Genomic DNA, 224,652 nt, shown 5'->3' with positions numbered 1-224,652 from the left:
CGTCATAGGGCGCGATCACGACGAGACCCGGCACGTTTGCGTACCACGGGCCGTAGTTCTGCGAGTGCTGCGCGCCGACGCGGGCCGCTGCGCCGTTCGGGCCGCGGAACACGATCGGGCAGCGCATCTGGCCGCCGGACATGTAGTTGGTCTTGGCCGCCGAGTTGATGATGTGGTCGATCGCCTGCATGGCGAAGTTGAACGTCATGAACTCGATGATCGGACGCAGGCCGCCCATGGCGGCGCCGGTGCCGATACCGGCAAAGCCGTACTCGGTGATCGGGGTGTCGATCACGCGCTGCGGACCGAATTCCTCGAGAAGGCCCTGGGTCACCTTGTAGGCGCCCTGGTACTCGGCGACTTCCTCGCCCATCACGAAGACGCGCGGATCGCGGCGCATTTCTTCGGCCATCGCATCGCGCAGGGCTTCGCGGACGGTCGAGGTCTTCATGTTGGTGCCGAAGGGAACTTCGGGGTCCTTCTTCGCGACCGGAGCAGGTGCTTCGGGGCGAGCAGCAGCCGGAGCGGCTTCGGCAGCGGGTGCAGCCTCGGCCTTCGGCGCCGAAGCCGATACGGCCGACGCGTCTTCGCCTTCACCGGCGAGCACGGCGATCACCGTGCCGACCTTCACGCCCTCGGTGCCTTCGGCCACGAGGATCTTGCCGACAGTACCTTCGTCGACGGCTTCGAATTCCATCGTCGCCTTGTCGGTCTCGATTTCGGCGAGGATGTCGCCGGACGAGACTTCGTCGCCTTCCTTCACCAGCCAGCGGGCAAGCTTGCCCTCTTCCATCGTCGGAGAGAGCGCCGGCATCTTCAGTTCGATCGCCATCAGTAGCGCTCCACCAGGACGTCAGTATAGAGTTCAGAGAGATCGGGCTCGGGCGAGCTTTCGGCGAAGTCGGCCGATTCCGCGACTTGCGCACGGACGCGCTTATCGATTTCCTTCAGCGCGGCTTCGTCCACGCCAAGGGCGACGAGATCCTGCTTCACGTGCTCGATCGGATCGCGCTTCTCGCGAACGTCCTGCACTTCCTCGCGGCTGCGATACTTAGCGGGGTCGGACATGGAGTGGCCGCGATAACGGTAGGTGTTCAGTTCCATGAGAACCGGACCGTTGCCCGCGCGGACATATTCCAGCGCCACTTCGGCAGCCTTGCGGACTTCGAGCACGTCCATGCCGTCGACCTGCATGCCGGGGATGCGGAATGCGGTGCCGCGGCGATAGAAGTGCGTCTCGGCCGAGCCGCGCTTCACGGCAGTGCCCATGGCGTAGCCGTTGTTCTCGATCACGAAGATGATCGGCAGCTTCCAGAGAGCCGCCATGTTGAAGCTCTCGTAGACCTGGCCCTGGTTGGCCGCGCCGTCACCGAAGTAGGCCATCGCGACGCCGCCGTCTTCACGGTACTTGTGCGCGAAGGCGAGACCGGCACCGAGCGAGACCTGTGCGCCCACGATACCGTGACCGCCGTAGAACTTGTGCTCGACGCTGAACATATGCATCGAGCCGCCCTTGCCGCGCGAGATACCGGCTTCGCGGCCGGTCAGCTCGGCCATGATCACCTTCGGATCGATACCGTAGGCAAGCATGTGGCCGTGGTCGCGATAGCCGGTGATGACCGAGTCGCGGTTGGAATCGAGCGCGGACTGAAGGCCCACGGCAACGGCTTCCTGGCCGATGTAGAGATGGCAGAAACCGCCGATCAGGCCCAGGCCGTAAAGCTGGCCTGCGCGCTCCTCGAAGCGGCGGATGAGGACCATCTGCTCGTAGAGATTGAGAAGTTCTTCCTTGTTCGGCGTGTAGCGCCGATCGGCCGCGAGCTTCTCCTGGAGGCTGTGCAGCGCGAAGTCTTCGTCCTGTGCCGGTACTACGGCTGGCTCAGCGCCGGACCCGGCGTCAGTCTTTGCTTTGGGCAACGGGACTCCCCATCGTTGGTGCGATTGATTTCGGGCCGCTTATAGGACGCCCAGCGGAAATCGAAAGCGCGATGAAGGAAATTTGCCGCAGGTGGCACAAAAATTATGGCCACCCGCAACAGAGTGGCCACAATTGGACGAAAGTTCAGCCATATCGGATCGGTTTGGCGGGCACGCGACGTGCCCGGCCAGCGGCTCACTTGTCGAGCATCATCACCATTTCGTCGGGACGAACAACGTTGAGATTGCTGCGCAGCAACTCACCCGCAAGATCGGGATCGACATGGTTCTGATCGAGCAGTCCGACGCGGTTCTTCAGGTGATCGCGCGTGACGCGAAGTTCGGCCAGCTTGGTGCGGCGCTCTTCCAGCTGGTGCTGGTTCTCGGTCCAGGCAATCAACCCGCTGGGGCCGGCGATCACGAAAGCACCCATCAGCAGGAGCAGCGCAAGCGCGATGCCCTGGACCAGGCGTTCCTTGGCAAGGCTGGCGTCCTGACGCATGACGGGAGAGTTCGACCTCATGAAAGCGATAGAATCACATGTGATTCCGCGTTGCAAGATAAAACGATAACCGATTCGCCCAGTTGCGGAACAGGTCATGACAGAACCTGTCATCGCAATCCCGGGCATATTGGTGTTGATAACTTCGGGACAGATCTAACGGGCGTTCACGGCTGCACACAGCGACCCGAAATGGGCGTGCCAGCGCAGCGGAACGTTGCGGAATCGCACGAAGTCGGAAGATGTTTCCAACCGCGCGAAAAATCCTCTAGGCGCTCCCCATGCTGACGATCCGCGACATTACCGTCCGCCTTGGCGGGCGAACCATACTCGACCAGGCTGCCGCAACGATTCCCAAGGACGGCAAGGTCGGCCTGATCGGCCGCAACGGTGCGGGCAAGTCCACCCTGGTAAAGGCCATCATCGGCCAGCTCGAACCGGACGGCGGCTCGGTGGAGATGCCGCGCCGTGCCCGGCTCGGTTATATCGCCCAGGAAGCCCCCACCGGCACGCGCACCGCGCTGGAAGCCGTGCTGGATGCCGATACCGAGCGCAAGGACCTGCTCGCCGAATCCGAAACCTGCGTCGATCCCGACCGCCTTGGCGACGTGCATGAGCGCCTGCTGGCCATCGATGCCTATACCGGCGAAGCGCGCGCGGCCCGTATCCTCGTCGGCCTCGGCTTCGACGAGGAGATGCAGAACCGCCCGCTCGACAGCTTCTCCGGCGGTTGGAAAATGCGCGTGGCACTCGCCGGCCTGCTGTTCTCGCAGCCCGACGTGCTCCTGCTCGACGAACCTTCGAACCACCTCGACCTCGAAGCCACGCTCTGGCTGGAGAATTTCCTTCAGTCCTATCCCAAGACGCTGATCGTCATCAGCCACGAGCGCGACCTGCTCAACAACGTGGTCGACCACATCCTTCACCTCCAGCAGGGCAAGCTGACGCTCTACCCCGGCACTTACGACAGCTTCGAGCGCATCCGCGCCGAGCGTGCCGCACAGGCCGCCGCCGCGCGTGCCAACCAGGACGCACAGCGCAAGAAGCTGGCCGATTACGTCGCCCGCAACTCCGCCCGCGCCTCCACCGCTAAGCAGGCGCAGTCGCGCGCCAAGATGCTGGCGAAGATGCAGCCGATCGCGGCCATGGCCGAGGATTCCTCGCTCAGCTTCGATTTCCCGAGCCCGGACGAACTGCGCCCGCCGCTGGTCACGCTCGATCTTGCCGCCGTCGGTTACGAGGCGGACAAGCCGATCCTGCGACGCCTGAACCTGCGCATCGATCCCGAGGACCGGATCGCCCTGCTCGGCCGCAACGGCAACGGCAAGACCACGCTGGCGCGCCTGCTGGCCCGCCAGCTCGAACCCATGGAAGGCTCGCTCAGCTTCTCCCCGAAGATCCGCATCGGCTACTTCACGCAGTACCAGGTCGAGGAACTGCCTTCCGATTCCACGCCGCTGGAACTGATGACCCGCGCCATGGAAGGCAAGCCGCCGGTCGCGGTGCGCGGCCAGCTTGGCCGCTTCGGCTTCTCAGGCGACCGGGCAACCTCGCAGATCTCCACGCTTTCAGGCGGTGAGCGCGCGCGTCTGGCGCTCGCTCTCGTCACGCGCGACGCGCCGCACATGCTGATCCTCGACGAACCGACCAACCACCTCGACGTCGATGCACGCGAGGCGCTGGTGCAGGCCCTCAACGACTTCAACGGGGCGGTGATTCTGGTCAGCCACGACCGCCATATGGTGGAGTTGGCCGCAGACCGACTGGTTCTCGTCGATCAGGGCACCGCGGCGAACTACGAAGGCTCGATGGAGGACTACATCGACTTCGTGCTCGGCCGGAACCAGCCCAAGGCCGCCGCGCAGGCCGAAGGAAAACCGGCCCGCAAGAACGGCGCCGTCGCGCGCGAGGAATTGAAGGCCTTGCGCAAGAAGGTCTCCGAGACCGAAACGCGCATGAAGCGCATTCAGCAGCAGCTGGAGACGCTGGACGCGGTGCTGGCCGATCCGGCCTCGGCCAAGGGCGACCTGGCCAAGCTGGGCATCGGCGAGATCGGCAAGCGCCGCACGCAGGCCGCCGAGGAGTTGGAGCTGGCGGAAGCCGGCTGGTTCGAGGCGAGCGAGGCCATGGACGAGTATATGGGCGGCGGCGCGTGAGCGTCGCCTTCCGGCGCGACGGCGACGAGGAGCATCTCGAACCCAAGTTCGAAGTGCCGATCCCGCCAGGGCCGAACCTCGTCACCGCGAAGGGCCGCGCCTTGATCGACAACCGCATCGCGGCACTGGAGGCTGAAATCCCAGCCCTCGACGATGAGACTGCGCGCAATGCCGCCAAGCGCGACTTGCGCTACTGGCGCAAACGTCTGGCTACGGCGGAAGTGCAGCCTGCCCCTTCCGGCGACAGGGCGATGTTTGGGCACCGGGTTCGCTTCGTCCTGAACGGCAAGGAGCGCGAAGTCCATATCGTCGGCTATGACGAGGCCGATCCGGCCAAGGGCGCCCTCGCCTTTACCGCGCCGCTGGCCCGCGCGCTGCTCGGGGCCGAACTCGGCGATTTCGTCGATTTCAATGGGCAGGAAGAGGTTATCGAGGTGCTTGAACTGCGTGTTTGAGGCCTGAAGGTCAGCGACCTCACCTTTAATTTGTCATTGCGAGCGCAGCAAAGCAATCCAGAGCCGCGTAACCCGCCTTGGATTGCTTCGCTCGCGATGACGAACCGTATGGTCATATAAGACCCCGCGATCTTAGGCAGCAGCGGCGTTCTGCCGGCAGCGAACAAAGAAAAAGGCGGGGAACTCAGCCCCGCCTTCTCCTAAGCATCTACCGCGAAGAGCTTACCAGTTGCCCTTCTTCGGCTTCTTGTGGAACGGCTTGCCGCCGCCGCTGCGCTCGGGGCGGGCACCGCCGGTCGGGCGCGGCTGGTAGCGCTGGCCTTCGTAGCCACCACGGCCACCTTCCTCACGGCCGCCATGCGGCTTGCGGCCACGCCCCTGCGGGCCTTCGCGGCGACGCTCGCGGGCGACTTCGCGCGGCGTGTCCTGCGCCTGCTCGATGCGGATGGTGTTTTCCACGTCGCCGCTGTCGTCATGCGCGGTACGCTCGACGGAGCGCATGAACTGGTCGGCCTGCGCACGCGGGATCTGGAAGTAGGTCTGGTTCGCCATGATGCGGATCTGGCCGACCGCATTGCGGGTGACATGACCACGGCGGCACAGCAGCGGCAGGATCCAGCGCGGATCGGCATGCTGCTGACGGCCCACGTCCATGGTGAACCACACGACGTCGTCGAAGCCCGGACGCTGGCGCGCCTCGCGGGCCTCGGGGCTGTTGCCGATGAGTTCCTCCGGCTGCGGCATCGCGGCGCGGTGGGCGCGGACCAGCGCTGCGGCGAGATCCTCGGCGCTCACCTTTTCCAGGATTTCACGCGCGATTTCGCGATCTTCCTCGTCGGCCTCGACCGGAGCAAGCAGCTTTTCCATCAGGCGGCCACGGTCGGCTGCGCGGATGACATCGGGGGTCGGTGCGGCGATCCAATCGGCCTCGATCCGCGCACCGCGCAGCATGCCTTCCACGCGGCGACGGCGCGGGAACGGCACGATGAGCACGGCGGTGCCCTTCTTGCCGGCGCGGCCGGTACGGCCCGAACGGTGCTGGAGCGTCTCGGCATCGCGCGGGATTTCCACGTGGATGACGAGCGTGAGCGAGGGAAGATCGATGCCGCGCGCGGCCACGTCGGTGGCGACGCAGACGCGGGCGCGCTTGTCGCGCAGCGCCTGAAGCGCATTGTTGCGCTCGTTCTGCGAATGCTCGCCCGAAAGCGCCACGGCGGAGAAGCCGCGCTCGGTCAGGGTCGAGTGGAGGTGCTTCACGTTGTCGCGCGTGGCGCAGAACAGGATCGCGGTTTCCGCATCGTGCAGACGCAGCAGGTTGACAACGGCGTTCTCGACGTCGGCGGGCGCCACGGTGACGGCTTGATAGGTGATGTCGCCATGGCCGCGATTCTCGCTCACGGTCGAGATCCGCAGCGCGTCGGTCTGATAACGACGGGCCAGCGCCTCGATCGGGCGCGGCATGGTGGCCGAGAACAGCAGCGTGCGGCGGGTTTCGGGGCTGGCGTCGAGCAGTTCTTCCAGATCCTCGCGGAAGCCCATGTCGAGCATTTCGTCGGCTTCGTCGAGCACGACCACGCGCAGGGAGGAGAGGTCGAGCTTGCCGCGTTCCAGGTGGTCGCGCAGGCGGCCGGGGGTGCCGACGACGATCGTCGCACCGCGCTCGAGCGCCTTGCGTTCACGCACGGGGTCCATGCCGCCGACGCACGTGACGATGCGCGCGCCGGTGGAGGCGTAGAGCCATTCGAGTTCGCGGCTCACCTGCTGCGCCAGTTCGCGAGTCGGCGCGATCGCCAACGCCAGCGGCGCCTCGGCATAAGGGATCGAACCGTCCGCCAGAAGTTCGTCGGCCATGGCGATGCCGAAGGCGACGGTCTTGCCCGAACCGGTCTGCGCGGAAACCACCAGGTCGCGCCCGCGCGCCTCGGCTTCGGCGACGGCGGCCTGGACCGGGGTCAGATTCTCATAGCCATGCGCGGTCAGCGCGGTGGCGAGAGGCGGGGGGAGCTGGGAAAATGTCATGCGTTTCGAATCTGTCCTGTGCCGCCGGCGCGGTCTGTATGGGTGAGCCTGGTGAGGAGTGTGCGACCCAACGGGCCCTGGTTGAGGCGCTCCATAGACAAAAAAGTCGGGTTTGGCGCGCACCAATTTCACAAAAGGCAACAATGCCCTTGCGCGCCAGGCGAATTTTCGGTCGCGAGTGGGCAAATTCCCCCGTCGTCACCCGGTTTTCACGAAGCGGAACTACGCCGCACCAACAAGGTGCCCGGCCAGGCGCCGGGAGCCGCAAATGCCCGAGATTTCGCCGCAAAAACGCCTGCTTGCCTCCATACACGACGTCGGACCGGGCACGCAGGCCGCTGTCCTGCAATTGTCGGAACGGCTGGAGCGGCATCTCGGCGGGCCGCGCTTTGCCATGCTCGTGGTGCCGAACCATTGGGGATTGCATCCCCTGTCCGAAAACAGGGCGTTCCAGGCGCGGCTCCGGGAATGGTCGGATGTCGGGATCGAAATGTTCGTCCATGGCTGGTTTCACAAGGACGGGGCCGTTCATCAGGGGGCGGCCCGGTTCAAGGCCCGCCATATGACGGCCGGAGAAGGCGAATTCCTGGGACTGGACGAAGCCTCGGCGCTTGCCCGCATGCGTGACGGCAAGGCGCTGGTGGAAGACGTTATCGGCCGCCCTGCATCCGGTTTCATTGCACCGGCCTGGCTTTATGGCGCAGGTGCCCGGTCGGCCCTGCGCCGGGCCGGATTGCCCATCGCCGAGGATCACTGGCGGGTCTGGGATAGCGCGAGCGAAAGGATTCTTGCGCGGGGACCGGTAATCACATGGGCGAGCCGGTCGCCTACGCGCACTGCCTCGTCGCTGGCCTTTGCCGCCCTCGCCCGGCGCATCCTGCCGCACATGCCGACCGTCCGGGTCGCGGTTCACCCCGGCGATGTGACGAAGGCCTCACTGCTGGCGAGTATCGAGGCCACCCTCAAGCGGTTTGCCGCGACGCATACTCCGTCGAGGTACCTGGATTTATGCGATTCCATGGCAGCACGGTGACGCTTCCGCAGCAGTTTTACGTCTCGCCCGCGACACCTCCCATGACCGTCACGGACCCGACATCTGCCCCTCATAGGAGCCCTTCTCGCCAGTGAAAGTCTGACGGCCCTTATCACGGCGCACGTCAGCCACGCGAAAGGGTCGTATGCAGGACAAGCTCAGGATCGTGGTACCGATCCACAGCCTCGACCCGGGCGGCGTCGAGCGTGTCGCCCTTGGCCTTGCTGCGCAATGGGTGAACAGCGGGCATGAGGTGACGGTCGTGCTCGGCCGATCCGGCAGCAGCCAGCTCGCCAGCGCCCCGGCCCTGGACTACTGGCAGTTACCGTCCCGCATTCCCACCGCCGCGTGGGAGACGCCCTGGATGGTCCATTGCCTTTACAGCTATCTCATCGAGCATCGCAGCGATGTCCTGTTCCTACCCGGAAACACATATGCCGTGGTGGGCGCAGTGATGAAGCTGCTGCTGGGCGATCATGCGCCGCCCATGGCCCTGAAGGTCAGCAATGCCCTCCATCGTCCCGACATGCCGGCGGCGATCCGACAGGGCTACGGGTTTTGGCTTCGCGCACAGGGCCAACTGTTCGAACGCCTGATCGGCCTGTCGGAACCGATGAGCCGCGAAATCCGCGAAGCCACCAAGGCCGAACCGGGTCGCGTCGAAGTCATCGCCAATCCCGTTCTTCCCCGCACGCGCCTGCGTCTGCTAGGCAGGCGCGAAACCCGCTCGCGCTCCGTCTGGGGTACGCGCTACCTGACCGCCGGGCGGCTCGTCTCCCAGAAGAACCACGCCATGCTGCTGCGTGCTTTCGCCAAGGCCGCGCGCCCCTCCGACACGCTGACGATCGCCGGGGAAGGTCCGCAGCGCGATGCCATCATGCGTTTGGCCGGAGAACTTGGCATCGCCGCCAGCCTGCGCCTTGTCGGTCACGTTGCGAGCATCGACCCGCTGATGGCCGAAGCCGACGTCTTCGTCCTCAGCTCCGACTACGAAGGCCTCCCCGGCGTCGTGGTCGAGGCTCTGGCCGCAGGCCTGCCGGTGCTTTCGACGGATTGCTGCGTCAGCATGGAATGTCTGGTGGAGGAAGGGCGCACCGGCATGCTGGTGCCCCGAGGCAATGAACGGGCATTTGCCGAGGGCCTGACGCGCATCCGCGATTTCACCGGCGATTCCCAGCGCGCCCGCATGATCGCTTCGCGCTACGAGATCGAGGGCGCGGCTGACCGCTATCTCGACATGATGATCCGGCTCCGTCGCGAACGCGAACAGGTTCGGCGCCGCAAGCTGGGGCTAAGCGCCCTTGCACCCCACTCGCCCTGGCAACGGTCGCTCTGACCGGAAATTCCTGCGGAGAACTTCGTGACAGAAACCGCTGCCGTTCTGGCGCCCGATGCCCCGGCCATCCAGTTGACCCCGCAGGACCGCAACCCGCGTTTCGGGCGCAATGCCCTGTTTTCCGTTGCCCTGTCACTGGCGGTGATCGCTGCCGTGTTCCACGAGCTGGGCGGCCTCGACGTGCGCCATCTTTCGGCCATGGTGCCGAGCAGCGGCGCCTTCTGGACGGTTTTCGCGGCGAGCTATCTGGTCACGCCCGCCAGCGAATGGCTGATTTTCCACCGCCTCTGGAGCATTCCGCGATCGGGGATGATCGCGCTGCTGCGCAAGAAGGTCTATAACGAACTGCTGCTGGGCTATCTTGGCGAGGCCTATTTCTACACCTGGGCCCGCCGCCGCGTCTCGCTGGACGCTGCACCTTTCGGAGCGGTGAAGGACGTCGCGATCCTCTCGGCCATGACCGGCAACGCGGTCACCCTGGCCTTGCTTGCGGTAATGATCCCCGTGGTCGGCACGACAAGCCTCGGCCTGGACACTGGAATGATCACCCTGTCGCTGGGCGTCATGGTGCTGGTGTCCGCAATCGCCATGATCCTGCGCCGCCGGGTCTTTACCCTGCCCCGCGCCGATCTGGTCATGATCGCCCGGGTCCATCTGGGCCGGATCGTGCTGACCACCCTGTTCAACGCCGTACTCTGGCATCTCGTGCTACCCGAGGTGCAGCTATCCTGGTGGCTGTTCCTCGCGACCCTGCGTCTGCTGGTGTCGCGCCTGCCGCTGGTGCCGAACAAGGACCTGCTTTTCGCCGGTGTCGCCGTCCTGGCGCTGGGTCATCAGCGGGACATCGGCGCACTGATGACGCTGATGGCGGGCCTGATCCTTGCCGCGCATCTGCTGCTAGGCGGCATTCTGGCGATCAGGGATCTTGCCGCGCCGGAACACCCGCCCCACCCAATCTTCCAGGGATCCTGAACCCATGAAAATCGTCGATGTCTGCGCTTTCTATTCCCCGCAAGGCGGCGGCGTGCGCACTTATGTGGAACAGAAGCTGCGGATCGGCCCGGCGCTGGGCCACGAGATCGTCATCCTCGCGCCCGGAAGCGAGGACAGCGTCACGCAGCGCGGGCCGAATGCCAGGATCGTCACGATCAAAAGCCCCCGCTTCCCGCTCGACCGCAAGTACGGCTATTTCGCGGAGGCCGATCGCCTCTACGCCGCGCTCGATGCCGAAGCGCCGGACTTCGTCGAGGCGACATCCCCCTGGCGCAGCGCCGGACTGGTCGCGGATTGGCCGGGCGCGGCGCCGCGCAGCCTGATCATGCATGCCGATCCCTTGTCCGCCTACGCCTATCGCTGGCTCGGCAATATCTTCTCGCAGCAGACGATCGACCGGCAATTCTCCGTTTTCTGGGAACACTTGCGCCGCCACAGCCGCAAGTTCGACCATGTCGTCTCCGCCAACAGCGACTTGTCGCGGCGACTGGACGAGGGCGGCGTCGCGCATACCGTCACGATCCCGATGGGGGTCGAGGACGGGTGCTTTTCGCCCCGCCACCGCGACCCGGCATTGCGGGCACGGCTGCTGGCGGACTGCGGGCTACCGGAAAGCGCGGCGCTGTTGCTGGGGGTCGGCCGCCTTGCACCGGAGAAGCGCTGGCCGCTGGTGATCGATGCCGTCAACATTGCCGGCCGGAAGACCCCGATCGGCCTCGTCATGCTGGGCGAAGGGCGTGAGCAGCGCGCGATCCTGCGACACATCGCCGGAAATCCGCACGTCCGCCTGTTCGCTCCTGAGCGCAACCGCGCCGCTTTCGCAAGGATCATGGCCAGCGCCGATGCCCTGGTCCACGGCTGCGAGGCCGAGACTTTCTGCATGACCGCCGCCGAAGCGCGCGCCAGCGGCACGCCCGTGGTGGTTCCCGACGCGGGCGGTGCGGCGGATCACGCAGCACATGGTGCGGGCAGGACTTATGCCGCTGCCGACTGCAACGCTGCGGCGGCGGCCATTCTGGAGGTTGTGCGGGAACGCCCTCGCCCGCTCGCGAAAGCCCGCACGATGGAGGCGCACTTCCGCGAGCTTTTCGGCCTCTACACCGCCTCGGCCGAGAGGCGGCGTATGGCGGCCTGACTTATTCGGACTTCTGCCAGCCTCCGCCCAGCGCCAGGAACACCGCGATCTGGTCGTCCACCAGCGCCGCTTCTGCGGCGGCGTGGTTGACCTGGGCCGTCGCCAGCGCGCCCTGCGCGCTCAGGAGATTGAGGAAGTCGCTGCGCCCGAAGCGGAACAGTTTGCCTGCCTGCTGCGCCGAGAGGCCTGCGCTGTCGCTGGCGCGGCCGAGCGCGGCGGCGCGGTCGGTATCGCGCGCGTAAGTTTCCAGCGCGGTTTCGGTGCCCCGCAGTGCGTCGAGCACGGTCTGGTCGAAGCGGGCGAGATCGGCCTCCACCTGGGCATTGGCCGCATCGATGCGGGCGCGCACGATGGGGCGGTTGGGGAAGGACCAGCTCAGCAAGGGCCCAAGGCTGAAGCCGAAGCTATGCGACTTGCCGATGTTCTCCAGCTTGCCGGAATTGATGATCCCGCCGCCGATGCTGACCGTGGGGTACAGGTCGGCCGTGGCGACGCCGATGCGCGCGGTATCGCCCGCAATGGTCCGCTCCGCCTGCCGGATGTCGGGACGGCGGCGGATCAGCGCCGCGCCGTCGCCGATCGGCATCGGCTGAGAGAGACGCGGCAGCGCGGCGCAGCTCTCGACTTCCCTGGGATAGTCGGCGGGCGCCTTTCCGAGCAGGGTCGCGAGCAGATAGAGCGCCGATTGCCGCTTGGCATAGAATGCCGGCAGGCTGGCCTGGCTGCTCTCGACGGCGGTACGCGCCCGGCTGACATCGAAAGCCGTGCCGCGTCCTCCGCGCTGCAGGCGCCCGGTCGCGTCGAGCGTCTGCTGCTGAAGCGTTATGACCTTCTGGACGGTCGCGATCTGGAAGTTCGCCGCGCAGACGTCGGCATAGGCCTTGGTGGTTGCCGCCGCCACGCTGATGCGCACGGCATCGCGCGCTGCCGCCACAGCCTCGCGGTCGGCCAGGCTGCTTTCGATCGCACGCTTGATCTTGCCGTTGAGATCCAGCGGATAGGACAGTGTCAGGCCGAGATCGTATGTCAGTACGCCGGGCAGGTTGGTCCCCGCCGAAACCGGCGAATAGTCACGCTCAAGATCGGCATCTGCGCCGATCGTGGTGTTCAGTGCCTTCTGCCCTGCCGTTTCGCGCAGCACCGCATCGGCCTTGCGCAGGTTCGCGTCCGCAGCGCGAATGTTCGCATTGGCCGCCAGCGCCTGTTCGACCAGCCCGTCGAGCTGCGGATCCTCGTAAAGGCTCCACCAGCGATCGGGCAGTTCCGCCTGCGAGAATTCAGGCCCCTGCCCGGAAACGAAAGCGCCATTGGCGGCAGGCGTGGTCGCGGCGGAATTTTCGGGCGGCGCATAGTCCGGCCCGGCAGTGGCGCAACCGGCCAGCAGCGCGATGGCCAGAAGGGAAGCTGCGTTGCGGATCACGGCTGCTGCTCCGTGGCGACGGCTGCGGGGGCCGCCACTGGCGCGGCTGACGGCTTCGCGCCCTTGCGGTTCGACTGATCGGGCTGTTCGATGGTGACGGTCGCGGTGCGGCCGGAGATCAGGCTGACGTCCTTGGGCACTTCGGTCAGGCGCACGCGCACGGGAATGCGCTGGGCGAGACGGACCCAGGTGAAGGTTGCGTCCACGCTCGGCAGCAGGTTGCGGGAATCGCTGCGGGTGGTGTCGTTGATACCCGCGGCGATGCTCTCCACCACGCCCTTGAGCGGACGGTCCTCACCCATGAGCACCACGGTGACGGGCGAGCCGACATGGATGTTGGCGAGCTTGGTTTCCTCGAAATAGCCCTCGACGCGGATGGAATCGCTGTCGATCAGCGCCATCGCCTGATTGCCCGGCGCCACGTAGTCACCCGGGTGCAGGTCGAGATTGGTAACGGTGCCGTTGACCGAGGCGTGAACATTGGTCCGCGCGAGGTCGAGCTTCGCCTTGTCGAGTGCGCTCAGTGCCTGATCGAGCGCCGCGCGCGCCGTGGCAACGGCAGCCACGTTCTGCTCGTGCGTTTCGGTCGCCACGAGATCGCCCAGCGCCAGGTCGCGCTTGGCCTCGCGCTGCGCCTGGCCCAGCCGGGCCTGCGCGCTTGCGACGGCGGCCTGGGCCTGCTCCACCGCCAGCGAATAGCGGGGACGGTCGATCACGAAGAGCAGGTCGCCCGCCTTCACCACTTGGTTGTCCTTCACTTCGACCGAAGTGACCAGGCCGCCGATATCCGGCGTTACCCGCACGACATCGGCGCGAACGCGACCGTCGCGGGTCCAGGGGCTGTCCTCGTAATGGCGCCAGAGCCAGATCGCGATCACGGCGGCTAGGATGACGAGCAGCGTGGTGGCAAGGCTCGGGGCGAGGCGGGCAAGAAAGCGCTTCATTGGCGGAAACCGATCAAGGGAGAGGCCCAGACGAGAAGCCCGAGCACGAGGATGTAGAGACACAGGTCGACCATCGCCCGGTAGGCGAAGAGCCGGTAGAAACCGATGAGGTTGGCAATGCGCATCAGCGCCAGGGTGATGACCGAGGCGATGATCGCCAGAACCAGCAGCGTGGGCAGGAACACCCCGTCGATGGAGACTTCCCCTCTCATGCCGGCACCTCTGCCGGATGGGCGATCCGTGCAGGCGTGGCGGCCGGGAAAAGGTTGCGGCGCAGGCTGACCAGCCCCAGCGCCCCCGCACGGCTGAGCTGCGGGTCTTCGTCGTTCAGGACGGCGGTCATGGCAATGTCGATATCCTCAAGCAGGATGGGGTCTGCGGGTGCGGGCCGATCGGGATCGAGGCCTCTGTAGTATTCGCCTACCTTGCGGAGCACTTCGGTCAGCGGGCCGCGCTTGGACTGCGGCATGGCGAGGCGCAGTTCGCGCAGTTCGCCGATCGCCACGCCGGTGCGCAAGTCGCGCAGGGCGTCGTAGAGCGGCGCGCCGGGCGAGCGCCCCGCCATGGCAAGGCGCGGCGCCAGAAGGGCGATGCGGTCCAGCATGCGGTTGATCCAGGCGCGCACGTCGGGTGGGCTCATCATGTTGGCCCGCTCGGCGATGTCGGCCCAACCGGCACGGACCGTCCGGCGGATCGCCGAATGCGTACCGGTGGAGTTGAGCAACCGGATCACCACGATCGCGAAGAGAATGCCCACGAGCTGGGCGAATGCACCGTTCACGAAGCTGGCGAAGCCGCCGACGTAGCGATCGGAGACGAGCACCGGCGATCCCAGTCCGAGCAGCATGGGCAAGGCGATGCCGCTCCAGCGGGGAGACTGCATCAGCGCGCCCAGCATGAGCAACATGGGGGCCATGGCCGCAGCATATTGGCCGAAGCCGTCGAGGCGCGGCATGATCACGAAACCGTAGAGCAGGCCGATCAGCGTCGCGATCAGCGTCCCCGCGAAGAAGGCGCGCAAGGGGGCTAGCGGGTCGGGCGCGGCGGCGAAGAGTGCCGTGAAGACACCGGCCAGCATGATGGCCGTGGCACCCTCGTGCCAGCCGCTGCCGATCCACAGCGCACAGCCGATGGCGATGGTGAGAAAGGCACCGATGGCCCCGCGCGTCGCGCCGCCGACGTCGACATGAAGTTCGCGGCCGCGTCGCCCCTCGACGAGTTCAGCGGCCCGCGCGCTGATCGGGCGGGTGCTGGTGGTGCCCAGCTGCTCGGCCAGGATGCGGCAGTCGCGGTGCGCGCCGATCAGCGCGGCCAGCCGCGACAGCAGACTGAGCAGGATCAGCTCGTTCCAGGATGCGTCAGCACCGACCCGGGGTTCGAGTGCGCGGCTGCGCTGCTGCAAGGTGGCCGCGGCCTCTTCCCGCTCCAGCAGTGTCATGGCGTTCAGCCGCTCGAACCAGCCTTGCGCATCGGAAAGCAGTTGCCGAACCTCTTCCGGCACCGCGTCCAGCGCGTGGAGCTGCGCGATCCGGTCGGTCACGGCAGCGCCCAGCGGCATGATTAGCGAAAGCTGGTCCTGCAAGGCGCGCACCGTGCGGATACGCGGCGCGATACGGGTGCTTTCGTAAGGAAGGTGGATCGAGAGCTGGTGCAGTTCGGTCACGTCGAGCGCAAGGCGCTGGCGTTCCTTGTCGATCGCGGCAACTGTTTCAAGTTCCAGCGAGTCGCGAGACCACCGCTCTGCATCCGCCAGGATGTTGGAAACCCGTTGCAGCATGAAGGCCGAAACCGACTGCGGCAGCACGAGCGCGTGGACGAAGCTACCACAGAGGATGCCGATCGTGATTTCCTGCACGCGCAGCGAGGCGACGGTGAAGATCGTGTCCGGCACGTCCACCGTCGGCAGCACGATCAGCACGGCCGTATAGCCCGCGAGCACGAAGGCATAGGAACGCGGCGTGCGGTCCAGCAGGGAAACGAAGACGCAGAGGGCCAGCCACGCGCCGATACCGATGACCAGCAGTTCAGGCTTCTGGACCAGGTTCGGCACCATGATCACCGCCATGCCCGCGCCGACGAACGTGCCGACGACGCGGAACATCGCCTTGGAGACCACGGCCCCCGCCAGCGGCTGCGCCACGATATAGGAGGTGAGGAAGGCCCAGTAGGGACGCTCCAGCCCGATCGAGAGCGCAATATAGATGGCCAGCATCGAGGCCAGGTAGGCCTTCACGGAGAACAGCGCGGCGTCCAGTCCGAAACGCTTCGTCATTGCCGGGCGGCGCTTTCCGCAATGCGTGCGGCGATGCGATCAAGCACCCGCACGACAGTCTCGACATCTTCCGTTGGAATGCCATCGAGCAGGCTTGCACGCAACTCGATCAATCGCTTGTCGATGCGTCTGGCCGCTGCGGCGCCCTCCTCGGTCAGCCGAAGGTTCTTCGCGCGGCGGTCGTTATCGTCGGCCACGCGTTCGACGAGGCCCGCATCTTCCAGCAGATGCAGCGTGCGCACCAGCGACGGCTCGGTGACGTTGATGGCGCGTGCAAGGTCGCCCTGCCGCACCTCGTCCCCGAGGCGCAGCAGATGCACCAGCGCCCACCCCGAGGAGTTCGATACCCCCAGCGAGGACAATGCCGAATCGGCCAGTTGCTGCCATGAACGCGAAACCGGCCCCAACCTTGCGGCCAGAGCCTTCTCGCTCGATTGTCGTTCCTGCATGGGCAGGTAATTAGCGCGCTAACTATTCCGCGCAAGATGGCCTGACGTGGATATTATCGCATCTCCGTTGCACTTATTGCAATGCAACATGGGGCGAGCCACCGGAATGCAAAAGGGAAGCGGTCCAGAAAACCGCTTCCCTTCGCACGCGCAATTCGCAGGTCTCAGAAGTCTGCCGTCATCGTGAAGACCATGGTGCGCGGGGCGCCGAGGAAACCGTAGCCACCCGAAATGCCGCCGATGTACCGTTCGTCGGTCAGGTTGGTCACGTTCAGCGTGAACTCCATGGTCTTCAGCCAGTCGCTCAAAGCCTCGCCCTTTACGCCCACCGTAAGGTCGGTGAGGAAGTAGTTCTCGGCCTGCCAGGCGTTGGAAGCATTGACGTAGCGGTCTCCGGTGTACTTCCCGGTTACGCCCAGCCGAACCGGTCCGTACTGGTAGTTCGCGGCCAAGACCCACATGTTCTTGGGAATTCCGGTCACGCGGTTTCCGGCAAGGATGCCCTGCTCCGCATCCAGGCCGGGATTGCCGGTGCCGCGATAGGTCGCATCGATGTAAGTGTAGGCGCCATAGAGGTGCAGGCCATCGACCGGCGTCAGGCTGGCGAGAAGTTCGAAGCCTTCGGAATCGATGCCGCCTGCGTTGAAGAACTTGCCGTCACCCTCGCCCAGATAGTCGTTACCCGCCTGGGTCGAATTCGGCACGAAGATCACCTGATTGGAGAACTTGCTCTTGAACCAGGTGGCCGAAGCCTGGATCAGCGGCGTGCTGTAGCGCAGGCCCGCTTCCCAGTTCTCGGCGGTCTCGGGCTTGATGCTGCTGAAATCGGCGTCGTTGTATTCCAGCAGGGTATCGGAAAGCGCCTTGAAGTTCTCCGAGTAACCGCCGAACACGTTGAGGCCGTCAAGCGGCTCGATCTGCAGCCCGCCCGAAAGCAGGACCTTGGATTTCGAGGAGATCCGGGCGTTGTCGGTCTCTCCGAACAGGTCGATACGGTCGATGTGGTTGATGAACTGCTTCACGCCGAAATTGGCCGTGACGGGTCCGAACTCGACCTGGTCCTGTACGTACCACTTGAAGGTGTCCTGCGGATACTTGCGGTCATACTGGATCCAGTACGGCGTCGAATCGAAGGCCGGTCCCACCGCCGTATCGGAAACGTTGTGCCAGTCGCGCCATTCGCGGCGATGGGTGTCCTCGTACCAGAGGCCGCCGCGCAGGGTGTTCGCGAAGGCGCCGAGATCCATTCTCCACGCGGCATTGGCGGTCCCGCCGAGCCGGTCCTTGCGGTAATGGGTGTGGCGATAGGACTGCGCGCCGATAGCGCCCGCCGCGTAGCAGGAAGGATCGTAGTTGGGATCGGTGGTGCCGCCGTAAGGGTAAGGCAGCGATCCCGTGCAACCCGCGCGCGGGCTGAGCGACACGCCGTTGGCATCGACGAAATAGATGCTGCCGAGCGCCGAACCGCCGCGCACGGTGCCGCTGCCGGAAACCTCGCTCTGCGGATTGCCCGCACCGTCATTGGTCACGTCCACGACGTACTGCGGCACCCAGTCGCCGCGTCCGGCCATATCGTGGTAGTAGACCGCCGCATCGAGATCGACCGTATCGGCAATCGTCGTCTCGCCCTTGAGATAGGCGAAGAAGTTCTCGCGGTGCGTCGCCCAGGCGGGGCGATAGGCCTGGTCCTGATAGGGAATGCCGGTCCACTCCCCCACGAGGCCGTCGGCATTCGGATTGGCCGCGAACTGGGCCGCCGAGTAGATCTGGTCGTAGTTGTTCTCGTGCGTCTTGTCCCAATCGACATAGCCCGTGATCTTTACCGGGGTGTCGACGATGAACTTGGCCGCCACATTGTCGCGCCAGTTGTCCGCCGAACCGTCGATCCAGTCGGTGGCCTGCTGGTGCGAATAGGAGATCCAGGCACGCGTAGTGCCGTTCAGGATCGTGCCGGTATCGAAACGGCCGTAATAGCGAGCGGCATCGAAATCGCCGACCGAACCGGAGAAACGCAGGCGCCGTTCCGCCAGCGGATCCGATGTGACGAAGTTGATCGTGCCGCCCAGCGCCTCGTTCGAAAGCGAGCCGATGTCGGCAGTGCCCTGGAACACTTCGACGGTGCCGATATTCATCGTATCGACGAAGCGATTGGCCTTGGCGCCGCCGCCATAGCCCGAACCGCCGTTCGGCAGACCGTCGATGGTGAGCCCCACCTGCTGCGTATCGAGGTTGGTCTGGTAGCCGCGTACGGAGATCGTCGCGGACCAGTCGTCGAAACCGAAGGCATCGCCTTCGTTCACCTGCACGCCCGGCAGCGTATCCACCAGATCGAGCGCGGAAACCATGGGCGGTTGCTGGGTGATGAGATCCTCGGTCAGCGCGGCATTGTTATAGGTCGTGCGCTGGCCGGTGACGACGATGGCCTCGCCCTCGACTTCGCCGGAAGAAGCGTCGGCCGCTGAATCTGCCGATACTTCTTCCGCATAGGCGGGTGCAGCGAGCGCAAGCGCTGCCATGCTGGTGCCGACGAGGTAGAAATTCCGAATGGTCGCTGCTCGCATCGTGGTTCCCCTGAAGACCTTGTGCGGCGCAGCATGTGACTGAGAAATCTGACTTCTCGTTGTCAGTTCGGGGGCGGTTCCATGTCGCCATCAAGACCGTGCCGTGACAGTGTCTCTCCCAAGGCGAAGAAACCCTCACGGGGTGGCGCGAGACGGGCGACGGCGCTAAGCCCCTGCAAATGCCTATCCTATCCCGGAGAATGTCCTTGCGCCGACCGATCTTCGCCCTCGGCCTGTCGGCCCTTGCGCTTGCTGCGGCAGTGCCCTCGCTCGCTCAGCCCACGGCGCTTGCTGAAAAGACCGCAACCGCGAAGCCTGTCGATCCGGCACGGTCCCAGCAATCGGCAACTGCCCGCCATGCCATGGTCGCGGCGGCCAATCCGCTGGCGGTGAAGGCCGGGGTGGACGTTCTCAAGGCGGGCGGTTCGGCCATGGATGCCGCAGTCGCCATCCAGGCCGTTCTGGGCCTGGTTGAGCCGCAGAGTTCCGGGCTCGGCGGCGGCGCCTTCATGGTCTATTACGATGCCAGGACGCGGCAGGCCACCGCCTATGACGGGCGCGAAGTGGCCCCGGCCGGTGCCTCCGACCATCTCTTCCTCGACGAGAACGGGAAACGCCTGCCTTTTGCCGAGGCCGTGCTGGGCGGGATCTCGACCGGCGTGCCCGGTGCGATCGCCATGCTCGACATGGCGCAGCGGGAGCATGGCAAACTGCCCTGGGCCGGTCTCTTCGACGAAGCGCACAGGCTTGCGCAAGACGGCTTCATCGTCAGCCCGCGCCTCGCCGGCATGATCGCAAGCAAGGCCCCGCAGGCCGCTGCGCCCGATGCCAAGCGCTACTTCACCAAGGCCGACGGCACGCCTTATGTCGCGGGCGACCGACTGCAAAACGCGGACTATGCGCGGTCGCTCGAACGGATCGCGCAATATGGCGCATCCGGCCTCCTGACCGGCCCCCTTGCCCAGCAGATCGTCGACCGCGTGCATGAAGGCCCCCGCCCCAGCACGCTCTCGCTGGCGGACATGGCGAACTATCGCCCGCACTCCGCGCCTGCGCTCTGCAAGCCCTATCGCATCTATCTGGTCTGCACGCCGCAGGCCCCTTCCGGCGGTCCCGGCCTGCAGATCGCGCTCGGCGTGCTCGAACATACCGACATCGGCAAGCGCAATGCTTCCGACGAGAAGGCCTGGTTCGAATTCGCGCAGGCCAGCCGCCTCGCCTATGCCGATCGCGATCGCTACGTAGGCGATCCGGCCTTCGTGAAAGTGCCCGTGGAGGGCCTGCTCGATCCCGAATACCTGAAGGGCCGCGCCGCCGAGATCGGCGAAAAGGCCGGACCGATAACCTTCGGCATGCCCAAGGGAGCCCCCGAAGTCGGCCCGGATGCCACGCATGAGCCGGGCGGCACCAGCCACATCGTCATCATCGATGCCGAGGGCAATGTCGTGTCGATGACCACCACCGTCGAGAGCATTTTCGGCTCAGGCCGCATGGTCGGCGGCTTCTTCCTGAACAACCAGCTCACCGACTTTTCGTTCAGCCCCACGGACGATGATGGTGCCAAGGCCGCCAATGCCCCGGCCCCCGGCAAGCGCCCGCGTTCGAGCATGGCGCCCGCCATCGTGCTGACGCCGCAGCGCAAATTCGTGGCGGCCGCCGGTTCACCGGGCGGCTCGGCGATCCAGGCCTACAACCTCAAGGTGCTGGTCGCCCTGCTCGATTGGAAGATGACGCCGCAAGACGCCGTTTCGCTCCCCAATCTCGTGGCCAAGGGCAGTACCTATAGCGCCGACAAATTCCCCCAGCCGATCATGGAGGGCCTTGCAGCCCGCGGCATGCCGCTTTCGACATCGCGGGGCGAGGAATCCGGTCTTCAGGCGATCATCGCGACGTCGAAGGGCTATGTCGGCGGCGCCGATCCCCGCCGCGAGGGCGTCGCGCGCGGGTTCTGACGCCGGTTCGGCTTTCCTCGCGTTGAAAATGGCATAGAGTTCCCTTAGGGGCCGCCCCCTTTCAAGCGCTGCCTTTCAGACGGGGAAACGACATGCCGGGCGATCACGACGTAAAGACCGAGGCTGCGGGCATCCGCTCGACCACGGGAAGCCTCGGCCTTACGGCGGCGATCGCGCTGGTCATGGGCAACATGATCGGGTCGGGCGTGTTCCTGCTGCCCGCCAGCCTGGCGCCGTTCGGCTGGAACGGCGTGATCGGCTGGTTCGCCACCATCACCGGCGCCCTGGTGCTCGCCTACGTCCTCAGCCGCCTGACCCGCGCCCGCCCCGCAGCGGGCGGTCCCGCCGGGTTCGTGACCGACGCCTTCGGAAAGACGGCCGGCTTCTTCATCAGCTGGATCTACCTCGTCTCGCTCTGGACGTCGGTGGTTACCATCGCCGTGGCTGCCGTTTCCTATCTGTCCAGCATGGTGCCGTTCCTGGGGCGCGGAGAGCATGTTCCTGCCCTCGCCGCCATAGCCCTGCTCTGGCTGATGACCCTCATCAACTTGCGCGGCACCCGGGCTGCGGGTCAATTCCAGATCGTCACGCTGGCGCTCAAGGTCATCCCGCTGCTGGTGGTGATCGTGCTGGCCGTCTACGTCCTGTCGAACGGCAAGGCCCAGCTTCCGACCTTCGACTCCTCGCTTGTCCACACAGGCGCCATCAACGGCGCTGCAACCCTGACGCTCTGGGCGCTGCTCGGCTTCGAATCCGCCAGCGTAGCGGCCGCGCGGGTGCGCAATCCCGAGATCAACGTCGCGCGCGCCACGCTTTGGGGCACGGCGCTGACCGGCGTGCTCTATCTCATGGTCTGCTCGGCCATCGCCCTGCTGCTGCCGAGCGACGTCGCCGCGCATTCGGCCGCACCTTTCGCCACCTTCGTCGCCCGCTTCCTCGACGGAGACGTCGCCACCCTCGTCGCCCTGTTCGCGGTCATAAGCTGTATCGGCGCGCTCAACGGCTGGACCCTGCTCCAGGCCGAGATGATGCGCGACATGGCCGCGCGCAGCCTGCTGCCTCACTGGTTCGCCGAAACCGATGCGCGCGGAACGGCCCGGCGCGCCCTGCTGATCTCCGCCGTCGTCGCCAGCTTCTTCGCGGCGATGAACGCCAGCCGGACGATGCAGGCGCTGTTCGAGTACCTGCTGCTGCTCTCGACTTCGGCAACGCTCTGGCTTTACCTTGCCTGCGCTCTGGCGGCACTGAAGCTCGGCGTCGCCCGCATCCCGGCACTGATCGGCGCGCTCTATGCGCTCTGGACCCTGTGGGGAGCCGGGATCGGCGCCAGCGGACTGAGCTTCGTGCTGATGGTGCTGGGTCTGCCGATCTGGCTCTGGCTGAAGCGCAACGAACTCGACTGAACGGTCATCGCCCATGGCAACGCAGCTCTGGAATTCCGCCGCTCCCGATCCGCTCGACGGCTGGAGCCTGCCCGCCTGGACTTACGCCGATCCCGAATTCCTGGCGGTGGAGAAGGAGCGCATCTTCGCTCCAAGCTGGCAGGTCGTCTGCCATGAAAGCGACGTGCCGAACGTAGGGGACTGGCACACGCTGGAATATATCGGCGAAAGCGTGATCGTCTTGCGCGGCAGTGACCGGCAACTGCGCGCCTTCACCAATGTCTGCCGCCATCGCGGCTCGCGCGTGGTCGATGGCGCGAGCGGCTGCGCGAAGAGGCTGGTCTGCCCCTATCACGCCTGGACCTACGACCTCGACGGCCGCCTCATCGGCGTGCCCGACAGCCAGAGCTATCCCGGTTTCGACAGGGCCAGCCACGGCCTTGCCCCGGTGGACATCGAAGTCTGGCGCGGCTTCATCTTCGTGCGCCTCGTCGACGACAGCGGCCCCTCGATCGCGCAGATGATGGCCCCTTACGAGGAAATGGTCGCGCCCTATCGTTTCGAGGACCTGAAAGCCCTCGGCCGCGTCACCATGCGCCCGCGCGCAGTGAACTGGAAGAACGTGGGCGACAACTATTCGGACGGGCTGCACATCCCCGTTGCCCACCCCGGCCTTACCCGCCTGTTCGGCCGCAGCTACGGCGTGGAGGCGGAACGCCATGTCGACCGGATGTGGGGCGATCTGATGGATGCGCCCTCATCCAACTGGTCCGAACGCATGTACCAGCGCCTGCTGCCGCCGGTGCCGCATCTGCCCGGGGATCGCCAGCGCCACTGGCTCTATTTCAAGCTCTGGCCCGGCGTCGCCTTCGACATCTACCCGGATCAGGTCGATTTCATGCAGTGGCTACCCACGGGCCCTGAAAGCTGCATGATCCGCGAGATCAGCTATGTTCTCCCCGATGACCGCCGGGAGATGCGCGCCGCGCGCTACCTCAACTGGCGCATCAACCGGCAGGTCAATGCCGAGGACACCGCACTCATCACCCGCGTGCAGGCAGGCATGGCCTCGCGCACGTTCTCGGTCGGGCCGCTGTCCGACAAGGAAGTCTGCCTGCGCCGCTTTTGCAAGCGTATTCGCGAACTGATCCCGGAAGCCCGCCAGAGCGAGCGGCCCGCATCCGGCTGGAGCCAGAAATGACCCGGACTTACGATGCCGTCATCATCGGCGGCGGCCACAACGGCCTCGTCTGCGCGTTCTACCTTGCTCGCGCAGGGCTGAAGGTGCGCATTCTGGAGCGCCGCGACGTGGTCGGCGGCGCAGCGGTGACCGAGGAATTCCACCCCGGCTTCCGCAACTCGGTGGCCAGCTACACGGTCAGCCTGCTCCAGCCCAAGGTCATCGCCGACATGCGGCTGGCGGACCATGGCTACCGCGTGATCGAGCGACCGATCTCCAACCTGCTGCCGCAGGAAGACGGCGGCTATCTCAAGCTGGGCGGCGGGCTGGAACGTACACAGGCGGAGTTCCGCCGCTTCTCAAAACACGATGCAGACGTGCTGCCCGCCTATTACGACTCGCTGGAAGTCGTGGCCGAAGTGCTGCGCGATCTCGCTCTCAAGTCACCGCCCAACGCCGGTGACGGCTGGCGCGGGTTGATCGACGCGGCACGTCAGGGGCGCAAGCTGGCGGGCCTCTCCATCGAAGCGCAGCGCGATGTGCTGGATCTCTTCACCAAGTCCGCACGCGGACTGCTGGACGGCTGGTTCGAGAGCGAAGCGGTGAAAGCCGCTTTCGGCTTCGACGCCGTGGTCGGCAACTACGCCTCTCCCGATACTCCGGGCAGCGCCTACGTCCTGCTGCACCACGTCTTCGGCGAAGTGAACGGCAAGAAGGGCGCCTGGGGCCACTCGGTGGGCGGCATGGGCAATATCACCCGCATCATGGGCGAAGTCTGCCGCAGGCTGGGCGTGGAAATCAGCCTCGAAAGCCCGGTGGAACAGGTCCTTGTCGATGGCGACAAGGTTGCCGGGGTGCGGCTTGAAAGCGGCGAGGAAATTGCCGCCACCCGCGTGATCGCCAATGTCGGGCCCAAGCTGCTCTACGGCAAGATGATCGCCCAGAGCGAACTCAAACCTGATTTCCAGCGCCGCATGAAAAGCTTTAAGGCGGGCAGCGGCACCTTCCGCATGAACGTGGCGCTTTCCGAATTGCCGAAGTTCACTTGCCTGCCCGAGCCGGGTGAGCATCACCAGTCCGGCATCATCATCGCGCCGACGCTGGACTACATGGACCGCGCTTTCCTCGACGCGAAGACGCACGGCTGGTCGAAGAAGCCGATCGTGGAGATGCTGATCCCCTCCACCGTGGACGACAGCCTTGCGCCCGAAGGCCAGCATGTCGCCAGCCTGTTCTGTCAGCAGTTTGCGCCGGAACTGCCAGACGGCCGCGATTGGGATGCCGAGGAAGACAAGGCGGCGGACACCGTGATCGATACGGTGGAGGAATACGCGCCGGGCTTCCGCGCTTCGATCCTCGGTCGGCAGGTGCTCAGTCCCAAGGGCCTTGAGCGCAAGTTCGGCCTTGTCGGCGGAGACATCATGCACGGCAACCTGACGCTCGACCAGATGTGGTCGGCGCGGCCGGTGCTGGGCCATGGCGCCTATCGCGGGCCGATCAAGGGGCTCTACATTTGCGGCTCCGGCACCCACCCCGGCGGCGGCGTGACCGGCGCTCCCGGCCATAATTGTGCGCACGAGATCATCGCCGACAACAAGCGCTGGGGTAACCGTCACGCCCGTTTCATTTCGTAGACTTGGCCAATCGCGCCTCCGCTTCGCCCTTTTTAAGGCTCATCCTGTCGAATAGAACCAGAACTATTCATGTCCCGTTGGTTTGGAGCCATGGAAGAAATCCCTCGTACTCTGGCCATTGCGCCAAAGAACGATGGAATTTGGGCGGGTTGCCAAAAAACGGGAAGATGGTTTGCCTGAAACACTCAATATCGATGCGCGCCGCAGGTCCGATGCCATTTCGGTCGCGCGCGTCATCTGCATCCTTGGGGTCGTCTATGTCCATGCCTGGACCGGGCTGACCGGATACGACCTCCAGCTTGCGCACGGCACCCCGCAGGAAAACCTGCGCTGGGTGCTGATGGACGTGTTCGGACGCAGCGCCGTACCGCTTCTCGGGCTGATTTCCGGCTGGCTGGTCGCGGGATCGAGCCGCACCTTCGACTGGGCAAGCCATGTCGGGCGCAAGGCCAAGACGATCCTGCTGCCGATGGTGCTGTGGAACGCGCTGGCGATCCTGCTCGTGTCGGGCGCTGCCGTGGCCACCCGCCTCGCCGCACCGACGCCGCAATCGCTCGACTGGATCTTCCAGGAAGTGTTCATCGCCAGCCGCAACCCGGACATCAACGTCCAGATGCCGTTCCTGCGCGATCTGTTTCTCTGCATGCTGCTGGCGCCGCTGCTCGTGCGCTGCGGCAAGCGCACCCTGATCGCCGTCGCGCTGGTTGCCGCGGTCTGCCAGATCGCGGGCTATGGACCGCCGATCTTCATGCGGGCCTCGATCCCGTTCTTCTTCACGCTCGGCATCATCGCCCGGCGCGAAAACCTGTCCGACCGTATCGCAGACTGGCCGATAGCCCTGGCACTTGCCCCGTTTGCGGTGCTGACGGCCGTGCAGCTCTACTTTACGCTGGTGGTGGACGCGTCTCCTGTCAGCCTTCCCGCCGCCACGCTGGACCTTTCCGTGCGCATCTCGGCAGCGCTGGCCTACTGGCGCATTTCCTGGGGTATCGCCGGAACCGCCGCAAGACGCCCGTTGCTGAAGATCGAGCCCTTCGCGTTCTTTCTGTTCTGCTCACACCTCATCCTGATCTGGCTGGGCGGGCCGCTGCTCGGCAGGCTGTTCGGTACGCTCGGTTCGCCGCTCTATCCGGTCTACCTGGTGGCACAGCCGCTGATCGTGCTCCTGGCCGTGGTCCTGCTGGCGACCCTGCTCAGCCGGGCCGCGCCGGGACCCGCACGGATCCTCAGCGGCGGACGATTGAAGGGACGGAAGCTGGCGGCCGCCTGAGCGCCGCCAGCTTCCACCTCAGGACCTCACTTCCCGGCGAGGTCCTTGTAGAGGCTGAGGTAATAGGTGATCCCCGGCCGCACGTTGAGCAGCGGCAGCCGCTCGTTGAGGCCGTGGGCGAACTCGTCGGAGTCCTTCATCATCGAGGCACTGGCACTGTAGCTGGGCACGCCAAGCGCGCGATACCACATCGAATCCGAAGCACCCGAAGCCTGCGAGGGAATGATCGGGATCGGTCCCCAGGCCGCCGTCACCGCCTTGCGCGTCGCCGCCACGAAATCGGGCCGCATCGGCGAGGCGGGCGACATCGTCGAGGCATCGCCGGTCACGTCGGAGAACTTCGCGGCAGGCATCTGCGCCACTTTCTCCAGTTCCGCCATGATTTCCTCGCGGGTGTGGCCGGGGAAGATGCGGCAGTTGATGTTGGCCGTGGCGCGCTGCGGCAGGGCATTCTGGGCGTGACCGCCGGAGAGCATCGTCGGAACACAGGTCGTGCCGGTGCGGCCGACCATCGAAGGGTTGGCGCGCAGTACCTTGAGCGCCGCCTCGTCGTTCGGATTGGCCGCGAATGCGCGCATGGCACCGGCCAGCGTGGCATTGGGCTCCAGCTTGGCAGCCTCTACCCAATAGGCGCGGGTGATGTCGTTGAGTTCGGGCTTGAAGTGGTAATGTCCGATCCGTTCCAGAACCTCGGAAAGCTGGACGATCGCGTTCTCGGTGCGCGGGGCGGAGCTATGGCCGCCGGGGTTGGTCACGTCGATCTGGTAATCGACATAAGTCTTTTCGGCACCGCCCCAGGACCAGAACGCGGGCTTGCCGGTCTTTTCCGACAGGGTCCCGGACGATCCGTCGACATTGAGCACGAGTTCGGCGTCCTTCAGCCGCTCGGCGATCAGCTTAGAGGTGGCCATCGAGGTCTCCTCATCACCGGAATAAGCGATGACGAGCGTGCGCTTGGGCTTGAAACCCTGCTTGCGCAGTTCGATCATCGCTTCCATCGCCAGCACTGCCTCGAACTTGGTGTCGCTGGCACCGCGTCCGTAAAGGTAGCCGTTCTCCACTACCGGAGTGAAAGGATCGCGCTCCCAGTCGGCCGCCTTGGCTTCCACCACGTCCATGTGCGCGGAAATCACCAGCGGTTTCAGAGAGGGATCGCTGCCCTGCCAGGTGGCGATCAGATAGGCCGTATCCTTGTGGGGAACGATCTCGATGTCCTTGGCGTCCCAGCCGTTCGCGAGCAGTTCCTTGGCGAAGAGTTCGGCAACCTGCTGCGTCTGGTTGCCCTCACCCTCGACCGAGCGCAAGGCGATGGCCTGCTTGGAGATTTCGAGGACTTGCTTTTCGGCCTGAGGATAGGCCTTGGGTGCTGCCTGGGCGCCGGTGGAAACGGCAAGAATGGCCCCGAGCGTGAAGACGGTGGATGCGATGACCCGCATGGTTATTATGGCCCCCGAAATGCTGTGAAAAGTAATGCTATGTAAAGTTCGGCCGGAACCGATGGAGAATCGGTCCCGGCGTCGATACCTTGTCGCATTCCCGGAGCAGGCGCACCTGTTTTGCGCGGGGTTAGGCCAGATCGAGTGCCCCGGTGAGGTCGCCCGGCGCCACGCCGCCAGCCGCCGTCATGGCATCCTCCCGCATCTTCAGGCCTTCCAGCTTCTCCAGGCCGAAACGGCGCGTGAGGAAGCGGGCGATCGAACCGGTGTCATAGATCGTGTGGTCGACCGCGCCCTTCTTCGCGTGCGGCGAGACGATCACGGCCGGAATGCGCGTGCCCGGTCCCCAGCGGTCGCCCTTCGGGGGTGCGACGTGATCCCACCAGCCGCCGTTCTCGTCGAACGTGATGACGACCAGCATCTTTTCCCACTGCGGGCTGGCGCGCAGGCCGTCGATCACGGCAGCGATATGGCGATCGCCCGCATCGATATCGGAATAGCCCGCATGCATGTTGAGATTGCCCTGCGGTTTGTAATAGCTGACCGCAGGAAGCTTGCCCGCCGCGGCATCGGCCAGGAACTTGTTGGTGCGCGCGGTTCCGCCCTCCCCGCCGTCGCGCAGATGCTTCGCGCGGTCGCCGGTGCCGGGGGCGAAGCGGTCGTAATAGTTGAACGGCTGGTGATGCGGCTGGAAGTTCGGGCGCGAAGGGAACGAGGCATCGTTCATGTTCCCGGCCAGCGCGGCATTCCATCCGCCTGCGTACCACGCCCAGTCCACCCCCTTGGCGGAGAGCATGTCGCCGATCGTCTTGTGCTGCTGCGGCACCAGCGTGTGCGAGCTTGCAGCATTGGCATAGCCCGGCTTTTCCGCATCCAGTTCGTAAGTCGGCGCATAGGGCGGGAGCATCGTGTTGACGGCCCAGAAGTCCGGCGAAAGCGTGTTGGGGCCGAATAGGGCCGGGCCGTCCAGAGCGCTGGCAGGCGTCTTGGGATCCGGCTTTAGGCGCGTGCCCTTGGGGTCGCTGCCTTCCAGAACGGCGATGCGCTTGGCGGCCGGGCTCTTGTCGGCATCGGGGTAGAACGGCGGCTGCGCGGCGATCAGGTACTGGTGATTGAGGAACGAACCGCCGAAAGCGCCCATGAAGAAGTTGTCGCAGAGCGTGAACTCACGGGCGATCTGCCACAGGCGCAGCTGCGCGCGCATGTCGCCGTAGTGGCCCATGACCAGCGCACCGCTGTCTCCCCAGGCGACAAACTGGTCGTTGGCGCCGCCGTTGATCTGCATCTGGTTGTGATAGAACGCATGGACCAGATCCCGCGTGACCAGACCGTGCGGCAGCGGGTCGCCTTCCGGGGTCTTGAGCGCGAAAGGTCCGTTCGGGATCGGCGCCAGGTCATCGGGACCGATCTGGTATTCGGCATGCTCGACCACCTGCTTCGAAGGCACGAGGCCTTCCCAGATCTTCGGCAGGCGTTCCATGACCTTGCCGTCGCGGTCGCGCTGGCGGGTACGCTCGGCAGGGACTTCGGCGAGCGGCTGCTGAAGACCCGGGAAATCAGCGAAGAGATTGTTGAAGCTGCGGTTCTCGGCAAAGATCACCACGACCGTATCGATCGCCTCACGCAGCTGCGCATCGCTGACGGGAGCGCTGCCGCCCTTCCGCTTCTCCCTGGTCGCCGCCATCGCCTCACCGGAACCGCCCGCCACGGCAGCGGCACCGAACGCAGCGGCAAGGCCGCCGAGGAAATCGCGGCGATCCGGGCGAACTCCCGCGCCTTCGGGCTGGGATTCGGGACGGTCGGAGTCAGTCATGGGAAGTCCTTGGGAGAGGTATTTTCCGGCTGTTTGCGACCCTGATGACAGCACGTCAACCGTTCGTGATATTTTGTATCATCATCAGGAGATGTGAAAGGGCGGTCCGGCAAGACCCGGACCGCCCTTCACGCGGCAGGAAACCTCTTTCGATCAGGCCCGATTTTCAAGCTGGGGCAAAGCGGCGCTCGTTCCATTTCACCGACAGACCTTCGCTCGTCGTCCCGGCGGTGGTGCGCTGGGCGATCGTGCCCACGAAGTGCCATTCGCCGCGAACTTCCTCGGGCGTCATCTGCAGCGAGACATAGCCCCTGCGGCTGGTGTCCGCGAAAGCAAGGCCGGGATTGGCCCCGCGCAGCGACTTGGCGAGATCGGCGGGCGCTACGGAAGGCAGATAGGCCTCGTAGCCGGGCGAGGTCACCGAATGTCCGGCATATTCGACACCTGCCGAGGCGCCGTCCACGGAAAGCTCGCTACCCCATGCGTTGTGGCTGTCTCCCGCCAGAACCACGAGGTTGCAATCCGCCTGACGCGCCGCACGCAGCAGGCGTTCGCGGGCAGCGGGATAGCCATCCCACGAATCCATGTTGAACGGCAGCCCGACCTTGGATGCGGCGGCGATGGCCATGAGCACCTGACGCACCTTGGGATCGCCGGTCGCGGGAACGAGATCGGCCATCTGCGGCGGCGCCTTGAGCGATCCCATGACAACCTGCTGCGCCAGCACCTGCCAGCGCGTGCCGGACTTCGCGGAATCCGCCAGCCCCTTGTGGAGCCAGGCTTCCTGCTGTGCGCCCATCAGCGTGCGATCCTGCGACATCCACGGACCGTCACGGAACTGGACAAGCGCCTTGGCGACTTCCGCCGGTCCGCCCTTTGCGGCACCGGCCATCACCGCGCCGAAATCGAGCTGCCCCGTGCGTGCGCTCACGCGCGTTTCCGGGCGGAACAGCGTTGCCAGCGAGCCGATCTGGAAGCTGTCGTAAAGCGCGTCCGACACCGGCATCCATTCGCGATAGGCTTTCTCCGCCGCGGCCCGGCGTACCGACCAGTCGCCTTCCTTATCCGGCTGATGGTTCTCTGCCCCGCCCTGCCAGGTATCGTTGGCGAATTCGTGATCGTCCCACTGTGCGATCATCGGGAACCGCTGGTGAATGCGGCGCAAGTCCGGGTCGAGGCGGTAGCTGGCGAAACGCAGGCGGTAATCGGCCAGCGTCACCGTCTCGTTCCTGGGCTCGATCGGACGGCCCGCCATGGGATTGTCGGGATAGTGGCCGTATTCGTACTCGTAGAAGTAGTCACCGACGTGAACGATCAGGTCGAGATCGTCACGCGTGGCGGCATGGGCATAGGCGTTGAACCAGCCGAACGGCATGTTCGAGCAGGAGAACAGGCCGATGCCGAAGCGATCCACATCGCCCACCGGCAGGGTACGGGTACGGCCCGTTTCGCTCTTCGTACCGTCGGGGGCGATGAAGCGGTAGAAGTACCACTTGCCCGGCGCGAGCCCGGCCACCACCAGCTTGGCGCAATTGTCGTGCGCAGGCGAGGCGATCGCCTCGCCGCCGCTCACCACCTTGCGGAAGTTCTCGTCTGCCGAGACTTCGCAGCGCAGCTTCGTATCGGCGCTGCCGACGTAGCGAGTCCAGAGCAGGACAGAGTTCGCCGCAGGTTCACCGCTCGCCACGCCATGGGTAAAGCCGCGCGCGGTGAGGATCTGGGCGACGCCGGGTGTCGCCAGAGCGGCAAGCCCGAAGGCGCCGGCGCCAAGCAGCAGGCGGCGGTCGAGTTGAAGGGTCATGGGTATTCCTCGAAAGTGATCGATCAGTAGCGCGCCGTGATCTCGATGCCGTAAGTGCGCGGTTCGGCCGGGATGAAGGTGGGATAGCCGAACGATCCGCCGGTATTGCCTGCGTCGAGCAGGTACTTCTCGTTGCCGAGATTGCGGGCGTAACCGGCGATCTGGAACTTCCCGTCCATCAGCGAGACGCCGCCGCGCAGATTGACCAGCGTGACCGGGCTCTGGCTGATCGCATCGCTATTGGGCACTTCGAAGTAGATCTTGCTGCGATAGGTCACGCTCGGCGTCAGGAACACGCTGGTGTTCTGGGTGACGGGCAGGTTGAGATTGAAGCCCGCCGCCCATTGCCACTTGGGCTGGAGACGGAACTGGTCGCCCGCGAAGGCACCGTTGGCTTCCTTGTCGTCGATACCGCCGCTGATGAAGCCGACATTGCCGAACGCGCTCAGCCAGTCGGTGAAGCGGGCCTCAAGCTCGGCCTCGACACCCAGGTTGGACGCCGACCCGGCGCTGCGGGTAACGGCGCGGCCGTCCTCGATCACCGAGACCTGGAAGTTGTCGTACTTGTCGTAATAGACGCCCAGCGAGCCGGACAACATGCCGACCGAACCCTTGATGCCGGCCTCATAGTTCCAGACGGTTTCCGACTTGATGAGATCGAGATCGGGAACGCCGCCCGCTGCCGAGGAAAGCTGGACGACCGGCGAGCGACGACCTTCCGCAATCGTGGCATAGAGGTTGAGCGCAGGCGTCAGATGATAGAGCACGTTCAGGCGCGGCAGCACGGCCGCGTAAGTCTTGCGGGCATGGAAGGTCTGGCCGTCGGTATCGAAATAGGGCAGCAGCGGCTGGCCGTAGACCGGCGCGTCGGGCTGCTCGGCAATGTAGCCCGAGCGGCGCTTTTCGATCAGCACGCGGGCGCCGGCCGTCACTTCCAGTTCGGGCGCGGGCTTCCAGGCGACATCGCCGAACATCGACCAGGTCTGGTTGCGCCCTTCGTTTCGCGACCAGGCGGAGTAAGGCACTGCCGTGAAGGCGCCGCCTGTCAGCAGGGCCGTGGCGCGCGAACCGGGAACCGAGTTGTCCGGCGCGACACAGCCAAGCCCCGGAACGAGATTGGCGGTACATTGCAGATAAGTGCCGACTTCCGAGGAGAAGGGCACATATTGCGAGGAATCCTCGATGAAGTAGTTCCAGCCGAACGAGGCGCGCCACTGATCGTCGGAATAAGTAAAGCGGCCCTCATGGCTTGCCTGCCAGCCCTTGGCATGTTCCGCGAATTCGAGATACCAAGCTGCCGAACCGTCGGCATCGAAGACTTCCAGCGCGTCGAAATTGCGATAGCCATTGACCGTGGTGAAGTTCCACCCGTCTGCGAAGTCCCAGCTCAGGGTCAGGTTGGCATCATAGACGTCGCGGTCGAGACCGAGCTTGTCGGAGCCGAGCACTTCCTTCGAGAAAGGCGAACCGCCGAGGTAGGCCGCATCATGGAGGCCGTCGACTGAAGTGGAGCCGAGGTTCTTCGACAGGAACGGCGTGCCGGAGTTGCGCTGGCGGTCGTACGTGAAGACGAGGTCCGCGGTGAAGTCGGTAGTCGGCGTATAGCGCAGCGATCCGCGCAGGCCGAGCTGGTCCTGCGCATAGAGATCGTCCTGCCCCGGCGCGAGATTTTCGATATAGCCGTCGCGCTTCTTCCACTGGCCGGCGATACGGGCGGCGATCACGTCGTTACCCGCGTTCACGAAACCTTCGGCGCGGTAGGCATTTAGATTGCCGTAGGAACCCGTCAGCGAGGCCGAAGTACCGGCCTCTGGCTTGGCGGAAACGAAGCTGATCGCGCCGATCGTGGCGGCCGTGCCGAACAGTGTCGCCTGCGGGCCCTTCACCACTTCGACGCGGTCGAGATCGTAGATGCCCTGATAGGCGCCGCGCGAGCGGGAGATATCGATGCCGTTGTAATAGAGCGTGACGCGCGGTCCCTGCTGCGCCGAGCCGCTGTCCGAAGTGATGCCGCGAATGACGAAGCCGGGGTTGTTGGCGCTCTGCACCTGGACATTGAGGCCCGGAACGTAGTTCGAAAGTTCCCCGATGTCGGTGACGCCCAGTTCCCGCATGCGCTCCCCGGTCTGGACCGAGAGGGTGATCGGCACATCGACCGCGCGCTGCTCGACCTTCTGCGAGGTGACAATGATGGCGTTGGGATCGGCGGTCTCAGCAACCTCCGCCTCGGCCGCGTGGGCCATCGCGGGAAGACCTGCGAGCGACGTTCCCGCCAGCAAAGTTGCGACGCAAGTGCCGAATTTCATTACCGTTTTCCCCTGAGTTTGAACGCGCTTACGGGTCGGCGGGGTACGCCCGGTAGATGAAGGTTGGATGGCGATCCTGTGACGGTTTTATGCCGCTCGCTTGGTAAGCCGCCATGCGGCTGCGGCGCCGTAGACCAGGCATAGAGCGGCAAGGCCCGCCAGTTGCGGCAGCACTTCGCCAAGGCCCGCGCCCATCTCGTTGAAGCGAACGAAAGCCTGCACGCCGAAGGTCGCGGGCGAGAGATGAGCAAGGCTCGATACGCCGAGCGGCATCGACGAAAGGGGCCATGCCGCTCCGGCCAGAAAGAACAGGATGATCGAAGTCGGTATCAGCACCTGCAAGGCCCGGTCGGCACTGTCGAACAGGCTGCCAAGCAACAGCCCCAGCGCGGAAACGGCTCCGGCGAACAGGGGCACGGCCAGCATCAGCGCGCCAAGGTTCCCGGCGCGGGGCACGTCCTGATACCAGAATATCCAGCCGAAATAGAACGTCGCCGCCATGCAGCCGATCAGCGCCAGAGCGCACCAGACCCCGAAGAACGCCGCGAGCGAAAGCACGTGCTCTGCCGCGCGCCGTCCGGCGGCGACGATCGCCGTGCCGAACAACAGCGTCTGCTGGAGGATGATCGCGGAAACGGCAGGAAAGACATAGTCCGCATAGCCCTCCCGCGTATTGAACAGCGGCCGTTCGACGACTGCGATGGGCGCCCGCAAGTGCAGCCCCTGCGCGAGCGGCCCAAGCTGCTCCATGACGACAGCGACGGCCGCCTGCTGGATCGCGCCGCCAATGTCACGCGCGCGAATGAGGTAAGTGCCGTTGACCCAGATACCGATCCCGCCGCCTCCGACACTGCCGGGGGCGCCCGTCAGAAGGCTGCGCGTCAGTCCCTTCGGCAACAGGAGCACACCGTCCGCCTTGCGGTTTAGTACGAGCTGTTCCGCCTCGTAGGGAGATGCGGCCTCTGCGGCGATGCGCACTTCGCGGATATCGGAGAGCTTGCGGATCAAGGCGCGGGTCAACACGCTGCGTTCCTGGTCCACCACCACCACGGGAAGCTGGCGCGCGGTCTGGTGGGCATAAGGCGCCGGGTAATAGAAGCCGTAAAGCACCACCGCGAGCACGATGATCGATGCAAGCGCGAAAGTGGATAGCACGGCGCGAAAAACCGATGCGAAGCCTTGCGCGAAAGTCATTCCGCCTGCTCCTTTCGCCGCAGCAGGAGCATTGCCAGCGCCAGAGGAACCACGAGATAGAGCCCCAGCGCCCCGACCTGCGGCAGGGACACGGCTACCGGCGCGCCCAGGAACTGGTCCATCTGCAGACGCAAGTAATGCGTGAAAGGCAAAGCCTCGCTCCAGCCCCGTGCAAAACCGGAGCCTCCATCCAGCGGCAATGTCCCGCCCGAATAGGCGAGAGCGGAACCGGCATAGAGCGCCGTCGCGGAAAAGGCGAAGCTGGCCTTGCGCACGGCGACGACCAGCAGGACCGAAATCGCCGCCGTTCCCGCAAAAAGCAGGGCCTGCGCGGCCAGGGTCAGCAGGAGGCTGCCGTTCATCGTCCAGCCGCGAATACCCGTCAGCCAGATCATCCAGATCGCGCCCCAGATCGAAATCGCCCCGACATGAGGCAGGAGCTTTCCGGCGAGAGCAGGCAGGCCGCTGCCGGTTTCCGCCTTCCATCTCGCCAGCGAACGCCCCTGGAGTTCCCGCCCCATCGCCATGACCGCCACGCATCCCGTCAACAGGTGCAGTACGGCAGGATGGATCAGGGCCTGAAGATACCATTCGAAACTGGTCTGCGGATTGAACAGGACAGTGGCCTGAACGATCGGCGGCCTGATCCGAATGGCCGGAAGCCCCCTCGCCCGCGCCGCGTCCAGCCCACGCTCCGCCAATACGGCGCTGACGGCCGACTGGATCCCGGAGGCCGCACTGCTGCCGATCGTGAGGAACGAGGCATTGTAGAAGATCTGGATCGCAGGCGTGCTGGTGCGCTCCAGGCCTTCGCTCACGCCGCGCGGGATCAGCAGGATCGCCCAGACCCGCCCGGCCCTTGCCAGCCGCTCCGCCTCCGGCATGCTGCGGGGTCTCTCGGTGATCGAGACCGCAGGGCTTGCCCCCACAGCCCTTACGATGGCGCGGCTCAATGTCCCGTTATCCTCGTCGAGCACGGCGATCGGCAGAGCGCGCGGTACGCCTGCTATCAGCATGGCGGCAACGATCAGGATCGCCGCTGCGGGAAACAGCGTGATCATCGCCAGATCCCAGCCACCCTGCCGCAGATGAGCCGTCTCGCGCTGCAAGGCGGCGCGAAAACCAGGGCGCAGCAAGGTCATTGCGGCCAGTCGAACAGCACGCTCATGCCTGGTCTCAGCCCCTTCACCGGTTCGCTGGGGTGCAACCGGATCTCGAAACTGCGAACGTCGAAGCCGGAGGATTGCCGCGTCGCCCGCCAGGTGGCGAAATCGCCCTGGGGGCTGATGTAAGTAACTTTGAACCTGACCTTCTGGTCGCCCAGTGCGGGAACGCGGCCCGTCACTTCCTGCCCTTTCTGCAAGGCGTTGAACTGATCTTCCCGCAAGTTCAGCGACACCCAGGGATGCGCCGTATCGATGATCTGGAACACCGGAACCGCCGGTCCCACGATCTCACCCGGTTCGGCCAGCCGCCGTGTCACTTCGCCGCCGATGGGCGCCAGCAGTGTCTTCTCCGCACCCAGCGCATCGGCGATCGAGACACCCGCCCTGGCCACCTGCACTTGCGCCCGTGCCGCTGCCTTTTCCTCGGCCCGTGCCCCGGACTGTGCCTTCAGGTACTGGAGCCTTGCAGCATCGGCCTGTCTGGCGCTGGCATCGCGGGCGGCATGGGCCTCGTCCCGGCGCTGGGCCGCGATCACGCCTTCGGCATAGAGATTGTCCGCCCGGCGCGCCGTGACCGCCGCAAGATCCGCGCCCGCCTTCGCGGCCTGCCAGACCGCGCGCAGCGACTCCACATCCTCCTTGCGCGCACCGTTGTCTGCCAGGTCGCGCATCGCTTCTGCCCCGGCGAGCACGCCCTGCGCCTGTTGGCGGCCTGCATCGATTTCTGGGCTGGAGAGCACCGCCAGCACCGTTCCCGCCGTCACGGTCGCGCCTTCCTCGGCAAGCAGCCGATCGACCCGCGCCAGCGCCTTCGTCGCCACATTGACCTCATCGGCATCGACCATGCCCTGCAATTGATCGGGTGCAGGCCGGGCCGCGACCCAGACGCCGATCAGCAGCAGCAAGGCCACCAGTACCAGCCCGGCCACGAGCAGCCGGAACCGGCCTTTTTCGCCGCCGGTATCCATTCCCACGGATGCCTCAGTCCGTTCGCTCATGGTGCGGAAATCCTGTCCGGGCGGAGGAGATAATCGCGGAAGCTGTCGCCCCGGTTACTCGCCATCAGCAGAGCGGAAAGCGAGACCACATATTCGTAGGCGCTGGCGATCCGCTGCGTCTGTGCCAGCGAAAGCGTGTTGCGCGCATCGATCAACTGGCTCGCGGTATCCTCTCCTTCGCGGAAGCCGATTTCGTGGACCCGCACGTTCTCTTCTGCAGCCTTGATATTGCTGTCCAGCAGCAGGAAGGATCGGCGCGCGGTCTCCACCAGGTTGTAGGCGCGGCTGGTTTCGATCTCGATGGTCTTCTGCATGTCCCGCGCAGCATTATCCGCAGCACGGCTCCGTGCCTGTGCCGCGTCCAGCGTATCGCGGCGGTCTATATTAGACAGGAGGGTAAAGCGCAGGCCTAGACCGACGATCCAGTCGGGATCGACCGGAATGGCGTCGCTGCGGTTGAAATTGTAGGATCCGAACGCGAAAGCCTGCGGCCTCATGCGCGACCTCGCAAGGTCCACACCCGAGTCTGCAAGATGACGCGAGGCCTGCGCGGCGCGCATCTGCGGCTGTCCCGGCGATGTTGCCGTCGCCAGAAAGTCGTCGAGCGGTTCTAGGGCATTGCCGTTCACGAACAGCGGCGTGGTGGGGCGTACGCCGCCCTCCGCATCGAGCAGCCGCGCGAGCGAGTCCGAGGCATTGCGCTCCTCCATGGTCGCGCGCTCCAGCGCGCGCTGCGCAGCATCGCGTGCCACCTGTACTTCCAGAACCCGCGAACGGGGGATGACGCCCTGACGCAACAGGGCCTGGGCATTGGCGAGGTGTCTGTCGAAAGCGTCGCGTGTGCCGGCTGCCGAAGCGAGCAACGCCTGGGCCAGTTGCTGGCCGAAATAGCTCTGCACCAACCGGACCTGGGACAGGTCCTGAGCGCCGGCCTGTTTGGCCCTTGCCAGTTCCGCTCCCGCTTCCGCGCCATGCTGGATCGCCGGTATCGCACCGCCCGAATAGAGGGGCATGACGGCCGTGACATTGGGCCGGATCACCGTCTGCCGCGCCCGGAAATCGAGCTCGTCGGGAATTTGCGAAAGCAGCCCCGGCAGCGCTTCGCCGATCCGTCCGGTCACCTGCTGCACGATACCGGAAAATTCGGCCGGGAATTCGCCGGGGAGCCCTTCGAGAAACTGACCCGCGGCATTGCTGAAACTGTCCTTCTGGCCGGTCAGGTCCACCGACAGCGATTTCTGGTAGGCAATCACCGAGACCGAGCTGGAAACGACAGGTCGGTTCAAGGCCTTCAGCGCATGCGCGGTGGATTCGGCAGCGCTCAATTCATCCGAAGCGGCCCCCAGGGCAGAGGACACCCGGTCGAGCCGCTGCCGTGCCGCATCAAAGGACAGCGCCGCTGGGGTGTTACCTGCCAGAACAGGACTCTCGGCTTGTACTTGTCCGAAAGCACTGATGGGATGAGCGACCAGCATCGTAAAGATCCCGGCCCAGCCAATTACATTCCGATTACGAAATTCGCTGCCTGCAACCATGGTTCACCAGAAGTGGGACTTGCAAGGGTTTGCATATTTCCCCTTGAACGAAAAGCAATTTCGATCAATGTTCCAGCCGTGTTCGGGGTAAATCGAATCGCGATCATTCGCGATCAGCAAGAGGTACCCATTCGGCCGCCATTCCCGGCGGAAACATGTATCTTCAATTCATAACGGCGCCATGCAGTTTGCATTGGCGATTCATTATTCACGGTATTGCAGATCATCGTCAGAACTGCTCCTCTCCCGAGCCGTTCTTCCTGATCGATACACTTTTCGAAAAACCGATTTCACGAATAGATTCATCGAAAACACATAGATTCATCGAAAGCACAAGGATGCTGCACGTTCAATTGCAGCACGCTCATCACCGGGTCGGCAGGATCACGAGATTGAGGAGCCTTTTCAGATGGTGTCACGTTCGAGCCTGAGACTGGCCATGCGCGCCCTGCTGGTGCGCGAGAACTTCGAGGATGTTTCCGCCGCGGGACGCGCACTGGGTGCGCTGGTCGACGAACTGGAGCGGCGCGAGATCGAGATCATCGTCTCCGACGACGTGGAGGACGCGGTGTCCATCGTCGCCACCGATCCCTCCATCCAGTGCCTTCTGCTGGACTGGGAACTGGGCCAGACCCCCGACCATGGCGACGCGCACCGCGTGCTCGATGCCATGCGCGATTTCAATTCCAGCGTCCCGATATTCCTCGTCGCCAATCGCAGCGCCGCCTCGACCATCCCGGCCGATGCTATGACCAAGGCCGATGACTTCGTCTGGCTTCTGGAAGACACGGCGGACTTCATCGGCGGCCGCATCCGCGCCGCTGTCGAGCGTTATCGCTCCACCGTGCTGCCGCCGATGTTCGGCGCGCTGGTGAAGTTCGCGCAGACTTACGAATATTCCTGGCACACCCCCGGCCATACCGGCGGCACCGCCTTCCTCACCTCCCCCGCAGGCCGCGCCTTCTTCGAATTCTTCGGGGAAAGCCTGTTCCGGTCCGACCTGTCGATCTCGGTGGGCGAGCTTGGCTCGCTGCTCGATCATTCGGGACCGATCGGCGCGGGTGAGCGCTATGCGGCGGGCGTCTTCGGGGCGGATCGCACCTATTACGTCACCAACGGTTCCTCCACCTCGAACCGCGTGATCCTGATGGCCTCAGTCACCCGCGATCAGGTGGCCCTGTGCGACCGCAACTGCCACAAGTCGGTAGAGCACGCGATGACGCTTTCGGGCGCGATCCCCTGCTACCTGATGCCCAAGCGCAATGCGCTGGGCATCATCGGCCCGATCCCGCCCGAGCATCTGACGCCCGCGCACTTGCGCCTGCTGGTAGCGGACAATCCGCTGGCGCCCGAAGGGGCCAAGCCGGTCCACGCGGTGATCACCAATTCGACTTATGACGGCCTCTGCTACAACGTCGCCCGGGTCGAGGAACTGCTGGGCGACACGGTAGACCGCCTGCATTTCGACGAGGCGTGGTACGGCTATGCCCGCTTCAACCCGATCTACCGCGAACGCTTCGGCATGCACGGCGATCCGGAAACGCGCGACAAGTCGAAACCCACGGTCTTCGCCACGCAATCGACGCACAAGCTGCTGGCGGCGCTGTCGCAGGCCTCGATGATCCACGTCCGCGACGGGCGCAATCCGATCGATCATGCCCGCTTCAACGAAGCGTTCATGATGCATGCCTCCACCTCGCCCTGCTATCCGATCATCGCGTCCAACGATGTCTCGGCGGCGATGATGGAAAGCTCCGGCGAGCATCTGACCGATGTCTCGATCCGCGAGGCCGTGGCCTTCCGCCAGATGATCGCCCGCCTCAATGCCGAAAGTGCGGACGACAACGCCTGGTTCTTCGACATCTGGCAGCCCGACGAAGTGCATGACGCACGCGGACGCACCGTGCCATTCCATGAATGCGATCCCGAGCATCTGGCCACCGATCCCACCTGCTGGCAACTCGTTCCCGATGCCGGCTGGCATGGCTTCGGCGATATCGAGCCGGGCTACTGCATGCTCGATCCGATCAAGGTCTCGGTGTTGACGCCGGGCATGGACCCGGACGGTTCTTTGCGCGCAGTGGGCATTCCCGCCAGCATCCTGACGTCCTACCTTGGCGCGCGCGGCATCGTGGTGGAGAAGACCACGGACTTCACCGTGCTGTTCCTGTTCTCGCTGGGCGTGACCAAGGGCAAATGGGGCACGCTGGTCAATGCCCTGCTGGACTTCCGCAAGGACTACGACGCCAACGCCCCGCTGGAACGCACGATCCCCTCGCTGGTGGCCGACTACCCGGACCGCTATTCCGGCATGGGCCTGCGCGAGCTGGCGGACCTGATGTTCGCGGCGATGGGCGACCTCAAGACCACCGCCACCATGTCCGAAGCCTTCGGCATCCTGCCCAAGCCCGACATGAGCCCGGTTTCCGCCTACGAGGAACTGGTGCGCGGCAATATCGAGAAGGTGACGCTGGACGATCTCGCCGAACGCACCCTCGCCACCGGCATCGTGCCCTACCCGCCGGGTATTCCCCTGCTGATGCCGGGCGAGAATGCCGGGCCCGCCGAGGGCGCGCTGATCGGCTACCTGCGCGCGCTGGAGCGCTACGACCTGCGCTTCCCGGGGTTCGGGCACGATACCCACGGGGTGGAAGTGGAGGACGGCCTCTACACCGTTCACGTCGTCAAGAAGTCGTAAGGGGAGCCCGGCGATGGCAACAGCAGCAGCAGCAGCCGACGACAGCGGCAAGATCGGACTCGTTCCCGCCACCCTGATGGTGGCGGGCAACATGATGGGATCGGGCGTATTCATGCTGCCCGCCAACCTTTCGGCCATCGGCTCGATCGCGCTGATCGGCTGGCTCTTGACCGTGGTGGGCGCGGTGGCGCTAGCGCTGGTCTTCGCCAAGCTGTCCGCCATCGATCCGGCGGCGGGCGGACCTTATGCCTATGCCCGCAAGGCTTACGGCGACTACATGGGCTACCAGACCAACCTGATCTACTGGCTGGCCAACGTGGTCGGCAACGTGGCGCTGGCGGTCGCGGGGCTGGGTTATCTCTCGCACTTCTTCCCGGCGCTGAAGGTGCCGATCGTGATGGCCTTCGGGTCCATCGCGATCATCTGGTTCTTCGCTTACGCCAATATCCTTGGCCCCAAGGTCGTCGGGCGCCTCCAGAGCTTCACCACGGTGTTCGCCCTCGTGCCGATCTTCGGCATGGCGCTGTTCGGCTGGTTCTGGTTCAAGCCGGAAATCTTCTCTTCCGCCTGGAACGTCTCGGGCCAGTCCAGCCCGAACGCGGTAATGGCCACGCTGACGTTCACGCTCTGGGCCTTCATCGGGGTGGAAAGCGCCTCGGTTTCGGCGGGCGTCGTCGCCAATCCTTCTCGCAACGTGCCGATCGCCACGGTGGGCGGGGTTGTCTTGGCCTCGGTGGCCTATGTGCTCAGTTCCTCGGTCATCATGGGCATGATCCCCAACAAGGAACTGATCGCCTCCTCCGCGCCATTCGCGGACGCAGCGCGCCTTGCCTTGGGCGACTTTGCCGGCAGCACCGTGGCGCTCTGCGCGGCGGTGGGCTGCCTCGGCTCGCTGGCGGGCTGGACCCTGCTGGTCGGCCAGTCAGCCAAGGCGGCGGCGGACGACGGACTGTTCCCCGGCATTTTCGCCAAAGTGAACAAGCGCGGCGTGCCCTCTCTGGGCCTCGTCATCGTGGCCGTCATCATGAGCGTGCAGGTGCTCGCCACGATGTCGCCCACGGCCAGTCAGCAGTTCGGCAAGATCGCCTCGATCGCGGTCATCATGACCCTGCTGCCCTACATCTACTCCTGCATCGCGGTGAAAGTGCTGGGCTACGGCAAGATGCCGCACGGCCAGTACACCTTCTTCGTGGCGGCAGGGCTTGCGGGCGCCATCTACTGCATGATCGCGCTGGTCGGCTCCGACGGCGAGCAGACCCGGTGGTCGCTGATCTTCGTGATCGCCACTATCGTGTTCTACTCCGCTTCGATCACCCGCAAGCGCGACCTTGAGGAGAAGCACATCCACCCCGGCGGCAAGGCTCCGGTCTGGGTGCGCTACCTTGCGCTCGGCGTGACCATCGTTGCCCTTGTCGTGATGTTCTGGCTATCGGTCGGACGGCACAGCGATCTCGACCTCCGCTCGCGCGAACAGGCGCCCGCGGAGGCTGGCGAGACCGCGCAGCAGATGGCGCCCTCAGGGGCGGATTGAGGGAGCGGCAAAACGATGCACTGGCGGGAAATGCGCGAAGACGACGTGGCTCACGTGGCGGACGTGGCGGATATCGTCCACCTCGACTACCCCGAGAACGCGCAAGTCTTCGCCGCCTGCTTCCGGCATTACCCTTCCGGCTGCCACGTGCTGGAAGGGGATGACGGAAAGGTTGCCGGCTACCTCGTCTCCCACCCCGGCCGGCAGGACCGGCCGCCGGTGATAGACACGCCGATGACCGGCCTTGCCGAGCCGTTCGACTGTTATTTCCTGCACGACCTCGCGCTGGGCGCCTCCACGCGCGGACGGGGCTTTGCGGGCGAGGCCGTGCGGATCGCGGTGGACGAGGCCAAGGCGCGCGGGCTTTCCCGCGTGGTGCTGATCGCCGTGGGGGATGCCCATGGCTTCTGGGAAAAGCAGGGCTTCGGCCTGCTCGGCGACGGGCTGCTCGATCCGGCCAAGGGCTATGGCCCCGAAGCGAGGATGCTCGTGCGCCCTGTCTGATGAAGGGGGTTATGCATGATCCACTCTTCCGGCCGGAGCCTCGCTCTGGCCTGCGCGGCGGCCTCCGTTGCCGCCGCCCTGCCCGCCAGAGCGCAGGATAACGCGCAGGACGTCGCCGCACTGCGCGGTGAGGTGGCTGACCTCAAGGCCACGGTGGAGGCACTCAAGGCCGAGATCGCGGCGATGCGGCAGGTACCCTCTGCTTCTTCATCGTCGCCACCACCCGAAGCCCAGGCCCAGGCTTATGCCGCGCCCGCAAGCCGCACACCCGCTGCGCCCCCGGAAACGCCCGCCGCTCCCCCTGCACCGCCTGCCAACGCACAAGTTGCCAGCGCCGCAGGAAGCCTCGGCGTCACCGCCTCCCCCTTGCCCGGCCGCGATACCATCGGGGACCGCATCACCGGCGCCTCGCGCCCCGACAACCAGAGCCCGCCGAACGATCCCGACCTCAAGGGCTTCATCCAGATCCCCGGCACCGAAACCGCCGTGCGCATCGGCGGCTTCGCGAAGGTCGACCTGATCTACGACCCGCGCTTCGTTGGCGACCGTGACGAGTTCGCCGTGCCCGCCATCCCCTTCGGAAGCAAGGCCCGCAATCGCGCCGACGTCAGCGCGCGCGCCACGCGCTTCAGCCTCGAAATCCGCCGCCCCTCGTCGCTCGGCAACTTGCGTTTCTACGTCGAGAACGACTTCTACGGAGACGGCACTGATTACAGCTTCCACCTCAACCATGCCTATGGGCAAGTCGGGAACACTTACGGAGGCTACGGCTATTCCGCGCTGGTCGATGCCGATGCCCTGCCGGATACGCTCGACAACTGGGGGCCCGGCGGCGCGATCTTCCTGCGCACGGCATCGGTACGCCAGTCCTTCAAGGTGGCACGAAACACGCACCTCACGCTCTCGCTGGAACAACCCGACACCGACCTCCTGCTGGCCGACAACCAGACCGGGGCCGAAACCATGCCCGATGTCGTGCTGGTCGGCCGTTACGAGGATGCCAAAGGTCATCTTCAGATCGGCGGCGTCGTGCGGCGGATCGGCTACCGCAGTGAAGATGGCGGGACGAAGGACGATGCCTTGGGCTTCGCGCTCTCCGCATCCGGCTCCTTCTCGCTCGACGATGCCAATGCGCTTTCCGCAGGGGCACTATGGGGCAAGGGCGCGGCGCACTATGTCAACGACATCAACGGCCTTGGTCTGGATGCCGCGTTCCGATCGGACGGCAGCCTGCGACTTGTCGAACACACGGGCGGATACGGCGCCTATACGCACAACTGGTCATCGGCTTTCCGCACCAACCTTGTCGCGGGTATCCTGGGCGTAAGCGACGGCGGCCTGTTGCCGGGCGATGCCTTTTCCGAATCCCGTTACGGCGCGCTCAACCTGATCTGGTCGCCGGTATCGTCCTTCTCGGTGGGTATCGAGGGGCTCTACGGGCGCCTCAAACGACAGGACGGAAGCACGCGTGACGCCAGCCGAATCCAGGCGAGCGTAAAATACGATTTTGTGCGCTAAAAAGCCGCAGAAACATTACGTATAAATACCAATACGGATTTTAATATCCCTCATAAATATTCAAAATTTATGGATCCCCGAAAATACCTCTCGGTTAACCGGATTTATCGACCTGTTCATAAGCAGGACAGTTGCATCATGCTTATTCCAATCCGATGAAAATTCTGTAATTGCACGACCTATAGCTCCGATATTGATCGTTATCGGAGCTATTGTTCTACCAAATTTCCGCTCCACAACTGGTGCGGGTCGCAACCCGGATCCGAGGGTAGTCGGATCCAGGCAGGAAACACGCCTGCCTGCAGGAGAACCGCACTGTGAAGAGGGAGAGGACAATGTCTCAGCTGATCTGCGAACTTGGGGCCAAGCTGGAGGAGCTCGAAGAACTGGGCGCCCTGGTTGCCGCCGCCCATCTCCAGGCCGCGATCGACAGCTTGCGCGACGACCGCGAGATCCCGCGGAATCGATCCAAACCGGATTAGCCTGCGCAAGACGCAAAGACCGCGCTGTGGTTATCCTTAGGTCAGTTCGCGAATATCGCCATATCCTGAACCATCTTAACCAAATTCGGGATCGGCGATTTCAAATTCCAGCGAACACCGGGGGTAACATCTGCGAACAGTATCGAATCCGCTGCGAATAGCGGCGGGACGATTTGCTAGCAAACAGGCGCTGGTGACATATGTTTATGGAAAAAGCGGGTCAGGTCATGCGCAATCGGGCGAAAGCTATTCGCCTGATCGGCATTGCCAACGAACTTCTGGCCATGGCGCGCGAACTCGAAATCGCAACAAGCGCTGCTACCGACCTGCTGGACATCGGCGTGCCGGTGGAAAACCGCGAGATCACGAAAACCGCAGCAAGCCAGGATCACCCCGTTTGGGTGGAACTGGCCCGCCAGACTTATGACGATCGCCGCCGCCGCACCAAGATCTTCCAGTCGGAAGACCTTTTCGGAGAACCTGCCTGGGACATCCTGCTGGACTTGTTCATCGCCGCCAAGGAACGCCGCCGCGTCTCGGTGACAAGCGCCTGCATCGGCTCCTCCGTTCCTTCCACCACCGCGCTGCGCTGGATCACCATTCTGGAAAAGCAGGGCCTTCTCGTCCGAGAGGCCGATCCCGGCGACGCGCGGCGGGTTTACGTCAAACTGAGCGCGCGCGGTTATGCCGCGATGCTCGAATACTTCGCTTCCGCATCCCGATCCGTGGTGCTGCTGGACGATCCCCGCCCCGGGATCGTGGCAGCCCGATAAGAGACGCCTGAAACCGACCCGTTCCGCCCCACAGGGGGGTAATCAGGCATAAGGGGATCTGCGGAAGCGGCCGGGTGGTCGGTTTTTCCTGACAGAAGCCGGCCACCCGGCTTACTTTTCTGTGGCCAAAGTCAGGCGGCATAGCGCGATGGTTTAAGAAAAGGCCCGGCTTCCAGTAAGGAAACCGGGCCTTTCTCATTGCGCCGCCGCGATCAGCGGCAGCGGCTCAATTCAGCGCGAGAGGCGGCCGAAAGCGGCAGCACCCGCATAGCGGGCCGCCTTGCCCAGCTCTTCCTCGATACGGATGAGCTGGTTGTACTTGGCAAGCCGGTCCGAACGGGCCAGCGAGCCGGTCTTGATCTGGCCGCAGTTCGTGGCGACGGCGAGATCGGCGATGGTGGCATCCTCGGTTTCGCCCGAACGGTGCGACATAACGGCGGTATAGCCGTTGCTCTGGGCGATCGAAACGGCTTCCAGCGTCTCGGTCATGGTGCCGATCTGGTTGACCTTGACCAGCAGCGAGTTGGCAAGGCCCTTTTCGATGCCCATGGTCAGGCGCTTCGGATTGGTGACGAAAAGATCGTCGCCTACCAGCTGAACCTTGCCGCCGATCTTGTCGGTCAGCGCCTTCCAGCCTTCGAAATCGTCTTCACCCATTCCGTCCTCGATCGAGATGATCGGATAGGCTTCCGTCAGATCGGCAAGATAGTCGGCGAAAGCCACCGGGGTCAGGCTCAGGCCTTCGCCGCTGATCTCGTACTTGCCGTTCTTGAAGAACTCGGTCGAAGCGCAGTCGAGGGCAAGCTGAATTTCCGAACCGGCCTTGAAGCCGGCCTTCTCGATCGAGGCCATGATGAAGTCCAGCGCGTCACGCGTGCTGGCAAGGTTCGGCGCGAAACCGCCCTCGTCACCTACGGCGGTGGCAAGACCCTTCTCATGCAGGCCCTTCTTGAGGGTGTGGAAGATTTCCGAACCCCAGCGCACCGCTTCGGCGATCGAATCGGCGCCGACCGGCATGATCATGAATTCCTGGAAATCGATCGGATTGTCGGCATGCTCGCCGCCGTTGATGATGTTCATCATCGGCACCGGCAGGACATGGGCCGAAACGCCGCCGACGTAGGAATAGAGCGGCAGGCCCCGCGCATTGGCAGCCGCCTTCGCTGCCGCCATGCTGACGCCGAGAATGGCGTTAGCGCCCAGACGGCCCTTGTTTTCGGTGCCGTCGAGTTCGATCATGCTGAGATCGAGATCGCGCTGGTCTTCCGCGTCCATGCCCACCAGGGCTTCGGCGATTTCTCCGTTGACCGAATCCACGGCCTTCAGAACACCCTTGCCCATGTAGCGGGTCTTGTCACCGTCCCGCAGTTCCACGGCTTCATGCGCGCCGGTGGAGGCGCCCGAGGGAACTGCCGCCCGACCGAAGCTGCCGTCTTCGAGAAGAACATCGACTTCGACAGTGGGATTGCCGCGGCTGTCGAGAATTTCGCGGCCGTGGATATCGATAATCGCGGTCATAACGGGATATTCCTCCTGCAAGGCGCCCCCTGAGACGCTTGGGCGCACTCTCGTGGGCGTCTTAGCAGGGGAACTACGCCTGACAAGTTGCGTTGCCATTTCGACGACAAGTTGTGTTACTCTTGGCGCATATCGCCCAGATCACTGAGCACAGCCCGGCAATGAATATGGCGCAACGGGAAGCAAGGAAGGAATTCGCAATGTCCGAGACCACAACCAGCACCGGAAACGGCACCGAGAACGCCAAGAGCCACTTCAGCAAGGCCGTTGAGGAAGCCAAGGCTGGCGTTCAGGCGATGGCCGACGGCTGCCACGAGAAGTTGAGCCAGGCCAAGGGCGAATGGTCCAGCGAGGCGAAGGTCCGTTCGGAAGACGCCAAGGTCAAGGCAAGCGCCTTTGCCGACGACGCCAAGGTCAAGGCCGCGGATCTGGCCAATCAGGGCAAGGCCAAGGCCAGCCAGGCCATCGTCGGCCTTTCGAAACTGATCGACGACAATGCAGGCCTGATCGATGAGAAGGCAGGCGCCAAGTACGGCGATTATGCCCGCTCGGCCTCGAAGTCGCTGTCGGATACGGCCACCAAGCTCGACGAAAAGTCGCTCGACGAACTGGGCGAGGAAGCGAAGGAATTCGTGCGCCGGAGCCCGGTTGCGGCGGTCGGCATGGCCGTGGCGGCGGGCTATCTGTTCGCGCGCCTGTTCAAGAGCGGCAAGTAATCGCTGATCGTTCGCTCAGCGATGCTCGACACCCATGCCGCCCTCACGCCTACGCCGCAGGATGAGGATCTTTCCCTGGTTGAGGACGTGCGCCTGCTGATCGGCGAAGCACGCACTTTCGCACAAGCCGAAGTCGCCTATCAGAAAACCCGCGCCGCCTACGTCGGCGCCCAGACCAAGGCCATCGCGGTGCTTGGACTGGGTGCCGTCGTGCTCGTCATTTTCGCGGTCATGGCGCTCGTATTGGGCGCCGTCATTGCCGTCGGCACGCTGATAGGCCCCTGGCTGGCGATGATCGTAGTGCCCCTCGCCATCCTGATCGTCGCCGCCATCATGGGTATTTCGGCGCGCAATCGTTCAAAGAAAATGCTGGCACTGGTATTGGACAAGGGAGACTCGCAATGAGTGCTCTTGCCCGTCAGCTGGAGGCAGACCGGATCGCGCGCGATACCGCGAAAGCCGTATTCGACGCGCGCTACGGCGCTCTCAAGGCCGATTTCGAAGCCCGGGGCCTAGCGGGCCGCATACTCGACGAGGCCATCGAGCAGGCAGCCGACATACTGGACGAGGCGGTTACCGTCGTGGAGGAGCATCCCGTCGCGATCGGCGGAACCTTCGCGGCCGTGCTGCTTTGGTTTCTGCGTAACCCGATCATCGCCGGGATCGAAAAGCTGTTCGATTTCGGCAGGCACCTGAAGGAGTCCGACGGTGAGCAAGACTGAACCGACTACCCCCGCCCTTCCCGCAACCTCTGCCAGCGACGCCAATCCGGGCAAGGTCGTGGCCCTCAAGACCGCTGCGGCAGAGCAGAGGCCATCGGAGAAAGTGGTCGCGTTCGTGAAGGCTCATCCCGTGCTGGTCGTCGCGGGCGGGTTGGCAGCAGGAGCTCTCGTCAGTGCGCTGCTTCCGCGACGCCTGACGCGCGGCGTTCTGTCGCGCGGCGCCCATCTGGCCGAGGCCGCCGGCGCAGCGACGGCGCTGCTGGGCAAGGAAGCCGCCGAAAAGGCCCATGATCTTGGTACCAGCGCCCGCAAGAGCGCGTCCAAGGTGGCTGACCGCGCCGAGAAGAACGGCGAACTGGCGGCCGAGCGACTTGAAAAATACGGCATGGCAGCGTTGGCTGCTGCAAGTGCCTTGGGCCGCGCTTCAGCCAAGCGGGCCAGTGAGGCGGGTGAGATAGCTGCTCGCAAGGCTCAGGAAATCGGCCATGCGGCCAGCGAATCCGCCAGTTCGCGCTCTCACAAGATCGCGGAAATGGTCAGCGGGCTGACCCAGCGCCTGCCGCACTGAACCAGACTTATCGATATTGATAATCAATATTGATTTGGGGAGCGGATCGCCTGCGCGATCCGCTCTTGCCCTGTTACCGTCCAAAACGTATGGGGACCGCATCTCTCTTCCCACTCACGAAAGCGGTCCCATGCAGAAGCTTCACCTTGTGATGGGCGGCCGGGTCAAAGACCCCCGCAGCCTTGAATTCGCCGATCTCGATGCTCTCGATCTCGTTGGCGTCTACCCGGACTATGCCGCTGCCGAAGACGCCTGGCGTTCGTCGGCGCAGCGTACTGTCGACGATGCCGAGATGAAGTATGTCATCGTCCACCTGCATCGTCTGCTTCAGCCCGACCAGTCGGAAGCCTGAACGGCTTCTGCCTGAAGGCTGAAACGAAAAAGGCCGGCATTATTGCCGGCCTTTTCTTTATCCAGTCGATGCAGGAACTCGTTCAGATGAACTCGATCTTCTGCACGAGGTAGAACTTGTCGCCCGCGGGAACGGTGACTTCGATCTCTTCCTCTACCTTGCGGCCGATCAGCGCCTTGCCCAGCGGCGAATTGTAGCTGATCCGGCCGACCTTCGCGTCCGCCTCGTAAGGACCGACGATCTGGTAGCGCACCGGCTTGTCGTCATCATCGAGCAGGGTCACCGTGGCGCCGAAAATGATCTTCTCGCTCGACAAGGTCGCCGGATCCACGATCTGCGCACGGCTGATCTTGTCTTCCAGATCGGCAATCGTCGCCTCGACCTGGCCCTGACGTTCCTTGGCGGCGTGATATTCGGCGTTTTCCGAAAGATCGCCGTGAGCGCGCGCTTCCTCGATCGCATCGACGATACGCGGGCGCTCTTCACGCAGCGCCTTGATCTCGGCGGTCAGCTTCTCATACCCTTCCGCGAGCATGGGGAGCTTTTCGATACTGGCCATCAAACCCTTCCTTCCTGTCGCCTTCCCCACATGCCGAACATGTCACACGCGACTAGTTCTCTATCCCGTCCCTCAGGGTCATTCCCGGAGACTTGGCCGATCCTAGGCGATGTGGGGAGGCAAGATCGATTTCAGCTATAATAATCCTGCAACGAACGCACTTCAAGCTGGCTCCCGCGCTGTGCAGAAATAGCCTGTGCAGCAGCGACGCTTGCGGCCGCCGTCGTGAAGTACGGCACCTTGCCGGTGAGCGCCGAAGCGCGGATCGATTGCGAGTCCTTCAGGCTCTGCCAGCCTTCGGTCGTGTTGAAGATCAGCGCAATATCGCCATCGACGATCTTGTCGACGATATGCGGACGGCCCTCGGCAACCTTGTTCACCAGTTCCACCGGTACACCGGCTTCGCTGAGATACTTGTGCGTGCCGGACGTCGCGATGATCTTGAAGCCTTCCGCCACTAGCGTCTGGACCGCAGGCAGGATAACCGCCTTGTCGCTGTCCTTGACCGAGACGAATACCATACCGGTATCCGGCAGGCGCATGCTGGCGCCCAATTGGGCCTTGAGGAAGGCGCGCGGGAAGTCGGCATCGATGCCCATGACTTCGCCGGTCGACTTCATTTCGGGGCTCAGCACCGGATCGACGCCGGGGAAGCGCGCAAACGGGAACACCGCTTCCTTGACTGCCATATACGGCAGATCGCGCTTGAACGGCGGGAAGTCCGCCAGCTTTTCGCCTGCCATCACGCGGGCGGCGATCTTGGCGACGGGCTGGCCCAGGGCCTTGGCGACGAAGGGCACCGTGCGCGAGGCGCGTGGGTTGACTTCGATCAGGTAGACTTCGCCGTTCTTCACCGCGAACTGGATGTTCATCAGGCCGCGCACGTTGAGCCCGAAGGCCAGTGCTTCGGCCTGGCGTTCCATCTCGGCGATGATCTCGGCAGGCAGGCTGTAGGGCGGCAGGGTGCAGGCGCTGTCGCCCGAGTGGATGCCCGCTTCCTCGATGTGCTGCATGACACCCGCCACGACGACCTGATCGCCGTCGCAAAGGGCATCGACGTCGCACTCGATGGCGTCGCGCAGATACTGGTCGATCAGCACCGGGCTGTCGCCCGAAACCTGCACGGCAGTGGCGATGTAGTCGTCAAGCTGCTGTTCGCTGTCGACGATCTCCATGGCGCGGCCACCCAGCACGTAGCTGGGACGCATCAGCACCGGATAGCCGATGCGATTGGCAACGTTCACGGCTTCGTCGCGGCTGCGGGCAATGCCGTTGGCGGGCTGCTTGAGGCCCAGCTTCTCGACCAGGGCCGAGAAACGCTCGCGGTCCTCGGCAAGGTCGATCGCGTCGGGCGAAGTGCCGAGGATGGGGATACCGGCGTCTTCCAGCGTCTGCGCGAGCTTAAGCGGGGTCTGGCCGCCGAACTGCACGATCACGCCGACCAGTTCGCCCTTCGACTGTTCGACGCGCAGGATTTCCAGCACGTCCTCGCCGGTCAGCGGCTCGAAGTAGAGGCGATCGGAGGTGTCGTAGTCAGTCGAGACGGTCTCGGGGTTGCAGTTGACCATGATGGTTTCGTAGCCGACTTCGGCAAGCGCGAAGCAGGCGTGGACGCAGCAATAGTCGAACTCGATGCCCTGGCCGATGCGGTTCGGACCGCCGCCCAGGATCACGACCTTCCTGCGGTCGGACGGATTGGCTTCGTTCTCCGGCTCACCGAAGATCGGGGCTTCGTAGGTCGAGTACATGTAAGGCGTGATCGCCTCGAACTCGGCCGCGCAGGAGTCGATACGCTTGAACACCGGGTGGACGCCCAGCTTGGTGCGCAGCTGGCGCACTTCGTCCTCACTGGTGGCACCGGCCATGGCGCGCAGCGCGTCGTGCAGCAGGCCCGAGCGCTTGGCCTGGGTTTCGCCCAGCCCGCCCGCTACGCCCACCGAGCGCACGGCCAGCGTGGCAAGGCGCTTGTCTGAGAAGCCCATGGCTTTCACCCGGCGCAGGCCCTGCGCATCGATCGGCAGGCCATGCTTCATGATCTGCGCCTCTTCGGCGATGATCTCTTCGATGTGACGCAGGAACCACTTGTCGTAGTGCGCGATCGCGTGGATCTCGTCGACGGTGAAGCCTTCGCGGAAGGCCTGCGCAACGTGCAGCAGACGCTCGGGCGTCGCCTTCGACAGCGCGGCGGTGATCACATCGCGGCCAGCACCTTCCAGCTCGACCACGCGGTTGAAACCGTCGAGACCGGTTTCCAGGCCGCGCAGGGCCTTCTGCATCGATTCCTTGATGTTGCGGCCGATCGCCATGACTTCGCCCACCGACTTCATCGCAGTGGTGAGGTCGTTCTTTGCGCCCTTGAACTTCTCGAAGGCGAAACGCGGGATCTTGGTGACGACATAGTCGATTGTCGGCTCGAACGCGGCCGGCGTGGCGCCGGTGATCTCGTTCATGATCTCGTCAAGCGTGAAGCCGACAGCCAGCTTCGCCGCGACGCGCGCGATCGGGAAGCCGGTGGCCTTCGAAGCCAGCGCGGACGAGCGCGAGACGCGCGGGTTCATCTCGATGACGATCAGGCGGCCGTCCTTCGGATTGACCGCGAACTGCACGTTCGAGCCGCCGGTTTCAACGCCGATCTCGCGCAGCACCGCGATCGAGGCGTTGCGCATGATCTGGTATTCCTTGTCGGTCAGCGTCAGTGCCGGCGCGACAGTGATGGAATCGCCCGTGTGGACGCCCATCGGATCGACGTTCTCGATCGAGCAGATGATGATGCAGTTGTCGTGCCGATCGCGCACGACCTCCATCTCGTACTCCTTCCAGCCGAGCAGCGATTCCTCGATCAGCACTTCGGTAGTGGGAGATGCATCGAGGCCCGAGCGGACGATCGTCTCGAACTCGGCCTTGTTGTAGGCAATGCCGCCGCCAGTGCCGCCCATCGTGAAGCTGGGACGGATGATCGACGGCAGGCCGGTGGTTTCCAGAACCTTGAACGCCTCGTCCATGGTGTGGGCCACACCCGAGCGCGCGGATTCGAGGCCGATCTTGTCCATCGCGTCGCGGAAACGCTGGCGATCCTCGGCCTTGTCGATGGCGTCGGCGTCGGCGCCGATCATCTGCACGCCGAACTTCTCCAGCGTACCGTCGTTGAACAGCGCCAGCGCGCAGTTCAGCGCGGTCTGCCCGCCCATCGTCGGCAGGACCGCATCGGGGCGTTCCTTCTCGATGATCTTGGCGACCGCTTCCGGGGTGATCGGCTCGACGTAAGTGGCGTCGGCCATGTCCGGGTCGGTCATGATCGTGGCCGGGTTCGAGTTTACCAGGACGACCCGGTAGCCCTCTTCCTTGAGCGCCTTGATCGCCTGCGTTCCCGAATAGTCGAATTCGCAGGCCTGGCCGATGATGATCGGGCCGGCGCCGATGACGAGGATCGAGGAGATGTCTGTGCGCTTGGGCATGGGCTGTCCTGGGGTGTCCTGTGTGTCTTGTATGTCGGACTGGCGGCCTAGGCCACCAGCTCGCCAAACGCCTTGTCCCAGTAATCCGGGCCTTCGGCTTTGGCTTTGAGAATGATCGGGTTGCTGTCCTGTTCCTCGCGGATCACCGCCTTGAACCGGTCAGCCTGAAACTGATGCATCGAACCGCCGTACTCGCCTTCCGTCGTCGACCAGGCACCCGTTTCGAGCATCCGGTCGATGAAGGCCTTGCCGGCTTCCTTGGCATGCTTGCGCACCTTGGGGCCGAACTTGCGAACGGCTACCGAGATCTTGTCCTCGAAGATGAGCTGCAGTTCACCGTAAGGGTAGAACCGCGGCGCAACCGAGAGTTCGGCAGCCTGTCCGGCAATATAGTAAGCGAGCATGTGGTCGATAAGGTCGGTCATCGCATGGCACCTTGCCTGGAGTGGATATCCGGCCACCGCCGGACGTCCGTCTGCATAGGCAAAGCGGCATGCCGGGTCGAAATCTCGCTGCTCCACACCGGCAATGATCGCCGACGCGGGATACGGCGTTACCGCCGCAGCAAGAAACCGACCCGCCAACCCCATCAGGCCAGCATCCCCACGAACTTCTCGAAGAGATAGAAGCTGTCCTGCGGGCCAGGGCTGGCTTCGGGGTGATACTGCACGCCGAACGCCTTTTTGCCCTTGATCGCAATGCCGCAGTTCGAACCGTCGAACAGCGAGACGTGGGTCTCTTCGACGTTTTCAGGCAGCGACTGGTTGTCGACCGCAAAGCCGTGGTTCATCGAGGTAATCTCGACGACGCCATCTTCAAGACGCTTCACCGGGTGGTTGGCGCCGCGGTGGCCCTGGTGCATCTTCGAGGTCTTTGCACCGGCCGCGAGGCCCAGCATCTGGTGACCGAGGCAGATGCCGAAGACCGGCACGTCGCGGTCGAGCAGCGACTTGATCACGGGCACGGCATATTCGCCGGTCGCCGCCGGATCGCCCGGGCCGTTCGAGAGGAACACGCCCTTCGGCTCCAGCGCGAGAATCGTGTCGAGCGAGGTCTCGGCAGGAACCACCGTCACACGCGCACCGGCCTTCACCAGATTGCGGAAGATGTTGTCCTTGGCGCCGTAGTCGATGGCGACGACGTGCGGCAGGGCATCGCCCTCTACGCCGCCGAAGCCCTCGCCGAGCTCCCAGGTCGAGCCTTCCCAGCCCTCCTGAATTTCGCGGCTGACGATCTTGGCAAGGTCCATGCCTTCCAGGCCCGGCCATTCCTGTGCACGCTGGATCAGCGCGGGAATGTCGAACTCGCCTTCCGGGTTATGGGCGATCACCGCGTTGGGCGCGCCCTGCAGGCGGATGCGGCGGGTAAGCGCGCGGGTATCGACCCCAGCGAGGCCGACCTTGCCCTTGGCGGCAAGCCAGTCACCGAACTCACCGGCAGAGCGGAAGTTCGAAGGTGCCGTCACGTCCTCACGGACGACGCAGCCTACGGCGCCATCGACCCTGGATTCAAGATCCTCGTCGTTGACACCGACATTGCCGATGTGGGGGAAGGTGAAGGTGACGATCTGGCCCGCGTAGGACGGGTCGGTCATCACTTCCTGATATCCGGTCATCGCGGTGTTGAAGCAGACTTCGCCGACTGCTTCGCCGACGGCTCCAAAGCCGCGGCCCCAGACCACGTGTCCATCGCTCAGGACGAGAACGCCTGTCGCCCCTTCAGGTTTGGGCGCAAGCGTATATGCGGCGTCGGCCATGGTGGGTCGCTCCGTTTACGGCGTTTCTGACTATGTGTGCTAAGGCCCGCCCGCTAGACGGGGTTATGCACCGCGTCAAGGCGCGACTGGTGCAATTTGGCGCATGGCTTGCTAGTTTTACGCCACGACACATTCCCAAACCCATCAGAACAGCAGGAAAACAATGCTTCGTGATTCGATCAAGGCCGCCCAGATCACTGCGATGAAGGGTGGCGACAAGCCGCGTCTCGCCGCGGTCCGCCTCATCCTTGCCAAGATCAAGGACCGCGACATCGAACTGCGCACCGCCGATTCCCTCCCGGACGACGATGCCATGATCATCGACGTGCTCCAGAAGATGGTGAAACAGCGCCGCGAATCGATCCAGCTGTTCGAAGAAGGTGGTCGTCCCGAGAAGGCCGCCGAAGAGAAGGCCGAACTGGAAGTGATCGAAACCTTCCTGCCCGCGCAGCTCACCGAAGAAGAAACCAAGGCCCTGATCGAGGCGATCAAGGCCGAAGTGGGCGCAGAGAGCATGAAGGACATGGGCAAGGTCGTCGCCGCGCTCAAGGCCCGTCACGGCACGCAGCTCGACATGGGCAAGGCCTCGGGCTGGGTGAAGGCAGCGCTGGCCTGACCTGACACGATACCGGGCGGCAGGACCGTGCTTACTCCCCAATGGCTCGACCAGCTGCGATCGCGCACGACGCTGTCGGCGCTGATCGGTCGCTCGACCCGCCTCCAGAAGGCGGGGCGCGAGTTCAAGGCCTGCTGCCCGTTTCATAACGAGAAGTCTCCGAGCTTTACCGTCAACGACGAGAAGGGCTTCTATCACTGCTTCGGCTGCGGCGCACATGGAGATGCGATCCGCTGGATGACCGACCATCAGGGCCTGTCCTTCATGGACGCGGTCAAGGAACTGGCGGCCGAGGCGGGGATGGACGTCCCTGCCCCCGATCCCCGCGCTGCCAAGGCTGCCGAGAAGCGCGACACGCTCCACGACGTGATGGCCGCGGCGCAAGGCTGGTTCGTGCAGAACCTGTCCGCACCCGGCGGCGAATCGGCTCGCGCCTACCTGGCGACGCGCGGGTTCGACGCCCACACTCTCCAGCGCTTCGGCTTCGGCTACGCCCCGGAAGGGCGGCAGGCGATGAAGGAAGCGCTCGGCAAGTTCCCCGAAGCCATGCTGATCGAGGCTGGCCTGAGGATCGAAGTCGAGAACCGCGATCCCTACGACCGCTTCCGCGGACGCCTGATGCTGCCCATCGAGGATGCACGCGGCAGGGTGATCGCCTTCGGTGGACGCATCCTCTCCAAGGAGAAAACAGATGCGCCGAAGTATCTGAATTCTCCCGATACGCCTCTCTTCGACAAGGGCCGTACCCTTTACAACCTGCACCGCGCTGCGCCCGCCGCGCGCCAGTCGGGCCGGATGGTGGTGGTCGAAGGCTACATGGACGTGGTCGCGATGGCGGCCGCGGGCATCGGCGAATGTGTCGCCCCGCTCGGCACCGCCCTGACCGAGCAGCAGATCGAGATGCTGTGGCGCCATGTCGAAATGCCGATCCTCTGCTTCGACGGCGATGCCGCAGGCCAGCGCGCCGCGATGCGCGCCGTGACGCGCGCCCTGCCCCTGCTCCGCCCTGCGCATTCCCTGCGAATCGTGCGGCTGCCGGAAGGCCTCGACCCCGACGACCTCATCAAGCAGCGCGGTGCGCGGGCCATGGAGGACGTGCTTGGCGCGGCAAAAAGCCTGATCGAGGTACTCTGGGAGGCGGAGCGCGATGCCCAGCCGCTGTACACCCCGGAAGACAAGGCGGGCCTCAAGGCGCGCCTCATGGCCCATGTCGATTCGATCCAGCACCCGGATATCGCCAGCCTCTACCGCCGCGAATTGCAGGATCGCTATTCCGAATTCGCCTTCCCCAAACGCGAAAGCCGCTGGCAGCAAGGTGGCGGTGGCGGGAATGCGTTTCGCCCCGGCCAACAGCGTGGACGCGGCAGTTTCCAGAACGGCCGCTGGCAGCCCCAGCCCGAATCGACGCCCGAATCGCTGGAGCGCCTTCGCCGCGCCGCAGCGGGGGGCGCCCGCGACGCGCTGTCGGCCGCCGTCCTTGCCGGACTGGTTCGCTGGCCCGGCCAGGTTCGCCGCCACGCCGAAGCGCTCGCCCGCACGCCGGGCCTCGACCCCCGCTTCGGTTTGCTGCTCGATTGCTGCCAGACGAACGAAGCGCTTGAAACAAGCCACCTTGCCACCATATTGGTCGAGAATGGCCTGGAGATCCCCGGCACCGCGGAATACTCAGGATTGCGCTTCGGGTTCCTCAATCCCGATACTGGCGCGGATCAGGCGGCAGAGGATCTGGCCCAGGCAGTCGATCTCTTGGTGGAGCGTCCGGTTCTGGATGCGGCTTTGGCACGCGCGACGGCTCGGTTCGAAAGCGAGCTCTCGGAGGAGGCTTTTGCCGATCAACAGCGCCTGCTCAAGAGAAAGCTGGAATTTGACAGTCGCCTCAGGCAAATGGCGACAAGACAGGCGGCTTCTTCCTGATTGTATAATCAGGTCGGATGCACGGGGATAACGGCGAAGAATGAGCAAGAACGACAATTCCGGCGGCGATAACGACGGTACTGACGCACCGCTTATCGATCTCAACGAAGGCGCGATCAAGAAGCTGATCGCCCGTGCCAAGCGCCGGGGCGTAATCACTTACGACGAGCTGAACGAGGCCCTGCCGCAGGACCAGATGTCTTCCGAGCAGATCGAGGACATCATGGCCGCGATCTCGGAAATGGGCATCAACATCGTCGAAAGCGATGAAGACGCCGATGGCCAGCAGGAAGACGACGACCGCGACAACGAGGAAGTCGATTCCGACGACGTCTCGCCGCGCATGGTGGTCGATGCCAAGAAGAAGGAATCTGTCGAGCGCACCGACGACCCCGTGCGCATGTACTTGCGCGAGATGGGCGCGGTGGAACTGCTCAGCCGCGAAGGCGAAATCGCCATCGCCAAGCGTATCGAAGCCGGCCGCGACATGATGATCCTGGGCCTCTGCGAGAGCCCGATCACCTTCCACGCCATCATCCAGTGGTCCGAAGCGCTCAACAACGGCGAGATGCAGCTGCGCGAGATCCTCGATCTCGATGCCATGCTCTCGAAGGAACCCGCCCCCGAAAGCCTGTCCGAAGACGGTGAAGGCGACGACGACGGCGAGATCAGCGAAAAGACCGCCGGCCCCTCGTTCAAGGACGAGGACGATTCCGACGAGGACAACTCCGAGGAAGTCGATGAGGACGGCAACCCGATCCCCAAGCGCGAAGCCGAGGAAGAGGAAGAGGACAACACTCTCAGCCTCGCCCAGATGGAAGCGGCGCTCAAGCCCGAAGCGCTTGAGAAGTTCATGCTCATCACCGAGCTTTTCCAGGCTTTCGAGCGTCTCCAGTCGGAACGCCTCGAAGCGCTGGCGCTCGGCATCGACTTCCCGCTGGCCAAGGAAGAGCAGTACCAGCAGCTTCGCGAAGACCTGACCGCGCAAGTCGAATCGGTGAAGTTCCACGCGACGAAGATCGAGTATCTCGTCGACAACCTCTACGCCTTCAACCGCCGCCTCACCACGCTGGGCGGCCAGATGCTGCGCCTTGCGGAGCGTCACAAGGTGAAGCGAGCGGACTTCCTCGAGACTTATGTGGGCCGCGAGCTTGATGATACCTGGCTCACCGACATGTCCAAGAAGGACAAGAAGTGGGCGGCCTTTGCGGAAGCGGAAGCCGATCCGGTCGAGCGTATCCGCTCCGAAGTCTCGGACATCGCCGCCGCCACCGGCATGGCGCTCCCCGAGTTCCGTCGCATCGTCAACATGGTCCAGAAGGGTGAGCGCGAGGCGCGCATTGCCAAGAAGGAAATGGTCGAGGCGAACCTGCGCCTGGTGATCTCGATCGCCAAGAAGTACACGAACCGCGGGTTGCAGTTCCTGGACCTCATCCAGGAAGGCAACATCGGCCTGATGAAGGCGGTCGACAAGTTCGAGTACCGCCGCGGCTACAAGTTCTCGACGTATGCCACCTGGTGGATCCGTCAGGCGATCACGCGCTCGATCGCGGATCAGGCCCGCACGATCCGTATCCCGGTCCACATGATCGAGACGATCAACAAGCTGGTCCGCACCAGCCGCCAGTTCCTGCACGAGCAGGGCCGCGAGCCCACGCCCGAGGAAATGGCCGAGCGTCTGTCGATGCCGCTCGAAAAGGTGCGGAAGGTGATGAAGATCGCCAAGGAGCCGATCTCCCTCGAAACGCCGATCGGCGACGAGGAAGATTCGCACCTGGGTGACTTCATCGAGGACAAGAACGCGATCATCCCGGTGGATGCGGCGATCCAGGCGAACCTCAAGGAAACGGTCACCCGCGTCCTTGCCTCGCTCACTCCGCGCGAGGAACGCGTGCTGCGCATGCGCTTCGGCATCGGCATGAACACCGATCACACCCTTGAAGAAGTCGGTCAGCAGTTCTCGGTTACCCGCGAACGTATCCGCCAGATCGAGGCGAAGGCACTGCGCAAGCTCAAGCACCCGAGCCGCAGCCGCAAGATGCGCTCGTTCCTCGATCAGTAAGGGATTGGGCCTGGGTCAGTAACGAACGGCTTCAATCAAACGAAAAGCCCCGCTTCCGCGGGGCTTTTTTGTGCCTATCGTCCGCAGGGCCTTTGATCGACGACGCTATACCCCTTGGCCCGCGCCATGCAGGCATTGCTGAAAGTCTGACGCTTGCCGCGCTTGACGCCGCAAACAGGCGCATATTCCTGCGTACACATGGCCGGCTTGTCAGGTCGCGGGCGATTGGGGCGATCAGGCCCCGGCATCGTTTCCATGCATCCGGCAAGCGCCAGAAGCCCGGCGATGCCCAGAGCGGTCAACAGCGAACCCTTCATGTCCATTCTCCCTCTCAATCCGTCCGCAACCTAGGGAATAATACTGAGCCCTAAAACTCCCCTAGCCCTTAATTCCCAGCGATCGCGTCTGGTTATAGGTGGGCACGGTCGGCGCGGGACCATCCCATCGCACCCAGAGCGCCATCGCCAAAGCCAGAAGCAGAAACCCACCCGAAGCGATACGGGCGACCTGCCCTCGCAGCACCGGGCGCAGCGGTACGAAGACCATGCAGAGAAGCGCCAGGGGAAGCGCCGTCACCATCGGCATGGCGGCGCCTACCGCCTGCATGAGGGCATATCCCAGCATCAGCGCATAACCGCCAACCACCGCTGCCACCACGACCTGAACGGCGCGCCCTGCCCGGCCATCCCGCAGCCACGGCCAAGCAGCCACCCCGGCGAGCATCAGCGGTACGGTCAGGACATAGGCCGCCGTCGGCGCCAGAAACTGCATGACCGCGCCCGCAAGCCACAGCGGCAGGACTAGGCCCGCCTCTCCCGACCGCGTCGTCGGCCCGCTCGCCACCAAAAGCAGCGCCACATCGATCCCGACCAGCAGCGCCATGACCTGAAGTTTCGGTATCGCCGCGAGCCGGTCGTAATAATCGGAAGGTCCGCTGCCCTGCGACAGGTAGTTCAGGCCCTGGAGCACCGCCGCGGCAACGATCACAACGCCCAGCATACGGGCCGCGCCGCCAAGGAAAGGCATCGGCTCGAAGCGCCGCGCCGCCAGCGCGGCATATCCGGCAAAGCCGATGGCCAGCATCACCCAGCCCCACCACGGCGCGTAGTGGACCGCGAAAAGGCCGAACACATCGAAGAACACGATATCCGGCGCCCTTCCCGGCAATTCGCGCGAGTGGACAAGCGCTCTCGTCAGCCCCAGGGTCTGCTCGCCCATCTGCTGGAGCGAACCGCGATCGAGGTTCGCGGCCGTCGCCAATGGCGAGTGATAGAGCCCCGGCCGCCCGATGAAGGCGAAGTTCCAGGCTGGATAGCCGTGTGGCAGCGCGACGGTCAGGTCCGTGTCGTTGGGAAGGACGCTGTAGATGAACGTCGCAAGCGATGTCCCGGCCGGATGCGGCGCGGTATCCGCCCAGAGACGCGCCACATCGCCGTTCAGCGCGGAAGTCTGGAAAAGGTTTGCCTTGCCGCCGCCGCCTCGCGTTTCGAGGTTGATGATGCCCCCGATGCGCCGCGCCTCCGCCGCGTGTTCGAAGAACATCCGGGCGCCGAGCAGCCCGGATTCCTCGCCGTCCGTCAGGATCACCAGCACGTCCCGCTTGCGTTCGCGGTCTAGCGAGAGGGCGCGCAGCGTCTCCAGGATCGATGCCACGCCCACACCGTCGTCCGCTGCCGCAGGCGAACCGGGCACGCTGTCGTAATGGGCCATCAAGGCCACGGCCGGCAGGCTGGGATCGTTTCCGCGCAGGAGGCCGAGCACGTTGGTCAGGGGAATGCCCGCCTCGGTGCCCCTGCTGCGCCGGTTCAGCTCTGCCCGGGCCTCGGCCGGGAACTCGCCTTCCTGCGTACGCATGGTGAGCCCCAGCTGGCCAAGGCGCTGCATCAGGTAGCCGCGCAAGGCGGCATGCTCCGCCGATCCGCTGGGATGGGGCGCGCGGGCGATACGCTCCACATCCACCATCGCGCGGCTGGCGGAGAACGCATCGGGTGATGTATCGAACGCAGCAGGGCGCGGCGGAGTCGTCCCCAATACGGCGAGAATCACTGCGAAAAGCAGCGCAACGATGAAAAACTTTGCCGATTTCACAGCCAACCCCCTGACATGACGCCGAAAACATCCGCTTCGGCAGTTCATCTGTCAATCGCCTGCGCGGCGCGCACCGGCCGGTTTGAAAGCCTGCAACACCTGCCGGATTTTTCGCGATTTTCCCCGCATTCTCATGGAAAAGGCTTTTGATTTGATCACTTCCGGCAATTGCAGTGCCGGATTGTCAACAATGGTGGCAATGCGACAAAGTCACGACTAAGGGGAAGCGCAAACGAATCCTCGCATCAGGACAGGCATCCCATGCGCATTGCGATTGCTTCAGACCACGCCGCCGTCGACCTCAAGGCGACCCTGCGTGAATACCTCATCGAACTCGGCCACGAAGTTGCCGATCTCGGCCCCGAAACCGCCGACCGTGTCGATTACCCCGACTACGGCTACAAGCTGGCCTCGGTCGTCGCCGATGGCACCGCGCAGTTCGGCGTCGCCCTCTGCGGATCGGGCATCGGCATCTCGATCGCCGTGAACCGCGATCCCGCCTGCCGCTGCGCGCTCGTTTCCGAGCCGCTCTCGGCCGCGCTCGCGCGTGAGCACAACGATGCCAACGTCATCGCCATGGGCGCGCGCCTGACCGGCGAAGACATGGCCAAGGCCTGCCTCGATGCTTTCCTTTCGGCCGAGTTCGGTGGCGGACGCCACGCGGGCCGCGTCGAAAAGCTTTCCAACCCCGTCTTCTGAAACGGAGAAGCCCGAACATGACTGTAGACACCGCCATCCGTTCCGCCGGCTTCTTCACTGACGGCGTTGCCGAAAGCGATCCCGCCGTCGCCAAGGCCATCGGCCACGAACTGAAGCGTGAGCGCAAGCAGATCGAACTGATCGCCTCGGAAAACATCGTTTCCAAGGCCGTGCTCGAAGCCCAGGGCTCGGTGCTGACCAACAAGTACGCCGAAGGCTATCCCGGCAAGCGTTACTATCAGGGCTGCGAGCCTTCGGACGAAGTCGAAACGCTGGCCATCGAACGCGCCAAGCAGCTGTTCGACTGCCAGTTCGCCAACGTGCAGCCCCACTCGGGCGCGCAGGCCAACGGCGCCGTGCTGCTCGCCACCGTGAAGCCCGGCGACACCATCATGGGCATGAGCCTCGATGCCGGCGGCCACCTTACCCACGGCGCCCGCGCCGCGCTTTCGGGCAAGTGGTTCAAGGCCGTGCAGTACGGTGTGACCAAGGACACCCACCTGATCGACTACGATGAGGTTGAGGCCCTGGCCAAGGAACACCAGCCCAAGCTGATCATCGCCGGTGGCTCCGCCTATCCGCGCGTGATCGATTTCAAGCGCATGCGCGAAATCGCAGACGCCGTGGGCGCGCTGTTCCAGGTGGACATGGCGCACTTCGCCGGCCTCGTCGCCGCCGGTCTGCACCCCTCGCCCTTCCCGCACGCGCACATCGCCACTACCACCACGCACAAGACGCTGCGCGGCCCCCGTGGCGGCATGATCCTCACCAATGACGAGGCGCTGGCCAAGAAGATCAACTCTGCGGTGTTCCCCGGCCTTCAGGGCGGCCCGCTGATGCACGTCGTCGCCGCCAAGGCCGTCGCCTTCGGTGAAGCGCTGCGCCCCGAGTTCAAGGACTACGCCGCGCGCGTGATCGAGAACGCGCAGGTCCTCGCTGCAACCCTGAAGGAGCGCGGCGCCGCGATCGTTTCGGGCGGCACCGACACCCACCTCGCGCTGATCGACCTCTCGCCGCTGGGCGTGACCGGCAAGGACGCGGACGAGGCGCTGGAGCGTGCGGGCATCACCTGCAACAAGAACGGCATCCCCTTCGATCCGCTGCCGCCGATGAAGACCAGCGGCATCCGCGTAGGCTCGCCCGCCGGCACCACCCGCGGCTTCGGTCCGGCCGAGTTCCGCGAAATCGGCAACATGGTCGCCGACGTACTCGACGGCCTTGCCAAGTGCGGCGAAGCGGGTGACGCTCAGGTGGAGCAGAACGTGCGTGCGCGCGTTGAAGCCCTGTGCGATCGTTTCCCGATCTACGAGGACTGATTCAGGAGCCTTAGTGCCATGATCGACCCGAACCGCCCCAACGACACTGGTGATTTCATTTCCGACGCACGCCATGAGCTTGCAGGAATGCTGCAGGATGGCCTCGACCACCCTTCGACCAAGCCGGTGCTCGCCTGGGGCGCGGCCGGGGCGGTCGCGGGCTTCGTGCTGCCGTTCGTGTCTATCCCGCTCGGCCTTGCGGTTGGTGCGGGATATCAGTTCTACAAGCGCGTGCGCCCCTGAAAGTTTTCCAAGTCTTGAAAGTAACTGACTGAATGCGCTGTCCTTTCTGCGCCCACGACGATTCCCAGGTCAAGGACAGCCGCCCGACCGAGGACAACACGGCGATCCGCCGCCGCCGCCAGTGTTCGAGCTGCGGCGCGCGGTTCACCACGTTCGAACGCGTCCAGCTTCGCGAAATCACCGTCGTGAAGAGCGACGATGCGCGTGAACCGTTCGACCGCGCCAAGATCGAGCAGTCGGTTACTCTCGCCTGCCGCAAGCGCGGGATCGAGCGGGAGAAGATCGACCAGCTCGTCTCCGGCGTGCAGCGTCAGGTCGAAACCCTGGGCGAATCCGAAGTCCCCTCGCGCGAGATCGGGGAAATGGTGATGGAAGGGCTTCGCCAGCTCGATTCGGTTGCCTATATCCGCTTTGCCTCCGTCTACCGCGCCTTCAACGAAGCGCGCGACTTCGAGGCTTTTGCCGGTACCGTGCGCGATGTGGCCGGTCAGGGCGTTACCAAGGAATCGAATTAATGGCTGACGTGAACAAGCCGGTCATCGTGCTGGTTCGCCCCCAACTCGGCGAGAATATCGGCAAGGCTGCGCGCGCCATGCTCAACTTCGGCCTGACCGAGATGCGCCTTGTCGCCCCGCGCGACGGCTGGCCCAATCCCTCGGCCGGTCCTGCCGCTGCGGGCGCCGACGTGGTGCTCGAACATGCGGAAGTCTTCGAGACGCTGGCCGAAGCGGTTGCCGACTGCGGCAATGTCTACGCCACGACCGTGCGCAAGCGCGGCGTCACCAAGCCGGTCGTCACGCCCGAGCAGGCCGCGCGCGAGGTTCATGAGGCAGTTGGCCGCTCCGCCTATGTCTTCGGCCCCGAGCGCTCGGGTCTGGAGACCGAGGACGTCGCCCTCGCCCGCGCGATCCTGACGGTGCCGATCAATCCCGAGTTCGCCTCGCTCAACCTGGCGCAGGCGGTGATCCTCTGTGCCTACGAGTGGTCCAAGGGTGCCGCCGAAAGCGGCGAACTCGCACAGCCCACGCAGGAGGACTTGCTTCCCCCTGCCCCGCAAGACGAATTGGAAGGCCTTATCGGCCACTTCGAGCAGTTGCTCGAACCCAAGAACTATTTCTGGCCCGAAACGCGTGCGGCGGCCAACCGGCTGACCTTGCGCAATCTTCTCACGAAGCCGGGCTGGAATCACCTCGAAGTGCGCACCCTTCGCGGTGTGCTCTCTGCCCTCGGAAACGAGCGTCGCCCGCGTAGCTGAGCCGTTTTTCGGCTTATCCGCTTGACTTTCACCCCCGAGCCCGTATGGGGCACCCCTTCACATGGCGCCTGTCTTCCTGACAGGTCTGTCCATTCGGCCCCGCACCCCGGTGAAGCGGCGGCCGCATTCCGCGAAATAGGCGGAATGGTGCGCCCCGGGAAAACATGGACCGCTTCCACAGTGGAAGCGGCAGCAGAAAAGGAGACGACATATGTCGAAGCGTAAAAGCGCCAAGTACAAACTCGACCGCCGCATGGGCGAGAACATCTGGGGTCGCCCCAAGAGCTCGGTCAACCGCCGCAGCTACGGCCCGGGCCAGCACGGCCAGCGCCGCAAGGGCAAGCTGTCGGACTACGGTCTGCAGCTGCGCGCCAAGCAGAAGCTCAAGGGCTACTACGGCGATGTGACCGAGAAGCAGTTCAAGGCTACCTACCAGGAAGCCTCGCGCATGAAGGGCGACACCGGCCAGAACCTGATCGGCCTGCTCGAGCAGCGCCTGGACATGGTCGTGTACCGTTCGAAGTTCGCACCCACCATCTTCGCGGCTCGCCAGATCGTTTCGCACGGTCACATCCGCGTGAACGGCGTGAAGTGCAACATCGCTTCGCGTCGCATCCGCGTCGGCGACGTCATCAGCCTCGGCAACAAGGCCAAGGAAATGGCGCTGATCATCGAAGCCCAGAACCTGCCCGAGCGTGAAGTCCCCGACTACGTCGCTCAGGACGGCACCGACAAGGTGACCTTCGTCCGCGTCCCGACGCTCGACGAAGTGCCCTACCCGGTGAAGATGGAACCGAACCTGGTCGTCGAGTTCTACTCGCGCTAAGTATCGGGTCTTCGGACCAGAAAAACGGAAAGGGCGGTTCCTTGCGGAGCCGCCCTTTTTGCTTGTGCGCCAAAATGCTGGAAAACGCGGCGAATCGAGGGACTTGTCAGGGAACGGACATGGAACTTGTGCATTAGGCTTGCATCATGTCCCGATATCGATTCATTACCCCCAACCGCACCGGCAAATGGTACTCCGACCTCGAAACCGCGAAGCAGTTCGCAGCGGAGATCGGTGCCGGTTTCATGGATTCGCGAACCGGCCGCTTCGTTGCCTATGTCGGCACAAAGCTGGAAATCGGCTCGCTTCACGAAGATCTGGAGGAAGGCCTGGAACCGGCCTGACCATATCACAAAAAACCCGAGAGGAGCAGCCTCTCGGGTTTTTGATTAGAAGACTGACGGCGAAGGACTATCCGTCGCGTCCGCGGAAGTAGCTGCGCCGGAAGTCGGCAGCGAACTGGACGAAAGTGCCTGCCGAAATGGCGTCCCGCATGCCCTGCATGAGCTGCTGATAGAACGAGATATTGTGCTCGGTCATCAGCATCGCGCCGAGGATTTCTCCCGAACGCACGAGGTGATGCAGGTAGGCGCGGCTGTAAGTGGCGCATGTCGGGCATTTGCAGCGTTCGTCCAGCGGATTGTTGTCCTCCGCGTGACGGGCATTGCGCAAGTTGAGCGGGCCGTTCCAGGTGAAGGCCTGACCGTTGCGCCCCGAACGGCTGGGCAGCACGCAGTCGAACATGTCGACCCCGCGCTCCACGGCGCCGACGAGATCGTCGGGCTTGCCCACCCCCATCAGGTAGCGCGGACGATCGGCGGGAAGCTGACCCGGCGCGAACTCCAGGGTGGAGAACATCGCCTCCTGCCCTTCTCCCACGGCAAGACCGCCGATGGCATAGCCGTCGAAGCCGATGTCGATCAGCGCATCGGCCGAAGCCTTGCGCAGGCCTTCGTCGAGCGCGCCCTGCTGGATGCCGAACAGCGCGGAATTGGCCGCATGCTCGCCGCCGCTGTCGAAACCGTCGCGGCTCCGCTTGGCCCAGCGCATCGACATCTCCATCGAACGCGCGATCACGTCGCGCGGCTGATCGATCTTCGGGCACTCGTCGAAGCACATGACGATGTCCGATCCGAGCAGCCGCTGGATCTCCATCGAGCGCTCGGGCGTCAGCAGGTGGCGCGAACCGTCGAGGTGGCTGGCGAACGTCACGCCGTTCTCGGTGATCTTGCGGAGGTCCGACAGGCTCATGACCTGATAGCCGCCGCTGTCCGTCAGGATCGGGCGGTCCCAGTTCATGAACTTGTGCAGGCCGCCCAGGCGCGCAACGCGTTCCGCGCCGGGGCGCAGCATGAGGTGATAAGTATTGCCCAGGATGATGTCGGCGCCGGTAGCGCGCACATCCTGCGGCTTCATCGCCTTCACGGTGGCGGCGGTGCCGACCGGCATGAAGGCGGGCGTGCGGATTTCTCCGCGACGCATCCTAATGACGCCGGTGCGAGCCTTGCCGTCGGTGGCGTGGATGGAGAATTCGAAACGGGGATTCATGCCCCGCCCGTTACAGCCTTCAGAAGCCGTAGACCAGCGAGAAGCGCGAGATCGTATCGGTTCGCAGCGATCCGTCCGGCGGCGAGGTTTCGTGCTCGATCGAATAGGACATGCGCGCCTTGAGGCCCCTCGCCATGCCTGCCTCCAGCCCGGTGGCCGAAGTGTAGGTACTGTTCCCGGTTTCGATATAGGACGAGGCGTCCTGGGTCAGCTTGATCGTGGGCGTGACCTGCCAGTCGAAATCGATCGAGGTCAGTGCCGACCAGGTCGTCTCCTGGGGCACGGTGACATAACGTGTTCGACGAAGCGCCGGACCGACTTCCATCGAGAGGCTGACATTGTCCCGCTTCAGGATGCGATAGCCGAGGCCGCCCGAGAGCGAGTAGCGGTCGAGGAAACCCTGGATCCGGTCCTTCTCGTACTGCACGCGGCCGTAAGTGAAGAGACCGTCGTTCAGGGTGTAGCGCGGCTGATAGCTGGCCCCGTACTGCTCACGCGAGACGGTGCCACGATCCTTCTGGTAATCGGCGTTGAGCTGGACGGTATGCTGCCAGTTCAGGCCCTTGCGATCCAGCTTGACCGCGCCGGTATAGCCGAAATTGCTGGTGTTGCCGGTGGCGCGGAAAGCGCCCAGCTCGACTTTGCCCGTCCAGAGTTCCAGCAATGCGGCGCGGCGGATGCGTTCCCGCTCGGCATTGGCCTTGTCGGCGATTTCCTGCGCATTGGCGTCGAGGAAAGCCTGGTGGATCGCGCGGATCTCGTCCTTGTCGTAAGGCTGCGTGGCAAGCGCGGCCTTCACGACGGCACCGACGGTGGCGGAATCCTTGGTCTTCACCGCCGCCTCGATCATCGTTCGGACATTGCCCGGCAGATGCGGCGCGGGCGCATTGATGAAGGGCGGCGGCGCGACGTAGTCCGGCAGGGTAACGCGCACCGGCAGTTCCACGACAGGAGCCACCGGCACGATTTCCAGCTCGGGAAAGATGTGGAACTGAAACGCTTCGAACTCGATCGAATGGAGAGTCTGAGCCTGTGCCGGAACGGCAACCAGCAAAGAAGACGCACCCATAGAAACCGCGAAACGCATTGTCATGAAACGATATTACCTACTCAGGCGCGCAGGCGCCACCCTGTGCGGAAGATCCAGGCGATGATCGCGACGCAGAGGGCGAGGAAGCCCAGCGTCATGCCCAGCGACAGGCCGATCGGGAAATCGGAACTGCCGTAGAAGCACCAGCGCAGTCCGTTGACGAGATAAACGACCGGATTTGCCATCGCCACCGAGCGCCAGGGCTCAGGCAGCAGATCGATCGAGTAGAACGTGCCGCCGAGGAATGTGAGCGGTATGATGAACAGCACCGGAACGATGCCCAGCTTCTCGAAACTGTCTGCCCAGATGCCGAGAATGAAGCCGAGCAGCGAGAAGCTCGCCGAGACCAGCAGGATGAAGCCCAGCGCGTAGAACGGATGGGCGATCGTGTAGTCGACGAAGAAGGTCGCCGTCACGAGGATGATAGCGGCCAAAATCAGTGACTTGGTGGCCGCTGCTCCGACGAACCCTATCAGCGTCTCCGCCACCCCGACCGGTGCCGAGAGCAGTTCGTAGATCGCCCCGGTGAAGCGCGGCATGTAGATGCCGAAACTGCCGTTGGAGGTGCTCTCGCTGAGCAGCGTCAGCAGCAGCAGGCCCGGCACGATGAAGGCGCCGTAATTGACCCCCGCCATGCCGGAATCCATCTTGCTGCCGATCGCCGCGCCGAAGACGACGAAATAGAGCGTCGTGGTGAGAACCGGCGCAAGGATCGACTGCATGGCCGTGCGCATGGCCCGCATGACCTCGCGCTTGTAGATGGTCCAGGTGCTGCGTGCGTTGAAGACGATCATGCCGCCTCTCCTTCCAGAAGATCGACGAAGATGTCTTCGAGGCTCGATTCACGAATGTCGATGGCGGTATAGTCGATGCCCAGGGCAACGAGATCCTTGGTGAGCTGGGCGACCTTGGCCTTGCCGCCGCCCGATCCGTCACCACCGCGATAGAGCAGCTCCTGCCCGCCGTTGCCGAGCGTGAGGTGGTAGTCGGCCAGCGCCTCCGGCACGGTCGCCAGCGGCGTTGCCAGGCTGATATGCGCCTCGGTGCGTCCCAGCCGCTTCATGAGCGAGCGGGTGTCTTCCACCATGCGGATCCGGCCACCCTGGATGATGCCGACGCGGTCGGCCATTTCCTCGGCTTCCTCGATATAGTGCGTGGTGAGGATGATCGTCGTGCCCCGGTCGCGAAGCTTGGCGATCTGCGCCCACATGTCGCGGCGAAGCTCGACGTCGACACCGGCGGTCGGCTCGTCGAGGAAGAGCAGGTCGGGCTCGTGGGCCAGCGCCTTGGCGATCAGCACGCGGCGCTTCATCCCGCCCGAAAGCGCGCGGATCTGCGCCTTGCGCTTGTCCCAGAGGCTCAGCGCCCGCAGGATTTCCTCGATCCGTGCAGGATCGGGCGCCAGGCCGAACAACCCGCGCGAATAGTTCACCGAATGGAGGACCGTCTCGAACATGTCGGTCGCCAGTTCCTGCGGGACCAGGCCGATCCGCGCCCGCAGCGAACGCCAGCCATGGCTCATGTCCTGCCCGAAGGCGCGCATGGTGCCGCCGGTGGGGCGCACCTGTCCGCAGACCGCACCGATCAGCGTCGTCTTGCCCGCGCCGTTCGGGCCGAGCAGGGCGAAGATCTCGCCCTTGTTGATCGTGAGGTCCACGCCCTGAAGCGCGGTAAAGCCCCCGGCGTAAGTCTTGGTCAGACCACTGATTTCGAGAATGGGTTCCATGCACCGCGTGATGCGCGAAACCGGTGACAGTTCCAAGTCCCCTCAGGGCAAAAGAAGACTGGAATCCCCGTAGGAATAGAAGCGATAGCCCTCGTCGATGGCATGGGCATAGACCGCCTGCATCCGCTCCAGCCCCATCAGCGCCGAAACGAGCATGAACAGCGTGGACTTAGGCAGGTGGAAATTGGTCATCAGCCCATCGATCGCCTTGAAGCGATATCCGGGGGTTATGAAGATTGAGGTATCGCCTTCGAAAGGACGAATCACGTCGTCCTCGCCAGTCGCGCTTTCCAGGAGGCGCAGGCTGGTGGTGCCCACGGCGATGATCCGTCCGCCCGCCGCGCGCGCCGCATTGAGACGATCCGCGGTTTCGGCATCGATGCGGCCCCATTCGGCGTGCATCTTGTGATCCTGCGTCTCGTCCGCCTTGACCGGCAGGAAGGTGCCCGCGCCGACATGGAGCGTCAGAGTCTCGCGCTTCACGCCTGCGGCATCGAGCCGCTCGATCAGCTCGGGCGTAAAATGCAGCGCGGCGGTCGGCGCGGCGACGGCGCCCTTTTCGCGCGCGAACATGGTCTGGTAGTCGCTGGCATCCTGCTCGTCCGTCTCGCGCTTGCCGGCGATATAGGGCGGCAGCGGCATGCGCCCTGCCCGTTCGAGCAGCACTTCGACCGGCTCGTCGCCTTCGAACAGAAGCGTCCAGCTGCCATCGTCGTGCCGCGCTTCGGCGAGCGCGGTGACTTCGGCGGGAAATTCGATGCGGTCGCCCGCCTTCAGGCGCTTGGCGTTGCGAACGAAGGCCTGCCAGCGGCGCAGGTCCATGCGCTTGTGGAGCGTCGCGCCGATCTTCGCCTCGCCGCGCCGCCCTTCAAGCTGTGCGGGAATGACGCGGGTGTCGTTGAAGACGAGCACGTCCCCGGCGCGCAGTTCCCCGGGAAGATCGCGCACGGCGCGCTCGGCCATCGGCCCTTCGTCTCGCCCGTGGACCACCAGCATCCGCGCCGAATCGCGCGGACGCGCCGGGCGCAGGGCTATGTTCTCGGGCGGAAGGTCGAAATCGAAAAGGTCAACGCGCATGGGGCGCCCCTCTAGAGGGGGCTTCCCTGCGCGTCATCCCTTTTTGCGAGGATCAGTCCGACTTCGAATTGCTGAGCTGGTCTGCCGTGATCGCCTTCGGAGCCGGAGCGGCCGCAGGCGCTGCCGGCGGCGCCTTGTTTTCCGAAGCCAGCGAGGCCTGGACGATCTTGGTCGGGTTCTGCGGCGGCTCGCCACGCTGGATCGCGTCGACATACTGCATGCCCGAGATCACGCGGCCGAAGTTGGTGTACTTCCGGTCGAGCGAGAAGCGCGGGTAGAACACGATGAAGAACTGGCTGTTCGCGCTGTTCGGCTCGTTGGTGCGCGCCATCGAGACGGTGCCGCGAACATGCGGCATCGCATTGAATTCGGCGGTGAGGTCGGGAAGCTGCGAGCCACCCTGCCCGGTGCCCGTCGGGTCGCCGGTCTGCGCCATGAAGCCGTCGATCACGCGGTGGAAGATCTGCCCGTTGTAGAAGCCCTGCGATGCCAGCGTCTTGATCCGCTCGACATGGTGCGGCGCCCATTCCGGCATCAGGCGGATGGCCACGCGGCCGCCGTCCGAAAGATCGAGCAGCAGCACATTCTCCGGCTGGTGCGTCACGTCGGGATCGACGAAAGTCGGCAGCGCTGCCACCGGCGGAGTCGGCGTCGGATCTTCCTTCTTCTTGGCCAGAGCAGGCGTAGCCGCCAGCGCCAGGCCGATCATCGTCGCGGTAAGGGTCAGGCGAAACGTCATCGAATACTCACAGGAAGGAAGCCGTTCAGGCCAGGGGCGATAGTGCCCCGGTGCTGACGTGACAATGAATGAATTTGTCGCAAGCGTGTCCGGGAGGTGCTCAGTAGTCTCCGAGGAGCCCGGTCTGGGCGATCCGGCCGACCACGTCCTCGCGCACGGCAGGGCTCACGAAACGGGAGATATCGCCGCCGAACATGGCGATTTCCTTCACCAGCTTCGAGGCGATCGGCTGGAGGCTGACGTCGGCCATCAGGAACACCGTCTCGATGTTCGGATTGAGCTGCTGGTTCATGCCCGCCATCTGGTATTCGTACTCGAAGTCGGCAACCGCGCGCAGCCCGCGGATAATGACGCTGGCGCCCTGCCTCTGCGCGAACTTCATCAGCAGCGCGTTGAAACCGACCACGGTGACGTTTTCGATCCCCATCGCCGCGACTTCGCGCTCGACCATGGCCATGCGCTCCTCGGGCGTGAAGAGCGGGTTCTTCGACGGGTTCGTCGTCACCCCGATGATCAGCCGATCGACCAGCTTGGCCCCGCGCCGGATGATATCGGCGTGGCCCAGCGTGATCGGATCGAATGTGCCGGGATAGACCCCGACGCGTTCACCAAGGCCCATCAATGATCCCTCTCGATAATGTAGCGCGCCACGGCGCGCAGCAAGTCGGCTTCCTTGCCGTGCTGGGCGAGATGGCCGATGGCCTGTTCCACCAGCATGCGCGCCTGGTCGCGGGCGCGGTCCGGGCCGAGCAGCGAAACGAAGGTCTCCTTGCCAGCCTCCGCGTCCTTGCCCACGGCCTTTCCGGCCACGGAAGCGTCGCCTTCATGGTCGATGAGGTCGTCGGCGATCTGGAAGGCAAGGCCGATGTCGCGGGCATAGCCACGCAAGTGCGCGCGTCCTTCCGGCGGCAGACGGCCGAGGATCGCGCCCATTTCCACCGCCGCGCCGAGCAGCGCCCCGGTCTTGAGCTGCTGGAGCCGGGTGACCGTCTGAAGGTCGAACTCGCTGGTCTCGGCCACGAGGTCCATCATCTGGCCACCCGCCATGCCCTGCGCGCCGCTGGCGTGGCCGAGCGCCTGCACGAGTTCGATACGGGTGAAGGGATCGGCGCTGGTCGCCGGATCGCCCAACACCTCGAAAGCGAAGGCATGGAGCGAATCGCCTGCAAGAACCGCCGTGGCCTCGTCAAAAGCCAGGTGGACGGTCGGCTTGCCGTGGCGCACGGCGTCATCGTCCATGCAGGGCAGATCGTCGTGGATCAGCGAATAGACGTGGATCGATTCTATGGCGATCGCCGCGCGGATCGCCGCCTCGCGCACGACGCCGTACATTTCCGCTACGGCCGTAAGCAGCAAGGGCCGCAGGCGCTTGCCCCCGCCGATCGCGGCATAGCGCATGGCCTCTACCAGCCGCGCACGCGCGTCGTCGGGGATCGGCAACAGCGCATCGAAAGCGCCGTCGATCTCCTCGGCAATGCGGGTAAGGCCCGCGGAGAGGATCGGGTCGGTCACGGCGACCTCACCCACGAATCAGCGATCCGCCGCGTCGAACGGCTGGGTCCCGGCCGGGACCCCGTCCGGCCCGGCGACGATGCGCTCGATCCGTGCCTGGGCGGCATCGAGCCGCTTCTGGCAATGCTGGCGCAGTGCTTCACCGCGTTCGTAGAGCGTGATCGAATCGTCGAGCGGCACGTCGCCGCTTTCGAGGCGGCGCACCACGTCTTCAAGCGCGCGCAGCGCATCCTCGAAACTCATTCCCGCAATCTCGGGGCCACCAGTTTCGGGACGGGCGATTTCAGCACTGTTCTCAGTCATGATCACCGCAATGGAACGGGCGCGTTCGGCGGTCAAGGCGGGACTAGCGGGCGGCGCCATCGCAAGCATGAACGAGCATGGCGAAATCGCTCGTTTTTACGGCTAGCGAAGCGCCCCGCTCGGCGCTAAGGCGCGTCGCATGTCCGAAATCACTCCCGATGTCGTCGAGGCCCACGGCCTCAATTCCGAGGAATACGAGCGGGTCCTGAACGCGCTCGGCCGAGAGCCCAATCTGGTGGAGCTTGGCATCTTCTCGGTCATGTGGTCTGAGCACTGCTCGTACAAGTCGAGCCGCTTCCACCTGAAGAAGCTGCCCACGAAGGCCCCCTGGGTCATCTGCGGCCCCGGCGAGAACGCCGGCGTGATCGACATCGGTGATGGACAGGCCGCCATCTTCAAGATGGAAAGCCACAACCACCCCAGCTACATCGAGCCTTTCCAGGGCGCCGCCACCGGCGTCGGCGGCATCCTGCGCGACGTCTTCACCATGGGCGCCCGCCCGGTCGCCAACATGAACGCGCTGCGCTTCGGCCGTCCCGATCACCCCAAGATGAAGCATCTGGTGCAGGGCGTGGTCGAAGGCATCGGCTCCTACGGCAACTGCGTGGGCGTGCCCACCGTTGGCGGCGAAACCAACTTCCACAAGGCCTACGACGGCAACATCCTGGTCAACGCCATGACCGTGGGCGTGGCCGAGACGGACAAGATCTTCTACTCGGCCGCCACGGGCCTCGGTAACCCGATCGTCTACGTCGGCTCCAAGACCGGCCGCGACGGCATCCACGGCGCCACCATGGCCTCGGCCGACTTCGACGAGAAGTCCGAGGAAAAGCGCCCGACCGTGCAGGTGGGCGACCCCTTCACCGAAAAGCTGCTGATCGAGGCCTGCCTCGAACTCATGGCCACCGACGCGATCGTCGCGATCCAGGACATGGGCGCGGCCGGCCTCACCTCCTCGTCGGTCGAAATGGCCAGCAAGGGCGGCGCCGGCATTCGCCTCAACATGAACAACGTGCCCTGCCGCGAAGAGGCGATGACGCCTTACGAGATGATGCTCTCGGAAAGCCAGGAGCGCATGCTTATGGTGCTTCAGCCGGGCAAGGAAGCCATGGCCGAGGCGATCTTCAGGAAGTGGGAACTGGACTTCGCGGTTATTGGCGAAGTGACCGATACCGGCCACATGGTTCTCGAATTCGACGGCGAAGTGGTCTGCGACATTCCGCTCGGCCCGCTGGCCGACGACGCGCCGGAATATGAGCGTCCCTACGTCACGCCTGAGGAATACAAGGCCTGGGCCAAGGTTCCGGCGGTGGGTGAAGTCGCGGAAAGCGCCGACGTGGGCGCCGACCTGCTCAAGCTGATGGGCACGGTCGACCTCGCCTCGCGCAAGTGGATCTGGGAACAGTACGACAGCCAGGTCGGCGGCGACACGATGCAGAAGTCCGGCGGCGATGCTGCCGTGGTGCGCATCCACAATACGCCCAAGGCACTGGCGATCAGCACCGACTGCTCGCCCCGCTATTGCTATGCCGACCCCTACGAGGGCGGCAAGCAGGCCGTGGCCGAGACTTATCGCAACATCAGTGCTGTCGGCGGCCTTCCGCTTGCCATCACCAACTGCCTGAACTTCGCGAACCCGCAGCGCCCCGAAATCATGGCGCAGATCGTCGGCTGCCTGAACGGTATGGGCGATGCCTGTCGCGCGCTCGACTATCCGATCGTCTCGGGCAACGTCTCTCTCTACAACGAATCGAAGGCCACCGGCGGCGGCTCGGCGATCCTGCCGACCCCGGCCATCGGCGGCGTCGGCCTGCTGGCCGATCACGACAAGATGGCGACCGTGGCGTTCAAGAACGCGGGCGACGAGATCTTCGTGCTCGGCGCCGTGGACGGCAAGCTCGGCACGCACCTCGGCCAGTCGCTCTGGCTGCGCGAGATCGCGGGGCAGGAAGCCGGTGACGCCCCCAAGGTGGACCTCAAGGCCGAAGCCGAAAACGGCGCCTCGATCCGCGACTGGATCGCTGCCGGCAAGGTCACGGCCGTCCATGACGTCAGCGACGGCGGCCTGCTCGTCGCGCTCGCCGAGATGGCGCTGGCCAGCGGCCTTGGCTGCAACCTCGACGTGGAACTGACCACGGCGGAAGCCTTCGGCGAAGACCAGAGCCGCTACGTTGTAACCGCTCCGGCAGGCAGCACGCTTCCCGGCGCGGTCCGCATCGGCTCGGTGGCAGGCACCAAGGTCGCGGGCCACGAAGTCACCGCGCTTCGCGAAGCCAACGAGTCCTTCTTCAAGGACTGGATGGAGGCCTGATCGCTTCCTTCGCCTGACGAAAACCAGGAAGGGCGCCCCTTAGCGGGCGCCCTTTTTCGTTTCAAACTGCGCCGTCCATCCTTGCGTCCCGAAGCCTTACCCGCCGGTGGACGAAGCCAGCACATTCACCGTCAGCGCCAGGATCCCGAGATTGAAGGCAAAGGCGAAAAGGCCATGGAAGGTCGAGATGCGCCGCATGGCGGAATCGGTGATCTCGATATCGGCCGTCTGGCAGGTCATGCCGATCACGAAGGCAAAGTTCACGAAGTCCGCGAAGTCCGGCACGCAATCGCCTGGAAAGTCGAGACCTTTGTAATCGCCGCTTTCATGCGATGCGTAATAGAGCCTTGCATAGTGAAAGGCGTAGATCAGATTGGCAAAGGTCCAGCAGGCCAGCAGGGACACCACCAGCAGCGCAATCTCGCCCACACCAAGGTTCTTGTTGTCGAGGACCAAGGTGCCCAGCGCCGCCAGGATCACGGAGGTGATCAGCGCCGTCAGCAGCAGCAGGACCACCTGCCCCACATCGTCGCGCTTGGCCTGACGGCGCATGACATCGGGATTGCCGTCCAACCAGAGCGGGACGCAGGATGCAACAATGGCGATGACGGCCAGATCGAAAGCCGTCACGATAGCCTCGACCGGCCCCAGCCGCGCCAGCAGCGGCCAGGGCGCCAGCACGAAGACCAGCAGAAATAGTAGATAGCGGGGATGCGAAAGCCGGCTCAGGAAGGAAGTTTCTCGTCCGGCCATCGCTGTCCTCTCTCTTATGCGCGAACCCATTCCTGCTCGTCGATGCCGAGCAGACGCAGCACGCTGGTCAGGTCGCCCCGGTCGATCCAGCCGTTGGCCGCCGCGCGCGCCTTGGGCTTGGCGTGATAGGCGATGCCGTAAGTAGCCGCTTCCAGCATAGGAATATCGTTGGCGCCGTCGCCCGTGGCAAGGCTGGTGACGTTGCCGCCCAGCGCTGCCACTTCGGCAAGCAGGGTCGCCTTCTTGACCGCGCTGTCGACGATCGGCCCGGCAAGGCCGCCGGTCAGCTTGCCGTCCGAAACCTCCAGACGGTTGCCCACGACATATTCGAAACCGAGCTGTGCCGCGACAGGGTCCGCGAAGTGATGGAAGCCGCCCGTCACCAGCACGGTACGGCACCCGAACTTCTTGAGCGTCTCCACCAGCGTGCGCGCGCCCGGCATCGGCCTGATGCGGCTGGCAAGGCATTCCTCGATCGCATCGATCGAAAGCCCCTTCAGCAGCCCGACACGCTCCCGCAGCGCCTGCTCGAAATCGAGTTCGCCCTGCATGGCCCGCTCGGTGATCTCGGCGATACGCTCCTTGAGCCCGGCGAAGTCGCCCAGCTCGTCGATGCATTCCTGGCCGATCATGGTCGAATCCATGTCCGAGATGAACAGGCCGGGAATCGTCGGCTCATGATCGCAGACCAGCCCATCGGTCGGCGCGAAATGATCGTCGAGCGCCTGGCGCAGCGCCGCCGCATCCTCGTCGGGCGAGGCGATCTGCATGGTCCGCTCGCAGAAATCGAGCATGGCCGCCGAAGCCAGCCGCACGCCGCGTTCCTGCATTTCGGCCCGCGCCGCATCTATTCTTGCCGAGAGGTGGTCCGGTTCTGCTATCAGCCGCGCAATGAGCACTGCGAATTCCCTTGAAGCTGCGTATGAAAATTCCACCGGCGGCGCGTCCGCGGGACACAAGCCACCGCTCGCGCTCATCGCAGGGCCGACCGCCAGCGGCAAGAGCGATTGTGCGGTGGCACTGGCGCAGGAACTGGAACGACGCGGGTGCCGGGCCGTCGTCGTCAATGCCGACAGTTCGCAGGTCTATGCCGACCTGACCGTGCTGAGCGCGCGCCCCACCCTGGAGGAAATGGGCGGCATCGAGCACCGCCTTTTCGGCACCTGGGACGGGGCAGAGACCTGCTCCGCCGCCGAATGGGCCCGCGCCGCGCGTGAAACCATTGTCGCGCTCCACACCGAAGGGGCCGTACCGGTGCTGGTCGGCGGCACCGGCCTCTATATCCGCACCTTGCTGGACGGTATCGCCCCGGTGCCCGAGATCGCCCCGGAAATTCGCGAGGCCGTGCGCGCCCTGCCCGTGACCGAGGCCTACGCCGCACTCCAGAATGAAGACCCCGAGCGCGCCGCCCGCCTCGCGCCTTCCGACACCACCCGCATCGCCCGTGCGCTCGAAGTCGTGCGTTCGACCGGGCATTCCATCGGCTACTGGCAATCGCAGACCAGCGGCGGCATCGGCGGCGATATCGCGGTGCATGCCGCCATCCTGCTGCCCGAACGGCAAGCGCTCTACGGCCGCTGCGACTTGCGGTTCCAGCGCATGATCGACCGCGGCGCCATGGACGAAGTGGAGCGCCTGCTGGCCCGCGATCTCGATCCCGACCTTCCGGTGATGCGCGCCATAGGCGTTCCCGAACTGGCCGCCGTGCTGCGGGGCGAGAGCACGCTGGACCAAGCGATCGCACGCGGATCCCAGGCGACCCGCAATTACGCCAAGCGCCAGTTCACCTGGCTGCGCCACCAACCCCCGCAAGATTGGGCAAGGCTTGAGTTCGAATATTTCGATGAAAAATCACTGAGAGATAGATTATTTCAGATAATGGGGTTGACGTAACATTTTCGTCCCCTTAGAGCCCCCTCACCTGCTGATGAGAGTATGCGGGTAGGAGAGGGAGGACCCGGCATGGCACCCGCCGTGCCGGGTCGGTTTCATTATAGTTCACCCTAGGGTGAGTTATGGTTTTTTTGAGAACGCACGCCGCAAGCGGCGCGCAATATTCGAAGGACATCCCATCCCTCGGGAAAAGTCCGCGAATCGGAAAAGGAAAGTGTTGTGACTGAAGAGCGCAGCGGCGCGAACATCCTGGTCGAAAGCCTGGTCAAGCAGGGGGTCGAAGTCGTATTCGGCTACCCCGGCGGTGCCGTGCTACCGATCTACGATGCTCTATTCGGCGACGAGCGACTTCGGCACATCCTGGTCCGTCACGAAGCCGGTGCGGCCCACGCCGCCGAAGGCTATGCCCGCTCGACCGGCAAGCCCGGTGTCGTCCTGGTCACCTCCGGCCCCGGCGCCACCAATGCCATTACCGGCATTGCCGATGCCTTCATGGATTCGATCCCGCTGGTCATCATCACCGGGCAGGTTCCCACCGGCCTGATCGGCTCGGACGCGTTCCAGGAAGCGGACACGGTCGGCATCTCGCGCCATTGCACCAAGCATAACTACCTGGTGAAGGACCCGTCCGAACTGGCCGCGATCATTGACGAGGCGTTCCAGATCGCTACCTCGGGACGCCCCGGCCCCGTGCTGATCGACATCCCGAAGGACGTGCAGATCGCCTCCGCGCCGTGGAACGACGCGCCCGCCCAGCGCCGCCAGCGCTATGCGCCGCGTACCGAAGGCAGCGCCGAGGAAATCGCCCAGGCCGTGGAGATGATCGCGCAGGCCAAGGCGCCGGTGCTCTATACCGGCGGCGGCGTCATCAACTCCGGCCCGCGCGCCACGGCCCTGCTGCGCGAGCTTCAGGAAAAGACCGGTGCGCCCGTCACCTCCACCCTGATGGGTCTCGGCGCTTTCCCGGCAGATCACCCGGACTGGCTCGGCATGCTCGGCATGCACGGCACGTACGAGGCGAACCTGGCGATGAACCAGGCCGACCTGATCGTGTGCATCGGCGCCCGCTTCGACGACCGCGTGACCGGCCGCCTCGACGCTTTCGCGCCGAACTCCGAGAAGATCCATATCGACATCGACCGCGCTTCCATCAACAAGACGGTGCCGGTCGACCTGCCTATCATCGGTGACTGCGCCAAGGTGCTCGACCAGATCCTGACGCTCTGGGGCGACCGCAAGGGGCAGGACCTGACCGCGTGGAAGGCCCGCGTCCAGGAATGGCGCGGCAAGGACAGCCTCTACTTCCCGCTGTCTGACAAGGCGATCATGCCGCAGCTCGCGGTCCAGCGCCTGTTCGAACTGACCAAGGACAAGAACCCGGTCATCTCGACCGAAGTGGGCCAGCACCAGATGTGGGCGGCGCAGTACTTCCACTTCTTCGGCCCGAACAAGTGGCTGACCTCGGGCGGTCTCGGCACGATGGGCTACGGCCTGCCCGCCGCGATCGGCGCACAGCTCGGCAACCCGGACAGCCTGGTCATCGACATCGCCGGCGACGCCTCGATCCAGATGAACATCCAGGAACTGGGCACCGCCACGCAGTACCGCCTGCCGGTGAAGGTCTTCATCCTCAACAACGAGTGGATGGGCATGGTCCGCCAGTGGCAGGAACTCACTTACGAGAGCCGCTACTCCCAGTCCTATTCGGACAGCCTGCCGGACTTCGTGAAGCTGGCCGAGGCCTATGGCTGGAAGGGCATCCGTATCGAGAACGAAAGCCAGCTCGATGCCGGCATCCAGGAAATGATCGACTACGACGGCCCCGTCATCGTCGATTGCCTGGTCGCCAAGGAATCGAACTGCTTCCCGATGATCCCCTCGGGCGCGGCGCATACCGAAATGATCCTCTATGGCGATACCGTCGCCGGCACGATGGACGACGAAGCCAAGGCTTTGGTCTGATAACGCGCGCACAGGATCCGAAAGACATATCATGATGCACATCAAGCAAGAGGCCGAGGAACGCCACGTCCTCACCATCACCGTCGACAACGAGGCGGGCATTCTCGCCAAGATCGCCGGTCTGTTCACCGCGCGCGGCTACAACATCGACAGCCTGACCGTGGCCGACATCACCGAGAACCATGCGGTGAGCCGGATCACGATCGTCACCCACGGCCCGCCCAGCCAGATCGACCAGATCCATGCCCAGCTCGAACGGCTGGTGCCGGTTCACAAGGTCGTCGATCTCACCGAAGTGGGGCCTTACGTCCAGCGCGAGCTGGCGCTCATCAAGGTGACGGGCGTGGGCGAGAAGCGGGTCGAGGCGCTGCGCATCGCAGGCGTCTTCCGTGCCCGTCCGGTGGACACCACCACTGGCAGCTTCATCTTCGAACTGACCGGCGCGCCGGACAAGATCGACAGCTTCGTGGCGCTGATGCGCGATCTCGGCCTTGTCGAGGTCGGCCGTACCGGCATCGTCGCGATGATCCGCGGCCAGCACGAAGCCTGAAACACCTGTTCCGACGCACCGCATCGGAACCCACGAACCGCGCGCCGCACGGCGCATATCAATATCAGGTCCCGCCCCGAGGGAACGGACCGCTGAAAGGATAATACGATGAAGGTCTATTACGACGCCGATTGCGACATCAACCTGATCGCCGACAAGAAGGTCGCGATCCTCGGCTACGGCAGCCAGGGCCATGCCCACGCGCAGAACCTGCGCGACTCGGGCGTGAAGAATGTCGCCATCGCGCTTCGCGAAGGTTCGGCTTCGGCCAAGAAGGCGGAAAGCGCCGGCTTCAAGGTGATGGCGAACGCCGAAGCGGCTGCCTGGGCCGACGTTCTCATGATTCTCGCCCCGGACGAGCACCAGGCCGCGATCTACGCCGCAGACATCCATGAGAACCTGAAGCCCGGCGCGGCACTTGCCTTCGCCCACGGCCTCAACGTCCACTTCGGCCTGATCGAACCCCGCGCCGACATCGACGTGTTCCTGATCGCGCCGAAGGGCCCGGGCCACACCGTGCGCGGTGAATACCTCAAGGGCGGCGGCGTGCCCTGCCTGATCGCGATCCACCAGGACGTGACCGGCAACGCACAGGACGTGGCCCTGGCTTACGCTTCGGGCGTCGGCGGCGGCCGTTCGGGCATCATCGAAACCAACTTCCGCGAGGAATGCGAAACCGACCTGTTCGGCGAGCAGGCCGTTCTCTGCGGCGGCACCACCGCGCTGGTCCAGGCTGGCTTCGAAACGCTGGTGGAAGCCGGTTACGCACCGGAAATGGCCTACTTCGAGTGCCTCCACGAACTGAAGCTGATCGTCGACCTGATGTATGAAGGCGGCATCGCCAACATGCGCTACTCGATCTCGAACACCGCCGAATACGGCGACATCAAGACCGGTCCGCGCATCATCACCGAAGAGACCAAGAAGGAAATGAAGCGCGTTCTGGAAGATATCCAGTCGGGCCGTTTCGTGAAGGACTTCGTTCTCGACAACCGCGCCGGCCAGCCGGAACTGAAGGCTTCGCGCATCGCCGCCAAGCGTCACCCGATCGAGGAAACCGGCTCGAAGCTGCGCGCCATGATGCCCTGGATCGGCGCCAACGCGCTGGTGGACAAGGAAAAGAACTGATCCCTTTTACGCATTTTCGCGTTTGACGGAATTCGGGAGGCGGCGCAGAAATGCGCCGCCTCTTTTCATTGGAGCACTATCCATGCGCCTTCCGCATATCGCCCTCTCCCTCGCCGCAGCCGCCGCTCTCGCCGCGCCCGTCATCGCCCAGCCCGGTCAGGGAAGCCGAGGGGATGGCCCGGGAGGCCGGATGGAAATGCTTCACGGATCGGGCACGCCCGCCGACGTCAAGGCCGGGACTTACGCCGTCGAGCCCGCCCATACCCAAGTCACCTTCAGCGTCTCGCACATGGGTATCTCGCCCTTCGCTGGTACGTTCGCCGGGGGCAGCGGCACGATGACGCTGGATCCGAAGAATCTCGCAGCCACCAAGCTCAACGTCACCATCCCGGTCACTTCGGTACAGACCACCAGCGACAAGCTGACCGAGGAACTGCGCAGCGCCGACTGGCTGGACGCGGCGAAGTTCCCGACCGCCACTTTCGTCGCCTCCTCGGTAACACCGCGCGGCCCCGATGCCGCCGCGATCGAAGGCACGCTCACGCTGCACGGCGTCAGCAAGCCGGTGACGATCATGGCTCGCTTTTTCGGCGCCGCGCAAAATCCGATGAGCAAGAAGGATTCGATCGGATTCCTCGGCCGCGCACTGATCAAGCGTTCGGATTTCGGTGTCGCCAAGTATGTACCGATGGTGTCGGACGAGACGGTCCTGGTGATCAACGCCGCTTTCGAGAAGCAGTGATCCCGACTTTTGCATCACGGCGCCTGAATGCATGTACCGCAATGTAGACGTCTCATTTCACGATGATAGATTGCCTCCATGCTCGTCATGAGCATGGAGGTTTTCTTATGCGAAACTTCGTCAGGGCTCTTGGACTGGTTGGCTCTCTGGCCGCAATCGTCACCGCACCGCCGCTGGCCGCGCAGGCAAGCGAGCGCGTGGCCTTCGCGCGCGGCAACGACAACGCTTCGGTCAAGGGCACGGTAACCGGCAACCAATACCGCGACTATGTTCTCGGTGCGAAGACCGGGCAGACCATGGCCGTCTCGATCGTTTCGAAAGGCGCGATGTTCAACATCCTGCCGCCGGGCAGCACCGGAGAGGCGATCTACAATGGATCGATGGATGGACCCGACGCCACGAACATCAAGCTTCCCAAAACAGGGGATTATCGTATCCGTGTCTATCTGATGGGCAATGCGAAGGACGCCAAGCGAACCGTCGCCTATCAGCTCTCGATGACCGTGATGTAATGGAGAACGGCATGAAGCGCGCATTCCCCCCGATCCTGACCAGTAGCCTGACCGCCAGCCTTGCTGCCTTGGCCCTCACCGCCTGCAGCAGCACCGGAGCCGACAAGATGGCTGAAAGCACGCCGCCGCCCCCGCCCCCGCCCGCCATGGAGCCAAGTTGCGGTGCCGATCAACTCGGTTCCTATGTCGGCCAGCCCGCCAGCGACGAGGTCATCGCGGCGATCACCGCGTGGCGCGGCGACAAGCCGATGCGCGTGATCAAGCCCGGCATGGCCGTGACCATGGACTACCGGCCCGATCGCCTCAACGTGCAGGTGGACGAAAACGGCAAGATCAAGGGCTTCACCTGCACCTGATCCCGCCGATCTGACCGCTTGATCCGGGCGCCCCGCTGGGCCAAGCATCCCTGCCTGATCACAGCAGGGGCTCCCGGATGAACGAAGCAGGCGATATCGAGCGCGAAGACAGCCTCACACGGGTCGAGGCGTTCTCGGACGGCGTGCTCGCGATCATCATCACCATCATGGTGCTGGAACTGAAGACGCCGATCCAGGAAAGCCTGTCCGCGCTCTGGGCGCTCTGGCCCATCTTCATCGCCTATGTCCTTAGCTATGCCTATGTGGCGATCTACTGGGTCAACCACCACCGCCTGCTCGGCCATGCCAGGGTGGTGACGAGCGGGCTGCTCTGGTCGAACATGCTTCTGCTCTTCACTCTCTCGCTGATCCCGTTTTCCACGGCCTACCTTGGCGAGCACCATTTCGGCCGCGAGGCGACGCTACTCTATCTCGTCACGATGATAACTCCCGCGCTTGCTTATATCCTGCTTCAGAGCCGGGTCGCGGCGACCGGCGCGAAGACCGTGGCCAGCCGCCGCTATCACAAGGCCTCGCACCGCAAGGGCCTCGCCGCGGCCGCGATCTATGCCCTCGGCATTCCCCTCACCTTCCTGTCCCCCTGGCTGGGCGTGGCCTGCGCGGCGCTGGTGGCCGGGTTCTGGATGCTGCCCTGGAGCGCGATGGACCGCCTGTTCCTGGACCGCGTTCCCCCTGCCGGAAGCTGATCGGGCAAGTTTGTTGCGCGCTGCACTACGGATCCCGCAAGAAGCCGCGCCTTTTCGCTTTACATCGGCGGCCCGAATGCCCATAGGCTCCGGCATGACCCTTCGTCTTGGCCTAACCCTGCGACTTATCCGCCCTTGGGCGTGAGGTGACGCGTCGGTCCTGCGGCGCGCTCGGCGCTCAAGGGGACCCGCAAAGACCGGCCGAACGCAGGCCGGCAAAGCCACTGATACGAAGATCATTTTCCGAGCGAGAATACCCATGACCATGCTGCAAGACCCCTCGGTCAAGTACCGCCCCTTCCCGCAGATCGACCTGCCGAACCGCCAGTGGCCCTCGCAGGTCATCACCAAGGCGCCGCGCTGGCTCTCCACTGACCTGCGCGACGGCAACCAGGCGCTGATCGACCCGATGGGCGCGGAAAAGAAGAACCGCTTCTTCGACCTGCTGGTCAAGGTCGGCCTCAAGGAAATCGAAGTCGGCTTCCCCAGCGCGGGCGCGACCGAGTTCGACTTCATCAACGGCCTGGTCAGGAACGACCGCATCCCCGAAGACGTGCTGGTCCAGGTGCTGACCCAGTCGCGCGAAGACCTGATCACTCGCTCTTTCGAGAGCCTGGAAGGCGTCCACGCCGCAATCGTCCACCTCTACAACGCGGTTTCGCCGCTGTGGCGCAATGTCGTGTTCGGGATGGAGCGGCACGAGATCAAGGCCATCGCCACGAGCGGCGTTAAGGTCATGCGCGATCAGGCTGCGAAGTATCCGGGCACCAAGTGGCAGTTCGAATATTCGCCCGAGACTTTCTCGACCGCCGAACTCGATTTCTCGATCGAAGTCTGCGAGGCGGTGATGGAAATTCTCCAGCCGACGCCCGAAAATCCGATCATTCTCAACCTGCCGGCCACGGTCGAGGCGGCGACGCCCAACGTCTATGCCGACCAGATCGAGTACTTCTGCCGCAACCTGCCGAACCGCGAATCGGCGGTGATCTCGCTGCACACCCATAACGATCGCGGCACCGGCGTCGCCGCCGCCGAACTGGGCCTGATGGCCGGCGCCGACCGCGTCGAAGGCTGCCTGTTCGGCAATGGCGAGCGCACCGGCAACTGTTGCCTCGTGACCGTGGCGATGAACATGTACACGCAGGGCGTCTCGCCCGGCCTCGACTTCTCGGACATCGACGAGGTGATCCAGACCGTCGAGTACTGCAACCAGCTCAAGGTCGCCGAGCGTCACCCCTATGGCGGCGAACTGGTCTTCACCGCTTTCTCGGGCAGCCACCAGGACGCCATCAAGAAGGGCTTCGCCGCGCAGGAAAAGCGTAACGACGAGATCTGGGCCGTGCCTTACCTGCCGATCGACCCCGCCGATCTCGGCCGCGACTACGAGGCGGTGATCCGCGTCAACTCGCAGTCCGGCAAGGGCGGTTTCGCCTGGGTGATCGAGCAGGACCAGGGCCTCAAGCTGCCCAAGCGCATGCAGGCCAATTTCTCGAAGCACGTCCAGGAACTGGCCGACGAACTGGGCCGCGAGCTTCAGGCCGCGGATATCTGGGACGTGTTCCGCAAGACCTACCGCATCGACGATCCGCAGCATTTCCAGCTGATCGACTGGGAGGAAGCGAAGGCTGCCGATGGCACCCGCGTCTTCGCCGGCAAGATCGGCGTGGACGGCAAGGAGCAGTCGGTATCGGGACGCGGCAACGGCCTGATCTCCTCGGTCACCGCAACCCTGGCTGAAAGCTTCGGTGTTTCCCTCGACGTGCGCGACTATGCCGAGCATTCGATGGGCAAGAGCGCCGATGCCCGCGCGGCCGCCTATGTCGAATGCGTTACCCCCGAAGGTCAGGTAATCTGGGGCGTCGGCATCGACGAGGACGTGGCCACGGCCAGCGTGCGCGCGGTGCTCAGCGCGGCCAACGCCGTGAGGGCCTAATGAGAATCACTTGCACGCATTGGATGTAAGTTGAAATCGATTGAGGCGGGGGTTTTTCAACCTCCGCCTCTTTCATATGTTCACCAGGAACAATGTGACACCACCGATCATGAGCGGCGCACGGCTCATCTTGCGTACGCAAATTAACGATGATTTTTCTGGAACCGATTAGAGAAAAAGCTAATTTTTCCCGGCAAACCAATAGCAACCGGGATGCCTATGCAGTTCTACCTCGCGACCTCTTTCATCTTCCCGCGCTCGCTGCGTCTCAGGTTGTTCGCCCTCTGCTTCGTAGCCACGCACCTTCCACTGATCGGCTATTGCGCCTGGGGGCTTGCCACGGGGCGAATAGCCCTTTTCGAATTCATCCTGCTGACACTGGCGACCGTCATCGGCACGACACTGGCGCTTTTCGGAATAGGCGCCCTGCTCAATCCGATCCACGCCCTGGCCGATGCCCTCAACCGCAACGAGGAAGACGGAGCGGCCCTCCCCGAGGTGGGAGACGTCATCCAGACACTCTACGCGGGCGTCCACCGCGCCGCCACCGCCACCCGTGCGCAGATGGAAGACCTCACCATCGCCGCGCTGGAAGATCCGCTGACAGGGATTGCCAACCGCCGTGGGTTCCTGGAGCAGCTGGATGCCCTGCCCGCAGATCAGCGCCGGGGGTGCATCGCCATCGTCGACATCGACTTCTTCAAGCAGGTCAACGACAAGCTGGGGCATGACGAAGGGGACCGCGTACTCTGCGCCTTCGCCGACCGGCTGTCCTCCCAGATCCGCCGCGCCGATATGGTGGCCCGCTGGGGCGGTGAGGAATTCGCCATCCTCTTCCACGAATCCATCGAGGACGAGGCCGACTGGACGCTCGCCCGGATCGCCGCGCGCATGCGGGAGGAGCCGATCAGTATCGTAGACGGCCGACCGGTCACTTTCTCTGCCGGCATCTGTTGCTGGAACGGCGAGGACATCGAAGGCACGCTGCATCTCGCCGACGAAGCGCTTTACGAAGCCAAGCGCTCGGGCCGCGACTGCATCTGCCGCGCGCTTCCCGCTGGACAGCAGGTTGCCGATTGAGGGCTACCCTCCAAGCGACTGGAACAAAAAAGGGCGGCCCGAGAGCCGCCCTTTCCATGTCTGCAAGGCAGAAAGGATCAATCGCCCGTCAGGATGCGATCGACGAGTTCCTTCACGGTGGGCGTGAAGCCGTTCGAGTAGAACGGGTCCTGCTTGAACTTGTAGGCAGCGTGACCGGCAAACATCAGGTTGTCGTCTACCGGACCGCCGTGAGCGATGTCCTGGAGAGTCTTCTGAATGCAGAAGCTGCGCGGATCGGCCAGGCGGCCGGTGGTGTAGTCGTCGTGGTCCTTCCACGAGGAGAACCCGCAGTGCGACAGGCAGCCCATGCAGTCCGCCTGGTCCTTGCGGATTTCGTCGCGCTCGGCCGGATTGACGAAGATGATCGTATCGTCGGGCGTACGCAGGCCGTCGGTGAAGCCCTGCGACGACCAGGCGCGCGCGCGGTCAAGATCCTTGGGGGCGACCCAGAAGTTCTTGCCCTTCACGCCGACGTCGAGACGCACGGTATGTTCGCCCGCTTCGACCTTCGAGTAGGGAATCTGGCGCTCGGAACGCGCTTCGAGATTGCGCAGGAACGGGTTGCGCACGGCCGAGGAATAGAAACCGGTCGGCGAGAAACGGTGCAGCAGCACGTCGCCCGGCTCCAGGGTGCGCAAGTGGTCCTTCCACGCCTGCGGGATCGGGCTTTCCTGCGTCAGCAGCGGGCGCGTGCCGTACTGGAAGGCGATCGAGCCGAGTTCCGGGTTGTCGATCCAGTTTTCCCAGTCGCGCAGGAACCAGACGCCGCCGGCCATGACGATCGGCACGGTATCGGCGATACCCTCGGCGCGCATGGTATCGCGCAGGGCCTTGACGCGCGGATAGGGATCTTCCGGCTTCAGCGGGTCTTCGGCGTTCGACAGGCCGTTATGACCGCCAGCCAGCCACGGATCTTCATAGACCACGGCGCCCATGAGGTCCGGCACCTTGTGATAGGCACGCTTCCACAGCGCGCGAAAGGCGCGGCCGGAGCTGACGATCGGCAGGTAGTTGACGTTGAAGCGCGCCGCGATCTCGGAAAGCTTGTAAGGCATGCCCGCGCCGCAAGTGACGCCGGTGACCATCCCCTTGGTCTTTTCCAGCACGCCTTCCAGCACGGCCTGCGCGCCGCCCATTTCCCACAGGACGTTGATGTTGATGGCGCCCTTGCCGCCGGAAATCTCGTAGGCCCGGCGGACCTGCTCGACCGCGCCGTCGATGGCATAGTCGATCAGTTCCTGGTGCCGTTCCTTGCGGGTCAATGCATTGTAGACCTGCGGGACGATCTTGCCCTCGGCATCGTAGCTGTCGGCATTGACGGCACTCACGGTGCCGATGCCGCCGGCCGCCGCCCAGGCGCCCGAGCTCATGTGATTGGTCGCGGCAACGCCCTTGCCGCCCTCCACGAGCGGCCAGACTTCGCGTCCACCATAGACAATCGGCTTGAGACCCTTGAAACCCATCTTCTCTTTCGTCTTTCCCCCGGCGCATGGCACGCTGGTTCAGCGGCCCTGTATACGCCCTGTGCTACTGACGCACTACTTTTGCGTCATGGTGTTGCCGGATATCCGGCAAGGTACGATGTTTTCCGGTTCCGGCCTGGGGCCGGCAACCTCGAACTGCGCGTAGTAGCCCTGGAGCTCCGGCTTACGGACAAATTCCGTCAAACGAAACCCCATGGACGCAAATTCGCAGAAAAGGAGTTGTGGCGGGATGCCGTGACTGTCGCTGGCGCGATCCACGTCGACCACGACGACCCGGCCGCCCTCGCGCAAGGACGGGCGCAGGCGCCAGAGAAAGGCATAAGGTTCGGTGACTTCGTGGTACATATGCACCAGGAAGACACGGTCGAAGCTGTTTTCCGGCAGCTTGGGATCGTCCGCCGTGCCAAGCTTGATCGAGACGTTCTCCAGCTCTTCGCGCATGACGCGGTTGCCCAGCCGCTCGTTGGCCTCCCGGTCGATATCCTCGGCCAACACACGCCCCTTGGTGCCGACACGCTGGGCCAGACGCACGGTGTAATAGCCCTCGCCCGCACCGAGATCGGCCACGCTCATGCCCGGCTCGATCTTGGCCAGATCCATGACGACTTGCGCTTCGTTCAGGCTGTCGCGCTGGACTTCGCTGCCCACTGCCCCGTCGGGCGTCTTCGAAACGGGGCGGTCCGCGACCGGGAACGCACGCGCGCTTTCAGGCCGCGATTCGTCCACTTTCTCGCGGTGGCAGCCCCCCAGGACCAGCCCGAGAGCCAGTGTCGAAGCCATGGCGGCGGCGCGACAGGAAAGGCGGAAGGACAAGCGCATGCGGCCCTTTAGCGGTTCGGCCCGCGCTTGGCAAAGTCATGCCGGCGCGGACCGTCGCAAGTTCAGTCCACGTCTTCCACTTCGACCTTCTCGCCGGTCACGCGCTGCGAAAGCGCGGCGGCCATGAAGGGATCGAGCGCGCCGTCGAGCACGTCACCGGGCGCGGTCGAGACGACGCCGGTGCGCAGGTCCTTCACCTGCTGATAGGGCTGCAGCACGTAGGAACGGATCTGGTGACCCCAGCCGATATCGCTCTTCGAGGCATGTTCCGCGCTCGCCGCTTCCTCCCGCTTGCGCATCTCTTCCTCGAACAGGCGCGCCTTCAGCATGCCCATGGCGATTTCGCGGTTCTTGTGCTGCGAACGGTCGATCTGGCTGGCCACGACGATGCCCGAAGGCGCGTGGGTGATGCGCACCGCCGAGTCGGTGGTGTTGACGTGCTGACCGCCCGCACCCGAAGCGCGATAGGTATCGATCTTCAGATCGGCGGGATTGACCTCGATCTCGAAGCTGTCGTCGATCACCGGGTAGACCCAGACCGACGAGAAGCTGGTGTGGCGGCGCGCCGAGCTGTCGTAGGGGCTGATGCGGACCAGGCGGTGGACGCCGCTCTCGGTCTTGGCATAGCCATAGGCGTTCTCGCCCTTGATCAGCAGGGTGCAGCTCTTGATGCCTGCGGCTTCACCGGCGTGATAGTCCACCAGTTCCACCTTGTAGCCATGACGCTCGGCCCAGCGCGTATACATGCGCTGGAGCATCTCGGCCCAGTCCTGGCTCTCGGTGCCGCCGGCACCAGCGTGGACTTCGAGGTAGGTATCGTTGGCGTCGGCTTCGCCCGAAAGCAGCGCGGTGACCTTGTCCTGATCGGCACGTTCGGCGAGCGCGGCAAGGGCGGCGATACCTTCGTCGATGGTAGCCTCGTCGCCTTCCATCTCGCCCAGTTCGACGAACTCGATGGCGTCCTGCATCTCGCGGCCGATCTCGTTCACCGCGCCGATCGAAGCTTCAAGGCGGCGACGTTCCTTCATCACCGCTTCGGCTTCCTTGGGCTTGTCCCAGAGCGTGGGATCCTCGACGCGCGCGTTCAGTTCGTCGAACCGGCGCAGGGCGCGGTCCCAGTCGAGGAACTTGCGGACCAGCGCGAGGGCCTTCTCGATACGCGCAATGTGGGCCTGCCCTTCGGCACGCATGACTTGAAACTCCCAAGAAGCGACAGCGCGCGCATAGCGCAGCGACGGCATAAGTAAAGCGCAAGGGGCATGCCTCGCACGGAAACGGCGCTCTTACCCGCCAAAGGGGGGCTTGTTCAAGGCAGGAAGTGAAGGTCCGCCTTGCTCACCCGATGCCTGGAGCATTCAGCCCCTTAGTTTCAGCCTCTGAGCGTCAGCCCTTCAGTTTCTTCACGGCTTCGAGCGTCAGCTTCACATGATCGCGGTAGTCGAGTTCGGAATGAACCATCACGATCCGCCCGTCCTGCGCGATGACGTAGCTGGTGCGGTCGGTCATGCCCGCCGGGACGCCCTGGCGCTTGAGCGCGACGTCGTAGGCCTTGGTGATCGCGGGCGTGGCGACGGCGACGGCGAACTTGTCGCGGCAGGCCTCGGTCGAGAACTTCTGGAGCGTCGGCAGATCGTCCGCCGACATGCCGACGACGGTTGCGCCGAGCTTGGCGAAATCCTCGGTAGCGTCCGCGAAGGCATGGGCTTCCAGCGTACACCCTTGCGTGAAAGCCTTGGGGTAGAAGTAGAGCACCACGGGGCCCTTCTTCAGCGCGGCCTTGAGATCGAATGCCATGACCTTGCCGCCCTTGGCCCCTTGCGTCGAAAACGCGGGCGCCTTCGCGCAGACCGGCAAGGCGGCCTCAGCGGAACCGGCGGAAACAGCGAGGGCGAGAGCCGCGATTGCGGCAGGCAGGATCTTGCGCATGGCCGATAATCTGGACCTCGGGAACAAGCCTGTCCAGCCTATTCCCGTACCCGCACCGGGCGGCGCGTTCGTCCGGCTTATTCGATATAGCCCAGAACCGTGCCGACCTCGTACGTCTCGCCTATCTCGGCGACGATCCGCAGTGTGCCGGAAGCCGGCGCCTCGACCTCATTGGTGGATTTGTCCGCTTCGAGCGAGAACAGCGGTTCGCCTTCGGTTACCGCCGCGCCGTCCGCGATCAGCCATTCGGCGACCTGGCCTTCTTGCATCGAGAAACCGATCTTCGGGAGCAGGATTTCAACGGCCATGGTACTTTCAGTCCTCCAGCATCCGGGCACCCGAAGCACCTGCCCCGCCGCCGCGATTTGACCTTTTGACTAACGCAAGCGGCGAGGCAGACAAGCTATGCACCCCGCTATCCGCGCGGGCGATATGAGGGGCTCATTCCGGCTTGCCGTCCTCGTGCGCCATCCAGTGAACGAAGCGGTGAAGCGGATACATCGCATCGTGCGGGTTGCCGATGGTTGAAGGCCCCGCCTCTCCCAGATGAACCACGCGCTGGGCACCGCCAGCCGCCAGCCGGTCGCGATAGTCGGCCATGCGGTCGAAGGGATAGAAGCCCACCGTCTGGGTGGCGACATTGATCCACTTCACGGCTTCGTCGAGGCTGTCCACCCGCACGACATTGGCCGTCTTGTTGATCGGATGGAAATCGACCGGCTCCTCGGAACGGATGACCAGCCCCTTGCCGTCGGTCCGACCCCAGACGCCATAGTCGTCGTCCATCAGCATCATCGTATCGACCGCCTCCCGCATGTCGCGGTCGAGCGGGCGGAAGTCCCCACTTTCGGCCGCGCGGCGGGCGATGTGGTGGTGCAGGCGGGCGCAGAAGCGGTCCACTTCCTCCTCGCTGCCTTCCACGAACTGGAAGCGGCTGGCGACGCAGGCCTCCTGGTTCAGCGTCATGACGTCAGCCGAGCAGAGATCGGCCACGCGGTCCACGGTCGCTTCGTTCACCAGCGCCTCGCTCCCCACAAACGAGATCGAGGTCTTGGGATCGAAGGAAACGAGCTGAAATCCCGGACCCAAATATTTGATAACGTTGTTGATCGCATCGCCGCCGCCCCAGGCCACGATCTTGTCGAAATACTGCGGGCGATAGAGCACGCGCTCGGTCGCGTCGTCGCCGCCGCGCCAGTAGACGGCCGACATCGAGCGCACGATTGGATGGTTCGCATCGATATCCGCCATGGTCCGCAGGATCGCGACCATGGTGAAAGGATCGGCACTGCTCATCTTGAACAGGTTTATGCCCTTTACCATCGAACCCTGCGCTACCGACTTCACGGCCACGCCCGGCGAATTGCCCGGCAGCACGTGGATCAGGCGCGGCGCAAAAGCGCGCACGAAGCTCTTGCGACCCGTGAAGTCCTGCTTCGGCACCCATTCGTCGAGCGCGCGGGGATCGGGGAAGTTCTGCTCCACTTCCGCCATGAGCACGCGCTTGTCGAGATAGGCGGCGGCGTGGCGCGCGGTGTTCTCTACAACGGCGCGCGGCAGGATATGCGTGCGGCACATCCGCTCGATGCATTCCTGCATATGGTCGTTGTCGGAGGCGGTGAGACGCTGGCCGGTTTCGACCAGGAAATCGACGATCTCCGCCAGCGGCACATTAAGGAGCGGTGGCACTTCGGTGCGGGGCGGCACCGCGCGGTCGAAAGGTATCCTGGGTGTCGCGAAAGTCACGCCAAGGTCGCGCGACTTCTGGATCACGTCGGTGCCATGCAGCACCTGACCGCGCAGGAAGAACGGAGCCGAAACAAGTTCCGCTGTTTCAGTATGTTGCGTTACGAAGTTCATGCTACACCTCGCACATAAGCGTCGACCGTGCCGGCACAGCCAATCTTGTCGTCACCTTCCAGATCCGCGTAGCGCACGATGTTGTCACGGATCGAAGGGCCGTGGTTTCCACACTTGCACGGACCGTAATCGAGCGAAATCCGGTCACCGGTAATCACCCCGCCCCAACGCCCGTCGAGCGAGAGATCGAAGAACGCGGCGCGACCTTCCATTTCACCTGAAGTGTGGTCGAGAGCCCCCTCCACTGCAGCGTCGCCCGACTTGTCGAGCAACACCGGTACGATCCACGGCGGCACGTGATAGCGCCCGCCCTCGCGGCACTTGGGCATGCCCGAATTCAGTTCCTGCATCGAATAATTCTGGAAATGACGATCTTCGGGAATGTTGAAGGTATCGAATACATACTCCTGATAATCATCAGGAAGTTGCGCGCGCTTCAACCCGCCGCCGACATAGATCGAGTTGTCGGGATCGAAGTCCGCGCGGTCATACCCGGCATCGCGCACGGCCTTGGCCACCTGCCACAGCCCGCTCCACAGGCCCGAAAGCTGAAGCTTGCGATGGCGGTTCTCGATGATGAACTGGGCCGTCGCCGGGATCGCATCGGCCACGGCCTTGGCCCGTGCGGCGGAGGTTTCCTCGAAAGCGGCGATCTCATCGGGCCGCGCGGTGCCCTCTGCGATCTTCTTGCGCATGACCACCATCGCGGTGAGTGAGCCCACCGTGATCGGCGGCACCGGATAGTGCCAACGCGGCGCCGAAGGATCGGCAAACGCCTCATACTGCGCCTGCGCGATGGTGGCGTTCTTGGGCACGGTGGCGACCGGCGCGCAGCCCACGATCACCCGGTCCTGCGCCGGAACCACGCCCGAACCCCAGGCAAAGACGTTGACCGTATCGATCTTCGACCAGTCCATGTCCCTCTGCGAGGCGATCAGCATGGCCGACTTGCCGGTGGTACCGCTGGAGCAGGAAATGAAGTGGCCCAGCGCCGCCAGCCGCTCGATCCAGTCGTCGATTCCTTCGACACTTTCGAGGTTCAGCCCTTCGATCGGATAGGGCGAGATCGTGCCGAGCCACTTGGTCAGCTTGTCCCACCGCTCTTCCATCAGGAAGCTCTCGGGGTACGACTTGTAAGCGGTGTGCGGAAACAGCAGCGGCACCACGTCCGCGATGGATTCGATCTTCTCGATCCCGGCATCGCGGGCGCGCAGGCGCAGCAGCTTGATGCGGTCCTTGCGCTCCTGAAACCGCTCGTCGAGCGCGGCGACCTGCGTTTCGCGCAGTTCCTCCGCGCTGAAACTGAAACGCTGCGGATCGGCTACGAGCGCCATGAGTTTCTCGGCAGATTTACCCATTCGTTCTCTCCCGTTCTGCCGCTCGACCGGTCTGCAATGGACAGATCGTCGCGACTCGATTAATGGCATCCAATGCGTTTCATTATTCACGATCCTCTTGGCAGCACAAGCCCGATCGGGTCGAATGAGGTCATGACCGAGAAACGCGCCTCCATCGAAACACCTGCACCGATCCGCGCAGGAAGGCCCACGCGCGAGCAAGCCGATGCGCGCCATGCGCAGCTGCTCGACTGCGCCTTCATCCATTTTCTCGAAAAAGGGTTCGAGCCGACGACGATCGAGGCGCTTGCGGCGGAGGTCAGCATGACCAAGCGCACCGTCTATGCCCGCTATCCCGACAAGGCGTCGCTGTTTCGCGCCGCGGTGCGACGAGGAACCGAACGGCGCGCCGCATCCCCGGAAACGATCACGGCCACGCGCGCGGAAACCCTGGAACAGACCCTCATAAACATCGCGATGCTGCGCATAGAGCTCGCCGGGACGCCGGAAGGCGTGAAGCTGCAGCGCCTCATCAACACCGAGGCCTACCGTTTCCCGGACATCTTCCAGACCTATTACGAGGTCGCGGCCCTGCCCACGGTACGGTTCCTTGCCGGGATCCTGGAAGACGAGACACGGGCCGGGCATCTCGCCATCGAGGACGCCATGCTGTCGGCCAACGTCTTCATGAGCATGGTCGTCAGCGCCCCCGTACGTTTCCTGATTTCGGGGAATGAGCTTCCGGCACAGGATGTGGACCGCAGGGTCCGCTTCGCCGTGAGGCTGTTTCTCAAGGGCGCGGAACCACGCTGACCGGGCTTGCCTGAAGGGAGAGAACAGAATGATGCCGCAACCTGCCGATCGATCCGCACCGGATCATGAAAACCTCTCAAGGGGCGATCCGGGTCGACGCTGCGTCGTCGTCACGGGTGCCAGTTCCGGGATCGGCAAGGCTGCTGCCATGGCGTTTGCGCACATGGGCTGGCACGTCATCGGCACCGGACGGGACACCGGACGCTGCCATGAAGCCGAGGCGGAGATCCGCAGTTCGGCTTCCGGGCCGGCACGCATCGACTTTCTGCGCGGCGACTTTTCCGAAATGCGCGAAGTCCTGCGCGTCGCGAAGGACGTCCAGGCCCTCACCGATGACGTCCATGTCCTCGTCAACAACGCTGGCGGCATTCGCGACGGCTGCTATCGAACTTCCGAAGGTCTGGAAGCGACTTTCGCCGCCAATCACCTTGCGCCTTTCCTGCTGACCCGGGAACTTCGGCCGCTGCTCGAACGTGCCGCCGGAACCGCAGCGCCGGGTATGGTGCGCGTGATCGCCGTATCGTCCAGCGCTCACAGGATCTGGCCTGGAATGCGCTGGTACGACCTGATGATGAAGACCGCCTTCGATGCAAATGCGGCCTACTGCCAGGCCAAGCTCGCAAACCTGCTTTTCACGCTCGAATTGCATCGCCGCCTCTCGGACAGAGGTATCGTCGCACTGGCCATGCATCCCGGCCGGGTCGATTCCAACTTCGCAAGCCATGGTGACGAAACCATGCAGGCCTACATGGCCGCCAATGCCTGTGCCGCGCCGGAGCAGCCCGCGCGCACGATCGTCTGGCTTGCGACCGATCCCGGACTGGGCGGCAAAGGCGGGTGCTATTTCCACGACCTGGCCGAGGAAGAACCGGCTCCGCAGGCGCTGGATTACCTCGAAGCCGAAAAGCTGTGGCGCGAAAGCGACCGTATTCTGGCGGAAATCCTCGAAACCGCCTGATACGAAAAAACCGTTCCGCGCCGCTCCTTTTGCGGAGCGGTCGCGGAACGGCGTGCGACCCGTAAAGGGCTATCGCAGCGCGAGCCGAAAAGTTCCGGCCCGGCACATCGGTCGAGGAGGAGGAGAACGACCGATTACGACGGCGCGCTGCTACATGAATTTTAAAACGATTGCACTACCCGACAGCCCTGTAGGAACACCGAGCGCGATTTTTTTGCGCCATCGGCAGGTTCGTAGCGGCCTTGACCTTGCCGCTCCGGTTCCGCAATTCCTCTCGCAATCGAGAGGAACCCACTCATGCCCGCGCCCCTGAATGCCGCCGACCTTGCCCTTCGCCCGCGTCGCAGCGCGCTCTACCTCCCCGCTTCGAATCCCAAGGCCATTGCCAAGGCCCGCACCCTGCCTTGCGACATGGTCGTGCTGGATCTTGAAGATGCCGTCGCCCCGGAAGCCAAGGAAGCGGCGCGTGCGGCAGCAGTGGCAGCGATTGCCGAGGGCGGCTTCGGACACCGCGAAGTGGCGATCCGGGCCAATGGCCTCGACACCGAATGGGGCGCGGCCGATCTTGCCGCCATCGCCGGTGCGCGAGCCGACGCGGTGCTGGTTCCCAAGGTCAACGCGCCCGAAGACATCGCGCGCTACCATGATGCCCTCTCCGGCGCGCATCCGCAGATGCAGCTATGGGCGATGATCGAGACTTGCGGGATCGTCGGCAACCTGCCCGCGGTCGCCGCGATGGCCCGCACTACGCGGCTGTCGCTCTGGATCATGGGGATCAACGATCTCGCCAAGGAAATGCGCGCCCAGCTTACGCCCTGCCGCACGCCCTTCCAGCCGTTCCTGGCCATGTCCGTCGCCGCTGCGCGGGCCAACGGCATCGCAATACTCGACGGCGTCTGCAACGAATTCCGCGACCTCGAACTGTTCGAGGCTGAAGCGCGGCAGGGCCTCCTGTTCGGCTTCGACGGCAAGAGCCTGATCCACCCGGCGCAGATCGAGCCCTGCAACACCGTATTCTCGCCGGGCGAAGCCGATCTTGCATGGGCGCAATCGGTGATCGAGGCTTTCGGTCTGCCCGAGAATCAGGGCAAGGGCGCTATCCGGGTGGACGGCAGGATGACCGAGCTGCTCCACCTGGAGCAGGCTCGGCGGCTGCTGGAGGTCGCCCGGAGGATCGAAGGTATTCAATAAGTTCGGGCAATAATCTACGAGCGGTAGGAAGGCCCGGGAATTATGCCCGGACCTTCTCCGGTATCAGCCTTCACCCTTCGATCCGGGCACGCGGGCGATCTCGCCGGGCTCGTTGGCGATCACCTTGAGCACGGCCGTCCAGGCATCGACATTCTGCTGAAGCGCAGCCGGATCGACCTTGTCCAGCGTGTCGTCGGGGGTGTGGTGCAGGTCGAAATAGTGCATGCCGTCCTGCCCGAGATCGACCACCGCCAGTTCCTGCTTGGCGATGATGCCCGAGACATCGGCGCCGCCGGTGGCTGCGCCGTCGTGATGGACGATGCCCATCGGCCAGAGGGCCGTCTTGATCTTCTCGCCCATGGCCTTGTTGCTTTCGGCAAGCGTCAGGCGAAGCTGCCAGACCTTGTCGGCGCCGAAATCGCTTTCCATCGCCACGGCATGGGGTTCGTTGCCGTGCATCTCGGCATAGGCCTTGCTGCCGCCGCCAGTGACGCCCATTTCCTCGTTTCCGGCCCAGAGCACGCGGATTGTGCGCAAGGTCTTGCCGTCCTTCTGCGCGGCGAGCGCCGCGGCGGTGACGATGGCACAGCCCGAGGCGTCGTCGACCGCGCCCGTCCCCAGATCCCAGGAATCGAGATGGCAGGCGAGCACGATCTTCGGCAGCGAAGGATCACGCCCCGGCAGGTCGGCGATCACGTTGCCCGAAGGCGCATCGGGGAGTGGCTTGCCGAGCATGGTGAGGTCGATCTGCATCGACTTGCCGCGCCTGGCGATACGACCGATCAGGTCGGCATCAGGATTCGACACCGCGCCTGCCGGGATCGGCTTCACGCCCTGCGCGAAAACGGTCACGCCGGTATGCGGGTTGCGATGGCTGTCGGTACCGGCCGAGCGGATGACGATGGCGGCAGCGCCCTTCTGGGAGGCGATCGAGGGTCCGCGGCGGCGGACGTCGCCATAGGGGCCGTAACCCGAACCGTCCTGCGCAGCGCGCATGGCGTGATCCACAAAAGCGACCTTGCCCTTGAGTGAGCCTTCCGGGGCGTCACGCAAGGCATCGAGGGTCGGGAAATAGACGAGCTGGGCCTGAATGCCGTTGGTCGGGGTCGGCACCGAAAGGCCGAGCGCGGCGATCGCCAGGGGCTGCGTGTAAGGGGCGGTCAAGCGGGCGCTCTCCTCTCCCCGTGCCCAGGCGAGAGTCTTGAACGGCTCGATCTTGACGTCCTGAAAGCCGAGCGCCTTGAGCCTCTCTTCTGCCCAGGCGCGCGCCTGCCCTTCCTGCGGCGATCCGGCAAGACGGGGACCGATCTCGGTGGTCAGGCCTTCCACGATCTCCCAGGCGACACCCGAACCTTCGGTCGGGGCAGCCGCCGCAGGTGTTGCGAGCAGGGAAGCGGAGGCCAAGAGCGGAGAGGCGGCGAGAAGCGCCGCGCGGGAGAATCTGCGTTGCATGACAGATGCCTAACCCGCTCCGTCGCTCCTGCCAACCGGTCCATCTCGTCTGTGAACGAAGGGGCCAACCGGGATGGCCCCTTCGGATGGTTCCTAGCTCGATCAGTTCCAGCTGCGACCGTCTGCCGAAGCACAGCCATAAGGCGGAAGCTGATTGGAGAACCGTTCCTTCATCTTGTTGCAGCCCCAAGTACGCAGGGGACCCGGCGCATAGCCGTTCAGCGCGATGCCCACTTCATCGTAAGGCGTGTCGCTTTGCGCAACGTACATGTACCAACGCCCGCCGAACATCACCAGTCCGGCCACCACGACAACGGTCACAACTTGCAGAATTTTCTGCATTTTCTTCTCCATCAACTTTCAAGGGCGAGTGGCCCTGCCCGCGCGCGCCGAGGCAATCAAGTATTTTTCACCGTTAGATTTTCGCCCCGCCCGGCAGGTACGCGCAGAGCACCCAATGCGCCGGTGCGGATCCGCTACGCCACGCAAAGGTGCCACCTTGCCGCTTGACCGGGCCCCTGCCCTTGGCAACCGGCCCCCACGCCTGTAGAGCGAGCGGCAACTTTTCCGATCCAGATCCTATTTCCAGAGGAAACCGATGGCTGCCCAATACGCCTTCGTCATGAAGGGCATGACCAAGACCTTCACCGGCGCGCCCAAGCCGGTGCTGAACGACATCAACCTGCAATTCTACCAGGGTGCCAAGATCGGCATCGTCGGCCCCAACGGCGCCGGCAAGTCGACCCTGATCAAGATCATGGCCGGCATCGACACTGACTACACCGGCGAAGCCTGGGCGGGTGAGAACATCACCGTCGGCTATCTGGAGCAGGAACCGGAACTCGATCCGACCAAGACCGTGCTCGAAAACGTCAAGGACGGCGCGCGCGAAACGGCCGACATGGTCGAGCGCTTCAACGCCATCGGCATGGAGATGGGCGAGGAAGACGCCGACTTCGACGCGCTCGGCGCCGAGATGGCCGAACTGCAGGACAAGATCGACGCCGTCGATGGCTGGACGCTCGACAACCAGCTCGAAATCGCGATGGAAGCGCTGCGCTGCCCGCCGGGCGACTGGCCGGTCGACAAGCTCTCGGGCGGTGAAAAGCGCCGCGTGGCCCTTACCCGCCTGCTGATCCAGAAGCCGTCGATCCTGCTGCTCGACGAACCGACCAACCACCTCGATGCCGAATCCGTCGAATGGCTGGAGAACCACCTCAAGGAATACGCGGGCGCGGTGCTGATGATCACCCACGACCGTTACTTCCTCGACCACGTGGTGGACTGGATCCTCGAACTCGACCGCGGAAAGTACTTCCCCTACGAAGGCAACTACTCGACCTACCTCGAGAAGAAGGCCAAGCGCATGGAGCAGGAGGACCGCGAGGAATCCGGCCGCCAGAAGGCGCTCAAGGACGAGCTGGAGTGGATGCGGCAGACCCCCGCCGCCCGCCAGACCAAGTCGAAGGCGCGTATCCGCAAGTTCGAACAGCTTCAGGAAGCCCAGGCCGGCCGCAAGCCCGGCAAGGCGCAGATCGTCATCCAGGTGCCTGAGCGTCTGGGCGGCAAGGTTATCGAGGTGAAGGGCATCTCGAAGGCGTTCGGCGACAAGCTGCTGTTCGAGGACCTCTCATTCATCCTCCCGCCGGGCGGCATCGTCGGCGTGATCGGCCCGAACGGCGCCGGCAAGTCCACGCTGTTCAAGATGCTCACCGGCAAGGAACAGCCCGACAGCGGCACGATCGAGATCGGCTCGACCGTACACCTCGGCTTCGTGGACCAGAGCCGCGACCACCTCGATCCCAAGAAGAACGTCTGGGAAGAAGTGTCGGACGGCCTCGACTACATGAAGGTCAACGGCCACGACATGTCGACCCGCGCCTATGTCGGCGCGTTCAACTTCAAGGGCGCCGACCAGCAGAAGAACGTCGGCAAGCTTTCGGGCGGTGAGCGCAACCGCGTCCACATGGCCAAGATGCTGAAGGAGGGTGGCAACGTCCTCCTGCTCGACGAACCGACCAACGACCTCGACGTGGAAACGCTGGGCGCGCTGGAAGAAGCCATCGAGAACTTCGCGGGCTGCGCCGTGGTCATCAGCCACGACCGCTTCTTCCTTGACCGTCTGGCCACGCACATCCTGGCCTTCGAGGGCAACAGCCACGTCGAATGGTTCGAAGGCAACTTCGAGGCTTACGAAGAAGACAAGCGCCGCCGCCTGGGCGATGCGGCCGATCGTCCGACCCGTCTGGCCTACAAGAAGCTGACGCGCTGATCGTCACGCCCGGCCGTAAAGCCGACTGAAATGGAAGCCGCCGCCCTGCCCGGGGCGGCGGCTTCATTCATTTTCACAAAGTCTAACCTGAACGAATGGCATCAGCATGGTTCACCATTCCGACAGTGGTTTTCCCCTAAGGGTGTTCTTAGGATGAACCGTCATCGCCGGGCGGCAAATCCGGTTTGGAGACCGGAAAAATGAAGAAGGAACATAATCTGCAGGCGAAAGCGCTCCTGTCCCTCAGCGCAATGGCGATGGCCCTTGCCGGACTTGCCGTTCCGACCAGCGCGATGGCCGAGCCCCGCCAGGAGCGTGCGCGCGGCGAGGACCGCAGCGGCGGAGAGCGACGCGGCGGAAACGGTGGGGCCTATCGCCCTGCCCCGCAGCCGCAATGGATGCGTCCTCAAGCGCGCCCCGACGTGCCGCGTCCGCAGGCGCCGCAGCGCGCGCAATCCGCGTGGCGCGGCGGTGAGCAGCGCCAGCAGGTACAGCAGCCCCGCCCGGTACAGGACCGCCCCCAGCGCACCAACGCCTGGAGCAATGCCCGTCCGCCTCAGGCCGCCCAGCCCCAGCGGCCCGATCGCGCGCCCGGCCAGCCCCAGAGCCAGCCTTCCTGGAAGTCCGGCAATCGTTGGCAGGGCTCCACGCCCGGCGGCTGGCAAGGCGCGCGCGGCAACGATGACCGCCGCGATGGAGACCGCCGCTGGAACGCCGGAAGCAGGCCGGACAATCGCCCCGACGGCAGCCCGAACTGGCGCAACGACGACAATCGCAACGACCGCGCCGATCGCCCGGATCGCAATGCCTGGGGCAAGGATCGCCGTGACGACGACCGCCGCTGGAACAACAACGACAATCGCCCTGACCGCCCTGACCGCAACGCCTGGGGCAAGGACCGCCGCGATGACGACCGCCGGTGGAGCGGAAACGACAACCGGCGCTGGGACCGTAACGACTGGCGCCGCGACAACCGCTACGACTGGCAGCACTATCGCGATCGCAACCGCTCCATCTACCGGATGGGCGGCTACTACGCGCCCTATCGCGGCTATGCCTATCGCCGGCTCAGCATCGGCTTCTCGCTGGGGTCGCTGTTCTACGGCAGCAACTACTGGATCAACGATCCCTGGCAATATCGCCTGCCGCCGGTCTACGGCCCCTATCGCTGGGTCCGCTACTATGACGACGTGCTGCTGGTGGACGTCTACTCCGGCGAAGTCGTGGACGTGATCTACGATTTCTTCTGGTAGAATTGATGCGAACCCCCGGATCCCTGCGGTCCGGGGGTGTTTATTTGAAAATGCCTGAAAGGCATTTTAGAGCGGCACCAGCCCGCGCCTCCACCCTACCACCCAACAATAGTATCCTGGCGGGTGGTAGGGTGGAGGCGCCTGAGAAATCTTGGGGGCTGGTGCCGCCAAAATCCGCCTGCGGCGGATTTTCAAACGATCGCTTCGAAGTCAGCCACAGTTTCGTGGGCTGCGCCGATTGATCCCCCGGGACGCATGGCTAGTCTTCCCGGGAGATGCCGAGACCCGCCCATCCCGACTGCCACTCCCTTGCCCGGATCGGCATGTCCGTACGCAGCCGACTGGCGGAGGACGCCGCTTTTTCCCGCGTCCCGGTGGAAGGCGCGGAACTCTACCTCGCTCCGGCTTTCCTGGGCGATGCGCAGTGCCGTCATCTCATCACCCTGATCGACGATGTCGCCTGCCCGTCCCGCCTGGTCGAGGAGAAGGATTGGGAGGGGTATCGCACAAGCTTCTCGGGCGACATCAATCCGCGCGACAGCATCGTCCGATCGATCGACGCGCAATTGTGCAAGGTCACCGGAATCGATTCCCAGCACTGCGAGTCCATGCAGGGCCAGCGATATCATCCGGGCGAGTACTATCATGAGCACTGCGACTGGTTCGACACCCAGGCCCCCTATTGGCGGCAGGAAAACCGCAACGGCGGCCAGCGCAGCTGGACGGCGATGATCTACCTGAACGCCGTCGAACAAGGGGGGACCACCGATTTCGTCCACCTCGGGCTGGACATCGAACCGGCGGCGGGATCGCTGCTGATCTGGAACAACGCATTCGCGGACGGCACGCCCAACCACCTGACCATGCACGCGGCCCGTCCGGTGATAAGCGGCGTCAAATATGTCGTGACCAAGTGGTTCCGTGCGCGCCCGTGGCGGCAGGAACCGTCTTAGCTTTCCTCGCCGTCCTGAACCGAGCGACGCGTGTCGAGATATTCCATGAGGTGATCGAAGCGGCGGTGCAGGCGGATGATCTCCAGCTGGGTCCGCAAGTTCACTTCGTAGTCGTGCCGGGCGGTGATGCGGTCCTTGTCGGACTGCCGGTTCTGGCTCATCATGATGACAGGCGCCTGGATCGCCGCCAGCATCGAGAGCATCAGGTTCAGGAAGATATAGGGATAGGCGTCGAAGGCCTTGAAACCCAGCGCCTGAAGCAGGCCAGAATTGAGCAGCATCCAGGAAAACAACACCACGGCAAAGCCGATGATGAAGCCCCAACTGCCGCCGATCGCCGCGACCCTATCGGCTATGTGGTCGCCGCGCGTGGCGTGCATCGCGGCCAGTTCGTCGGCATCGGGGCCGACCAGCGTACCTGCCGCCAGCCGGGCGAGCACGCGGCGATCCTCGGGATCGAGTTCTTCCAGCTTGCGCCCGAGGAGTTCTTCGGCGAGTTCCTCGGGCGTTCGCGGGTTCTTGCGCATTCAGGCGTGCTCCGGCCTCAGGTGGCCGAAAGGGCCTCCGCGATCAATTTGCGCGTTTCGGGCACGCCGTAAAGGGCGATGAAGCTGCCCATGCGCGGCCCTTGCGGCGACCCCAGCAGCGTTTCGTAAAGCGCCTTGAACCAATCGCGCAGGCTTTCGAAGCCATAGGCCTCGTTCTTGCCGATCTCGTACACGGCGTTCTGGAGGTTTTCGGCGGTCGCTTCGCCGCCCAGCTTTTCCAGCTCGGCATCCAGCACCTTGAGCGCCTCGGCCTCGTTCGCGGTCGGCGCACGGCGCTTGAGGGTCGGCGCGATGAAGTCGCGGTTGGTAGCCAGCGCGGCGCGGACCATCTCGCCCAGTTCGGGGTGCGCTTCGGGACGGGCATCCTCGATATAGTTGCCGAGGTAGGACCAGACCTGTTCCGCCGTCGCATCCGCGCCCAGCACGCCGACGAGGTTGAGCAGCAGCGAGAACGTGACCGGCACGGTATCGCCCGCGCCCTCTCCCGTTCCGCTGGCGCGCAGCAGGTGCCAGACCGGATTGCCGAGCTGCTTGTCGACCGCCTGATCGGCCAGATTGCCGCGGAACTGCCAGTATTCGTCGACCGCCTTGGGGATCACGCCGACGTGAAGCTGCTTGGCGCTCTTCGGCTCGCGGAACAGGTAGAAACCGAGCGATTCCTCCGTGCCGTAAGTCAGCCACTGTTCGATGGTCAGGCCATTGCCCTTGGACTTGGAGATCTTCTCGCCATTCTCGTCAAGGAACAGTTCGTAGATCAGCCCTTCCGGCTTCCGGCCGCCCAGCACCTGCACGATCTTGCCCGACTGGGTGACCGAGTCGGTAAGGTCCTTGCCGCACATCTCGTAATCGACGCCCAGCGCATACCAGCGCATCGCCCAGTCGACCTTCCACTGCAGCTTGGCCTTGCCGCCGAATACCGACTGTTCGATGACCGAGCCGTCCTCATCGGTGAAGCGGACCATGCCGGTGGCCGGATCGATCACTTCGACCGGAACCTGCAGCACCACGCCGCTGCTGGGCGAGACCGGCAGGATCGGCGAATAGGTCTTGCGGCGCTCCTCGCGCAGCGTCGGCAGCATGATGTCGAGAATGCCCTGGTTGCATTCCAGCACGCGCGTCAGCGCGGCATCGAATGCGCCCGAGTTGTAGCGATCGCTGGCCGAGACGAATTCGTAGTCGAAGCCGAAACGGTCGAGAAAGTCGCGCAGCATCGCATTGTTGTGATGTGCGAAGCTTTCATGCGTACCGAAAGGATCGGGAATGCGGCTGAGCGGCTTGCCGAGGTTGGCGGCCAGCACTTCGGCACCCGGAATATTGTCCGGCACCTTGCGCAGGCCGTCCATGTCATCGGAGAAGGCCACGAGACGCGTCGGCGCGCCGCCGGTCAGCGCTTCGTAAGCGCGGCGCACCAGCGTGGTGCGCAGCACTTCCTGGAAGGTGCCGATATGCGGCAGGCCCGAGGGACCATAGCCCGTCTCGAACAGCACCGGCTCTCCACTAGGTTTACCGTTCGGGAAACGCTTGAGCAGCTTCTGGGCCTCCTGGAAGGGCCAGGCCTTGGACACGCGTGCGGCTTCGATCAGGGCTTGTTCAGTCATCCTGCGCTCTTTGGCGAAAAGCGCGCATTTCGCAAGGGCGAAGCAATAGGATCCCCCCGAAACGCCGCCCTCTGCTTCATCATCCCGCCTTCACGCCGGGATAGGTGGGGTCAACCCTCCTGCCACTGCCAGTCGTAGGCCAGAGGCGCCTCGCGGAAGGCGAAGCGATCGATATGGCGGGCCACCACATCGGTCAGGCCCTCCACGGCACCGCGATCCTCTCCGACAATGGTGATGGAGATGCCGTACCCGTCGGCCGCCATGGTGGCGACGGCGGCCGGAAACGTCACCGTGCCGGTATCGCCGTCCACTTCGGTCTGGAGCTTGTGGCTCCAGTGCTTGCACAGCTGGCGGACGTACTTGCCGCCGTTCGGAGTGGCGACGCGTGCGGCAATCCTGTTCATCCCTCGATCCTTTCGATCTTGCGGGTGGCCTCGTCGATCGCATCGGCGATCTGGAGAATGATCTCGCGATCGGCGCCGTCCTTCGAGAGACGGTCGAACATCGCGATCTTCAGCGCATGCATCGCCCGCCGTACCGGCGCAGGGTCCACCTTCTCACGCGCTTCGGCAAGCGCTGCCAGACGGGCCTTGAGCGAGATTGCCTTCTCGGCATCGGCCCGGGCTTGCGCGCGGCCCTGTTCGGTTGCCTGATAGGACTTGCGCGATGCTTCCTCGCTGGCCGGCGCGATCAGACCCGCTTCTTCCATATAGGTCAGGGCCGGATAGACGACACCCGGACTGGGGGCATAGTCGCCGCCCGAAAGCGTCTCGATCTCGCGGATGAGATCATAGCCATGGCGCGGGGCCTCGACGATCAGCGCGAGCAGCAGGACCTGAAGCTCCGCCTGATCGAACAGCCGCTTGCGCCGGCCGCCGCCTGGACGCCCGCCTCCGAAGCCCCCGAAACCGCCACCGAAGCCTTCACCCCGGCCGCCGCGACCACGGCCCCGGCCGCCCGGAAAGCCCTCGCCGAAACCATCGAAGCCTTCGCCGTCGCGGCCGAACGGGCCACGGCCCATTCCGAAGCCGCCCCGTCCGCGCATCGCATGTGCGGCATGGCGACGACCACAGCGGACCTCGTGGTGATCCATTTCGCGCCCGCCCATCTCGGGACGGCGCCCATGTTTTCCATTTCTCATTACATGTCTCTCTGTCTTCATGATGGACTCAAGATATATCTAAAACGCATTTTCGCAAGATCCTAAAATGTATCTTGATGTATTTTTTGTGGGACGGGGCGGTTTTCGACCGTCTCGCTCGCTCCATGGTTTCCCTTTTGTCCTCGCCTTGCCTAAGACGTGCGCCATGGCCGCCCTGCCCCTTCCCGCCCTTCACGCCAGCCATGGCGGCGCCTGGATGCGCGACGGAACGGGAACGACCCGCCCGGTTTCCAAAGGCGAAGCGGTCATGTCCGCAGCCGACACGCCGCTGCTGATCATCAATGCGCCGCTGGTCGCAACGCGGCTCGGCTATCCCGATCTTTCCGGCCTGGACCTGCTGGAACTCTACGCTTTCATCCATCCCGCCCGCTTCGTGGTGCCCACGCCCAAGGGCCTTGCCCATGCGCTGGACCTGGAAGAGCCGAAGGACGACGCGGACGTGCCCCGCCTGCTGCAGGAGGCTGCCGGGGCCTTGCTCGAGATTTGCGAAAGCCCTGCCTGGCCGGAACGCGAAGGCGCGTGGACGGCGCTGCAATCGCTTACCCGCATGCGCTGGCCCTGGGTCACGCTGCTCGCACCCCGCATCGCCCGCCCCGAACGCGCCGAGCGTTGGCTCTTCACGCGCCTGCCCGAATGGGAGGAAAGCGCCGAAATGCCGCAGCCCCGGCAAGTCACGCTGGAACGGGACGAAGTGCTGCAACGCCTTGCCCGCCTGACCGGCAGCGATGCCGAGCAGCGCCCCACCCAGCAGGCCTATGCCGCCGAGGCCGCCGCCGCCTTCGCGCCGCGCCAGTCTTCAGGGCGCCCGCATGTCCTGCTTGCACAGGCCGGGACGGGAATCGGCAAGACCCTGGGCTACCTCGCCCCCGCCTCGCTGTGGAGCGAGCAGTCGGGCGGCACGACCTGGGTTTCGACGTATACGAAAGCGCTGCAACGCCAGCTTCGCAAGGAAAGCCGCCGCGCCTGGCCGGAACGACGCGCGGACGGCACCCGGCCCGTGGTCGTGCGCAAGGGGCGCGAGAACTATCTCTGCCTGCTCAATCTGGAGGACGCGCTGCAAGGCGGGTTCGCCGGAAGGGCCGCGATTCTCGCCCAGCTCGTCGCGCGCTGGGCCGCCTATACGCAGGACGGCGACATGATCGGCGGCGATCTGCCGGGCTGGCTCGGCACCCTGTTCCGCCAGCGCGGCATCACCGCCCTGACCGACCGGCGCGGCGAATGCGTCTATGCGGGCTGCCCGCATTACCGCAAATGCTTCATCGAGCGGGCGGCACGCGCCAGTGCCGGCGCGGATCTGGTGATCGGCAATCATGCGCTAGTCATGATCAACGCCGCGCGCGGCCGCGACCATGCCGCGCGCCCCACGCGCATCGTCTTCGACGAGGGCCACCACGTCTTCGACGCCGCCGATTCGACATTCGCCGCCGCCCTCACCGGCACCGAGGCGATCGAACTGCGCCGCTGGGTGATCGGCCCCGAAAAAGCCTCACGCGGGCGGCGCCGGGGCCTTTCCGCCCGCCTTGCCGATGTCGCCAGTTATGACGAAGCAGGCGCGAAGGCCATCGAGGCCGCGCGCACTGCCGCCGAGGCGCTCCCCGGCGACGGCTGGATGCAGCGCCTGACCGAAGGCGAACCGTCCGGCCCGATCGAGGAACTGCTCGCCGCCGTGCGCGCCACCGTCTACGCCCGCGACGAAAGCGGAGGGCAGGAAGCCGGTTATGGCCTGGAGACCGAAGCGGCCGGGCTCGAAGGATCCTTCGCGGAAGTGACCGAGGCCGCCCGCGAAGCCCTTGGCGACTTGCGGCAGCCCCTGGTGCGTCTGGGCCTGCGCCTCGAAGCGCTGCTGGAAGATGCGCCGGACTGGCTGGACGGACAGGGCCGCGCCCGAATCGAAGGGGCGCGCCAGTCGCTCGGCTGGCGAGTGGACCTACTGCTGGCCTGGGAATCGATGCTCGGCCGCCTCAATGGCCCGGCCGACCCGGAATTCGTCGACTGGCTCGCGCTCGACCGTTCGGAAGCGCGCGAATACGACGTCGGCATCCACCGTCATTGGCTCGATCCGATGAAGCCCTTCGCCAGCACGGTGCTGGAACCGGCGCACGGCGTGGTCATGACGTCCGCCACGCTACGCGACGGCGAGAGCTGGGAAAAGGCGATTGCCCGTTCCGGCGCCGGGCATATCGATGTGGCGCCGCGCCTGTCCGAGCACCTCAGCCCGTTCGACTACGCATCCCAGGCCGAGGTCCTGATCGTCAACGACATCCCGCGCGGCGATATCCCCGCACTGGCCGGGGCCTATGCCCGGCTGATCGAATCGGCGGGCGGCGGCGTTCTTGGGCTCTTCACCGCGATCCGCCGCCTGCGCGCGGTCTACGGCCGGATTGCCGACCGCCTCGCGCGCGCCGGACTTCCGCTCTATGCCCAGCATGTCGATCCGATCGACACGGGCACCCTGGTCGATATCTTCCGCGACGATCCCGCCGCCTCCCTGCTCGGCACCGATGCCTTGCGCGACGGGGTGGACGTGCCCGGCGAATCGCTGCGCCTGGTGATCATGGAGCAGGTTCCCTGGCCACGCCCCACGATCCTGCATCGCGCGCGGCGACTGGCAGGCGGCGGCTCCGTCTACGACGACGGCCTGATCCGCGCCAAGCTGGCCCAGGCTTTCGGCCGCCTGATCCGCAGCCGGGGAGACCGCGGGCATTTCGTGGTGCTTTCCTCCGCCTTTCCCTCGCGCCTGCTCAGCGCCTTCCCGCCAGGCACGCCGGTTCTTCGCATTTCGCTGGAGGAAGCCTTGCATCGCGTGGCCTGGAATGTTTCAGAGGAAACCGCGAAACAAGGCGCGCCTGCCCATCCATCGGAACAGGGCTCGGAGCAGCCGCCCAATTGAACTGATTTCCAGAATTTCCAGAAACCGAAAGCCGCGATGAAAACCCTCGGAATCTTCAGACACGCCAAATCGGACTGGCACGATGCCCGCCTGCGCGACTTCGATCGCCCGCTGAACAAGCGTGGCCGCAAGGGCGCCGCGCTGATGGGCCTGCATATTCGCGATCACGCCGTGGGCTGGAAGCGCGTCCTCGCCTCACCCGCTGTTCGCGTCACCCAGACCATCGAGCTGGCGGGGGAAGCGGCAGGCGAAATTCCGCCCGTAATCTGGGATCGCAGGATCTATCTGGCCAGTTCCGCCACGCTCCTTGACCTTCTTCGCGAGCAGGCCGGGGATCCGCCTTCCATCATGCTGGTGGGTCACAACCCTGGATTGGAAGACCTGATCTTCGACCTGGTGCCCGATGACGGCAGCAGCCCCATGCGGGATGTCGTGGAGGAGAAGTTCCCCACCGCCGCCTACGCCGTCGTGGAGCTGGATATCGACTCCTGGGACCAGCTTTCCGAAGGCTCCGGGCGACTGGTACACCTGACGCGCCCCCGCGACCTCGACCCCGAACTCGGCCCGCACCCGCTGGATTGACGCGCCGAACCGGCGCGGCAGCCCCGCTCGATCAGGCCGCGGCCAGAGCCCTGGCCAGACGATCCCGAATGCGGCTCAATTCCTCGAACACATGGTTCGACAATGCCTCTACGGGCGAGGAATCAGGCGACGAAGAATCGGGCTGCGCGACCGCGACGGACAGATCCGGCTCCCCGCTCTCAAGCGCCATGCGCGCGCCGCGCAAGGTATAGCCTTCCCGATTGACCAGGCGGTCGATCTGAACGATCAGCGCGACATCTTCCGGGCGATAGTAACGCCGATTGCCACTACGCTTGATCGGCTGGAGCGCAGGAAACTGCTCCTCCCAATAGCGCAGCACATGCTGGCGAATGCCGAGCGCCTTGGTGATCTCACCGATGGTGCGCAGCGCATCGTGCGCCTTGCCGTCGTTGAAGATACCCGCCGCGGGGAGCTTACCGTTAGCCCCACCGCTAGCGGCAATCTCACCCGAACGGCTCTGGTCGCTGGCAGTCATTAAAGGATTCTCCGTATTACCGCCTGATGCCGAACCCGGATCAGTCGACAATCCGATCCTTCAGCATCTGACTGGCTCGGAACGTCATGACCCGGCGTGGTGTGATCGGCACTTCCACCCCGGTTTTCGGATTGCGCCCGATCCGCTCGCCCTTGTCGCGAAGCAGGAACGTGCCGAACCCGGAAATCTTGACATTCTCGCCCTCCGAGAGGGCCTCAGACATATGCTGCAATATAGCTTCGACCATCGCAAGCGACTCGGACCTGGACAGTCCAAGCTTCCTGTGGATGGCTTCAGCGATTTCGGCCCTCGTCAATGTGTCCGTGGAGCGCATAAGTCCCGCATCCCCTCCGTGAGACAATCCCCCCGAACAATATTATGAAAAAATGCGGGAAAAGCAATGCTCCCCCGCATCAGTTCAGCCCATGCCCCACATCGGGGCACCGGATCACATGCGAACGACGCTTGCGCCCCAGGTGAAGCCGCCGCCCATGGCCTCCAGGACCACCAGATCGCCCTGCCGAATTCGGCCATCGCGAACCGCGACGTCCAGTGCCAGAGGCACCGAGGCAGCCGAAGTATTGGCGTGCTGGCCTACCGTCATGATCACCTTTTCGGCCGGCAGATTGAGCTTGCGGGCCGTGGCATCGAGAATGCGGGCATTGGCCTGATGCGGCACCAGCCAATCAATATCCGCTGCGGAATGTCCCGTCTCTTCAAGGACTTCGCCAAGAACTTCCGCCAGATTCACCACTGCGTGGCGGAACACTTCGCGGCCTTTCATGCGCAGCTTGCCGACCGTGCCGGTGGTCGAGGGGCCACCGTCCACGAACAGCAGCTGGTTATGTGCGCCATCGGCATGGAGGCGCGTGGCGAGCACACCGCGCGGCGCCTCGTCACCCTGCTCCTGCGCTTCGAGGACGATCGCACCGGCGCCGTCTCCGAACAGCACGCACGTCGTGCGGTCTTCCCAATCGAGAATGCGGCTGAACGTTTCGGAGCCGATCACCAGCGCGCGTTTGGCCATGCCGGAACGCAACATCGAATCGGCAACCCCCACCGCGTAGAGAAAGCCCGAGCAGACCGCGGCAACGTCGAACGCGATTCCGCCCCGGCAACCGAGATTGTTCTGCACGATCGTGGCCGTGGCCGGGAAGGTCTGGTCCGGCGTGGCCGTGGCCAGCACGATCAGGTCGATCGAGGCGACGTCGAAACCGGCGGCCTCGATGGCCTTGCGCGCGGCATCCGTGGCCAGGCTGGACGTCGTTTCGTCAGGCGCGGCGATGTGGCGGTTGGAAATGCCCGTCCGTTCGACGATCCATTCGTCGCTGGTGTCAACGCGCTCTGCGAGTTCGGCGTTGCTGACCGCGCGGCGCGGCAGGGCCGAACCCGTGCCGACGATAACCGAACGAATCATCAGGCGCTCTCTTCCTGGACCTTGGGCTTGCGCAGGGAAGTCCCGCCCAGGCGGGCGAGGTCGGCAGAGATCCGCTCGGTCACGTTTTCCTCCAGGAGGCGCGCGGTAACCGCGACGGCATTGGCGACGCCTGCGGCATTCGCACCGCCATGGCTTTTCACCACAATACCGTTGAGACCCAGGAAAACCGCGCCGTTATGATTGTTGGGATCGAGATGATGCTTGAGCAGCTCGGTCGCCGGCTTCGAGATCAGGAAACCGATCTTCGAACGCAGCGAGCTGGAAAATCCGCGCCGCAGCAGGTCGGCCACGAAGCGCGCGGTACCTTCCACGGCCTTGAGCGCGACATTGCCCGAGAATCCGTCGGTAACGACGACATCCATGTCGCCGTGGCCCAGCTTGTCGGCCTCGGTGAAACCGTCGAAGGACATCGACAGGTCCGAAGCGGAAGCCTTGAGCATCGCCGCTGCATCGCGCAGCATTTCGGTGCCCTTGGTTTCCTCGGTGCCGATATTGAGCAGGCGCACGCGCGGCTGATCGCGCCCCGTGGCAACGCGGGCATAGGCAGCGCCCATGATCGCGAACTGCACGAGATTGCGCGCATCGCACTCGGCATTGGCGCCAAGGTCGAGCATGACCAGGTCATGGTCTTCCAGAGTCGGCAGCAGAGCGGCCAGCGCCGGGCGATCGATGCCGGGCATCGTGCGCAGCGCAAGCTTGGAAATCGCCATCAGCGCACCGGTATTGCCGGCACTGACGGCGGCTCCGGCGTCACCCGCCTTCACCGCCTCGATAGCGAGCCCCATCGAGGTACTCTTAGCCCTGCGCAAGGCCTGGCTAGGCTTGTCCTCGCCACTGATGACGCCTTCAGTATGAAGGATTTCGGAACTTGCCCTGAGATTCGGGTGCTTTTCGAGCGCGGCCTTGATCCGCGGCTCATCACCGACCAACAGGAACTTGAAGCGATCATGACGACGGCGCGCGAGAGCAGCGCCTTCAATCATGACGCGCACGCCCTCGTCGCCGCCCATCGCATCGACAGCGATACGCGGCAGACTCATGGGCAACCTCCGAAAATCGTCTTGGTCTTAGACTTCGACCGCGACGATCTCACGACCGTTGTAGTGGCCGCAAGCGTTGCAGAGGTTGTGGGGGCGCTTCAGCTCGCCGCAGTTGGGGCATTCATGGAAAGCCTCAACCTTCAGCGCGTCATGGCTACGACGCATGCCACGGCGGGAGGGGGTGGTCTTTCTTTTAGGGACAGCCATTTCGGCACCTGTTCCTGAAACTGGATTATTGTCAAAAAGGCCGCCGGAAACCGTATTCGCGGACCGGCGGCTTTGCGAAGGCGCGCCTATAACCGATTTCTCGGGAGTTGCAACCCGTTCCTCCCCGCAGCAACTATGGGAAAATCCACCTAGGGGGAAATCGATCCATGATTCTGCAGACGACACTGTGCCTTGCGGCGGCGGCCGGCGTTATCACCTTCTGGCATATAGCGCGTATCGGCCAGCTGCGCATGCGCGAAAAGGTGCTCTTCGGTGACGGCGGCCACGATCCGCTGGCACGCCGCATGCGCGCCCAGCTCAATTTCGTCGAGAGCACGCCCTTCGTGCTGATCCTGGCCGCCGCCATCGAAATGACGGGCAAGGGCGGCCCCTGGCTGGCGATAGTCGGTTCCCTGTTCATGCTGGGCCGCGTCTCCCATGCGCTGGGCATGGATATCGACCGCCCCAATCCGCTGCGGATGATCGGCGTGCTCATAACCGTGCTCACCCTGCTCGGCCTTTCGGCGATTGCCGTGCTGATCGCACTGGGCCGCTTCTGAGATCGAAGCCTGAGAATCGAAAAGGGCGGCGCTCCCGCACCGCCCTTTTCCGCTTGCGCCTCGATCTCCGGCACGTTCAACCCGGCAGGCCGCGCTCCAGCGCCGCATCGCCGACATAAGGATTGCTCCGCCGCTCGTCCCCGAAGGTACTGATGGGGCCGTGCCCCGGAACGAAAGTCACATCGTCACCCAGCGGCCAGAGCTTGCGGGTGATCGAATCGACAAGGTCTTCCAGATTGCCGCGCGGAAAGTCCCAGCGGCCGATCCCGCCCTTGAACAGCACATCGCCCACCATCGCGAACTTGCTCGGCGCATGGTGGAACACGATATGGCCCGGCGTGTGCCCCGGGCAATGCACGACATCCAGCTCCAGTTCGCCCACCGTCACCGTGTCGCCATCCTTGAGCCAGCGACTGGGTTCGAAACTGTGCGCCTCCATGTTCCAGCGCGGCCCGTCGTCATCGAGCTTGTCGATCCAGAAGCTGTCCTCTTTCTGAGGCCCTTCGATCGGCACGCCCATTTCCTCGGCGAAGACCCCGGCGAGACCGCAATGGTCGAGATGACCATGGGTGACGAGGATCTTCTCCAGCGTGACGCCGGTCTTCTCCAGCGCCTGGCGCAGCTTGGGAAGGTCTCCGCCCGGATCCACGAAAGCGCCGCGCATGGTTCTGGCACACCATATAAGCGAGCAGTTCTGCTGAAGCGGGGTGACGGGTATGATGCCCACACGCATCGGCTGCTGCGCCTGTTCCTGAGGCTGCTGGCTGGTCTCGGTCATGGCTGCGGAAATGGCCGCAAGCCCCGAGGAATGCAACTATGCGCCTCAGCGGTCAGATAGAGCCCTTAAATAGGGCCCTTAAATTCTGCCGCCCTTCCACACGACACGGCCGATCACTTCTATCTCTTCCAGTCCGCATTCTATGGGGCGATAGACCGGGTTGTCGCTCAGCAGCGCGATACGCCCTGCCCGTCCCGACTCCAGCCGCTTGACGAGTACCGTGTCGTCGAGCCGGACGACATGGATGCCGTCGCGCAGAGGCCGCCAGTCACGGTCGACCAGGATCTCGTCGCCGTCACGCAGGACCGGCTCCATCGAATCGCCACTGACGAGAATTGCCGAGAGCATTTCCGGCTTCAGTCCCATGGAGCGCAGCCAGCGCGGCGAGAAACGGATCGTGCCAAAAACCTCCTCACCATCCGGCAAGGCCCCCGGCCCCGCCGACGCTCCCACCGCCAGTCGCGGAACATCGACCCAATCTCCAGCGTAGGAATTTTTGCCGGTATCGTAGGATTTTTCCTTAATTTTGCCGAATTCCGATTCGTCCACACCGAAGAACCGCGCCAGCACGCCGCGGTCACCCTCTTCCAATCTCCTGGGGCTTCCCTTTCTTATAAACTGCTGAAGATACGTGGTGTTTTTACCGATCATACGAGACAGCGAGGACAGACTCGTTCCTCGTTCCTCGGCCAATTCGAGCAGGCGGCGGCGGATCTCGGCGTTTTCCATAATGTAATCCTACGCGTAGGAAATTTCCTGGACAAGCCACTTTCAATGGGAACATAATGGGAACACGAATCGCGATTCCCGCAAGGTCGGAGGCCAGCGTCCCATGCTTCTACGCCAGATCGAGCGCTTCCTGCGGCTGACGCGGATGCCGTGGACGACGTTCGGGCGCCTTGCCGCCCATGATCCGCGATTCGTCGGCGACTTGCGCAACGGCCGCCAGCCTCGGGCAGGCACCGCCGCGCGCGTGCGCCTGTTCATGACGACCTATCTGGAGAGCCCCTATGCACGTTGATTTTGCCCATGACCGCTCGATGCTCCAGTCGGCTCGAAAGGCCATGGGCGATGCCGCGCCCCGCGCATTTTCGCGCGGCCCCTGGCTATCCCTGCTGGCCGAAATCCTGAAACTGGCCGGGCCGCGCGCGGAGTTCCTACGTCATTCCGAACGCCCCTGGAGCAGCGCCACCTTTTCCGGGGCACGCCATGGCGTCGCGCTCGCCTTTACCGGCAGCGAGGCCATCGCCGACGGCGAAAGGCTGATCGAGGCCCTGCCCGACCATGAGTTCACCATCCCCCGCCAGCTCGTCGCGGATGCCGCCGTGACCGAGACCGATCACCGCGCCGGGCCGCCGCCCTGCCTGACACTCGAACTGGAGCTGCTGATGCTGGAAGACGGCTGAATAGCGGCAAACGGAAAGGGGAGGGCGTCGCAGCCCTGCCCTTTCCCTCAGAGCGCCAGCGAAAGCGCCTTTATCTCGGTATTGAGGATATGGTCGTTCTCGGAATAATCGACGGGACAATCGATCACATGAACCCCCGGCGCATCGCGGCAATGAGCCAGCAACTGCGCCAGATGCGCCGCGCTTTCCACGCGGTAGCCGTTGGCGCCGTAGCTCTCGGCATATTTCACGAAATCCGGGTTGCCGTAAGTCAGGCCGAAATCGGCAAACCCCATGTTGGCCTGCTTCCAGCGGATCATGCCATAGGCATTGTCGTTCAGGATCAGCACCGTGAGATTGAGCCCCAGGCGAACCGCGGTTTCCATCTCCTGACTGTTCATCATGAAGCCGCCGTCCCCGCAGACCGCGAAGATCTTGCGCCCCGGATAGACCATCGCGCTGGCCATGGCGGAGGGCAGGCCCGCGCCCATCGATGCCAGGGCATTGTCGAGCAGCACGGTATTCGGCTTGCTCGCGCAGTAGCCCCGCGCGAACCAGAGCTTGTAGACGCCGTTGTCCAGACAAACGATCGCGTCGTCCGGCAGTGCCTCGCGCACTTGCCTGACGAGATGCGGCGGGAAGATCGGGAAGCGCTCGTCGGCGGCCAGCTTGTCGGTATGCGCGATCTCGGCCTTGCGGTAGCCGAGCATGGCCTCGAAATTCCACTTGTCCGACGGCGTGATGGCTTCCTTGATCTGCCACACGGCATTGGCGATATCGCCGATCACTTCGATATGCGGGAAATAGACGGGGTCGACTTCCGCCGTCTTGGTGGAGACATGGATCACCACACGGTCATCGCGGGTGCCGTCGTTATGCATGAAGAACGGCGGCTTCTCGATCACGTCGTGCCCGATATTGACGATACAGTCGGCATCCTCGATCGCCCGGTGGACGAAATCGCCGGATGACAGCGCCGCGCAGCCCAGGAAACGGGGATGCCGCTCATCGATCACGCCTTTGCCGAGCTGGGTCGTGAGAAAGGGAATCCCGGTCTTCTCGACGAATTCGCCCAGCATCTTGCTGGTCATCTTGCGGTTGGCGCCGGCGCCGATCACCAGAACCGGCCGCCGCGCTTTCTGCATGGCCTCCACGGCCTGCGCGATCGATTTCCCGTCGGCGGTCGGTCGTCTTACCGTCGATCGGGCGATGGGCCGCGAATCGGTATATTCATCGGCAATGTCTTCCGGCAGCTCGATATGAGCCGCGCCGGGCTTTTCCTCCTCGGCAACGCGGAAAGCCTCGCGCACGCGGCTGGGAATATTGTCCGAGCTTGCCATCTGGTGCGCATACTTGGTGATCGGCTGCATCATCGAGACGACGTCGAGGATCTGGAACCGGCCCTGCTTGGATTTCTTGATCGGCTTCTGGCCGGTGATCATCATCATCGGCATGCCGCCGAGCGTGGCATAGGCGGCTGCCGTGACGAAATTGGTCGCCCCCGGCCCCAGGGTGGAAAGGCAGACCCCCGCCTTCCCGGTATGCCGCCCGTAAGTGGCCGCCATGAACCCCGCGCCCTGCTCGTGGCGCGTCAGGATCAATCTGATCTTCTTCGAGCGGGACAGGGAATCGAGGAAATCGAGATTTTCTTCGCCGGGAACGCCGAAGATGTACTCGACGCCCTCCGCTTCCAGGCATTCGACGAAAAGATCGGACGCCTTGCGCTTGTCGCTCTCTGCCATGTGCATCTTTCCCGAAACCGTTTCACTAGTTTCTCGGCAAATGTGGCGAGGATATCAATGGCCCGCATCTGGCCAAAGTGGTGGCCGGTTCAATACCCCTGCGCGAGATCGACCAGATGTTCGAGCGGTTCTCCGCTTGCGAAGCGTCCGAGATTGGAGAGAAACCGCGAAGATCCGCGCTCGAAAAGCGTGTCCTGCGCGCGGCCTGAAAGATGCATCGAGATATGGATATTTTCGCGCGACCATAGCGGATGATCGGCCGGAAGCGGCTCCGGCTCGGTCACATCCAGGAAGGCGCCGCCGAGATGGCCCGAGTCGATGGCCGCCAGCAGCGCGTCCTGTTCGATCACCGTCCCCCGCGCGAAATTGACGAAGACCGCCCCCGGCTTCATCGCCGCGAACTCGGGCTCTGCGAACATCCGCTGGGTTTCGGGCGTGGAAGGCACCACGGCGATGACCCAGTCGAACCGGCCGAGTTCGGCCCGCCAATCGTCCGCGCCGAGATCCCCCGGACCCGGGCGGCGACGCACGCCGGTGACATCGGCGCCGAACGCCCGCAGGATCTCGGCGATCCGCCCCCCGATTTCGCCCGCGCCGACCACCAGCACTTTCGAATCCAGAAGTTCGCGCTTCCCCGGAGGCTGCGCCAGCCACTCATGCCTATCCTGCGCGCGCACCACCTCGCGCCAGCCCTTGGCCACCGTGAGCATGCCCATGACGGCATATTCGGCCACCGACTGGGCATGTATTCCCGAGCCGTTCGTCAACTGGATGCCGCGCTCCGCCAGCAGCGAAAGGGGAAGCCAGTCCACCCCCGACGACAGCGCCATGTACCAGACCAGCCTGTCCGCCGCGGCGATGAACTCGGCAGCGACGGCAGGTGCGACCGGATCGAGCCAGGCGACCTGCGCCAGCGGCGCGAGCTCCAGAAGCTGCTCCTCGCTCTCGAACCAGCGCGGTTCGATGCCTTCGGGCAGGCGCCCTTCCAGCAAGGCGCGCGACTTGGCGTTGATGATGGCGATGGTCATGGCGAACTCCGAGATATGGCCCGTTTCAGGGCTTTAACCCGTGATCGGGACCGTCCGTTGCCTTGGCAAGGCCTTCGAAGCTGCAGTTAATGCAAGACCAGTTGATGCAGGAGCGGTCCCGCGCCGCTCACACCGTCAACCCAGCTTCCATTCCCAGCCGAGCGGATCGCCGTCCATCGCTTCCACGCCTTTCGCCGCCAGTTCGTCGCGCAGGGCGTCAGAGGTGGCGAAGTCCTTCTCGGCGCGGGCAGCCTTGCGGCGGGCGAGCACGTCCTCGATTTCGGCCTCGGTGATTTCGGCGGCCTTGGGGCGAAGGCGCAAGTCGGCACGGCGCGTGCCGAAGAGGTCGAGGCCGAGCACCGCATCCATGCGCTCCACGACCGCACGCTTGGCCGAGGCGTCCACCTTCTTGGCCGCCAGCACATCCTCCAGCGCGGTGAGCGCGACGGCGGTGTTGAGATCGTCCCCGATCGCTTTCTCGAACGTTTCGAGCATAGGCGCCAGCTTCGGGTGCCCTGCATCGCCCGCCTCGACGTCGCCCAGCCGCTCGACCACGATGATCATGCGCTTCAGGCGCACGAGCGCGGCGGCAAGGCCTTCCCACGAGAACTCAAGCTCCGAGCGGTAATGCGCCTGGAGGCACATCATGCGGTAGCCAAGCGGGTGGTAGCCCTTGTCGATCAGCAGTTGCAGGCGCAGGAATTCGCCTGAGGACTTGCTCATCTTGCCCGATCGTTCGACAAGGAAATTGTTGTGCATCCACACCTTGGCGCCCGAATTTGCGGGCACGTCGAGGCTGCACGCCTCTTCGGGCATGCAGCAGAACGCCTGGTTCTGCGCGATCTCGTTGGGGTGGTGGATCTCGCGGTGGTCGATGCCGCCGGTGTGGATGTCGAAGGGGAAGCCCAGGAGGTCGCCCGACATGACCGAACATTCGAGATGCCAGCCCGGCGCGCCCCTGCCCCAGGGCGAATCCCATTCCATCTGGCGTTTCTCGCCCGCCGGGGTCTTGCGCCAGATCGCGAAGTCCGCCGCATTGCGCTTGCCCTCTACCGCCTCGATGCGGCCCTCGCCCTCATCCGTCACTGCCCGCGCAAGGCGGCCGTAGTCGGAAACGGTAGAGACGTCGAAATAGAGGCCACTTTCCAATTCATAGCAGTGACTTGGCGCGATCTTCTCGGCAAATTCTATCATCTGCGGCACATAGTCGGTCGCAATCGACCACTTGGCCGGCTGGCGGATATTGAGCGCCTTGATGTCGGCCCAATAAGCCTGGGTGTAATGGGCGGCGATGTCCCAGATGGACTGGGACTGGGCCCGCGCCATCTTCTCCATCTTGTCCTCGCCCGCATCGGCGTCGTCGGTCAGATGGCCGACGTCGGTGATGTTGATGACGTGGGTGAGTTTGTAACCCTTGTGGCTCAGCGTCCGGCCCAGGATGTCCGCAAAGACATAGGCGCGCATATTGCCGATATGGGGATAGTTGTAGACCGTCGGACCACAGCTGTAGACCCGCGCCTCGCCCTCGTGGACGGGCTGGAACGGTTCCAGTTGGCGGGTCAGGCTGTTGAACAGCGTCAGCGAAGATGCATCGGTCATAGGCGTCCGCGCATAAGCGGCTGGCCGAGGCGAGGTCAATCCTTCGTCGTCCCGGACTTGATCCGGGACCGCTGGCCGTGAACAGCTCACCTTGCGGCAGGCGCCCTGACGGAAGCTATCGCCTGAAGAATTGCCAGCGGTCCCGGATCAAGTCCGGGACGACGGCATTCTCGAGCCCTCACTCTTCCTCGAACAATCCCGCAAGCTGCTCGATCATCGTGCCGCCCAGTTGCTCGGCGTCCATGATCGTCACTGCGCGGCGGTAGTAGCGCGTCACGTCATGGCCGATGCCGATGGCGACGAGCTGGACCGGGCTCTTGGATTCGATCCATTCGATCACCCGGCGAAGGTGGGCTTCCAGATATCCGGCGGAGTTTACCGAGAGCGTCGAATCGTCCACCGGCGCGCCATCGGAAATCACCATCATGATCCGCCGGTCCTCGGGCCGGGCGAGCATGCGGTTGTGCGCCCAGAGCAGGGCCTCGCCGTCGATGTTTTCCTTGAGCAGGCCTTCGCGCATCATCAGGCCCAGGTTCTTGCGCGCCCGGCGCCAGGGTTCGTCGGCCTTCTTGTAGATGATGTGGCGCAGGTCGTTGAGGCGGCCGGGGTGCTGCGGACGCCCGCTTGCCAGCCAGGATTCGCGGCTCTGCCCGCCCTTCCAGGCGCGTGTCGTGAAGCCGAGAATCTCCACCTTGACGCCGCAGCGCTCAAGCGTGCGGGCCAGCACGTCGGCGCTGATGGCGGCGATCGAGATGGGCCTTCCGCGCATGGAGCCCGAATTGTCGAGCAGCAGGGTGACGATGGTGTCCTTGAACTCCACGTCGCGCTCGACCTTGTAGGACAGCGACTGGCCGGGCGAGACAACGACGCGGGCAAGCCGCGCGGCATCGAGCAGGCCTTCCTCCTGATCGAAATCCCACGAACGGTTCTGCTGCGCCATGAGCCGGCGCTGAAGCCGATTGGCAAGCCGGGTGACGACGCCCTGAAGCCCCTTGAGCTGGGCGTCGAGATAGGCGCGGAGGCGCGTGAGTTCCTCATCGTCGCACAGCTCGGAAGCGACCACGACCTCGTCGTAGGCCTCGGTGAAGACCTTGTAGTCGAAGCTGTCGGGAATGTCGGTCCAGGGGCGGTTCGGACGGACGGGCATCATGCCCTCCTCGCCTTCCTGGCCCTCTTCGCCGTCTTCCATCTCGTCCGAGTTCTCGCCCTCGGCCTCGCTTTCGCCTTCGTCCTGGCCGCTCGAGGGTTCGGCGGCCATTTCGGTGGGCTGCTCTTCCTTGCCGCTTTCGTCGCCGCTCTCGTCTTCCTCGGTCTCCTCGTCGCCGTCCATGTCCTCGGCGTCTTCGGGCGGCTGTTCGATCTGCTCGGCCTGGGTCATCTCCAGGTGCATGAGCATGTCGAGCGAGAGCTTCTGGAAGGCTTTCTGGTTTTCTATCGAATCGGCCAGGGCCTCGAAATCATCGCCAGCCTTCGATTCGATCCAACGACGCACCATGTCGACGCCGAACTGGGCCGATTCCGGCACCGGCTGCCCGGTAAGCCGCTCGCGCAGCAGCAGCGCCAGCGCGGTCGGGATCGGCACGCCGTCCGGGCTGTCCGCGCGTGAGATCGGGTCCGAGGCGATGCGCGCTTCGAGCGAGGCGTCGAGATTGGCGCGCATGCCGTCATAGCTGTTGGCGCCGAGCGCTTCGTAGCGCACCGTCTCGACCGCGTCGTAACAGGCCCGTGCCGAGGGATCGGCCGGGGCGTTGCGCATGTGCAAGCGGGTATCGTGGTGGCGCAGCCGCAGCGCGAAACTGTCGGCATAGCCGCGGGCCTGCATCGCCGCATCGCGCGGAACCGAGCGCCCGGGCATCGGCACGCGGAACGTCTGGCCGGTGGAGCTGGGAGCGTCGGCAGTCCAGTTGACCTCGACCTCGGCATCGTGCGCGATCGCGCGCGAGGCGCCGGTCAGGGCCAGCTTGAAGCGATCGACGGGAGTTTCTTCGGACATGGCACGCTCAATGGCGGCTTAGTCCGCCCGGTGCAAGCCGGGATGGCGCGTTGAAGGAGGCGCTGCAGAGAAGAAGGAGAAAACGTCGTCCCGGATCAGGTCCGGGACGACGTCGTTCAGATCAGAGCGACTGGCCGGTCTTGGCCCAGTCGGCCATGAAGCCTTCGATGCCCTTGTCGGTCAGGACGTGCTTCACGAGGTTCTTGATCACGGCCGGCGGCATCGTCGCCACGTCGGCACCGATGCGGGCGCATTCGAGGACGTGGACGGGGTGGCGGATCGAGGCGGCGAGGATCTCGGTCTCGAAGGCGTAGTTGTCGTAGATCAGGCGGATGTCGCGGATCAGGTCCATGCCGTCGAAGCCGTTGTCGTCATGGCGGCCGACGAAGGGCGACACGAACGACGCGCCCGCCTTGGCGGCGAGCAGGGCCTGGTTGGCCGAGAAGCACAGCGTGACGTTGACGAGCGTGCCGTCGGAGGTGAGCGCCTTGCAGGTCTTCAGGCCGTCGATGGTGAGCGGCACCTTGATGCAGACGTTGTCGGCGATCTTGCGCAGGATTTCGGCCTCGCGCATCATGCCTTCATGGTCGAGCGCGACGACTTCGGCGCTGACGGGGCCATCGGTGAGGCCGCAGATTTCCTTGGTGACTTCCAGGAAGTCACGGCCGGACTTGGCGATCAGCGAAGGGTTGGTGGTGACGCCGTCGAGCAGGCCGGTGGCGGCGAGTTCGGCGATGTCGTTGGTGTCGGCGGTGTCGACGAAGAACTTCATGGCGCGGTTCCTGTAGGTACGAGGCGGCGACGGGAACGCGGCGGCCCCGTCGATTCTGGCGCTCCCTATAGGGAAGCGCGCCCTTCCCCGCTACCCTCGCAAATCACCCCTGCTTCAGCGCGCCGATCAGCACGGCATCGTTGGTTTCGGCAGGGTTCTGGCGGATATTCGCCTCCGCAGCGCCGATCTCGTACCAGATGCCGTTGTCGGCATCGAGCGCCAGCGCATGGGCAGTGTCCTGAACGGTCACGCCCTTGAGCGCAGCAATCGCCTGGTTGAGCGTGGTATCCTGCGCCTCGCGCATGGCGCGCTCGATTTCGGGGATCATGGCATTGACCAGGGCGGGCCCCATGGCACGGCGCAGCAGCGTGGTAGCCGCCGTATTGCCGCCCTGCAGGACCGCCGCCGGATCGGGGATGGGAACGCTCTGGGCCGTGTTCAGCACCAGCGGCCCCGCCACGCGCGCACCCGGCGTTGCGTAGAGGTTGAGCTGGTATTGCAGCTTGTCGCGAAACGCCTTGGACTTCAGCACGCCGCTGGTGGTCCGCCCCGGACGGCCGAACAGCACCGGCAGCGGAATGCGCGCGACGGGGCTGGTCCAGAAACCTTCCGGCTGGCCGAGCCAGGCAAAGGCCTTTTCGGAGGACGTGCGCATCAGGCGGCGCACCGGATCGGCACTGGCCGAACGGCCCGTTCCGCCGCCCATGCTGTCTATCGCCGAGCAGGCGGGAAGCATCATCACGCCGGTGGCGAGAAGCCCCATCAAAACGCCGCGACGGCTCCAGTCGGCATCCATACCCTGCGAATTATCCCCCATTCCCCAGCTTGCCATCATCAACTCCTTCACGCCCCCAGGCAGCAATGCCTATATGCAACCCACATGAAACGCGTCCGAATCCTTGTCTTCAACGCCGCGCTCGGCGTCCTCGACTACCGCGTCCCCGAGGGCATGGCGATAGAATTCGGATCCGTAGTGATTGCGCCTCTCGGCCCCCGGCAGGTCCTTGGCATCGTCTGGGAACCCGAACGCCTGAGCGCGCAGGACGTGCCGGAATCGAAGCTGCGGCCGCTTCTCGAAGCGCTGCCGGTCCCGCCCCTGCCGGAACGCCTGCGCCGCCTGATCGAATGGACAGCGGACTACTACTGCGCCTCGCTCTCTTCCGTGGCGCGCATGGCGCTCGGCAGCATGGCGGCCTTGCGCGGCGGCGGCACGACCACCGAATATCGCCTGACCGGCGCGGAACCGGCGCGCCTCACCCCGCAGCGCGCGGCGGCCCTCGATGCGCTTCAAGGCGAGCAGGCTTCGATCAAGGAACTGGCCGAGCTGGCTTCCGTCTCCGAGGGCGTACTCCGCGGCATGGTCGGCGCGGGCCTGCTGGAGCCGGTAGTGGTCGATCTCGACCGCCCTTATCCGCCTGGCCGCCCCGAACATGCCCAGCCCACGCTTTCCGAAGGCCAGCAGGCCGCCGCCGATGTCTTCGTGGAGGCCGTCCGCGCGCGCAAGTTCGCGCCCTTCCTGCTCGACGGGGTGACCGGCTCCGGCAAGACCGAGACTTACTTCGAGGCGGTGGCCGAAGCCCTGCGGCTGGGGCGGCAGGTGCTGGTCCTGCTGCCCGAGATCGCCCTGACCGAGAACTTCCTGCGCCGCTTCGAGCACCGCTTCGGCGTGGCGCCGATACTCTGGCATTCCTCGCTCAAGTCCAGCGAGCGCCGCCGCGCCTGGCGCGCGATCGTGGCCGGTCAGGCGCAAGTGGTGGTCGGCGCGCGCTCGGCCCTGTTCCTGCCTTACGCGAAGCTGGGGTTGATCGTGGTCGACGAGGCGCACGAGATATCCTTCAAGCAGGACGATGGCGTGCGCTACAATGCTCGCGACGTGGCCGTGATGCGGGCCAAGTTCGAAGCGATCCCGGTCGTTCTGGCCAGCGCCACTCCGGCGCTCGAATCGATGCAACTGGCCGAGGCGGGCATCTATCGCAAGATCGACCTGCCCGCGCGCTTCGGCGGTGCCCAGCTGCCGGACATCCAGATCCTGGACTTACGCCAGGAGCCGCCCGAGCGCGGCAAATGGCTTGCCCCGCGTCTCGTCGAGGAAATGAAGGCACGGCTGGCGCGCGGCGAACAGTCGCTTCTGTTCCTCAACCGAAGGGGCTATGCGCCGCTGACGCTCTGCCGCCACTGCGGTTACCGTTTCCAGTGCCCGAACTGCACGGCCTGGCTGGTCGAGCACCGCTTCTCGCAGCGCCTCGCCTGTCATCACTGCGGCCATGAAGTGCCCGTGCCCGATGCCTGTCCGGAATGCGGCACCGGCGATTGCCTCGTCGCCTGCGGCCCCGGCGTCGAGCGCATCGCCGACGAAGTGGCGGAAGTCCTTCCCGAAGCCCGCGTCGCGCTGGTGACCTCGGACACCATGAACACGGCCGAGGCCGTCGGCGAATTCGTCGCCAAGGCCGAAGGCAAGGCGATCGACGTGATCGTCGGCACCCAGCTCGTCACCAAGGGCTATCACTTCCCCGACCTCACGCTGGTGGGCGTCGTCGATGCCGATCTCGGCCTTGAGGGCGGGGACTTGCGCGCGGCGGAGCGCACCTATCAGCAGGTTGCGCAGGTCGCGGGGCGCGCCGGCCGCGGCGAAAAGCCCGGCGAAGTGCTGATCCAGACGCGCCATCCCGAAGCCTCGGTCATTTCCGCGCTCGCCGCCGGAGATCGCGACGCCTTCTACGCCGCCGAGACCGAAGCCCGGCGCGACGCCGGAGCGCCACCGTTCGGGCGCTGGGCGGCGATCATCGTCTCCTCGGAAGACCAGGCCGAAGCCAAGGCCGCGGCTCGCGCCATCGGCGGCACCGCGCCCAACCATCCCGACATGCTGGTGCTCGGCCCTGCCCCCGCCCCGCTCTCGCTACTGCGGGGCCGCCACCGCTTTCGCCTGCTGATCAATGCCCGGCGCTCGGCGGAATTGCAGAAGACCCTGCGCGAGTGGCTGGAACCGCTTCAGTTCCCCCGCGGGGTCAGGGTGAACATCGACATTGACCCTTATTCGTTCGTGTGAATCGGATAGGAATGATCGTCGTCCCGGACGACGGCAGGTTCACCCCTGTTCGCGCTTCAGCAGTTCCCGCTTGATCGCCTCGCCATAGGCATAGCCGCCGATCGTGCCGTCGGAGCGGACCACGCGGTGGCAGGGGATCAGCACCGCCACGTTGTTCGCGCCGTTGGCCGATCCCGCCGCGCGCACCGCGCCGGGCTTGCCGACCGCCGCCGCGATCTGCGCGTAGCTGCGGGTTTCACCCGGAGGAATGCGCTGCAACTCGCGCCAGACCGCTTCCTGAAAGGCCGTTCCCTGCACGTCCAGCGGGATCGCCCGCGACTGCCCCGGCTGCTCCACCGCCGCCACGACGCTTCCGAGCAGGCTCTCGAACGCCGCACCGCCCTCGATCAGTTCCGCCTTTGGAAACCGCGCGGCAAGCTCTTCGCGCCCTTCGTCGAACGAGAGACGGCAAACGCCCTTGCCAGTCGCCGCGACCAGCATCCTGCCCAGGCTGGTCGCCACGACCGCCCAGTGGATCGTCGCGCCGCGCCCGCCGTCGCGCCAGGCGGAAGGGGCCATCCCCAACCTGCCCTCGCTGGCCTCGTAGAACCGGGAACTCGCGCCGAACCCGGCCTCGTAGATCGCCTCGGTCACGCTGGCGCCGCCGCTCATCGCATCCCCGGCTCGCTCCACGCGCCGCGCCCGGACATATTCGGACGGGGAAAGCCCGACGGAACGTTTGAACACACGCTGGAAATGCGAGGGACTATAGCCAACGGCTTCCGCCAGATCGGCCAGGCCCGGCAGCTTCTCCTCATCCGAATCCAGCATCCGCAGCGCCGAAGCCACGGCTTCCTCGTCGCGCGAGACGTCGTTGGGACGGCAGCGCAGGCAGGCCCGCAAGCCGAACCGCTCCGCCGCGCCTGCATCGCCGAAGAAGCGCACGTTCTCCCGCCGGGGGTGCCGCGCCGAACAGGACGGACGGCAATAGATGCCGGTGGTGAGCACGCCGGTGACGAAGCGGCCGTCGAAGGTGCGGTCGCGCGACTGGACCGCCTGCCAGGCGCGATCGTCGCTTACGCCGCTTTCGTTCCCGCTCCCGTTCCCGCTCACAGCCGCTCTCCATCTTCCGCCTTGCGGGATCCTCGGACTCCCCCCGCCGCTATATATCGCATGGGCGGTCCCGAGGGGACCGGCCTCATCGCTGATTCGATAAGTCATGGCAAACTCCGCTCAATCGTGTGTCCCGATCTTGCAGCCGCCGTCCGGGCGATACTTCCCGCCCTTTGCTTTTAAAGCGCTTTCCCTGTCGTTGTCCCCAGCCTGCCTCCCGCAGCTTGCATCATGACACTATCGCCGCTATGCGCGCCCCGTCTGCGGGCCGGGGGGCACGTCATTGTCGTGCGCCCCAAAGTGTCCCAGCCCACCCGATGTAAGGATAGGACACGCGTGGAGAATTCCGGCGGCATCAAGGCCAGCTTGCAAGGACGCTACGCTTCGGCGCTGTTTGATCTTGCCAGCGAGAACGGCACCGTAACGACGGTCGAATCCGACCTCGAGAAGATCGGCCTCGCCATTCGCGAAAGCGGCGACCTGGGCGAACTGATTCGCAATCCCGAAGTCAGCCGCAAGGCTGCCGGCAAGGCGATCGAAGCCGTTGCCGACGTGCTCGGCCTGGCGCCGCTCACCAAGAATTTCCTGGGCGTGCTCGCGGCCAACCGCCGCCTCTTCGCCCTGCCCGAGATCATCCGCGCCTTCGCCTCGATCGCTGCCGCCCAGCGCGGCGAATCGACCGCCGAAGTCACGTCCGCGCACGCGCTGACCGACCAGCAGGTCGAGGAACTGCGCCAGAAGCTGGAACTGCGCGAAGGCCGCAAGGTCAAGGTCACGACCACGGTCGACCCTGACCTGCTCGGCGGTCTGGTCGTCACCATCGGGTCCAAGCGTATCGACAGCTCGATCCGCACTCGTCTCAATTCGCTCGCCCAGGCCATGAAGGGCTAAGAAAGGCAGAACAATGGATATCCGCGCAGCAGAAATCTCGAAGGTCATCAAGGACCAGATCGCCAGCTTCGGCACCGAAGCCCAGGTTTCCGAAGTCGGCTCGGTTCTGTCGGTCGGTGACGGCATCGCCCGCATCCACGGCCTCGACAAGGTCCAGGCCGGTGAAATGGTCGAGTTCGCCAACGGCGTTCAGGGCATGGCGCTCAACCTCGAAGCCGACAACGTCGGCGTCGTGATCTTCGGCTCGGACGCCGAGATCAAGGAAGGCGACAGCGTCAAGCGCACCAACACCATCGTCGACGTTCCCGTCGGCAAGGGCCTGCTCGGCCGCGTGGTGGACGCTCTCGGCAACCCGATCGACGGCAAGGGCCCGATCGTCACCGAACAGCGCGCCCGCGTCGAAGCCAAGGCGCCCGGCATCATCCCGCGCAAGTCGGTTCACGAACCCGTGCAGACCGGGCTCAAGGCGATCGACGCCCTCGTTCCCGTCGGCCGCGGCCAGCGCGAGCTGATCATCGGTGACCGCCAGACCGGCAAGACCGCCGTCGCCATCGACACCTTCATCAACCAGAAGGAAGCGAACCAGGGCGACGACGAAGGCAAGAAGCTCTACTGCATCTACGTCGCCGTCGGCCAGAAGCGCTCGACCGTCGCGCAGATCGTGCGCCAGCTCGAAGAGAACGGCGCGATGGAATACTCCATCGTCATCGCCGCCACCGCTTCGGAGCCCGCGCCGCTGCAGTACCTCGCGCCCTACACCGGCGCCGCGATGGGCGAATTCTTCCGCGACAACGGCATGCACGCCGTGATCGTGTATGACGACCTTTCCAAGCAGGCCGTCGCCTACCGCCAGATGTCGCTGCTGCTGCGTCGTCCTCCGGGCCGCGAAGCCTACCCGGGCGACGTGTTCTATCTCCACAGCCGCCTGCTCGAGCGCGCCGCGAAGATGAACGACGAAAACGGCGCCGGTTCGCTGACCGCCCTGCCGATCATCGAAACCCAGGCGGGCGACGTCTCGGCCTACATCCCGACCAACGTGATCTCGATCACCGACGGCCAGATCTTCCTTGAAACCGGCCTGTTCTACCAGGGCATCCGTCCGGCCATCAACGTCGGTCTTTCGGTCTCGCGCGTCGGCGGCTCGGCCCAGACCAAGGCGATGAAGAAGGTTGCCGGCTCGATCAAGCTGGAGCTGGCGCAGTACCGCGAAATGGCGGCCTTCGCCCAGTTCGGTTCGGACCTCGACGCCTCGACCCAGAAGCTCCTCAACCGCGGTGCGCGCCTGACCGAACTGCTCAAGCAGAAGCAGTTCTCGCCGCTGAAGTTCGAAGAGCAGACCGTGTCGATCTTCGCCGGCACCAACGGCTACCTCGATGCCCTGCCGGTTTCGAAGGTCACCGAGTACGAAGCCGAAATGCTCGACTTCATGCACGAAAAGCATGCCGATGTCCTCGCGCTGATCCGCACGACCAAGGACTTCGGCGACGAAGCCAAGAGCAAGACCAAGGCCGCGCTCGACGCTTTCGCCAAGCAGTTCGCCTGATCTGGGCCGCCCCGGCGCAAGCCGGGGTTCGCTCTCGGCCAGGCCCAGCTTGGTTGCAAAAGATCCCAGCTTCGCTGGGATGACGAATGGAGAAAATTGAGTGGCTTCGCTCAAGGAACTCAAGGGCCGCATCAACTCGGTCAAGTCGACCCAGAAGATCACCAAGGCCAAGCAGATGGTCGCCGCGGCCAAGCTGCGCAAGGCGCAGGCCGCTGCCGAATCGGCACGCCCCTACGCTGCGCGTCTGGCCGAAGTGATGGGCTCGCTCGCGAGCAAGATCACGGTCAGCGAGAACAGCCCCAAGCTGCTCGCCGGCACCGGTAGCGACAAGGTGCATCTGCTCGTCGTCGCCAACTCGGACAAGGGTCTGTGCGGCGCGTTCAACTCGAACATCGTCAAGGCTGCGCGCCTCAAGGCGAAGGAACTGGAAGCGCAGGGCAAGACCGTCCTGTTCTACCTCGTCGGCCGCAAGGGCCGCGCGGCGCTGCGCCGCGAGTTCCCGAAGCAGATCGCGCACATGTTCGACACCACCGACGTGCGTGACCCCGGCTTCGACGAAGCCGAACGCATCGCCAACGAACTGGTCGCCCTCTACGAGGCCGGCAAGTTCGACGTCGCGCATCTGTTCTACTCGAAGTTCCGCTCGGCGCTGCTTCAGGAACCGACCGATCAGCAGATCATCCCCGTTCCCGCGCCCAAGGCGGCTGCGGCCACCGCCGGTGCGGACGCCGTGACCGAATACGAGCCGGAAGAAGAGGAAATCCTCGCCGCGCTGCTGCCGCGCTACTTGCGCACGCAGCTCTTCGGTGCCCTCCTGGAAAACGCCGCCTCCGAACAGGGTGCGTCGATGACCGCGATGGACAACGCGACGCGCAACGCGGGCGACCTGATCAAGAAGCTGACCATCCAGTACAACCGCAGCCGCCAGGCCGCGATCACGACTGAACTCGTTGAAATCATTGCTGGCGCGGAAGCGCTGTAAGTAACCGCAGGCAAGGAAACCAAAATGGCCACCGCACCCGTGCTAAACCAGACTGCCACTGGCAAGATCAGCCAGATCATCGGCGCCGTCGTCGACGTCACCTTCGAAGGCGAACTGCCGGCGATCCTCACCGCGCTCGAGACCGAGAACAACGGCCAGAAGCTGGTTCTCGAAGTCGCGCAGCACCTCGGTGAAAACACCGTCCGCACCATCGCCATGGACGGCACCGATGGCCTGACCCGCGGTCAGCCCGTCGCCAACACCGGCAAGCAGATCTCGGTCCCCGTCGGTCCGAAGACCCTCGGCCGCATCATGAACGTCGTCGGCGATCCGATCGACGAGCGTGGTCCCGTCGGTTCGGACATGTTCGCCCCGATCCACGCCGAAGCCCCGGCCTTCATCGACCAGTCGACCGAAGCCTCGATCCTGGTCACCGGCATCAAGGTCATCGACCTTCTCGCCCCTTACGCCAAGGGCGGCAAGATCGGCCTGTTCGGCGGCGCCGGCGTGGGCAAGACGGTTCTCATTCAGGAACTGATCAACAACATCGCCAAGGGCCACGGCGGCGTCTCGGTCTTCGCGGGCGTCGGTGAACGTACCCGTGAAGGCAACGACCTCTACCACGAGTTCCTCGACGCCGGCGTTATCGCCAAGGACGCCGAAGGCAACGCCACCTCGGACGGTTCGAAGGTCGCGCTCGTGTTCGGCCAGATGAACGAACCGCCGGGCGCCCGTGCCCGCGTCGCTCTCTCGGGCCTGACCATGGCCGAGTACTTCCGCGACCAGGAAGGCCAGGACGTTCTGTTCTTCGTCGACAACATCTTCCGCTTCACCCAGGCGGGCGCGGAAGTGTCGGCTCTGCTCGGCCGTATTCCTTCGGCGGTGGGCTATCAGCCGACCCTCGCCACCGACATGGGCGCGCTGCAGGAACGCATCACCTCGACCACCAAGGGTTCGATCACCTCGGTCCAGGCGATCTACGTCCCCGCAGACGACCTTACCGACCCGGCACCGGCTGCTTCGTTCGCGCACCTTGACGCGACGACCACGCTGAACCGCGCCATCTCGGAACTGGGCATCTACCCGGCCGTCGACCCGCTCGACTCGACCTCGCGCGTTCTCGAACCCCGCGTCGTCGGTGCCGAGCACTACGAGACCGCCCGCCGCGTCCAGGAAACCCTGCAGAAGTACAAGTCGCTTCAGGACATCATCGCGATCCTGGGCATGGACGAGCTTTCGGAAGAAGATAAGCTCACCGTCGCCCGCGCCCGCAAGATCCAGAAGTTCCTGTCGCAGCCATTCCACGTCGCGGAAGTCTTCACCGGCATCTCGGGCAAGTTCGTCCAGCTCGAAGACACCGTGAAGTCGTTCAAGGCCGTCGTCGAAGGCGAGTACGACCACCTTCCTGAAGCAGCCTTCTACATGGTCGGCGGCATCGACGAAGCGGTCGAAAAGGCCAAGAAGCTGGCCGAAGAGGCGTAATCGATCATGGCTCTGCACTTCGAACTCGTCACGCCGGCCAAGCTCGTCCGCTCGGAAGACGTCCACATGGTGGTCGTCCCCGGCACCGAAGGCGAGTTCGGCGTGCTGGAGGGCCATGCGCCCTTCATGTCGACGATCGCCGACGGCGCGCTGAAGGTCTACAAGACCGACGGCGCCGCCCCGGAAGAAATCCGCATCACCGGCGGCTTCGCCGAAGTGGGCGACAAGGGCCTGACCGTGCTCGCGGAGCATGTTGGCTGATGATCGGCTGACACCTTCAGGTTCAGGAAAAGAAAAGGCCGCCCTGATCGGGGCGGCCTTTTTCGTTGGAGGTCATGTCCTCGTTTCAGCTTTGCCTGTCTCTGGAACGTTGCAGCGCCGCTTTGCTACGCAGCATGATCCAGGGAACATGGCCGGTGTCATAACGGCTGCGGAGCGCCCTCGGGAAGAACGGCGGCATGTGATCGCCAACGATCAGGATATCGGCTTCGGGGAAATCGGCCTTCATCACTTCCTGAGCGATGGCATCGGCAAGGCGCTTCTGCAGCATGTAGGACCGGCAGAGCATCGGGAAGTCCCGGTTCCAATCCGGGTCCGAAACGCGGCAATCCTCGGTCCGCAGGGAATAATCCTCGGGCACCGGCAAATGACTGTTGAGCGTAAGCCAATAGATCAGATTGCGCTGGTTCCCCGACTTGCGCAGCCGGTCACCGATCAGAGCGGGAATGTCCGGGTCGCAGGCGCCTGCAAATACGCCGCCGCAGCGCCGCGCATCCAGTTCGAGCAGCTCCGGCAGGAAAAGACGGTCCTGAAAGCCCAATTTGGGATACCAGGCGTGGCGCTCGAAGAAGTCCGAAGTAAAACTGTGGATCGCGGTCGTATGGAAGCCAGCATCGCGGAATTGGGCCGGAAGACAGTGCGAACCGTCGAAATCGAAGCTCTCGTAATCGGCCCAGACCGAACACAGTTCCCGGAGTTCTGCATTGGTGGTGGAACCGAAATAGGCGCTCGTACCGCGGCTGACCTGATAACGGGCGGACCAGCGCTGCGCGCCCCAGGCCGCATCGAACAGCGCCCGGTCGTGTGGGTTATTTGGCTCACCCAGCGACTCGACCAAGATGACGATCAGATTGCGCGCCGAGACGGAACCGGGTGCAAGCCGGTTCTGCCCGATGGCGGAATCGATGGGTGTGCCCGCTGGCGCGCTCATCTTGTACGATCCGCGCGTCCCCGCCGTGGCAGCGCCATCCACGAGGATGAAGAACCCCACGAATGCGAGGCCGACAAGCTTCTGGTCGAAGGTGGAAAGACGCGGCGTGCGCGGGCCGAAGGCTATGGCAAGTCCGAGAGCCAGGATCATGACCCCGATCGCCAGGACATATTCCGGCGATTTCGACAGATCGAGTTCCGTCAGGAACTGGAGCGACGAAAAGATGGTCATCGCATTCAGGTTGAACGAGATGGCCACATACATCATCGCCGCGAGCAGAAAGCAGATCACGATTCCGATCCGCTTCAGCCAGGTGCTTTCGAAATGACAGAAGCCGATGGCCAGAAGCCCGCATACCGCAATCGGAAACGCCGCCTGAGGCCCACCGATCGGCCACATCGCGATCGCGCCAATATTGGGAATGATCACCCACCAGAACGCAAACGGCAACGAAAAACTTCGAAACAGAGTGAATTTGAACATCAGCCCCCCAAAGTCCATGGCGGGCAAGTGACTGAAAGCCCCCTGTTCCCCGTTCGCGCCTTGGTTAGCCACGCATGGTTAACAGCTGACTAAGCGAAATCGCGCAGATCCCGTTCCAGCCTCCGCCCCATTAGTAAGTTATCAAAGTTTCAACCTTAATCCTGCGCCCATTCGCTGGCCTGTCGCCATTTGACGGTGCTCCGGCGCTGAAAGGGTTGATGAAGAAATGACGGCATTCGGGCGACGTGGCGGGATGGGCGGACTGGGCCAGGGAGCCCGGCCTGCGTTCGGCGTGGCCAAGCCGCTGAAGGTCGGCGGAGATGTCGCCGCCGCGCCTGTTCCCGGCGATCCCTTCCCCCTCCCCGCCCCGGAACCGGCGGCGCCGCAGAACTTGCGCGACGATGCCATGTCGCGCCTCGCGGATCGCGCCAATGCCGTTCACGACGGTCAGTCGGAGCAGAGCGGCTTCGAAGCCTCGATCCACAAGATCAAGGAGCAGGTGCTTCCCCGCCTGCTCGAACGCGTCGACCCCGAAGCTGCCGCCACGCTGACCAAGGACGAGTTGTCCGAGGAATTCCGCCCGATCATCATGGAGGTCCTTGCCGAACTCAAGATCACCTTCAACCGCCGCGAACAGTTCGCGCTGGAGAAAGTGCTGATCGACGAGTTGCTCGGCTTCGGACCGCTGGAAGAGCTGCTGAACGATCCCGACATCTCTGACATCATGGTCAACGGCCCGAACCAGACCTACATCGAGAAGAAGGGCCGCCTGCAGCTGGCCCCCACCAAGTTCCGCGACGAGCAGCACTTGTTCCAGATCGCCCAGCGCATCGTCAACCAGGTCGGCCGCCGCGTCGACCAGACCACTCCGCTGGCCGACGCCCGCCTCAAGGACGGCAGCCGCGTCAACGTGATCGTGCCGCCGCTAAGCCTCCGCGGCACCGCCATCTCGATCCGCAAGTTCTCCGAGAAGCCGATCACCATCGACATGCTCAAGGACTTCGGCTCGATGAGCGACAAGATGGCCACGGCCCTCAAGATCGCGGGCGCCTGCCGCATGAACGTCGTGATCTCGGGCGGCACGGGCTCGGGCAAGACGACCATGCTCAATGCTCTTTCGAAAATGATCGATCCGGGCGAGCGCGTGCTGACCATCGAGGACGCTGCCGAACTCCGCCTGCAGCAGCCGCACTGGTTGCCGCTGGAAACCCGCCCGCCAAACCTGGAAGGCCAGGGCGCGATTACCATCGGCGACTTGGTGAAGAACGCCCTGCGTATGCGCCCGGACCGCATCATCCTGGGCGAAATCCGCGGCGCCGAGTGCTTCGACCTGCTCGCCGCCATGAACACCGGCCACGACGGCTCGATGTGTACACTCCACGCCAACAGCCCGCGGGAATGCCTGGGCCGTATGGAGAACATGATCCTGATGGGCGACATCAAGATCCCCAAGGAAGCCATCAGCCGCCAGATCGCGGAGTCGGTGGACATCATCGTGCAGGTGAAGCGCCTGCGCGACGGTTCGCGCCGCACCACGAACATCACCGAAGTGATCGGCATGGAAGGCGACGTGATCGTCACCCAGGAACTCTTCAAGTTCGAATATCTGGACGAGACCGATGACGGCAAGATCATCGGCGAATACCGCAGCTCGGGCCTGCGCCCCTACACGCTGGAAAAGGCCCGCCAGTTCGGTTTCGACCAGGCATTCCTGGAAGCCTGTCTCTGACCCGGCGCTTATTTATCCCCTGAACAGGTGCCTGCCCGCCACGCCGAGCAGCAGCACCGCCGCCATCAGGGCAAAGAAGAACACCGTCGTCCAGGGCATGAAGCCCACCCGGTCGAGATCCCGGCGCTTCATCCGGCGCCGATCGCCGATCCAGGCGACCATCGCCAGCATGGCCGCGATGGTTCCGGTCACGGCCATGATCTTGTCGGATTCGCTCATGAGCGGCCATTGCCGCCTTATCGCGCCCAGCGAAAGCCCGGTCAGCAGTGTGACCGAAAAGTTTCAGCGAAACCGTCAGCGAAAGCGTCTTGGGAACCGCAAGCCCGACCGGGAGTTGCCTCCAACGATCCCGGTCGCATGGCCGGGAAGTCGCAAGAAAGGAACCAAACCATGGTCAAGAAACTCGTTCTCGCGCTCGTCGCAGGCGGCATCGTATTTTCCGCCGCGGCCTGCAACACCGTGAAGGGTGCGGGCCAGGACATCGAGTCGGTCGGCAAGGCCGGCGACGACGCCATCAACCAGTAATAGTGCTCTCCGGCCAAAGCGGCGCAGTGCCGCTTTGGTCAGCCGGGTATTCCCCGCTACGATCATGCGCTTCCACTCCTCTTCAGGATGGATTAGCGACGGGTAGAGACGTTCATTTCGACCGTCGTTCTTGAAAGGGTGAAGCAGTCATGATCAGGAGAGCGCTCCTGGCTCTTGCAGTATCCGGCATCGTGCTCGGCGCGGCGGCCTGCAATACCGTGCGCGGGGTAGGCCAGGATATCGAATCCGCCGCCAACGCGGTCGATAACGCCACCTGACCGGGGCATAACACCAAGGCGCGGAACCGGATGGGTTTCGCGCCTTGATCGTTGGTCAGCTATCGAAAATGTGATCGGCCACCATGGCCCGCGCCCGGCGCCAGAGGACCAGGCGGCTCATCACCACCATGCCCAGCACGAGGCCCAGCATGGCATCCGTCATCAGCAGGGCCTTTGCCGCTTCCGGCCCCGCCCCTACCGTCATCCCGCCCGGCAGGATCATGCGCCGCGCTGCGAAGACTACCAGCACAAGAATGAGCGCGAGAGGGGACTGGCGCATCATCACCCGCGCCTCGGCACCCTCGCCTTCGACGTGCAGGCGCATGAGCCGCGAACGCTGCATGCCGATGCCGCCGCCTATCGCGAACCCGGCGACCAGGGCCACCCAACCGGGAAGGCTGGGCGGCATCCCGTAAAGCGCGAGGCTGATCGCCGCCGTGACGATCAGCGGCGCTACCCATAGCAGGGGGAGACGGAGCGGCCTGGCCTTTTCAAGGCTGCGGAACCGCCAGGCCATTACCCCGGCGAATATCAGCAGCGGCAGCCAGCCCGCATATCCGTTTCCCCCCATATGTTCAGCTTCCCCCGATCTCGCTCAGCGAAGGCGTCCCCGGCTCACCCGGCGTGCCCTGCCACACGAGCACAGGCTTGCGCGCGGCCAGCGTTTCGTCAAGCCGACGACGCGGTGCGAAGTGCGGTGCGCTATGCAAGCTCTGGTCGCCGTCCTTGGCGCGCTGGGCAAGGCTGCGCAGCGAACCGATGAAGCGGTCGAGGCCCGCCTTGCTCTCGGTCTCGGTCGGCTCGACCAGCATCGCGCCCTTCACCACCAGCGGGAAGTAGACCGTCATCGGGTGGAAGCCCTCGTCGATCAGGCCCTTGGCGATGTCCAGCGTGGAGAAGCCCTCGGCCAGACCGGCATCGCTGAACAGCGCCTCGTGCATGCACGGGCCGCTCTTGGCAAAGGGTGCCGGCAGCAGATCCTCGCACGAACGCAGGACGTAGTTGGCGTTGAGCACCGCGTCCTCGGCAACCTGACGCAGACCGTCCGCGCCGTGGCTGAGGATGTAGGTCAGCGCACGGGTGAACATGCCCATCTGGCCGTGGAAGGCGACCATGCGGCCGAATGCCTGCGCATGGCCCTCTCCCGCGTTTTCCTCTTCGACGAGGTGGACGCGGCCATCTTCACCGCGGCTGACGAAGGGCAGCGGCGCGAACGGCGCCAGCGCTTCGGACAGCACGACCGGGCCGGCACCGGGGCCGCCACCGCCGTGCGGGGTGGAGAAGGTCTTGTGCAGGTTGATGTGCATGGCATCGACGCCCAGGTCACCGGGGCGCACCTTGCCGACGATGGCGTTGAAGTTCGCACCGTCGCAGTAGACGTAGCCGCCGGCTGCGTGAACCGCATCGCCAATCGCCTTCATCTCCGGCTCGAACAGGCCGCAGGTGTTGGGGTTGGTGATCATCACGCCGGCCACGTTCGGGCCCAGCTTGGCCTTCAGCGCCTCGACATCGACGCGGCCTTCCGGGGTCGCCGGGATCGACTGCACCTTGAAGCCCGCGAAAGCGGCGGTTGCCGGGTTGGTGCCGTGGGCGCTCTCAGGCACCAACACCACGTCGCGCTTCTCACCGCGCGCGTCGAGCGCGGCGCGGATGCAGAGCAGGCCGCAAAGCTCGCCATGCGCACCGGCCTTGGGGCTCATCGCAACCGATGCCATGCCGGTCAGCGTGATCAGCCAATCGGCCAACTGCTCGATCACTTCCAGCGCGCCCTCGACCGTCTTCTGCGGCTGGAGCGGGTGAACGTCGGCAAAGCCCGGCAGGCGGGCCATCTTCTCGTTCAGGCGCGGGTTGTGCTTCATCGTACACGAGCCGAGCGGGAACGGCCCGAGGTCGATCGCGTAATTCTGGCGCGACAGGCGGGTGTAGTGGCGTACGGTTTCAGGCTCGGTCAGGCCGGGAAGCGCCGGAGCCGACTTGCGCAGGAACTTCGACAGGCCCGCAGCCGCCGGACGGCTGGGCTTGTCGAGATCGACGCCGCACTTCTCGGAAGAGCCGAGTTCGAAGCTGAGCGCTTCTTCCAGCATCAGGCCATAGTCGCCCGAGGCGGTCTTGAAGCCAGCGCCCTCACCGGCTTCACCCATCTGAGGGCGCCAACCACTTGCGTTTACCGCGTTCATGCCAGCACTCCTTCAAGCTCACGAGCGAATGTTTCGATATCCTCGTCGGTCACGGTCTCGGTCGCCGTCACCAGCAGACCGTTATGCAGATCGCTGTCATCGGGGAACAGGCGGCCGAGCGAGACGCCGCCCAGCACCTTGCGGTCGGCCAGTTCGCGAACGACTTCGCGGGCATCGCGGTTCAGCACCAGCGTAGCCTCGTTGAAGTAGGCATCGTTCAGCACCTTCACGCCCGGCACCTTGGCCAGACGCTCGATCATGGCCTGCGCCTTGTCGTGGTTCACGGCGGCAAGCTGGGCCAGGCCTTCACCGCCCAGCAGGGTCAGGTGAATGCTGAAGGCCAGCGCGCAGAGGCCGGAGTTGGTGCAGATGTTGCTGGTCGCCTTCTCGCGGCGGATGTGCTGTTCGCGCGTGGAGAGTGTCAGCACAAAGCCCCGCTTGCCCTCGGCATCCACGGTCTGGCCGCAGAGACGGCCCGGCATCTGGCGTACGAACTTCTCGCGGCAACCGAACAGGCCGAGGTACGGACCGCCGAACTGGAGGCCGACGCCGATCGACTGGCCTTCGCCCACGACGATATCGGCGCCAAGAGCGCCCGGCGCCTCGATCATGCCCAGTGCCACCGGCTCGGTGACGACCACCACCAGCAGCGCGCCCTTGGCATGCGCGGCATCGGCAATCGCGGCCAGATCGGGAATGCGGCCCATCACGTCCGGGTACTGGACGACGACGCAGGAGGTCTTGTCGTCGATCGCGGCGATCACGGCGGCGTCATCGGCCTCGGCCACCAGCTGGGCCTTCAGCGAGACGATGTCGTCTTCGGTGAACTTGGCCATGGTGCGCACCACTTCGGCGTAGTGCGGGTGCAGACCGCTGGAGAGCACCGCGCGGTCCTTGCGGGTGATGCGGCTGGCCATGAGGATCGCTTCCCAGCACGCGGTCGAACCGTCGTACATCGAGGCGTTGGCAATATCGGTCCCGAACAGGCGTGCGACCTGGGTCTGGAACTCGAACAGCACCTGCAGCGTGCCCTGCGCGATTTCCGGCTGGTAAGGCGTGTAGGCAGTCAGGAACTCGCCGCGCTGGATCAGGTGATCGACCGAGGCGGGGACGTGATGGCGATAGGCACCGGCGCCGATGAAGAACGGTGCGGTGCCTGCCGAGAGGTTCTTGGCCGCAAGCGCGGACATGTGCCGCTCCACCGCCATTTCGCTGGCGTGGGCGGGCAGCCCCTCGATAGGGCCGGAAAGCCGGGCCTCGGCGGGCACGTCGACGAACAGATCGTCAACCGTGTCGGCACCGATGACGCCGAGCATTTCGGCGCGATCGGCGGGAGTCAGGGGCAGGTAGCGCAAGCGGCGATACTCCGTGAATTATATCGGTAAATCAGAGGCTTTCGACGTACTGCTTGTAAGCAGCTTCATCCATCAGAGCTTCGAGCTCCGAAGCGTCCGACAGAGTGACGCGGAACAGCCAGCCACCGGTCTCAGCCTGGGTGTTGACCAGTTCCGGCTCATCGGCCAGCGCGCCGTTGGCTTCGGCGATCGTGCCCGAAACCGGCGTGTAGACGTCCGAAGCGGCCTTCACCGAATCCACCACGGCAACGGAGTCGCCCTTGCCGAAGGTCGCACCGGCTTCCGGCAGATCGACGAAGGTGATGTCGCCAAGCTGGCCCTGTGCGTAGTCGGTGATGCCCACGGTGCCGAGGTCACCCTCGATTTCGATCCACTCGTGTTCTTGCGAGAAATAACGGGTCATGGGTAGGTATCCTCAGCGGTGATAGCGGTTGGGGACGAAGGGCATGGCCGCGACTGTCGCGTCGAGCTTCTTGCCCCGCAATTCGATGGAAAGGGCTGTGCCGTCCGCAGCAACGGCTGCATCGACATAGGCCATAGCGATGGGATGCTGGAGCGATGGCGAGAAACCGCCTGAAGTAACGACGCCAACCTCCTGTTCGCCATGGAAAACCTTGGCGCCCTCGCGCGCGGCCTGACGGCCATCGAGCTTGAGCCCGATGCGCTTCTGCGCGGTGCCCTCGGCAAAGTCGCGCTGGACGCGCTCGCTGCCCGGGAACCCGCCTTCGAGACGGCGGCGCTTGTTGATGCCAAAGGCAAGACCGGCATCGACCGGGCCGCGCTCGGGATCCATATCATGGCCGTAGAGGGGAAGACCGGCTTCCAGGCGCAGCGAATCCCGCGCGCCGAGGCCGATCGGCTTCACTTCCGGTTCGCCGCAGAGCAGGTCCGCGATCATCGCCGCGGATTCGCCCGGAATGGCGATCTCGAAGCCATCCTCGCCGGTATAGCCCGAACGGCTGATCCAGGCATCGACGCCGCCCAGCTTGAAGGTGCTGCCCTTCATGAAGGTCAGCGCGGAAACGCCGGGTGCATGACGCTCCAGCGCTTCGGCGGCCTTCGGCCCCTGAAGCGCCAGCAGGGCGTTGTCATCGAGGTGATTGAGCGTGATGTCGTCCGGGAGATATTCGCGCAGGGTGCCGATATCGTCCCACTTGGTCGCGCCGTTGACGACGAGATAGAAACCGCTTTCCCAGCGCGTGACCATCAGGTCGTCCAGGATGCCGCCGTTTTCGTCGAGCAGGAGCGAGTAACGCACCGAGCCAGTCTTCAGCGTCGAGAGATCGATCGGCAGGGCGGCTTCCAGCGCGGCTTCCACGCCCTCGCCGGAGATGTAGAGCTGGCCCATGTGGCTGACGTCGAACAGCCCGGCGCTCTCGCGCGTCCAGAGATGCTCGGCCATGATGCCTTCGTACTGAACGGGCATCGTGTATCCCGCGAACTCGACCATGCGGCCGCCGCGTTCACGGTGCCAGCCGTCGAGCGGCAGCAGCAGCGGGGCCAGTTCTTCGGGTTCCTGATCGGAATCGGAAATCGGATATTCGCTCAAGACATGACTCCGCACAGTTCGGTACACCATTCCAGGTGCCCCCTCTGTCACGGAAACCTGAGAGCTTCCTCCAGCAAGCCGTTGAACGACAAGCCAAAGTTACACCGTCGGCGGCCTCATCCCGAAGGAAGAGACACTTTCCAGAGTCTCGCTATCGACGCTGCGCGGTCCTTTTGCCTGAGAGATTCCGGGGCGGTTGCTCCTTCGGCGCCCACCGTTTCGCGAATGCGAATCAGCAGGTCTCTCCCGCGCTGTCAGCGATATCTCGTCAATTGAGTGAGCACCGCGCGCAAGTCAACGCAATCGCGCTGCACTGCGTCACAATTTCCACCAAAACCGGAAATCCGCGTCAGGATCGATAATCGCGCAGGATTTCGGCAAAGGAATCGTGCTCATGGACGAAACGACCGGGCGCGTCTTCCTTGCCGAGCGACAGGATCACTTGCGCCAGCCGGACGGAAGCAATCGAGCGAAACCGCCGCAGCCTTGCATGAAACACCAGGAGATCGGCGAGCGGTGCAACCATCTGCCCTGCCATTTCCAGCGGACGCCCCTCTTCCCGCCTGCCGCGCAGCAACCCCGGCCTCAGAATGTCGAGACGCGCGAAACCCAGCTTGCCGAGCGCGTCCTCGGTCTCGCCCTTGGTGCGCAGATAGAGGTTCGAACTCGCGGGATCGGCGCCCACCGAGGATACCAGTATCATGTGGCCGATCCCCGCCTTGCGGGCCGCCGCGGCTACCTCCAGCACGAGATCGTGATCGACTGCCCGGAAAGCCGCGTCGCTGCCCGCCGTCTTTCGCGTCGTTCCCAGCGCACAGACCAGCACGTCGCCGTGGGCGGCCGCGATCAGTTCGGGCCAGTCGGACGTGGCACCCACAAGGATCTCCAGACGCGCACCCTGCGGCAGGGGAACCTCGCGCCGGGCGACGCCGATGACCCTCACGTCCGGGCGACCCCGGCTTTCCTCGATCACCGCCGATCCGACGAGACCGCTGGCACCGACGAGGCAGAGCCGCCTTGCAGCGGCACCTGCCACTTGCACCGGCGCCTCATACATTCCGCAGGCCTTCGGGCGTGCTGCCGTAGATCTGGGCATGGCAGGAAATGGCATAGCGGTCGGTCATGCCCGCGATATAGTCCGCAATGTGACGGCTGCGGGCGGGTTCGTGGCGCGGAAGCCCGTCGATCCAGCTCTCCTCCATCAGCACCGGCTCCTGCGAGTAGGCCGAATAGAGTTCCGCCAGCAGCGCACGCGCGCGGCGCGCGGTTTCGAGCTGCTCGGGGTGATAATAGAGCTTCTCGTACATGAAGCGCTTGAACTGGCGCTCCCCTTCCTCGACTTCCGGCGAGAAAGCCACGAGCTGGCGACCGGCATTGCGGACCTGATCGACGCTTTCGATGCCGATCAGGCGCTTCTGCGTTTCGGCCAGCAAGTCATTGACCATGAAGCCGATCTGGCTTCGGATCAGCTCGGCAAGCTGACGGTCGCGCGGGACGCCGGGATAGCGCCGCTCCACATCGGCCCAGCGCGGGACGATGAAGGGATGGGCGAGCAGTTCGTCGAGATCGAGGAAACCGGCGCGCAAGCCGTCATCGATGTCGTGGTTGTCGTAGGCGATGTCGTCCGAAAGGGCCGCGACTTGCGCTTCGAGCGAAGCATAAGTGCCCAGCTCCAGCCCATAGGCGGCGTCGAGTTCGGCCAGCGCCCAGTTCGGCTCGGAAACCGGGCCGTTGTGCTTGGCCAGGCCCTCCAGCGTCTCCCATGTCAGGTTCAGCCCGTCATGCTCGCAATAGGGGTTTTCGATCCGCATAAGGGTGCGCAGGCAATTGGCGTTGTGATCGAACCCGCCCGCCTTGTGGAGCGCCGCGTCGAGCGCCTCTTCACCGGCATGGCCGAAAGGCGGGTGGCCGATATCGTGGGCCAGCGCGAGCGCTTCGGTCAGGTCCTCGTCCAGCCCCAGGATGCGGGCGATCACGCGGGCGACCTGGGCCACTTCCAGGCTGTGCGTCAGGCGCACGCGGTAGTGATCGCCGTCCGGGGCGATGAAGACCTGGGTCTTGTAGCGCAAGCGGCGGAACGCAATCGAATGGACGATCCGGTCGCGGTCACGCTGATAGGGGCTGCGCTGGCCGCGCGGCAGGCCCGTGCCGACGGGGAATTCGCGACCGCGCGATCGGGCCGGATCGGAGGCGTAAGGCGCAAGGGTATGTTCAGGGGTCAAGCTGGTGTCTTTCCTGGAAGCAGGCTTGCTCTCGGCGTCCTACTAGCGAGCAAGTCCGGTCCTGCACAAGGCCGCCGAGGAGGTCGTCACGAGAATGACCTCGCTGTCGTCCACCGCCTTCACGGCCCGGACCCAGGCCCCGATGGTCTTCTTGTCGCCCTCCAGTTTCTGGAGCCTGATCAGTTGCGGCAGGCTGAGCCGCTCGACCATGCGCTTCGACATACAGGTGGCGACCCGGTCCGACATTCCGGCCTCGACCAGAGCGGATCGCACCCGCCATCCGGCATAGAGATGCACGCCCACTGCCAGCACCGCGAGAAGACCGGCGAGCAGGAGGATTCGCTTGAGAATACGCAGCATGGCGGCCCTATAGAGCCCCGCGATCAGTCCGCCAGCGCTTTCACGATATCCTCGACCATCTTCTTGGCGTCGGCGAGAAGCATCATGGTCTGGTCCATGTAGAAGACCTCGTTGTCCACCCCGGCATAGCCCTGCCCGCCCATCGACCGCTTGATGAAGAAGATGGTCTTGGCCTTTTCCACGTCGAACACCGGCATGCCGTAGATCGGTGAGGTCTTGTCGGTCTTGGCGGCGGGGTTGACCACGTCGTTCGCGCCGATGATGAAGGCGACATCGCACTGGGCAAACGCGCCGTTGATGTCTTCCAGTTCGAAGACTTCGTCGTAGGGCACGTTGGCCTCGGCCAGCAGGACATTCATGTGGCCGGGCATGCGGCCCGCGACCGGGTGGATCGCATATTTCACGCTGACGCCGTGGGCCTTGAGCTGGTCTGCCATCTCCCGAAGCACGTGCTGGGCCTGTGCCACGGCCATGCCGTAGCCGGGGATGATGATGACGTTCTCGGCCTCTTTCATGAGGAAGGCCGCATCCTCGGCCGAGCCGCGCTTCCAGGGGCGGTCGCTGGCGGCCGCAGCACCGCCTGCGCCGGATTCCGCGCCGAAACCACCGGCGATCACCGAAAGGAAGCTGCGGTTCATCGCCTTGCACATGATATAGCTGAGGATCGCGCCCGAGGATCCGACCAGGGCGCCGGTAATGATCATCGCCGTGTTGTGGAGCGTGAAGCCCATGGCGGCGGCGGCCCAGCCCGAATAGGAATTGAGCATCGAGACGACCACCGGCATGTCCGCGCCGCCGATCGGAATGATCAGTAGGAAGCCGATGGCGAAGCTCAGCACCACGATGGCCCAGAACAGTTCCGGGGTGCTGCGGTGGAACAGGCCGACGAGCACGACGATGGCCAGTAGCGCACCGAGATTGATGACGTGGCGCGCCGGAAGCAGGATCGGCGCGCCGCTCATGTTGCCGTTGAGCTTGGCAAAAGCGATGACCGAACCGGAAAAGGTGACCGCGCCGATGGCGACGCCCAGCCCCATCTCGATCCGGCTGCCCTTCAGGATATCGAGCCCGCCCGGCTCCAGAATGCCGAACGCCGCCGGATTGTAGTAGGCCGCGATACCCACCAGCACTGCCGCAAGACCGACCAGCGAGTGGAAGGCGGCGACGAGCTGCGGCATGGCCGTCATCTGGATGCGCCGGGCGATCACGAAGCCGATGCCTCCGCCGATGGCGATGGCGACGAGGATTTCCGGCAGGCTGGCGATCTCGTGCGTCACCAGCGTGGTCGCGACCGCAATGCCCATGCCGATCATGCCGTAGCGGTTGCCGCGGCGGCTGGTGGCGGGAGACGACAGTCCGCGCAGCGCGAGGATGAAGCAGATCCCGGCGACGAGGTAGGCGGCGGCGATCCAGGGGTTCAGGGCATGGACCTCCATCAGCGCCCGCCTCCGCCCTTGCCGGTCTTGAGCGCGCCGGTCTTAGGCGCGCCCTTCTTCCGGTACATCGCCAGCATGCGCTCGGTAACGGCGAAACCGCCAAAGATATTGACGCTGGCCAGCACGACCGCGCCCAGTCCCAGCCACTTGGCCAGCGGCGAACCCTCCGCCGCGCTGGCGACCAGAGCGCCGACAACTATCACCGAGGAGATGGCATTGGTAACGGCCATGAGCGGGGTATGCAGCGCCGGCGTGACCGACCAGACGACATAGTAGCCCACGAAACAGGCCAGTACGAAGATCGACAGGATCGAGATGAAATCCATGAGCCTGCTTCCTCTTTTTTCCTCACCGCTTCAGGGCGCTTCAGGCCGTCAGCCTGGGATGGACCACTCTGCCGCCCTGGGTGAGACGGATGGCGCCGCCGATTTCCTCGTCGAGGACCGGCCTTCCCAGATCCTTGTCCCAAAAGGCGGACACGAAGTTGAACAGGTTGCGCGCGAACAGCGCCGAAGCGTCGGCTGGCAGGTGCGCAGGCGTGTTCGAATAGCCTGCAATCCTCACGCCGTGCCGCTCCACCACGTCGTCGGCCACGCAGCCTTCGACATTGCCGCCTTGCGGTGCGGCCAGGTCGAAGATCACGCTGCCCGGCTTCATCGCGGCGATCTGCTCGTCCGAAATCAGGCGCGGCGCCGCGCGGCCCGGAATGAGCGCGGTGGTTATGACGATGTCCTGCTTCGCGAGATGGCCCGAAACCAGCTCGGCCTGCGCCCGCTGGTATTCCTCGCTCATTTCCGAGGCATAGCCGCCGGAGCCTTCTCCCTCGATGCCGAGGCTTTCCACGAAGATCGGCTTGGCGCCAAGGGAAAGGATCTGCTCTTTCGTGGCCGAGCGCACATCGGTGGCGGAAACCTGCGCGCCCAGACGGCGCGCCGTGGCGATCGCCTGAAGTCCTGCCACGCCCACGCCCATCACGAAAACCCGCGCCGCGCTCACCGTTCCGGCAGCGGTCATCATCATCGGGAACGCGCGGCCATAGAGATTGGCGGCCACCAGCACGGCCTTGTACCCGGCAAGGTTGGATTGCGAGGAGAGGATATCCATCGATTGCGCGCGGGTGATGCGCGGCATGAATTCCATGGCCAGCGCTTCCAGCCCGGCGGCAGCATAAGCCTCTATCCGCGACGGCGCACCGAACGGATCGAGCGCGCCCACGATCCAGGCGCCCGGCGTCACCCCCTCCAGCAAGGCCGGGTCGGGGGCCTGCACGCCGAAAACGATGTCGGCTTTGGCCAGAACCTGGGCCGCAGATCCGGTTTCGGCTCCGGCCGCAAGATAATCCGCATCGGCGATGCTGCTCGGCAGACCGGCGCCCGCTTCCACGCAGACCGCCGCCCCGAGAGCGATCAGCTTCCTGACCGTTTCAGGCGTGGCGGAAACCCGCGTCTCGCCGGATGCGCGCTCCCGCAGGACCGCGATCCGCGTGCCTGCCGCCACGGTTACCCGGCGATCAGGCTGACGACGAAGGCCACGATCAGGATGACGATGCCGGTGCTCCAGGCAGTAACCTTGACGAAGCCGTTGTAAGTCTCGGTAGCGGCCTTGATGTCGTTGCCTGCAGCCATGAACAGGAATCCTCTTCGCTTATTGCCGTTTGATACACGATATTTAGCGGTGACTCGATCGGTGCTCAAGTGATAAGCGGTTCATCGCCGGTTCTGCCGAAACCGGAGAAAAGAAGATCGGGTCGCCAGGATTTCCTCCACGCCGGCAAGCGAAAAACTACGCTTTCCCTGCGATGAAACGACCCGAGCCTTAATTTCGTCTTTACCGCTTTCCCATAGGGCGGAAAGGGCGACACCAAGGAGGCGACACGGGCGGGTGACATTATGGCGGAACAGGAACAACGCCTCCTCATGCTCATCGACGATGAGCCGGCCCAGAGCCGCCTGATCTCGGCGCTTGCCGCGCGGGAGGGCTGGCGCACGGTCATCGCGCGCGATCCCGAGACCGCGATCGCCACGCTCGGCACCCGCCAGGGCATGCAGCTTTCCGCGATCATCCTCGATCAATGGGTGCCCGGCGACGACGCCTGCACGCTGATCGCGGAACTCAAGTCGCGCCGTCCTGCGCTGCCAATCCTCATGCTGACAGCCAGCACCTCCCCGCTCCTGGCGGTGGAAGCGATGCGCGCCGGGGCTACCGACTATCTCGTCAAGCCGGTCGCGCCGGACCGGCTGATGCATGCCCTGCGTTCGGCCACCACGCGCGAGGCCCCGCGCGACGAACTTGCGCCGCTCACGGAAAAGATGCCCTCCAATCCCGATTTCGAATCGATGATCGGGGCTGCGCCGAACTTCCGAAAGGCCCTGGCGGTCGCCGCCAAGGCCGCGCGAGGGCACGGACCGGTACTGATCGAAGGCGAGACGGGTTCCGGCAAGGAAATGCTGATCCGGGCGATGCATGCAGCCAGCCCGCGTTCTAAATCGCCGCTGCGGATCGTCAATGTCGGCGGCCTTCCTGCCAATTCCATCGAATCCGCCCTGTTCGGCCATGAAAAGGGCGCCTTCCCCGGCGCTTTCGAACGCCAGATCGGCGCGCTCCAGCATTGCGACGGGGCAACGCTTGCCCTCGACGAGATCGACCGCCTGCCGCTTTCCGTGCAGGAACGGCTGCTGGAATCGATCCGCAAGAGCGACGTGCGGCCGATCGGCGCGCGCCATTCCTTCCGCATCGATGCCCGCCTGATCGCCGCCAGCAACCTGCCCTTGCAGGATCTCGTCACCGAGGGGCATTTCCTGCCCGAACTGCTGGAAGCGCTGTCGCCCACCAAGGTCAGCCTCCCCCCCTTGCGCGAACGCACCGGCGATATCCCTGCCCTCGCCCGCTTCTTCCTCGCCCGCATCGGCGAGCAGCCGGGCCTGCGCGAACTGGGCATCACCGACGGCGCACTGTCCCTGCTCGCTGCCTACGACTGGCCGGGCAATGTCCGCCAGCTTCAGGCCGTGCTGTTCCGCGCCGCCGTGTTCTGCGACGGCGACGCCCTGACATCGGAAGATTTTCCGCAGCTTCTCAATATCCTGGGCACCGGCCCCGCTTCGGTAGCGGGCAATCCGATGCAGGAAAGCTCGGGCGTCATGCTCTATACCGCCGACGGCAACTTGCGCCCGCTCGACGAGATCGAGGCCGACGTCATCCGCCTGGCCATCGGTCTCTACCGGGGCCGCATGACCGAAGTGGCACGGCGCCTCGGCATCGGCCGCTCCACGCTCTATCGCAAGCTCGGCGAACTCGGCATCGACAACGCGGCGTAACGGGTCCTTCAATGCTAAGATGCCGGCGAGCACTGGCTCGCCGGCATCTTATGCGAGGTTGTAAAGCGCGTTACAGGTTTTCGAAAAAGACCTGCGGCACGCGGTAGCCGCGCTTGCTCATGTACTTCACATACTTGCCGCGCTCCTGGTGAAGCTCGGTGCCGTATTCGTCCCAGGCATCGCGCTGATCCTCGATGTCGGAAGCATGGCGCAAGTCGCTCGCGAGTTCCTTGCGGCTCTCGTTGACGTTGATGCGATAGTCGTACCACTTGCTGTTCTGGACGCCGCCGATCGGATTCTGGATCACCAGCGATTCCTCGTGGCGCGCCACCTTCTGCTCGTACATCATTGGTTGCACGGCCGTAGCAGCAACAGGCAGCCCCAGAACCGGGACGGCGGCGAGCGCGAGAAGCGCGGTGCGGGGACGATTGGTCTGCTTCATTGCGAAACTCCCTTTCGCTTGACGACGCAGGCCCGATTGCCCGCGTTTGGAAAGTGCAACGAGCCTACCCAGCATTTCCCTCCCGCCTCCGGGACGAAACGAGCCGCTTCCGGGACGCCCGGCGCCATGCGTCCACCAGTTCACACACCGGCGCCGCATCGTTCATCGAAGGGCAAGTTGCGGTTCATCCGGCGTCCACAATTGTCGCGAATTTTCAGTGTCTAATATCGCGATCCACGCGCATTCTCTTGCAAAGAAGTCACGCCTGCCGCGACGAACCCGCCCCTCGCTCCGGCGTTTTTGACCGGAAACGAGGAGATTTGAATGATGGACTTCAAGGACAAGGCCGGGATCGTGACGGGTGCGGCCTCGGGCATCGGTGCGGCCGTGGCGCGCGAACTGGTGGGACAAGGCGGACGCGTAGTGATCGCGGACTTCGACGAGGAAGCCGCCCGCGCCCTTTCACAGGAACTCGGCGCGGAACGAACGGCGGTGTTCCGGCTGGACGTTGCCGACCCCGCCGCCAACGAGGCGTTGGTCTCCTTCGCGCTCGGCACTTTCGACAGGCTCGACTTCGCGGTGAACAATGCCGGGATCGGCGCGCCCTCGATGAAGCTGGCGGACATTCCGCTCGATTCCTGGTCGCGCGTGATCGATGTCGATCTCAACAGCGTGTTCTACGCCATGAAGTACCAGATCCCGGCCATGGCGGAGCGCGGCGGCGGGGCGATCGTCAACATGGCCTCTATCCTGGGCGCGGTCGGCTGGGCCGGGTCGGCGGCCTATGTCACGGCCAAGCACGCGCTGCTGGGCATGACCAAGGTGGCTGCGCTCGATTATGCCGATGCCGGGCTGCGCATCAATGCCGTAGGCCCCGGCTTCGTTTCCACCCCGGCGCTGGAAAAGACCATGACCGCGCAGGAAATGGCGGGACTGGCCGGAAAGCATGCGCTTGGCCGCCTCGCCCGGCCGGAAGAGATCGCCATGGTCACCAGCTTCCTGCTGTCCGAGCGCGCCTCCTTCGTGACCGGAACCTATTACCCGGTCGACGGCGGCTATCTCGCCATCTGAACGCGGAGAATGGACTCAGGGAATCTGCGCGAAGTCGGTGAGAGCGGCATCGCGCAGGCCGCGCCAGACGCGGGCCGCCTGCACGGTTTCGGCCACGTCGTGAACCCTGACGATGTGCGAGCCCGCCTCCATCGCCTTGAGCGCCAGCGTGACCGAACCGCCGAGCCGCTGGTGCGCGGGCGCCTCGTTCGACACCGCACCGATCATGCGCTTGCGGCTGGCACCGACGAACAGCGGATGGCCGAGCGCGTGGAACAGCGCCAGCCCGTTCATGAGTTGCAGGTTCTCGTTCAGGGTCTTGCCGAAGCCCACGCCGGGATCGAGCAGGATGTTTTCCGGCGCGATCCCCGCTGCAACCGCCTTGTCCCGGCAGGCCCGCAGCCAGTCGAACACGTCGAGCACGACGTCATCGTAATCGCCATTGGAATGGAGATCGTCGCCGTCTCCCGGCGCGTGCATCAGCACCACCGGCGCACCTGACGAGGCTGCGAATTCAAGGCTGCGAGGGTCATGGCGCAGCGCCGATACGTCGTTGACAATATGGGCCCCTGCCCGCAGCGTCGCTTCCATCACGGCCGGACGGCGCGTGTCCACGCTGATCGCCGCGCCCATCGCCGCCAGCCGCTCGACCATCGGCACGACCCGCTTCAACTCGTCGCCTTCCCATACGGCAGCGGCACCGGGCCTGGTGGATTCGCCGCCGATATCGATCATGGCAGCGCCTGCCTCCAGCATGGCGGCCGCATGGTCCGTGGCGATCTGCGCATCGTCCAGGAACTTACCGCCATCGGAGAAGCTGTCTGGCGTGATGTTGAGAATTCCGGCGATCTGCGGCTGCTCCAGCCGGATCGTGCGCGCACCGCAGCGCAGCGGCGCGTGAACCTTGCGCAAGTTGGACCACTGAAGCTCCGCCTCGCCCCCCAGCTCGGCGGGCAGGCTCGCCAGAGCCTCGGCAGCCTGTGCGGCGCCGAACCGGGAGCGCGAAAGGACCTTGCCGTTTTCACGTACGATCAGAGCGAACCGGCTGGCCCAGACCATCGAACCGCCGAGGCGGATCGCCTCGCCCTCCTCGCTCTGCGGGCTGTCGGCGAAGGCGATCGGGCGGATGTAAACGGTGCGGGTCATCCCGGCGCCATAGCGCCTGCGCGCTTCAGGCAGAACAGGTTTTGCAACCCGCGCGATCACCTCTGGCTAATCGCCGCTCTACGCCCCCGTATCCTCGCAGCACATCGTCACCCTGAACTCGTTTCAGGGTCCATTTTTCGGATTGCACCGTCGCACCGCGGATAAGCCGAGATCGCGGTTCTGACACGGAAGGCTCCGCGTTTTCGGCTTGATGGACCCTGAAACAAGTTCAGGGTGACGACTGAGTAATCAGTCTCCGCGCCCCTGCCTCACGGCTCCGTGGCGAGGATGTAGAGCTGGCGGATCGCGTCGATCGGCTTGACCTTGCCTTCGTGTTCGAGGTGCCAGAACGTCCAGCCGTTGCACGAAGGGGCTTCCTGCAGTTCCTTGCCGAGGCCGTGGATCGAACCGTTGGCATCGCCGCAGACCAGCGAGCCGTCCGCGCGGACGACGGCCTCGAAGCGGCACTTCTTGTCGGTGAGCTTCGTGCCGGGCTTGATCCAGCCGGTCTCGATCAGCGTGCCGAAGGCCACCTTGGGTGCCGAGCGCTTAGACTGCATGGTCTTGAGCGCGCGTTCGTCGAGCGGCAGGGCCATCTCGATGCGTTCCAGCGCGGCTTCGCGGTAGTCGCCCTCGCGCTCGCAGCCGATCCATTCGCGGCCGAGGCGCTTGGCGACGGCCCCGGTGGTGCCGGTGCCGAAGAACGGGTCGAGCACGACGTCACCGGCATTGGTGGTGGCCAGCATCACACGGTAGAGCAGCGATTCCGGCTTCTGCGTCGGGTGGACCTTGCGGCCGCCCTTCTTCAGGCGCTCGGCGCCGTTGCAGATCGGCAGAACCCAGTCCGAACGCATCTGCAGTTCGTCGTTCAGCGTCTTCATCGCGCGGTAGTTGAAGGTGTACTTCGACTTCTCGCCCATCGAGGCCCAGATCAGCGTCTCATGCGCGTTGGTGAAGCGGGTACCCTTGAAGTTCGGCATCGGGTTGGCCTTGCGCCAGATGATGTCGTTGAGGATCCAGAACCCCATGTCCTGCATGATCGCGCCGAGGCGGAAGATGTTGTGGTACGAACCGATCACCCACAGCGAGCCTTCGGGCTTGAGCACGCGGCGGGCTTCGGTCAGCCAGTCGCGGGTGAACTGGTCGTAGGACGCGAAGCTGGAGAACTTGTCCCAGTCGTTGGTGACGGCATCGACATGGCTGCCGTCCGGGCGCGAGAGATCGCCGCCAAGCTGGAGGTTGTAGGGCGGATCGGCGAAAACCATGTCGACGCTGGCGTCGGGAATGGAGCGCATCGCTTCGATGCAGTCGCCCGGAATGATCTGGCCAAGCGGCAGAAGTTCCTTCGGCGTGGACGCCGGCGCAACTGCGCGGATCTTCTGCTTGACGAGTATCTGGCCCATGTTTGCTCCGGGAAATTTGAACTGTGGATTGACGCCCTAGTGAGTCTTTCTCGACTCAGCGTCAAGCCGCGACTCGTGGGATTCCCTTGCGATTCACCTGCTCAAGAAACGGAACAAAACGAATCCGGCACAAGATGTCGAGTCATGATCGACTCGCCGGACTCAAGATATGGGGGTTGTGGCTCCCCGGACTCACCGGGAAATATTTCCTTGGGATCGCTGTTTCAGCGACGTGTCGGAATACCGCGAAAAGCCCGCCTTGCGGCGACTGAATCTTCTCCGCCGGACGCCACTTCGGAAAGATTCAAACTGGTATTCGCCCGCGCTTTCAGAACCCTGCAAGGCCGCAGTCGATCCCCGTCATCTGCTCGCTGACTTCCCACAGCCTGCGCGCGGCCATGGCATCGCGCGCCGCGGCATTGCGACGGGCTATGCCGGAAGGGCCGGACATGCCGAAAAAGCGCTGCGGGCCGTAGTATTGCCCAGGCTCGGCGGCCGCGTCGGTTGCCGCCTGAAGCGTTGGCCAGGCGCCGTGCTCGGCGCTGTTGAGGACGACCCCGGCCACCGGGAACAGCAGCCGGAAGCCCAGCGAATGGCGGCCCAGTTCGGTTGCCGCAATGCCCGGATGACAGGCCATGGCGCTGACCGGCGAACCGGCGGCGCGCAGGCGCCGGTCTAGCTCCAGCAGATGGAGCAAGTTCGCCAGCTTGCTGTCCCCATAGCGCTGCCGGGCGCGGTAGCTGCGGCGCGCATCGAGGTCGTCCCAGTCGATGCGGCCGCGCATATGGGCAAGGCTGGCAGTGATCACCACGCGGGCGCCGGGCGTCTCGGCCAGTTTGGGCAGCAGCAGCCCGGTCAGCGCGAAAGGCGCAAGATGGTTCACGCCGAACTGCAATTCGTGGCCCTGCACCGTCCGCTCCAGCGGCGGCACCATGACGCCGGCATTGTTCAACAGCACATCGAGACGCGGCTCGTCCCGCATGACCTGCTCGGCGCATTCGCGCACGCTGAACAGGTCCGCCTGGTCAAGGGGGACGAACGCGAGGTTGGCGCCCGGTGCCTCCATGCGGATATGCTCCATGGCGAGGCGGGCCTTTTCCTCGCTACGGCAGGCCATCAGCACGCGCGCGCCGTGGGCCGCCAGCACTCTGGCCGTTTCGTAGCCGATCCCGGTATTGGCGCCGGTCACGAGAAAGCACTTGCCGGCCTGTCCCGCGACGGAAGCTGCGGTAAAGCCGCTCACAGTGCCATCTCCAGCTGCGCGACGGGCGCGAAACTGCGCCGATGATGCGGTGTGGGGCCATGGAGGCGCAAGGCTTCCAGATGCTGCGCCGTTCCGTAACCGGCGTTGCGTTCCCAGCCGTAATGGGGATGCGCCTCGGCAAGATCGCGCATCAGGCGGTCGCGGTGTTCCTTGGCGATGATCGAGGCGGCCGAGATGCTGGGCTCCAGCGCGTCCCCGCCGACGATGGCGCGGGCCTGCCAGCGCCAGTCGGCGGTACGGCCCATCGGCGTCATGTTGCCGTCGATCAGCACTTCGTGCGGCTCTTCGCCCAAAGCGGCGCAGAGCGCGGCGACGGCGCGGGTCATGGCCAGCATGGTCGCGCCGAAAATGTTGAGGCGGTCGATCTCCTCCACCTCCACGACGCCCACCGCCCAGCGGCAGCGACGCTTGATCACGGCCTCCAGCTCGCCCCGGCGCTTGCCCGAAAGCTTCTTGGAATCGTCCAGCCCGGCAGGCCGGGGCTTGCACAGCACCACCGCGCCCGCCACAACCGGGCCTGCCAACGGCCCTCGCCCGGCCTCGTCGACACCGATGACGAGGCGGCGCGTTAAGGGGAGGCCAGTTTCCTTGAGGGGTGCGACCGACATGACCAAGCCGATTATCTCCAGATCGTTCCTTGCGGCGGTATCGCCCGTCGCCCTCGCGCTTGCAAGCTGCGGCGCGGCAGCCACCGGGGACAAGGCGTCCGCGACGTCCTCAGGTGAAGCGCCCTTCAAGGTGGAGCAAGTGGCGAGTTTCGACGAGCCCTGGGCCATGGCGATCGACAAGGCCAGCGGCGCCATGATCGTCACCGAGAAGAAAGGCACGATCAAGCTGCGCCTTGCGGACGGCACGTCGGGCACCGTCTCGGGCGCGCCCAAGGTGGATTACGGCGGCCAGGGCGGTCTTGGCGACGTGATCTTCGCGCCGGGTCAGCAGGGCGTCACCCTCAATGGCCGGGTGATCTACCTGAGCTGGGCCGAGGCGGGCGAAGGCGACACCCGCGGCGCCGCCGTCGGCAAGGGCACGCTCTCCTGCCCGCAGCCCGCCACTTGCGCGATCGAGGGGCTCTCGGTGATCTGGCGGCAGGTGCCCAAGGTCACGGGACGCGGCCACTATTCGCACCGCCTCGCCTTCTCGCCCGACGGCAAATACCTGTTCGTCGCTTCGGGCGAGCGGCAGAAGTTCACGCCTGCTCAGGACCTCGGCACCAATCTCGGCAAAGTGCTGCGCCTCCTGCCGGACGGCACCCCGGCGCCCGGAAACCCTTGGGCCGACAAGCCCGCGCCCACCAACCAGATCTGGTCCTACGGCCACCGCAACATATTGGGCCTGGCCTTCGACGATCGGGGACGGCTCTGGGATCTCGAGCACGGCCCGGCGGGCGGCGACGAGCTGAACCTGGTGAAACCGGGGCAGAACTACGGCTGGCCGCTGGTCTCGGACGGTGACCATTACGACGGCAAGCCGATCCCGCGCAACTCGACCCGCCCCGACCTTGCCGCCCCGGCGATAAGCTGGAACCCCGTGATCGCGCCGGGGGACTTCATCTTCTATTCGGGCCCGCTGTTCCCGCAGTGGAAGGGGCAGTTGCTGATCGCCTCCTTCACTCTGCCCGGCGTGGTGCGCGTCAGGATCGACGGCGAGAAGGCGGTCGAGGAAGCCCGCTACCCGCTCGACAACCGCATCCGCGAGATCGAGCAAGGCGGCGACGGCACGATCTGGCTCCTGGAAGACGGCCCTGCAGGCACCTCGGGACACCTGCTGAAGCTGACGCCGAAAACGTAATTCGCAGCTCTGGAGAGATCCTCCCTCTCTTCGTCATGCTGAACTTGTTTCAGCATCCATTTCGCGGAAAAGGCCGAAGCGCAATCGGCAGAATGGATGCTGAAACAAGTTCAGCATGACGTTGGGAATGGCCAACCGGCGGCTGCGACATACCCGATTCATGGCGTTCACCAGCAGCCTTCAGTCGCGCGCATTTGCGAATTGAATCGACAAATGCGCGCGCCGATCCTATCGGCGCGCGCCATGTCCGAAGCTGCCACTCTCATCCCGCTAGACAATGTCGATCCCGTCCTCGTCGAGGCTCTCCTCGACAGCGCGTTCGAACCCGAGCGACACAAGCGCACCGCCTACAAGGTGCGCGATGGCGTGGACTGGCTGCCCGGTCTCAGCTTCGCCGCGCTGGACGCAGAGGAAATGCTGGTCGGCACGATCCAGTGCTGGCCGGTTGCGCTGACCGATCCCGACGGCCGTGCCCACCCGATGATCATGGTCGGCCCGGTCGCGGTCATGCCCGGCCATCAGGGTCAGGGCTATGGGCAGGCGCTGATGTCGGCGGCGATGTCCGGCATCGATTCGCGCGCACCGCTGCCGCAGGTCATGGTCGGCGATCCCGAGTATTACGGCCGGTTCTGGGGCTATACCAACCAGTGGACCCAGGGCTGGAACCTGCCCGGCCCCTTCGAGCGCCACCGCCTGCTCGTGCGCTGCGAGAACCCCGCCGTGCTCCCGCGCGAAGGCATGCTGGGGCCCTGGCTGCGCTGAGGGGCGCGAAACTTCCGCTCCTTCGCTGACCTTGGCCCCGGCCCTTGGCGCGCGGCGCCCTATCTGGCATCGGGAAACCATGCCCTACGACCCGCCGCCCGATCTGAACGCCCTCTCGCTTGCCGAGGTGGCCGAGCTTGTCGCCGCCCGGAAGCTGCCGCCCGTCGCCGCGTGGTCGCCGCAGCACCTGGGCGACAGCGAGATGACGATCCGCGCGGACGGCCGCTGGTTCCATCAGGGCGGTGAGATCCGCCGCCCTGCCATGGTCCGCGCTTTCGCCGCGCTCCTCTTGCGCGATGCCGAGGGGCAGCACTGGCTGGTCACGCCGGTCGAGAAACTGTCGATCGCGGTCGAAGATGCCGCCTTCGTCGCGGTGGACGTGCGGCAGGACGGCGACGCCCTCGTCTTTCGCCTCAATACCGACGAGTTCGTGATCGCCGGGCCGGACCACCCGATCCGCAGCACGGGCGATGCCGAGACGCCCGCGATCTATCTCGGCGTGCGTAATGGCACCGAGGCCCGCCTCAACCGCAGCACTTACGGCCAGCTCGTGGAGATCGCGCTCGCGGGCGGCGAGGATCTCACGGTGTCCAGCCAGGGCGCGCGCTTCGGGCTGATCCCCGCATGAGCACGCTGTTCGAAGACGTCTCCCGCCGTTTCGCGGCCGGGCATGAAACCGTTCCCGACGAACTCTGGATCGATCCGCGCATTCACCGGATCGAGAGCTTCAAGCCCGCCGCCGTGCTCATCACCCTGACCGAGCGTCCGCGACCCGGTATGCTCCTGCTGCACCGCCCCTCCACGATGCGCGCCCATCCCGGCCAGATCGCCTTTCCCGGCGGCCGCCTCGATCCCGGCGAAACCGCCGTCGAGGGCGCCTTGCGAGAGGCAGAGGAAGAACTCGGCATCCATCCGCGCGACGTGCAGGTGATCGGCACCAGCGACCTCTACCGCACCGGCAGCGGCTATGAGATCACTCCGGTGATCGGCGTGATCCCGCCCGACCTGCCGATCGTGCCAAACCCCGCCGAAGTGGCTCAGTGGTTCGAGGCCCCGGCCGAATTCGTGCTCGACCCCGCCAACCAGAAGACCAGATGGCTGGAATGGGAAGGCGATCGCCATGCCTTCGTCGAGATCAACTGGTACGATCACCGCATCTGGGGCGTCACTGGCGCCATCCTTCACAATCTTGCCCGCAGGCTGAACTGGAATGACTGAGAAACTCACCGCCGACTGGATGGCGCGCGAAGACCTTGCCGCGCTCGTGGCCGCGCTGGGGCACGAGAACGCGCGCTATGTCGGCGGCGCGGTGCGCGATACGCTGCTCGGCCAGCCGGTGAAGGACATCGACATGGCCACCGTGCTGCTGCCCGAAGCGGTCATGCAGCGGCTCTGGGACGCGCAGATCCGTCATGTTCCTACGGGGATCGAGCATGGCACCGTCACCGCCGTGCTGCCGGGCGGTCCGGTGGAGATCACCACCCTGCGCCATGACGTCTCCACCGACGGCCGCCGCGCCACCGTGGCCTTCGCCGCCGACTGGCGCGAGGATGCCGCGCGGCGCGACTTCACGATCAACGCGCTCTACGCCGATCCGGTCACCGGCGAGATCTTCGACTGGTTCGGCGGCCTTGCCGACCTTGCCGCCCGCCATGTGCGTTTCATCGGCGAGGCAGAGCAGCGCGTCCGCGAGGATCACTTGCGCATCCTGCGCTACTTCCGGTTCCAGGCCCGCTTCGGAACCGTTCCCGCCGATGCGGAGGCGGAAAGCGCCTGCGCGCAGCTCGCTCCCACGCTCAAGGGGCTCTCGCGCGAGCGGGTCGGCATGGAGATGATGAACCTGCTCGGCCTGCCCGACCCGGCGCCGACCGTGGCGCGCATGGCCGAACTGGGCGTACTGGCGGTAATCCTGCCCGAGGCCCGCCCCGAGGCGCTCGCGGCGCTCGTCGCGGCGGAGCAGGCGCAGGCGGCGGCGCCCGATGCCATCCGCCGCCTCGCCGCGCTGCTGCCCGCGCAAGTGCCGCTGGCCGAACAGGTCGCCTCGCGCTTCCGCCTTTCGGGCGCGCAGAAGAAGCGCCTTGCCGCCGCTGCCGCCCGCAGCGACGAGACCGCGTCGCCCCGCGCCCTCGCCTATCGCATCGGCATCGAAAGTGCGCTGGACCGGGTGCTGATCGCAGGCGGCGATGCCACCCCCCTTGTCGGCTGGCAGGTTCCCGTATTTCCGCTCAAGGGCGGACAGATCGTGGCGCGCGGGGTCGGCGCCGGTCCCGAAGTCGCCCGCGTGCTGCGCCGCGTGGAGGACTGCTGGATCGCCGAAGGCTTCCCCGACGAAGCGCGCGTTTCCGCACTACTCGATGCCGAACTTGCGGGGCAGACGCCGTGAACTTGGGCGAACTGGGCGACCTTCTGTACGAAAAGCCGCTGCTGGCTCTCACTATCCTGGCCATCCTGATCTCGGTGGCGGCGGGGATGATGGCCCAGCACCGCCCGCGCCTGGGCCGAACCCTGCGGAACCTTTCGCACCTCGGCGTCGTTGCCGCGCTGCTGCTGACGGTGACGCAGATCGCGCTCCACAACACGCGTTCGGAAGCGGCCCTTTGGCTGGATGAAACGCGCCAGCTCACCGTGAACGGCAGCGAGACCGTAGTGCCGCTGAGGGCCAACGGCCACTACTGGGCCAGGGCCATGCTGAACGGCGAGCCGGTCGATTTCCTCATCGACACCGGTGCATCCTATACCGCCATCTCGAAATCGGTCGCCTCGCGCGTCGGGATCCGAAAGGATCCGGCCGACCGGGGCGTCTCGCTGGTGACGGGCAACGGCGCGATCGTGGCCCGGCTGGCCATTGCCGATTCCCTGACTTTCGGTTCGATCGAAGCACACGAACTGCCTGTCGTCGTCATGCCCGACAATACGACGCGAACCGAGACCAACGTGATCGGCATGAACCTGCTCTCGCAGCTGGCAAGCTGGCGCGTCGAGGATGGCCAGTTGATCCTCGTACCCCGCTCCACCCCGCGATCGTGATCCGGTCAGCTTCCCGACAGGATGTTCCTGTTATGACCCGGTGATGGACTTTCCCGAACTCCTGTCCTTTCTCGCCGGCCAACCGCTGCTGGCGCTCGCGCTGGCGGCGATCTTCGTCTCCGTGCTGGGCGGATTGCTGCGCGGCCCCCTGCCGCTGCTCGGCGGCTTCATCCGCGGGCTGGGCAATCTCGGCCTCGTCGCCGCCCTGTTGCTGACGGTGGCGCAGGCGACGCGGCTTACCAGCGGCACGGACTTCGCCTTCCCCGGCCTCGAACTCCCCGAACTCGGCCTGTCGCGCCAGAACGTGAGCGGCGGCGAGACGCGCGTGCCGATGAAGCCGGACGGCCACTTCTGGGTCCGCGCCACGATCAACGGCGTGGAAGGCGACTTCCTCGTCGATACCGGCGCGACGCTGACCGCGATCTCGCCCCGCCTCGCCAACAATGCCGAAGTCCGCGCGCAGCCGCTGCGGCAGAACATCGCCATGCGCACAGCCAACGGCACGGTCGCGGCGCAGCTCGGCACCGTGGACGAACTGCGCTTCGGCAGCGTCGTCGCGCGTCAGCTCGACGTCGTGGTGGCGCCGGGGCTGGAAGACCAGAACGTCATCGGCATGAACCTGCTGTCGAGGCTGGCAAGCTGGCGAGTCGAGGGACGGACGCTGATCCTTGTTCCCCATCACCCGCAACCGGCGACGTGACAACCTAGACATACGTCGTCCCGGATCAAGTCCGGGACGACGATCTACTCTCACTACCCTTGAAACTTGTTGTCCCTAGGGAACCCAACCGGCGGCAGGCGGCCTGCCGCGCCGCGCGCGACTTTCCACATGACCATGTCCTTCTCGTTCCGCGTGCGGCCGGTATCTCCGCCCATGGTCCAGGAAAGGCCGTCCTCCAGCTTGAGCGTCGTGATGTCGGACATGCCGCCATCGCGGTAGCGCTGGAGCGTGACGCCCTGGCCCTTGGCCATGACCGGCAGTTCCTCGAGACTGAAGATCACCAGCTTGCGATTGTCCCCGACCACGGCGACGTGATCGTGCTCGGCCGGGATTTCGTGGACCACGGCAAGCTGCACGCCCGGCTTGGTCGACATGACCGCGCGGCCCTTGCGCGTTTCGGCCAGCAGTTCGTCCGCCTCGGCCGCAAAGCCGCGCCCGGCATTGGAGGCCAGCAGCAGCTGCGCCTTGGGCTTGTAGGGCAGCGCGGCGACGATATGCGCCTCGGCATCGATATCGACCATGGTGCGGATCGGCTCGCCGAAACCGCGCGCGCCCGGCAGCTTGTCGGCACCGAGCGTATAGAAGCGCCCGTTGTCTACCGCGATCAGGATCTTGTCGGTGGTCTGGGCATGGAACGCGAAGGCCGGGCCGTCGCCTTCCTTGAACTTGAAATCGCCGTCTAGCGCAACATGCCCCTTGGCCGCTCGGATCCAGCCGCGCTGCGAGAGGATCACCGTCACCGGCTCCTTCTCGATCATCGCGTCCATCGAGAACTCGACCGTCGGCGTCGCCTGCGCGATCGTGGTGCGGCGGCGGCCGATTTCGGTATTCTCGGCATAGTCCTTGCGCAGATTGGTGAGATCGCGCTTCAGGCGGGTCCGCTGGCGGGCCGGGCTTTCGAGCAGCTTGTTGAGGTCGTCCTGCTCCTTCAGCAGGTCCTCGTGCTCCTTGCGAAGCTCCATTTCCTCAAGCTTGCGCAAGCTGCGCAGGCGCATGTTGAGGATGGCTTCGGCCTGACGGTCGGTCAGTTCGAACTCGGCCATCATCACCGGCTTGGGCTCGTCCTCGGTACGGATGATCTCGATGATCCGGTCGAGGTTGAGATAGGCGATGATGTAACCGGCAACCAGTTCCAGCCGCGCGGCAATCTTGTCCAGCCGGTGCCGGGTACGACGCAGCAGGATGTCGATCTGGCTGTAGACCCATTCCGACAACAGCAGCCGCAGCCCCAGCACCCCCGGCGTGCGATGCGAATCCAGCACGTTGAGGTTGAGCGAGAAGCGGCTTTCCAGGTCGGTCAGCTTGTAGAGGCTCTCCTTGAGCATCTCGGGATCGACATTGCGGCTCTTGGGCACGAAGACGATGCGGATCTGCTCGTCGCTCTCGTCGCGGATGTCTTCGAGGATCGGCAGCTTGCGGTCGGCTATCAGCTGCGCCACCTGCTCGATCAGCTTGCCCTTGGCCAGCATGTAGGGAATTTCGGAAATGACGAGCTGCCACTGGCCGCTGCCGAGTTTCTCTACCCCGGTCTCTTCCCAATTGCCCGCTGCATCCTTGCCGGTCGAAAAGCGCCCACGCACACGGAAGGCGCCCTTGCCGGTCGCATAGGCGTGGCTGATGGCCTCGGGACTGTCGACCACCAGGCCGCCGGTCGCGAAGTCGGGGCCATGGAACACCTGCATGAGCTGGTCATGCTCGGCATGGGGGTTGTCGATCAGCATCATCGTGGCGTCGATGATCTCGGCGACGTTGTGGCTGGGGATCGAGGTGGCCATGCCCACGGCGATACCGGTGGAACCGTTCGCCAACAGGTTCGGGAAGATGCCGGGGAAGATTTCCGGCTCGCTCTCTTCACCGTTGTAGGTGGGAACGAAATCGACGGTGCCTTCGTCCAGCCCCGCCATGAGGTGGATCGCGGTGCGCGTCAGGCGCGCTTCGGTATAACGATAGGCCGCCGCGTTATCGCCGTCGATATTGCCGAAATTGCCCTGCCCCTGCACCAGCGGATAGCGCAGCGAGAAATCCTGCGCGAGGCGGACCATGGCATCGTAGACCGAGGCATCGCCATGCGGGTGATACTTGCCGATCACGTCGCCGACAACGCGGGCCGATTTCTTGTAGGCGCTGGCGGGATCGAGCTTCAGCTGCCGCATCGCCCAGAGCAGGCGGCGGTGGACCGGCTTCATCCCGTCCCGCAAGTCCGGCAGCGAGCGCGCCGTGATCGTGGACAGGGCATAGACCAGATAGCGCTCCGACAGCGCGGCATCGAAAGGCGCATCGACGATGGCGTCGAAAGGATCGGAGTCTTCGTCAGTCGTGGTCACCATGGCCGGGACCCTAGCAGCGCGCATCGCTGTGCCAAAGCCGCTTTTCAGCGTTTTCCATAGCTTGCCGCTCGGATAGCGTCGGCATTCGAATCACTTTGCCATCCAAGGGGGAAACGATGCGCAAGACATTCATGGCGATGACTTTTCTGATGCTCGCCGGTTGCGGGAGCGAACCACCATCCCAGCTTCGGAAAGTCACTGAAGACGCGAAGGAAGAAGCACCCGGCGCCGGAAAGGACGACAAGGACAACCCGATCGCCGTGAGCGCGCCCAACGCGCCGAAGATCGCCTATGTCTACGAATACGGATATCGTCTGGCCGCTGCCTCCATTCCCGAGGTGCAGCGCAAGCAGGCCGATCTCTGCGAGAAGCAGGGTCCGCAAGTCTGCCAGATTCTCGACATGAAACAGAGCGGCAGCGAAGGCGACTATGCCTCGGGCTCGCTCTCGCTGGCCGTCGCGGCACCGCGCGCCCGCGCCTTCGGTAGCGAACTGGGCCGGATCGCGGGCTCTGCAAACGGCGAGGAAGTCTCCAGTTCGATCGCCGGGGAGGATCTCTCGAAGCAGATCGTCGATACCGAGGCCCGCCTGCGCGCCCGCAGCGTGCTGCGCGACCGGCTCATGGAAGTGCTCGCCAGCCGCAAGGGCACCGTTGCCGAACTGGTCGAGGCCGAACGCGGCGTCGCGCAAGTGAACCAGGAGATAGACGAGGCGAAAAGCTGGCTTGCGGAGATGCAGGGCCGCGTCGACTACAGCCGGATCGAACTCACCTACGAAGCCGGAACGCCGTCGAGCGGCGGCTTCATCGGACCTATCCGAAGCGCGCTGGGCAATGTCGGAAGCGTGCTGGGCTACATCATCGGCTTCCTGATCCTGGCGGCCACGGCGCTTGTCCCGCTCGTCCTCGTCGGAATCGGCATCCACCAGGCAGTGAAACTCTATCGCCGCCGCAAGGAGCCGCCTCGGGAGGCCTGAGGCTCACTGTTCACCCGTCGCCCCGGACCTGATCCGGGGCACGGGCTCAACCGATCTGCATATCCCGCGAGACACCGGGTATCTTGACTTCCAGCCCGTCCAGATCGTCGGTCAGTTCGATCTGGCACGAAAGGCGGCTCGTCCGCGCTACCCCGGCGGCCAGGTCGAGCATGTCCTCCTCGTCCATCGAGGCGGGTTCCAGCCTGTCGAACCAGTCGGGCGAGACGATCACATGGCAGGTGGAACAGGCCATCTGCCCTTCGCAGGTGCCCTCCAGCGGCATCCCGGCGCCTTGCGCCACGCGCAGAAGTACGTCCCCCGTCTCGGCCTCTGCCAGGACGAGTTTTCCTTCCGCGGTCAAAAACCTCACGTTCAGCAACTCAGACTCCCTGCGCCGCCGCTGCGGCTTCTATTCGTTCGCAGGCATCCTTCAGCTCCCGAAGGTCACTATATCGCCCGAATCCCAGACGGATAGAGGCTTTGGCGTCGTAATCCGAAAGTCCGATCGCCTTGAGCACGTGACTGGGCCGCCCCGAGCCGCTGGCACAAGCGGAACCCGCGGAAAAGGCCAGATTCCTGAGGTCCGACATGAGCCGCGCCACGTCCAGCCCCGGCAGGCGCACGTTCAGGTTCCCGTGCCAGCGATGCTCGGCCGAACCGTTGAGAGTCCAGCGGCAGAGCACGTCCCGCGCCGCATGCCACAGCGTTTCGACATGGGCCGCGTCCTGCTCCATGCGCGAGGCCGCGAGAGCGGCGGCCGCTCCGAACCCGGCGCAGAGCGCGGGACTGAGCGTGCCCGAACGCAGCCCCTGCTCCTGACCTCCGCCATGGATAATGGGCGCCAGCTCCAGCCCGTCCCGCACCCAGAGCGCGCCGATCCCCTTGGGACCGTAGAGCTTGTGGGCGGAAACCGCGATCAGGTCCGCACCGGCAGGAGGAGCCAGCTTGCCCGCCCCCTGAACGGCATCGCAAAGGAACAGCGCGCCCGCCTGATGGGCATTCCGCGCAAGAGCCTCGACCGGCTGCACCGTACCGATCTCGTTATTGACCTGCATGACCGCAACGAGGCCGGTCCCTGCCGCGATCGGCACCGCAGGATCGACCAGCCCTTCGCCGTCCACCGGCAGGATGGAGTGAGCCGGATCGATCGCCCGCGCGGCATCCAGCACGGCGGCATGCTCGATGGCGGAAACCGCAAGGCGCTTCCTGCCACTACCTGCCAGCGCGAGATTGGCCAGCGCAAGATTGATCGCCTCGGTTGCGCCGGAAGTGAAGATCACCCGCCCCCCCGGCGGCAGGAGCGCGGCAACCTGGTCGCGCGCGACTTCGACGATGGCGGCGGCGGCGCGGCCCGGCCGATGCGGGCTATGCGGATTGGCAAAGCCCATGCCCTCCGGCCCGCCGAGCCAGGGCAACATGGCCTCGCGCGCTTCGGGCGCAAGCGGGGTCGTCGCCTGGTAGTCGAGATAGATCATGCGTTCGCTTTCGCCCAGGCCTCGGCAAAGGCATCGAGGTCTTCCGGCGCGGTGTTCCAGCCTATGCTGACGCGCACGGTGCGGCGGGCAAGGTCCTCGTCGATACCGAAGCCCTTGAGCACCCGACTCTGCTTGAGCGTGCCGGACGAGCAGGCGCTGCCCGCCGAAATCGCGAAACCGGCAGCGTCCATGCGGATCAGCATGGCCGTAGCGGCCAGACGCGGCGCCGCGAGCGCAAAGATATGCGACGATTGCACGCCGGGCTGGATCACTTCGCCGTGCCGTGAAAGCGCATTCCTGAAATCGAAGCGCTGCTCCGCCGTGGTCGCCCAGGCCTCCACGCCGCCCGCTTCCAGCGCCGCCGCGAAGCCCATCGCCCCCGGCAGGTTCTCCGTACCGGCCCGGTAGCCGCGCTCCTGCCCGCCGCTCGGTTCGAGCATGGCGAAATCCCGCACCAGCAAGGCACCGATGCCGACGGGCCCGCCCAGCTTGTGCGCCGAAAGCACGACCATGTCCGCATCGGGAAGCACCATCTTTCCCGCAGACTGCGAACAGTCCGCCAGAACCAGTCCGCCCGCCGCGCGAACCTGCTCGACCAGCGGATTGACCGCGTAAGGAAGCAGGACGGTTCCGGTCTCCGAATTGACCGACTGCACGGCCACGACCGCACGCCCCCCGCCGGTCAGCGCCTGCGCCAGCGCGCCGGGATCGACCTCGCCCTCGCGCATCGGCAGTTCTTCGGCGCCCGGCGCGGCGCGGAACACGGCATCGTGCTCGACGGCCGAGACCAGCCGCCGCTCCGCCTTGGCGCGCCCGAGGCCGAGCGCCAGCGCCTCGCTCGCCCCGGAGGTGAAGATCACCTCTCCCTGCCAGCCCAGGGCTTTCCTCACTCGCTCGCGCGCGTCTTCCAGTGCGGCGCGGGCAGCGCGCCCCTGCTTGTGCGGACTGGACGGGTTGGCCCAGAGCGCGGCACCTTCCAGCCACGCCTCGCGGGCCTGCGGCAGGAGCGGCGTGGTCGCCGCATGGTCGAGATAGATCTGTTGTTCGGCTGACATCGCTTGAAAAGTTGTTTTCGGAGCCAGGGTTTCTATATAGCGGACTTCCCTTTTTCCACTCCCGCGATGGCCGGCGAGCAAATCGCCGCCGTTTTCGCGGGAGTTTCAACAGGTCAGGTTCGCGAAACTTATGCCCGCAGTCATCTTCCCCGGACCCGAAGGTCGCCTTGAAGGCCGCTTCCAGCCCGCACCGCGTCCGCGTGCGCCCGTGGCGATGATCCTGCACCCGCATCCGCAGGCGGGCGGGACGATGAACGACCGCATCACCCAGCACCTCTACAAGACCTTCGTGGCGCGCGGCTTCGCGACCCTGCGCTTCAACTTCCGCGGCGTGGGCCGCAGCCAGGGCAGCTTCGACAACGGCGTGGGCGAACTGTCCGACGCGGCAGCCGCGCTCGACTGGGTACAGTCGATCCACCCGGAAGCCTCGACCACCTGGATCGCGGGCTACTCGTTCGGCGCGCTGATCGGCATGCAGCTGCTAATGCGCCGCCCCGAGATCCGCGGCTTCATCTCGGTAGCCCCGCCCGCCAACATGTACGACTTCTCGTTCCTCGCCCCCTGCCCCGCCTCGGGCATTCTGATCCAGGGCGCGGCGGACACGGTGGTGACGCCGAATGCCGTGCAGAAGCTGGTCGACAAGCTGCGCACGCAGAAGCACATCACCATCCACCACGACGAGATCCCGCGCGCCAATCACTTCTTCGAGAACGAGATGGACGACCTGATGCGCTCGGTCGACAACTACCTCGACATGCGCCTGGCGCCGGATTGCCCGATCAAGTGACGCGAGCCGTTGGCGCCTGCACAGCAGGCGCTTACGCCCTCGCGTCACCCTGAACTTGTTTAGCTCCGCTGGCCTGCGGCTCAGGGTCCATTCCTCAGCCTCGACCGGTGATGTCCGAGTCAGAGCAGAAATGGCGGATTGTTCCTGCAAGCGTCCGATCCAGAACCACGATGGACCCTGAGCCGCAGGCCAGCGGAGCTAAACGAGTTCAGGGTGACGGTTTTGGAACCATCGGGGATCACCCAACACGCAACGCAAAAGGCGCCGGGCTACTCCGGCGCCTTTTGCGTATCCGCCGCCCTCACCAGCGACTCGCCTTCCGAATTCGGCAGGGTCCAGATCGCGACGTTGACGATGAGCACTGCCGCCAGCGCCAGCATCAGGCCCGCCTGCTTGCGATTGCCGCCCCGCCGCCAGAGCGCGATCGCGCCCAGCACGAGCGCGGCGATGGTCAGGGTCATGAGGGAAAGGGCTATATCCATGGCTTATCCCCTACCCCAGTCGCGAGGCGGCGGCGAGCGGGTTTGACTTGGCGGAACCGCGCGGCCAGATTTCGCCGCCATGAAGAACCCTGACATGACGGCCGCATCCCTCTCGCGGCGCACCACGCTCCAGCTCCTTGCCGCAGGCACCGCCGGAATGGCCCTTCCCGGTATAGCCCGGGCAGCCGTTGCATCGCCCCAGGCCGACGCCTCGGCCCTGCTCGATTCGATCGCCTGGCGCCTGCTCGATCACAACCCCGAAGGCGCGACCGGCCTCGGCATCGACGTCGGCGCCCATGCCGCGCTGCGGGCCCGGTCCGAAGACCGCTCCTTCGCGGGCCGCGCCGCCTTGGCAAAGACCCTGCGCGAAGACCTCGCCCGCGTCGAGGCCTTCCCGGCGACTGGCCTCGACCATGCGACGCAGACCAGCCTTGCGGTCGTGCGCAGTGCCTACAAGACCTCGCTAGACGGTTTCGCGCAGCCTTACGGCGACGTCGCAGTGGGGGGCTGGCGCAATACGCCTTACGTCGTGATCCAGAACGTCGGCGCCTACCTCGATACGCCCAAGTTCCTCGATGCCGATCACCCGGTGAAGACCGCCGAGGATGCCGAAGCCTACGTCTCGCGTCTCTCGCAGTTCGACAAGCAGCTCGACGGCGAACTGGAGCGCATCCGCAAGGCCACCGATCAGGGCCTCGTCCCGCCCGACTTCCTGCTCGACCGCGCCATCGCCCAGATGACCAGCACGATCGAGGATGCCCGCAACAGTGGCGGCAGCCTCGTCACCTCGCTGGTCAGCCGCACCAAAACCATTCCGGGCAACTGGGAGAGCCGGGCCAAGGCCATCGTCTCGGCCGAGGTCGTTCCCGCGCTCGAACGCCAGTTGGCCGAACTCAAGCGCCAGCGCGGACTCGCCAAGAGCGATCCGGGCATGCGCGAGCGTCCGCACGGCGCCGAATTCTATGCCTGGGCCTTGCGCGCCAGCACCACCACGCCGGTTCCCGCCGCGGAAATCCACCAGCGCGGGCTTGAGGAACTGGCCGCGCTCCACGCCCGCATGGATCCGATCCTGCGCAAGCTGGGCTACACCACCGGCACCGTGGGCGAACGCATGACCGCGCTCGGCACCGACAAGCGCTTCATGTTCCCCGAGGGCGATCCCGGCCGCGCCGAGATCATGACCTTCATCCGCCACCGCATCGACTGGATCCGTGCCCAGATGCCGCGTGCCTTCCGCGATCCGGTGAAGGGCAATGTCGAAGTGCGCCGCCTGCCGCTGGCCGAAGAGCCCGGCGCGCCGACCGCTTACGGTGGCGCCGGTTCGATCGACGGCTCGGTGCCGGGCAAGATGTGGATCAACTTGCGCACCACCGACCTGCACCGCAAGTACGACCTGCCCACGCTGGTCCATCACGAAGCAATCCCCGGCCATGTCTGGCAGGGCGAATATGCCAACCGCTTGCCGCTGATCCGCTCAATCCTGGCCTTCAACGCCTATTCCGAAGGCTGGGCGCTCTACGGCGAACAGCTTGCCGACGAACTCGGCGCCTATGCCGACGATCCCGTGGGCCAGCTCGGCTATCTCCAGTCGATCGCCTTCCGCGCCTGCCGCATGGTGGTGGACACCGGGCTCCATTCCAAGGGCTGGACCCGCGAACAGGCCGTCCGCTTCTTCATGGAAAAGAACGGCAACAAGCGCGAGGAAGTGGTCAACGAAGTGGACCGCTACTGCTCATGGCCGGGCCAGGCTTGCGGCTACAAGATGGGCCATTCCGAGATCAACCGCCAGCGCACCCGCGCCCAGGAAGCGCTCGGTGCCCGCTACGATCTGCGCGATTTCGATCAGGCCGTGGTCGACGGTGGCAACGTGCCGCTGGACGTGCTGGCGAAGAACATCGACAGCTACATCGCCGCCCACAAGGCGGGTTGAGGAAGACGTCGTCCCGGATCAGGTCCGGGACGACGATAATTCACTTCTTGCCGAAGAAGCCCTTGGCCATATCGGTCAGGTCGTCGATGACGCTGCCGTCGCCGTCCTTGTCGAGGAAGGCGGTGAATTTCGAAGGATCGCTGCCGACCAGGCTGGCGAACTGGCTGAGCGAGCCTTCGCCGCCGATCGCCGCGATAACCTGCTGGATCGTGCCCAGGCCAAGACCGGTCTTCTCTGCCGCCAGTTCTGCCGTGTCACCCTCTTGCTGGTGGGCGAGACCGAGCGCCGCGATCGCCTTTTCCGCCTGCGCCGGCTCCAGCCCGAGCTTCGCAGCGAGGTTGGCCACGTCGGGGTGATCGCTGACTTGTCCAAGGATACCGTCGAAAAGTCCCATGGTCGTTCTCCTAGAGAGAGGGGGAACAAGAAGATGCACGGTCTTGATGACAAAACAAGGGCCCCGGAACCGAAGTTCCGAGGCCCTGTATTTATTTCAGGCCGAATAGTGCCGAAATCGACTCTCCCTCGGCACTTTTCGCAAGTCAGGCGGCGACCGGTGCGGCCTTGCGGACGCCTTCGTCGACATGGGCCTCGAACTGGGTGAAGTTGTCGATGAACTGCTTCACCAGCGTCTGCGCGGTCTTGTCGTACTCGGCGCCGTCGGCCCAGGCGCCGCGCGGATCGAGCAGCTTGCTGTCGACACCCGGAACCGCCACGGGAACCTCGAATCCGAAGTTCGGGTCTTCCTTGAACTCGGCCTCGTTCAGGCTGCCGTCGAGCGCCGCGTTGAGCAGGGCGCGCGTGGCCTTGATCGGCATGCGCTTGATGCCTTCCATCGTCGCCATGCCGCCCGACCAGCCGGTATTGACCAGCCAGCACTTCACGCCGCCCTTGGCGATGCGCTCCTTGAGAAGATTGCCGTAGACCGAGGGGTGACGCGGCATGAAGGGCGCGCCGAAGCAGGTGCTGAAAGTGGCTTCCGGCTCCGTCACGCCGATCTCGGTGCCGGCGACGCGCGCGGTGTAGCCAGAGAGGAAGTGATACATTGCCTGATCGGGCGTGAGACGCGCGATCGGGGGCAGCACGCCATAGGCGTCGGCAGTGAGGAAGATGATGTTCTTCGGCACCGGACCGAGGTTCTTCTCCGAGCAGTTGGGAATGAAGTCGATCGGATAGGAACCTCGGCTGTTCTCCGCCAGCGAGTTGTCATCCAGATCGATACGGCGGGTTTCCGGGTCGATCACCACGTTTTCGAGCACGGTGCCGAAGCGCTTGGTGGTCGCGAAGATTTCCGGTTCGGCCTCGGGCGAAAGGCGGATCATCTTGGCGTAGCAGCCGCCTTCGAAGTTGAACACGGCGGTGTCGGACCAGCCATGCTCGTCGTCCCCGATCAGGGTGCGCGAGGCGTCAGCCGAAAGCGTGGTCTTGCCGGTGCCGGAAAGGCCGAAGAACACGGCCGTGTCGCCTTCGGGGCCGATATTGGCGGAGCAATGCATCGGCATCACGCCCTTGGTGGGCAGCAGGTAGTTGAGAATGCCGAAGACCGACTTCTTCATCTCGCCCGCATAGGCCGTGCCGCCGATCAGGATCAGCTTCTCAGTAAAGTTGACCGCGATCACCGTTTCCGTGCGCGAACCGTGGCGTTCGGGATCGGCCCGGAAGCTCGGCAGGTCGATGATGGTATATTCCGGCACGAAGCCTTCAAGCTCGCTCTCGGTCGGACGCACCAGCAAGGTGCGGATGAAGAGGTTGTGCCAGGCCAGCTCGTTGATCACCCGCACGTTGACGCGGTGTTCGCCCTGCGAGCCGCCGAACAGGTCGGCCACGTAGAGCTGGTCCTTGTCCGCCACGGCCGCGAGGAAATCCTCCTTCAGCGCGGCGAAATGCTGCGGCGTCATCGGCACGTTGGTCTTGCCCCACCAGACCGTATCCTCGGTCTCGGCATCCTTGACGATGAACTTGTCCTTCGCCGAACGCCCGGTGTGCTTGCCGGTCGCCACCACGAACGGACCATCCGCGGCGAGCATGCCCTCGCCGTTCTTGACGGCCTGCTCGATCAGCGGCGCAGTGCCGAGGTTCGCGAGCACATTGGCGCGGGTTTCTATGCCTTGACTGGCGAGCGGATATTTAAGGGAAGCGGCCAATGTCATCTCCTCCATTAAGGGCAGGACCGGCGGGAACCGGGCACGCCCCGACATTTTTGCGCAAGAATCAGCGGCGATTTTTCGCCCATCCTTCTTTTCCGCCAAATTTTCGCAAAAATAAATGGAGCGGGCGAGGTAGACCCGATGCACTTCGACCATTCCGGGGCAATTCGGGACGAGACGCAAAGACGTGGACGGTCAGCACCGCAGTCGCTAGTCACGGCTGTTCGGTTGCATCGGCAAGGAACGCAGCGCAGTCCCATGGCAGACCCCACGGCATCCCCTTCTGCCTCTCCCGAAGAGCTACCCCCTGCACCCGCCCGCCAGCAGTCGATCGCGCTGGTGGACGATGACCGCAACATCCTCACCACCGTCTCCATCGGCCTCCAGGCCGAAGGCTTCGCGACCCGCCTCTACACCGATGGCGAAACCGCGCTGAAAGCCCTGCTGGAAAACCCGCCGGATCTTGCCATCTTCGACGTGAAGATGCCGCGCATGGACGGGCTTCGCCTGCTTCAGGCCCTGCGCGAACAGTCGAGCCTGCCGGTGATCTTCCTGACATCGAAGGACGAGGAACCGGACGAGGCGCTCGGCCTTGCCATGGGCGCGGACGATTACATCACCAAACCCTTCAGCCAGCGCCTGCTGATCGCCCGCATCCGCGCGATCCTGCGCCGCAGCGAACTGGCGAAGGCGACGGGCGAGGAACAGGTGCAGGAAAACCTGCCCGATCCGGTCATGCGCGGTCGCCTCAGTCTCGACCCCGCCCGCCATCAGGTAACCTGGGGCGGCGATCCGGTGTCCCTCACGGTAACCGAATTCCTCATCCTAGAAGCGCTGGCCATGCGGCCGGGCGTGGTGAAGAGCCGCAACCAGCTGATGGACGCGGCCTATAGCGAAGACGTCTATGTGGACGATCGCACGATCGACAGCCACATCAAGCGCCTGCGCCGCAAGTTCCGCGCGGTAGACCCGGAATTTTCGGCCATCGATACGCTCTACGGTGCCGGCTATTCCTTCACCGATGGGTAATCATCCGCGCAAGCGCCGCAAGGCATCCCTTCTCGTCCGCCTGGGACTGTCCTGGCGGGTCTCGCTCACGGCGCGCATCCTGGCCGTCAACGTGATCGCGCTGGCACTGCTCGCGGGCAGCCTTTTCTACATCGACAGCTATCGCCGCGAACTGCTGGACGAGCGTTTCCGCCTGGCCCGCGCCGAAGCCGAAGTCGTTGCCATAACCCTTGCCGGGGAAACTGCCGCGCGGCGGCGCGACCTGATCGCCCGGATCGGCTCGGGCCAGGCCTTGCGCCTGCGCCTGTTCGACCGTGACGGCGATCTTGCGGCAGACAGCTTCGCGCTGGCGCCCCCTTCCTACCGGCTTATCGATCCTGCCACCGAGCCCTGGTTCCAGGACGCCGCCCGCGCGCTCGATCGCGGCATGGACTGGGTGCTGGGCTCGCCGCCGGTCGCCGACTATCACGACGCGCCCGGTGCCGGCGCCTCGGCCTGGCCGGAAGTCGCCGCCGCACTTGCCCGCGGGGCCACCGAGGTCAGCCACAAGGCCGCGCCGGATCGCACACCCGTCATCATCGCCGCGACGCCGGTGGGCAAGAGCGGCGAGGCTCTGCTCGTCACCCGCAATGCCCGCGACATCACCGAGAACGTGCGGATGGCGCGACAGACTCTGGCCATCATCGTCGGCGCGGCGCTGACCGTCTCGATCCTGCTCTCGCTGTTCCTGGCCCGAACCATCGTCGAACCGCTGCGCAAGCTCGTGCGCTCGGCGGTGCGCGTCAGGCTCGGGCGCGACCGCAGCGTGATCGTGCCGCGCCTGCCGGACCGGCGCGACGAGATCGGCCTGCTCGCCCGCGCGATCTCGGACATGAGCGGCGCCCTGCGGCAACGCATCGACGCGGTGGAAAGCTTCGCCGCCGACGTCGCCCACGAATTGAAGAACCCGCTGACCAGCCTGCGCAGCGCGCTCGAAAACCTCGACCGGGTGGACGAGCCGCGATTGCGCAAGCAGCTCCTCGGCATCGCCAAGGATGACGTGCGCCGAATCGATTTTCTTGTCACCGAGATCGCCGACGCCAGCCGTATCGACGCCCAGCTCAGCCGCACGACTTTCGAGCCGGTCGACATGCTGCGGCTGGTCCGGGCGCTCGTCGCCGAGCGCGAGCAGCGCGGCGTCAACGGCGCCTGCAAGGTCCGCGTGATCCGCGAGGCCGACGGCGACCTCGTCGTCGCCGGTGACGCGCCCCGACTGGAGCGCGTGCTCCAGAACCTGCTCGACAATGCGATCTCGTTCTCGCCCGAAGGCACGCCGATCGAAGTCGCTGTCGGACGCAGCGACGGGCGCGTAACGCTTTCCGTGTCGGACCACGGCCCCGGCATCCCGGAAGACGCCCGCGAGCGCATCTTCGAACGCTTCCATTCGCTGCGCCCCGCCAGCGAGGAGTTCGGCAAGCACTCGGGCCTCGGCCTGGCGATCGCCCGCACTATCGCCGAAGCGCATTACGGCAAACTGCGCGCCACCGATCGGACCGACGGCACGCCGGGCGCCCGATTGCTGATCTCGCTGCCCGCCTGGAATAACGAATGAGCCTAAGCGAACCCTTCGCCCGCCAGGCGACTTGCATCGCCATCAAGGGCCGCGCGGTCTTGATCGAAGGCGCTTCCAAGACCGGCAAGTCCAGTCTGGCACTGTCCCTGATCGACCGGGGCGCCGAACTCGTGGGCGACGACGGCGTTCTGCTTAACGCCTCTGCCGGGCGGCTGCTGGCCCAGCCCCATCCCAACACGCGCGGCCTGATCGAAGTCCGCAACCTCGGCATCCTTCGCTTTCCCTGTCTGGACGAGGCACCTGTCGCCCTGATGGTCACGCTGAGCGACGATGCTCCGCGCTTCATCGAGGCCGCGGCGCGCATCGAGGTCGGCGGGATCGCACTGCCCTCCATACACATCTGGCCACACGCAGGCCCCTTGGCCCTCAAAGTCGAACTGGCCTTGTTGCATTATGGCCTCAGCGCGTGACAAACTTGTAAGGACACCTCTTTCCTTTCCCTGCGACCCGGCGCAAACAGCCCACGATGCAGGACGACCTCCCCCCCGCAGCGGCCTCCCATGCCGTCGCCAGCGCACCCGAGCAGGCCCCCAGGCAGAAAGTGCTGCTCGTCACCGGCATGCTCGGCGCGGGCAAGACCACGGTGCTGCGGGTTCTCGAGGATCTCGGTTGGGAAATCATCGACAATTTCCCGGTTCGCCTGCTGGAGCGCATGATCGAGGGCAAGCCGTCCGACGATCCCTCTCCGCTGGCGATCGGCTTCGACTGCCGCACGCGCGGCTTCAACCCGGAGCGGGTCATCGCCCAGGTAAAGGCCCTCGGCGAGCGGCAGGACCTGGAAGTCACCACCTTGTTTCTCGACTGTTCGAGCAAGGAACTGGAGCGCCGTTTCAACGAGACCCGCCGCCGCCACGCGCTCGCCGCGGATGCCCCGGTGGACAGCGGCATCCGCGCCGAGCGGGAATTGCTGGCGCCGCTGCGCCGCTGGGCCGACATTCTGGTCGAAACCACCGAATTCACCTCCAACGATCTCCAGCGCTCGATTCGCGAGCGCTTTGCTGCGGAAGAGCCGGAAGATCTGACCATCACGGTCTCCAGCTTCGGGTTCTCGCGGGGAATGCCGCCGCTCGCCGATTTCGTGTTCGACATGCGCTTCGTGGAAAATCCACATTGGGATTCGGAGTTACGCCCGATGACCGGACAGGACGCGCCGGTGGGCGATTACATCCGCAAGGACCCCGCCTTCGACGAAGCATTTGCGCGGATTCGCGACCTGCTTCTGCTGTTGCTTCCCCGCTATCGCGCCCAGGGCAAGGCCTATGTTCACATCGCTTTCGGCTGTACCGGAGGGCGACACCGATCCGTTTTTACGGCCGAACAGATGGCTGCGGCCTTGCGCGAAGCGGGATTTTCGCCCACATTGTTGCATCGCAACCTGGGCTCGCGGGCTGCTGATCTTCTCGAGGGGGGAAAGTCTCGAAGGGGTCCGGTAGCGTGAACAAAGATTATAAAACCCGGTCGCACTCGCAGGAAATTCGGAGCCTAACCCCAGCATGATCGGCATGATCCTGGTCACTCACGGCAATCTCACCGAGGAATTCGTACACGCGATGGAACACGTCGTCGGAGACCAGTCGGCGGTGGCTACCGTCTGCATCGGTCCCAACGACGACATGGAGCGCCGTCGCAGCGAGATTGCCGAGGCGATCACCGCCGTGGACAGCGGCGAAGGCGTCATCATCCTCACCGACCTGTTCGGCGGCACGCCTTCGAACCTGGCCATCTCGCTGATGCAGGCGGGCAAAGTCGAAGTTATCGCCGGCATCAACCTGCCGATGCTGATTCGCCTGGCCAAGGCGCGCGCCTGCATGTCTGTGCGCGAAGCCGCCGCCGCTGCGCGCGATGCCGGGCGCAACTACATCACGATCGCCAGCGAATACCTGGGACAGGACGCCGCATGAGCGATTTTCGCGAGACGGTTCTCATCGTCAACAAGCGCGGCCTCCACGCCCGCGCCAGTGCCAAGTTCGTCAATCACGTCGCCGAATTGCCTGAATCCGTGCTGGTCACGGTCGGCAAGGACGGCACGGAAGCGGCGGGCAACTCGATCCTCGGCCTGATGATGCTGGGCGCCGCAAAGGGCGACAGCATCGAGATCGCCTGCAAGGGCGAAGGCGCGCAGGACGCGCTCAGCGTGCTGGCCACACTTGTTCGCGACGGTTTCGGCGAAGAATGACTCCTGCCGACCGCGCGGCTTATCGCCGCACCATTACCGGGTTCTCGAATCCGCTGGTGAAGTTCCTGCGCTCGCTCCGCGAGAAGAAGCACCGCAAGCGGGAACAGCGCTTTCTGGCGGAAGGCCTGCGCCTGCTGACCGACGCGCGCGAATGCGGCATCGTGCCGGAAATGCTGGTGATGGCGATCGGCCGCGATCCCCACCCATTGCTCGACGCGCTTGAAGAAGCGGTCGTCGCGGCAGGCGGCGAGATCGTCGAGATGGACGAGGAAATCCTCGCCAAGGTTACCGGCAAGGACAATCCCCAGGCCGTCGCGGGCGTCTTCGCCGAGTTCGATACACGCATTGCCCATCTCGATCGTTCGGCAGCACCGATCTGGCTGGTGGCGCAGGCCCTGCGCGATCCCGGTAATCTCGGCACCATGCTGCGGACGGGCGATGCGGTTGGCGCGGGCGGACTTATCCTGCTTGACGACTGCGCCGATCCCTTTTCGGTCGAAGCGGTGCGCGCCAGCATGGGCGCGATCTTCACGCAGAAAATCGTCATCGCCCGCTGGGATGAATTCCAGGACTGGTTGCGGGCCGGCGATGGGCAACTCGTTGCAGCTTCCTTGCGCGATCCCACCGATTATCGCTGCGCGCCTTATGCCGCCCCCTGCTTCCTGATGGTCGGCAACGAATCGCAGGGCCTGCCGCAGGCCTACGAGGAAGCCTGCGACCTGCGCGTAACCATCCCCATGCGCGGCCGGGCCGACAGCCTGAATGCCGCCGTGGCGGGTGCCGTGCTCGCTTATGAGGCATTGGCGCATCTTGAGGGCGATAGCTGAGAAGCGCGTTCATCCGGGCATCATGTCCGACGTGTAGAGTGCGCCGGTCATGCGTTCCGCCCTGCTTGCCTTCTGCCTTCTGTCGCCCCTCGCCGCCTTTTCCGTAGCATCCTGCTCGGTTCAGGGCGACGATTCACCCCTTGCCCGCACGACCTGGCGTTTTGCGCTGATAGACGGCCAAAGGCCCGATTCGATGGACGCGCGCCTGACTTTCGAAGGAAGCAAGGTGGGCGTTCAGGTCGGCTGCAACCGCATGGACGGGCCATGGCGAATCGACGAGGAACGCCTGATCGCAGGCCCGCTCGCGCTGACAGAAATGACGTGTACGGTTCCTGCCTGGGACCAGGAAAAGGCCGTCAACGCACTTCTTGTCGCGACCCCGCGTTTTGCCGTCGAAGGCAACCACATGATACTGCAATCGAGCGGCCACACCGCCGAACTGGTCCGCGAAGGCGGCCCGATGGAACGGCCCACCCGCACCGCCATCGGCCGCTGAACCGCCTGGACTCGGTGGCCTGAAGCCCCAGGCCTGACGCTTATTCGGCCGCTTCCGTCAGATCGTCCGTTGCGGCAGGCTTTGCCTCGGCAATCGCCTCGATCTCTTCGGCAACCGCTTCGGCGCCATATCGCGGCGTCGATTCGATCTGCGGCACGTCGTCGATCTCGCGCTTGCCGATCTCGATATGCTTGTCCCGCAGGCGACGGCCCGAACTGAGCACGTTGCGTTCGAAGCTGCCGACGAACTTGTTGTAATTGTTGACCGCCGATTCGAGTCCCGCGCCGACGCGCTTCATATGCTCGCTGGCAGTGGCAAGGCGGTCGTAGAGTTCGCCGCCCATCCGGCCGATTTCCCGCGCCTCCCGCGCCAGACCGTCCTGCCGCCAGACTTGTGCCACGGTTCGCGCGATCGCGACGAGATTGGTGGGGGTCGCCAGAAGCACGCGGTTGCGGAACGCGAAGTCCCAGAGTTCCGGGTCCTGTTCGAGTGCCGCCGCGACGAAGTGCTCACCCGGCACGAACATGACGACATAGTCCGGCGCATCCTCGAACTGGCTCTGGTAGCTCTTGGCGCCGAGCGTCTGGACGTGATTGCGCATCGAGGCGACATGCTGACGCAGCGCCGCATCGCGCGTCATCTCGTCCTGCGCCTCGAAGGCTTCCTGATAGGCGTTGAGCGAAACCTTCGCGTCGATCACCAATCGCTTCTGGCCGGGAATATTGACGATGGCATCGGGCCGCAGGCGGCCATCCTCGGTATCGATCGAGTGCTCGGTAACGAAGTCGGTATGCTCGGAAAGGCCGCATTGCTCCAGCACGTTGCGCAGCTGCTGCTCGCCCCAGCGACCGCGCGCCTTGGGGGCGTTGCGCAAGGAATTGCCGAGGCGCTGCGCTTCCTCGCGCACCTTTTCCTGCCCTTCGCGCATCGACTGGATAAGTCCGGTAAGCTGGCCGAACGAATCGACGCGCTTCGCCTCCAGCGATGCCACCTGCTGCTCGTAGGACTTGAGCCGCTCTCCGACCGGGGCCAGCAGCGTGGCGATGCGCTCGGCATTGGCCTTCTCGCTTTCCTCGAACCGCGCACCGGCCCGCCGCAGAAAGGCATCCTGAGCACCCGCGAGCACTTTGGCCCCGGCATTCTCGAACTCCTTGCGCAGCGCTTCCTGCGCTTCGAGAAGAAGGCGTTTCTGTTCGTCGAAATTGGCGGATTTTTCGCGCAAGGTCGCGAGTTCGGAGGCAAGTTCGCGCTGTTCGCGGCGAAGGCTGTCGACCAGTCCCGCATGTTCGGCGCGGGTGCGCTCGAGAACCTGGGTCAGTTCGCCGCGCGTCCGGTCCAGCAACTGGACATGCTCGAACCGCAGCCGCTCGACCGTCTCGCCATGATCCTTGCGCAGCGATTCCACCGCCAGGCCATGCTCCGCGCGGGTGCGTTCGAGCGCATCGGCCAGTTCATCGGCGCGGCTAGCGCGCTCGCTGGCCCCGGCAAGATCGCGAATGGCCGCCCGGAAGCGCTCGTCGAGATCGCGCGCCTCACGGTCGCGGGTCTCGTGCCGCACGCGCCATTCGGCGGCCGGGCGGGAACCTAGGAACCAGCCGGTTGCTAGACCGACAACGAGCGCGAGAATGGCGAGGACAGCGATTTCCATCCGGGAACCCTACCCGGAACGTTTAGAGAACGCCAGCCCCGCCCTATGCTTTTTCCACCAAAGCGGATCAGGCCGCCTTGCGCAGCTTGTCCAGCTTCTTGAGCGCCATCTGGCGCTTGAGCCGCGAGAGGTGGTCGATGAAGAGAATGCCTTCGAGGTGGTCCATCTCGTGCTGGAGACAGGTGGCCATCAGGCCCTCCATGTCCTCTTCATGCACAGTGCCGTCGAGATCCTGCCAGCGGGCGCGGATGCGCGAGGGGCGTTCTACGTCGGCATAGATCTCGGGAACCGAGAGACAGCCTTCCTGGTAGACGGTATGCTCGTCCGACGGATCGAGAATCTCCGGGTTGATGAAGATCCGGGGCTCCCGCCTGGTCGGCTGGTGCGTGTGGTGATGGCCGCCATGGGCAGTGCAGACTTCCGGCTCCGCATCCTCGTCGTCGGGCTGGAGATCGATCACCAGCACGCGCAGCGGCTCGCCCACCTGGATGGCGGCAAGGCCGATGCCCGGCGCATCGTACATGGTTTCGAACATGTCCTCGACGAGCGTCTTGAGCGCGTCGTCGAACTTTTCGACGGGGACCGAAACCTGCTTGAGACGCGGATCGGGAACTTCGAGGATTTCACGGATAGCCATGGCTCGCAAATAAGCGCGATGGCCGATTCTCGCAAGATGGACGCTTCGATGACAGTGATCGGTCAGGCTACCGGTCGTCTAGCGCGAATGGCCTGGGCCAAGGTTCCCTCGTCCAGATAGTCCAGCTCGCCGCCCACCGGCAACCCGTGCGCCAGCTGGGTGATGCGGATCGGAAGTCCTTCCAGGCGCTCGGCAATATAGTGCGCTGTGGTCTGCCCTTCGAGGGTCGCATTCATCGCCAGCACAACCTCGTCGATGCCCCCTTCCTCCACGCGTCGGAGCAGGCTGTCGATCGCCAGATCTTCCGGCCTTACGCCGTCGAGGGCGGAAAGGCGGCCGCCGAGGACGTGATAGCGGCCGTTGAAAAGCCGTGCGCGGTCCAGCGCCCAGAGGTCGGCCACTTCCTCCACGACGCAGAGCGAGCCCGCATCGCGGCGCGGGTCGGCGCAGATGCCGCAGGGGTTGGTGGTATCGATATTGCCGCAAGTGCCGCACTCGACAAGCGCCTCGCGAACGGCGGCGAGCGCATCGACCAGTTGCACCAACGACGTCTCGCGCCGCTTGATCAGCCATAGCACCGCCCGCCGCGCGGAACGGGGGCCGAGGCCGGGAAGGCGCGACAGCGCGGCGGTAAGCGTCTCGATCTCTTGCGATGCCATGGCGGCGGAGATAGGGCCTCTGCAGCCCCAGAGGAAGTGTTTCGGAGAATTCCCCACACCATGCGCATCGTTTTCATGGGTACACCCGATTTCGCGGTGCCCGCTCTCGTCGCGCTGGTCGAGGCCGGGCACGAAGTCGTGGCCGCCTACAGCCAGCCGCCGCGTCCCGGCGGGCGCCGGGGCAAGGAGCTGACCCCCTCCCCCGTCCACCGCGAAGCCGAGGCGCGCGGGATCGAGGTGCGCCATCCCGTTTCGCTGAAAAGCGCGGAGGAGCAGGAGAAGTTCGCCGCACTGGAAGCCGACATCGCGGTCGTGGCGGCCTACGGGCTGCTGCTGCCCCAGGCCGTGCTCGACGCGCCGCGCCTCGGCTGCCTCAACATCCATGCCTCGATCCTGCCGCGCTGGCGCGGTGCCGCGCCGATCCAGCGGGCGATCCTGGCGGGCGATCCGACCACCGGCGTGACCATAATGCAGATGGAAGCCGGGCTGGACACAGGGCCGATGCTGGCCACCCTGCGCACCACGATCGACCGCAAGACCGCGGGCGAGCTGACCGCCGAACTCGCGGAAAAGGGCGCGCAGCTGATGGTCGGCACCTTGCGCGACCTTGCCGTGCATCGCGCCGTCCCCCAGCCCGAAGAGGGCGTCACATATGCCCGGAAGATCGACAAGGCCGAGGCCCGGCTCGACTTCACCGCCCCTGCCGAGCAGGTCGAGCGGCAAGTACGCGCCTTCATGCCCGCGCCGGGTGCCTTCTTCGAACTCGACGGCGAGCGGTACAAGGTGCTGGCCGCCGATAGCGTCGAAGTCTCGGGCTCGGGCGCGCCGGGCACCACGCTCGACGATTCGCTCACCGTCACCTGCGGCGAAGGCGCCCTGCGCGTGACGCGCATCCAGCGCGCGGGCAAGCCCGCCATGGACACCGCAGACCTGCTGCGCGGCCGTGCGATTCCCGCCGGAACGAGGCTCGCTTGACCCGCTTCGCGCTCACTCTCGAATTCGATGGCGCGCCCTACATGGGCCTGCAGCGGCAGGCCCATGGCCCCTCGGTGCAGCAAAGCGTCGAGGAAGCTGCCTTCGCGCTGACCGGCGAGACCACGGCGATGCATGCCGCCGGGCGCACCGATGCGGGCGTCCATGCGCTCGGCATGAAAGTGCATATCGACATCGCGAAGCCGTTCACGCCCTTCCAGTTTTCGGAAGGGATGAACGCGCGGCTGCGGCCCCATCCGATCGCGGTGGTGGCCTGCGAGGTGGTGCCGGACGACTGGCACGCGCGCTTTTCCTGCATCGGCCGTTCCTACATCTACCGAATCGCCAACCGCCGCGCGCCGCTGACGCTGGAGCGCGGCAAGGCCTGGCAGGTGCCCAAGCCGCTCGACGCGGCGGCCATGCACCGCGCCGCGCAGATCCTGGTGGGGTTGCACGATTTCACCACGTTCCGCTCCGCCCATTGCCAGTCGCAGAGCCCGCTCAAGACGCTCGACCGGCTCGACGTCCGCCGCGAGGGCGAGATGGTGCTGATCGAGGCCGAGGCGCGCAGTTTCCTGCATCACCAGGTCCGATCGATGGTCGGCTGCCTCGCGCTGGTCGGCATGGGACGCTGGGAGGAACGACAGCTCGCACAGGCACTGGAAGCGCGCGACCGGCAGGCGCTGGGGCTCAACTCCCCGCCGGACGGACTCTACTTCGTGAAGGCCATCTACCCCGAGGGCTGACGCCGTCACCCCCGCAAGGTGACACTTTGCTTGACACAGTTGACACGGTCCTGGGCGAAAAAACGCGCGCCGGGCCGAAGCTGTCACCTTGTGCGGGGATAGCGGAAGGGAACGGCGACGCATCCGGCCTTCATACCGGAGCGCCTGCCTGTAGGAAAATGCCCGCGCACAGCCCTTCACCGGCACAAAAAAGGGAGGCCGCGGCCTCCCTTTTTCATGTTTCGCTAGATCGGCAGGCTCATGCCTTGCCGACGACGCTTTCGGGCAGGTCGTTGCCGAAGACGCGCTGGTAGTATTCCGCCACCATGACCCGCTCGGTCTCGTCGCACTTGTTGAGGAACGAGAGGCGGAAGGCGAAGCCCACGTCGTTGAAGATCGCGGAGTTCTGCGCCCAGGTGATGACCGTACGCGGGCTCATCACGGTCGAGATATCGCCGTTCATGAAGCCCTGGCGCGTGAAGTCCGCAACCTTGACCATCTGCGAGATGGTCGCGGCATCCACTTGCGGCACCTTCTTCGAGACGATGTCGCTCTCGACCGGCTCGGGCAGGTAATTGAGGCCGACCACCAGGTTCCAGCGGTCCATCTGGCCCTGGTTGATCTGCTGGGTGCCGTGATAGAGGCCGGAGGTGTCGCCCAGGCCGACCGTGTTGGCCGTGGCGAACAGGCGGAAATGCTTGTCCGGGCGGATCACGCGGTTCTGGTCGAGCAGGGTCAGCTTGCCCTCGGTTTCGAGGATGCGCTGGATCACGAACATCACGTCCGGGCGGCCTGCGTCGTATTCGTCGAAGACCAGCGCCACCGGGTGCTGGAGCGCCCAGGGCAGCAGGCCTTCGCGGAATTCGGTAACCTGAAGCCCGTCGCGCAGGACAATGGCATCGCGGCCGATCAGGTCGATACGGCTGATGTGCGCATCGAGGTTGATGCGGATGCACGGCCACTTGAGGCGCGCGGCGACCTGTTCGATATGGGTCGACTTGCCGGTGCCGTGATAGCCCTGCACCATGACGCGGCGGTTGTAGGCAAAGCCCGCCAGGATCGCCAGCGTGGTGTCCGGGTCGAAGACGTAAGTCTCGTCAAGATCGGGAACGCGCTCGTCTGCGACGGAGAAGGCGGGCACCTTCCAGTCGATATCGATTCCGAAGGTCTCGCGCACGTCGAGTTCGATGTCGGGAGCAGCCAGCACGGTGGCGTCACGATTCTCGGCTTTCATGGTCTCGGTCTCAGTCATCGTTGCACTCGCGTAGACAAGCGGGCGCTGCACCGCAACAGGCTTTGCGGTTTATCGGGAACGCAGCGGCACGAAAACGCAGGCACATGTGCCCGATTAGAACTTGTAGCCGAGGCCCAGTGCCACGATGTCCGAGTCCGGCTCGCCGTCATCGACCAGCAAGTGTTTGTATTCGACTTTGGCGTAGACCTTCTCGTTCAGGTCCTGCTCCCAGCCTGTGCTGAGGCCCGCCGCACTGCCGCATTCGCGGCAGTCCTTGGTTTGCCAGTTCGCGGCGGCATAGAGCTTGCTGCCCGGCAGGACGCGGGCGCCGACCCGGCCGCCGACACCCCAGACCACGCGCGTATCGTCTGCCAGGACCTTCTCGGCAAAGCCCTCCCCGCCCACGAAGAACCGTTCGCTGAGGTCGATGTCGTGGCCCACCGTCACGGCCGCGACCGCATGGCTGTCCTCGCGGTTCCAGATCACGCCGCCCGTTCCCTCGACATAGGTCTCTCCGGCAAGCGCGGGGGTCGCGATCGAGGCCAGGGCTGCCGAGACGAGGATGGGCAAGTGACGCATGTGTGGCTCCGATGGAATGATCCACCGCCTGGAAGCGGGCGGTCTTGGCGCCGCCTTAGGCTTCCGAATTGTGAGATAACATTGCCATTGCTTGTCTGTATGTTGCGTTTTTCGCAGCACGCGGTTCGAAGCGGGGCGCGTTTTTCAGCCCAGCTTCGCAGGGAGCGCGAAAAGATCGATAAAGCGCCGGGCCAGCGCCTCGTCCCCCTCCACCGAGAGCCTGCCGCCCGCCTCTTCCACCGAGCGCTTGCCGTAGAACACCGGCAGATAATCCGTGGCCGTTTCGGCCGAGAAGCGCAGGTCGGCGCCGGGAAGCGCCTCTCCGGCGGACTCGATCTTCAACCCGTCCCGATCCAGTCGGCCCACGAACCGCGCCTCTCCCACGTCGAACACCACGCGGAGCGCCAGGTCGCCGATCCTGTCGGGCATCAGCATCGTGCGCAGGGAGAGCATGAAGGCCACCGGCGTCAGCGGCAGCAGGGGATCGTGGCCCGGCGAGCGCACCGCCCAGCGGCCCAGTTCCTGCATGACCGGCTCCAGCGCCAGCCCCCATTCGGTGAGCGCATAGGCCTGCACCGAAGCGGGCGGCGGCAGGGTGAGGCGGCGCACGATGCCGCTGGCTTCCAGACTGCCGAGGCGCTCGGTCAGCACTTTGGCGCTGAGGCCGGGCAGTGCGCCGCGCAGGCCGTTGAAGCGGCGCGGCCCCAGCATCATCTCGCGCACGATCGGCAGGGTCCAGCGCTCACCGACAAGCTCCATCGCGAAAGCCGCGCCGCAGGCATCGCGATACCAGCGGCCATGGCTGGCGGCCGGACTGCCTTCTGGCAACGGATGCCCCGTCCGCGCCCCCGCGTCCACAGCAGTTTCCTTTTTCAACTTCATGGTTGCTTTTTGTAACCTAAAAGGTCAGGCTCCGGCAATAAAGAATCGCGCCGTTCAAAACGGGCCGTCACAATCACTGGAGAGATGCCGATGCCTTGCAGCGAATCCGCCTCCACGTTGATCACCGCCTATGCCGACGTGCCCGCCTTCGCGCGCGGTCAAGTGCGCGACTTGCGCATCCGATGGGCGCTGGAGGAACTGGGCCGGGACTATCGGACGGAACTCCTCGACGTCTATCACCCGCGCCCGGATGCCTACCGGGAATGGCAGCCCTTCGCGCAAGTGCCCGCCTTCGACGACGGCGCCCAGCGCCTGTTCGAAAGCGGCGCGATCCTGCTCTATCTCGGCGAGCAGGACGAACGGCTGCTCCCGGCCGATCCCGCCACACGCTGGCAGGCTATTACCTGGCTTTTCGCAGCACTGAACAGCGTGGAGCCGTTCGTGGCGCAAATCGGCGCGCTGGATATCTTCCATGCCGGCAAGAGCTGGGCCGCAGAGGCGCGGCCGAGCGCGCTGAAACTGCTCGAATCCCGCCTCGCCGCCACCCAGGACGCGCTGGGGGAACGCGACTGGCTGGCGGGAACCTTCTCCGTGGCCGATATCGTCATGGTCACCGTGCTGCGCATCATCGACCATGCGCCCATCCTCGAAGCCTATCCCACGCTCACCGCCTACAAGGCGCGCGGGGAAGACCGTCCGGCCTTTCGCCGGGCGCTTGCCGAACAACTCGAAAGCTACGCCTCTCCCGCCCAATCTGGAGAATAGCCATGCCCTACGTCGATGGTTTCGTGCTTGCCGTCCCTGCCGCCAACAAGGACAAGTTCATCGCCCACGCCCGCGAGATGGACGAATACTTCATCGAATACGGCGCCACGCGCGTCGTCGAATGCTGGGGGGACGACGTCCAGCACGGGAAGCAGACGGACTTCTTCCGCTCGGTAGAAGCGAAGGAAGACGAAGTGGTCTGCTTCAGCTGGATCGAATGGCCCGACAAGGCCACGCGCGACCGGCAGATGGGCCTGCTCATGGAGCTGATGAAGAACGACCCGCGCTTCGATCCCGCCAATAACCCGCCGCCCTTCGACGGCATGCGGATGATCTACGGCGGCTTCGAATCCGTTCTGGAACTGGGAGAATAGCCATGGGCAATCCCGTCGGCAGCTTCATCTGGTACGAACTGCTCACCAGCGACATCGCAGGCGCCGCCGCCTTCTACCGCGAGGTCGTGGGCTGGACGATCGCCACTCATGCCGATCCCGACGCCGGGGGCATGGACTATCGCATGATCGTCCGCAACGACGGCGGCATGGCGGGCGGCGCCATGCAGATCACCGGGGAGATGGCAGAGGGCGGTGCAAGACCGATCTGGCTGCCTTACTTCTACGTGGAGGACGTGGACGGCGAAGTGGAGGCCATCGTCTCCGAAGGCGGCAAAGTGCAGATGCCCGCCATGGACCTGCCCGTCGGCCGCATCGCCATGGTGGCGGACCCGCAGGGCGTACCGATCTACCTGATGAAGCCTATCCCGCCCGCGGACCAGCCGGATGCCTTCAGCGACGTGTTCTCCGTGTCCGAGAACCAGCACGTGCGCTGGAACGAGCTGGCCAGCCCCGATCAGGCAGGCTCCATGGCCTTCTACGGCAAGCACTTCGGCTTCACTTTCGACGAGAAGATGTCGATGGGCGAGATGGGCGACTACTGCTTCATCGGCCACCACGGCCAGACACTCGGCGCGATCATGCAGCAGCAGGAGGAAAGCCAGCCCTCCGTCTGGATGTTCTACTTCGGCGTCCCCTCGATCGCAGAGGCGAAGAAGGCGATCGAGGCGAATGGCGGGCAAGTGCTGATGGGCCCGCACGAGGTTCCCGGCGGTGACTGGATCGTGGTCGCGCTGGATCCGCAAGGCGCGGGCTTCGGCCTCGTCGGCCCCAAGGGAGACTGAGCTGCGACATCCCTGCAAAGGCCATTGACGGCGGCGCGATGTTCCTTGATTGTTCCGCCTCATCGAAGATGACGGAGTAGCGAAGATGGCCGACTACACCTTCTACACCAATCCGATGTCGCGCGGGCAGATCGCCCGCTGGGCGCTTCATGAAGCCGGGGCAGACTACAGCCAGGTCCTGGTCGACTGGAAGGACAAGCCCGCAGGCTTCCTTGCCGTCAACCCGATGGGCAAGGTGCCCACCATCGTCCACCATGCCGAGGGTGGCGACCGCGTCGTCACCGAGGCGGCGGCCATCTGCCTCTACCTTGCCGAAATGCACCCCGAGGCGGGCCTGCTGCCCAGCGACGGGGAGATGGCGGACTACTACCGCTGGACCTTCTTCGCCTCCGGCCCCGTCGAACAGGCGATCACCTCGCGCCATTTCAAGTGCGAGCCTTCGCCCGACCAGGAAATGATGGCGGGCTGGGGCAATTTCGAGCGCACGATGAACGCGCTGGAGAGCCATTTCGAAAACGCGGATTATGTCTGCGGCAGCCGCTTCACGATGGCCGACGTCTACGTCGGCAGCGCGGTGGACTGGGGATTGACGTTCGGAACGATGCCCCCTCGCCCCGCCTTCGTCGCCTATGCCGAGCGTCTCCAGGCCCGCGACGCCTACAAGGCCGCCAAGGCCGTGGACAATACCCTGATCGGGGAGATGAAGAAATGAGCGCTGAAGCAGCGGCGAAGAACCGCGTCTGCCTCTGGTACGACGGCACCGCCGAGGAAGCCGCCCGGTTCTACGCCACCGTCTTTCCCGACACCCATGTCAGCCGCGTGGTCCAGTCGCCCACCGACTACCCGGACGGCAAGGCGGGGGACGTGATCACCGTGGAATTCTCGGTCATGGGAATCGCCTGCATCGGCCTCAACGGCGGCCCCACTTTCCCGCAGACCGAGGCGTTCTCGTTCCAGGTCGAGACTCTCACCCAGGAAGAGACCGATCGCTACTGGAACGCCATCGTCGGCAACGGCGGCGCGGAAAGCATGTGCGGCTGGTGCAAGGACAAGTGGGGCCTTTCCTGGCAGATCACGCCCAAGGTCCTCAGCGATGCCCTGACCCACCCCGACCGCGCCGCGGCCAAACGGGCGATGGAAGCGATGATGACCATGCGCAAGATCGACGTTGCCGCGATCGAGGCCGCGCTCGCCGGGGCACAGGCGTGAACCCGGAGCCGAGCCTCGAACTGTTCGGCCATCCCTTCTCGTCCTATACCTGGAAGGCGCTGATCCCGCTCTACGCCTATGAAGTGCCCTTCGCCTTCCGGGTCGTCGACCCGGAGCATCCCCAGCACACCGAAGTCGTGCAGATGGCCGGGCCGCTCGGCAAGTTCCCGGTCCTGCGCGACGGCGAGAACCTGCTGTTCGAGGCGACCACGATCATCGAATACCTCGATCGCCACCATGTCGCCCCCGGCATTCTGATCCCTGAAGACCCCGACGCGGCCGTGGCGATCCGCATGCTCGACCGGGTCTTCGACAACTACGTCATGAACGTCATGCAGATCGTGGTGAACGAATATATCCGCGACGGCGCCAACCCGGACCAGACCCGCTGCGCCGAGGCGCGCGCGCAGTTGGACCGGGTCTATGCCTGGCTGGAAGGCTGGCTGAAGTTCTATCCGCAGATGGACCAGATCTCGCTGATCGAATGCGCCGCGGCGCCTTCGCTGTTCTATGCCGACTGGGTTCACCCGATCCAGGAAGACCGCCCGCGCCTGCGCGCCTGGCGCGCGCATCTGCTGGCCCTGCCCCCCATCTCGCGCTGCGTGGAGGATGCCCGCCCGTTCCGGTCCTACTTCCCGCTTGGGGCACCTGATCGGGATTGAAACTTGCGGGATTGAGAACAGCGCAATCAAGGAGAGACCTATGAGCGACACGGACAACGAACTCTCGATCACCCGCTATATCGATGCGCCGCCCGCGTTGGTCTGGGACGTCATGGCCAATCGCCAGGAGGAATGGTGGTGCCCCCGCCCCTGGCGCGTCGAGATCGACGAGCAGGACCGCCGCCCCGGCGGCGTGTGCCGCATGACCATGTACGGCCCCGACGGCGAAGTCGCCCCGCAGGACGGCATCTACCTCGCCTACGATGAAGGCAGGCGCTACGCCTCGACTGACGCCGTGACCCGCGACTTGCGCCCCTCCGGGCCCTTCATGATCGGCATCTGGGAAATCGCCCCCGAAGGCAGCGGCACCCGCTACACCGCCATCGCCCGCCACTGGACCGCCGAAACGATGAAGCAGCACGAGGAAATGGGCTTCACCGATGGCTGGGGCGCCTGCGCGGACCAGCTCGCGGAAATCTGCGAGCGGGAGAAAGTCTGAGCGGCAGTTCTGCGCTGCGCCTAGTTTGTCGGTTTTTAAGGAAAATGATTCGCGAGAAGGCGCGGATACGCAACACCTTTGCGCCTCCGCACCTTCGCGCGAACCTCTTTGTTTCTTCTCTCATGCAATGCCGACTTCGCCCGCATTGCAGATCGTCGCTGCAATGGCAGCTCATGGCCAACTTCGGACGTACTATCAGCGATTATCGTTTTCCGTAGCCAAGGTCTTCATTTTGCATCGCCAATCAGCGATTGTCGGGCTGCCCCAGCCAGTTCGCAGTTCCTTTTAAATATCCGACACTCCCGCTCCATCTGTTCGACAATTTTCATTTGCTCTTGGATTACGTAGGGATCGTGTCGAATATCCGGCGACCACATGTTCCTTCCAGGAAGTGCGGGATTGGGCCGCCGTGCTTCTTGATGACTTGGAGGACTGACTGGAGCTGACCTCGGAATTATCATTCCAATCCCAATACCGGCAATTAGGAATATAGTCGCAATTACAACTGTTCTCTTACGATAACGAGGCGGCATGGAAAAATCCCGAGACGTGTAGTTCCATTTAAAGTAACCCCAGACATCCGTGCGAGACATTAAAAGCCATCCCCCTGAACTACCTGACACTACTTGTTATTTGTATAAATCCCGCATTTCCTACTCGCCACCCAGAACTTGTTTCAGGGTCCATCTCGCCGAAATCCTGTCGCCATGTTTGACAAACCAAGGCGCAGCTTGCCTTACAAGGCTTCGGCCTGAGCGGCGAGATGGATCCTGAAACAAGTTCAGGATGACGAGGTGAGGAAACGAGAAGGCTGCTCACCCGCAATTCAAGCCTGAGCGTTGTGCAGCGCCGCTCACCGGAAGCTGACTAATCACCTCGAAAAGCTCAAATCGAAAAGCTGCCCTCCCCACCCGCTCAGGCTGAGCTTGTCGAAGCCCCCTGATGCGTGGCGCGAGGCCTCCCATCCTTCGACAGGCTCAGGATGAGCGGGGGTGGGTTGGGTCACGTCCGTCAATGTGGTGTAATTTCGGTGCTGGCCATCGGGCTGCATTTTCAGGCGGCCTTGGGTGTAATCTGTAGCGGCTGAACCTCCTCGGTTATGGGTGTGGCAAGGGCGGCCATGCCCTCGATCTGCATGTAGCGGTGCTGGAGCTGGTATTCATCGTTCTGCTCGAGCAGGACGGCACCGACGAGGCGGATGATGCTGTCCTCGTTCGGGAAGATGCCGACAACATCGGCGCGGCGCTTCACTTCCTTGTTCAGGCGTTCCAGCGGGTTGGTGCTGTGAAGCTTGACCCGGTGCTGCTCGGGGAAGGTCATGTAGGCGAGCACGTCGTGCTCGGCATCGTCCATGCAGGCGCCGAGCTTGGGCCATCTGGCGCGCAATTGATCGGCGACCTGACGCCAGACCTGAGTTGCGGCCGCATGATCGGGCTGGAGGAAGACTTGGCGGATCGCAGCAGCAACAACCGTGTTTTGGCCCTTGGGCACGTAGGCGAGCGCGTTCCTCATGAAGTGGACGCGGCAGCGCTGCCAGGTGGCGCTGAGCACGCGGGTGATCGCTGCCTTGAGGCCCTCGTGGGCATCGGAGATGACCAGCTTCACGCCGGTCAGGCCGCGGCGGGAGAGGTCCTTGAGGAAGCTCGACCAGAAGGGCTCGGCTTCGGAAGGGCCGATGTGCAGGCCGACGATCTCGCGCTTGCCCTCAGTGTTGACGGCGACGGCGATTATCGCGGCGACACTGACGATCCGTCCCCCCTCGCGCACCTTGAGGTAGGTGGCATCTAGCCAGAGGTAGGGCCAGTCACCGGCGAGCGGGCGCTTGAGGAAGGCATGGACGCGCTCGTCGATGTCTTTGCACAGCTTTGACACGGAGGACTTGGATATCCCGGTCATGCCCATCGCCTGCACCAGCTCATCGACGCGCCGGGTGCTGACCCCGGCAATCCACGCCTCCTGGATTACTGCGACCAGCGCCTTCTCAACAGTCTTGCGCGGCTCCAGGAAGCCGGGGAAGTAGGCGCCGGTCCGCAGCTTGGGGATCTTGAGGTTGAGCGTGCCGAGCCGGGTATCGAGACTGCGGTCGCGGTAGCCATTGCGCCAGGTCGTGCGTTCGCCCGATCGTTCATGGCGGCCAGCGCCGACCAGGCCGTCGACATCGGCCTCCATAATGATCTGCAATACGCTCTCGGCGATCGTACGCAGGAAATCTCCATCTCCGGTCTTCGCCATCAGTTCGGCAAGCGGTAGTCTGTCGTCGGTCATCGGGATCAACTCCTCGGTGGGCGTGTGAAGTGTGGTAACTCCACCTTACCGATGAGCCCGGTGGCCACCGAGTTCGAAATCGCATGGGGTTGGGCATGCCCAACCCCATGCGATCACCTCAATCTACACCGGAAATTACACCACGAGCGCGGACGCTAACGTGGGTTGGGAGAGATGAGCCGGGTGAGCCGGGAGAAATGCCTGCCTCGCACTCCAAGCTTACCCGTTACCTTGCTGCCTCGAATTCGATCCCAGCCCAGCCCCTAAGCCAGTGCCGGAGACTTGCGCAGAAGCTGATAAGCTTCGACCACGCCCTGAAGGCGGGCGGCGCGGCTGTGGTCGCCGCCGTTGTGGTCGGGGTGGTATTGGCGCAGCAACCGGGTGTAGCGCAGGCGCAGCGTCTTGCCGTCGATGTCGCCTTCCAGCCCCAGCACGCCGAGCGCGCGGCGTTCCTCGGGGTTGAAGCGGGCATTCTCCGGCTTCAGGTCGGCCTGGCGCTGGCGCATATGCGCTCTGGCGCGGCCGCTGATCGCTTCCAGCGGGTCGGCGAAATCGGCCCAGCGCGGGGTGCCGTCCACGCCCGCGTCCGGCCGGAATGCGCGGCTCTGCGCTTCCCAGCCGTGCAGCGGAGACTGGGCGCGGAAGATTTCCTCCGCGCTCATGCCGTCGAAGTAGTCGTATCCCGAATTGAATTCGCGAACGTGGTCGAGGCAGAACCAGCGGTAATCCCCCGGACCGTCGAAACCGGGCAGGCGCGCGCCCGGTGCGCGAAACTCGCCCGCCTCTTCGCAACCCGGCCAGTTGCACATGCGACCGCCGGATTCGACCCTGCCATGAAATCTAGATTGTCTCACCGGCTTCCAGATGGGGGATCGAGCGCCTAAATGGAAGACATGACCGGATCGATCGAACAGGAAATGCGGCAGCTTCTCGAAGCCGCCTTCGCCCCCACCCGTCTTGACGTCATCAATGATTCCGCCAGCCACGCGGGCCATATGGGCGACGACGGCACGGGCGAATCGCACTTCACCATCGCAATCGAAAGCCCCGCCTTCGCGGGCGTTTCCCGCCTGCAGCGCCAGCGCCAGGTCAATGCCGCGCTGGGCGACATTCCCGGCCAGCGCGTCCACGCCATCGCCATCAAGGCCCGCGCGCCCGGAGAGTAGTGCCGGGGGAGCGACTTATCCCCGGTTGCCCTTTTAGCAATGCGCGCCTAAATGCGCGCACCATGCCGACAACCCTTACATTCGCCGTGCCCAAGGGCCGAATCCTCGACGAAGCGCTGCCGCTGATGGCGCGTGCAGGCGTGGTGCCCGAGGCGGAGTTCCACGACAAGAAGTCTCGCGCGCTCTCTTTTGCCTGCGAGAACAGCCAGATGCGCCTGATCCGCGTGCGCGCTTTCGACGTGGCGACGTTTGTGGCGCATGGCGCGGCGCAAGTGGGCATCGTCGGTTCGGACGTGGTGGAAGAGTTCGCCTACCCTGACCTCTACGCCCCGGTCGACCTCGATATCGGCCACTGCCGCCTGTCGGTTGCCGAGCGTGAGGGGGAAGTCGGCGGCGCCCTGCCGTCGCACTTGCGGGTGGCCAGCAAGTATCCCAACCTCACGCGCAAGCACTACGAGAAGCTGGGCGTGCAGGCCGAAGTGGTGAAGCTGAACGGCGCGATGGAACTGGCGCCGTCGCTCGGCCTGTCGAGCCGCATCGTCGATCTCGTCTCCACGGGCCGCACGCTCAAGGAAAACGGCCTCGTCGAAACGAGCCGCATTCTCGACATTTCCGCGCGCCTGATCGTCAACCGCGCTGCCCTGAAGACCGACGAGCGCGTCGCCGCGCTGGTCGATGCCTTCCGCGCGCTGGTGGCCGAACGGAAGGCCGCCGCCTGATGCAACGCCTCTTCAGCAAGGATGCCGGGTTCGCAGAGGCCTTCCAGCGCGTCGTCGCCGACCGCCGCGAGAGCGCGACGGACGTGGCGCGCGACGTGGCCGATATCCTCGCCGCCGTGCGCGAGCGGGGCGATACGGCGCTGGCCGACTACACCGCCCGTTTCGACGGCCACGATCTCGACCAGACCGGCTGGCGCATCGACGCAGAGACCTGCCGCGCCGCTTTCGAGGCCCTGTCGCCCGAACTTCGCAGCGCCCTCGAACTCGCGGCGGAGCGCATCCGCGCCTATCACGCCGCGCAGCTGCCCGAAAACCGCGACTATACCGATGCGGCGGGCGTGCGCCTCGGCGCGGTGTGGCGCCCGGTAGACGCTGCCGGCCTCTACGTACCGGGCGGCCGCGCGGCCTATCCCTCGTCGATGCTGATGAACGCGATCCCCGCCAAAGTCGCGGGTGTCGAGCGTCTCGTCGTCGTCACGCCGACCCCCAAGGGCGAAGTCAATGCGCTCGTCCTCGCCGCTGCGCACCTTGCCGGTGTCGATGAAGTCTGGCGCGTGGGCGGTGCCCATGCCGTGGGCGCGCTGGCCTATGGCACCGACAGGATCGCGCCCGTCGACGTGATCACCGGCCCCGGCAATGCCTGGGTGGCCGAAGCCAAGCGCCAGCTCTACGGCGTCGTCGGCATCGACATGGTGGCAGGCCCGAGCGAAATCCTCGTGATCGCGGACGCGAAGAACGAACCGCGCCGCATCGCTGCGGACCTGTTGAGCCAGGCCGAGCACGATCCCACCTCGCAGTCGATCCTCATCACCGACGATGCCGCCTATGCCGATGCCGTGGCCGAGGCGGTGGAGATCGAACTCTCCGCCCTCGCCACCGAGGCGACCGCGCGCCAGTCGTGGAACGACTACGGCGTGATCGTCGTGGTCGAAAGCTTCGACGAGGCTCCGGCGCTGGCCGATGCCCTCGCCGCCGAACATGTCGAGATCGCCACCGACGATCCCGAAAGCCTGTTCCGCCAGATCCGCCATGCCGGATCGGTGTTCCTGGGCCGCATGACCCCCGAAGCGGTCGGCGATTACGTCGCCGGTCCCAACCACGTGCTGCCCACCGGGCGCCGCGCGCGGTTCGCCTCGGGGCTTTCCGTTCTCGATTTCATGAAGCGCACCAGCTTCATCCAGCTCGACCAGGCGGCGCTTGAGGCCATCGGCCCCGCCGCCGTTGCCCTTGCCGATGCCGAAGGGCTTCCCGCGCACGCGCGCTCCATTTCCGTGAGACTTTCCCGATGAGCAACTCCAAGCCGAATTCCAAGCAGGCCCGCTCCGCCGCGCGCCTTGCCGCCGTCCAGGCCCTCTATCAGTTCGAGATGGAAGGCACCCAGCAGGCCATCCTGCTCGACGAATTCCACCGCCACCGGCTCGGCGCGGAAATCGACGAGGACCAGTACGCCAATGCCGAAGTCGCCTTCTTCGACGACGTGGTGAAGGGCGTGATCGCCCGCCGCGACGAGATCGACGAACTGCTCTCCGGCAAGCTGGCCGAAGGCTGGTCGCTTGCCCGTCTCGACAAGACCATGCTGCAGATCCTGCGCGCCGGCACTTACGAACTGCTGGCCCGCGCCGACGTGCCGACCGGCGCGGCGATCGGCGAATATCTCGACGTCGCCCACGCCTTCTTCGACGCGCGCGAAGCGAAGTTCGTCAACGGCGTGCTCGATGCGGTGGCCAAGGCAGTACGCTGATTTTTTGCGCAGCATTACTGCGTTCACACCTGATCTCGACAATGGGCCCCGCGGGGCCCATTGTCATGTCATGAGCCGCGAATTCGCCTTCATCGACGCCTTGCGCGCCATTGCCGTCAGCCCCGCCGCACGCGGCCTGGCGGACGACGCCGCCGTGCTAGAATTCGGGGGCGAGAAGCTGGTGCTGACGATGGACACGCTGGTGGAGGGCGTCCATTTCCTGCCCGACGATCCGCCCGAGGACGTCGCCTGGAAACTCGTCGCCGTGAATGCCTCCGACCTTGCCGCCAAGGGCGCCGAGCCGCTCGGCTGCCTCAAGTCCCACGCCCTGGGCGAAGAGGAATGGGACCGCGCCTTCCTCGCCGGGCTGGAACTGGCCTGCCGCCATTTTCACCTGCCGCTGCTGGGCGGAGACACCGTGCGCATGCCGCAAGGTTCGGCGCGCAGCTTCTCGCTGACGGCCCTCGGCCGCGGCCCCGAGGACTGCCCGGTCCCCTCGCGCAGCGGCGCCCAGAACGGCGATCTCGTCTGGGTGAGCGGCACGCTCGGCGATTCCGGCCTCGGCCTGGAACTGCTGACTTCCGGCCGCAAGGTGCAGACCCCGGAAGCCGCCTGGCTGTCCGACCGCTACCGCCGCCCGATGCCCGAACCGGCGCTGGGCGTGGCGCTCGCTCCGCTGGCGACGGCGATGATGGACGTGTCCGACGGCCTCCTGGTCGATGCGCGGCGCATGGCCGAGGCCAGCGGCATCTCCATCGCCATCACCGCCGAGCATGTCCCGCTCTCCCGCGCCTTCGTCGCCACGCTCGGCGACGATCTCGACAAGCGCATTTCGGCCATGACCGCGGGCGACGACTACGTCCTGTTGTTCACCGCCCCCCCCGTGAACAGCGCCTACGTCCGCGCCGCCGCGAAGGCGCTCGGTACCGGCGTCCATGCCGTCGGCACGGTGACGGAAGGCAGCGGCATCGCCCTGGAGTGGAAGGGCGCGCCTGTTCCGTTGCCGGAGAGGCTGGGGTATCAGCACTGAGGGCGACGTTGCGGATAGAAGGGAAGAGTGGTGCGCGCGGAGGCGCAAAGAGCCCGTTCGTGCTGCAAGGCCTCGCTCATTTCCAGCGCCGCGATTTCCGCAAGGTAGTTCACTGCGACCTGCAACACCTCCGCGCCTTTGCGCAAACCACTCTTCCCATTCTTCCCCCTCATCCCCGCTCAGGCTGAGCTTGTCGAAGCCCCCTGCGGCAAGGCGCTACGGCGTTCGAGGTCATCAGCATTGGCCGGCGTAGCAAGTACCATTCCGGCGACGGAGGATTTGGGAATGGGACGCCATCGGACTATTGGTCTGGCGTTGCGGGCGGGCTTCGACAGGCTCAGCCTGAGCGGGGTGGGGTTAAGTGGAACGGCCCCGTGAACCTTGGGGATAGTCCTCACAGCCACTTCATGCGGCAAGAATATCTAACGCGGAGGACGGATCAGAGCGGCGACAGCTTCCCCTCCTTCACCGACATAGAACGAATAGTTCTGGCGTCCCGCCGACACCACATCCATCTTCTCTGAAATATAGCCACGGGGCGGCGGTTCCGGCATCCGGTCATTTCCCGCTGCACGATCAAAGGGACACGTTCGAGAAATCGCGTCGTTGAGGCGTTTCCCGCTCGCATCATCGAGAACCCATTCCGCTCGCTGCACAGGGGTGAATGGGGCACCTTCCACGGCGATCCGCCGGCGACCGACTGCTGTTCCGCGCCACTGTCCATCGGGGGAACGAGCCACGATAATGCTGTACTCCTCCGTAGACAGATGCCCGCCTTTTCCGTGAAGCATTACCATCTGCCGCTCTTCAGGCATTGGCTCGTTGAGCGCTTGTCGCAGTTTCTTGTGCTCTTCGATATCGGACGTTGTCGGTCGCAGGTTATCGGAGGCTACCGGCACGCAGAGCGGCGGCGTTGTCGGTGGACCAGCAGAGCCGGCAGCGGCGGCGAGTACCAGCAATGTCATCATGGGTGGATGATGCTTGCTCCGGTCACGCACATCAACATCTATGTCCGCGATCCTGCTGTTCAAGCCGCAGGGTCCGCTCAACCGCCTTTCACGGCCTCCAAGCGCTCAGCCTGAGCCTGTCGAAGGCCCCGAGGCGTGGCGCTACGGGCAGGCTGGCTAATGCCCTGGCGTTGCGGGCGGGCTTCGACAAGCTCAGCCTGAGCGGGGTGGGGTTCCTGAGTGGGGTGGAGTTGAGGCCCGGTGGCGGTTGATCCGCAATCAACCCGGCGGCGTCACCCTGAACTTGTATGGCTGCACTGGCCTTCGGCTCAGGGTCCATCCCGCAGGAAGCCCGGTCGCTGCGTTCACCAACCGAGGGACCAGCTTGCTGTATCACGCTCGACTTGAGCGGCACAATGGATCCTGAACCAGGTTCAGGATGACGCGGAAGGGCATGATCGAACGGCTCGACACGCATCGCCCCATCGCGGGAAAATCGCCCGCAAACGAAGTCGCTTGCCAGTAATCGCGCTTGTCTATAGCCCTTTACCTTCAGAACGGGAGAACCCGTCAATACATCGTTGGGAAAAAGGGGGCGTTTTGTGAATCCAGTCACGATCGCAATTGTCCTGGGGCTTCTGGCCATTCTCTATGGCTTCGTCACCAGCCGCCAGGTGCTCGGCTCTCCGGCCGGGAACCAGAAGATGCAAGACATCGCAGCCGCCATTCAGGAAGGCGCGCAGGCCTACCTCAGGCGCCAGTATTCCACGATCGCCATCGTCGGCATCGTCGTGGCGCTGATCATCGTCGTCACGCTGGGGACGGTTTCGGCCATAGGCTTCATCATCGGCGCGATCCTGTCGGGCGTGGCGGGGTTCATCGGCATGAACATCTCGGTGCGCTCGAACGTGCGCACCGCGGCCGCCGCGCAGACCGGGTTGCAGCCGGGCCTGACGCTGGCCTTCCGCGCGGGTGCCATCACCGGCATGCTGGTGGCGGGGCTGGCGCTGCTCGCCATCGCGGTGTTCTACTGGTATCTGACCGGCCCGGGCGGGCATGACGTCGGCGGAGAGGACCGCACCGTGGTCCAGGGCCTCACCGCCCTCGCCTTCGGCGCTTCCCTGATCTCGATCTTCGCGCGCCTCGGCGGCGGCATCTTCACCAAGGCGGCCGACGTCAGCGCAGATCTGGTGGGCAAGGTAGAGGCGGGCATTCCCGAGGACGACCCGCGCAATCCCGCCGTCATCGCCGACAATGTGGGCGACAACGTGGGCGACTGCGCCGGCATGGCCGCCGACCTGTTCGAGACATACGTGGTCACCGTGGGCGCGACGATGGTGCTGACCGCCCTCCTGATGAAGGGCATCGACAATTTCGAAGGCCTGATGGCGCTACCGCTGCTGATCGGCGGCGTCTGCATCGTCACCTCGATCGTCGGCACCTATTTCGTGCGGCTCGGCGGATCGCAGAACATCATGGGGGCCATGTACAAGGGCTTCCTGGTCACTGCCGTGCTTTCGATCCCGGCAATCTGGTGGGCGATCGACTTCTCCCTCGGCGGCATCAATGCCATGATCGGCGAGACCGGCTTCACCGGCCGCACGCTGTTCTATTGCGCGCTGCTCGGCCTGGTCATCACCGGCCTGATCATCTGGATCACCGAGTACTACACCGGCACCGGCTACCGCCCGGTGCGCTCGATCGCCAAAGCCTCGGAAACCGGCCACGGCACCAATGTGATCCAGGGCCTTGCGATCAGCCTCGAAGCCACAGCGCTGCCGACGCTGGTGATCGTGGCGGGCATCGTCATCGCCTATCAGCTCGCCGGACTGCTCGGCATCGCCTATGCGGCCACTGCGATGCTGGCCCTGGCAGGCATGGTCGTCGCGCTCGATGCCTATGGCCCCGTCACCGACAATGCCGGCGGCATTGCCGAAATGGCAGGCCTCGACGATGCCGTGCGCGAGAAGACCGACGCGCTCGACGCCGTGGGCAATACCACCAAGGCCGTTACCAAGGGCTATGCCATCGGCTCGGCGGGCCTCGCCGCGCTGGTGCTCTTCGCGGCCTATACCACCGATCTCAAGGAGTTCTTCCCCGGCCTCTCGGTCGATTTCAGCCTGGAGAACCCCTACGTCATCGTCGGCCTGCTGCTCGGCGCGCTGCTGCCCTACCTGTTCGGGGCCATGGGCATGACTGCCGTGGGCCGCGCGGCGGGCGACGTGGTCAAGGACGTGCGTGAGCAGTTCAAGGCCAATCCCGGCATCATGATTTACGAGACCAAGCCGGACTATGCGCGGACCGTGGACCTCGTGACCAAGGCCGCGATCAAGGAGATGATCGTGCCTTCGCTGCTGCCGGTGCTGGCGCCGATCGTTGTCTATTTCGTGATCTCCGCCGTCGCGGGCACGGAGAACGGCTTCGCGGCGCTGGGCGCGCTGCTCTTGGGCGTGATCGTGGGCGGGCTGTTCGTGGCGCTGTCGATGACCTCGGGCGGCGGCGCCTGGGACAATGCCAAAAAGTACATCGAGGACGGCCACCACGGCGGCAAGGGATCGGAAGCCCACAAGGCCGCCGTGACCGGCGACACCGTGGGCGATCCCTACAAGGACACGGCCGGTCCTGCGGTGAACCCGATGATCAAGATCACCAATATCGTCGCCCTGCTGCTCCTCGCTGCACTGGCGGCGGGTTGATCCGGTTCGACGGTTAGAGCCCCGGCGGAGCGATCCGCCGGGGCTTTTCCCTGCCCGCGTTAGCACTTCCTTGAGGGCGACGCGCTAGAACGCCCGCGAGGATAAGCAGGCGAGACCATGTTCGACCCAGAGGCCCATTCGGTTCGCGAAGAGACCGCCTCGGCGGCCCCTTCGCTGCACTGCGCGCCATGGCGGACGCTGGAAACCGACGTTCCCGTATGGGACCGTCTCGCCCTCGACGCCGGAGAGCCCAATCCCTTCTTCGAAAGCTGGTATCTCCTGCCCTCGCTGCGCCGCCTTCCGCAGACCGATGCCGTCATGATCCTGCGCTTCGAGATGGGCGGACAGCTTGCCGGGCTGCTCCCGGTCCTGCGCAGCCCGCGCTATTACCGCTGGCCGGTGCCCCATCTGGCAAGCTGGCTGCACGACAACTGCTTCTGCGGCGCTCCGCTTGTCCGGCGCGGCGCCGAAGACCTGTTCTGGCGAGCCGTGCTGGACTGGGCCGACCGGGCGGCGCAACGGGCACTGTTCCTGCACCTCCGGGCCATCCCCCTCGAAGGCCCGCTCCATGCCGCGCTTTCGCGGGTTCTGGCCGAGCAGCGACGCCACTGCGAAGTGGTCCTGCGCGAGGACCGCGCCCTGCTCGCCTCCGACCATTCGCCCGATGCCTATCTGGAGGCCTCGCTCTCGGGCAAGAAGCGCAAGGAACTGCGCCGTCAGGCCAGCCGTCTTGCCGAAGCCGGAACCCTCGCAGTGGAGCGACGCGAGGACGGGGAGGACCTTGCCACCTGGTGCGACGCCTTTCTCGCGCTCGAAGCCTCCGGCTGGAAGGGCAAGGCAGGCTCCGCGCTCGCCAACCATGCCGCCACCGACAGCCTCTTTCGCGACAGCCTGCAAGGCGCCGCCGCGCGCGGGCGCCTCGAACGCCTCTCGCTCACGCTGGACGGGCGCCCGATCGCCATGCTCGCCAGCTTTCTCACCCCGCCCGGCGCCTATTCCTTCAAGACCGCCTTCGACGAGCGCTATTCCCGCTTCTCCCCCGGCGTCCTGCTCCAGCGCGAAAACCTGCAAATTCTCGAACGGGCAGACATCGCCTGGACCGACAGCTGCGCGGCCGCCGACCATCCGATGATCGACCATATCTGGCGCGAACGCCGCGCGATGGCACGGCTCTCGATCGCCATCGGCGGCCCGATCCGCCGCCGCCTGTTCCGCCATTTCGTCCGCGCGGAAACCGCGCGCAGCCCCGCAGGAGGGAGCCTGTGAACCTGTTCTCGAAATCCCCGAGCGCCGCCGTCTTCCCCGAAGAAACCCGCGCCCGCTTTGCCGCGAACTACCCCGAAGTGCCGCACAAGCTGACCCACGCCCTCGGTGACCATCCGCTTATGTCACTGGAAGCGCTGGCCGCCCTCGCGGAATCGCTGCCCGCCGCTTCGGTCGAGTACAATTTCGGAAACCAGCCCCTCGGCGTGGACGGCAAGCCCGCGCCCACCGGCATCCCCATCGGCCGCACCATCCGCGAAATCGAGACGACCAATTCCTGGGCCGTCATCAAGAACATCGAACAGCACCCGGATTACGCCCGCCTGCTCGGCGAACTTCTGGACGAACTGCGCCCGGCGATCGAGGCCAGGACCGGCCGCATGATGAAGCTCCAGGCCTTCGCCTTCATCACTTCCGCAGGCGGCGTCACCCCCTACCACTTCGATCCCGAGCACAATATCCTGCTGCAACTGCGCGGCGCCAAGGTCATGACCCAGTTCCCCGCAGGCGATCCCCGCTTCGCACCGGACCAGGTCCACGAAACCTACCACACCGGCGGCGGCCGCGAACTCCGCTGGCACGACGACCTGCTCCCCGGCGGCACCGAAGTCGCGCTCTCGCCCGGCGAGGCCGTCTACGTGCCGGTCATGGCACCCCATTTCGTGCGCAATGGCACCGCACCCTCGGTCTCGCTGTCGATCACCTGGCGCTCGGAATGGAGCTTCGCCGAAGCGGACGCGCGGGCGTTCAACGGATGGCTGCGGGGGCTGGGGCTGAAGCCGCGCCGAACAGGGCGGTGGCCTGCGCGGAACCGGGGGAAGGCTCTGGCCTGGCGGGTGCTTCGCAGGTTTGGGAAGTAAGGGAGAAGCAGGGGCCATCGCCCCTGCACCCCTTTAACGTCTAGGTCACGCGGACCAACGCCGTTGCGCGCCCATGGCTGCGTCGGGAGACTTATTGGCTGCGCCGCAAAGAGCGCACAACGGATAGGTGGCGCGCGAGGTAGCCATTCCGAAGGTCCGGGGGATCTCCTGAGCTTGTCGAAGGGCCCCGGAATCTTCCTCTTTTACTTCGCCTTCTTGACCCAAGCCGCAACCTCGACCCGCTGCCGCGGACGATTGGCCAAACGCTCCTTCAGCCCGGTCACAGCCTGCACCACCGGCTTAGCCTCGTCGGCCGGAAGCGTCGCGGCATAGGCCTCGATCTTGCCGACCATCTCGGGGTTCGTGCTCGATGCGACGATGCGTGCGAAGAAGCGCGCGCGGCCCGAGTGTTCGATCAGCCCGTCGATCGCCGCCTGATGTTCGCGGACGAAATCGAAGGTCATCTCCGGGTGGGCACGGCCGACCGTGGTGATGATCTGCGAGGCGCTGGTGGCGTCCGGCGTGCCCGAGATCGCGAGCGCGAGGGCGTCCTTCGCAATCGCCTCGTCCCGCACCATGCCGAGGTCGGTGTAGTAGAGCTGGCGTTCGACGAAGCTGGTCGCCTTGGCGGCCTGCTGGCGCAGCAGCTCCCAGTCGGCGCGGGTCGCGTTGGTGGCGGCGACGCCGAGCCAGGTGCCCTTGAGCGGCCCGTCGAGCGACTTGGGATCGGCGGCGAGGCCCTGGAGGCGGCGGCGCGCTTCATCCACGACGCGCTTGTCGCCGATGGAGCCGAGCGTATCGATCAACTGCGCGCGCAGCTTGGTATCGGTCAGCGGCTCACCCGCCACCGGATCGAAGCCGAGCGTGTCGAGGCGCGGGGCCCAGGTCTTGGAGATACGCGCCGCGACCTTGGCCTTTACCTTGGCGTCGTCGAGCAGGCCGTAGACGCCTTCCCACTGGCCGACGACCTTGCCCGCCAGCGTCGCATCGGCAGTGCCGGGGACCGAGGCCAGCAGGCGCAGACCCGCCGACATGTCCTGATAACCGGCCAGCGACAGCGAGAGGTTGTCGCGCAGCAGGCCGTACTGGTCGATCGGCGCCAGCGAACCGAAGGCGGACACCAGCGCATCGAGCGCCTTGCCGTCATAGAGCGTGCGATAATAGCCAAGCTGGCCCGCGTTCACGAGCACGGCATCGCAGCTGTCGACGGTCAGGCTCTCGGTCCGTGCGGTCATCAGGTGGCGCATGGGTTCGCCGTTACCGGCGCGGATCAGCAGCGGCATCGGCCAGGTCGGCTTTTCGCCGTCCCGCGTCGAGGGATCGAGCGAAAATGCGTCCTGCGTCAGGTCGAGGCGGGTCTTGCCGTCGGCGCAGGCCGAGACGTTCACGCGCAGCAACGGCACGCCCGGCGTATGGGTGAAGGCCTCGGCGATCAGGTCCACGTCCTTGCCGCCCGCCGATTCCATCGCCGCCCAGAGGTCGCGGCTGCTGGTGTTCGAAAAGGCGTGGCTCCGCATGTAGGTCTGCATGCCCGCGCGCCAGGTATCGGCGCTGACGTAGTCCTCCAGCATCGAGATGACCGCCTGCCCCTTCTGGTAGGTGATCGAATCGAAGGCCTGTTCCATCTCGGAAACGGTGCGGACCTTCTGCACCACCGGGTGCGTGGTCGGCAGCGCGTCCAGCGCCATGGCGCCTTCGCGGCCGTCGATGCCGTTCAGCTTCCAGTTCCATTCCGGGTTGAAGTGATCGGTGACCTTGTCGGCCATCCAGCTGGCGAAACCCTCGTTCAGCCAGATGTCATCCCACCAGGCCATCGTCACCAGATCGCCGAACCACTGGTGCGCGGTTTCGTGCGCCTGAACGCTGTAGATGCTCTGCTTGCCCGAGGGGCTGGTCACGGCGGGATCGAGCAGCAGGATACGCTCGAAGGTCATGATCGCGCCCCAGTTCTCCATCGCGCCGAAGAATTGCGACGAGCCGGGCGCGGCGATGTTGTCGAGCTTGGGAAGCGGGAACTTCACGCCGAAATAGTCGTCGAACCAGGGCAGGATCTGGGCGAGGCCGTCGCGGGCATAGTCCGCCTTCGCGCCGCTGCCGGTGGGCGAGACGATGCCCACTTCGACGCCGTCCGCCGCTTTCTTGGCGCTGCGCTCGAAATCGCCCATGCCGAAGAACAGCAGGTAGGAACTCATCTTCGGCGTCGTGGCGAAGACCACGCGCTTGAGGCCGCCGGGAAGCATTTCCTGGCCCTTCACCGGCATGTTGCTCACGGCCATGCGATCGGCGGGGACGACGGCGGTAAGGTCGAAGGTCGCCTTGTAGCTCGGCTCGTCGAAGCTCGGGACGAAGCGGCGGGCATCGGGCGCCTCGAACTGGGTGAAGATGCCACGCACATCCTTTCCAGTGCGCTTGTCGGGATAGTCGAGCGCGAAGAGGCCCGAGGGCTGCGTGCCGATCTTGCCGCCGTAGTTCACCTCAAGCCGGTACTTGCCCGGCGCGATCGGCTTTCCGGCGGCGAAGCGCAGGGTCTGCGCCTTGTCGTCGGCCGTGGTCTGAAGCGCGACCTGCGTGCCGTTCGCGGCGACCAGCCTGGCCGCCGAGACGGTCAGTCCGTTGCCGTGCAGGGTCAGCGCGTCGCTGGCGGTGAAGACGGTGAGGTCGATCGAAACCGTGCCGGTGAAGGTCAGCTTCTGGGCATCGGGGGTCACTTCGATGCGGTAATGCGTGGGCCGGGCATTGCGCGGCAGGTCGCTGGGCACGGTCTCGGCCAGCGGCACCGGCTCTCCCGAGGCGGCGGGCGGCACGGAAGCAGCGAAGGCGTGCGAGGAGAAGGCCGCGGAAACGGCAAAGGCAATCACGGCACCGGCCGTGGTGAGGTTACGCAGGGTAAAACGCATGGTCAGGAAGGCTCCGAAAGACCGATCAGCAAATAGGCAGAACGACGGCTTTCGCGCGGCGATGCGCGCGCTGGATGTGCGCGTAGTAGCGTTAAGCGCTCAGGACCACCACCCGCCGTAATGCTGTTCGTCGAGCAGAGTCGGTCGTTCGTATCGAACCAGGGGCCTCTGCGAACGCTTGCTGCCCCGTCAGCTACGCCGTGCCAAAATCATCGCAGTGTCTGTTCCGCCATGGTCTTCGAAACGTACCAGCATCTTGGCAAAGCCGCATTCGTGGAATCGGCGAAGCACAACATCAAGCGAATATTCATTCATCTGCATTGCTGGCGCATCGACCGCCTTGCCGCGCAGCAGGTTCATCAGCGCTTGCCCGCCGGGTACGCGGTGGCGTAGTCGATAAAGCAGTTCATGCCGCCAGCCGTGCCGACGCCGGATCGAAAACTGGATCAGGCAGCCACCGCCTGGGGCGACGCTTTCAAGCAACCGGTTCAACACCTTCAGCCCACGCTTGACCGGGATGTGCTGCAACACGATGAAACTGTTCACGAAATCGAACTGCCCCTCCGCCCGGGACAGGGCATCATCCGACAGCAGGTAGTTGATCCGGCGGCCGACACTGTTGCGGCGCGCCTCCTCCAACATGGCTGGGGAGATGTCGAGGCCGACTACCGATTCGAAATGGTCGGTCAGCGGAAGCGTCAATCGTCCAACCCCGCAGCCGAAATCGAGCGCCCGCCCGCGCGGTAAAGCACCAAAGTGCATCTCTATTTGTGCAAGCCAGTGCCGAATGAAGACTTCGCCGGTTTCGAAGAAAGTTCTGCGATTATGCTCTATGCTACCATCGCGGAAGCGCGGATCGGTAAGCACTGCATAATAAGGATCCCGCTCACCCCAAAGGCGCCAATTGCTATCACTGTTAGCCATACAGCAGACCTAGCAGCGATTCATCCAATTGGCAAAACTGCGCTTCCGATTTTTCGGAATTTAATCCGAGATTTACGGTCCAACCGGAAGGAACATGCAGAACCTTGTGAAAGCGGGACTGTTAGCCGTTCGGATGGTAGAAATCGTAAATCGTCTGCGCCACCGCCGCGCTGACGCCGGGCGCGCGCTGGAGGTCCGCCAGGCTGGCCGCGCGCACTTTGCCCGCCGTGCCGAAGTGCAGCAGCAGCGCCCGCTTGCGTGCCGGGCCGATGCCGGGGATCTCGTCGAGCGGACTGGCAGTGATCGCCCGGCTGCGCTTGGCCCGGTGCGCGCCGATGACGAAGCGGTGGACTTCGTCGCGCAGCCGCTGGAGGTGGAACAGCAGCGGCGAGTTCACCGGCAGCATCTTTTCGCGGCCGTCGGGGAAGTGGAACACCTCGCGCCCCTCGCGCCCGTGGTTCGGCCCCTTGGCGATGGCGATGAGGTTCACGTCCTCGATGCCGAGTTCCTCCAGCGCATCCTTCACCGCGCTCATCTGGCCCTTGCCGCCGTCGATCAGCACGAGGTCGGGCCAGGTGCCGCTCTCGCGCTCCGGGTCTTCCTCCTGAACCCGGCCAAAGCGGCGGGTCATCACTTCGCGCATCATCGCGAAGTCGTCGTTGCTCTGCGCCTCGCGGATGTTGAACTTGCGGTACTGGCTGGTCATGAAGCCTTCCGGCCCCGCCACCACCATCGCACCGACCGCCTTGCTGCCCTGGATATGCGAGTTGTCGTAGACTTCCACGCGCTGCGGCAGGTCCGGCAGTTCGAGGAATTCCGTCATCTCGCGCCAGATCTTGGCCTGCGAGCCACGCTCGGCCATGCGGCGGTCGAGCGCCTCCACGGCATTGCGCACGGCCTGATCCATCAGGCGGCGACGGCTGCCGCGTTGGGGCACCGATATCTCCACCTTGCCGCCCGCAAGTTCGCGAAAAGCCTCGGCCATGAGTTCGGCCTCGGGCAGTTCACGGTCGACCAGGATCGTGCGCGCAGGCGGCACTTCCTCGTAGAACTGGGCGAGGAAGCTCTGGAACACCTCCTCTTCCGACAGCCCCTCCGTATGGGTCGGGAAGAAGGCGCGGTGGCCCCAGTTCTGGCCGCCGCGAATGAAGAAGGCCTGGACGCCGATCTGGCCGTTCTTGCAGGCCATGGCGAAGATGTCGGCGCTGTCCATGCCTTCGGCGTTGATCGCCTGACTGCCCTGGATGAAAGTTGCCGCGCGCAGGCGATCGCGCAGCATCGCCGCCCGCTCGAAGTCCAGCGCCGCGGCGGCCTCGGCCATCTGGCTCTCAATCTTCTTCTGCACCGCGCCCGACTTGCCGCCCAGGAAGTCCTTGGCTTCCTTCACGAGTTCGCCGTAGCCCGCCTCGTCGATCCGGCCGACGCAGGGCGCCGAGCAGCGCTTGATCTGGTAGAGCAGACAGGGCCGGTCACGCCGCGCGAAGAAACTGTCGGTGCAGGAGCGCAGCAGGAACAGCTTCTGCAGCGCGTTGATCGTGGTGTTCACCGAACCGGCGCTGGCGAAGGGGCCGTAGTAATTGCCCTTCATCTTGCGCGCCCCGCGATGCTTCATGATACGCGGGAAGTCGTGCTCCGCGCGCAGCAGGATGAAGGGGAACGACTTGTCGTCGCGCAGCAGCACGTTGTAGGCCGGGCGGAAGCGCTTGATCAACTGCGCTTCCAGCAGCAGCGCCTCGGCCTCGGAATTGGTGGTTACGATGGTCATGCTGCGCGTCTGGCTGACCATGCGCTGGAGGCGCCCGGGCAGGCGCTCCCACTGGGTATAGTTGGCAACACGGTTGCGCAGCACCCGCGCCTTGCCGACATAGAGCACGTCGCCGCGCGCATCCTGCATGCGGTAGACGCCGGGTCGCGGCGGCAGCGTGCGCACGACTTCGCGGATCGCCTCGACGCCCGCCTGGAGGTCCGGCTGGTCTGAGCCGCGCAGGACGAACGTCGCCCGCTCCTCGTTGAAGCGTTCGGTGCCCTTGGGGTGTTCGGGAGTTCCGGCAGGTGTTCGCGCCATCAGCGCCAGATAGAGATTGATGCGCCGAAGGGGAAGACCGTCGTCCCGGACTTGATCCGGGACCGCTGGCCGTGAACGGCCCACCCCACGGCAGGGCGCCTCTCCCGCAAGCTATCGCCTCAAGAACTGCCAGCGGTCCCGGATCAAGTCCGGGACGACGTGGGGTTCAGAACATCTTGCGGAAGTCTATGCCCAGCACCCTGCCCTCCGGCGCGCGGTAGGCGGCTTGGTAGGCCAGCGGAACGTCGCCGTTCTGGTCGGTGACTTTCTGCCGCGAATCGAGCAGGTTGTCCGCCACCAGCGAAAGCCGCGCGCCCTTGAGGAATGGCACTTTCGCCACGAGATCGGCATTCTTGCCGAGATCCGCGAAGATCCGCAGGTTCACGTCGAACGTGCTGCCGAAGCGCAAGTCCGAACTGGTCGGCGCGCCGCTGCCGTTGACATGGGTGGGCGCGTCCCACTCGGCCTTGAGGCGGATGCCGTAGCCGTTCTTGAAGACGCCGCCCTCGGCCTCGATGGCATGGCGCGGCACCCCGCCCGAAGTGAGCGCCTCGCCGTTCAACTGGTCCAGCACGGGCACCCCGTCCGCGATCGTCACGCGGTCGGTAAAGCGCCAGGTGTGGTAGACCGAGAGGTTCCAGCGCCCGCCCTTTCCGCCGGGACCGCCCGGAGGTGGCCCACCGGCCGGAGGACCGCCCGCCCCGCCAGGCTTGCCCCCCGCGCCCTGCGGACCAGCCCCCGAAGGACCGGCACCCCTGGGGCCTGCGCCCGGCGGAGGACCGCCGAAGCCGCCTTCCTGCTGCTTGCCCAGATTGCCGGACAAGTTGAGGCCCCAGCGGATGCTGGAACTGGTTTCCTTGTCAAAGGTCACCGCGCGCTGGTCCACGTAAGTCAGGTTGCCGTCGGCATCGCGCTGCACCCTGTCCGGGAAGGCCGCCTCTACCGCGGAAGTCAGCATCGGGAACGATTCGGTGACGTTCGAGGAGCGGTTGCGGAAATACTCCACAAGGAGATTGGAGCGCTCCATGAACGGCAGCTCCCATGTGGCCGAGAGCTTGATGTCGCGCTGCGTTTCCTTGGCCAGATCCTGGTTGCCGCCGCTCAGCACCGTCACCAGCGCGGTGGAATTGGTGGTGAAGTCGTAGACCGAGACATTGTAGGTCAGCACGTTCGGCGCGCCGAGCTGGGCCAGTGTCGGCGCCGCCTGCTCGACGATGTAGCTGGCCTGGAACGACAGCTTCTCGGTCGGGGACCAGGTCAGCCCCGCGCTCCAGTTGGTGAGCGTGCCGAAGTCGGAAAGATGGTTGAGCCCGCCGCTGAGATTGAGCGCCAGATCGCCGATCCCGCCGAGGAAGTCCCCGCGGCTAGTCAGCGGAACCGCCAGGTTGACGCCCGCCGAAACGTCGCCGCGCGTCAGCGTGCTCTGCGAGAAGGTGTCCGACCGCGTCTCGCTCTGCACGCGGCTGAAATCGTAGCCGCCCTTGAAGGTAAGGTTGGCGTCGCCGGCGGGCATGCTGAACGGCATGCCGGAAAGCGTGGCGAGCGAGGACAGCGAAAGCGTGCGGCTGCGCGCCGTATCCACGCCCGCGCCGGGGATCGAAGGCAGCGCGCCGGCGATATCGAGCGTGCCCGCCGCGGCCGCGTCCTCCAGCGAGGAAAGGTCGCGCTTGCGGTCGATCCGCGTATTGGCATCGATATAGCTGCCGTCGCCGGTGACATTGAACATCCAGCGGCCGACCATGGTGTTATAGCCCAGCCCTGCCTCGAAGGTATCGGTGACGACGCGGGTGGTCAGCGGATCGGGCAGAGTGCGCAAGGCGCTGGTGCCCGAAGGCGCGGTCAGCGTCACGCTGTCGAGACCGGAGAGCGAGGTGGTTTCGCCGTGGGTGAAGGAGCCATTGGCGGTGATCGACCCGCCCAGCCCCTGCTCGCCCAAGTTCTGGGTGAGCGTGCCGTTGAGGACGAGTTCGGAATCGGCGGAGACCAGGCTGCGGTAGCGCGCCGGATCGGGATCGCCCGCCACGGTGGGCTGGGTTCCCTCGGCCTGCTTCACGTTCCGCTCGTCCTCGGTCAGCATCGAGGTGTCGGTATACTTGGCGTTGAAGTTATAGCGGCGCGGCCCGGCGATCTTCACCACGCCGCTTTCCAGTTCGTAATTGTCGGCACCGCCGCGCGTCGGGCGATTGTATTCGCCCGCGACCGTCGTGGCCGAGAACCTGTCCTTGAGGATCAGGTTCACTACCCGCTGGTTGGCCGAATAGCCGAAGCGCAGCGCGACTTCCTCGGGCAGGACTTCCAGCTTGCGGATCGCCTCGGGCGGGATGTTGCGCATCTCGCGGAAGCTGGTGATGCGCTGGCCGTTGACCAGGATCACCGGCGTTCCCGTGCCGCGCCCGCGTCCGCTGCCGGTCTGGGGCGAGATCGCGTCGATCAGGTCGCCGATCGAATCCACGCCGTAGGCGGCAATGTCGTCCTCGTCGAACGTCGCGATCGGCTGGTTGGGAACATCGAGCTGCCCCTGGATGCGCGGCGCCACGACGACGATGTCGGCGCCCGTCACTTCCAGCGGATCATCGTCCTTCTCGTCGTCCTGCGGGCCTGCCGGATCCGTCGCGTCGCCCGGCGCGGCAATCCCTGCTCCCGCCACGGACGTCGCCGCCACCGTCACGGCGGTGGGAGACGAAAGTGCCTGAGCTTGGGCAAGCGCCGGCACACAGACACCGGCAAACAAAGGCCCAAGCAGGGGGACGAAATGAACGCGCCGCAATTTAAATCTCCGTCACGGCGGAACTTTCCCCGCCCTTTTCGAACCTTACACAAGGTCCACCGGGCTGATGCCGCGACTGCGAAGGTCCTGCAAGACAGCGGCGCGTAACTTTTTGTCGCACCTATCGCGCAGTTGTCGCAGGTGGTTGGTTTTCTAAAAAATGCCCGATGGGCATTTTTAATGCGGCGACGGCCCGAGTCTTTGTTGGGTGCGCCATTCGCATCCGCGAATGGCTTGCGGCACCGGCCCACGCCCCCACCCGACCTCCCATCCAGGATACACTGTTGTGGGAGGTCGGGTGGGGGCGTGGGCCGGTGCCGCCAAAATCCGCCAAGGGCGGATTTTCAAACAACCCTACAAATATTCGTGCGGCATTTTTGAAACGGCGCGGCATGAAAATGCGTTATCGGCAAGCCGCACCCGCGACTTCGAACGGCAAGGCTTCCATTTTCGGTGAGTCGTGGCTATGGCGCGCCGCAATCATGCAGCAAGCTCACAGGTATTGATCGCCGATGGCGAAAGAAGAACTCCTTGAAATGCGCGGCCGGGTCGTGGAACTCCTGCCCAATGCGATGTTCCGCGTAGAGCTGGAAAACGGCCACGAGATCCTCGGCCACACTGCCGGCAAGATGCGCAAGAACCGCATCCGCGTTCTGGTGGGCGACGAAGTGCTCGTCGAACTGACCCCCTACGACCTCACCAAGGGTCGCATCACCTACCGCTTCATGCCTGGTCGCGGTGGCCCCGGTCAGTACTGATCTCGCGTTTCCCGAGGGAGACGTGACGGCTTCCCCGCAAGAACCGCGGCTGGTGCTCGCTTCGGCCAGCCCGCGTCGGCGCGAACTGATCGGTCGGCTGGGCCTGACGCCCGCCGCGATCATGGCCGCCGACATCGACGAGACTCCGAACGCCGGGGAAGTGCCGCGCGCCTATGCCCGCCGCATGGCGCGCGAAAAAGCGCTGGCCATCCACGCAGAAGGCACTCATGTCCTGGCCGGTGACACCGTGGTCGCCTGCGGACGCCGGATTCTCCCCAAGGCCGAAGACGAAGCCACCGCGCGGGCCTGCCTCGCGCTGCTGTCCGGCCGCCGCCACCGCGTGCTTTCCGCCATTGCCCTGAAATCGCCAGACGAAAGCCTGCGCGAACGGCTTTCCGAGACGGTCGTGCGCTTCAAGCCGCTGTCGCGGCAGGAAATCGATTCCTACATCCTCGGCGGCGAATGGGACGGCAAGGCGGGTGGCTACGCGATCCAGGGCAGCGCCGAAGGCCTGATCGTCTCGATCAGCGGCAGCCATTCCGGCGTCGTCGGCCTCCCCCTGTTCGAAACCCGCGCCTTGCTGAAAGCGGCAGGATTCGCGATTGGCTGAATGGCTGGTCGAGGACGGGATCGGCGAAAGCCGCGCGGTCCTGGTCGAGAACGGGGACGTCCTGGCCGCACGGCTGCAATGGGACGGCGGCCTGCTTCCCGGTGAAATCGCGGACGCCGTCCTGATCGCCCGCGCGAAAGGCGCCCGGCGCGGCACCTTGCGCTTTCCCTCCGGCGAAGAGGCCCTGGTCGACGGGCTTTCCGCAGAAGCCAGCGAAGGCGCGCCGCTCCGCGCAGTCGTGACCCGCGCCGCCATGGCCGAGACCGGCCGCCTCAAGCGCGCCCAGGCCAAGGAGACGCGGCTGGCGCCTCGCCCTGCGCCGCCGCTTGCCGAATCGCTGCGGTCCGGCGGACTGCCCGTCCGCAAGCTCCGCGCTTTCCCGGAGGATCCCTGGCCGGAAATCTTCGCGGAGGCCCTGGACGGAGAAATCGCCTTCGACGGCGGCGCGATACTGGTGATCCCGACCCCGGCCATGACCCTCATCGACATCGACGGCACCCTGCCCCCGCGCGCACTGGCCCTCGCCGCGATCCCGGCGATCGCCCGCGCCGTCGACATGTTCGACCTCGGCGGCTCGATCGGCATCGACTTTCCCTCGCTGGAGGGCAAGGAGGATCGCCGCACCGTGGACGAGGCCGTCGCCGCCGCGCTCGATCACTGGCCGCACCAGCGCACGGCGATGAACGGCTTCGGGTTCGTCCATCTCGTGGCCCGGCTGGAGCGCCCCTCGATGCTGCACCGCCTGCGCCACGACCGCGCCGGGGCCTGTGCCCGCCTCCTGCTGCGACAGGCCGAACGCATAGAGGCGCCGGGAACGCTGCTGCTGACCGCTCATCCCCGCGTGCGGGCGCAAGTGCGCCCCGAATGGGAAGCGGAACTCGCGCGCCGCACCGGACGCAGGCTGGCCTGGCGGGAAGATGCCGCCCTTGCACTGGGCGGCGGATTCGCGCAGGCGATCTCGTCATGAGCGAAAACACCCCCCTCAGTACCAATGCCATCAGGGCCAATGCCAAGTGCCCGATCTGCGGAAAGCCCCGCAAGGCGGAACACGCCCCGTTCTGCTCCAAGGCCTGCCGTGACCGCGACCTGCTGCAATGGCTGGGAGACGGCTATGCCCTTCCCGGCCCGTCCGCGCCGCAAATCCCGGACCCGGACATTTATCCACAAGACGATTGAAACGCGTTTGTCATTTTAGGGTTGCCAAGCCGGTTCATGTTCTCCATAGGCCCGCCACCAGCAGCGAACGGCCGCTCCGGCAGTCGGAAAATTCGCTGAAAAGCTTGGTCAAGCATGGTTGGCCCGGGTAGCTCAGTTGGTAGAGCACATGACTGAAAATCATGGTGTCGGCGGTTCGATCCCGTCCCCGGGCACCACTCTCTTCGGAGGGTGGTGCCTTTTTCTTTGCGGCTTTAACCTTCCGAAAATCTACAAACGTTAGCTTCCGACTAGAGTGAGGGGCGAACGCTTCGGTGCGTTCCACAGTGAACACAGGGTCCGAATAGGTGGCAGAAATGCTGCCGATTCGAGAAAAATCTGCAAATGCAGGGATTTTCGGACCAGACTTTCACGTATAAATACGATGTTAACCATTAGTTGTCAGTCCTCTCAAGGCAACAACGGGGATCGTCATGCGCATTGATGCGAGGAATCTGCTGGACCGCCTGGGCCGCAACGAATTCGCCTATAAGGAATTCGAAGACCGCTTTTCCGACCTGGAACTCTGGCCAATCCTGGAGGCATTGCTGCGCGATCCGCGTCTGCAGACGCTGGACCAGACCAACGTCGAAAATGCGGCGCCCGAGATCGAAAGTTCCGACCCGGAGCTGTCCGCAGAGCCGCTGAAGAACCTCTTCAGCCGTTACGAGCAACAATCGGTTTCGCCTTCGATTGCAAAATCAGTTGTTGAAGAGCCTGCTCGCGATGTACGAGCGATGCTGCGTCATTTGTCGGATCTTGGCGCACGGGGGGAAATCTAATGCCGATGATCGTATGTCACGGCCCCAAGGGGGGTGCCGGGAACACTTTCGTTGCCGCCCATCTGGCGATGGGACTGTCGGCGCAGGGCGCGGACGTCACGGTGGTGAGCGTCGCCGCGCGCGATACGTTGCCGCTGCACTTCGGCCTTTCGCCCGCCACCTCGCTGCCCGCGATCACCGCCCCTGCCGATGAGGCCGTGCTGGTCGGCGGTATCAACCTGCGCAGCTGGCGCCGCGCGGCCGAAGATCTCGATTTCGTGCCGATGCTGGGCGAGCTGGGCTACTTCCAGCCCGGCAAGGAGCGCGTGCTGGTGGTTGACGTGCCCTCGGGCGAAACCCGTCTTGCGCGGCGCCTGATCGAGCATGCCTGCGCCCATGTCTGCACGATCACCGCGCAGCCCGATACCCTGGCCCTGCTCCCGCAGGTCTTCGGCGAGGCCGGAGCCGAAGGACTGGCCCGCACCGCTTTCGTCATCAACGCGCTGGACGAAACGCGCCGCCTCGGCCGCCACGGCGCCGCCTTCATCCGCGAACTGGCCGGGTCGCGCCTGATCGGCCGGATCCGCCTGGACGAGGCCGTGCCCGAAGCCATCGCCACCTTGCAGACGCTCGGGCGCTATGCCCCCGCCAGCGTCGCATTGTCGGACGTGCAGCAGATCGCGGAGGCCGTCGCCCCCACGCTCGATTCGACCGCAAGTGCCTGGGTAGCGCCGGTGAGCCTCGCCGCATGATCCGAAATCTCGTTTCGCACCGCGCCGTCAGACTTCTGGCGATCGTCCCGATCGCGCTGATCGCGGCCATGGTGATCGGGGTCCCTCTCGACACCAATGCCCAGTGGATGTTCGCGGGCGTGACGATTCTCGGCACTCTGGTGATGAAGCGCTGGCCGGGCCGTAAGGGTTCGCTGGCGCTCGGCCTGCTCGCCGTGCTCATGTCCACGCGCTACATGTTCTGGCGCACCACGCAGACGCTGGCGTTCGGCACCCTGCCCGAATTCCTGTTCGGCACCGGTCTCTACCTGGCGGAACTCTACGCCTGGGTCATCCTGATCCTGGGCTTCATCCAGACCAGCTGGCCGCTCGACCGCCCGGTGATCGAACCCAAGGGCGATCCCGAGACCTGGCCCACGGTCGACATCTACATCCCCACCTACAACGAAAGCCTGGAGATCGTGCGCAACACGGTCTTCGCGGCGATGGACCTCGACTATCCGGTCGATCGCTACCGCATCTTCATCCTCGATGACGGCAAGCGTCCCGAATTCCGCGCCTTCGCCAAGGAGGCCGGCTGCGGCTACCTGACCCGCGACAACAACCTCCACGCCAAGGCGGGCAATCTCAACGCGGCGATGAAGAAGACCGACGGCGAACTGATCGCCATCTTCGACTGCGACCACGTTCCCACCCGCGCCTTCCTGCAGCTGACCGTGGGCTGGTTCCAGACCGACCCGCGCCTTGCCCTGCTCCAGACTCCGCACCACATGTATTCGCCCGATCCGGTGCAGCGCAATCTCGCGTCCACCATGGGCGAGATGCCCGGCGAGGGCGACTTGTTCTACGGCCCGGTCCAGGGCGGCAACGACTTGTGGAACGCCGCGTTCTTCTGCGGTTCCTGCGCGATCATCCGCCGCGAGGCGCTGATGGAGACCAACGGCTTCGCGGGCGAGACCGTGACCGAAGACGCCCATACCGCGCTCAAGCTCCAGCGCACCGGCTGGAACACCGCCTATATCAGCGCGCGCCTTTCCGCCGGTCTCGCCACCGAGCGCCTGGTGCTCCACGTCGGCCAGCGCATCCGCTGGGCGCGCGGCATGACGCAGATCCTGCGCATCGACTGCCCGCTGTTCGGCAAGGGCCTGACCTGGCAGCAGCGCCTTTGTTACCTGAACGCGATGCTGCACTTCCAGTATCCGCTGCCGCGCATCGCCTTCCTGACCAGCCCGCTCGCCTACCTGATCTTCGGCCAGAACATCATCCAGGCCTCCGCCTCGCTGATCTTCGCCTATGCGATGCCGCACCTGTTCTGCTCCTCGGTCGCCAACGAGCGCACCCAGGGCGGCGATCGCCGTCCCTTCTGGGGCGAAGTCTACGAGACGATCCTGGCCTTCCACCTCGTGAAGCCGACGGTCATGACCTGGTTCCAGCCCCGCAAGGGCAAGTTCAACGTGACCGACAAGGGCTCGCTGCTCGACAAGACCTATTTCGACTGGGACGTCGTCAAGCCGCACCTGATCTGCATCGCCCTGCTCGTCGGCGGCATGCTGCTGGCTTTCGTGAAATGGGCGTTCTTCCCCTACATGTTCAACATCCAGACCGACACGCTGGTGCTGAACTGCGCCTGGGCCAGCTTCAGCCTGATCATCCTGCTCGCCGCCGTATCAGTGGCGCGCGAGACCCGTCAGGCCCGGCAGGACATTCGCATTCCCGTGGCGCTTCCGGTTACCGCCTATCTCGCCTCGGGCCATGTCGTCAGCGCGACCACGATCGACATCTCGATGGGCGGCGCAGCACTTTCCCTGCCCGCCGAACTGCCGCAGCGCGACGTCGACGTGACTCACATCACCATGGCCATGGGCGACGAAGTCCTGTCCATCCCGGTGAGGACCATGCGTACCCGCGCCAGCAACGCCTATGTCCGCTTCGAACAGCTGGACATGCTGGCCAACCGCCATCTCGTGCGCGCCGTCATGGGCCGCGCCGACGCCTGGCAGCCGACCGGCCCCAATCCGCAAGTCAGCGGGCTTCGCTCGCTGGCCGATATCATTCTTGTCGACATGGTGACGATCAAGCGCATGCTGCGTCTCAATTTCTCAGAACGCCGGGCGATGGCCGCCTTTGCACCTCTCACGCCCGATCTTCCCGCACCGACGGACAAGAAAGACAGTTCCGGTAAGGGCAAGCGCTCGCTGCTGCCGCTGGCCAAGGCGGCAGGCCTTGCCGCCGCGCTGGCGCTGGGCGTCGCCACGATCGTGTTCGGCAGCCGGGAAGTCCACGCTGCTCCGGTTCCGGCGCGTAGCCCGGCCCAGAGTCAAACGCAGAGTCAGGCTCAGGCTCAGAACAAGCCCGCAGGCGCCGCTCAGGCGGATGCGGCAGAGGCCCCGCGCAGCGGACTCGGCGAAAGGCTGACCTTCAAGGACATGCGCGTCTCGCGCCCCATCCGCCTTCAGGGCACCCAGGGCGAGATCGGCATCCCCTTCGGCATGCGCCAGGACCGCGTCGTCACCTCGGCGGTGCTCACGCTCCAGCTTTCCTGGTCGGCCCAGATGCTGGACGACCTCAGCCAGCTCGTCGTCATCGTCAACGGCGAAGTCGTGCAGGCGGTGCCGCTGACGCGCGGCGAGGCGGGCGGCCAGGTGCTGCGCATCCCCGTCAACGCCGCGCTGCTGCTGCCGGGCGACAACCAGCTCAACATCCGGTTCCTGGGCCACTACGCGCGGGACTGCGAAGACCCGTTCCACAGCTCGCTCTGGACGAACATCAGCAACACCCGCTCGTTCCTCGACGTCGAGTATCAGGCGCTGACCTTCCAGCCCGACCTCTCGCGCCTGCCCCTGCCGTTCTTCGACAAGGGCCAGAACGTGCCCCTGCGCATGCCGTTCGTCTTCGCCGGACAGCCGCACAAGGGCGAACTCGAAGCCGCCGCCGCAACGGCATCGTGGCTCGGATCGCTGGCGTCCTATCGCGGGTTCTCGTTCAAGCCGGTCTACGGCGCGCTGCCGAAGGGCAATGCGGTGGTCTTCCTCAAGGCCGGACAGTCGATCCCCGGCCTCGACATCGCCCCAGCCACCGGCCCCGCTGCCGCCGCGCTGCGCAACCCGGTCGACCCCACCGGCACCCTGCTCGTGCTGATGGGCCGCAACGACGCCGATTTGCGCGTCGCCGCCGGTGCCGTCGCGCTGGGACGCGGCGTGTTCGGCGGACAGCGCATGACCTTCGACGGCGTGCGCATACCCGCCTGGCCGCGCTACGGCGCGCTGCGCTGGATCTCCACCGACAAGCCGGTGCAGCTCGGCAAGATCATGACCGGCTACCAGCTCCAGGGCACCGGCTTCCGCCCCGGCCCGCTGAGCGCCAGCTTCCGCGTCGCGCCCGACCTGTTCTTCTGGCCCCGCGAAGGCGGCCGCCTGAACCTGACCTATCGCTATCCGGTGGCCGACTGGCTGGACCAGCGCGCCTCGCGCCTCGATGCCTCGCTCAACGGCCAGTACCTCAAGACCCTGCCGCTCAGCTCGCCCTGGTGGAGCAACCTGTTCGGCGCCCGGGGCGCCAAGAGCCAGGATTCCTCGGCCACCGTCGTGCTGCCGCGCTACAACCTGTTCGGCCAGAACGAACTGACGCTCGACTACAACCTGATCATCGCCGACAAGAAGAAGTGTACCGGCACCCTGCCGGAGAACGTGCGCACCTCGATCGATCCCACCAGCACGATCGACCTGACTTCGGCCTACCACGCCATCCTGATGCCCGACCTCGCGACGTTCGCGGGCGCCGGCTTCCCCTTCACGGTGGCGCCGGATCTGGCCGAGACGACCGTGGTGATGGCCGCCAACCCCTCGCCCACGTCGGTCGAGGCGTTCCTGGCGCTGATGGGCCGCTTCGGCGATTCCACCGGCGTTCCCGTCACCGCCATCACCGTCAGCTCCTCGGCCAGCGCCAGCGAGCTGCAGGACCAGGACGTGCTCGTCATCGGCGGCGTCGAACTGGCCTCCGCCGGTTCGCTGTTCGACAAGGCGCCGGTCCGCTACGTCAACGGCCACCTCGAAGTCACCGAGCGCTCTCCGCTGCAATATGCCACCTCGTTCTTCGGCGGCACCGAGCAGAGCGACCCGATGGCCGCCGCCCCGCTCGTCTACAATGCGCGCGGGTTCTCGGGGATCGTCAGCTTCCGTTCGCCCTATTCCTCGGATCGTACCGTCGTCGCCCTGCTGGCCGACAATGCGGGCGCCCTGCCCACCCTTGTCGACGGCATGGCCGACGTGAAGATTAATGCCGCGATCCAGGGTGACCTTGCCGTCACCAAGGGGGACGGCATGACCAGCTTCGCCATCGGCGACCGCTACTGGATCGGCTCGCTGCCGGTCTGGATGAAGCTCGCCTACTGGTTCAGCCAGCGCCCGATGCTGATGGGCCTGTTCTCGCTGTTCCTGGCCGCCATCCTGGCCGGCCCGACCTACCTCTACTTCCGTCGCCAGGCCCAGCGCCGCCTCGGCAAGCAGGACGATAACGCATGAGTTCCGCGATGACCCGCCTGCGCCTGGTCGGCCTGGCCCTGCTGCTTTCCACGGCCACCACGGGAATGACCACCGGCGTCTCCCATGCCCAGGCGGCAGGCGTGGACGCACTGTTGCAACAGGCGAAGTACTGGCGCTCCAAGGGCCGCGAGGATCTGGCCCAGCAGGCACTGCGGCGCGCCAAAGCGCTCGATCCGGGCAATGCCTCGGTGAACCAGGCGCTGAACGCCCGGCCTGCCGCGCCGAAGCCGGCTGCTCCCAAACCAGCCGCTCCGAAACAGGCGGCAGCGTCGAAACCGGCGCCCAAGCCCGCTCCGGCCCGCACGCAGGCGCCCCAACCGGTCCAGCGACCGGACCGCGTCGCCGCCGCGCCCACCACGTCGGCCAATCGCGCCGGACAGGCCCGCGTCGCGGGCTTCGACGCGCTCGAAGACGGCAACCTCGCATCCGCCTCCAACCAGTTCCAGCGCGCCCTCACGGTCAATTCGCGCGATCCCGACGCACTCGGCGGCATGGGTCTGGTGCGCCTGCGCGAAAGCCGTTTCGCGGAAGCCGCCAACTATCTCGAACAGGCCTCGCGCTACGGCAAGGCCAGCCAGTGGGCCGAAGGTCTCGCCTCCGCGCGCTTCTTCGCCGGGCTGGACGATGCCCGCAATTTCGTGGCCCAGGGCCGCCTTGCCGATGCCCAGTCGGTTGCCGAAGGGCTGGTTCGTTCCGGCTACAAGGAACCGGCGCCCGCGCTCGAACTGCTGGCCGACGTCTATGAAAAGCAGGGCCGCTACGCCGACGCCGCCGACCTTTACCGCCAGGCGGGCCAGGGCGGCGGTTCCGACGACAAGCGCCTGCAGATGCGCGCCGCGCGCGGCCGCGCTCTCGCCGCCGCCGCCAACAACGACGACATGGGCGCCATGCGCGAGTTCCAGAACGGACTGGTGCTCGACCCCACCGACCCCTGGATCCGCTACGAGTTCGCGGAGTTCCAGATCCGCCGCGGCCGCCTGCCGGAAGCGGAATCGCTGGTCCGCTCGCTCGTCTCGATGAACCAGCCCGACGCGCTCTATGCCGCCGCGCTGCTCAACAACGATCTCGGCCGCGCGCCGGAAGCCGCGCGCCTGATCGAGATGATCCCCGAGGCGCAGCGCACCGCGCCGATGCGCAGCTTCGCCATCGGCGTGAAGACCGACGCCGCGATCGACCGCGCCAGGGCCATGGGTGCGAGCGGCCAGCAGGCGCAGGCCCTCGCCTCGTTGCGACAGATCGGCGCCATGCCCGCCATTCCGGTCGGCAAGCAGGCCGCCGTCGCCAATGCCCTCTACGAACTGGGCGATGTGCAGGGCGCCGCTTCGGTGGCGGAAAATGCCATGCAGGGCCAGGTCGGCGGCGTGGCCGACTACGAAGGGCTGATCGGCGTCCTCGCCCGCGTCGGCCGCGACGATCTGGCCCAGCAGGCGCTCCAGCGCGCCGGTGCCATGGCCGGAACCTCCGCCGAAGGGCAGCAGGCCTATGCGCGCATGAACGCCGCCCTGCTCGTCAGCCAGGCGGACCGTTCGCGGCAGGCCGGGCGTTTCGCCGAATCCTTCGACATCCTCCAGAATGCCTGGAGCGCCTCGCCCCAGAACATGGACATCCTTGCGGGTCTCGCCCGTCTCTACCAGACCGGCCGCATGCCCGCCCGCGCCGCGCAGACCTGGCAGCTCGTGCTCGCCCGCAAGCCGGGCGACAAGGACGCGCTGCTCGGTCTTGCCGAAACCGCGCAGGCGGCAGGCGACAACGACCTGTCGCGCCGGGCGCAGAACGACGTGCTGCGCGCCTTCCCGCAGGACTATCAGGTACGCCTCTCGCTCGCCAACGTGGAGCGCGCACGCGGCAACGACCGCGCGGCGATGAACCTCCTCAAGGAGGCGCAGAACCTCTACGCGCGCGGCCAGGGCGGCACCTCGATCGAGGGTCTGACCGGCGGCAATCCCTTTGCCGCCATGACCCCGGCAGGTGGCTCCAACCCCTTCCGCGACCGGCCCGTCGCCGCGCCGCAGCAGGTCAATCCTTTCGCGCTCGGCGGCGGCACCCGCATTCCGAGCAGCCCGGCCGCAAGCTATGGTTCGTCCGCCGGGTACGATGCCCCTTCGACTTACGCGGCGGCGCCTGCCTATGCCGCTCCGGCCACGGCAGCGGCGCCCTATCCCGCGACTGGCGGCAGCTTTGGGGGCGCCAATTTCGCAGGCGGGAGCCTTGCGGGCGGCGGCAGTTACGGCAGCTATCCAGGCAACGACGCAGGCTCGGCCACGGCCTATTCCGCCGACCCGGTCATGGCGCAGATCCAGTCGCAGATCGCCGATCTCGCCCATGACAGCGGCCCGCGCGCCGATATCGTCACCGGCTATCGCCGCCGCTCGGGCGAAGCGGGCCTCAGCCAGCTCGACGAGATCAAGGGCTCGGCACGCTTCTCCACCGATGCGCCGGGCGGCCGGGTCTATGTCAAGGCGGAAGCCTCGGTGATCGACGCGGGCCGGGCCAGCCAGTCCGGCCAGGCCCGGTTCGGCCTCAACGGGTTGATCGAGGCGGCGGCCATCGTCGCCGAGGAGCCTTCGGTATTCCCTTCGGCGGAAACCCAGAACGCATCGGGCGTGGCTTTTACCGCGGGTTACGAAAGCGACGTGGTCAAGCTGGAAGGCGGCACCACGCCGGTCGGCATGGGCAAGACCAAGGCCACCTTCCACGCCGAAGCCACCCCCAAGCTGACCGACACGGTGCGCGCCAAGGCCTTTGCCGAACTTCAGCCGGTGACCGACAGCGTGCTGTCCTATGCCGGAACCCGCGATCCGGTTACCGGCATGCGCTGGGGCCAGGTAATGCGCACGGCGGGCGGCGCCGGGCTCTCCTATGACGAGGAAGGCAACGGCGTCTATGCCGAGGGCCGCTATTATCGCTTCCGCGGCACCAACGTCGCCCGCAACGACGGTTTCGAGGCCAATGTCGGCGGCTACCTGCGCGCCTATCATGGCACCCGTTCGAACCTGACGGTGGGCCTGAACGTGAACTATCAGGGCTACGACAAGAGCCAGAACTACTTCACCTGGGGCAATGGCGGCTATTTCAGCCCGCAGAACTTCATCAGCGTCGGCTTCCCCGTGAACTACACGATGGAAGACGAAATGTTCGACATCCGTGCCTCGTTCACGCCCGGTTTCCAGAGCTACAAGCAGGATCAGACCAACCTCTATCCCATCAACGACGAGGCTCAGGCCGCGCTCGACCTGCTCAAGACGGCCAACAACGACGTGCGATCCTATTACGACAGCATCAGCAAGACCGGCTTCGCCGTTTCCAGCGACCTGTCGATCTACTACAAGCTGAGCCCGACCACCCGCATCGGCGGCGAGGCCAGCTACAATACCTTCGGATCTTATGACG

210 protein-coding genes, 1 tRNA gene and 2 riboswitches (2 of these 213 cut by a window edge) are annotated in these 224,652 nt (G+C 65.0%); of the genes, 109 read left to right on the top strand and 102 right to left on the bottom strand.

From position 1 onward, the window contains the following. From NTCA1_RS02915 to NTCA1_RS02905, 3 genes are all read right to left on the bottom strand, one after another. Positions 1–832, bottom strand: partial view of a pyruvate dehydrogenase complex E1 component subunit beta gene (locus NTCA1_RS02915; RefSeq protein WP_086493242.1) — the 5' portion only. 530 nt of this gene lie to the left of the window's left edge; 832 of the gene's 1,362 nt are visible here — the first part of the coding sequence; the start codon lies at positions 830–832; its stop codon lies off the left edge, out of view. Beyond that, a complete protein-coding gene (gene pdhA, locus NTCA1_RS02910; protein WP_086493241.1) occupies positions 832–1,917 on the bottom strand; it encodes a pyruvate dehydrogenase (acetyl-transferring) E1 component subunit alpha in 1,086 nt (361 codons plus the stop codon). Before pdhA ends, NTCA1_RS02915 begins: the two co-directional genes overlap by 1 nt. A 196-nt stretch (positions 1,918–2,113) precedes the next feature. Then, positions 2,114–2,440: a septum formation initiator family protein gene (locus tag NTCA1_RS02905; RefSeq protein ID WP_086493240.1), complete on the bottom strand. Its 327-nt coding sequence runs from the start codon at positions 2,438–2,440 to the stop codon at positions 2,114–2,116. Positions 2,441–2,700: 260 nt separating this feature from the next. On the opposite strand from NTCA1_RS02905, the gene NTCA1_RS02900 reads away from it, so the two are divergent. Together NTCA1_RS02900 and NTCA1_RS02895 are read left to right on the top strand one after the other, a co-directional pair. After that, positions 2,701–4,575, top strand: coding sequence for an ABC-F family ATP-binding cassette domain-containing protein (locus NTCA1_RS02900; RefSeq protein WP_159828064.1), 1,875 nt, complete (start codon positions 2,701–2,703; stop codon positions 4,573–4,575). After that, positions 4,572–5,030, top strand: coding sequence for a GreA/GreB family elongation factor (locus tag NTCA1_RS02895; RefSeq protein ID WP_159828061.1), 459 nt, complete (start codon positions 4,572–4,574; stop codon positions 5,028–5,030). Before NTCA1_RS02900 ends, NTCA1_RS02895 begins: the two co-directional genes overlap by 4 nt. Before the next feature lie 222 nt (positions 5,031–5,252). Here NTCA1_RS02895 and NTCA1_RS02890 read toward each other — a convergent pair whose 3' ends face one another. After that, positions 5,253–7,049, bottom strand: coding sequence for a DEAD/DEAH box helicase (locus NTCA1_RS02890; RefSeq protein WP_086493237.1), 1,797 nt, complete (start codon positions 7,047–7,049; stop codon positions 5,253–5,255). 268 nt (positions 7,050–7,317) lie between these two features. Between NTCA1_RS02890 and NTCA1_RS02885 the strand changes: the two genes are divergently transcribed. From NTCA1_RS02885 to NTCA1_RS02870, 4 genes are all read left to right on the top strand, one after another. After that, entirely contained in the window at positions 7,318–8,082 is a 765-nt protein-coding gene (locus NTCA1_RS02885) for a DUF2334 domain-containing protein (protein ID WP_159828058.1), read from the top strand. Positions 8,083–8,227: 145 nt separating this feature from the next. Next, positions 8,228–9,418 (top strand): glycosyltransferase, encoded by a 1,191-nt coding sequence (locus tag NTCA1_RS02880; RefSeq protein WP_159828055.1) that lies wholly within the window; start codon positions 8,228–8,230, stop codon positions 9,416–9,418. Positions 9,419–9,442: 24 nt separating this feature from the next. Next, complete coding sequence (locus tag NTCA1_RS02875; protein WP_159828052.1) at positions 9,443–10,390, top strand: hypothetical protein; 948 nt, start codon at positions 9,443–9,445, stop codon at positions 10,388–10,390. A gap of 4 nt (positions 10,391–10,394) precedes the next feature. Beyond that, on the top strand, positions 10,395–11,546 hold the full coding sequence (locus NTCA1_RS02870) for a glycosyltransferase (RefSeq protein WP_159828049.1): 1,152 nt from the start codon (positions 10,395–10,397) through the stop codon (positions 11,544–11,546). 1 nt (position 11,547) lies between these two features. Here NTCA1_RS02870 and NTCA1_RS02865 read toward each other — a convergent pair whose 3' ends face one another. The 6 genes from NTCA1_RS02865 to NTCA1_RS02840 form a co-directional block, all read right to left on the bottom strand. Beyond that, the gene (locus tag NTCA1_RS02865) at positions 11,548–12,963 is read right to left on the bottom strand and encodes an efflux transporter outer membrane subunit (protein ID WP_374705156.1); all 1,416 of its coding nucleotides are present in this window, start codon (positions 12,961–12,963) and stop codon (positions 11,548–11,550) included. Continuing rightward, complete coding sequence (locus NTCA1_RS02860; RefSeq protein WP_159828046.1) at positions 12,963–13,910, bottom strand: efflux RND transporter periplasmic adaptor subunit; 948 nt, start codon at positions 13,908–13,910, stop codon at positions 12,963–12,965. Before NTCA1_RS02860 ends, NTCA1_RS02865 begins: the two co-directional genes overlap by 1 nt. Next, complete coding sequence (locus NTCA1_RS02855) at positions 13,907–14,122, bottom strand: DUF1656 domain-containing protein (protein ID WP_086493231.1); 216 nt, start codon at positions 14,120–14,122, stop codon at positions 13,907–13,909. The genes NTCA1_RS02860 and NTCA1_RS02855 overlap by 4 nt, the downstream gene beginning before the upstream one ends. Beyond that, positions 14,119–16,182 carry an FUSC family protein gene (locus NTCA1_RS02850; RefSeq protein WP_086493230.1) on the bottom strand — a complete coding sequence of 688 codons (2,064 nt, stop codon included), beginning with the start codon at positions 16,180–16,182 and terminating at the stop codon, positions 14,119–14,121. Before NTCA1_RS02850 ends, NTCA1_RS02855 begins: the two co-directional genes overlap by 4 nt. Further along, on the bottom strand, positions 16,179–16,631 hold the full coding sequence (locus NTCA1_RS02845) for a MarR family winged helix-turn-helix transcriptional regulator (RefSeq protein WP_086493229.1): 453 nt from the start codon (positions 16,629–16,631) through the stop codon (positions 16,179–16,181). The genes NTCA1_RS02850 and NTCA1_RS02845 overlap by 4 nt, the downstream gene beginning before the upstream one ends. Before the next feature lie 164 nt (positions 16,632–16,795). Next, a complete protein-coding gene (locus tag NTCA1_RS02840) occupies positions 16,796–19,192 on the bottom strand; it encodes a TonB-dependent receptor domain-containing protein (RefSeq protein ID WP_159828043.1) in 2,397 nt (798 codons plus the stop codon). A 200-nt stretch (positions 19,193–19,392) separates the two neighbouring features. Between NTCA1_RS02840 and NTCA1_RS02835 the strand changes: the two genes are divergently transcribed. From NTCA1_RS02835 to NTCA1_RS02815, 5 genes are all read left to right on the top strand, one after another. Next, positions 19,393–21,144 carry a gamma-glutamyltransferase family protein gene (locus NTCA1_RS02835; protein WP_159828040.1) on the top strand — a complete coding sequence of 584 codons (1,752 nt, stop codon included), beginning with the start codon at positions 19,393–19,395 and terminating at the stop codon, positions 21,142–21,144. 92 nt (positions 21,145–21,236) lie between these two features. Further along, a complete protein-coding gene (locus NTCA1_RS02830) occupies positions 21,237–22,547 on the top strand; it encodes an amino acid permease (RefSeq protein ID WP_159828037.1) in 1,311 nt (436 codons plus the stop codon). A 13-nt stretch (positions 22,548–22,560) separates the two neighbouring features. After that, positions 22,561–23,727 (top strand): aromatic ring-hydroxylating dioxygenase subunit alpha, encoded by a 1,167-nt coding sequence (locus NTCA1_RS02825; RefSeq protein WP_159828034.1) that lies wholly within the window; start codon positions 22,561–22,563, stop codon positions 23,725–23,727. Beyond that, positions 23,724–25,340, top strand: a complete 1,617-nt coding sequence (locus NTCA1_RS02820; RefSeq protein WP_159828031.1) for an NAD(P)/FAD-dependent oxidoreductase — start codon at positions 23,724–23,726, stop codon at positions 25,338–25,340. Before NTCA1_RS02825 ends, NTCA1_RS02820 begins: the two co-directional genes overlap by 4 nt. Positions 25,341–25,512: 172 nt before the next feature. Further along, a complete protein-coding gene (locus tag NTCA1_RS02815; RefSeq protein ID WP_167381915.1) occupies positions 25,513–26,610 on the top strand; it encodes an acyltransferase in 1,098 nt (365 codons plus the stop codon). 26 nt (positions 26,611–26,636) lie between these two features. On the opposite strand, the gene NTCA1_RS02810 is transcribed toward NTCA1_RS02815, so the two are convergent. The 8 genes from NTCA1_RS02810 to NTCA1_RS02775 form a co-directional block, all read right to left on the bottom strand. Continuing rightward, positions 26,637–28,046 carry a M20/M25/M40 family metallo-hydrolase gene (locus NTCA1_RS02810; RefSeq protein WP_159828025.1) on the bottom strand — a complete coding sequence of 470 codons (1,410 nt, stop codon included), beginning with the start codon at positions 28,044–28,046 and terminating at the stop codon, positions 26,637–26,639. Between the two features lie 130 nt (positions 28,047–28,176). Continuing rightward, a complete protein-coding gene (gene acpA / locus NTCA1_RS02805) occupies positions 28,177–29,859 on the bottom strand; it encodes an acid phosphatase (RefSeq protein WP_159828022.1) in 1,683 nt (560 codons plus the stop codon). A gap of 166 nt (positions 29,860–30,025) precedes the next feature. After that, on the bottom strand, positions 30,026–31,660 hold the full coding sequence (locus NTCA1_RS02800; protein WP_159828019.1) for an alkaline phosphatase: 1,635 nt from the start codon (positions 31,658–31,660) through the stop codon (positions 30,026–30,028). Positions 31,661–31,683: 23 nt separating this feature from the next. Continuing rightward, the gene (locus NTCA1_RS02795) at positions 31,684–33,966 is read right to left on the bottom strand and encodes a TonB-dependent receptor (RefSeq protein WP_159828016.1); all 2,283 of its coding nucleotides are present in this window, start codon (positions 33,964–33,966) and stop codon (positions 31,684–31,686) included. 87 nt (positions 33,967–34,053) lie between these two features. Next, positions 34,054–35,160 (bottom strand): ABC transporter permease, encoded by a 1,107-nt coding sequence (locus NTCA1_RS02790; protein WP_159828013.1) that lies wholly within the window; start codon positions 35,158–35,160, stop codon positions 34,054–34,056. Continuing rightward, positions 35,157–36,302: an ABC transporter permease gene (locus NTCA1_RS02785; protein WP_159828010.1), complete on the bottom strand. Its 1,146-nt coding sequence runs from the start codon at positions 36,300–36,302 to the stop codon at positions 35,157–35,159. The genes NTCA1_RS02790 and NTCA1_RS02785 overlap by 4 nt, the downstream gene beginning before the upstream one ends. Continuing rightward, complete coding sequence (locus NTCA1_RS02780; RefSeq protein WP_236549056.1) at positions 36,299–37,324, bottom strand: HlyD family secretion protein; 1,026 nt, start codon at positions 37,322–37,324, stop codon at positions 36,299–36,301. Before NTCA1_RS02780 ends, NTCA1_RS02785 begins: the two co-directional genes overlap by 4 nt. Continuing rightward, positions 37,321–38,649 (bottom strand): TolC family protein, encoded by a 1,329-nt coding sequence (locus NTCA1_RS02775; RefSeq protein WP_236549055.1) that lies wholly within the window; start codon positions 38,647–38,649, stop codon positions 37,321–37,323. The genes NTCA1_RS02780 and NTCA1_RS02775 overlap by 4 nt, the downstream gene beginning before the upstream one ends. 619 nt (positions 38,650–39,268) lie before the next feature. Between NTCA1_RS02775 and NTCA1_RS02770 the strand changes: the two genes are divergently transcribed. From NTCA1_RS02770 to NTCA1_RS02750, 6 genes are all read left to right on the top strand, one after another. Further along, positions 39,269–41,557 carry an Orn/Lys/Arg decarboxylase N-terminal domain-containing protein gene (locus NTCA1_RS02770; RefSeq protein ID WP_159828004.1) on the top strand — a complete coding sequence of 763 codons (2,289 nt, stop codon included), beginning with the start codon at positions 39,269–39,271 and terminating at the stop codon, positions 41,555–41,557. A 13-nt stretch (positions 41,558–41,570) separates the two neighbouring features. Further along, complete coding sequence (gene adiC / locus NTCA1_RS02765) at positions 41,571–43,088, top strand: arginine/agmatine antiporter (RefSeq protein ID WP_159828001.1); 1,518 nt, start codon at positions 41,571–41,573, stop codon at positions 43,086–43,088. A 15-nt stretch (positions 43,089–43,103) separates the two neighbouring features. After that, entirely contained in the window at positions 43,104–43,592 is a 489-nt protein-coding gene (locus NTCA1_RS02760) for a GNAT family N-acetyltransferase (protein WP_159827998.1), read from the top strand. Between the two features lie 15 nt (positions 43,593–43,607). After that, positions 43,608–45,110, top strand: coding sequence for a DcaP family trimeric outer membrane transporter (locus NTCA1_RS02755; RefSeq protein ID WP_159827995.1), 1,503 nt, complete (start codon positions 43,608–43,610; stop codon positions 45,108–45,110). Between the two features lie 335 nt (positions 45,111–45,445). Then, positions 45,446–45,592 carry a hypothetical protein gene (locus NTCA1_RS28430; RefSeq protein ID WP_167381914.1) on the top strand — a complete coding sequence of 49 codons (147 nt, stop codon included), beginning with the start codon at positions 45,446–45,448 and terminating at the stop codon, positions 45,590–45,592. A gap of 206 nt (positions 45,593–45,798) precedes the next feature. Next, positions 45,799–46,365, top strand: a complete 567-nt coding sequence (locus NTCA1_RS02750) for a MarR family transcriptional regulator (RefSeq protein WP_086490286.1) — start codon at positions 45,799–45,801, stop codon at positions 46,363–46,365. Positions 46,366–46,596: 231 nt separating this feature from the next. Here the strand turns inward: NTCA1_RS02750 and eno are convergent, their stop codons facing one another. Continuing rightward, complete coding sequence (gene eno, locus NTCA1_RS02745) at positions 46,597–47,883, bottom strand: phosphopyruvate hydratase (RefSeq protein WP_159827992.1); 1,287 nt, start codon at positions 47,881–47,883, stop codon at positions 46,597–46,599. 200 nt (positions 47,884–48,083) lie between these two features. Between eno and NTCA1_RS02740 the strand changes: the two genes are divergently transcribed. The 5 genes from NTCA1_RS02740 to NTCA1_RS02720 all read left to right on the top strand — a co-directional run bounded on the left by NTCA1_RS02740 (position 48,084) and on the right by NTCA1_RS02720 (position 50,241). Next, entirely contained in the window at positions 48,084–48,599 is a 516-nt protein-coding gene (locus tag NTCA1_RS02740; RefSeq protein ID WP_086490488.1) for a hypothetical protein, read from the top strand. A 21-nt stretch (positions 48,600–48,620) separates the two neighbouring features. After that, the gene (locus tag NTCA1_RS02735; RefSeq protein WP_159827989.1) at positions 48,621–49,004 is read left to right on the top strand and encodes a phage holin family protein; all 384 of its coding nucleotides are present in this window, start codon (positions 48,621–48,623) and stop codon (positions 49,002–49,004) included. Next, complete coding sequence (locus NTCA1_RS02730; protein ID WP_159827986.1) at positions 49,001–49,321, top strand: hypothetical protein; 321 nt, start codon at positions 49,001–49,003, stop codon at positions 49,319–49,321. Before NTCA1_RS02735 ends, NTCA1_RS02730 begins: the two co-directional genes overlap by 4 nt. Then, positions 49,308–49,889, top strand: a complete 582-nt coding sequence (locus NTCA1_RS02725) for a hypothetical protein (protein WP_236549054.1) — start codon at positions 49,308–49,310, stop codon at positions 49,887–49,889. Before NTCA1_RS02730 ends, NTCA1_RS02725 begins: the two co-directional genes overlap by 14 nt. Positions 49,890–50,019: 130 nt before the next feature. Then, positions 50,020–50,241 (top strand): DUF4170 domain-containing protein, encoded by a 222-nt coding sequence (locus NTCA1_RS02720; protein ID WP_086490291.1) that lies wholly within the window; start codon positions 50,020–50,022, stop codon positions 50,239–50,241. 82 nt (positions 50,242–50,323) lie between these two features. Here NTCA1_RS02720 and greA read toward each other — a convergent pair whose 3' ends face one another. The 4 genes from greA to carA all read right to left on the bottom strand — a co-directional run bounded on the left by greA (position 50,324) and on the right by carA (position 56,011). Next, positions 50,324–50,800, bottom strand: coding sequence for a transcription elongation factor GreA (gene greA / locus NTCA1_RS02715; RefSeq protein WP_086490292.1), 477 nt, complete (start codon positions 50,798–50,800; stop codon positions 50,324–50,326). 131 nt (positions 50,801–50,931) lie between these two features. Beyond that, positions 50,932–54,255: a carbamoyl-phosphate synthase large subunit gene (gene carB / locus NTCA1_RS02710; protein WP_159827983.1), complete on the bottom strand. Its 3,324-nt coding sequence runs from the start codon at positions 54,253–54,255 to the stop codon at positions 50,932–50,934. A gap of 47 nt (positions 54,256–54,302) precedes the next feature. Continuing rightward, positions 54,303–54,680 (bottom strand): hypothetical protein, encoded by a 378-nt coding sequence (locus NTCA1_RS02705; protein WP_159827980.1) that lies wholly within the window; start codon positions 54,678–54,680, stop codon positions 54,303–54,305. A gap of 164 nt (positions 54,681–54,844) precedes the next feature. Then, positions 54,845–56,011 carry a glutamine-hydrolyzing carbamoyl-phosphate synthase small subunit gene (gene carA / locus NTCA1_RS02700; RefSeq protein ID WP_159827977.1) on the bottom strand — a complete coding sequence of 389 codons (1,167 nt, stop codon included), beginning with the start codon at positions 56,009–56,011 and terminating at the stop codon, positions 54,845–54,847. 163 nt (positions 56,012–56,174) lie between these two features. Here carA and NTCA1_RS02695 point away from each other — a divergent pair, with 163 nt between their 5' ends. The 3 genes from NTCA1_RS02695 to rpoD are packed head-to-tail and all read left to right on the top strand — an operon-like array spanning position 56,175 to position 60,603. Beyond that, a complete protein-coding gene (locus NTCA1_RS02695) occupies positions 56,175–56,627 on the top strand; it encodes a GatB/YqeY domain-containing protein (protein WP_159827974.1) in 453 nt (150 codons plus the stop codon). A 27-nt stretch (positions 56,628–56,654) separates the two neighbouring features. Continuing rightward, positions 56,655–58,541 carry a DNA primase gene (gene dnaG, locus NTCA1_RS02690; protein ID WP_159827971.1) on the top strand — a complete coding sequence of 629 codons (1,887 nt, stop codon included), beginning with the start codon at positions 56,655–56,657 and terminating at the stop codon, positions 58,539–58,541. A 40-nt stretch (positions 58,542–58,581) separates the two neighbouring features. Next, entirely contained in the window at positions 58,582–60,603 is a 2,022-nt protein-coding gene (rpoD, locus tag NTCA1_RS02685; protein WP_086490298.1) for an RNA polymerase sigma factor RpoD, read from the top strand. A gap of 74 nt (positions 60,604–60,677) precedes the next feature. Here the strand turns inward: rpoD and NTCA1_RS02680 are convergent, their stop codons facing one another. Both NTCA1_RS02680 and NTCA1_RS02675 read right to left on the bottom strand, forming a co-directional pair. After that, entirely contained in the window at positions 60,678–60,920 is a 243-nt protein-coding gene (locus NTCA1_RS02680) for a hypothetical protein (RefSeq protein WP_159827968.1), read from the bottom strand. Positions 60,921–60,981: 61 nt separating this feature from the next. Continuing rightward, the gene (locus tag NTCA1_RS02675; RefSeq protein WP_159827965.1) at positions 60,982–62,691 is read right to left on the bottom strand and encodes a M28 family peptidase; all 1,710 of its coding nucleotides are present in this window, start codon (positions 62,689–62,691) and stop codon (positions 60,982–60,984) included. 261 nt (positions 62,692–62,952) lie between these two features. On the opposite strand from NTCA1_RS02675, the gene rpiB reads away from it, so the two are divergent. The 7 genes from rpiB to NTCA1_RS02640 all read left to right on the top strand — a co-directional run bounded on the left by rpiB (position 62,953) and on the right by NTCA1_RS02640 (position 67,374). Further along, positions 62,953–63,390: a ribose 5-phosphate isomerase B gene (rpiB, locus tag NTCA1_RS02670; protein WP_159827962.1), complete on the top strand. Its 438-nt coding sequence runs from the start codon at positions 62,953–62,955 to the stop codon at positions 63,388–63,390. Between the two features lie 17 nt (positions 63,391–63,407). After that, the gene (gene glyA, locus NTCA1_RS02665; protein WP_086490302.1) at positions 63,408–64,706 is read left to right on the top strand and encodes a serine hydroxymethyltransferase; all 1,299 of its coding nucleotides are present in this window, start codon (positions 63,408–63,410) and stop codon (positions 64,704–64,706) included. An 18-nt stretch (positions 64,707–64,724) separates the two neighbouring features. Further along, the gene (locus tag NTCA1_RS02660) at positions 64,725–64,949 is read left to right on the top strand and encodes a hypothetical protein (protein WP_159827959.1); all 225 of its coding nucleotides are present in this window, start codon (positions 64,725–64,727) and stop codon (positions 64,947–64,949) included. Positions 64,950–64,981: 32 nt separating this feature from the next. Next, positions 64,982–65,464 carry a transcriptional regulator NrdR gene (nrdR, locus tag NTCA1_RS02655; RefSeq protein ID WP_159827956.1) on the top strand — a complete coding sequence of 161 codons (483 nt, stop codon included), beginning with the start codon at positions 64,982–64,984 and terminating at the stop codon, positions 65,462–65,464. After that, a complete protein-coding gene (locus NTCA1_RS02650) occupies positions 65,464–66,204 on the top strand; it encodes an RNA methyltransferase (protein WP_159827953.1) in 741 nt (246 codons plus the stop codon). Before nrdR ends, NTCA1_RS02650 begins: the two co-directional genes overlap by 1 nt. A 211-nt stretch (positions 66,205–66,415) precedes the next feature. Further along, complete coding sequence (gene rpsD / locus NTCA1_RS02645; protein ID WP_086490306.1) at positions 66,416–67,030, top strand: 30S ribosomal protein S4; 615 nt, start codon at positions 66,416–66,418, stop codon at positions 67,028–67,030. A gap of 146 nt (positions 67,031–67,176) precedes the next feature. Then, entirely contained in the window at positions 67,177–67,374 is a 198-nt protein-coding gene (locus tag NTCA1_RS02640) for a hypothetical protein (RefSeq protein ID WP_086490307.1), read from the top strand. Positions 67,375–67,441: 67 nt separating this feature from the next. Here the strand turns inward: NTCA1_RS02640 and tgt are convergent, their stop codons facing one another. The 9 genes from tgt to NTCA1_RS02595 form a co-directional block, all read right to left on the bottom strand. After that, entirely contained in the window at positions 67,442–68,578 is a 1,137-nt protein-coding gene (tgt, locus tag NTCA1_RS02635) for a tRNA guanosine(34) transglycosylase Tgt (protein WP_159827950.1), read from the bottom strand. Positions 68,579–68,597: 19 nt separating this feature from the next. Next, the gene (locus tag NTCA1_RS02630) at positions 68,598–69,671 is read right to left on the bottom strand and encodes a YdiY family protein (RefSeq protein ID WP_086490309.1); all 1,074 of its coding nucleotides are present in this window, start codon (positions 69,669–69,671) and stop codon (positions 68,598–68,600) included. A gap of 17 nt (positions 69,672–69,688) precedes the next feature. Next, a complete protein-coding gene (locus tag NTCA1_RS02625; protein WP_086490310.1) occupies positions 69,689–70,462 on the bottom strand; it encodes an ABC transporter permease in 774 nt (257 codons plus the stop codon). Then, positions 70,459–71,394, bottom strand: coding sequence for an ABC transporter ATP-binding protein (locus NTCA1_RS02620; RefSeq protein WP_159827948.1), 936 nt, complete (start codon positions 71,392–71,394; stop codon positions 70,459–70,461). Before NTCA1_RS02620 ends, NTCA1_RS02625 begins: the two co-directional genes overlap by 4 nt. A 42-nt stretch (positions 71,395–71,436) precedes the next feature. Then, a complete protein-coding gene (gene queA, locus NTCA1_RS02615) occupies positions 71,437–72,471 on the bottom strand; it encodes a tRNA preQ1(34) S-adenosylmethionine ribosyltransferase-isomerase QueA (RefSeq protein WP_159827946.1) in 1,035 nt (344 codons plus the stop codon). Between the two features lie 52 nt (positions 72,472–72,523). Continuing rightward, the gene (locus tag NTCA1_RS02610; RefSeq protein ID WP_159827944.1) at positions 72,524–73,210 is read right to left on the bottom strand and encodes a peptidylprolyl isomerase; all 687 of its coding nucleotides are present in this window, start codon (positions 73,208–73,210) and stop codon (positions 72,524–72,526) included. A gap of 100 nt (positions 73,211–73,310) precedes the next feature. Continuing rightward, entirely contained in the window at positions 73,311–73,829 is a 519-nt protein-coding gene (gene coaD / locus NTCA1_RS02605; RefSeq protein ID WP_159827942.1) for a pantetheine-phosphate adenylyltransferase, read from the bottom strand. Continuing rightward, the gene (locus NTCA1_RS02600; RefSeq protein ID WP_159827940.1) at positions 73,829–74,737 is read right to left on the bottom strand and encodes a polyprenyl synthetase family protein; all 909 of its coding nucleotides are present in this window, start codon (positions 74,735–74,737) and stop codon (positions 73,829–73,831) included. The genes coaD and NTCA1_RS02600 overlap by 1 nt, the downstream gene beginning before the upstream one ends. 3 nt (positions 74,738–74,740) lie before the next feature. After that, positions 74,741–75,025, bottom strand: coding sequence for an exodeoxyribonuclease VII small subunit (locus NTCA1_RS02595; RefSeq protein ID WP_201282395.1), 285 nt, complete (start codon positions 75,023–75,025; stop codon positions 74,741–74,743). A gap of 139 nt (positions 75,026–75,164) precedes the next feature. Here NTCA1_RS02595 and purL point away from each other — a divergent pair, with 139 nt between their 5' ends. Beyond that, positions 75,165–77,336, top strand: a complete 2,172-nt coding sequence (gene purL / locus NTCA1_RS02590; RefSeq protein WP_159827938.1) for a phosphoribosylformylglycinamidine synthase subunit PurL — start codon at positions 75,165–75,167, stop codon at positions 77,334–77,336. Positions 77,337–77,432: 96 nt separating this feature from the next. Here the strand turns inward: purL and NTCA1_RS02585 are convergent, their stop codons facing one another. Together NTCA1_RS02585 and serB are read right to left on the bottom strand one after the other, a co-directional pair. Further along, positions 77,433–78,089 (bottom strand): DUF1345 domain-containing protein, encoded by a 657-nt coding sequence (locus NTCA1_RS02585; RefSeq protein ID WP_086490317.1) that lies wholly within the window; start codon positions 78,087–78,089, stop codon positions 77,433–77,435. A 14-nt stretch (positions 78,090–78,103) separates the two neighbouring features. Then, positions 78,104–78,988, bottom strand: coding sequence for a phosphoserine phosphatase SerB (gene serB / locus NTCA1_RS02580; protein WP_086490490.1), 885 nt, complete (start codon positions 78,986–78,988; stop codon positions 78,104–78,106). Here serB and miaA point away from each other — a divergent pair. From miaA to NTCA1_RS02530, 10 genes are all read left to right on the top strand, one after another. After that, entirely contained in the window at positions 78,981–79,982 is a 1,002-nt protein-coding gene (miaA, locus tag NTCA1_RS02575) for a tRNA (adenosine(37)-N6)-dimethylallyltransferase MiaA (RefSeq protein ID WP_159827936.1), read from the top strand. The two genes, serB and miaA, sit on opposite strands and share 8 nt — an antisense overlap. 219 nt (positions 79,983–80,201) lie before the next feature. Continuing rightward, a complete protein-coding gene (gene ilvB / locus NTCA1_RS02570; RefSeq protein WP_086490319.1) occupies positions 80,202–81,944 on the top strand; it encodes a biosynthetic-type acetolactate synthase large subunit in 1,743 nt (580 codons plus the stop codon). A gap of 31 nt (positions 81,945–81,975) precedes the next feature. After that, positions 81,976–82,494, top strand: coding sequence for an acetolactate synthase small subunit (gene ilvN, locus NTCA1_RS02565; protein ID WP_086490320.1), 519 nt, complete (start codon positions 81,976–81,978; stop codon positions 82,492–82,494). A gap of 108 nt (positions 82,495–82,602) precedes the next feature. Then, positions 82,603–83,622 carry a ketol-acid reductoisomerase gene (ilvC, locus tag NTCA1_RS02560; protein ID WP_159827934.1) on the top strand — a complete coding sequence of 340 codons (1,020 nt, stop codon included), beginning with the start codon at positions 82,603–82,605 and terminating at the stop codon, positions 83,620–83,622. 82 nt (positions 83,623–83,704) lie between these two features. Continuing rightward, positions 83,705–84,364 carry a YceI family protein gene (locus NTCA1_RS02555; RefSeq protein WP_159827932.1) on the top strand — a complete coding sequence of 220 codons (660 nt, stop codon included), beginning with the start codon at positions 83,705–83,707 and terminating at the stop codon, positions 84,362–84,364. 107 nt (positions 84,365–84,471) lie between these two features. Then, entirely contained in the window at positions 84,472–84,876 is a 405-nt protein-coding gene (locus NTCA1_RS02550) for a hypothetical protein (protein ID WP_159827929.1), read from the top strand. Positions 84,877–84,887: 11 nt separating this feature from the next. Beyond that, positions 84,888–85,232, top strand: coding sequence for an I78 family peptidase inhibitor (locus NTCA1_RS02545; RefSeq protein ID WP_159827927.1), 345 nt, complete (start codon positions 84,888–84,890; stop codon positions 85,230–85,232). Between the two features lie 77 nt (positions 85,233–85,309). After that, positions 85,310–85,939, top strand: a complete 630-nt coding sequence (locus NTCA1_RS02540; protein WP_159827925.1) for a TMEM175 family protein — start codon at positions 85,310–85,312, stop codon at positions 85,937–85,939. Positions 85,940–86,198: 259 nt separating this feature from the next. Then, positions 86,199–87,872, top strand: coding sequence for a 2-isopropylmalate synthase (gene leuA, locus NTCA1_RS02535; protein WP_133084274.1), 1,674 nt, complete (start codon positions 86,199–86,201; stop codon positions 87,870–87,872). A gap of 219 nt (positions 87,873–88,091) precedes the next feature. Beyond that, on the top strand, positions 88,092–88,952 hold the full coding sequence (locus NTCA1_RS02530; protein WP_159827923.1) for a GGDEF domain-containing protein: 861 nt from the start codon (positions 88,092–88,094) through the stop codon (positions 88,950–88,952). Between the two features lie 77 nt (positions 88,953–89,029). Here NTCA1_RS02530 and NTCA1_RS02525 read toward each other — a convergent pair whose 3' ends face one another. The 7 genes from NTCA1_RS02525 to NTCA1_RS02495 form a co-directional block, all read right to left on the bottom strand. Next, on the bottom strand, positions 89,030–90,436 hold the full coding sequence (locus tag NTCA1_RS02525; RefSeq protein WP_159827921.1) for a nitronate monooxygenase family protein: 1,407 nt from the start codon (positions 90,434–90,436) through the stop codon (positions 89,030–89,032). Between the two features lie 75 nt (positions 90,437–90,511). Next, the gene (locus tag NTCA1_RS02520; protein ID WP_086490328.1) at positions 90,512–91,237 is read right to left on the bottom strand and encodes a class I SAM-dependent methyltransferase; all 726 of its coding nucleotides are present in this window, start codon (positions 91,235–91,237) and stop codon (positions 90,512–90,514) included. 101 nt (positions 91,238–91,338) lie between these two features. Continuing rightward, complete coding sequence (gene prfB, locus NTCA1_RS02515) at positions 91,339–92,466, bottom strand: peptide chain release factor 2 (protein WP_086490492.1); 1,128 nt, start codon at positions 92,464–92,466, stop codon at positions 91,339–91,341. Positions 92,467–92,659: 193 nt separating this feature from the next. Further along, entirely contained in the window at positions 92,660–93,202 is a 543-nt protein-coding gene (locus tag NTCA1_RS02510; protein ID WP_159827919.1) for a peroxiredoxin, read from the bottom strand. A 77-nt stretch (positions 93,203–93,279) separates the two neighbouring features. After that, positions 93,280–93,510 (bottom strand): biotin/lipoyl-containing protein, encoded by a 231-nt coding sequence (locus NTCA1_RS02505; protein ID WP_086490330.1) that lies wholly within the window; start codon positions 93,508–93,510, stop codon positions 93,280–93,282. A gap of 133 nt (positions 93,511–93,643) precedes the next feature. Further along, entirely contained in the window at positions 93,644–95,062 is a 1,419-nt protein-coding gene (locus tag NTCA1_RS02500; RefSeq protein WP_159827917.1) for an acyl-CoA reductase, read from the bottom strand. Continuing rightward, complete coding sequence (locus NTCA1_RS02495) at positions 95,059–96,420, bottom strand: hypothetical protein (protein ID WP_159827915.1); 1,362 nt, start codon at positions 96,418–96,420, stop codon at positions 95,059–95,061. The genes NTCA1_RS02500 and NTCA1_RS02495 overlap by 4 nt, the downstream gene beginning before the upstream one ends. A gap of 132 nt (positions 96,421–96,552) precedes the next feature. Here NTCA1_RS02495 and NTCA1_RS02490 point away from each other — a divergent pair, with 132 nt between their 5' ends. From NTCA1_RS02490 to NTCA1_RS02480, 3 genes are all read left to right on the top strand, one after another. After that, complete coding sequence (locus NTCA1_RS02490; RefSeq protein ID WP_159827913.1) at positions 96,553–97,212, top strand: TetR/AcrR family transcriptional regulator; 660 nt, start codon at positions 96,553–96,555, stop codon at positions 97,210–97,212. Positions 97,213–97,240: 28 nt separating this feature from the next. Continuing rightward, entirely contained in the window at positions 97,241–98,170 is a 930-nt protein-coding gene (locus tag NTCA1_RS02485; RefSeq protein WP_236549053.1) for an SDR family NAD(P)-dependent oxidoreductase, read from the top strand. Positions 98,171–98,467: 297 nt separating this feature from the next. Continuing rightward, a complete protein-coding gene (locus NTCA1_RS02480; protein WP_159827911.1) occupies positions 98,468–99,361 on the top strand; it encodes a CoA ester lyase in 894 nt (297 codons plus the stop codon). Between the two features lie 63 nt (positions 99,362–99,424). On the opposite strand, the gene NTCA1_RS02475 is transcribed toward NTCA1_RS02480, so the two are convergent. Further along, positions 99,425–100,813: a M28 family peptidase gene (locus NTCA1_RS02475; protein ID WP_159827909.1), complete on the bottom strand. Its 1,389-nt coding sequence runs from the start codon at positions 100,811–100,813 to the stop codon at positions 99,425–99,427. A gap of 102 nt (positions 100,814–100,915) precedes the next feature. Next, complete coding sequence (locus NTCA1_RS02470) at positions 100,916–101,155, bottom strand: hypothetical protein (RefSeq protein WP_159827906.1); 240 nt, start codon at positions 101,153–101,155, stop codon at positions 100,916–100,918. Positions 101,156–101,411: 256 nt separating this feature from the next. Between NTCA1_RS02470 and ettA the strand changes: the two genes are divergently transcribed. The 3 genes from ettA to NTCA1_RS02455 all read left to right on the top strand — a co-directional run bounded on the left by ettA (position 101,412) and on the right by NTCA1_RS02455 (position 105,291). Further along, positions 101,412–103,085, top strand: coding sequence for an energy-dependent translational throttle protein EttA (gene ettA / locus NTCA1_RS02465; RefSeq protein ID WP_159827903.1), 1,674 nt, complete (start codon positions 101,412–101,414; stop codon positions 103,083–103,085). A gap of 200 nt (positions 103,086–103,285) precedes the next feature. Next, positions 103,286–104,338: an RcnB family protein gene (locus NTCA1_RS02460; RefSeq protein ID WP_236549052.1), complete on the top strand. Its 1,053-nt coding sequence runs from the start codon at positions 103,286–103,288 to the stop codon at positions 104,336–104,338. A gap of 323 nt (positions 104,339–104,661) precedes the next feature. Then, positions 104,662–105,291: a 2OG-Fe(II) oxygenase gene (locus NTCA1_RS02455; RefSeq protein WP_236549051.1), complete on the top strand. Its 630-nt coding sequence runs from the start codon at positions 104,662–104,664 to the stop codon at positions 105,289–105,291. On the opposite strand, the gene NTCA1_RS02450 is transcribed toward NTCA1_RS02455, so the two are convergent. The 4 genes from NTCA1_RS02450 to NTCA1_RS02435 form a co-directional block, all read right to left on the bottom strand. Continuing rightward, positions 105,288–105,818, bottom strand: coding sequence for a DUF1003 domain-containing protein (locus NTCA1_RS02450; protein ID WP_086490337.1), 531 nt, complete (start codon positions 105,816–105,818; stop codon positions 105,288–105,290). The two genes, NTCA1_RS02455 and NTCA1_RS02450, sit on opposite strands and share 4 nt — an antisense overlap. A gap of 17 nt (positions 105,819–105,835) precedes the next feature. Next, entirely contained in the window at positions 105,836–107,437 is a 1,602-nt protein-coding gene (locus NTCA1_RS02445) for a lysine--tRNA ligase (RefSeq protein WP_159827897.1), read from the bottom strand. A 110-nt stretch (positions 107,438–107,547) separates the two neighbouring features. Beyond that, complete coding sequence (locus tag NTCA1_RS02440) at positions 107,548–107,841, bottom strand: DUF2218 domain-containing protein (protein WP_159827895.1); 294 nt, start codon at positions 107,839–107,841, stop codon at positions 107,548–107,550. Continuing rightward, positions 107,838–108,578 (bottom strand): PadR family transcriptional regulator, encoded by a 741-nt coding sequence (locus tag NTCA1_RS02435; RefSeq protein ID WP_236549050.1) that lies wholly within the window; start codon positions 108,576–108,578, stop codon positions 107,838–107,840. Before NTCA1_RS02435 ends, NTCA1_RS02440 begins: the two co-directional genes overlap by 4 nt. 166 nt (positions 108,579–108,744) lie before the next feature. On the opposite strand from NTCA1_RS02435, the gene NTCA1_RS02430 reads away from it, so the two are divergent. Next, positions 108,745–111,489: an ATP-dependent DNA helicase gene (locus NTCA1_RS02430; RefSeq protein WP_159827893.1), complete on the top strand. Its 2,745-nt coding sequence runs from the start codon at positions 108,745–108,747 to the stop codon at positions 111,487–111,489. Between the two features lie 36 nt (positions 111,490–111,525). Beyond that, positions 111,526–112,071: a histidine phosphatase family protein gene (locus NTCA1_RS02425; RefSeq protein WP_086490341.1), complete on the top strand. Its 546-nt coding sequence runs from the start codon at positions 111,526–111,528 to the stop codon at positions 112,069–112,071. A gap of 31 nt (positions 112,072–112,102) precedes the next feature. Here NTCA1_RS02425 and NTCA1_RS02420 read toward each other — a convergent pair whose 3' ends face one another. The 5 genes from NTCA1_RS02420 to rpmF all read right to left on the bottom strand — a co-directional run bounded on the left by NTCA1_RS02420 (position 112,103) and on the right by rpmF (position 115,252). Then, complete coding sequence (locus NTCA1_RS02420) at positions 112,103–112,567, bottom strand: MerR family transcriptional regulator (protein WP_159827891.1); 465 nt, start codon at positions 112,565–112,567, stop codon at positions 112,103–112,105. Positions 112,568–112,607: 40 nt separating this feature from the next. Continuing rightward, positions 112,608–112,901 (bottom strand): integration host factor subunit alpha, encoded by a 294-nt coding sequence (locus tag NTCA1_RS02415; RefSeq protein WP_086490343.1) that lies wholly within the window; start codon positions 112,899–112,901, stop codon positions 112,608–112,610. Between the two features lie 114 nt (positions 112,902–113,015). Next, positions 113,016–113,984 carry a beta-ketoacyl-ACP synthase III gene (locus NTCA1_RS02410; RefSeq protein WP_159827889.1) on the bottom strand — a complete coding sequence of 323 codons (969 nt, stop codon included), beginning with the start codon at positions 113,982–113,984 and terminating at the stop codon, positions 113,016–113,018. Continuing rightward, positions 113,984–115,045, bottom strand: a complete 1,062-nt coding sequence (plsX, locus tag NTCA1_RS02405; protein ID WP_159827887.1) for a phosphate acyltransferase PlsX — start codon at positions 115,043–115,045, stop codon at positions 113,984–113,986. Before plsX ends, NTCA1_RS02410 begins: the two co-directional genes overlap by 1 nt. A 27-nt stretch (positions 115,046–115,072) precedes the next feature. After that, positions 115,073–115,252: a 50S ribosomal protein L32 gene (rpmF, locus tag NTCA1_RS02400; protein ID WP_031342399.1), complete on the bottom strand. Its 180-nt coding sequence runs from the start codon at positions 115,250–115,252 to the stop codon at positions 115,073–115,075. Positions 115,253–115,419: 167 nt separating this feature from the next. Between rpmF and NTCA1_RS02395 the strand changes: the two genes are divergently transcribed. Further along, positions 115,420–115,812: an MAPEG family protein gene (locus NTCA1_RS02395; RefSeq protein WP_086490346.1), complete on the top strand. Its 393-nt coding sequence runs from the start codon at positions 115,420–115,422 to the stop codon at positions 115,810–115,812. A 76-nt stretch (positions 115,813–115,888) separates the two neighbouring features. Here the strand turns inward: NTCA1_RS02395 and NTCA1_RS02390 are convergent, their stop codons facing one another. Both NTCA1_RS02390 and NTCA1_RS02385 read right to left on the bottom strand, forming a co-directional pair. Then, complete coding sequence (locus NTCA1_RS02390) at positions 115,889–116,590, bottom strand: MBL fold metallo-hydrolase (RefSeq protein WP_305080991.1); 702 nt, start codon at positions 116,588–116,590, stop codon at positions 115,889–115,891. A gap of 78 nt (positions 116,591–116,668) precedes the next feature. Further along, on the bottom strand, positions 116,669–117,319 hold the full coding sequence (locus NTCA1_RS02385; protein ID WP_086490348.1) for a S24 family peptidase: 651 nt from the start codon (positions 117,317–117,319) through the stop codon (positions 116,669–116,671). A gap of 103 nt (positions 117,320–117,422) precedes the next feature. On the opposite strand from NTCA1_RS02385, the gene NTCA1_RS02380 reads away from it, so the two are divergent. Further along, positions 117,423–117,611, top strand: a complete 189-nt coding sequence (locus tag NTCA1_RS02380; protein WP_086490349.1) for a hypothetical protein — start codon at positions 117,423–117,425, stop codon at positions 117,609–117,611. Next, on the top strand, positions 117,601–117,996 hold the full coding sequence (locus NTCA1_RS02375) for a hypothetical protein (protein WP_236549049.1): 396 nt from the start codon (positions 117,601–117,603) through the stop codon (positions 117,994–117,996). The genes NTCA1_RS02380 and NTCA1_RS02375 overlap by 11 nt, the downstream gene beginning before the upstream one ends. Before the next feature lie 47 nt (positions 117,997–118,043). Here the strand turns inward: NTCA1_RS02375 and NTCA1_RS02370 are convergent, their stop codons facing one another. From NTCA1_RS02370 to NTCA1_RS02345, 6 genes are all read right to left on the bottom strand, one after another. Then, the gene (locus NTCA1_RS02370) at positions 118,044–119,717 is read right to left on the bottom strand and encodes an acetolactate synthase large subunit (RefSeq protein WP_159827885.1); all 1,674 of its coding nucleotides are present in this window, start codon (positions 119,715–119,717) and stop codon (positions 118,044–118,046) included. 89 nt (positions 119,718–119,806) lie between these two features. After that, positions 119,807–120,745 carry a D-2-hydroxyacid dehydrogenase gene (locus NTCA1_RS02365; RefSeq protein ID WP_159827883.1) on the bottom strand — a complete coding sequence of 313 codons (939 nt, stop codon included), beginning with the start codon at positions 120,743–120,745 and terminating at the stop codon, positions 119,807–119,809. 135 nt (positions 120,746–120,880) lie between these two features. Continuing rightward, positions 120,881–122,344 (bottom strand): cysteine--tRNA ligase, encoded by a 1,464-nt coding sequence (gene cysS / locus NTCA1_RS02360; RefSeq protein WP_159827881.1) that lies wholly within the window; start codon positions 122,342–122,344, stop codon positions 120,881–120,883. A 178-nt stretch (positions 122,345–122,522) separates the two neighbouring features. Beyond that, positions 122,523–124,337 carry a cobaltochelatase subunit CobT gene (cobT, locus tag NTCA1_RS02355; RefSeq protein ID WP_159827879.1) on the bottom strand — a complete coding sequence of 605 codons (1,815 nt, stop codon included), beginning with the start codon at positions 124,335–124,337 and terminating at the stop codon, positions 122,523–122,525. A gap of 121 nt (positions 124,338–124,458) precedes the next feature. Further along, positions 124,459–125,109: a fructose-6-phosphate aldolase gene (fsa, locus tag NTCA1_RS02350; protein ID WP_086490353.1), complete on the bottom strand. Its 651-nt coding sequence runs from the start codon at positions 125,107–125,109 to the stop codon at positions 124,459–124,461. A gap of 103 nt (positions 125,110–125,212) precedes the next feature. After that, positions 125,213–125,941: a DUF4197 domain-containing protein gene (locus NTCA1_RS02345; protein ID WP_159827877.1), complete on the bottom strand. Its 729-nt coding sequence runs from the start codon at positions 125,939–125,941 to the stop codon at positions 125,213–125,215. A gap of 48 nt (positions 125,942–125,989) precedes the next feature. Between NTCA1_RS02345 and NTCA1_RS02340 the strand changes: the two genes are divergently transcribed. After that, positions 125,990–128,155, top strand: coding sequence for a primosomal protein N' (locus NTCA1_RS02340; RefSeq protein ID WP_159827875.1), 2,166 nt, complete (start codon positions 125,990–125,992; stop codon positions 128,153–128,155). A gap of 39 nt (positions 128,156–128,194) precedes the next feature. On the opposite strand, the gene ada is transcribed toward NTCA1_RS02340, so the two are convergent. After that, a complete protein-coding gene (gene ada / locus NTCA1_RS02335; protein ID WP_236549048.1) occupies positions 128,195–129,247 on the bottom strand; it encodes a bifunctional DNA-binding transcriptional regulator/O6-methylguanine-DNA methyltransferase Ada in 1,053 nt (350 codons plus the stop codon). Positions 129,248–129,583: 336 nt separating this feature from the next. Here ada and NTCA1_RS02330 point away from each other — a divergent pair, with 336 nt between their 5' ends. The 5 genes from NTCA1_RS02330 to NTCA1_RS02310 all read left to right on the top strand — a co-directional run bounded on the left by NTCA1_RS02330 (position 129,584) and on the right by NTCA1_RS02310 (position 134,406). Continuing rightward, a complete protein-coding gene (locus NTCA1_RS02330; protein WP_159827869.1) occupies positions 129,584–130,138 on the top strand; it encodes a F0F1 ATP synthase subunit delta in 555 nt (184 codons plus the stop codon). A 13-nt stretch (positions 130,139–130,151) separates the two neighbouring features. Continuing rightward, a complete protein-coding gene (atpA, locus tag NTCA1_RS02325; RefSeq protein WP_159827866.1) occupies positions 130,152–131,681 on the top strand; it encodes a F0F1 ATP synthase subunit alpha in 1,530 nt (509 codons plus the stop codon). A gap of 100 nt (positions 131,682–131,781) precedes the next feature. Then, entirely contained in the window at positions 131,782–132,663 is an 882-nt protein-coding gene (locus NTCA1_RS02320; RefSeq protein ID WP_159827863.1) for a F0F1 ATP synthase subunit gamma, read from the top strand. 24 nt (positions 132,664–132,687) lie between these two features. Then, the gene (gene atpD, locus NTCA1_RS02315) at positions 132,688–134,145 is read left to right on the top strand and encodes a F0F1 ATP synthase subunit beta (protein WP_086490359.1); all 1,458 of its coding nucleotides are present in this window, start codon (positions 132,688–132,690) and stop codon (positions 134,143–134,145) included. A gap of 6 nt (positions 134,146–134,151) precedes the next feature. Then, on the top strand, positions 134,152–134,406 hold the full coding sequence (locus NTCA1_RS02310; protein WP_086490360.1) for an ATP synthase F1 subunit epsilon: 255 nt from the start codon (positions 134,152–134,154) through the stop codon (positions 134,404–134,406). Between the two features lie 85 nt (positions 134,407–134,491). Here the strand turns inward: NTCA1_RS02310 and NTCA1_RS02305 are convergent, their stop codons facing one another. Then, a complete protein-coding gene (locus NTCA1_RS02305; RefSeq protein ID WP_159827860.1) occupies positions 134,492–135,805 on the bottom strand; it encodes a sulfatase-like hydrolase/transferase in 1,314 nt (437 codons plus the stop codon). Positions 135,806–136,064: 259 nt separating this feature from the next. Here NTCA1_RS02305 and NTCA1_RS02300 point away from each other — a divergent pair, with 259 nt between their 5' ends. After that, entirely contained in the window at positions 136,065–137,567 is a 1,503-nt protein-coding gene (locus NTCA1_RS02300) for a CpaF family protein (protein ID WP_086490362.1), read from the top strand. Between the two features lie 12 nt (positions 137,568–137,579). Here NTCA1_RS02300 and NTCA1_RS02295 read toward each other — a convergent pair whose 3' ends face one another. Continuing rightward, positions 137,580–137,786, bottom strand: a complete 207-nt coding sequence (locus NTCA1_RS02295; protein ID WP_086490363.1) for a hypothetical protein — start codon at positions 137,784–137,786, stop codon at positions 137,580–137,582. 171 nt (positions 137,787–137,957) lie between these two features. Between NTCA1_RS02295 and NTCA1_RS02290 the strand changes: the two genes are divergently transcribed. Both NTCA1_RS02290 and NTCA1_RS28425 read left to right on the top strand, forming a co-directional pair. Then, positions 137,958–138,092 (top strand): entericidin A/B family lipoprotein, encoded by a 135-nt coding sequence (locus NTCA1_RS02290; RefSeq protein WP_086490500.1) that lies wholly within the window; start codon positions 137,958–137,960, stop codon positions 138,090–138,092. Between the two features lie 149 nt (positions 138,093–138,241). Continuing rightward, complete coding sequence (locus NTCA1_RS28425) at positions 138,242–138,370, top strand: entericidin A/B family lipoprotein (protein WP_086490364.1); 129 nt, start codon at positions 138,242–138,244, stop codon at positions 138,368–138,370. Positions 138,371–138,425: 55 nt separating this feature from the next. Here NTCA1_RS28425 and NTCA1_RS02285 read toward each other — a convergent pair whose 3' ends face one another. The 12 genes from NTCA1_RS02285 to NTCA1_RS02230 all read right to left on the bottom strand — a co-directional run bounded on the left by NTCA1_RS02285 (position 138,426) and on the right by NTCA1_RS02230 (position 149,094). Next, positions 138,426–138,941: a DUF1453 family protein gene (locus tag NTCA1_RS02285; RefSeq protein WP_086490365.1), complete on the bottom strand. Its 516-nt coding sequence runs from the start codon at positions 138,939–138,941 to the stop codon at positions 138,426–138,428. 4 nt (positions 138,942–138,945) lie between these two features. After that, the gene (gcvPB, locus tag NTCA1_RS02280) at positions 138,946–140,547 is read right to left on the bottom strand and encodes an aminomethyl-transferring glycine dehydrogenase subunit GcvPB (RefSeq protein WP_086490366.1); all 1,602 of its coding nucleotides are present in this window, start codon (positions 140,545–140,547) and stop codon (positions 138,946–138,948) included. Next, positions 140,544–141,902, bottom strand: a complete 1,359-nt coding sequence (gcvPA, locus tag NTCA1_RS02275) for an aminomethyl-transferring glycine dehydrogenase subunit GcvPA (protein WP_159827857.1) — start codon at positions 141,900–141,902, stop codon at positions 140,544–140,546. The genes gcvPB and gcvPA overlap by 4 nt, the downstream gene beginning before the upstream one ends. 31 nt (positions 141,903–141,933) lie before the next feature. Then, positions 141,934–142,305, bottom strand: coding sequence for a glycine cleavage system protein GcvH (gene gcvH / locus NTCA1_RS02270; RefSeq protein WP_159827854.1), 372 nt, complete (start codon positions 142,303–142,305; stop codon positions 141,934–141,936). Positions 142,306–142,317: 12 nt separating this feature from the next. Next, a complete protein-coding gene (gene gcvT, locus NTCA1_RS02265) occupies positions 142,318–143,451 on the bottom strand; it encodes a glycine cleavage system aminomethyltransferase GcvT (protein WP_236549047.1) in 1,134 nt (377 codons plus the stop codon). 34 nt (positions 143,452–143,485) lie between these two features. Next, positions 143,486–143,605: riboswitch (glycine riboswitch) on the bottom strand. 1 nt (position 143,606) lies between these two features. Then, positions 143,607–143,710: riboswitch (glycine riboswitch) on the bottom strand. 90 nt (positions 143,711–143,800) lie between these two features. Next, positions 143,801–144,508, bottom strand: coding sequence for an NAD(P)H-binding protein (locus NTCA1_RS02260; protein ID WP_159827848.1), 708 nt, complete (start codon positions 144,506–144,508; stop codon positions 143,801–143,803). Continuing rightward, positions 144,501–145,673: a deoxyguanosinetriphosphate triphosphohydrolase gene (locus NTCA1_RS02255; RefSeq protein ID WP_159827845.1), complete on the bottom strand. Its 1,173-nt coding sequence runs from the start codon at positions 145,671–145,673 to the stop codon at positions 144,501–144,503. Before NTCA1_RS02255 ends, NTCA1_RS02260 begins: the two co-directional genes overlap by 8 nt. 42 nt (positions 145,674–145,715) lie before the next feature. Continuing rightward, complete coding sequence (locus tag NTCA1_RS02250; protein ID WP_159827842.1) at positions 145,716–146,033, bottom strand: hypothetical protein; 318 nt, start codon at positions 146,031–146,033, stop codon at positions 145,716–145,718. 23 nt (positions 146,034–146,056) lie between these two features. Next, positions 146,057–147,469 (bottom strand): NAD(P)(+) transhydrogenase (Re/Si-specific) subunit beta, encoded by a 1,413-nt coding sequence (locus NTCA1_RS02245; RefSeq protein WP_086490373.1) that lies wholly within the window; start codon positions 147,467–147,469, stop codon positions 146,057–146,059. Continuing rightward, positions 147,469–147,795: an NAD(P) transhydrogenase subunit alpha gene (locus NTCA1_RS02240; RefSeq protein WP_159827839.1), complete on the bottom strand. Its 327-nt coding sequence runs from the start codon at positions 147,793–147,795 to the stop codon at positions 147,469–147,471. The genes NTCA1_RS02245 and NTCA1_RS02240 overlap by 1 nt, the downstream gene beginning before the upstream one ends. 40 nt (positions 147,796–147,835) lie before the next feature. Next, on the bottom strand, positions 147,836–148,966 hold the full coding sequence (locus NTCA1_RS02235; protein ID WP_159827837.1) for an NAD(P) transhydrogenase subunit alpha: 1,131 nt from the start codon (positions 148,964–148,966) through the stop codon (positions 147,836–147,838). Between the two features lie 2 nt (positions 148,967–148,968). Continuing rightward, positions 148,969–149,094 carry an aa3-type cytochrome c oxidase subunit IV gene (locus NTCA1_RS02230; protein WP_086490376.1) on the bottom strand — a complete coding sequence of 42 codons (126 nt, stop codon included), beginning with the start codon at positions 149,092–149,094 and terminating at the stop codon, positions 148,969–148,971. A 264-nt stretch (positions 149,095–149,358) separates the two neighbouring features. Between NTCA1_RS02230 and NTCA1_RS02225 the strand changes: the two genes are divergently transcribed. Continuing rightward, positions 149,359–150,783 carry a sigma-54 dependent transcriptional regulator gene (locus NTCA1_RS02225; protein ID WP_086490377.1) on the top strand — a complete coding sequence of 475 codons (1,425 nt, stop codon included), beginning with the start codon at positions 149,359–149,361 and terminating at the stop codon, positions 150,781–150,783. 70 nt (positions 150,784–150,853) lie between these two features. Here the strand turns inward: NTCA1_RS02225 and NTCA1_RS02220 are convergent, their stop codons facing one another. After that, the gene (locus NTCA1_RS02220) at positions 150,854–151,225 is read right to left on the bottom strand and encodes a hypothetical protein (protein WP_201282394.1); all 372 of its coding nucleotides are present in this window, start codon (positions 151,223–151,225) and stop codon (positions 150,854–150,856) included. Between the two features lie 324 nt (positions 151,226–151,549). Here NTCA1_RS02220 and NTCA1_RS02215 point away from each other — a divergent pair, with 324 nt between their 5' ends. After that, a complete protein-coding gene (locus tag NTCA1_RS02215) occupies positions 151,550–152,296 on the top strand; it encodes an SDR family NAD(P)-dependent oxidoreductase (RefSeq protein ID WP_159827835.1) in 747 nt (248 codons plus the stop codon). 15 nt (positions 152,297–152,311) lie between these two features. Here NTCA1_RS02215 and folP read toward each other — a convergent pair whose 3' ends face one another. From folP to NTCA1_RS02195, 4 genes are all read right to left on the bottom strand, one after another. Next, the gene (gene folP, locus NTCA1_RS02210) at positions 152,312–153,421 is read right to left on the bottom strand and encodes a dihydropteroate synthase (protein WP_159827833.1); all 1,110 of its coding nucleotides are present in this window, start codon (positions 153,419–153,421) and stop codon (positions 152,312–152,314) included. Between the two features lie 269 nt (positions 153,422–153,690). Next, positions 153,691–154,824 (bottom strand): site-specific DNA-methyltransferase, encoded by a 1,134-nt coding sequence (locus tag NTCA1_RS02205; protein WP_159827831.1) that lies wholly within the window; start codon positions 154,822–154,824, stop codon positions 153,691–153,693. A gap of 328 nt (positions 154,825–155,152) precedes the next feature. Next, positions 155,153–156,067, bottom strand: coding sequence for an oxidoreductase (locus NTCA1_RS02200; protein WP_159827829.1), 915 nt, complete (start codon positions 156,065–156,067; stop codon positions 155,153–155,155). Next, positions 156,064–156,696, bottom strand: coding sequence for a ribonuclease HII (locus tag NTCA1_RS02195; RefSeq protein ID WP_159827827.1), 633 nt, complete (start codon positions 156,694–156,696; stop codon positions 156,064–156,066). Before NTCA1_RS02195 ends, NTCA1_RS02200 begins: the two co-directional genes overlap by 4 nt. Here NTCA1_RS02195 and NTCA1_RS02190 point away from each other — a divergent pair. The 7 genes from NTCA1_RS02190 to NTCA1_RS02160 all read left to right on the top strand — a co-directional run bounded on the left by NTCA1_RS02190 (position 156,695) and on the right by NTCA1_RS02160 (position 162,365). Further along, positions 156,695–157,876, top strand: a complete 1,182-nt coding sequence (locus NTCA1_RS02190; RefSeq protein ID WP_159827825.1) for a PQQ-dependent sugar dehydrogenase — start codon at positions 156,695–156,697, stop codon at positions 157,874–157,876. The genes NTCA1_RS02195 and NTCA1_RS02190 overlap by 2 nt on opposite strands. 243 nt (positions 157,877–158,119) lie before the next feature. Further along, positions 158,120–158,638, top strand: coding sequence for a GNAT family N-acetyltransferase (locus NTCA1_RS02185; RefSeq protein ID WP_086490502.1), 519 nt, complete (start codon positions 158,120–158,122; stop codon positions 158,636–158,638). Positions 158,639–158,717: 79 nt separating this feature from the next. Further along, complete coding sequence (locus NTCA1_RS02180; protein WP_159827823.1) at positions 158,718–159,266, top strand: DUF1285 domain-containing protein; 549 nt, start codon at positions 158,718–158,720, stop codon at positions 159,264–159,266. Further along, on the top strand, positions 159,263–159,856 hold the full coding sequence (locus NTCA1_RS02175; RefSeq protein WP_159827821.1) for a CoA pyrophosphatase: 594 nt from the start codon (positions 159,263–159,265) through the stop codon (positions 159,854–159,856). The genes NTCA1_RS02180 and NTCA1_RS02175 overlap by 4 nt, the downstream gene beginning before the upstream one ends. Next, on the top strand, positions 159,849–161,021 hold the full coding sequence (locus NTCA1_RS02170) for a CCA tRNA nucleotidyltransferase (protein ID WP_159827819.1): 1,173 nt from the start codon (positions 159,849–159,851) through the stop codon (positions 161,019–161,021). Before NTCA1_RS02175 ends, NTCA1_RS02170 begins: the two co-directional genes overlap by 8 nt. Continuing rightward, positions 161,018–161,665, top strand: a complete 648-nt coding sequence (locus tag NTCA1_RS02165; protein ID WP_159827817.1) for a TIGR02281 family clan AA aspartic protease — start codon at positions 161,018–161,020, stop codon at positions 161,663–161,665. The genes NTCA1_RS02170 and NTCA1_RS02165 overlap by 4 nt, the downstream gene beginning before the upstream one ends. 43 nt (positions 161,666–161,708) lie before the next feature. Further along, positions 161,709–162,365 (top strand): TIGR02281 family clan AA aspartic protease, encoded by a 657-nt coding sequence (locus NTCA1_RS02160; RefSeq protein WP_159827814.1) that lies wholly within the window; start codon positions 161,709–161,711, stop codon positions 162,363–162,365. Positions 162,366–162,418: 53 nt separating this feature from the next. Here the strand turns inward: NTCA1_RS02160 and parC are convergent, their stop codons facing one another. Further along, positions 162,419–164,713 carry a DNA topoisomerase IV subunit A gene (gene parC, locus NTCA1_RS02155; RefSeq protein WP_159827811.1) on the bottom strand — a complete coding sequence of 765 codons (2,295 nt, stop codon included), beginning with the start codon at positions 164,711–164,713 and terminating at the stop codon, positions 162,419–162,421. Between the two features lie 116 nt (positions 164,714–164,829). Between parC and NTCA1_RS02150 the strand changes: the two genes are divergently transcribed. Then, positions 164,830–165,687: a DUF4349 domain-containing protein gene (locus NTCA1_RS02150; RefSeq protein WP_159827808.1), complete on the top strand. Its 858-nt coding sequence runs from the start codon at positions 164,830–164,832 to the stop codon at positions 165,685–165,687. Positions 165,688–165,733: 46 nt separating this feature from the next. On the opposite strand, the gene NTCA1_RS02145 is transcribed toward NTCA1_RS02150, so the two are convergent. The 3 genes from NTCA1_RS02145 to NTCA1_RS02135 are packed head-to-tail and all read right to left on the bottom strand — an operon-like array spanning position 165,734 to position 168,217. Next, on the bottom strand, positions 165,734–166,066 hold the full coding sequence (locus NTCA1_RS02145; protein WP_086490391.1) for a 2Fe-2S iron-sulfur cluster-binding protein: 333 nt from the start codon (positions 166,064–166,066) through the stop codon (positions 165,734–165,736). A gap of 1 nt (position 166,067) precedes the next feature. Beyond that, positions 166,068–167,162, bottom strand: a complete 1,095-nt coding sequence (locus NTCA1_RS02140) for a cysteine desulfurase family protein (RefSeq protein ID WP_159827805.1) — start codon at positions 167,160–167,162, stop codon at positions 166,068–166,070. Next, positions 167,159–168,217, bottom strand: a complete 1,059-nt coding sequence (locus NTCA1_RS02135) for a cysteine desulfurase family protein (RefSeq protein ID WP_159827802.1) — start codon at positions 168,215–168,217, stop codon at positions 167,159–167,161. The genes NTCA1_RS02140 and NTCA1_RS02135 overlap by 4 nt, the downstream gene beginning before the upstream one ends. A gap of 130 nt (positions 168,218–168,347) precedes the next feature. Here NTCA1_RS02135 and NTCA1_RS02130 point away from each other — a divergent pair, with 130 nt between their 5' ends. Beyond that, complete coding sequence (locus NTCA1_RS02130; RefSeq protein WP_086490394.1) at positions 168,348–169,004, top strand: alpha/beta hydrolase; 657 nt, start codon at positions 168,348–168,350, stop codon at positions 169,002–169,004. Between the two features lie 269 nt (positions 169,005–169,273). Here NTCA1_RS02130 and NTCA1_RS02125 read toward each other — a convergent pair whose 3' ends face one another. After that, entirely contained in the window at positions 169,274–169,486 is a 213-nt protein-coding gene (locus NTCA1_RS02125) for a hypothetical protein (RefSeq protein WP_086490395.1), read from the bottom strand. 94 nt (positions 169,487–169,580) lie between these two features. Between NTCA1_RS02125 and NTCA1_RS02120 the strand changes: the two genes are divergently transcribed. After that, positions 169,581–171,416, top strand: a complete 1,836-nt coding sequence (locus NTCA1_RS02120; RefSeq protein ID WP_236549046.1) for a DUF885 family protein — start codon at positions 169,581–169,583, stop codon at positions 171,414–171,416. A 40-nt stretch (positions 171,417–171,456) separates the two neighbouring features. Here the strand turns inward: NTCA1_RS02120 and NTCA1_RS02115 are convergent, their stop codons facing one another. Next, complete coding sequence (locus tag NTCA1_RS02115) at positions 171,457–171,810, bottom strand: hypothetical protein (RefSeq protein ID WP_133084267.1); 354 nt, start codon at positions 171,808–171,810, stop codon at positions 171,457–171,459. A gap of 145 nt (positions 171,811–171,955) precedes the next feature. Continuing rightward, positions 171,956–173,563, bottom strand: coding sequence for a phosphoenolpyruvate carboxykinase (locus NTCA1_RS02110; RefSeq protein ID WP_201282393.1), 1,608 nt, complete (start codon positions 173,561–173,563; stop codon positions 171,956–171,958). 255 nt (positions 173,564–173,818) lie between these two features. On the opposite strand from NTCA1_RS02110, the gene NTCA1_RS02105 reads away from it, so the two are divergent. The 8 genes from NTCA1_RS02105 to NTCA1_RS02070 are packed head-to-tail and all read left to right on the top strand — an operon-like array spanning position 173,819 to position 179,679. Next, entirely contained in the window at positions 173,819–174,589 is a 771-nt protein-coding gene (locus NTCA1_RS02105) for a response regulator transcription factor (RefSeq protein WP_086490398.1), read from the top strand. Continuing rightward, positions 174,582–176,159 (top strand): stimulus-sensing domain-containing protein, encoded by a 1,578-nt coding sequence (locus NTCA1_RS02100; protein ID WP_159827794.1) that lies wholly within the window; start codon positions 174,582–174,584, stop codon positions 176,157–176,159. Before NTCA1_RS02105 ends, NTCA1_RS02100 begins: the two co-directional genes overlap by 8 nt. Continuing rightward, on the top strand, positions 176,156–176,590 hold the full coding sequence (locus NTCA1_RS02095; RefSeq protein WP_086490400.1) for an HPr kinase/phosphorylase: 435 nt from the start codon (positions 176,156–176,158) through the stop codon (positions 176,588–176,590). Before NTCA1_RS02100 ends, NTCA1_RS02095 begins: the two co-directional genes overlap by 4 nt. A 56-nt stretch (positions 176,591–176,646) precedes the next feature. Then, positions 176,647–177,618 (top strand): RNase adapter RapZ, encoded by a 972-nt coding sequence (gene rapZ, locus NTCA1_RS02090; RefSeq protein WP_086490401.1) that lies wholly within the window; start codon positions 176,647–176,649, stop codon positions 177,616–177,618. 55 nt (positions 177,619–177,673) lie between these two features. Further along, positions 177,674–178,081 carry a PTS sugar transporter subunit IIA gene (locus tag NTCA1_RS02085; RefSeq protein WP_159827791.1) on the top strand — a complete coding sequence of 136 codons (408 nt, stop codon included), beginning with the start codon at positions 177,674–177,676 and terminating at the stop codon, positions 178,079–178,081. Further along, complete coding sequence (locus NTCA1_RS02080) at positions 178,078–178,356, top strand: HPr family phosphocarrier protein (RefSeq protein ID WP_086490403.1); 279 nt, start codon at positions 178,078–178,080, stop codon at positions 178,354–178,356. The genes NTCA1_RS02085 and NTCA1_RS02080 overlap by 4 nt, the downstream gene beginning before the upstream one ends. Further along, positions 178,353–179,183: an RNA methyltransferase gene (locus NTCA1_RS02075; protein WP_086490404.1), complete on the top strand. Its 831-nt coding sequence runs from the start codon at positions 178,353–178,355 to the stop codon at positions 179,181–179,183. Before NTCA1_RS02080 ends, NTCA1_RS02075 begins: the two co-directional genes overlap by 4 nt. A gap of 49 nt (positions 179,184–179,232) precedes the next feature. Then, complete coding sequence (locus NTCA1_RS02070; protein ID WP_086490405.1) at positions 179,233–179,679, top strand: META domain-containing protein; 447 nt, start codon at positions 179,233–179,235, stop codon at positions 179,677–179,679. A gap of 40 nt (positions 179,680–179,719) precedes the next feature. On the opposite strand, the gene rmuC is transcribed toward NTCA1_RS02070, so the two are convergent. The 3 genes from rmuC to recR all read right to left on the bottom strand — a co-directional run bounded on the left by rmuC (position 179,720) and on the right by recR (position 182,623). Continuing rightward, entirely contained in the window at positions 179,720–181,327 is a 1,608-nt protein-coding gene (rmuC, locus tag NTCA1_RS02065; RefSeq protein WP_159827788.1) for a DNA recombination protein RmuC, read from the bottom strand. A 67-nt stretch (positions 181,328–181,394) separates the two neighbouring features. Next, positions 181,395–181,964 carry a peptide deformylase gene (gene def / locus NTCA1_RS02060; protein ID WP_133084265.1) on the bottom strand — a complete coding sequence of 190 codons (570 nt, stop codon included), beginning with the start codon at positions 181,962–181,964 and terminating at the stop codon, positions 181,395–181,397. 62 nt (positions 181,965–182,026) lie between these two features. Next, on the bottom strand, positions 182,027–182,623 hold the full coding sequence (gene recR / locus NTCA1_RS02055; protein ID WP_159827785.1) for a recombination mediator RecR: 597 nt from the start codon (positions 182,621–182,623) through the stop codon (positions 182,027–182,029). Between the two features lie 60 nt (positions 182,624–182,683). Between recR and fmt the strand changes: the two genes are divergently transcribed. Together fmt and truA are read left to right on the top strand one after the other, a co-directional pair. After that, positions 182,684–183,598, top strand: coding sequence for a methionyl-tRNA formyltransferase (gene fmt, locus NTCA1_RS02050; protein WP_159827782.1), 915 nt, complete (start codon positions 182,684–182,686; stop codon positions 183,596–183,598). Beyond that, positions 183,595–184,341 (top strand): tRNA pseudouridine(38-40) synthase TruA, encoded by a 747-nt coding sequence (gene truA, locus NTCA1_RS02045; RefSeq protein WP_159827779.1) that lies wholly within the window; start codon positions 183,595–183,597, stop codon positions 184,339–184,341. The genes fmt and truA overlap by 4 nt, the downstream gene beginning before the upstream one ends. Positions 184,342–184,579: 238 nt before the next feature. Here truA and cobS read toward each other — a convergent pair whose 3' ends face one another. The 3 genes from cobS to NTCA1_RS02030 all read right to left on the bottom strand — a co-directional run bounded on the left by cobS (position 184,580) and on the right by NTCA1_RS02030 (position 186,961). Then, positions 184,580–185,572 carry a cobaltochelatase subunit CobS gene (cobS, locus tag NTCA1_RS02040; protein WP_086490411.1) on the bottom strand — a complete coding sequence of 331 codons (993 nt, stop codon included), beginning with the start codon at positions 185,570–185,572 and terminating at the stop codon, positions 184,580–184,582. Between the two features lie 96 nt (positions 185,573–185,668). Next, positions 185,669–186,133, bottom strand: a complete 465-nt coding sequence (locus tag NTCA1_RS02035) for a hypothetical protein (protein WP_086490412.1) — start codon at positions 186,131–186,133, stop codon at positions 185,669–185,671. Positions 186,134–186,277: 144 nt separating this feature from the next. Beyond that, the gene (locus NTCA1_RS02030; protein WP_306439266.1) at positions 186,278–186,961 is read right to left on the bottom strand and encodes a helix-turn-helix domain-containing protein; all 684 of its coding nucleotides are present in this window, start codon (positions 186,959–186,961) and stop codon (positions 186,278–186,280) included. A gap of 144 nt (positions 186,962–187,105) precedes the next feature. Between NTCA1_RS02030 and NTCA1_RS02025 the strand changes: the two genes are divergently transcribed. The 7 genes from NTCA1_RS02025 to NTCA1_RS01995 all read left to right on the top strand — a co-directional run bounded on the left by NTCA1_RS02025 (position 187,106) and on the right by NTCA1_RS01995 (position 191,327). Further along, on the top strand, positions 187,106–187,780 hold the full coding sequence (locus tag NTCA1_RS02025; protein WP_086490504.1) for a glutathione S-transferase family protein: 675 nt from the start codon (positions 187,106–187,108) through the stop codon (positions 187,778–187,780). A gap of 2 nt (positions 187,781–187,782) precedes the next feature. After that, positions 187,783–188,154, top strand: coding sequence for a DUF1428 domain-containing protein (locus NTCA1_RS02020; RefSeq protein WP_086490414.1), 372 nt, complete (start codon positions 187,783–187,785; stop codon positions 188,152–188,154). A 2-nt stretch (positions 188,155–188,156) separates the two neighbouring features. After that, complete coding sequence (locus NTCA1_RS02015; RefSeq protein ID WP_159827773.1) at positions 188,157–188,957, top strand: VOC family protein; 801 nt, start codon at positions 188,157–188,159, stop codon at positions 188,955–188,957. An 85-nt stretch (positions 188,958–189,042) separates the two neighbouring features. Beyond that, positions 189,043–189,669 (top strand): glutathione S-transferase family protein, encoded by a 627-nt coding sequence (locus tag NTCA1_RS02010; protein ID WP_159827770.1) that lies wholly within the window; start codon positions 189,043–189,045, stop codon positions 189,667–189,669. Next, positions 189,666–190,166, top strand: a complete 501-nt coding sequence (locus NTCA1_RS02005) for a VOC family protein (protein WP_159827767.1) — start codon at positions 189,666–189,668, stop codon at positions 190,164–190,166. Before NTCA1_RS02010 ends, NTCA1_RS02005 begins: the two co-directional genes overlap by 4 nt. Further along, positions 190,163–190,828, top strand: a complete 666-nt coding sequence (locus tag NTCA1_RS02000; RefSeq protein WP_159827762.1) for a glutathione S-transferase family protein — start codon at positions 190,163–190,165, stop codon at positions 190,826–190,828. The genes NTCA1_RS02005 and NTCA1_RS02000 overlap by 4 nt, the downstream gene beginning before the upstream one ends. A 40-nt stretch (positions 190,829–190,868) precedes the next feature. Continuing rightward, complete coding sequence (locus NTCA1_RS01995) at positions 190,869–191,327, top strand: SRPBCC family protein (protein ID WP_086490418.1); 459 nt, start codon at positions 190,869–190,871, stop codon at positions 191,325–191,327. Positions 191,328–192,380: 1,053 nt separating this feature from the next. Here NTCA1_RS01995 and NTCA1_RS01990 read toward each other — a convergent pair. Then, on the bottom strand, positions 192,381–193,592 hold the full coding sequence (locus tag NTCA1_RS01990; RefSeq protein ID WP_099231114.1) for an IS256 family transposase: 1,212 nt from the start codon (positions 193,590–193,592) through the stop codon (positions 192,381–192,383). Positions 193,593–193,855: 263 nt separating this feature from the next. Next, positions 193,856–194,446: a DnaJ domain-containing protein gene (locus NTCA1_RS01985; RefSeq protein WP_086490420.1), complete on the bottom strand. Its 591-nt coding sequence runs from the start codon at positions 194,444–194,446 to the stop codon at positions 193,856–193,858. Between the two features lie 39 nt (positions 194,447–194,485). Here NTCA1_RS01985 and NTCA1_RS01980 point away from each other — a divergent pair, with 39 nt between their 5' ends. From NTCA1_RS01980 to thiL, 5 genes are all read left to right on the top strand, one after another. After that, complete coding sequence (locus tag NTCA1_RS01980; protein WP_201282402.1) at positions 194,486–194,758, top strand: BolA family transcriptional regulator; 273 nt, start codon at positions 194,486–194,488, stop codon at positions 194,756–194,758. Positions 194,759–194,820: 62 nt separating this feature from the next. Continuing rightward, complete coding sequence (hisG, locus tag NTCA1_RS01975; protein WP_086490422.1) at positions 194,821–195,477, top strand: ATP phosphoribosyltransferase; 657 nt, start codon at positions 194,821–194,823, stop codon at positions 195,475–195,477. Continuing rightward, the gene (gene hisD / locus NTCA1_RS01970) at positions 195,477–196,766 is read left to right on the top strand and encodes a histidinol dehydrogenase (RefSeq protein ID WP_159827756.1); all 1,290 of its coding nucleotides are present in this window, start codon (positions 195,477–195,479) and stop codon (positions 196,764–196,766) included. The genes hisG and hisD overlap by 1 nt, the downstream gene beginning before the upstream one ends. Beyond that, positions 196,763–197,218, top strand: a complete 456-nt coding sequence (gene nusB / locus NTCA1_RS01965; protein WP_159827753.1) for a transcription antitermination factor NusB — start codon at positions 196,763–196,765, stop codon at positions 197,216–197,218. The genes hisD and nusB overlap by 4 nt, the downstream gene beginning before the upstream one ends. Before the next feature lie 70 nt (positions 197,219–197,288). Then, a complete protein-coding gene (thiL, locus tag NTCA1_RS01960; protein ID WP_159827750.1) occupies positions 197,289–198,248 on the top strand; it encodes a thiamine-phosphate kinase in 960 nt (319 codons plus the stop codon). 422 nt (positions 198,249–198,670) lie between these two features. Here the strand turns inward: thiL and NTCA1_RS01955 are convergent, their stop codons facing one another. Next, positions 198,671–199,279 carry a hypothetical protein gene (locus tag NTCA1_RS01955; protein WP_159827747.1) on the bottom strand — a complete coding sequence of 203 codons (609 nt, stop codon included), beginning with the start codon at positions 199,277–199,279 and terminating at the stop codon, positions 198,671–198,673. Positions 199,280–199,797: 518 nt separating this feature from the next. Between NTCA1_RS01955 and NTCA1_RS01950 the strand changes: the two genes are divergently transcribed. The 3 genes from NTCA1_RS01950 (at position 199,798) to NTCA1_RS01940 (ending at position 204,014) form a co-directional block, all read left to right on the top strand. After that, positions 199,798–201,891: a sodium-translocating pyrophosphatase gene (locus tag NTCA1_RS01950; protein ID WP_159827744.1), complete on the top strand. Its 2,094-nt coding sequence runs from the start codon at positions 199,798–199,800 to the stop codon at positions 201,889–201,891. A gap of 117 nt (positions 201,892–202,008) precedes the next feature. Then, the gene (locus tag NTCA1_RS01945; RefSeq protein ID WP_159827741.1) at positions 202,009–203,157 is read left to right on the top strand and encodes a GNAT family N-acetyltransferase; all 1,149 of its coding nucleotides are present in this window, start codon (positions 202,009–202,011) and stop codon (positions 203,155–203,157) included. Beyond that, on the top strand, positions 203,154–204,014 hold the full coding sequence (locus tag NTCA1_RS01940) for a transcriptional regulator (RefSeq protein WP_201282392.1): 861 nt from the start codon (positions 203,154–203,156) through the stop codon (positions 204,012–204,014). Before NTCA1_RS01945 ends, NTCA1_RS01940 begins: the two co-directional genes overlap by 4 nt. Before the next feature lie 203 nt (positions 204,015–204,217). Here the strand turns inward: NTCA1_RS01940 and NTCA1_RS01935 are convergent, their stop codons facing one another. From NTCA1_RS01935 to NTCA1_RS01920, 4 genes are all read right to left on the bottom strand, one after another. Beyond that, positions 204,218–206,911 (bottom strand): M1 family metallopeptidase, encoded by a 2,694-nt coding sequence (locus NTCA1_RS01935; protein WP_159827738.1) that lies wholly within the window; start codon positions 206,909–206,911, stop codon positions 204,218–204,220. 189 nt (positions 206,912–207,100) lie between these two features. Continuing rightward, positions 207,101–207,835: a bifunctional 2-polyprenyl-6-hydroxyphenol methylase/3-demethylubiquinol 3-O-methyltransferase UbiG gene (locus NTCA1_RS01930; protein WP_159827735.1), complete on the bottom strand. Its 735-nt coding sequence runs from the start codon at positions 207,833–207,835 to the stop codon at positions 207,101–207,103. A 121-nt stretch (positions 207,836–207,956) separates the two neighbouring features. Beyond that, positions 207,957–209,900 carry an excinuclease ABC subunit UvrC gene (uvrC, locus tag NTCA1_RS01925; protein ID WP_159827732.1) on the bottom strand — a complete coding sequence of 648 codons (1,944 nt, stop codon included), beginning with the start codon at positions 209,898–209,900 and terminating at the stop codon, positions 207,957–207,959. A 166-nt stretch (positions 209,901–210,066) separates the two neighbouring features. Beyond that, positions 210,067–212,613: a TonB-dependent receptor gene (locus NTCA1_RS01920; protein ID WP_159827729.1), complete on the bottom strand. Its 2,547-nt coding sequence runs from the start codon at positions 212,611–212,613 to the stop codon at positions 210,067–210,069. Between the two features lie 566 nt (positions 212,614–213,179). Between NTCA1_RS01920 and infA the strand changes: the two genes are divergently transcribed. From infA to NTCA1_RS01875, 9 genes are all read left to right on the top strand, one after another. Further along, the gene (infA, locus tag NTCA1_RS01915; protein WP_007014967.1) at positions 213,180–213,425 is read left to right on the top strand and encodes a translation initiation factor IF-1; all 246 of its coding nucleotides are present in this window, start codon (positions 213,180–213,182) and stop codon (positions 213,423–213,425) included. A gap of 22 nt (positions 213,426–213,447) precedes the next feature. Next, positions 213,448–214,035 carry a nucleoside triphosphate pyrophosphatase gene (locus tag NTCA1_RS01910; protein WP_236549045.1) on the top strand — a complete coding sequence of 196 codons (588 nt, stop codon included), beginning with the start codon at positions 213,448–213,450 and terminating at the stop codon, positions 214,033–214,035. Continuing rightward, positions 214,028–215,002, top strand: coding sequence for a ribonuclease (locus tag NTCA1_RS01905; protein WP_159827722.1), 975 nt, complete (start codon positions 214,028–214,030; stop codon positions 215,000–215,002). Before NTCA1_RS01910 ends, NTCA1_RS01905 begins: the two co-directional genes overlap by 8 nt. Continuing rightward, on the top strand, positions 214,999–215,211 hold the full coding sequence (locus NTCA1_RS01900) for a DNA gyrase inhibitor YacG (protein WP_159827719.1): 213 nt from the start codon (positions 214,999–215,001) through the stop codon (positions 215,209–215,211). The genes NTCA1_RS01905 and NTCA1_RS01900 overlap by 4 nt, the downstream gene beginning before the upstream one ends. A gap of 121 nt (positions 215,212–215,332) precedes the next feature. Then, positions 215,333–215,408: transfer RNA gene (locus NTCA1_RS01895), tRNA-Phe, on the top strand. A gap of 255 nt (positions 215,409–215,663) precedes the next feature. Continuing rightward, entirely contained in the window at positions 215,664–216,011 is a 348-nt protein-coding gene (locus NTCA1_RS01890; protein WP_086490434.1) for a hypothetical protein, read from the top strand. Next, positions 216,011–216,742: a cellulose synthase operon protein YhjQ/BcsQ gene (locus tag NTCA1_RS01885; protein ID WP_086490435.1), complete on the top strand. Its 732-nt coding sequence runs from the start codon at positions 216,011–216,013 to the stop codon at positions 216,740–216,742. The genes NTCA1_RS01890 and NTCA1_RS01885 overlap by 1 nt, the downstream gene beginning before the upstream one ends. Continuing rightward, positions 216,739–221,241 carry a UDP-forming cellulose synthase catalytic subunit gene (bcsA, locus tag NTCA1_RS01880; protein ID WP_159827717.1) on the top strand — a complete coding sequence of 1,501 codons (4,503 nt, stop codon included), beginning with the start codon at positions 216,739–216,741 and terminating at the stop codon, positions 221,239–221,241. The genes NTCA1_RS01885 and bcsA overlap by 4 nt, the downstream gene beginning before the upstream one ends. An 8-nt stretch (positions 221,242–221,249) precedes the next feature. Next, positions 221,250–224,652, top strand: the 5' portion of a protein-coding gene (locus NTCA1_RS01875) for a cellulose synthase subunit BcsC-related outer membrane protein (protein WP_236549044.1). Its footprint extends 53 nt past the window's final position; the window shows 3,403 of its 3,456 coding nt (coding positions 1–3,403); it begins with the start codon at positions 221,250–221,252; its stop codon lies beyond the right edge, outside the window.

This window comes from Novosphingobium sp. TCA1, from assembly GCF_009811895.1.
GTDB lineage: Bacteria > Pseudomonadota > Alphaproteobacteria > Sphingomonadales > Sphingomonadaceae > Novosphingobium > Novosphingobium panipatense_A.
This window is presented reverse-complemented; position numbering and strand designations above follow the sequence as displayed.

Excerpts from the sequence above, each read along its gene's own strand:
- NTCA1_RS02220 (WP_201282394.1), bottom strand. The coding sequence starts at position 151,225 with ATGAAGCAGACCAATCGTCCCCGCACCGCGCTTCTCGCGCTCGCCGCC.
- NTCA1_RS02440 (WP_159827895.1), bottom strand. The coding sequence starts at position 107,841 with ATGAACAGGATTGCCGCACGCGTCGCCACTCCGAACGGCGGCAAGTAC.
- rpmF (WP_031342399.1), bottom strand. The coding sequence starts at position 115,252 with ATGGCTGTCCCTAAAAGAAAGACCACCCCCTCCCGCCGTGGCATGCGT.
- NTCA1_RS02800 (WP_159828019.1), bottom strand. The coding sequence starts at position 31,660 with ATGACCCTTCAACTCGACCGCCGCCTGCTGCTTGGCGCCGGCGCCTTC.
- NTCA1_RS02020 (WP_086490414.1), top strand. The coding sequence starts at position 187,783 with ATGCCCTACGTCGATGGTTTCGTGCTTGCCGTCCCTGCCGCCAACAAG.
- NTCA1_RS02545 (WP_159827927.1), top strand. The coding sequence starts at position 84,888 with ATGAAGCGCGCATTCCCCCCGATCCTGACCAGTAGCCTGACCGCCAGC.
- NTCA1_RS02195 (WP_159827827.1), bottom strand. The coding sequence starts at position 156,696 with ATGTCGGTCGCACCCCTCAAGGAAACTGGCCTCCCCTTAACGCGCCGC.
- NTCA1_RS02740 (WP_086490488.1), top strand. The coding sequence starts at position 48,084 with ATGTCCGAGACCACAACCAGCACCGGAAACGGCACCGAGAACGCCAAG.
- NTCA1_RS02855 (WP_086493231.1), bottom strand. The coding sequence starts at position 14,122 with ATGAGAGGGGAAGTCTCCATCGACGGGGTGTTCCTGCCCACGCTGCTG.
- NTCA1_RS02430 (WP_159827893.1), top strand. The coding sequence starts at position 108,745 with ATGGCCGCCCTGCCCCTTCCCGCCCTTCACGCCAGCCATGGCGGCGCC.
- NTCA1_RS02075 (WP_086490404.1), top strand. The coding sequence starts at position 178,353 with ATGACTCCTGCCGACCGCGCGGCTTATCGCCGCACCATTACCGGGTTC.
- NTCA1_RS02035 (WP_086490412.1), bottom strand. The coding sequence starts at position 186,133 with ATGCGTCACTTGCCCATCCTCGTCTCGGCAGCCCTGGCCTCGATCGCG.
- NTCA1_RS02450 (WP_086490337.1), bottom strand. The coding sequence starts at position 105,818 with ATGCGCAAGAACCCGCGAACGCCCGAGGAACTCGCCGAAGAACTCCTC.
- NTCA1_RS02425 (WP_086490341.1), top strand. The coding sequence starts at position 111,526 with ATGAAAACCCTCGGAATCTTCAGACACGCCAAATCGGACTGGCACGAT.
- atpA (WP_159827866.1), top strand. The coding sequence starts at position 130,152 with ATGGATATCCGCGCAGCAGAAATCTCGAAGGTCATCAAGGACCAGATC.
- tgt (WP_159827950.1), bottom strand. The coding sequence starts at position 68,578 with ATGAATCCCCGTTTCGAATTCTCCATCCACGCCACCGACGGCAAGGCT.
- rpsD (WP_086490306.1), top strand. The coding sequence starts at position 66,416 with ATGTCGAAGCGTAAAAGCGCCAAGTACAAACTCGACCGCCGCATGGGC.
- NTCA1_RS02620 (WP_159827948.1), bottom strand. The coding sequence starts at position 71,394 with ATGGAACCCATTCTCGAAATCAGTGGTCTGACCAAGACTTACGCCGGG.
- NTCA1_RS02095 (WP_086490400.1), top strand. The coding sequence starts at position 176,156 with ATGAGCCTAAGCGAACCCTTCGCCCGCCAGGCGACTTGCATCGCCATC.
- NTCA1_RS01980 (WP_201282402.1), top strand. The coding sequence starts at position 194,486 with ATGACCGGATCGATCGAACAGGAAATGCGGCAGCTTCTCGAAGCCGCC.
- NTCA1_RS02435 (WP_236549050.1), bottom strand. The coding sequence starts at position 108,578 with ATGAGAAATGGAAAACATGGGCGCCGTCCCGAGATGGGCGGGCGCGAA.
- prfB (WP_086490492.1), bottom strand. The coding sequence starts at position 92,466 with ATGCGTGCCGAAGGGCAGGCCCACATTGCGCGTATCGAGAAGGCCCTC.
- NTCA1_RS02225 (WP_086490377.1), top strand. The coding sequence starts at position 149,359 with ATGGCGGAACAGGAACAACGCCTCCTCATGCTCATCGACGATGAGCCG.
- NTCA1_RS02550 (WP_159827929.1), top strand. The coding sequence starts at position 84,472 with ATGCGAAACTTCGTCAGGGCTCTTGGACTGGTTGGCTCTCTGGCCGCA.
- glyA (WP_086490302.1), top strand. The coding sequence starts at position 63,408 with ATGACTGTAGACACCGCCATCCGTTCCGCCGGCTTCTTCACTGACGGC.
- NTCA1_RS02260 (WP_159827848.1), bottom strand. The coding sequence starts at position 144,508 with ATGTATGAGGCGCCGGTGCAAGTGGCAGGTGCCGCTGCAAGGCGGCTC.
- NTCA1_RS02785 (WP_159828010.1), bottom strand. The coding sequence starts at position 36,302 with ATGACCTTGCTGCGCCCTGGTTTTCGCGCCGCCTTGCAGCGCGAGACG.
- NTCA1_RS02885 (WP_159828058.1), top strand. The coding sequence starts at position 7,318 with ATGCCCGAGATTTCGCCGCAAAAACGCCTGCTTGCCTCCATACACGAC.
- carB (WP_159827983.1), bottom strand. The coding sequence starts at position 54,255 with ATGCCCAAGCGCACAGACATCTCCTCGATCCTCGTCATCGGCGCCGGC.
- NTCA1_RS02085 (WP_159827791.1), top strand. The coding sequence starts at position 177,674 with ATGATCGGCATGATCCTGGTCACTCACGGCAATCTCACCGAGGAATTC.
- folP (WP_159827833.1), bottom strand. The coding sequence starts at position 153,421 with ATGACCCGCACCGTTTACATCCGCCCGATCGCCTTCGCCGACAGCCCG.
- bcsA (WP_159827717.1), top strand. The coding sequence starts at position 216,739 with ATGATCCGAAATCTCGTTTCGCACCGCGCCGTCAGACTTCTGGCGATC.
- NTCA1_RS02520 (WP_086490328.1), bottom strand. The coding sequence starts at position 91,237 with ATGGCTTCGACACTGGCTCTCGGGCTGGTCCTGGGGGGCTGCCACCGC.
- NTCA1_RS02500 (WP_159827917.1), bottom strand. The coding sequence starts at position 95,062 with ATGAACTTCGTAACGCAACATACTGAAACAGCGGAACTTGTTTCGGCT.
- NTCA1_RS02525 (WP_159827921.1), bottom strand. The coding sequence starts at position 90,436 with ATGGGTTTCAAGGGTCTCAAGCCGATTGTCTATGGTGGACGCGAAGTC.
- NTCA1_RS02505 (WP_086490330.1), bottom strand. The coding sequence starts at position 93,510 with ATGGCCGTTGAAATCCTGCTCCCGAAGATCGGTTTCTCGATGCAAGAA.
- recR (WP_159827785.1), bottom strand. The coding sequence starts at position 182,623 with ATGGCATCGCAAGAGATCGAGACGCTTACCGCCGCGCTGTCGCGCCTT.
- leuA (WP_133084274.1), top strand. The coding sequence starts at position 86,199 with ATGACCATGCTGCAAGACCCCTCGGTCAAGTACCGCCCCTTCCCGCAG.
- NTCA1_RS02005 (WP_159827767.1), top strand. The coding sequence starts at position 189,666 with ATGAGCGCTGAAGCAGCGGCGAAGAACCGCGTCTGCCTCTGGTACGAC.
- NTCA1_RS02410 (WP_159827889.1), bottom strand. The coding sequence starts at position 113,984 with ATGATTCGTTCGGTTATCGTCGGCACGGGTTCGGCCCTGCCGCGCCGC.
- NTCA1_RS01945 (WP_159827741.1), top strand. The coding sequence starts at position 202,009 with ATGTTCGACCCAGAGGCCCATTCGGTTCGCGAAGAGACCGCCTCGGCG.
- NTCA1_RS02025 (WP_086490504.1), top strand. The coding sequence starts at position 187,106 with ATGCCTTGCAGCGAATCCGCCTCCACGTTGATCACCGCCTATGCCGAC.
- NTCA1_RS02610 (WP_159827944.1), bottom strand. The coding sequence starts at position 73,210 with ATGACGTTTCGCCTGACCCTTACCGCGACGATGATCGGCCTGGCGCTG.
- NTCA1_RS02830 (WP_159828037.1), top strand. The coding sequence starts at position 21,237 with ATGCCGGGCGATCACGACGTAAAGACCGAGGCTGCGGGCATCCGCTCG.
- queA (WP_159827946.1), bottom strand. The coding sequence starts at position 72,471 with ATGCGCGTTGACCTTTTCGATTTCGACCTTCCGCCCGAGAACATAGCC.
- def (WP_133084265.1), bottom strand. The coding sequence starts at position 181,964 with ATGGCTATCCGTGAAATCCTCGAAGTTCCCGATCCGCGTCTCAAGCAG.
- NTCA1_RS02540 (WP_159827925.1), top strand. The coding sequence starts at position 85,310 with ATGAACGAAGCAGGCGATATCGAGCGCGAAGACAGCCTCACACGGGTC.
- NTCA1_RS02290 (WP_086490500.1), top strand. The coding sequence starts at position 137,958 with ATGGTCAAGAAACTCGTTCTCGCGCTCGTCGCAGGCGGCATCGTATTT.
- NTCA1_RS02205 (WP_159827831.1), bottom strand. The coding sequence starts at position 154,824 with ATGGGCCAGATACTCGTCAAGCAGAAGATCCGCGCAGTTGCGCCGGCG.
- NTCA1_RS02595 (WP_201282395.1), bottom strand. The coding sequence starts at position 75,025 with ATGACTGAGAACAGTGCTGAAATCGCCCGTCCCGAAACTGGTGGCCCC.
- NTCA1_RS02880 (WP_159828055.1), top strand. The coding sequence starts at position 8,228 with ATGCAGGACAAGCTCAGGATCGTGGTACCGATCCACAGCCTCGACCCG.
- NTCA1_RS02170 (WP_159827819.1), top strand. The coding sequence starts at position 159,849 with ATGACTGAGAAACTCACCGCCGACTGGATGGCGCGCGAAGACCTTGCC.
- cobT (WP_159827879.1), bottom strand. The coding sequence starts at position 124,337 with ATGTCCGAAGAAACTCCCGTCGATCGCTTCAAGCTGGCCCTGACCGGC.
- NTCA1_RS01890 (WP_086490434.1), top strand. The coding sequence starts at position 215,664 with ATGCGCATTGATGCGAGGAATCTGCTGGACCGCCTGGGCCGCAACGAA.
- NTCA1_RS02905 (WP_086493240.1), bottom strand. The coding sequence starts at position 2,440 with ATGAGGTCGAACTCTCCCGTCATGCGTCAGGACGCCAGCCTTGCCAAG.
- uvrC (WP_159827732.1), bottom strand. The coding sequence starts at position 209,900 with ATGGCGCGAACACCTGCCGGAACTCCCGAACACCCCAAGGGCACCGAA.
- NTCA1_RS02345 (WP_159827877.1), bottom strand. The coding sequence starts at position 125,941 with ATGGCAAGCTGGGGAATGGGGGATAATTCGCAGGGTATGGATGCCGAC.
- plsX (WP_159827887.1), bottom strand. The coding sequence starts at position 115,045 with ATGAGTCTGCCGCGTATCGCTGTCGATGCGATGGGCGGCGACGAGGGC.
- NTCA1_RS02510 (WP_159827919.1), bottom strand. The coding sequence starts at position 93,202 with ATGCGCAAGATCCTGCCTGCCGCAATCGCGGCTCTCGCCCTCGCTGTT.
- ettA (WP_159827903.1), top strand. The coding sequence starts at position 101,412 with ATGGCTGCCCAATACGCCTTCGTCATGAAGGGCATGACCAAGACCTTC.
- cysS (WP_159827881.1), bottom strand. The coding sequence starts at position 122,344 with ATGACCGATGCATCTTCGCTGACGCTGTTCAACAGCCTGACCCGCCAA.
- fmt (WP_159827782.1), top strand. The coding sequence starts at position 182,684 with ATGCGCATCGTTTTCATGGGTACACCCGATTTCGCGGTGCCCGCTCTC.
- NTCA1_RS02460 (WP_236549052.1), top strand. The coding sequence starts at position 103,286 with ATGAAGAAGGAACATAATCTGCAGGCGAAAGCGCTCCTGTCCCTCAGC.
- NTCA1_RS01885 (WP_086490435.1), top strand. The coding sequence starts at position 216,011 with ATGCCGATGATCGTATGTCACGGCCCCAAGGGGGGTGCCGGGAACACT.
- NTCA1_RS02705 (WP_159827980.1), bottom strand. The coding sequence starts at position 54,680 with ATGACCGACCTTATCGACCACATGCTCGCTTACTATATTGCCGGACAG.
- NTCA1_RS02130 (WP_086490394.1), top strand. The coding sequence starts at position 168,348 with ATGCCCGCAGTCATCTTCCCCGGACCCGAAGGTCGCCTTGAAGGCCGC.
- NTCA1_RS02390 (WP_305080991.1), bottom strand. The coding sequence starts at position 116,590 with ATGACCGAGACCAGCCAGCAGCCTCAGGAACAGGCGCAGCAGCCGATG.
- NTCA1_RS02455 (WP_236549051.1), top strand. The coding sequence starts at position 104,662 with ATGTCCGTACGCAGCCGACTGGCGGAGGACGCCGCTTTTTCCCGCGTC.
- NTCA1_RS02010 (WP_159827770.1), top strand. The coding sequence starts at position 189,043 with ATGGCCGACTACACCTTCTACACCAATCCGATGTCGCGCGGGCAGATC.
- NTCA1_RS02445 (WP_159827897.1), bottom strand. The coding sequence starts at position 107,437 with ATGACTGAACAAGCCCTGATCGAAGCCGCACGCGTGTCCAAGGCCTGG.
- NTCA1_RS02735 (WP_159827989.1), top strand. The coding sequence starts at position 48,621 with ATGCTCGACACCCATGCCGCCCTCACGCCTACGCCGCAGGATGAGGAT.
- fsa (WP_086490353.1), bottom strand. The coding sequence starts at position 125,109 with ATGAAGTTCTTCGTCGACACCGCCGACACCAACGACATCGCCGAACTC.
- NTCA1_RS02660 (WP_159827959.1), top strand. The coding sequence starts at position 64,725 with ATGATCGACCCGAACCGCCCCAACGACACTGGTGATTTCATTTCCGAC.
- NTCA1_RS02810 (WP_159828025.1), bottom strand. The coding sequence starts at position 28,046 with ATGCGGGTCATCGCATCCACCGTCTTCACGCTCGGGGCCATTCTTGCC.
- NTCA1_RS02680 (WP_159827968.1), bottom strand. The coding sequence starts at position 60,920 with ATGAAGGGTTCGCTGTTGACCGCTCTGGGCATCGCCGGGCTTCTGGCG.
- NTCA1_RS02585 (WP_086490317.1), bottom strand. The coding sequence starts at position 78,089 with ATGGCCGGACGAGAAACTTCCTTCCTGAGCCGGCTTTCGCATCCCCGC.
- NTCA1_RS02140 (WP_159827805.1), bottom strand. The coding sequence starts at position 167,162 with ATGATCTATCTCGACTACCAGGCGACGACCCCGCTTGCGCCCGAAGCG.
- NTCA1_RS02485 (WP_236549053.1), top strand. The coding sequence starts at position 97,241 with ATGATGCCGCAACCTGCCGATCGATCCGCACCGGATCATGAAAACCTC.
- NTCA1_RS02150 (WP_159827808.1), top strand. The coding sequence starts at position 164,830 with ATGCGCAAGACATTCATGGCGATGACTTTTCTGATGCTCGCCGGTTGC.
- NTCA1_RS02375 (WP_236549049.1), top strand. The coding sequence starts at position 117,601 with ATGCACGTTGATTTTGCCCATGACCGCTCGATGCTCCAGTCGGCTCGA.
- NTCA1_RS02370 (WP_159827885.1), bottom strand. The coding sequence starts at position 119,717 with ATGGCAGAGAGCGACAAGCGCAAGGCGTCCGATCTTTTCGTCGAATGC.
- NTCA1_RS02630 (WP_086490309.1), bottom strand. The coding sequence starts at position 69,671 with ATGACAATGCGTTTCGCGGTTTCTATGGGTGCGTCTTCTTTGCTGGTT.
- hisG (WP_086490422.1), top strand. The coding sequence starts at position 194,821 with ATGCCGACAACCCTTACATTCGCCGTGCCCAAGGGCCGAATCCTCGAC.
- NTCA1_RS01995 (WP_086490418.1), top strand. The coding sequence starts at position 190,869 with ATGAGCGACACGGACAACGAACTCTCGATCACCCGCTATATCGATGCG.
- ilvN (WP_086490320.1), top strand. The coding sequence starts at position 81,976 with ATGATGCACATCAAGCAAGAGGCCGAGGAACGCCACGTCCTCACCATC.
- NTCA1_RS02120 (WP_236549046.1), top strand. The coding sequence starts at position 169,581 with ATGACGGCCGCATCCCTCTCGCGGCGCACCACGCTCCAGCTCCTTGCC.
- NTCA1_RS01900 (WP_159827719.1), top strand. The coding sequence starts at position 214,999 with ATGAGCGAAAACACCCCCCTCAGTACCAATGCCATCAGGGCCAATGCC.
- NTCA1_RS01935 (WP_159827738.1), bottom strand. The coding sequence starts at position 206,911 with ATGCGTTTTACCCTGCGTAACCTCACCACGGCCGGTGCCGTGATTGCC.
- NTCA1_RS02760 (WP_159827998.1), top strand. The coding sequence starts at position 43,104 with ATGCACTGGCGGGAAATGCGCGAAGACGACGTGGCTCACGTGGCGGAC.
- thiL (WP_159827750.1), top strand. The coding sequence starts at position 197,289 with ATGAGCCGCGAATTCGCCTTCATCGACGCCTTGCGCGCCATTGCCGTC.
- NTCA1_RS02395 (WP_086490346.1), top strand. The coding sequence starts at position 115,420 with ATGATTCTGCAGACGACACTGTGCCTTGCGGCGGCGGCCGGCGTTATC.
- NTCA1_RS02230 (WP_086490376.1), bottom strand. The coding sequence starts at position 149,094 with ATGGCTGCAGGCAACGACATCAAGGCCGCTACCGAGACTTACAACGGC.
- NTCA1_RS02720 (WP_086490291.1), top strand. The coding sequence starts at position 50,020 with ATGCAGAAGCTTCACCTTGTGATGGGCGGCCGGGTCAAAGACCCCCGC.
- NTCA1_RS02640 (WP_086490307.1), top strand. The coding sequence starts at position 67,177 with ATGTCCCGATATCGATTCATTACCCCCAACCGCACCGGCAAATGGTAC.
- NTCA1_RS02480 (WP_159827911.1), top strand. The coding sequence starts at position 98,468 with ATGCCCGCGCCCCTGAATGCCGCCGACCTTGCCCTTCGCCCGCGTCGC.
- NTCA1_RS02175 (WP_159827821.1), top strand. The coding sequence starts at position 159,263 with ATGAGCACGCTGTTCGAAGACGTCTCCCGCCGTTTCGCGGCCGGGCAT.
- NTCA1_RS02490 (WP_159827913.1), top strand. The coding sequence starts at position 96,553 with ATGACCGAGAAACGCGCCTCCATCGAAACACCTGCACCGATCCGCGCA.
- NTCA1_RS02850 (WP_086493230.1), bottom strand. The coding sequence starts at position 16,182 with ATGACGAAGCGTTTCGGACTGGACGCCGCGCTGTTCTCCGTGAAGGCC.
- NTCA1_RS02770 (WP_159828004.1), top strand. The coding sequence starts at position 39,269 with ATGGTGTCACGTTCGAGCCTGAGACTGGCCATGCGCGCCCTGCTGGTG.
- nrdR (WP_159827956.1), top strand. The coding sequence starts at position 64,982 with ATGCGCTGTCCTTTCTGCGCCCACGACGATTCCCAGGTCAAGGACAGC.
- infA (WP_007014967.1), top strand. The coding sequence starts at position 213,180 with ATGGCGAAAGAAGAACTCCTTGAAATGCGCGGCCGGGTCGTGGAACTC.
- NTCA1_RS02695 (WP_159827974.1), top strand. The coding sequence starts at position 56,175 with ATGCTTCGTGATTCGATCAAGGCCGCCCAGATCACTGCGATGAAGGGT.
- NTCA1_RS02070 (WP_086490405.1), top strand. The coding sequence starts at position 179,233 with ATGCGTTCCGCCCTGCTTGCCTTCTGCCTTCTGTCGCCCCTCGCCGCC.
- NTCA1_RS02900 (WP_159828064.1), top strand. The coding sequence starts at position 2,701 with ATGCTGACGATCCGCGACATTACCGTCCGCCTTGGCGGGCGAACCATA.
- cobS (WP_086490411.1), bottom strand. The coding sequence starts at position 185,572 with ATGACTGAGACCGAGACCATGAAAGCCGAGAATCGTGACGCCACCGTG.
- acpA (WP_159828022.1), bottom strand. The coding sequence starts at position 29,859 with ATGACTGACTCCGACCGTCCCGAATCCCAGCCCGAAGGCGCGGGAGTT.
- NTCA1_RS02295 (WP_086490363.1), bottom strand. The coding sequence starts at position 137,786 with ATGAGCGAATCCGACAAGATCATGGCCGTGACCGGAACCATCGCGGCC.
- atpD (WP_086490359.1), top strand. The coding sequence starts at position 132,688 with ATGGCCACCGCACCCGTGCTAAACCAGACTGCCACTGGCAAGATCAGC.
- NTCA1_RS02845 (WP_086493229.1), bottom strand. The coding sequence starts at position 16,631 with ATGCAGGAACGACAATCGAGCGAGAAGGCTCTGGCCGCAAGGTTGGGG.
- NTCA1_RS02015 (WP_159827773.1), top strand. The coding sequence starts at position 188,157 with ATGGGCAATCCCGTCGGCAGCTTCATCTGGTACGAACTGCTCACCAGC.
- NTCA1_RS02860 (WP_159828046.1), bottom strand. The coding sequence starts at position 13,910 with ATGAAGCGCTTTCTTGCCCGCCTCGCCCCGAGCCTTGCCACCACGCTG.
- NTCA1_RS02180 (WP_159827823.1), top strand. The coding sequence starts at position 158,718 with ATGCCCTACGACCCGCCGCCCGATCTGAACGCCCTCTCGCTTGCCGAG.
- NTCA1_RS02750 (WP_086490286.1), top strand. The coding sequence starts at position 45,799 with ATGGAAAAAGCGGGTCAGGTCATGCGCAATCGGGCGAAAGCTATTCGC.
- gcvPB (WP_086490366.1), bottom strand. The coding sequence starts at position 140,547 with ATGAACGCGGTAAACGCAAGTGGTTGGCGCCCTCAGATGGGTGAAGCC.
- carA (WP_159827977.1), bottom strand. The coding sequence starts at position 56,011 with ATGGCCGACGCCGCATATACGCTTGCGCCCAAACCTGAAGGGGCGACA.
- NTCA1_RS02365 (WP_159827883.1), bottom strand. The coding sequence starts at position 120,745 with ATGACCATCGCCATCATCAACGCCAAGTCGCGCGCCTTGCTGGAAGGG.
- NTCA1_RS28430 (WP_167381914.1), top strand. The coding sequence starts at position 45,446 with ATGTCTCAGCTGATCTGCGAACTTGGGGCCAAGCTGGAGGAGCTCGAA.
- rpoD (WP_086490298.1), top strand. The coding sequence starts at position 58,582 with ATGAGCAAGAACGACAATTCCGGCGGCGATAACGACGGTACTGACGCA.
- NTCA1_RS02125 (WP_086490395.1), bottom strand. The coding sequence starts at position 169,486 with ATGGATATAGCCCTTTCCCTCATGACCCTGACCATCGCCGCGCTCGTG.
- NTCA1_RS02240 (WP_159827839.1), bottom strand. The coding sequence starts at position 147,795 with ATGGATTTCATCTCGATCCTGTCGATCTTCGTACTGGCCTGTTTCGTG.
- NTCA1_RS02495 (WP_159827915.1), bottom strand. The coding sequence starts at position 96,420 with ATGGGTAAATCTGCCGAGAAACTCATGGCGCTCGTAGCCGATCCGCAG.
- miaA (WP_159827936.1), top strand. The coding sequence starts at position 78,981 with ATGAGCACTGCGAATTCCCTTGAAGCTGCGTATGAAAATTCCACCGGC.
- purL (WP_159827938.1), top strand. The coding sequence starts at position 75,165 with ATGTCCGAAATCACTCCCGATGTCGTCGAGGCCCACGGCCTCAATTCC.
- nusB (WP_159827753.1), top strand. The coding sequence starts at position 196,763 with ATGAGCAACTCCAAGCCGAATTCCAAGCAGGCCCGCTCCGCCGCGCGC.
- NTCA1_RS02380 (WP_086490349.1), top strand. The coding sequence starts at position 117,423 with ATGCTTCTACGCCAGATCGAGCGCTTCCTGCGGCTGACGCGGATGCCG.
- NTCA1_RS02190 (WP_159827825.1), top strand. The coding sequence starts at position 156,695 with ATGACCAAGCCGATTATCTCCAGATCGTTCCTTGCGGCGGTATCGCCC.
- NTCA1_RS02420 (WP_159827891.1), bottom strand. The coding sequence starts at position 112,567 with ATGACTGCCAGCGACCAGAGCCGTTCGGGTGAGATTGCCGCTAGCGGT.
- NTCA1_RS02795 (WP_159828016.1), bottom strand. The coding sequence starts at position 33,966 with ATGAAATTCGGCACTTGCGTCGCAACTTTGCTGGCGGGAACGTCGCTC.
- hisD (WP_159827756.1), top strand. The coding sequence starts at position 195,477 with ATGCAACGCCTCTTCAGCAAGGATGCCGGGTTCGCAGAGGCCTTCCAG.
- NTCA1_RS02650 (WP_159827953.1), top strand. The coding sequence starts at position 65,464 with ATGGCTGACGTGAACAAGCCGGTCATCGTGCTGGTTCGCCCCCAACTC.
- NTCA1_RS02185 (WP_086490502.1), top strand. The coding sequence starts at position 158,120 with ATGTCCGAAGCTGCCACTCTCATCCCGCTAGACAATGTCGATCCCGTC.
- NTCA1_RS02780 (WP_236549056.1), bottom strand. The coding sequence starts at position 37,324 with ATGAGCGAACGGACTGAGGCATCCGTGGGAATGGATACCGGCGGCGAA.
- adiC (WP_159828001.1), top strand. The coding sequence starts at position 41,571 with ATGGCAACAGCAGCAGCAGCAGCCGACGACAGCGGCAAGATCGGACTC.
- rpiB (WP_159827962.1), top strand. The coding sequence starts at position 62,953 with ATGCGCATTGCGATTGCTTCAGACCACGCCGCCGTCGACCTCAAGGCG.
- NTCA1_RS02160 (WP_159827814.1), top strand. The coding sequence starts at position 161,709 with ATGGACTTTCCCGAACTCCTGTCCTTTCTCGCCGGCCAACCGCTGCTG.
- NTCA1_RS02820 (WP_159828031.1), top strand. The coding sequence starts at position 23,724 with ATGACCCGGACTTACGATGCCGTCATCATCGGCGGCGGCCACAACGGC.
- NTCA1_RS28425 (WP_086490364.1), top strand. The coding sequence starts at position 138,242 with ATGATCAGGAGAGCGCTCCTGGCTCTTGCAGTATCCGGCATCGTGCTC.
- NTCA1_RS02835 (WP_159828040.1), top strand. The coding sequence starts at position 19,393 with ATGTCCTTGCGCCGACCGATCTTCGCCCTCGGCCTGTCGGCCCTTGCG.
- gcvH (WP_159827854.1), bottom strand. The coding sequence starts at position 142,305 with ATGACCCGTTATTTCTCGCAAGAACACGAGTGGATCGAAATCGAGGGT.
- NTCA1_RS02625 (WP_086490310.1), bottom strand. The coding sequence starts at position 70,462 with ATGATCGTCTTCAACGCACGCAGCACCTGGACCATCTACAAGCGCGAG.
- NTCA1_RS02310 (WP_086490360.1), top strand. The coding sequence starts at position 134,152 with ATGGCTCTGCACTTCGAACTCGTCACGCCGGCCAAGCTCGTCCGCTCG.
- NTCA1_RS02110 (WP_201282393.1), bottom strand. The coding sequence starts at position 173,563 with ATGACATTGGCCGCTTCCCTTAAATATCCGCTCGCCAGTCAAGGCATA.
- ilvC (WP_159827934.1), top strand. The coding sequence starts at position 82,603 with ATGAAGGTCTATTACGACGCCGATTGCGACATCAACCTGATCGCCGAC.
- NTCA1_RS02790 (WP_159828013.1), bottom strand. The coding sequence starts at position 35,160 with ATGACTTTCGCGCAAGGCTTCGCATCGGTTTTTCGCGCCGTGCTATCC.
- NTCA1_RS02300 (WP_086490362.1), top strand. The coding sequence starts at position 136,065 with ATGACGGCATTCGGGCGACGTGGCGGGATGGGCGGACTGGGCCAGGGA.
- NTCA1_RS02245 (WP_086490373.1), bottom strand. The coding sequence starts at position 147,469 with ATGGAGGTCCATGCCCTGAACCCCTGGATCGCCGCCGCCTACCTCGTC.
- eno (WP_159827992.1), bottom strand. The coding sequence starts at position 47,883 with ATGACCGCGATTATCGATATCCACGGCCGCGAAATTCTCGACAGCCGC.
- NTCA1_RS02470 (WP_159827906.1), bottom strand. The coding sequence starts at position 101,155 with ATGCAGAAAATTCTGCAAGTTGTGACCGTTGTCGTGGTGGCCGGACTG.
- NTCA1_RS02730 (WP_159827986.1), top strand. The coding sequence starts at position 49,001 with ATGAGTGCTCTTGCCCGTCAGCTGGAGGCAGACCGGATCGCGCGCGAT.
- greA (WP_086490292.1), bottom strand. The coding sequence starts at position 50,800 with ATGGCCAGTATCGAAAAGCTCCCCATGCTCGCGGAAGGGTATGAGAAG.
- NTCA1_RS02475 (WP_159827909.1), bottom strand. The coding sequence starts at position 100,813 with ATGCAACGCAGATTCTCCCGCGCGGCGCTTCTCGCCGCCTCTCCGCTC.
- NTCA1_RS02100 (WP_159827794.1), top strand. The coding sequence starts at position 174,582 with ATGGGTAATCATCCGCGCAAGCGCCGCAAGGCATCCCTTCTCGTCCGC.
- NTCA1_RS02340 (WP_159827875.1), top strand. The coding sequence starts at position 125,990 with ATGAAACGCGTCCGAATCCTTGTCTTCAACGCCGCGCTCGGCGTCCTC.
- NTCA1_RS02755 (WP_159827995.1), top strand. The coding sequence starts at position 43,608 with ATGATCCACTCTTCCGGCCGGAGCCTCGCTCTGGCCTGCGCGGCGGCC.
- rapZ (WP_086490401.1), top strand. The coding sequence starts at position 176,647 with ATGCAGGACGACCTCCCCCCCGCAGCGGCCTCCCATGCCGTCGCCAGC.
- NTCA1_RS01930 (WP_159827735.1), bottom strand. The coding sequence starts at position 207,835 with ATGGCTAACAGTGATAGCAATTGGCGCCTTTGGGGTGAGCGGGATCCT.
- NTCA1_RS02115 (WP_133084267.1), bottom strand. The coding sequence starts at position 171,810 with ATGGGACTTTTCGACGGTATCCTTGGACAAGTCAGCGATCACCCCGAC.
- NTCA1_RS02385 (WP_086490348.1), bottom strand. The coding sequence starts at position 117,319 with ATGGAAAACGCCGAGATCCGCCGCCGCCTGCTCGAATTGGCCGAGGAA.
- NTCA1_RS02080 (WP_086490403.1), top strand. The coding sequence starts at position 178,078 with ATGAGCGATTTTCGCGAGACGGTTCTCATCGTCAACAAGCGCGGCCTC.
- NTCA1_RS02135 (WP_159827802.1), bottom strand. The coding sequence starts at position 168,217 with ATGTCAGCCGAACAACAGATCTATCTCGACCATGCGGCGACCACGCCG.
- NTCA1_RS01990 (WP_099231114.1), bottom strand. The coding sequence starts at position 193,592 with ATGACCGACGACAGACTACCGCTTGCCGAACTGATGGCGAAGACCGGA.
- NTCA1_RS02870 (WP_159828049.1), top strand. The coding sequence starts at position 10,395 with ATGAAAATCGTCGATGTCTGCGCTTTCTATTCCCCGCAAGGCGGCGGC.
- rmuC (WP_159827788.1), bottom strand. The coding sequence starts at position 181,327 with ATGGAAATCGCTGTCCTCGCCATTCTCGCGCTCGTTGTCGGTCTAGCA.
- NTCA1_RS02415 (WP_086490343.1), bottom strand. The coding sequence starts at position 112,901 with ATGCGCTCCACGGACACATTGACGAGGGCCGAAATCGCTGAAGCCATC.
- NTCA1_RS02530 (WP_159827923.1), top strand. The coding sequence starts at position 88,092 with ATGCAGTTCTACCTCGCGACCTCTTTCATCTTCCCGCGCTCGCTGCGT.
- NTCA1_RS02215 (WP_159827835.1), top strand. The coding sequence starts at position 151,550 with ATGATGGACTTCAAGGACAAGGCCGGGATCGTGACGGGTGCGGCCTCG.
- coaD (WP_159827942.1), bottom strand. The coding sequence starts at position 73,829 with ATGGGCCTTGGTGAACGCGTCGGGGTCTATCCCGGCACATTCGATCCG.
- NTCA1_RS02555 (WP_159827932.1), top strand. The coding sequence starts at position 83,705 with ATGCGCCTTCCGCATATCGCCCTCTCCCTCGCCGCAGCCGCCGCTCTC.
- parC (WP_159827811.1), bottom strand. The coding sequence starts at position 164,713 with ATGGTGACCACGACTGACGAAGACTCCGATCCTTTCGACGCCATCGTC.
- NTCA1_RS02250 (WP_159827842.1), bottom strand. The coding sequence starts at position 146,033 with ATGCTGCGTATTCTCAAGCGAATCCTCCTGCTCGCCGGTCTTCTCGCG.
- NTCA1_RS02825 (WP_159828034.1), top strand. The coding sequence starts at position 22,561 with ATGGCAACGCAGCTCTGGAATTCCGCCGCTCCCGATCCGCTCGACGGC.
- NTCA1_RS02890 (WP_086493237.1), bottom strand. The coding sequence starts at position 7,049 with ATGACATTTTCCCAGCTCCCCCCGCCTCTCGCCACCGCGCTGACCGCG.
- NTCA1_RS02285 (WP_086490365.1), bottom strand. The coding sequence starts at position 138,941 with ATGGGGGGAAACGGATATGCGGGCTGGCTGCCGCTGCTGATATTCGCC.
- NTCA1_RS02840 (WP_159828043.1), bottom strand. The coding sequence starts at position 19,192 with ATGCGAGCAGCGACCATTCGGAATTTCTACCTCGTCGGCACCAGCATG.
- NTCA1_RS02105 (WP_086490398.1), top strand. The coding sequence starts at position 173,819 with ATGGCAGACCCCACGGCATCCCCTTCTGCCTCTCCCGAAGAGCTACCC.